Genomic DNA, 225,536 nt, shown 5'->3' on the forward strand with positions numbered 1-225,536 from the left:
CAGTGCACTGAGAAAGGCATGGCGTAGAAACGGCTGATTCTCCGGCACCAGTGCGTTCCAGGTAGCCGGGGCGATTTCTGACAGGTTTTGCAGGCGTTGCAACGGCATCAACTGGCTCTCCACATCTGGGTTTCGGCGCCCGGCGAGTATCGCCGATTGCGCTGCTTCGCACACCCGCAATCGGCCGACAGCGCTCTAGATCAATCGTTCAAGGCCAGATCGCAACGTCATCAACCTGCCATCACTGTGCCACTGCTCTGTCATAAACCATCGCGATACTGGCGCCTGTTTTTAGAGCGCCGGGTTCTACCCGGACACTGTTTTCCGACGTCCAAATCGTCGGTTGTGCCCAGGATGGTTCAGCCATCCTCTCTCATCTTCGGAGATTGCTATGCGTCTTGCTTCCACGAAAACTGCGGCGGCCCTGTGCGGTGGCCTGTTGCTGGCCATGAGTGTTCCGGCCAGTGCCGCAGTCGACGCCAAACTGCTCGACATGCTCAAGGCCAACGGTTCGATTTCCCAAGCGCAGTACGTAGAACTGCAAACTGAACTGGCCAAGGATCAGAAGGCTCAGCAAATCGCGCAGCAGGCGCAGCAAGAGACCAATGAACAAGTCGCGGCTGTCGCGAAGAAGACCAACGAACAAAGCGCTTTCGACCAGAAACTGGCGTGGGCCGCCAAGACTCAGTTCAAGGGCGATGTGCGTATTCGTCAGGAGACCGTCAAGATCGACGGCGAGTCCAACAATGGCGGCCGCGACAAGGATCGCCAACGCATCCGTGCCCGTCTGGGTGCCTACAGCGAGATCAACCCGCAAGTCGACACCGGCATCCGTATCGCCACCGGCGGCGGCGATGACGCTCGCTCGACCAACCAGGACATGGACAACTACTTCGACAAGAAGCAGATCTGGCTCGACCTCGGTTACATCGACTACCACCCGGACGCGATCAAGAACCTGCACGTGATCGGCGGCAAGATGATGCAACCGTGGGTGAGCATGGGCGACGTGATCTGGGATAGCGACATCAACCCGGAAGGTCTGGCCGTCACCTACAAATACCCATTGGGCAGCAGCGCCGAACTGTTCGGCAGCCTGGGCAACTACACCCTCAAGGACAACGTCGACGGCGATGGCGTGCAATTCCGTCACGACCTGCGCCTGACGTCCGGCCAGTTGGGTAGCCGCTTCAACATCACCGACAATCTGAAAGTGACCCTGGGCGGCAGCATCTACGCTTACCAGAACGACGAAGACAGCCGCTGCACCGGCACTTCCACCCCGTGCGCGCTGGCAGTCAACGGCAACTCCGCCAACAACCAATTCCGTCTGTATGAGGGTTTCAGCCAGATCGACATCGGCGGCCTGCCAATGCCACTGTCGTTCTACGGGCAGTACGTGAAGAACAACGATGCCGTCACCGATCAGGACACGGCGTGGTTGCTCGGTGCCAAGTCGAAAGTTTTCGGCTTCAACCTCGATTACAACTATCGTGACGTGCAGCGCAACGCTGTGGTCGGCGCCTTCACCGACTCCGACTTCGCCAACGGCACCACCGGTTCGCGTGGTCACAAGTTCAAGGTCGGTTACGACATCGACAAGAACTTCGCCCTCGGCGCCACGTACTTCCTGACCAAGGCCGACTTCGCCAGCCGAACCCAGCGTGACGCAGACACCAACACCCTGCAGCTGGACGCGGAAGCCAAGTTCTAAAAAAGCAGTTGCAAGCTTCGAGCCTCAAGCTGCAAGTCAGCGCATGACTTGCAGCTTGAAGCTTGGCGCTTGAAGCTGATCTTCTTTAGTCTGGTTCGGGCGGGACGATCCCCATCATCCGTTCGTTTCACCCGCGCCGGGCTATTTTTGCAGGATGCAAAAAACCCCTGTAAGAGCTGCCGAAGGCTGCGATCTTTTGATCTGAACAAACAAGATCAAAAGATCGCAGCCTTCGCAGTTCCTACAGGGGCTTGTCTTTACGGCGCTGTTCGGCCAGTCGTTCTGCCAGCGCATCGACATCTTCTACAGGCTCTTGCGGCATGGCCTTCAAGGTGGCTTGCATCAAGCGCATCTGACGAATGAAGCGCCTGCAGTTGGGGCAAAACATCAGGTGATGACGCACCATCAGCTTCTCGCGGAAGTTCAACTGGCCATCGAGATAATCGCTGGAGCGCGCTACTTGTTCCTTACAGGTCAACATTCCCCGGTCTCCTCAAAATGCTCCACGGTCGCGAAGACTTTCAGCCGCGCACGATGCAGCAGCACTCGGACATTGGAGAGCGAGATCTCCAGAAGATTACAGATCTCTTCCAGTTCAAGGCCCTGACGTTCGCGCAGCAACAAAACACTGCTTTGCAGTTCCGACAGGCTCAGCAGCGTGCGCTCCAGGCACTCGCGCAACTCGCTTTCGGTCAACAGCGCTTCCGGGGTGTCCTGATGCCAGGCGAAAGGCGCCACCAGCCAATGGCCATCACCAGGAGAAAAACGGTCATCATCAATAGTGCCGTGAGGCGACGGCAGGTCATCCATCAGCACTTCGCGGCGATTGAGCTTGTAACGACTCTTGGCCGAGTTGGCGGTGATGGTCAGTAACCAGGTCTTGAGACTGGAACGGCCCTCGAAGCTGCCAATATGGCGTACCACCGACAGCCAGGCGTCTTGCACCACTTCCTCGACATGACGCTGGCCGACGATCGCATACGCGACGGCGCGCATCGCGCTTTGATAGGTCGTGACCAGTTCCTTGAAAGCCTGCTGCTCGCCTGCCAGCAAACGCACGAGCAGTTGGGTGTCGTCAGCCGCCATCGATCAATCTCCTTGTTGCGACGTCGAAAATGATAACGGCAGGACTCGCTAAAAGCGTCTCCTGCCGCAATTTCCGAAAGCTACAGCGTTCCGACGGTTTCGGATGTAGGAAAAATCAGCGCGATAGAGGAAATTAAACCGCTTTTCAACGTTTGCGCAGAATCACGCTACCGATCGAGTAACCTGCACCGAACGAACTCAACACTGCCAGCGAGCCACTGGCCAGATCATCCTGATACTTGTGGAAGGCAATCACCGAACCCGCCGAGCTGGTGTTGGCGTAGGTGTCGAGGATCACCGGTGCCTCTTCTTCAGTGGCTTCGCGACCGAGCAGCTTGCGCACGATCAGGTGGTTCATGCTCAGGTTGGCCTGGTGCAGCCAGAAGCGTTTCACGTCGCCGACGTTGAGTTGGTTCTCTTGCAGATGCTCGCCGATCAACTCGGCGACCATCGGGCACACATCCTTGAACACCTTGCGGCCTTCCTGCACGAACAGCTTGTCGCGAGTGCCGATGCCCTCTTCCGCCGCGCGATTAAGGAAACCGAAGTTGTTACGGATGTTGTTGGAGAACTTGGTCAGCAGTTTGGTGCTGACCACGTCAAATTGGTGCTTGGAGGTCGCGGTGTCAGCGCGCTCGATGATCACCGCAGTCGCAGCGTCGCCGAAGATGAAGTGGCTGTCGCGGTCACGGAAGTTCAGGTGACCGGTGCAGACTTCCGGGTTGACCATCAGGATCGCCCGGGCCTGGCCCAGCTGCACGCTGTTGGCGGCGGCTTGAATGCCGAAGGTCGCCGATGAACAGGCCACGTTCATGTCGAAACCGAAACCCTGAATGCCCAGGGCTTCCTGGACTTCAATGGCGATGGCCGGGTAAGCGCGTTGCAGGTTGGAGCAGGCGACGATCACGCCGTCGATGTCAGCGGCGGTTTTGCCGGCACGCTGCAGGGCTTGCTCGGCTGCGCCGATGGCCATTTGGCAAAGTACCGACCACTCGTCGTTGGAGCGCTCCGGCAGACGCGGGGCCATGCGCTGTGGATCGAGGATGCCGTCCTTGTCCATGACAAAACGGCTTTTGATGCCCGAGGCTTTTTCGATGAACGCGGCGCTGGATTCGGTCAGGGCCTGGACTTCACCGCTGGCGATGGCCTCGGCGTTGTCCGCGTTGAACTGCGCGACGTAGGTATTGAAAGACTGCACCAGCTCTTCGTTGGAGATGCTGTTGGCCGGGGTGTACAGGCCGGTGCCGCTGATGACGACGTTATGCATGGTCGTTTCTCTAATCTGTTCAGGCAGAAAGTGCTGGAACCGTCGTACCAACACACAAAGGGTCTATTCCCATCCGGGGGACGCAAACCTGGCATCGCTTTATTCCGCTGCGCGAGGTGGCCGAAGGCTCTGGGTCGCGAAACGGGTGTTTATGGTCGCGAAGTTTGCCATAAAGCCGAGGTTTTGGCCCCTTTCTCAAGCACCACCCCATTTCCTGTAGGAGTGAGCCTGTGTGCCGAGGGGATTTATCCCCGATCGGCTGCGAAGCAGTCGCCAAACAATCACACTCATTTCAACTGAAGGACTGAAATGATCGATTTTGGGGCGGCTTCGCCCCCCATCGGGGATAAATCCCCTCGCCACAAAAGCCGCCCCCACAAGAGGAGTTGCATATCCTCAAGATCACGGCTCGACCTGGGTCCATTGCTTATTCAGGCGTTTGTCGGAGATCGGAACCTTGGTGCCCAACTGCTGGGCAAACAGCGACACCCGGTATTCCTCCAGCCACCAGCGATACAGCTCAAGTTGCGGATCGCGTTTACCTTCCTGGGCGTGCTTGGCCGCGCGAGTCTGGTATTGCGCCCAGAGCCCGGCGAGCTCACCGCTCCAGACCCGGTCCTTCTGCACCTGCGCGCCGAGCTTCTCGAAACGCTGCTCAACCGCTTTCAGATAACGCGGCAGCTCTTTGAGCCACTGCATCGGCGTTTCCCGAACGAATCCCGGGTAGACCAGATGACTGATCTGCTGCTTGATGTCGTTCAGCGCCACAGCCTGAGCCAGATCAATCTTGCCCTTGAAGCGCTTTTGCAAACCGTGCCAGATCTTCAGGATTTCCAGGGTCAACCGCGCCACACGCTCGGCGTGCTCGGTCCAACTGCCGCGTTTGCGCTCAGCCAGCGCCGCCAAGCCGGCGCCATCACGCGGCAACGGGTCTTCACCGTCAAGAATGCAGCTGTCGAGACTGGCCAGCAGAATGTCCTCGACCAGCGCATCGACGCGACCCAAGTCGCGATAGAGCAGGCCCAGCTCAGTCTGCCCCGGCAATTTTCCGCGCAAGAACTTGGCCGGCTCGGCCAGTTGCTGCATCAACAACCGCTGCAACGCGCGACGATGCTGGAACTCGGCTTCGGCCGGGGTCGAAAACCGCCCTTCCTTGACCGTGCCGCCCTCTTCCACCAGCGCCGGATATACCGTCATCGATAGCCCGGCAATCTTCTGCTGAGTCTTTTCCGCCACCGGCGCGAAGACTTTCGCTTCCACCGGTTGCTGACTTTTCGCGCTCTGCGGCACGGCCAATGCTGCCTGACTGGCTTCGGCAAACCGTGCGGTCAGTTCGGCCAGATCACGCCCTTCGCCAAGGAACTTGCCTTGGCCGTCGACGATTTCCAGGTTCATCCGCAGATGCCCTTCGACTTGCTGCGCAGCTTCCGCCCACGCTTCGTCGCTGACCCGCGCACCGGTCATGCGCAGCAGCTCGCGGCCCAGCGCTTGCGGCAGCGAGCCCTCGGCAAACGTCATGCGTTGCAACGCAGCCTTGATGAAGTCGGGCACCGGCACGAAGTTCTTGCGCAACGCTTTCGGCAAGTTGCGCACGAGGGCGATGCACTTGGCCTCGATCAGCCCCGGCACCAGCCATTCCAGACGCTCCGGCGGCAGCATCGGCAACAACGGCGCCGGTACGCGCAGGGTCACGCCATCGCGCGGGTGATTGGGTTCGAAGTGATAGGTCAGCGCCAGCTCCAGATCACCAATGTGCAAGGTGTCCGGGTAATGCAGCGCGGTGACTTCACTGGCCTCGCGGGCCAGCACGTCTTCTTCGCGCATGATCAGCAGTTGCGGATCTTTCTGGCTGTTGACGCGATACCAACTGTCGAAGGTCGCGGTCTGGTGAATCTCCGCCGGCAGCCGCGCATCGTAGAAGGCGTACAAGGTTTCTTCGTCGGCGAGAATATCCCGGCGACGGGCCTTGGCTTCGAGTTCGTCGAGTTGTTCCAGCAGTTGCTTGTTAGCGGTCAGGCATTTGGCTTTCGATTGAATCTCGCCACGCACCAGACCTTCGCGGATAAACAGTTCACGCGAGACCACCGGGTCCACCGGGCCGTAATGCACCGGCCGACGGCCGACCACGATCAGCCCGAACAGCGTGATCTGCTCGAACGCGACGACCTGACCGCGCTTCTTCTCCCAATGCGGTTCGAAGTGGTTTTTCTTGATCAGGTGCCCGGCCAGCGGTTCAATCCAGTCGGCGTCGATCTTGGCGACCATGCGCGCATAGAGCTTGGTGGTTTCCACCAGCTCGGCGGTCATCAGCCATTGCGGGCGTTTCTTGCCGATGCCCGACGACGGATGAATCCAGAAACGGCGCTGCCGCGCGCCAAGGTAATCGCCGTCCTCGGTTTTCTGGCCGATCTGGCTGAGCAAACCCACCAGCACGGCTTTGTGCAGTTTCGGGTAATCCGCCGGCTCTTTATTCAGGCTCAACTGCATGTCGCGGCAGATCAGGCTCAACTGGCGATGGGAATCACGCCACTCGCGCAGACGCAGATAGTTGAGGAAGTTCTTCCGGCACCAATTGCGCAGCGGGCTCGCGGTCAACGCCTGGCGCTGCTCTTCAAAACCACGCCACAAATTGACCAGCCCGGCGAAGTCGGAATCGACATCTTTCCATTGCGCATGGGCCTGATCCGCCGCTTGCTGACGCTCCGGCGGACGCTCGCGCGGGTCCTGAATCGACATGGCGCTGGCGACGATCAGTACTTCCTGCAGGCTGCCGAGTTTTGCCGCTTCAAGCAGCATGCGGCCCATCCGCGGGTCGACCGGCAGGCGTGCCAACTGGCGGCCCAATGGGGTCAACTGACTGTTGCGATCGACCGCCGAGAGTTCTTGCAGCAGGTTGAAACCGTCGCTGATCGCCTTGCCATCCGGCGGCTCGATGAACGGGAATGCGGTGATCTCGCCGAGACGCAAATGCAGCATCTGCAAAATAACGGCGGCGAGGTTAGTGCGCAGAATTTCCGGATCGGTGAATTCCGGGCAGCCGAGGAAATCTTCTTCGCTGTACAAACGAATGCAGATACCCGGCTCGACCCGGCCACAGCGACCTTTACGCTGGTTGGCACTGGCCTGGGAGATTGCTTCGATCGGCAGGCGCTGAACCTTGGCGCGGTAGCTGTAACGGCTGATGCGCGCAGTGCCGCTGTCGATCACGTAACGGATGCCCGGCACCGTCAGCGACGTTTCGGCGACGTTGGTCGCCAACACCACGCGACGCCCCGGGTGCGACTGGAAAATCCGCTGCTGTTCGGCCGGCGACAGGCGTGCGTACAGCGGCAGAATTTCAGTGTGTTTGAGCTGGGCTTTACGCAGCATGTCCGCCGCATCGCGAATTTCCCGCTCGCCGGGCAGGAACACCAGCACATCCCCCGGACTGCGACGCTCACTGCGCTCGTACGCGGCGATTTCGTCGAGGGTGGCAAGAATGGCCTGATCGACAGTCAGGTCATCTTCAACACGGTTGCCCTCTTCGTCCTGCTCCAGCGTCAGCGGGCGATACCAGGTATCGACCGGGAAGGTACGGCCGGACACTTCAACAATCGGCGCATCGTCGAAATGCTTGGAGAAACGCTCCAGATCGATGGTCGCCGAAGTGATGATGACTTTCAGATCCGGGCGACGCGGCAGCAGGGTTTTCAGGTAACCGAGCAGGAAGTCGATGTTGAGGCTGCGTTCGTGGGCTTCGTCGACGATGATCGTGTCGTAACGTTCGAGATAGCGATCATTCTGGGTTTCCGCCAGCAGGATGCCGTCGGTCATCAGTTTGATCAGGGTGTTGGAATCGCTTTGATCTTCGAAGCGCACTTGATAGCCGACCAACGAACCGAGCGGCGTGCCGAGTTCTTCGGCGACGCGACTGGCGACACTGCGTGCAGCAATTCGACGTGGCTGGGTATGCCCGATCAAGCCGTGCTGGCCACGACCGATTTCCAGACAGATTTTCGGCAACTGCGTGGTTTTACCCGAGCCGGTTTCGCCCGCGATGATCAGCACCTGGTGCTGTTCCAGCGCTTTTTTGATTTCGTCGCGCTTGGCCGCAATCGGCAGGCTGTCGTCGTAACGAATCACCGGCAGGCTGGCCTTGCGCGCCAGTACCTGATCACAGGATGCCTGCATCCGCGTCACCCACTGGGCCAACTTGGCCTCATCGGGCTTTTTACGCAGCTCAAGCAACTGCCGCCGCAGCCGATGGCGGTCGGCGAGCATGGCGTGGTCGAGGTTTTTCAGCAGTTTGTCGATGGAGGGCGATTCGTCGGTCATCGGGTACGCAATTCGGTCGTCTATTTGTGCAGGGGGCCGATTGTCGCAGATTTGCGGCACTGAACACGACTGCGAGGTGCTCTTGTGGCGAGGGGATTTATCCCCGATCGGCTGCGCAGCAGTCGCCGACTGGCTATCAAAGTCGATCTGGGGCGTCTGAGTTGAATGGTTTTGGGGGCTTCGCACCCCATCGGGGATAAATCCCCTCGCCACAATGTGTTCAGGGGGAGTTATTCGTTATCGAGGCCTTTGCGCCGGTATGGGAAGACATCAATGACTTTCCCCGCCCGAATCGCCTCTTGCAGGCTCTTCCAGTAATCGGCGTTGTACAACTCGCCATGCAGTTGATCGAACAACTTGCGCTGGCCGGAATCGGCGAACAGAAACGGCGGAAATTCTTCGGGAAACACATCCAGCGGCCCGATCGAATACCACGGCTCGGAGGCCATTTCGTCCTCCGGCGTACGCGGTGCCGGGATATGGCGGAAGTTGGCTTCGGTGAGAAAGCAGATCTCGTCGTAGTCATAAAACACCACACGCCCGTGCCGGGTGACGCCGAAGTTTTTCAGCAGCATGTCGCCGGGAAAGATGTTCGCCGCCGCCAACTGCTTGATCGCCAGGCCGTAATCCTCCAGCGCCTCACGCACCTGGGCGTCGTTGGCGTTCTCCAGATAGAGGTTGAGCGGAGTCATCCGCCGTTCCGTCCAGCAGTGGCGGATCAGTACCGTGTCGCCGTCGACCGACACCGTCGACGGCGCCACTTCGAGCAATTCCTCAAGACATGCCGGATCGAATTTGCTCAGCGGAAAACGGAAATCGGCGAATTCCTGGGTATCGGCCATGCGCCCTACCCGATCGACGCTTTTCACCAGTCGGTACTTCTCGATCACTGTGGCACGGTCGACGTTTTTCGACGGCGAAAAGCGGTCCTTGATGATCTTGAAAACAGTGTTGAAGCCCGGCAGGGTGAACACGCTCATGACCATGCCACGGACACCGGGGGCCATGATGAATTGATCGTCGGTGTTGGCCAAGTGGTTGATCAGTGCGCGGTAGAACTCGGATTTACCGTGCTTGTAGAAGCCGATCGAGGTGTACAGCTCGGCAATGTGCTTGCCCGGCAAAATGCGCCGCAGAAAACCGATGAACTCTGCAGGCACCGGCACGTCGACCATGAAGTACGAACGGGTGAAAGAGAAAATGATCGACACATCGGCTTCATCGGTGATCAACGCATCGATCTGAATCCCGCGCCCTTCGCGGTGCAACAGCGGAATCACCAGCGGCCATTGCTCATCGCGGGTGTAAATGCGCCCGACCAGATACGCCCCCTTGTTGCGGTACAGCACCGAGGAAAACAACTCGACACTGAGTTCCGGATCCTTGCACACCCAGTCCGGCAGGTTCTCGCGCAGTTGCGCTTCGAGGCGGCGCAAGTCGCCGGGCAAATCGGCGTAATCCTCGCCGAAGCGGTAGTCGGCAAAAATGCTTGCGAGCATCCCCGACAACTGGCCCTGCGGCTTGTACGTGCGGGTTTGTGCGGCGCGGGCACGGCGCAAACTCGGGCGGGTGGTGTGGATGAACATGCAGCCGTCGCTGATCAGGTCATGGCTGAACAGCCCGCAGAAAATCGAGTTGTACCAGGTCTCGGACAGTTCATCGTCGAAGCGCAGGTCGATGACGCTGATGTAAGCGCTTTTCACCAGCGGCCAGCAGCTGACATTCATCAGTGACTCATCGTCGAAATGCTCGCGTAGCCGAGCGATGGTCTCACCGACTTTCTCTTCATAGAGGTTGATCCTGGCCGCCGACGCGGTCTGTGTCTCCTGCCAGCGCGCGTGTTCGAAGCGTTCACGCGCGCCATCGGTGATCCGGCGGAAATGCTCGCGGTAATCGTCAAAGCCATCGAGGATCATGCGGGCGATGTCGGTGGCTGGCCATTGCTGCGGCATAGATGAGACCTCTGCGTGCATGTGGAAATCTGTGCCTGAGCTTAGCCACGGAACCGTACGCAGGTGAAGCGCAATTTCTGCCAAATCCGCAGCAAAGTTGTACAACGACACAGTTATTTGCAAAGTTTTTTTAATCGACCGTTCGGTCAGCAAACAGTCAATACAGTCTTCATCACGGCTCTGCGCCAGCCCACGGATTCTCTGGCTTTCGGATCCAATCCGGCATTGAACTCTCTAGCTCGCGCCTTGGCGGCAGGTGCGATGCCATATCTGGAGCGTGTCCGGATTGGTCTTACCAAAATAGTGGCACTTTGATATACAGCCCGCCATTACTCCCTCCACAACAAGATCCTCGGCCCACGAGGACGACCTCCCCCTCAAAGATCAAGGAGCACATTGATGTCTATCCGGAATCTGCGCATAGGTTTGCGCGCCAGTTTGAGTTTCGCCGTTTTGGCCAGTTTGTTGGTGGTGGTCGGGCTGTTTGGCCTGGGCCAGATGAAAAATCTGCGCGAAAGCGCCGCGGTCATCGAAGAGTCATGGATGCCGAGCATCGAGAGCATTCACGACACGGCGGCAAACATCGCCAGCATCCGTCTCGAATCCTTGCGCATGACGGCCAACACCCAAGCAACGATCCGCGACAAAAGCAAAGCCATCCTCAAGGCGCAACGTGAAGAATTGCTCAAGCGCCTCAACGACCACAAAGCCTTGGTTACCAGCGATCAGGAACAGGTGATGCTCGATCGCCTGAATGCGGCCGTCGGCAAATACCTGAGTATCCTCGACCAGATCATCAGCCAGACTGAGGCCGGCCAGAATGAGCAGGCTGCAGCTCGCCTGAACAACGAACTGGCACCGCAGGGCACAGTGCTCGACGTAACCCTTGAGCAAATGATCACCCTCAATCAGCAAGGTGCGGATGCTGCCGCCGAAGATGCCGCTGCGATGTACCAACGGGCGCAGTGGATCGTCGCGTCGATCATCGTCATTGCGTTGACTGCCACGTTATTGCTGGCCTGGATGCTGACCCGCAGCATAACCACGCCGATCAATCAGGCGCTCAACGTGGCGCGGCGCATCGCCTCGGGCGACCTCAGCGGCCAGATCAGCAGCAGCGGCAAAGATGAAGCCGCACAGTTGCTCGACGCCCTCGGCGAGATGCAGATCAACTTGCGCTCGACCATTCGCGGCATCAGCGAATCGGCGCAGCAACTGGCCTCGGCTGCCGAGGAAATGAGCTCGGTGATGGAACAAAGCACCCGTGGCCTGCAACAGCAGAACGATCAGATCGAGCAAGCCGCCACCGCGGTGACCGAGATGAGCACGGCAGTGGATGAAGTCGCTGCCAACGCCGTGTCCAGTGCCGAAGCCTCGGAGGCCTCCAACGAGGACAGCAAGCACGGTCATGTGCAGGTCAGCGAGACCATCAGTTCGATTCAGGAACTGGTCAGTGCGGTGCTCGGCGCGTCCGAGCAAGCCGAGGGTCTGGCCACGCAGGCGCAGGACATCAGCAAGGTGCTGGAGGTGATTCGCGGCATCGCCGGGCAAACCAATCTGCTGGCGCTCAACGCCGCCATCGAAGCCGCGCGGGCCGGGGAAGCCGGACGCGGCTTCGCGGTGGTCGCCGATGAAGTTCGTTCGTTGGCGCAACGCACGCAGAACTCCACTGAAGAAATCGAGCTGATGATCAGCAGCATCCAGCACGGCACCGGTGCCACCGTCGGGGCCTTGCAAAGCAGCGCCGAACAGGCTGGCCAGACGCTACGGCGGGCCAACAGTGCCGGTCAGGCACTGGAGAAAATCACCGCGTCGATTTCACAGATCAATCAACGCAACCTGGTGATCGCCAGCGCCGCCGAGCAGCAGGCTTTGGTCGCCCGCGAGGTCGATCAGAATCTGGTGACCATCCGTGATCTGTCGACACAGACCGCCGCCGGTGCCACGCAGACTTCAGCCGCCAGTCAGGAGCTGTCGCGCCTGGCGGTTGACCTCAACGGGCTGGTCACACGTTTCGTGATCTGAGAAAAGTTGCATGCCCGAATAGCGGTTGCCTTCGTCAGGGCGCTCGGCAACACTCTCGTCCCGATTCTGGAAGGAGGCCCGTCGTGAGCCCTGTCGATATTTTCCGTATGTTGTCGCTGGCAGCCATCTGGGGCGCGAGTTTTCTGTTCATGCGCATTATTGCGCCGGTGATCGGCACAGTTCCGACCGGGTTCTTCCGCGTCTCGATTGCCGCCGCAGGGCTGCTGGTGATCCTTGGGCTGATGCGCGTCAAGTGGGATTTCAAAGGCAAACTGAAAACCGTGATGCTGCTGGGCGTGATCAATTCAGGGATTCCGGCGACCCTGTACTCGGTAGCCGCGCAAGTACTGCCGGCCGGCTATTCGGCGATTTTCAACGCCACCACGCCATTGATGGGCGTGCTGATTGGCGGTCTCTTCTTCAGTGAAAAACTCACTGCGGCCAAACTCGGCGGGGTGTTCCTCGGCCTGTTCGGCGTCGGTGTGCTGACGCGCGCCGGTCCCGTGGCGTTCGATATGCAACTGCTGATGGGCGCCCTCGCCTGCCTGCTCGCGACCACCTGTTATGGCTTTGCCGGGTTCCTCGCACGGCGCTGGCTGGATCAGGCTGGCGGCCTGGACAGCCGTCTGTCGGCCTTGGGCAGCATGCTCGGGGCGACGCTGTTCCTGCTGCCGCTGTTTGCTTACAGCGTGGCCACCCAACCTCCCGCAAGCTGGGGCGGCTGGAGTGTCTGGTTGTCGCTGCTCGGCCTGGGCCTGGGCTGCACGGCGTTTGCCTACATTATTTATTTCCGCCTGCTCAGCTCCATCGGCCCGGTGAAATCAATGACCGTGACCTTCATGATTCCGCCGTTCGGCGTGTTGTGGGGTGCGCTGTTGCTGGATGAGCCGTTGTCGATGGCGCATATCTACGGCGGAGTCTTGATTGCATTGGCGTTATGGCTGGTGTTGAAGCCCGCGGTGGTCAAACCCGCAGAGGTGGTAAAACTGTAGAAGCTGCCGCTGGCTGCGATCTTTTGACTTTTAATCTTCAAGATCAAAAGATCGCAGCCTCGTTTCACTCGTCAACTCCTACAGGGATCGCGTTATTTCGTTTTACGGAATACGAATGCCAGACCGACGATGATCAACAGCATCCCCAGCACACTCAACGCCGCAAGACGATTGCCGAAAATCAGGTAATCCATCACCGCCGTCACCGCCGGCACCAGATAAAACAGGCTGGTGACATTCACCAGATTGCCTCGCGCAATCAGCCGATACAGCAGCAGCGTCGCCAGCACCGAAACCACCAGCCCCATCCACAACACCGGCACGATGAAGCCGGTGCTGTGTTCGAAATGAAACGGCTGGAACGGCACGAATATCCCGCACAACAGCAAACCCGCCAGATACTGCACCGGCAACGTGCCGAGGGGATTGTCGGTGATGCGTTTCTGCATGATCGAGCCGAGGGTCATGCTCGCCAGCGCCAGCAGACCGAAGAGCATCCCCGCCCAGGACATCCCGGCCAGGCCGATGCCTTGGTAAACCACCATGATCAGACCGGCCAGCCCCAGCGCCAACCCGAACATCCGGCTCGCCGAACGCTGACGCTCCATCAACACGACGGTAAGAATCGGCTGCACGCCCATGATGGTAGCCATCACCCCCGGCGTGACTTTGCTGTTCAGTGCCAGCAGATAGAAAATCTGATAAGCCCCCAGCAGCACCACGCCCGTGGCGATCGCATACAGCATTGGTCGGCCAGCCTTGGGCAACTTCAGTTTGAGTAACGGCGCCAGCAGCACCAGCCCACATAAGGCGATCACGAAGCGGATCAGCAGAAAGGCAAATGGCGAGGCATGGAACAAGCCCCATTTGGAGAAGATCGCCCCGCTGCTCCACAGCAGAACGAACAGGCTCGTGGACGTCGCCGCGAGCGCGGAGTTTTTCGAAAGAACAAACATGAATACCACCTGTAGTCAGGCAAATAGCCAACTCAGCCGAGGCTGAAATTCAGTAGGTTTTTGCAGGCGGGCGCGGAGGGTCAGCAGAAAATGCCGATCAGCCCGAAACGCCAACGCCCGGCGGTGATACGACTGCGCACACCGGCGTGCTACTGACAGGTGGGGGGTAATGACTGATCTGCTGCGGCTGCTGATTCCCGCACGGCACGATGCCAGCGTTGACCGCTGAATCGACTACCGCGTTGAGGTGGGATGCAGGCATGAGGTGCAGATCTTTTTTAAGGTGGAGTCGATGAACCGTCTGGCTCACGAAGGCTGAATATAACCAGCCGGGGACACAGATTGCAATGACTTGGGCAAAGGGCCGGTAGCGACGAATGGATGACGGCTGAATAGGCTGTGGAGCAACCGCAACACCTGTCGATGGGGAGACATGGAATGCTCGAAATCATATGCCAAGAGAACGGACGTATTTGCGGTATCAGTTGTATCGGTCAGAGGCGAGAAAGGCGGCTAGTATCACCACCAAGAGAAGGCTTTTTCATGAGGGAGCAGACTTTTCGAAAATACGCTTCAAACCCATCGATACTCAGGCAATAAGTGCTTTTGAGCTTTGGGATAATCCGCATTTTTCCTGGGGAGAGGTCGTCACCTGGAAGACCCGAGAACCCTTGTCTCTGGATGTCGCGATCTGGTTTGAACAAGAGCTTTGCGGGCTGTGTTTTGTCATTCCAAACAATAGCCGTCAGCGAATTCGAATCGTGCGGCTTGAGGGAAGGCCAGGGGAAGCGCATCCACTTAAAAACCGTATCGCGGCGTTGGCGATGTTGGCCATTGACGAATTTGCCCAAATTATTGGCAGCAGATTGATTGAAGTTCAGGAGCCCATGCAAGGAGCCATTCCGAAATATAGGCAGCTCGGCTTCAAATTTGATTTGGATGGCCGCCTTGTGCTCGCAGTGGAGGGTAAAGCATTGTGAAAACTGTTCAATTAATGATCAGCGAGGGCAAAAAAATGCGTAAAGATGTTAAAAAAGCACCCTCAAAGAAGGGACCACGCAAAGCCGATGAAAAGCTGGGTGATTTCGTGTTATCCACCAACCAGCGACGATTTCTGCAAGTTCTTGTCGATGGTATTGACGTGGATGAACCCAACGTCCTCGCCGGACGGCGCTGACTTGCAGGCAATAAAAAACCGCTCACAAGAAGCGGTTTTTTATTTCTGTATCCAGCCTCAACCAAACAGCCAATAGCCCAGCAGCGTCAGGACCAGCACCGCCAGTATCGGACGCATCACACGGTAAGCCTTGGGATTGCGACGTTTCCACTGTTTGACCACACCGCTGAACTTGTCGCTGAAGTTCTTGCTCCAGGCGTACGCCTGATTGATCCCGCCGACACGCTCATCATCGAGGTTCTGCGGTGCGGTAGCACGGCCGAGCCAAGCACTGATGGCGCGGTTGACGCGGGTCATGAAGCGGTTGCTCAGCGGACGTTCAACGTCGCAGAACAGAATCACGCGGGTCTTTTCGGTTTCATTCTTGACCCAGTGCACGTAAGTCTCATCGAACATCACGTCTTCGCCATCGCGCCAGGCGTAGATCTGACCGTCGACGAAGATCCGGCAATCGTCGGAGTTCGGTGTCGACAGGCCGAGGTGATAACGCAGGGAACCGGCAAACGGGTCGCGGTGCGGATTCAAGTGACTGCCGCCCGGCAGCAACGCGAACATCGCACCTTTGACGTTGGGTATTGCACTGACCAGCGCCACGGTCTTCGGGCACAGGGTTTCGGCCGATGGCAGGGGTTTGTCGTACCACTTGAGGTAGAAGCGCTTCCAGCCTTTCTTGAAGAACGAGCCAAAACCGGCGTCGTTGTTCTTTTCCGCAGCGCGGATGTAGCCCTCGTCGAACAGGTGCATGGCTTCGTCGCGAATGGTTTCCCAGTTATCGCGCAGCACATCCAGTTCCGGGAATTTGCTGCGATCCAGATACGGCTTGGACGGCACGCTGGAGAACAGGTACATCAAAGCGTTGTACGGAGCGAACAGCGCCGAGTGGTTGACGAACTGGCGCAATACCGGCAAGCGCGCCTTGCCGCGCAAATGCACATAGAGCGTGCTGCCCAGAAACAGCAGCAGCACAAACGCCTTGGCGGCAAACGAAAAGGTCATCAACAACTCCTTGAAAAAAGACAACGCTGCGCAATGCCATGTACCCGGCATGGCAGCCGGCCATGATAAACACTACCGGCTTCGGGAAAAACCCGCTTCAACCAAGATTCATTGTTAAGGATTGCGCAACAAAGCGCTTATTAACATAAGGGTCCTGAACGGGGGCTGATCCAGATCAGACTTGCCTCTCAAGATTAAAAACAGGATCAAAAGATCGCAGCCTTCGGCAGCTCCTACACTGCGACCTTTTGATTTTCTCGATTACTGTTGATTTTCCTGCTCGGTGAACAGATCGCTGAACAACATGCTCGACAGATAACGTTCACCCGAGTCCGGCAGAATCACGACGATGGTCTTGCCCTGCATTTCCGGGGTTTCCGCCAGACGCACTGCCACTGCCATGGCTGCGCCGCACGAAATCCCGCACAAGATCCCCTCTTCCTGCATCAGACGCAGGGCCATGGCCTTGGACTCTTCGTCAGTCACCAGTTCGACGCGATCAACCATCGACAGATCGAGGTTTTTCGGCACGAAACCGGCACCGATGCCCTGAATCTTGTGCGGGCTCGGCTTGATCTCTTCACCGGCCAACGCTTGGGTGATCACCGGAGAAGACACCGGCTCCACGGCCACGGAAAGGATCGGTTTGCCCTGGGTATTCTTGATATACCGCGAAACACCGGTGATGGTTCCACCCGTTCCGACGCCAGCCACCAGCACATCGACCGCCCCGTCGGTGTCGTTCCAGATTTCCGGGCCAGTGGTCTTTTCGTGAATCGCCGGGTTGGCCGGATTGTCGAATTGCGCGGGCATGAAATATTTGTCGGCATCGCTGGCAACAATTTCCGCGGCCTTCTCGATCGCCCCTTTCATACCCTTGGCCGGCTCGGTCAGCACCAGCTCGGCGCCCAACGCTTTGAGAACCTTGCGCCGTTCAATGCTCATCGAGGCCGGCATGGTCAGCATCAATTTGTAACCACGAGCGGCAGCGACAAACGCCAGACCGATGCCGGTGTTGCCGGAAGTCGGTTCGACGATGGTCATGCCCGGCTTGAGTTTGCCGCTGCTTTCGGCGTCCCAGATCATGTTGGCGCCGATCCGGCATTTGACCGAATAACCGGGGTTGCGCCCCTCGATCTTGGCAAGGATGGTCACACCACGCGGCGCGATACGGTTGATCTGCACCAACGGCGTATTGCCGATGGAATGGGCGTTGTCAGCAAAAATACGGCTCATGGCTGGGTCCTTATGCAGCATTGAATTCAGCGCCAAAGGTATGCCTGTTGCCCATTACAGTCCAGTCGGAGCGAACGTCTGCAACACGCAGTAGTCAATCGCTTTACACCGTCAGGGAATCGCCCCCATGAAGCGTCGCTACAGCTGGCCGTTATGGACTTTCGCAGGAATCGTTGTGCTGCTGATCGCATTGCACATCGCCCTGCCTTATGTGGTGCGCGACTATCTGAACGACAAACTGGCGAACATGGGCGATTACCGTGGCCAGGTGACCGACGTTGACCTCGCACTGTGGCGCGGCGCTTACACCATCAACGGGCTGAAAATCGTCAAGGTCGACGGCAAAGTGCCGGTGCCGTTCGTCAATGCACCGGTGATTGATCTGGCGGTCAGTTGGCACTCGCTGTGGTACGACCATGCTGTGGTGGCGCAGGTGAAATTCTTCAATCCCGAGGTCAACTTCGTCGATGGTGGAGGCAACAAGCAGAATTCCCAGACCGGTCAAGGTACTGACTGGCGCGCCCAGCTGGGAAAATTGCTGCCGATCACTCTCGACGAAGTGCAGATTCACGACGGCAAGATCAGTTTCCGCAACTTCAATTCCAAGCCACCAGTGAACATGAACGCCACCAACGTCGAGGCCAGCATCTACAACCTGACCAACGTGGTCGACAAACAGGGTAAACGCGACGCCCGCTTCGAAGGCAAAGCCAAACTGCTGGGTCACGCGCCGCTGGAAACCAGCGCCACTTTCGATCCCTTGAGCAATTTCGAAGATTTCGAATTCCGTCTGCGCGCCAAAGACATCGAACTCAAGAGCATGAACGACTTCGCCTCGGCTTACGGCAAGTTCGACTTCAACGCCGGCCACGGTGACGTGGTAATCGAAGCGCAAGCCAAAAAAGCCCAGGTCAGCGGTTATATCAAACCGCTGTTGCGCGACGTCGAAGTATTCAACTGGCAGCAAGACGTCGAAAACAAGAACAAAAGCATCTTCCGCTCAGTCTGGGAGGCGCTGGTCGGCGGCACTGAAACCGTGCTGAAGAATCAGGCGAAAAACCAGTTCGCCACCAAGGTCGAACTCAGCGGTAACGTGCATCAGCAAAATATCAGCGCATTTGAGGCATTTTTGCAGATTTTGCGTAATGGCTTTGTTCAGGCATTCAATGCGCGGTACGAGCGGCCCAAGCCGGATGCGGGTTAGGTTTTACGCTTGACGATATAGCGACCGGACTCCTCTGCGGCCAGAGTTGAACTTTGTTGCAGTGAATCCCAGCCCAGACAAGCCAGCGCCAGCGAACGTGGCACTGCCTCACGCCCATTGCTGTAGCGACTGATGCTGCGGGCGCTGACACCCAGTGCCTCGGCAGCCTGATTAAGAGACAGCCCCGTTCGGGCGCGCCAATCAATGAAAATACGGGTGTTCTCATCGGCTGCGTTCTGAGCCAGCGCATCCATATAAAGCGTGTCTGCGCCAATCTGTATATCAGGCCCAAGCCATTCGACAGTCCAGCCGTCGTTGTCCAGCGTCGCAGTCGCAAACACTTCGGGATCGAGCAAAGGTTGCAGACCTGGATAAGCGTGAACATCCCCGCCGAGATCAAGTGTCAGTTTCTGACCATCAATAAAGGTCAGTGCCAATCGAAAATCTGACAGTGCCTGCACAGCCGACAGACGAGGCCTTTTCATGGGTAACATCGTTTCCAGTCCTCCAGCAGTTGCACCTGATGAGCCGCAACCCACGCCAGCGCTTCCCTGATAATCAGTGGCGGCGCCTTGCCCGTCATGACTTCAACGGTCTCCAGACTCAGTATCACATCCACGCCGCCACCGATCAGGTGAACATGGGGTGGCGGGTGATCCTTCTCGCGTAATTGAATGAGGTATTTTTCGCGAAATCGGTATTTAGTCGTCATACCCAAGAGGCTATCGCCAAATCGGCGATACTTGAATACTGGCCAAGCGCCGAGACTGAGTCAACATGTGACGCCCCATTCAGAGACTGAATAAGCCGTCTGCGTTCACAGTCGACAGGCCTGCGCGTTATAGTCGGGCATCCGATTATTTCGCCCCCGCCCTGCCCGCTCAGGTCGGCGTTACCGTTCGAGGATTAGCAGATGAAGTTCGAAGGCACCCAGGCCTACGTCGCCACCGATGACCTGAAGCTGGCGGTCAACGCCGCCATCACCCTGGAGCGGCCGCTGCTGGTCAAGGGCGAGCCGGGCACCGGCAAGACCATGCTCGCCGAGCAATTGGCCGAATCGTTCAACGCCAAGTTGATTACCTGGCACATCAAGTCGACCACCAAGGCACATCAGGGCCTGTACGAGTACGACGCGGTCAGCCGTTTGCGCGACTCGCAACTGGGCACTGAAAAAGTCCACGACGTGCGCAACTATTTGAAGAAGGGCAAGCTCTGGGAGGCTTTTGAGTCCGAAGAGCGCGTCATTCTGCTGATCGACGAAATCGACAAGGCTGACATCGAGTTCCCGAACGACCTGCTGCAAGAACTCGACAAGATGGAGTTCTACGTTTACGAGATCGACGAGACCATCAAGGCCAAGAAGCGCCCGATCATCATCATTACCTCCAACAACGAAAAAGAGCTGCCGGACGCCTTCCTGCGCCGCTGCTTCTTCCATTACATCGCCTTCCCGGATCGCCCGACCCTGCAAAAAATCGTCGACGTGCACTACCCCGACATCAAGAAGGATCTGGTCAGCGAAGCGCTCGACGTGTTCTTCGATGTGCGCAAAGTGCCGGGCCTGAAGAAGAAGCCGTCGACCTCGGAACTGGTGGACTGGCTGAAGCTGCTGATGGCCGACAACATCGGCGAAGCAGTGCTACGCGAACGCGATCCGACCAAGGCAATCCCGCCGCTGGCCGGTGCCCTGGTAAAGAACGAGCAGGACGTGCAATTGCTCGAGCGTCTGGCGTTCATGAGCCGTCGTGGCACCCGCTAAGAGGCTGATGCCATGTTGCTCAACCTGTTCAATGAAATGCGTGCAGCCAAGGTGCCGGTGTCGGTGCGCGAGCTGCTCGACCTGATCAACGCGCTGAAGCAGCGCGTGACGTTCGCCGACATGGACGAGTTTTATTACTTGTCGCGGGCGATTCTGGTGAAGGACGAGCGCCATTTCGACAAGTTCGACCGCGCGTTCGGCGCCTACTTCAATGGTCTGGAAAAACTCGACGATCACTTGCAGGCGTTGATTCCCGAAGACTGGCTGCGCAAGGAATTCGAGCGTTCGCTGAGCGACGAGGAACGCGCACAGATCCAGTCCCTCGGCGGTCTCGACAAACTGATCGAAGAGTTCAAGAAGCGTCTGGAGGAACAGAAGGAACGTCACGCCGGCGGCAACAAGTGGATCGGTACCGGCGGCACCAGCCCGTTCGGTTCCGGCGGTTTCAACCCGGAAGGCATTCGGGTTGGCGATGCCGGCAAGCGCCAGGGCAAAGCGGTGAAAGTCTGGGATCAGCGCGAGTACAAGAACCTCGACGATTCGGTGGAGCTGGGCACGCGCAACATCAAGGTGGCGTTGCGCCGTCTGCGTAAATTCGCTCGCCAAGGCGCGGCAGAAGAGTTGGACATCGATGGCACCATCGACCACACCGCTCGCGACGCCGGCCTGCTGAATATTCAGATGCGCCCGGAGCGGCGCAACACGGTCAAACTGCTGCTGCTGTTTGACATCGGCGGCTCGATGGACGCGCACGTGAAGATCTGCGAGGAGCTGTTCTCGGCCTGCAAGACCGAGTTCAAGCATCTGGAGTACTTCTACTTCCACAACTTCATTTATGAATCGGTGTGGAAGAACAACATGCGCCGCACTTCCGAGCGTTTCTCGACTCAGGATCTGCTGCACAAGTACGGCGCCGACTACAAAGTGATCTTCATTGGCGACGCGGCCATGGCGCCTTATGAAATCACCCAGGCCGGCGGCAGTGTCGAGCACTGGAACGAAGAGCCGGGTTATGTCTGGATGCAGCGCTTCATGGAGAAGTACAAGAAACTCATCTGGATCAATCCGTATCCAAAAGATACCTGGGGGTATACCTCGTCGACCAACATCGTGCGGGATTTGATCGAGGATCAGATGTATCCGCTGACGTTGCGCGGGCTCGAGGAAGGGATGCGGTTTCTGTCCAAATAATCTCCGTAGTCAGTGATGACCTCTTCGCGAGCAGGCTCGCTCCCACACTGGAATGCATTTCACCTGTGGGAGCGAGCCTGCTCGCGAAGCTTCTAGCTACTCAGAAAAGCGCTGCAAATATTCGATGTGCTCACGGTGCGCGACGTCCTGCACCACCGGCCGCAACCGCACCTGCGCCCCCGGCAGACACTGCGCCAGCCGCGCCAACGCCAACGGCGTCAACGCGCCCAATCGCGGATACCCGCCAATCGTCTGCCGATCATTGAGCAACACAATCGGCTGCCCGTCCGGCGGCACTTGCACCGCGCCCAATGGAATTCCCTCGGAAATCATCGGCTGCCCCTGATATTCCAACGCCTTGCCCAGCAAGCGAATGCCCATGCGATCGGCACGGCTGTCCAGCGTCCAGGCACTGTTGAACACATCAAACAGGCTCTGCCCGCTGAACTGGCCGATCTGCGCACCGAGCACCAGATCCAGAGGCACATTCGATTTCAGATCCGGCCGTAGCGCCAACGGCACCTCACGAACCCACCGCGACTCACCGCGATAACTCAGCGTCGAACCCTTGACCAACGGCAGGCCCATGCCATCCAGCCCGCCAAGTTCTTCGCGGACCACTGTCGCGCTGCTGCCCAGTACCCTTGGCGCATCAAAGCCAGCGGGTGCCGCCAGATAAGCCCGAGCGCCGAGCAACGGCTGCGTGAATTTCAACGTCTGCCCTTTGCTCAATTTGAAACTGCGCCACGGCGCCAACGGCTGACCATCAATCTGCGCGCCAAGATCTGCCCCGGCCAGCGCCAGCAAGCAATCCTCTTCAGCCACCACGACAAAACCACCGAGGGTGATTTCGATCACGGGCAGATCCAGTCCGTTGCCCAGCAACCAGTTGGCCCAGCTCATCGAGCACCCATCCGCCGCGCCGCCCTGAGTGACGCCAAGATGCCGTACGCCAAAACGTCCGGCGTCCTGCAACAGGCACAGCGGCGTACTCGCCGCAATCGTCAGTCGGCTCATGCCTGCGCCTCCAATGGCCTGTCGTCACCGCCCAGATTGATGAATTCAGCATGACTCACGGCTTCGAAGCGCACGGTGTCGCCAGGCTGCATCAGGCTGTAGCCATCACGATTGCGATCAAACAATTTCGCGGGAGTACGACCGATCAGGTTCCAGCCGCCGGGAGACACGACGGGATAGGCAGCGGTCTGCCGCTCAGCGATACCAACGCTGCCGGCAGCCACTTTCTTGCGCGGGGTGTTCAAGCGTGGCGCCGCCAGGATTTCTTCGACCAGGCCCATGAAGGCAAAACCAGGCGCGAAACCGAGGGCGAACACCTGATACTCGCGGCCACTGTGACGACGGATAACCTCATCCACTGACAGCCCACTGCGCTCAGCCAGCAAGCTCAATTCTGGCCCGACGCTGAGGTCGTACCAGACCGGCAACACGTGGCATTGGCCGCCGCTTCGCGCATTAGGCGACAAATCAATCAGTGCCTCAGCGATCAATTCCCGCGCCTGATTCGCGCTTAAAGCCGTCAGATCGTAATGCACCATCAACGTCGTATAGGACGGCACCAGATCAATCAGTTGTGCGCCAAACACCGCCCGCAAACGCTCACTGGCGGCAAGCATCCACGGCATGTTGGTTTCGGCGATTTCATCGAACAGACGCAGCATCAGGCAATCCAGTGCCGCTACTTCAATCCTTGGGTTCATGGTGCGCTCTGCTGATTCAAGGCCTCGCGAATGCGTTGCACGGCGGCCACCGAACTGGCGTTGTCGCCGTGTACACAGAGGGTGTTGGCTTGCAGTTGCAAGGTGCTGCCGTCGCTGGCGATGAGGTCGCCGCCACGGGCAATGGTCAGTGCTTGCTCGATGATTTTTTCCGGTTCGTGATGCACCGCGCCCGGCAGTTGCCGCGAGACCAGTCGACCGTCGCTGTCGTAGGCACGATCGGCAAACGCTTCGAACCACAGCGTTACGCCATATTCATCGCCGATCCGCTGCGCCGCCGAGTTGTCGCGTGTGGCCATCAGCATCAGCGGCAGAGCGCGGTCGTATGCCGCCACGGCCTGAATCACCGCACGCAACTGCGCCGGGTTGGCCATCATGTCGTTGTACATCGCGCCGTGGGGTTTGACGTAACTGACCCGCCCGCCCTGCGCCTTGCAGATGCCGTCGAGGGCGCCGATCTGGTAATGCAGAATGTCTTGCAGCTCTTGCGCGGAGTAAGCCATCGAACGCCGGCCGAAACCGGCCAGATCCTGATAGGCCGGATGCGCGCCGATCTGCACGCCATGGCTCAGGGCCAGGCTGACAGTCTTGCGCATGATGCTCGGGTCGCCGGCATGAAAGCCGCAGGCGACGTTGGCGCAATCGATGAAGGGCATGACCTCGGCATCCAGACCCATGGTCCAGCTGCCGAAGCTCTCGCCAATGTCGCAATTCAATAGCAGGCGGCTCACGGTGAACACTCCTGTAGCTTTTGTCTTTTTATCTGTAGGACGTTTGCCTATTGGGCAGTGCTGCGCAGGTTATCAGTTACTGCGCATCGAGTTGCTTGCCACGGGTTTCCGGCAGGCTCAACGCCGCGATGATCACCACGCCATAGGACACGGCAGCAAACGCGCCGATGCCCATGCTCAAGGGCACTTTCTGGCTGAGCAGGCCGATCAGCAGCGGAAACAATGCCGCCAGCGCCCGGCCAATGTTGTAGCAAAAGCCCTGTCCTGATCCGCGAATCCGCGTGGGGAACAATTCAGTGAGAAAGGCGCCCATGCCGCTGAAAATCCCCGAGGCAAAGAACCCCAGCGGGAAACCCAGCCACAGCATCACGCTGTTGCTGACTGGCAGTTGTGTATAGAGAAGAACGATGGTGAAGGAGCCGACGGCGAACAGGATGAAATTCTTCTTGCGGCCGAGCAGATCGGTCAGATAGGCGCTGATCACATAACCAACGTAAGAGCCGACAATCACCATTGCCAGATAACCGCCCGTGCCGAGCACGCTCAAGCCGCGCTCGTTTTTCAGAAAAGTCGGTAGCCAAGAGGTGATTGCGTAATAACCGCCCAGCGCGCCGGTGGTCAGCAGCGAAGCACGGAACGTGGTGAAGAGCATGCCCGGCGCGAAGATCTCGTAGAACTTCGACTGAGTCTCTAGCGTTTGCCGGGCCTTGGCCTCGCGATAGATCTCTGGATCCTTGACCAGTCGACGAACGAAAATTACAAAAATCGCTGGCACGATGCCGAGGATGAACAGCGCACGCCAGGCATCTTCCGGCGGTAACACCGAGAACAGCAGCGCATACAGAATCGCCGTCAGCCCCCAGCCCAGCGCCCAACCGGATTGCACCATGCCCACCGCTTTGCCACGATCCTGCGCACGGATCACCTCGCCGATCAGCACCGCACCGGCGGTCCACTCGCCGCCGAAGCCGAAACCCATCAACGTGCGGGCAATCAACAGTTGTTCGTAGTTTTGCGCGAAACCGCAGAGGAACGTGAAGAAGGCAAACCACAGCACCGTCAGTTGCAAGGTCCGTACGCGACCGATGCGATCCGAGAGAATCCCGGCGACCCAACCGCCAATCGCCGAGGCAATCAACGTGCTGGTGTGAATCAGCCCCGCTTCGCCGGTGGTGATGCCCCACATCGCGATCAGCGTCGGCACCACGAAGCTGAGCATCTGCGTGTCCATGCCGTCCAGACCGTAGCCGATCTTGCAGCTCCAGAACGTGCGACGCTCCTGCTGGTTGATGTTGCGATACCAGTCGAACGGCCCGGGACGCGCCGTGGCCTTGGGTGCATCAAGGGTGTCGGGAGCACTCATGGCTTATCTCCGCAGGTTTTTTATTGGTCTTGTTCGTAGCCCCGACGACGCCTATCGTGGGAACCGGATGCGCCAAGTTTTCGTCGTCCGGCCCTGCTGCGTCCAACGAATAAAAACCCGCCTTAGGCATAAGAAAAATTTGTCACCCGAGCCTTGCCCATGAACCTGAAGTTTCTCGAGACCTTTGTCTGGGTCGCCCGACTGAAGAGTTTTCGCCTGACCGCTGACAAGCTGTTCACCACCCAGGCGTCGATTTCCAGCCGCATCGCGGTGCTCGAAGGCGAGCTGGGGGTGAAGCTGTTTTTACGCGATTCGCGCGGTGTCAGCCTGACGCCCGAAGGCCTGAAAGTGCTGGAATATGCCGAGCAGATGCTCGACACCATGAGTGCTCTGAAGCAATCGATCGAGACTCGTTCGAGCAAAGTCGGCCGCGTGCGTATCGGCGTGATGGACACGGTGATCCACACTTGGCTCAGCCCATTAGTGGCGCAGATGACCGATCTGTATCCGCGAGTGGAGATTGAGCTGGTGGCGGATACGTCGCTGAACCTCTGCGATCAACTGCAAAAAGGCTTTCTTGATCTGATTCTGCAAACGGATCTGGTGCGCCATGAAAGCGTGCGCAGCCTGGAACTGGCCAGCCATCCGCTGGGCTGGATTGTCGCGAGCAACTCAATCTACAACCGCAACTACGCCGACCTCGCTGAACTGGCGCAGGAACGGATCATCACCTACTCGAAAAACTCTCGACCGCATCAGGATCTTCTGGCGTTGATGCAGGCAAACGGCGTGATGGCGCCGCGTTTTAATTGCGTGAACTCGGTGTCGGCGATCACCCGGTTGTTGCGTGATGGATTTGGTATTGGCGTACTGCCGCCGGTGCTGGTGGCCGAGGAACTGGCGCGAGGGGAATTGACGTTGTTGGCCATTGATCAACGGCCACCGGACTTGCAGGTGGTGGTGTCGTGGCGGATGGGGGTTGAGTGGGTCGAGGAGATCGTGACGTTGTGTCAGCAGGTGTTGGCGGGGTATGCGCAGAAGGTGGGCAAGGACTACATCACCCTCACTGACTGATTACATAACTGTGGTGAGGGGATTTATCCCCGATGGGGCGCGAAGCGGCCCCAAGAGTTGTGACAGAAAGACCGGAGTTGTCAGGTTTCAGGGCTGCTTCGCAGCCCATCGGGGATAAATCCCCTCACCACAAAATCCCCTCACTTCAAGGATTGTGCAGAATTTACAACCCGCGCACGTCGCGGTCTTCGATCGGTCGGCTCTGGCGCAGGCGTCGGCCACCGAGCACGACCCAGTCGATCAAGCGGAACAGGCACTCGATGCCGAACGACAGCAGCAACGCCCCGCTCATGCCCCAGATCATCGCTTCCGGCGTCAGAAGGATCTGATAGCTGTAGCCGTTCCAGGTTTCCTTGCGAATATCCGGGTCAGCGGCCAGCACCACCTGCAAAAAGCGGATGTACCAAGGCCCCTGCATGGCCTGAAACTGTTTATCCAGCGCAAGCTGACGGTTGAGCAGCGTGCTCAGGCTGTCGGCATCACTGCGAAACACCGGGTCATCACTGGCGCGGTAATGGGCGACCAGTGCCTGGATGTCGCCCTTGAAAAACTGCTCGGCGGTGCCCTGGAAGCCGCGCAAACCGGTTTGCGCCTCGATCAGGTGCGCCTCGACCCGTTTCGCGTAATCGTTGATGAACCCCGGCACCTGGACACCGATCAACAGGCCCGCCGCAAACAACACCAGCCGTAGATAACTGAGCAACATGGGGTGCAATCCTTATTCGGTCTTGCCCTGGCTGACGCATTCACCGCGTCGCCACAGGCTCCATTGGCCCGGTTCGTAGCGGGTCCAGGTTTCGTTTTCGGTCAGCGGTTCGGTGGCGATCACCGTGACCACGTCGTTTGGCGTGGTTTCGGCCTGAAAATCGACGATCACGTCGACATCCTTCAAGCGCGCCGGGCCGAACGGTGCGCGCCGGGTGATCTGCGCCAGTTTGGTCGAGCAATAGCAGAACAGCCAGTCGCCATCGCTGAGCAGGCAGTTGAACACGCCTTTGCTGCGGTATTCGGCGCACGCGGCGACCAGATCCGGCAGCAGCTCTTCTATATCGACCGGTTCCGGAAATGCTGCACGGACGCGGTTAAGCAAATCACAGAACGCCGCCTCGCTGTCGGTATCGCCGACCGGGCGGTAGAAACTTTTGATCGGAGTGAAATCGGCGAGCTGGCCGTTGTGCGCAAAGCACCAGTTGCGCCCCCACAGTTCACGGACGAACGGGTGGGTATTGGACAGACAGACCTTGCCGACGTTTGCCTGACGGATGTGGCCGATGACCACCTCGCTCTTGATCGGATAGCGCTGCACCAGATTGGCCACTTCCGATTCGCAACTGGCCGCCGGATCCTGGAACAGGCGCAAACCGCGACCTTCATAGAAGGCGATCCCCCAGCCGTCGCGGTGCGGGCCGGTGCGCCCGCCGCGCTGCATCAGGCCGGTGAAGCTGAACACGATATCGGTCGGCACGTTGGCACTCATGCCCAGTAATTCACACATGTGCGGACTCTCGGGATTACAGACGCGGCTCGACCCGCATGCGCTGCGGATTGTTCGGTACCGGCGGGCGACCGTAGCGGTCATCACCGGCAGTGCCGAACGGTTGATCGTCGTCGCGCTCATCGGCACGGGCCGCAGCTTTGGCGGCTTCGGCCTGTTCGCGGCGCGCCCGCGAAGCGCGTTCGATCGGGAAACGGATCAGCACAAAGATCAGATAGATGCCAAAAGCGATCATGCCGTACATGAACAGGTCGGAAATCGCCCGCCAGGCGTTGTTGCCGACCTTGAAGGCCAGATCCAGCGCGGTGATGGCGATGGCCGGGGCAACCTTTTCCTTCACCGGATCAATAATGGTCGGGCTGAACAGCAACACCGCCATCAACACGCGCAGCGGTTCGCGCAGCCAACGCCACATCCAGGTGGTCAGGCGCATCCATACCAACAGGCAGCCCACAGCGGCAAAGGCGTAGAGGCCCCAGGCGATCAGATAGTCGTTCTCGGTCATGGTGTCCATGGCAAGGCAGGCAAAGAGGCGCTTATAGTAACGACTTTTCGCCCGTGCGGCTTGTCCCAATAGACACACGACCTGCGGGAGCAAGCCTGCTCGCGAATACGGACTGTCAGTTGAAACATGATTGTCTAACCCAGCGCTTTCGCGAGCAGGCGAAGGCCTGCAGGGTTTGCGGTGATATCCAGATTTGCGAAACCCCCTATTCCGTACATTGTTCGAGAGCCTTCCATGCCCCAATCCGCCAACGTCATCAGCGCACCGATTGCTCACAAGGCGGACGGTGCCGACCCGTATGCCTGGCTGCAGGAACGCGACACCGACGCGGTGCTCGATTACCTCAAGGCCGAAAACGCTTATCAAGAGGCGCAAACCGCCGATCAGGCCGAACTGCGCGAGAGCCTGTTCGAAGAAATCAAAGGGCGGATTCTCGAAACCGACCTCTCCCTGCCCTCGCCGTGGGGCCCGTACTTGTATTACACGCGCACCACGGCAGGTGACGAATACGCTCGCCATTACCGCTGCCCGCGTCCCGAAGACGACAGCCTGACCCTCGACGAAAGCCGCGAACAATTGCTGCTCGACCCGAACGCACTGGCCAATGGCGGCTTTTTCTCGCTGGGCGCGTTCAGCATCAGCCCCGATCACCAGCGCCTGGCCTACAGCGTCGACGCTTCGGGCGACGAGATTTACACGCTGTTCGTCAAGGAGCTGTCCAACGACAAGGTCAGCGAACTGGAATTCGAGGACTGCGATGGCAGCATGACCTGGGCCAATGACAGCCTGACGCTGTTCTTCGGCGTGCTCGACGACACTCACCGCCCGCACAAACTGTTCCGTTATCGCCTTGATGGCACTGCTGCCGAAGAAGTCTTCCATGAAGCGGACGGGCGTTTCTTCCTGCACTGTTACCGTTCCAGCTCCGAGCAGCAATTGTTGCTGTCGCTGGGCAGCAAGACCACCAGCGAAGTCTGGGCGCTCGACGCCAATCAGCCGCACTTGCCGTTCACCTGCCTTGCGCCACGGGTCGAAGATCACGAATACGATGTCGATCACGGCCTGCTTGATGGCGTATGGACCTGGTTCATCCGCACCAACCGTGATGGCATCAACTACGCGTTGTATCAGGCACCGGATACCGGCGTCGCACCGACTGAAGCCGAGTGGCAAAACCTGATCCCGCACAGCGATACGGTGATGCTCGACGGCGTCAGCCTCAACACCGAAGCCATGACCCTGAGTCTGCGCGAAGGCGGTTTGCCGATCATCGAAGTTCACCCACACGGGTTGGCGCCGTATCGCGTGCAATTGCCAGACGCGGCCTACAGCCTCTATGTGCAAAACAGCCTGGAATTCGAAAGCGACCGCATTCGCCTGCGTTACGAGGCGTTGAATCGTCCGGCGCAAGTGCGCCAATTGATGTTGGCGACCGGCGAGCAAACCGTGCTGAAAGAAACCCCGGTGCTCGGCCCGTTCGACGCCGACGCCTACGTCAGCCAGCGCCTGTGGGCGGCCGCGCCGGACGGTACGCTGGTGCCGATCAGTTTGGTCATGAAACGCGAAATGGTCGGCAAAACAGTGCCACTGTATCTGTACGGATACGGTGCTTACGGTTCGAGCCTCGATCCGTGGTTCTCCCATGCGCGGCTGAGCCTGCTGGATCGCGGCATGGCGTTCGCCATCGCCCACGTGCGTGGCGGCGGTGAGCTGGGGGAAGCGTGGTATCGCGCCGGCAAGCAGGAGCACAAGCACAACACCTTCAGCGACTTCATCGCTTGCGCCGAGTTTTTGATCCTCAACGGCATCACGACGGCGGAGAAACTGGCGATCAGCGGTGGCAGCGCCGGTGGCTTGTTGATTGGCGCGGTGCTCAACCAGCGGCCGGATCTGTTTGGCGTGGCGATTGCCGAAGTGCCGTTCGTCGACGTGCTCAACACCATGCTCGACCCGGAATTGCCCCTGACCGTCACCGAATACGACGAGTGGGGCAATCCTGAAGAGCCGGAGGTTTATGAGCGAATCAAGGCCTACGCGCCGTACGAAAACGTCACAGCCCAGCATTATCCGGCAACACTGGTAATCGCCGGCTACAACGACAGCCGCGTGCAGTACTGGGAAGCGGCGAAGTGGGTAGCGAAGTTGCGCGCGACCAAGACCGACGACAATCTGCTGCTGCTCAAGACTGAATTGGGTGCAGGCCACGGCGGGATGAGCGGGCGTTATCAGGGATTACGTGACGTAGCACTCGAATACGCATTTGTTTTCAAGGTTTTGGGCATTGCCTGAGGAACTCCACCGGTCACTTGGGTCTTAACTCCAGACCCGAGAGGCCGATACCCCACAGACCTCCGTGAAAACCGATCCCTTGTGGCGAGGGATTTATCCCCGATCGACTGCGCAGCAGTCGTAATTCCGGTCAACGCGGTGTGTCAGCATTACCGAGTTGGCAGGATTTGCGACTGCTGCGCAGCCGAGCGGGGATAAATCCCCTCGCCACAAAAGCCCGTTCCTACGGGATCCGTGTATAGCCTTGAAATGTGAAAACAATAAAGACCGTGACGACATGTCAGAACCGACCTTCCTGAACAACGAAATCCGCGACTGGCTGATGGACTGTGGCCTGTTCGATCAATTGCAACTGGCCGACTTTGCGGCCGCTTCCGGCTACTTCAGCATCAGCACCGTGGCTGAAGGTGAGGCGATTTTCCGCGAGGGCGATGCCGGCAGCTTCATGTGCATCCTCCACACTGGCCAGGTAGCCGTGCAGAAAACCGGGCCCGACGGCCAGGTTATTACCATGGCTACCCTGCGCAGCGGTCGGGCCTTCGGCGAAATGGCCGTGCTCGATGGCGAACGCCGCTCGGCCACCTGCATCGCCGCCAGCAACTGTCAGCTATTGAATCTGGGCAAGGATTCGTTGGACAAAATGCTCAACGACGCGCCGAAAATCGCCGCGAAAATCATCCGCGCCCTCGCCGTCTCCCTGTCGAAACGCCTGCGCATGGCCGACGGCCAACTGGCGGCGCAACAGGTTTAACCGCCAGGTGATTTGACCTTGGTGCCGCTCGGTTCAATGCCTGGCAGCGGCTGATCCTTGCTCGGTGGGCTGGGCATTTCGATCGGCACCAGCGGCGGGCTGCCACTGCCGGCACCCGACTTGGGAATGTTGATCGGCGTGATCTGCGGATACGGCGTCGGCGTCGCGGTACCGGGCGAGCCGGGTTGCGGCGCCGGGCTGACCGGAATGGTCTGCTGCGCCTGCACTGCAGTAATCGAGAGCGCGGCCAGGGCAATGACCGTTAGAATGGTGCGCTTCATCAAGGGCTCCGTTTGGCCTTAGTCTGCGCTCAGGCTACTCCCAACGCGCCTGCTTGCCTTCCCCCTTGTAGAGATTTCCATGAAACGTTTCGTTCTGCTCGACACCACGCCAATCCCTGAAAACGGCGGTGCGCTGTGCCTGTTCGAATATGGCGAAGATTTCGTCATCAAGATCCAGGGCGGCGACGGCGGACAATTGATGAACACGCGCATGCACGGTTCCGAAGATGCGCTGGCCGAGATCCCGTGCCGCAAAGTCGCTGGCCGACCGAGTTCGCGGGTGCTGATCGGCGGGCTGGGCATGGGTTTTACCCTCGCCTCGGCACTCAAGCATCTGGGCAAGACCGCCGAAGTGGTGGTCGCTGAACTGGTGCCGGGTGTGGTCGAGTGGAACCGTGGCCCGCTCGGCGAAAAGTCCGGCCGTCCGCTGCTCGACCCGCGCACGGTGATCCGTCAGGACGACGTCGCCAACGTCCTGCAAAGCGAGCCGAACGGTTTCGACGCAATCATGCTCGACGTCGACAACGGCCCCGAAGGCCTGACCCAGAAGGCCAACAGCTGGCTGTATTCCGCCGCCGGTCTGAATGCCTGCGCCAAGGCCTTGCGCCCCAAAGGCGTGCTAGCCGTGTGGTCGGCCAGCGCCGACCGGCAGTTTTCCGACAAATTGAAGAAGGCCGGTTTCAAGGCTGAAGAGGTCCAGGTGTTCGCCCACGGCAACAAGGGCACGCGCCATACGATCTGGATTGCCGAGAAGCTCAAGGGCTGAGCTAAACTCTGCACATAACCGTCATTAGTCTTTTACAAAGGTGAACCCATGAGTTCGTCCACCCCAACCAACACGTCGAAGCTGGATCGCATCCTCGCCGACAACCAGCGCGACAAGGAAATGGGCTACCGCGACAAGGCCCTGAAGATGTATCCGCACGTCTGTGGCCGCTGCACCCGGGAATTTTCCGGCAAGCGCCTGAGCGAACTGACCGTGCACCACCGCGATCACAACCACGACAACAACCCGCAGGACGGCTCGAACTGGGAGCTGTTGTGCCTGTACTGCCATGACAACGAACACTCGCGTTATACCGACCAGCAGTATTTCAGCGAAGGCTCGCTGAGCACGCCGAAAATTGCCAAGGCCACGCACAACCCGTTTGCCGCGTTGGCCGGGTTGATGAAGAAAGAAGACTGATGATCTTCAGCGCTTGAACTGGTCCCTTCGCGAGCAGGCTCGCTCCCACATTTGATCGGTGGTGTACACAAAATGAATGTGGGAGCGAGCCTGCTCGCGAAGGCGGCCAGCCAGACACCGCAGATCTCGAATCCGCCCGCCCTCCTCCAATCCCCGTATAATCGCGCTCTTTTTCCCGAAGGCACCCCGCTCGTGGCAGACAAACGGTACAGCTGCATTGGTTTGTATAACCCCAAATCACCCGAGAACGTCGGTTCGGTGATGCGCGCCGCAGGCTGCTACGGCGTGGCGTCAGTGTTCTACACCGGCAAGCGTTATGAACGAGCCGCCGACTTCGTCACCGACACCAAGCGCGTGCACTACGACATCCCGCTGATCGGCATCGACGACCTGAAAAAGATCCTCCCGCTCAATTGTGTGCCGGTCGCTGTGGAACTGGTCGAGGGCGCGCGCCCGCTACCGGAATACACTCACCCGGATCGTGCGCTGTACATCTTCGGCCCGGAAGACGGCTCGCTGGATAAAGAAATCCGCGATTGGTGCGAAGACGTCGTGTACATCCCGACAATCGGTTGCATGAACCTCGCTGCCACCGTCAACGTCGTGCTCTACGACCGCATGGCCAAAGGCCTGAACACCCGCTCCGGGCCGAAATTCCGCTGAAGCGTCGCATATCCGATGGAACAAGCTGACCGCCCGCGCAGTCAGCTTGTGTATCCATTACTCATTGCCTGGAGAAAGATCATGACCGAGCTCAAACGTGTCGAACGTATCGAATCCACCCCGTTCCAGAGCCGTTCCGAGCAGAACGTCGAAGGTTGGGAGCGCATCGGATCCCTGGCCGGCGGCGTGATCATGGTCGGCAAGGGCCTGCGCCGTGGCGGTGTGTTCGGCTTGATTCAAGTGGCGATTGGCGGAGTCGCCATGGCGCGCGGGATCACCGGGCACAGTTCGGTGAAGAGCCTGCTGGAGAAAAGCCGTCAGGACATGAACAACGTGCGCGGCAAGATCGAACGAGCGGGCGAAGAGTTGAGCAAGCTGAAAGCCAATGCAGAGGCCGCGACCAAAACCGCTACGGTGACCGGCAATGATTCGGTGAAATCGCCGAAAGCCGGGGTTTGATCCTGAATCTGCGGTGGAGCTGATGGCCCTATCGCGAGCAGGCTCACTCCTACAGGGGAACGCATTTCCAATTGTAGGAGTGAGCCTGCTCGCGATGGCGGTATTACTGAATCAACTGGGTATCAAGGACTTTGGAGGACTCGCCGAGAACACTCTCGGTGAGCTGCACAAACTCTTTGGTACTCACCGTCCCCAAATGCATCGCTCCCCGCAGCACGTCATCCAGCGAACGCTTGTTGCGCGTCTTCAGACGAATCTCGCGATCCAGTTCCTGCAACATAATCACCGCTTTTGAAACCTGCGCCGGGCTGACCTGTCCGCCGCGCAAGGTGCTGACCTTCTGGCTGTCTTTGGCCAGTTTCGCCTGCAAACTCTGATAGCGCTCATCGCTCATGCCGCCCGCGCGGCGCACCAGCTCAATCGCGTAATACTCGGCAAAGCCTTCGCTGATCCAGTCGCTGCGCTGTTCATCGTTGATCCGCCCAAACACTTTCGCCAACTCGCGCACCAGCGCGCTGCTGCCGCTTTCGCTGACCAACGGCAACCGCGTGTTCAGGTAGATCGATTCATGCGCGCCAAGACTGCCGCGCCACATCGGGTCATTGGCGCCGACGATCAACAGCTTGTTCGGATGCCTTGGATAAAGTGCTTGCACCTGTGGCCAGACGAAAGTGAGCAAAGTCAGCACGTCCATGCGGTGCATGCCCTGCCCTTGCGGCGAGGCCACGGTCACTTCGGTTTCACCCAGGCGCGTGCGGCGACTGCCAAGGTGGCCGGCGAGCATCCATCCCGTCGGGCGGTCAAACAGCCGTGACGGGTTGTCGATGCGGAATTTGTTTTTACCGATGCGCGGCCAAGCGGTTTCGACGCTCTTCCAGCCGTCAGGCAATTCAAATTGCAAACGCGAGACCAGCTCAGTGCCGTCCTGTTGATCCAGTTTTGCGGGGGGCACCAATTCGTCGCCGCGCATCAACGCCCAATTCGGGGTCATGCGCGTGTCGAAGCTGCCGTTCTTGCGGTCGTGGCTGATGCGTACGCGGTAGGTCAGGCTGGCTTTTTCACTGGAGGGGCGCCAGACACCGCGCGCCTGTTTGCCCGGGTTCAGCAACCACTGGCCGTCGGCTTTGAAGTCGCTGTAATGGCTACCATCGCCGAGGTCGAAATCGATGCTGCGCACCGCTTCGCCTTTGGCCAATGTGAGGCGCACTTCCGCCTGATCGCTCTGCGGTAACAGGCGCACGTGGTAATCGAGGTCGACTTTCTTTGCCGCCCACACCGGCGTACTGAAGACCAGCAGGCCGAACAGCAGCGCTCGCAGCAAACCCACAGCCATACACACTCCTTGGTAAAGCTTGAATCGCCGGGCGCTTAACCCGCGCGGAAAATCAGGTGATCTTCCCAGTCGTCTTCCGGCACGCTGCCTTCGGCGAGCATGCGCCCCGATTGGGAAATCCGTTCATGGTGCACCGCATCGCGGTCACCGCAGACCAAGTGGTGCCACAACGGTAGATCCTTGCCTTCGCTGACCAATCGATAACCGCAGGTCGGCGGCAGCCATTTGAACTCTTCGGCCTGCCCCGGCGTGAGCTGAATGCAGTCCGGGACAAACTTGATGCGATTCGGGTAATCGCTGCACTGGCAGGTTTTCAGGTCGAGGAGTTTGCAGGCGATTCGCGTGTAATAGACGCTGTTGTCTTCTTCATCTTCAAGTTTTTGCAGGCAGCACAGACCGCAACCGTCGCACAGCGACTCCCATTCCTGGTGATCCAGTTGATCGAGGGTTTTGCGTATCCAGAACGGTTCGACTTCGGCGGCCATGGCTCAAGCATCAACATCAGGTGGTGAAAAGGCCGCCAGTCTAGTGCCCAAGGCCTTGCGGGCCAAGCGCTGGCGACTACCGGTTGTGCAGCACTTGTCAGTTTTTGTGGCGACGCGTAGCTTTGCCTGTCAGAAAGGAGCCTCGCCTGAATGCCATTAACGCTCGACCGCGTTGCATTTCGGTGAACCGCCACGGCTCGGAAAACCCCATCGTTCAGCCCTACTGATCCCGCCGGGTTTTCATTTCCACTCTCTTACTCAAACGTAGCAAGGATCTCTTGATGAGTGCCAACCCTCGCGTTGCCGATTACGCCATTCACCCACAATTCACCGATCGCTGGTCGCCCCGTGCCTTCACTGGCGAAGCGATCCCGCAAGAAACCCTGCTGAGCTTTTTCGAAGCGGCGCGCTGGGCGCCTTCGGCCTACAACTCGCAGCCGTGGCGCTTTCTCTATGCGCGTCGCGATACGCCGAACTGGCAGCGTTATCTGGGCCTGCTCAACGAGTTCAACCGCAGCTGGGCGCAACACGCTTCGGCGCTGGTGATCGTGATCTCGAAAACCACTTTCACTGCACCGGGCGCCACTGAAGAAACCCCAGCGCTGTGGCACACATTTGATACCGGTTCGGCGTGGGGCCATCTGGCGTTGCAAGCGAGCCTCAGCGGTTGGCACACCCACGGCATGGCCGGTTTCGACCAGGAGCTGACCCGCAAGGAGCTGAATATTCCTGAGGGGTACGCGCTGCACGCCGCCGTTGCGGTGGGCAAGCTGGGTGACAAGGCAACGCTGGCGGATTACCTGCAAGCACGCGAAGAACCGAGCCCGCGTCGTCCGCTGAGCGAACTGGCGGCTGAAGGCGACTTCACCCTCTAAGCCAGCACAAAAACAAATGTGGGAGCGAGCCTACTCGCGAAAGCGGTGTGTCAGACAGCAATGATGCTGGTTGACACTCCCTCTTCGCGAGCAGGCTCGCTCCCACATTTTATCCAACGAACACTCAATACCCGCGGTTGAAATCCACTTCACCGCGCAACGCTTTATTCGCCTGATACGCCCTCAGGTTGTCGACAAACAACTGCACCATCAACGCTGGTGAAGTCGGCGCCGAGCTGTGCCCGGTCAGCAACAGGCCCCACGCCGTCCAGAACGGATGACGCTGCGGCAACGGCTCCTGACGGCAAACGTCAATCACCGCGCCCGCCAGATGGCCTTCCTTCAACGCTTCCACCAGATCCGCATCGACCACCGCAACGCCGCGTCCGGCATTGATGAACAAACCGGTCGACTTGAATTGTTTGAACAGCGCCGCGTCGTAGATATCGTGGGTGTGCTCGGTGTTCGGCAGCAGATTGACCACGTAATCGACTTCGCCGACCAGACGCGGCAGATCCGCCATCGAACCTACTTCGACAAACGGCGTCTGCGCGCGCGCGCTGCTGGCGATACCATAAAGCTCGACACCGAACGGCAGCAGGAACTGTGCCACGCTCTGGCCGATATCGCCGGTACCGACGATCAGCACCTTGCGCCCGACCAGGCTCTGGCCGAGGCGATTGTCCCACTTGCGCTCGACCTGGCTGACCAGTCGCGCCAACACTTCACGTTCGTGACCGAGCATGTAAGTCAGCACATATTCAGCCATCACCTGGCCGAAAATTCCTACCGCGCGGGTCAAGCGGTAATCGCGGCGCAAACCGTCAGCGAGCAACGGCGTAATGCCCGCCCAGGTCGATTGCAGCCATTGGGGCTGATGCCCTTGGCGCAACAAGGTCGCCAGCAGATCCGGCTGCCCCAGCCACACCGGGCAATCGGCAGCCTGACGGGCCAGTTCGGCGGAGTCGCCACTGGTCAATACTTCGAGTTCCGGCGCGGCCTGCCGCAGCAATCGGGCATATATCGCGTGGTCGTGTTCGGCAATCAGAACGCGCATCTTCAAACCTTTCGCAAACCGTGCAGACAGCCGCCGGATTTCGGGCGGCCATCGCGGTAAAAACAGTTCAAGGGTTAACCAAGGCCCAGGACAGGGCCTCGCAGATCAGACCGGGTCGTTGCGTCGCAGCAACTCTTCGGGCAGATGTTCAATGTACTCGTCCTCGGCCGGTGGCATTTGCAGGTGATAGCCCTGCTTGTCGAGGTTTTCCAGGACAACGACGATGTCTTCGCTGGCCAGTTTGCGCTCGGGGGTCAACACCAGGCTGAAGGTAAATATGGCTTTGCCGAAAGCCGCCATCAACGCCTCAGGCACGCGTTCAAACTCATCGCTCTTGAGCACGTAGAGATACATGCCTTTGCGCTTCGAGCTTTGGTAAATAGAGCAAATACGTTTCAAGGCTGTTCTCCGGCGGTGGCCAGGCTGTCGAGCAGCATCTGACCCATGAGTTCGCGGCGCCAGCCACGCAGCGACTCAGGCAATTGGTATGGCCCCTCTGGGAAGCCGCTTTTGACCAGTGCTTCGAGGGTTTTCTTGCGCAGCATCAGTTCTGGCGCCATGTCCAGGCGTTCTGCCTCGACCTGACCGAGTGCACGCAGTTGTTTGATCAACGCAGCAGCTTCGACCGGCAAAGGCTCCGGCACGGCCGGCGGCCATTGATCAGGCCCCACACTGCCAGAGCGTTTGATCAGATCAAGCAGAAATTGACCGTCCTGACGCACGGTACGCGGATGCATGTCTTCGATTTTGCCCAGCGCCGCGAGATTGTCCGGTTGCGTGCGAGCCAACGGCCACAGCGAATGCTCACGAACGATGCGGTTGCGCGGCAGGTCACGGGCGCGGGCTTCGGTTTCACGCCAGGCACACAGCTCGCGCAGTACAGCCAGTTGCGCGCGGGAGAGTTTCCACGCCAGTTTGGCTTCGCGGTAAACCTCGTACGGATCGGTTTCGCGGCGCAGATTGGCAACCAGCTCAGCGCCGTCTTCCAGCACCCAGTTGAATTTGTCGTCAGACAGTTTCGGCCGCAGTTGTACGAAAACCTCCGCCAGATGCACGGCATCTTCGGCGGCGTAGCTGATTTGCGTGTCGGACAACGGACGTTGCAACCAGTCGGAACGGGTCTCGCCCTTCGGCAACTCAATGCCGAGCACTGCTTGCACCAGGCGTGAATAACCCATCGAGAAGCCGAGGTTCAGATAGGCGGCGGCCAGTTGCGTGTCGAACAACGGCGCCGGCAGGCTGCCGGTCAGGCGCAGCAGGACTTCGAGGTCTTCGCTGCACGCGTGGAGGACCTTGAGCACCGCCGGGTTTTCCAGTAACGCGGCCAGCGGTTGCCAGGCATTGATGGTCAGCGGATCGATCAGGTAGGCGCGTTTGCCGTCGCCAACCTGTAACAGACCGGCAATCGGGTAGAAGGTGTCGACCCGCATGAATTCGGTGTCGAGGGCAACGAACGGCAGTTGCTGCCACTCGGCGCAAAACTGCGCGAGGCTTTCGTTGTCGCGAATCCAGTGAATATCGATGGCCACACGGCTCTCCCTTGAAGAATGGCGCGCAGTATATATCGCCACCGGCGATTTACGCGCCTGCAGAGGGCAAGAGCTGTAACGAAATGTCCTGCCCAAGAGAAAGAATAGTCTGACAGAGGAAACAGACACCCCTTCCCCCCGGCAGCTCCTACAGGGGGGAGTGGCTCAGTCTTTGGCCAGGACGCCGTCGATCACCGCGCCGCGGCACCCGGCGAACATGTCCAGGTCGGGCTGATAGACCGAGCTCTTCACTTCCAGCAGGCCGAGCATCGAGTGGAACAGGTTGTCCTGGCTCAATGGTTTGTCGCGGCTCATCTGCAGGCAGTGGGTGTCAACCGAATAGGCCTTTTGATAGCTGTCGCTAAACCACGCCAGCATCGCTACATGCTTTTGTTGCTCCGGCGCCAGCATGTAGGGCGTGCCATGCAGGAACAGATTGTATTCGCCCAGCGACTCCCCGTGATCCGACAGGTACAGCATGGCGGTATCGACTTTGTCCTGATTGCTGCGCAATACATCGATCAGACTCGACAGCACATGGTCGGTATACACCAGCGTGTTGTCGTAACCATTGACGATACTTTCACGGCTGCAATTGTTCAGTGCATTGCTTTCACAGACAGGCGTGAAGTGCTCGTACTCTTTGGGGTAACGCTTGAAGTATTCCGGGCCGTGGCTGCCCATCTGGTGCAGTACCAACACGGTGTCTTTGTCCAGATGATCGATAAAACCTTGCAAACCTTGCAGAAGGATTTCATCGCGGCATTCGCTGTTGGCGCACAACGCCGGATCTTTCAAGTTGCTGACATCCTGCACCGTCACCCGATCACACGTGCCTTTGCAACCCGACTGATTATCGCGCCAGATCACGTCGATACCGGCGCGCTTGAGCACATCCAGCAGGCCTTCTTCGTTCTTTGCCTTGCTGGCGTCGTAATCCTTGCGGCCCATGTTGGAGAACATGCAGGGCACCGAAACCGCGGTTTCCGTGCCGCAGGAATGCACGTCGGTAAAAGCAATCAGCCCGGCTTCCTGGTCCAGTTGTGGGGTGGTGTCACGGTTGTAACCGAGAATCCCGAAGTTCTCGGCTCGGGCACTTTCGCCCACCACCAGCACCGTCAGTGATTTGCGCGGTTGACGTTTCAGATCGGGATTGCGCTGAGCGTCCTCGCCGATCTTGATGAACGGTTGCCGGGCCGAGACCACTTGTTCACGCAGGTAACCGGCCGACGCGCCGATGTAGTTGCTGGGCACCAGCATCAAGCGAATTTCGTGGTGATTACGAAACAGCGAGGACAACCCCTGATAGTTGGCCAATGCCACGCCGCCAATGACCGCTATCGAGGCCACACTGACAATAACTTTGCTGATCAACTCACGGTGCCAGCGCCGATAATTGACGGGCACTTCCCACAACAACCATGACGGTAAAACACCCAGTAAAAAAATATAAGCAAACAACTTAAACGACAGCAGATCACGCACTTCCGTTGCATTGGTTTCGGCAAAGTTACGAAACATGCCGGCGTCTATCATGACGCCATATTGACTCATGAAATAAGCCACGCCGGCGCTGAACAGAAATATCAGCGTCAGCAGCGGTTTGAGCAGCGGACGGAAAGCCAGAAAGGTCAGTACGATGTTGAACGCCGCTAGGATCATGCTCCCGAACGCCACGCGCATGGCGATGCCCTTGGCATCCGATGCAGTGATATCGAACAGGTGCTGCCAGAGCACAAAGTTGCAGGCGATCAAAAGAAAGGCGCTGGCGATCAACGTCACCCATTCCGGGCGCACGGCTCTTAACTTCAACATAAAGGTGGGCTATTCCTGAAAAGACCAACCTTGGTTAATTGTGAAAATTCCATTAACCAGGGCGTGACAAACTTTAAGCAGGCAACCATCAATTTTTTGTGAAAAAGACGCCAACGAATAGTTGGCAGGTGGTAATGAGCCAAAACTTGCGAAGTATTTGAGAATGGTTCAGTTCTCATTCAGCGAAAAATGCGCGTTCCCTGTAGGCGCTGCCGGAGGCTGCGATCCTTCGATCCTGATTTTTTAAAGCAAGGTCAAAGGATCGCAGCCTTCGGCAGCGCCTACGGGGATCGGGGTGTTATCGAGTTTTTAAATACTGCTCGGGATTTTCTGGTTTGTCCGGTTCGGCAGCCAGGCGCCTAATCGTCAGCCTCTGATTCAAGGGTCTGAAGATGGAAAATGTCCGCGCTAAAACCCGCCCCGCTGTCTGGTTGATGCTCGCCATCATGCTGGTAGCCCTCAACCTGCGGCCGTCGATGGCGGCTGTCGGGCCATTGCTGTCGGCCATTCGAGGCGAGATTTCGCTGAGCTTCAGCCTCGCCTCGCTACTGACCATGCTGCCGGTGATGGCGATGGGGCTGGCGATGTTTTTCGGTATCGGCATCAGTCAGCGACTCGGCGAGCGGCGCACGGTGTTGTTGTCGCTGCTGATCATTGGCCTGGCGACGCTGTCGCGGCTGTTTGTCGACTCTGCCGTCGAACTGATTATCAGCGCCGTGCTGGCGGGGATTGGCATTGCGCTGATTCAGGCGTTGATGCCGGCGCTGATCAAATCGCGCTTCGCCGACAACGTGTCGATGTGCATGGGCTTATATGTCACGTCGATCATGGGCGGCGCGGCGATTGCGGCCTCGTTCGCTCCGCAGGTGATGGTGCAGACCGCTAGCTGGCGCCTGGGCCTGGCCATTTGGGCCGTGTTGGCGCTTATGGCGTTGCTGTTCTGGTGGACGCAACGCGCTAGCCTGCCGCACGCAATGACGACGGTAGTGAAGAAAGAATCCTTCTTCGCCAATTCCCGCGCCTGGTTACTCGCGCTCTTCTTCGGCCTGGGGACGGCGTCTTACACCTGCGTTCTCGCCTGGCTGGCGCCGTACTACGTGGAAAAAGGCTGGAGCGAACAAAACGCCGGTCTGTTGTTGGGTTTTCTGACGGCCATGGAGGTGATCTCCGGCCTGGTGGTTCCGGCAATCGCCAATCGCAGCCGTGATCGTCGCGTGGTGCTGATGGCGTTGCTCGGGCTGATTATCGCCGGTTTCTGTGGGCTGATCCTCAGTCCACAACACTTCAGCCTGCTGTGGCCGTGTCTGTTGGGTCTGGGCATTGGCGGCTTATTCCCGATGAGTCTGATCGTCTCGCTCGATCACCTCGACAACCCGCAACGCGCCGGTGGCCTGACGGCGTTCGTGCAAGGTATCGGCTATCTGATTGCCGGTCTTTCGCCGCTGCTGGCCGGGATGATCCGCGATCAACTGGGCAGCTTCGATTGGGCGTGGTGGTCGCTGACCGCGGTGATGGTGGTTATGTTGCTGATGGTACTGCGCTTCGATCCCCGGCATTACACGCGACACTTTCCCTGATCGGCTAAAGGCTTCTGGCCATCTTTCAGCGCTTTGATCAGCGACGTCGTGTTGCTAAAACTTTCTGTCCCACAATTGTCCGTGAAACGTCCTACAAGGCTTTGTCCTGGCACCATCGTTCCGCTAGGATCACTCGCACACGTTTGCGCGGATTCAGCGCAAGGAGCACAGCGGGACGGAATGGATGCTGAACAGTAATTTGCTTCGAAAGCTCGACATGCAGGATCTCATGGTGTTTATCGCCGTGTATGAGCAGAGCAGTGTCACCGATGTGTCGGAAACGTTGTGCGTCAGTCAGTCCACCGTCAGTTATTGCCTGAAAAAACTGCGCACCAGTTTCGAAGACGAACTGTTCATCAACACCCGCACCGGCATGCGCCCGACCTACAAGGCCAGCAGCATGTACGGGCATGTGCAGAAGATTCTCGAGAGTATCAACCTGTGCCACGCCGGCGCCCCGGCCTTCGACCCGACCCGGCAAGCGGTCACGTTCAATATCTGCGCCCCGGAATACTTCGAGCAATTGATCTTGCCGCGCCTGTTGAAGCGCTTCGACTTCGACGATTTGCCGGTGATGGTCAACATGCACAAGTTTGAAACCGACGTGCCCGCGGACGAACTGCGCGACGGCAGTCTCGACCTGGTGATCAGTTTCGGCCCCAACTTCCACCGCCATCACACCGATCTGAAGTCTCGGATGCTGCTGGAAGATGATCTTGTCTGCGTCTTCGACAAACGCGCCACGCCACTGGAACCACGCCTGAGCCTGCAAGCCTTTACCGAGCGCCGACATGTGTTCCCGACGCCATGGACGTCGACCACCAACATGGTCGACGGCTGGTTGGCGCGGCAGGCCCAGAAACGCCAGATCGTGGCGCGCTCGAACAGTTACAGCGCTGCGCTGAAAATGATCACCGGCACCGATTTCATCCTCACCCTGCCCCGGCGTATCCAGCGTTTGCTGACCAACGAGGCGGTGTTCAATCACTGCGAAGCACCCAACGGATTGCCAGGGTTCACCCTCGACATGCAGTGGAGCCAGGGCGTTGATCAGGACAGCGCCAACGTTTGGCTGCGCGAGCAAGTGATCAAGGTATGCAGTGAGCTGGAGGCGGCCTGAGTCCCAAGCCGTTGTAGGCGCTGTCGAGTGAAACGAGGCTGCGATCTTTTGATTGTGCTTTTTAAATCTCAAGATCAAAAAATCGCAGCGTACCGCAGCGCCTACAGGGGAATGTCGGTAACCGGCCGTTCGCTCATGAACGCCTCAAGCCGCGAACGCAACCAGCGTTCGGCCGGGTCGCTGTCGACGTGGCTGAGCCAGACCATCGACAGGTCGAGTGTCGGCGTCTTGAACGGAAATGGCTCCTTGAACAGCAATCCCGAGGTGGCCATGGCGGCCGCGGTGTAATCCGGCAAGCTGGCGATCAGATCAGTACCGGCCAACAGCGCCGGCAACGCGCTGTATTGAGGCACCGACAGAACCACTTGGCGGGTGCGCCCGAGTTCCGCCAGCCACTCATCAGCGAACCCACTGACATTGGCCGTGTGCGAAACCAGTACGTGCGGCCTTGCGCAATACTCGTCGAGGGTCAGCGGTGTAGCCGAGGCATCGGCACGCAGGATGCTCGGCTGAATATGCCGCAGCAATTTGCGTTTGGCATTGGCCGGCAGGCCACGGGTCTGGCTGATACCGACGGTGATGTCACCGGCGGCGAGCAGGTCGGGGATCCGCCAGTAATCGACATGCTGCACCACAAACACCACGTTCGGTGCTTCCTGTCGCAGCGCGCGCAACAACGGCGGCAGAAGGCCGAACTCGACGTCGTCGGACAGGCCGATGCGAAAGGTCATGGTACTGACCGCCGGATCGAAATCGCGGGTCAGGCTCAGCGCCACCGACAGCGAATCGAGTGCAGGCTTGAGGTGGCGAAAGATATCCTCGGCGCGAGCAGTCGGTTCCATGCGATGGCCAACGCGAATGAACAGCGGATCGTTGTGCATCGTGCGCAGACGATTGAGCGCCGAACTGATGGTCGGCTGGCCAAGAAACAGCTTCTCGGCCGCCCGGGTCACGTTGCGTTCGAGCATCAACGTCTCGAACACCACCATCAGGTTGATGTCGGCCTTGCGTAGTTCATTGCGATTCATCCATTGCCCCCTGCTCCCCGGAATAGCGGCAGTGTAGAAAGTCCTTGGGCCTGGCGTCCATCAGCATGCACACAGTGTTTCAGTGCTCAGTGGACGGTCAGCGTTCTCAATCCCAGCCCCATGACCCGCGAATCACCATTCAAGCCCAGTTGTTGCGGGCTGACGGCATCAGGTAGATGTAACTGGAGTTTCAGCAGACCACCCTTGCCCAACGTCTCGCGGATCGCTGTACTGAGCGGAATTTCCAGCCGGTTGTCTTGCACCTGCGTCAGACGCGTCGACAAGACCTGTTCGCCATTGATACTGACGATAATCCGCTGGGTAAGAGCTGGCGGCATCGCGAATGCCGATGCCTCCAACACAATCGCGTGGGTATCAGGCATCACCCGCAGCGTGATTTCAGCATCTGACCCTTCGCTCCAGGTGCCCCAGGTTTCAGGCACCGACCAACCTTTGGTCAACTGTCGGCTTTTACGGTTGAATGTCTGCACCAGTCCTGACTGGCTGAGCGGAATCGAAGACATTGCCCGCCCCTCATCAACCATCGCCAGGCATTGATCGCAATGTTTCCAGCCCGGTGCCAACACAACAAAATCGTCTACGCGGGTCAGCAGGTCAGTATCGCTGTGCACACTGTGGATGGCAGCGTCCAACGCCTCGTCATCAATGATGTACAGCGAGTCGGCCTCGTACTCGCCAGTCGCCAATCTGCGCTGTGCATCGAGCTGGGTGCGTTCGAGCACAGAAGGACTCATGCGCCCCATGTACACGGCATCAGTCTGCATTCGATGAGTAGCGGCGAAATCGGCGATGGCCTGCCACTGATCGGGCTGATTTTTCGGAATCAACGCGCGGATATTCTTGTAATGACCCGCGGCGCTGTTCCAGAAAGGATCGTGCATTGGACTGGCCCATGCCGATGTCGGCGGCAGCATTTTTCCCGCCCGCAAACCCATCCAGGCAATTCGGGTATCCATCACTTGCACCACCAGCGCCAATGCAAGCAATCCCATGGCGGTGCGCACGCGATAACCACGTACGACGAGGAACACCAACAGCACGACGATGGCATAAAACACCGGCCAGAACATGCGACCCGAGGCACGAAAAATACTGGCCAGACGCTCAAGGATTTTGGGTAGCGGATAGCTGAACGTGTGCGTGCCCCAACCGATCTGATTCGACAGTGCGAACAGCGTCAGCCCGACCATCGCCAGCAGCAGCCACCACCGGCTAGCGAGTAACGCCTTCAAGGAAATACCGCTTCTGAACCAGGCAATCCCCGCCACTGGCACCAGCAAAAGAATCCCGAGGCCCAGATAGTTGAAGCCCTCATAATCGCCACCGCCCTTGGGGATGCCGGGCAATACATACGACCAGCCCTCCGCGTCGAACAGCGATACCAGATTCATGCGATACCAGCCAAAACCACCGCCGCCCGCACCGTCGACAATGCTGAAATAACCGGCCTGCCAGCAGCACACACTGACCAAGGCAAACAAAATTGCAAACTCGACCACCCCCTGAAGACGGCTGAGTTTGCCGTTTATGAATTTGGCAAACAGATCGGCAACCCAGATCAGCGCCACCATCACCAACAAATACGCGTGCACCAGCGCGGTGACGGCCAGCAATGTGCCCCATGCTGCACGACGCCGCTGGAGCGCCGGATGCAGCGCCAGATACAAGGCAGCAAGAATCAGGAAATGCCCGGCCAGGGACAAATGCCCACCCGTGCGGACAAACATCGGCGGGGAAAACACCAATAACCCCGTGCCCAGTAATCGCAGCACGGGATTGTCTGTCATCAAACCGAGCAGTTTCCAGGCAAACCAGGCTTGCAGAACGAAACAGGCCAGCAGCCACAGACCGAAGTACTGAAACGTCTCCGGCAACCAGCCACTGAACGGTTTGAACAGCAGCGCCATCAGTGGGTTGGAGTCGGAAAAGATGATCGCACTGCCCAACTCAAGCCCGTAAGAAGGGTTGAGCCCGAGTGGAAACGTCCAGGGCGAATGACGGAAATTCACCCAGCCCAGGTAATGCGTTGCCGGATCACCGTCCTTCAACCAGGCAATGTTCTGCGGATCAAGTGCCCGCGGACCGATCACCAGAAAAAACGCCAGCGCTCCGAGTAGTAAAGGCAATAACGCGAGCGCCGGATGCTTGTTCAATTCCCTCATCGATACGTCCAGAAGTTATGCAGCACAAAAGTGAATGCCGGAATGGTCAGCGCCACCGCACCGATACCCAACAGGTAGTGCAGCCCGGCCACTTGCGCCGCCCATGCAACCAACATCGCCAACAAAAATCCACCCAGCGACACCAGCAGAAAACGCATCAGGGTTCTGCCATGCAGTCGGGCCGAGAAACTCCAGGTGGTGTTGATTACGTAGGAAACGACTGTCGCCACGGCGAAAGCCACGCCATTGGCGAGTGGCGGCAGCGCACTGACGAAATTGATGAACACAATTGCGATCAGCGCATGCAAAGCCGTGACGAACAACCCGGTCACGGCAAAACGCAAACCTCGCTGGATCAGCGCTGATTTTTCCGCAGAGGTCACGGTTTCTGCGCCAAGACAAAAACGCTCAAACCGGCCAGGCGATTCATGCCCATCAACGGCAGTTCAAGGCTGCACAACGTTTTCAGTACTCCGTTCACCAGCGGATGGTGGCGCTTGAGCTGCGAGCGCGCCGGCTGGGCTTGCGCACCTTGCGGCAACAACCGCAGGGCCGCCGCAATCGGGAACACTGCACCGAAGTAATAAGCGCCGCGCTGCAGCCTCAAACCGGCATCGCGGGCCAGCGTTTCAAACTGCGCCAGGGTGTAGCGGCGCTTGTGTTCAAGGAAGTCATCGTGACCGCTCCACATGAACTGGAACGCCGGCACGGTCATCAGAAAACGGCTGCCGGAGGGCACTTTATCGACGTACATCTTGAGCAGGCCGAGGTCGTCATCGACATGCTCCAGCACGTCCATCAGCAGCACCAGATCGGCATCGAGGGTGTCGATCCCACGACGGTAATGCACCGGTTTGCCGGCGGTCGTCGCGCTCGAGTCGGTCGGATAGCTGATGTCCACGCACCATGCCTCCTTCGCGTCGGTATGCGTCAGCAGATGATGCGAGAAAAACCCGGAACCGGCGCCAACATCGAGGATTCGCCTGATTGGCGCATCACCCAGTAACCGCGTGGTGGCCGCAGCTTTGGAGCAGTAATACCAATGCTCGTTGATGCTGTCGCCGAGGATGTCGGTTTCCTTGAGATCCATGTTTCAATCCTTGGGGTCATAGACGCGACGCACCAGAAAGACCGGTCGGCGTTTGGATTCGATATAAGTACGGCCGAGGTATTCGCCCAGCACGCCGATGCCGATCAATTGCAAGCCGCCGAGAAAGGTCACAGCGACCATCAGCGAGGCGTAACCAGGCATGTCGATACCGTGGATCAAGGTACGCAAAACGATAAAAATGGCGAAGGCAAAAGACACCAGCGACACCAATGCTCCTACGTAGGTCCAGACCCGCAACGGTTCGGTGCTGAAACTGGTAATGCCTTCGAGGGCGAAATTCCACAACCGCCAGCCGTTGAACTTGCTCTGCCCAGCTACCCGTTCAGGGCGCTCATAATCAACGTGGGTCGTGCGAAAACCGACCCAGGCGAACAAGCCTTTCATGAATCGCCGGGACTCGGGCAACGTCAGCAAGGCATCCACCACGCAACGATCCATCAGGCGAAAATCACCGACGTTCTCGGGGAGTGGTTGTTCGGCAATCTTGTTGTGCAGACGATAGAACCAGTGCGCCGAGGTCTGCTTGGCCCAGGTATCGCTGCGGCGGCTGATGCGGTGACCGAGGACGACTTCAAAACCCTCACGCCAGCGCTCGATCATTTGCAGAATAATTTCGGGGGGATCCTGCAGGTCCGCGTCGATCGGCACCACGATCTGCCCGGTGGCAATCTGCAAACCGGCGGACAACGCCGCCTCTTTGCCGAAGTTGCGACTGAGGTCGACGATACGCAGGCGGGCATCTTGCTGCTGACGATCCAGCAGCCGCTCAAGCGTGGCATCGGTACTGCCGTCGTTGACGAATACCATTTCGAGATCGATCAGCGTCTGGGCCTGAAAGACTTCATTGATGCGCAGCAGAAACGTGTCGAGGCTGTCCTCCTCGTTAAAAACGGGGACCACCAGCGATAACGTCACCTGCCCGGCCTGTTGCGTTCCGTGCTGAGTCAAAAGGAGTGCTCTTTCTTATAGTGTTTGTCGGTCATCGAACAAGGTTCGACGCCATGAGCCGACCCGTATTAAGCAGCAGCGTGGTTGCTGTTGCAAGGGTCAGACGGCGTCATATTGGCCAATCCAGAGGCCTATTCCAGCGCTCTGGCCCGCGCCCTTCAGAAACATCCGCCAACGATTGGAAACAAATGTCCGATAGCCAAAAAAACCGCCTGCGCTAGGCTTGCGTCGTTGCGACACACTGGCTGTCGCAGGAATAAATCGCATGGAGCGAACTGAATGTATTTCGAGATTTACAGGCAATCCAGAGGCACTTCGAGCACCGGCAAAGGGCAATGGCGCTGGAGGCTGCGCGCAGGCAATCACGAGACCGTCGCCAGCGGCGAGTCTTATGTGAACAAAGCGGATTGTTTGCATGTGATCGGGTTGATCAAAGCGGTACATGGCGAAACACCGGTCAAGGAAATTTAATTTCAAGACCAGGATCACAATCAGAAAGAAAGAAGCTAAAAACCTCTACGCCCTGGTACTCAAGGCCAAGCCACTGCCTGTCTTCGCGCAGGCTAGGCTCAAGTTCATTCAATCTTTTCCTAAAGGAAGTCTCATAGCTTTATGCTGTGAGGCTTTTTTTCCATGCCTGATTAAATCGCCAAATTTATTGTCTTGAAAAGGCTATTTAATGCATAAAACAGAACAAACAAAAAACAAATTTCTCCCTTTATATATAGCACTGAAAATCGACCAACTCCAAACAGGGGTTAAAACTGCACACGGCGCACCCCACAAAAAAATCAATGACAACATCGAACATATTGAAAATCAATAAAAAGCACCATACTTAGTTTGAATGCCGAACCGACAATTCCAAAGTTGCATCGCGCCCCACTTTAAAAACTCAACAAAACATGATAACATCCGAAACTTTTAGAAACACGTTCACTAGGGAATGCAAATGGATTTTCCAGCAATTGGCGATGCAGAAGCTTACCGTATATTTGGAGAAACTTGTGCAGCGTATATAGAAAACTCCGACACCGCGCCCTATAATTGCTACAACGGCATTCGCCCTGTAGGCATCATGTTATATCATGCGCTGCCATTTCTCTTCACTAGCGACCCAATAAAGTCCAGCTATATCAGTTTGATGCTGAATATCATTTGCCTTATCGGGCTCATTGCATCGGTATTAATGATTTTCAGAAATCTGATTGATTCACCCGTTACTTCGCGGAGCAGGCTTGAACAAACCGTTGAAATCGGGCTCGTATTTTTAACGATACTATTTTGCATCTCTTATATCCCCGTCAGATCATCAGACATTCAAAGTCTTGTATTTTTCGTCAGCTCCATTGCTATAGTTTCAAACAAAGAATATAGACACAGACCCGCAATACTTATATTAGCAGGAGCGCTGGCCGGCACCTCTGTATTACTGAAGCAAAATTACGTAGCCTCAATATTTTTTCTCGTTGTTTTTTGGCTAGCCGCGGACTTCCGCGAGCACATCAACAATAAATTCAAAACACTGTTCTGGTATTTATTGGGCACTTCCGTATGCCTGATTCAGGTTGCATTGGTTTTCCATAATTCTACCGAAGGAACCCTGTGGTTTTACGAACCTAAATACATGGAGACCTACACCTCTGGAAACGTACAGCCCTATGTGGAACTCATCGCCTTTACCAAACCGGAGCCCGGCGCCTATATAACCACACTGCAACAAAAATTCTCCACACTGGAATTTGTCGCCATTCGATTCTACGAAGGAGTATCAAAATTTTACTGGTCAATGTATTTAGCAACAGCACCTTTTGATGAACATCCTGCCGCACTGATTATTAGCAACACAAAGATATTTTTTATTCAGCTTGGCATCGTCCTGAGCATCGCCGCAAGTCTTGCGACCTATCTATTCAAAAACAAATGGATGCTGATTATTTCATTAATGACACTGGCATCCGGACTCCTGACTGCATCAATCATGCATACTGAAAACAGATACTACGTAATGACCAAGCTGCTTTATCTGCTTGTTGCACTGGCAGCACTTACCCAACTATATAAAAAAACAAGAGCCCCAAAAACATGAGTACTTTTCCGATATGGGCCGCAAAAATACTTGACAAGTCCCTACTGAAATTTTTAGCAGTAGGACTAATGAATACATTCGTTGGACTGGCGGTCATTTACGCGACGAAGTATTTTTTGGATTTGGGGATGTATATGCAAATGCCTTTGGCTATAGCTGCGGCCTGATCGTTTCCTATACGTTCAATTCTCGCTGGACCTTTGAATTCAAAGGCAAGCAACTATCAGCATTCAAAAGATTTTGCATTTGCTTTATACTTTCGTACATAGCAAACCTCCTGACTGTCATGACACTAATCACGATATTCAACTGTAATGCATATCTTGCTCAGGCACTGGGAATGCCAGCGTATACCATTACGAATTACGTGCTTTGCAAATATTACGTATTCAAGACCGAATAACCGACTGTTAAGAAGCCTATGAATATCAAGAATCATGAAAAACTGACGGAAAGGCGTGTGATGCTAACTCTTTCAACAGTAACCCCGGTTTACTCGGGACAGGTTTACCTTCGCGAGCTGGTTCTTGAACTCGCTAAAGTGAAAGAACAGTTGCGGGATGATGCTGCTCCCATTCAATTACAGGAATCCATTTTTGTATTGGATGAAGGTATCGATGACTCCGCAACAGTGCTGGCCGAGTTAGCGCGCGAATACGACTGGGTGCGAGTCATCCATCTTTCTCGCAATTTTGGACAACACCCTGCAACAATGGCAGGCATTCTTCACTCATCCAGTGACTGGATTGCTACACTCGACGAGGATCTACAGCACCCGCCAAGCGAGATCATTAAGCTGCTTTCTGAAGCAATCCTGCAGAACAAAGACGTAGCCTATGCCCAGCCCGTTGCCGCGGTTCACGAAAGCCTGATTCGAGATTTGGGTTCAGTTGGATTTAAGAAAGGGATGGAGTTCTTTACCGGTAACGATAAAATCTCATCGTTTAATAGTTTTCGCGTCATGAGAGGCACCCTCGCCCGTGCTGCCGCGAGCGTCTGCTCTTATGATACTTATTTTGATATTTCGCTGACCTGGTTCACCAAGCGCATGATATCTGTTCCGCTGAGCATCAAAGATCAGCGCGTTATCAATGGCGAAAAGAGCGGTTACTCTTTCAAACAATTACTTTCCCATGCACGACGAATGGCGATTTCAAGTAATACGAAATTACTTCGCTACGCAGGCCTAGCCGGAATTCTAGCGTTCTTGACATCATTAGTCTTGATGCTTTCAACTATTGTAAAACACTTCTTTTTCCCCGAGAGTATCGACGCTCATGGCTGGGCATCCCTATTTACGGGAATACTGTTTTTTGGAGGACTGATCAGCGTTATTGCAACTATCATAGCGGAATACCTTATGGTCGCCATTCTGCACCTGAATGGAAAGCCGACTTTTTATACAGTAGACAGAAGCCAAGATGTCACCTTGCTGGAATACTTTAAAAGGTAACATATGATCATATTGTATAAGGACTCAGACACCCGCCCGGAAATCAGGAGTATCGTCCTGATTTTCGGCGTGGGTTTGATAGGCAAGGAAATAGTCCATAGCCTTTTATCGCATGAACAGTACAAATCTCAGTCATATGACTTCCATTGGAATGATCGAAAACAGCAAGCAGCGGATGCTGAGAACCTAATTACGCAGTTTCGAAATATTGCACATGCCGGCACACGCGAGTCCGCACGCCCGAAAAAATTAATGTTGCACTTGTATGGGCAGCGGGCAAAGCCGGCTTTGCCTCATCGAACGCGGAAATGGAAGAAGAGAAAATATCTTTCAACGTAGTACTTGAGGTTTACCAAGCTATTTCGAAATCCGGCTTGTGCAATACATTGAACTTCCACTTTGTGAGCTCGGCCGGCGGACTTTTTGAATCGCAACGATTCATTAATAAAAATTCAACTCCCTCTCCGTGCAGGCCTTATGGGAGCCATAAGCTTAATCTCGAAGAGTTACTGCTGAACTCGATAGGTGCAGACGCCAGCTTTATTTATAGACCAAGCTCCGTTTATGGCCCGATGAACGGCGGCCGACTCGGCTTGATTGCGATACTTATAAAAAACGGACTACAGAACAAAGAAGTCAAAATACTTGGCAACATGGATACACTCAGAGATTATGTATTCTGCGGTGATATAGGACAGCATATCGCCAAAAGGATAGTTTCGAACGCCTGCCAAGGCCGCATTGAAATACTGGCATCTGGGCGTCCGATGTCAATTTTGCAATTGAAAATAATTGTCGAACAAGTTATCAACAGAAAAATTTATATCTGCACCAGCACTTCAGATACTAACAGCGAAGATATCACCTTCGATGCCAGCAGCCTTCCTGCGGACTGGCGCCCTACAGAAATCAACCTGGGTGTCAGAAAGGTTTACGCTGATTTCTTTTGAGCATCATTCATGACGCCGTCCAAGCCAACAGACGCAACACAGAAGGGACACACACAGCAACTTCTCGCCTCCCCCCTTCGCCACTCCAATTCGCCAAACGGGACCATTGGGGCAACCTCTGACTACGCGCGCATGCAACGCGACGGAATATCGTTGCCCCTTCTTATCATGCTCGACATCAACCTGAAGACCACAAAGAGACCGCTTGCTGCACTACGACGGCACCCCATAAAATGCTCACATCAAGTGTAACAAACGATTAAAGACTCAATTGGCCTGGCTTCGCCCGGCAAGCTCCGCAACTAATCGAGTCTCAGTTTTTTCTTGTACATTCGAATAAATGGATATTCGATAAAATACGAACAAATTAACGCAGCGACAAAGCTAAGAACAAGAAAAGCAGAAAACCAATGAAAGTAATGCAACACAAACATATGCATCAAGTACAGTGGATATGCCAATCGCGCTACGACATTGATAACAGGTGAGGATATTTTTTTGTCGTACAACGCGTATACCATTAACGCAAAACCGAGTGCCAATACGCTCGGAATCAAAATCCCATCTCTCGTCAGCAAAGCCATACTCGGGTGTTTGTCCGCACCCGTCAACTTCCATATGTAGATGAAAGAAATCGTCAGAATCACCAGAGCAAGCGCCAGAGAACATTTCTTTAAAATATCCAAACGCTGTCTGACTGCATAAGCCACAGCCACCCCATAAATCAATTCGTCATATCTATAATATGGCTTCAAAAAAAGAAAGAATTGCCAGTTATTATCATCCGGCAGGTAAGCAGATGAGAGATAGAACCGCAGCCCTAAAAAGAATACTAAAATTACCGCTATACCCACCCAGACCATTCTTAGATTTATGAGCGCCCACAGAATAAAAGGTATAGTCGCATAGAAAATCATCTCTACAACCAGACTCCAAGTTATTTGATAAAATGGCAGATCAACGTGCCAAATATCGTAAACAACAGTTTGAAAAAACACAGAGTGCGCTGTGAATATCTTCAGAATATCGGCAGACGTTCCTGCATACCCCCTAAACCTTATATCAATCAGATACAGCAAGACCGATACTATGTAGAGCGGGTAAATTCTGAGAAGGCGACTTCTCATATACTCAAAATACGAGAATCGTCCGGAGGGAATCGATGAAAACAATATCGAGCCAATAAGAAATCCGGAAAGAATAAAAAACAAATCAACGCCAACCCAGCCGACCCTGAACTCCTGAGGCATATTATGCCAGACAAGAACCATCACAATTGCTATAGCTCGCAGTAGATCCAGGCCTTGATATTTACTGTGCTCGGTCAAATACCTAAACCATTCTAACGTATAATTTTTCATATTCTCTGACATCACGCCCAATTATTATTTATTTGCTATTTAAATCAGACAACCACTGAACAGCGCACCACAAGATTTTAATTCTGATTTTTTTAATGAAATGCCTGGTAATTTTACCCTCTGCCACCTCTAAACCACAGACATTGCGCTGTACTCCTTTCACAACTCCAGGCACTGGGAATGCGCTGCCACATCCTCAATAACGCAGCCCTCTGATCATGTCGGCTATCTCCCGTCCGCCTCCAGGCTCTCTCGCGAGTGATTCGCCCGTGGGCTCCGCAGCCTCTCCTGAAGCCAAGGGCTTGCATCTTGCCAATGTCGAAGGCACAACGACCCAAGCCAGAGCCCATAGCGCGACAGAACCTCTGCAAGCCTCTTCGCACCTTTCGAAATGTCATTGACAGGGATTCTAAAAGTCAGCGCTAGATCGGGCTGACAGAACTTTAAACTCGCATCCATCACTTCCTCTGCTACCGAGAACCCAAGCGATGCAAATTTTTATCAGGATGAGACAACAGAAACGAAAAAGCCCCGTAGATTTTCATCTACGGGGCTTTTTCTATGTAATGGCGGAGAGATAGGGATTCGAACCCTAGGTACCGGTGAAGGTACAACGGATTTCGAATCCGTCCCATTCGGCCACTCTGGCATCTCTCCAACGGCGCGCATCATAACAACACTTTTACCGAAAGCAAACCCTCTTTCGAAAATTTGTTCGTGCTATCAGATGCTTGCGTCGATTAAAGCGGTACGCCCAGACGATTGGCGACTTCTTCGTAGGCTTCGATGACGTCACCGAGGCCCTGGCGGAAGCGGTCTTTGTCCATCTTCTTCATGGTGTCCTTGTCCCACAGACGGCAGCCGTCCGGGCTGAACTCGTCACCGAGGACGATGGAGCCGTCGCTGAATACGCCGAACTCAAGCTTGAAGTCGACCAGCAGCAGGCCGGCGTCGTCGAACAGCTTGGTCAGTACTTCGTTGACCTTGAGCGACAGTTCTTTCATGCGAACCAGCTGCTCGGCGGTGCCCCAACCGAATGCCACGACGTGGGATTCGTTGATGAACGGGTCGCCCTTGGCGTCGTCCTTGAGGAACAGTTCGAAGGTGTAAGGGTTGAGCTTCAGACCTTCTTCAACGCCCAGACGCTTGACCAGGCTGCCGGCTGCATAGTTACGCACGACGCACTCGACCGGGATCATGTCGAGCTTCTTCACCAGGACTTCGTTGTCGGCCAGCAGTTTGTCGAATTGGGTCGGAACGCCGGCCGCTTCGAGTTTCTGCATGATGAAGGCGTTGAACTTGTTGTTGACCATGCCTTTGCGGTCGAGCTGCTCGATGCGCTTGCCGTCGAACGCCGAGGTGTCGTTGCGAAACAGCAGGATCAAGCGGTCAGCGTCGTCGGTCTTGTAAACCGATTTGGCTTTGCCGCGGTAGAGTTCTTCACGTTTTTCCATGATGGGCTCCGCTTGCTAAGTAGGTGGGCTAGGCGATGTGGCGCCAGTCGAGCCCTGAATCTTGATCGGCCAGTTGCAGCCAGTCCGGGTCGCACCCGAGGGTGTCGACAAAACATTGCCGGGCCAGCTGCGGCATGTTGTTCTTGCTGCTCAGATGGGCCAGGACCAGGTGTTGCAAACCCTGCCAACCCAACTCGGACACCAGGAATGCTGCCTGGTGGTTGTTCAAATGTCCCAGCTCGCCGCCCACCCGCTGCTTGAGAAAGTACGGGTAATGACCACGGGCCAGCATGTCGCGACAATGGTTGGACTCGATCATCAACGCATCGAGATCCCGAAAACCGTCCAGCACCCGCTCGCAGTAAGAGCCCAGGTCGGTCAGCAGGCCGAAGCGCCGCTGCTCGTGATCACTGAAAACGTACTGGGTCGGTTCCTGTGCATCATGGGCCACGGCAATGACCCCGATGTTCAGTGCGCCGATCTGCAGCTGCTCGCCGCCGGCCAGAAAGCCTGCGGGTTCAATCGGTTTGCGCATCCCGCGCAGTGTGCCGCGACTGAGGTAGACGGGCAGATTGTAGCGCCGAGACAGCAAACCCACGCCATGCACGTGGTCGGCATGTTCGTGGGTTACGAGTATCGCGCTCAGTTGCGCCGGGCTCACACCCAGGCGCAACAGGCGTTTTTCGGTTTCCCGCAGGGAAAAACCACAATCCACCAGCACATATGTATCAGCACTGGCGATCAGCGTGCCGTTCCCTTGGCTACCGCTGCCGAGAACGGCAAAACGCATAGTTGATCAGCCCAGGTTGTCCTGAATCACGCTCAACACTTTGCGAGCCACTTCAGCCGGTGCAACGGTGTTGATGTTCTTCTCGACGGTAACCTGAATGTTCTCGCCAACCTTGCTCAGGCGAACCTGATAACGCTCGGCACGGGCTTCAACTTCTTCCTTGCTCGGCGCACTGCCGAACAGGCTGCTGAAGAAACCAGGCTTGTCGTCTTTCTTCTCGGCTTTTTCGGCCAGGTTGATGTAGTACAGGCCCAGGCTGCGGTTGATGTCTTCAACGCGCCATTCGCCCTGCTCCAGCGCACGGCCAACACTCGACCACGCACGGTCCAGATCGGTACCGACGTTCAACACCGGGTTACCGCTGCCATCTTCGCTGAGGCTGACGCGGCTCGGGGTATCGAAATCACGCGAAGCCAGCATCGACACCGAACCGCCCTTCTCGGCGATACGGCTCATGCTCGCGAGCATGTCGTCGACCAGCGCTGCGTCCAGGCCAGTGTTGACCGAACGGTTGGTGAAGGCGACGTCGGCGGTGCTGCCGGCAGGACGCTCGGCGCTGACCACGTAGATTTCGCTGGTGTTGCGCTGCACGCCTGGCTCGATACGCACACGAACGCGGGTTTCGCTGTCGCTGGCGATACCGGCCGCGCTCAGGCGCTTGGCCATGGCTGCGGACAGTTCGTCGGAATGCTGCCAGGTGGTGGTGAATTCGCCGGTTTGCGGGCGCTGTTCATCCAGACGGAAACCGTTGTCCTGGAAGAACTGCACCGCCACTGGCCAGACTTCGGCCGGTGGATGCTGAGCCATTACCCAACGCGAATCGCCACTTTTCTGCAGCGAGTAGTCGGTCGCGTCGGCGATGGCCGACAACGGCTGTGGACGGGGAACGATGTATTCACCCTTGGCGGTGTCGTCAGCGACGTTACGCGGGATCGGCAACAGCGGATCCAGACGTTTGGAGGTGGTGACATCGGGTGGCAGTTGCATCGGTGCAGTCTGTTGCGCTTGCAGGTAATCGCTACCACGGTCGCGGAAATAACCTTCCGGCCCCCAGACCCATCCGCAGCCGCTGGTGCTGGAGATAATCAAGGCAAGTGCGGAAAGTCCGGCCATTCGCTTCATGCGTTGTACTTCCTCAATTAAACCAGGACGCTGCACTGGCGCAGGGCCGAGCGCAACGTTTCATGACAAGGTGTGCTCAGCCAGGTCAGCGGCAGGCGGATGCCTTCGTGCATCAGACCCATTTCAACCAAAGCCCACTTGACCGGAATCGGGTTGGCTTCGATGAACAGGTCTTTGTGCAGTGGCATCAGTTTTTCGTTGATGGCCCGCGCGGTGTCGGCGTCGCCCTTGAGCGCTGCCTCGCACAGGTCAGCCATTTCGCGCGGAGCGACGTTGGCGGTCACCGAGATGTTGCCTTTGCCGCCCAGCAGGATCAGCTCGACCGCGGTCGGATCATCGCCGGACAGCACGATGAAGTCCTTGCTCACGCCGTCGATGATCGCTTTGGCACGTTTCAGGTCGCCGGTGGCTTCCTTGATGCCGATGATGTTCGGCACGGTGGACAGGCGAATCACGGTCTCGGCCTGCATGTCGCAAGACGTGCGGCCAGGCACGTTATAAAGAATCTGTGGAATGTCGACCGCTTCAGCAATGTGCTTGAAGTGCTGGTACAGGCCTTCCTGAGTCGGCTTGTTGTAGTACGGAACGACCAGCAGGCAGGCATCGGCGCCGGCTTCTTTGGCGTTGCGGGTCAGCTCGACGGCTTCGCGGGTCGAGTTGGCGCCAGTGCCGGCGATGACCGGAATGCGCCCGGCAACCTGTTTGACCACGGCTTTGATGACGGCGATGTGTTCTTCTACATCAAGAGTTGCCGACTCGCCGGTAGTACCGACCGCGACAATGGCATGGGTGCCGTTCTTGAGATGGAAGTCCACGAGTTTGCTGAGGCTGTCCCAGTCCAGACGCCCTTGTGCATCCATGGGAGTGACCAGTGCCACCATACTGCCCGCAATCATGAAACCGCTCCTGCCGGAAAAAGAGAGCGGTAATGGTACTGGCGCCAAGATGCTTGCACAAGCGAAGTACTGCGCTGCTGCCATTCCCCTTGGCGCCGCTTTTCGCTACCCTTCAGACTTTGATCGGTACAGATCAGCTTGTACGCCGGGTTCCAGCCTCCCTTTTCGGCCTCCCAGACCCCGTTCCTGCGTCGCTACGACGCGCTCCCGCTATAGTGGAGCGAGCCGCGAGTGCGTGCCGGGGCTTTTTGACGGACCGCCTGAATGGGCAAACACAGGCACTCCCCGGCGGCCAACGTCCGTAAACCTACCGACCGCTCATCGCTTTAGGAATGCTGCATGTCCACCCCCACAGTTCGCGAACAATTCCTTGTCATCAGTGCCCTCGGCGCCAACCCCATGGAGCTGACTAACGTCCTGTGCCGCGCCAGCCATGAAAATCGCTGCGCCGTGGTTACCTCCCGCCTGACTCGCCACGGCGAGTGCAGTGCGCTGATCCTTGAGGTCTCCGGCAGCTGGGACGCCCTCGCTCGTCTGGAAGGCAGCCTGCCCGGCCTTGCCAAGAAGCACGCTTTCACCGTCAATGTGGTGCGTAGCGCGCCGCTGGAAAATCGCCCGCAAGCGTTGCCCTACGTGGCTTATGTCAGCTCGGCGTACCGCCCGGACATCATCAATGAACTGTGCCAGTTCTTCATGGATCACAACGTCGAACTGGAAAACCTGACTTGCGACACGTATCAGGCGCCTCAGACTGGCGGCACCATGCTTAACGCCACGTTCACCGTAACCCTGCCTGCCGGCACCCAGATCAGCTGGCTGCGTGACCAGTTCCTCGACTTTTCCGATGCGATGAACCTGGATGCACTGATCGAACCTTGGCGCCCACAGAACCCAATGTAAGGAAGCTTTCATGGCCGTTGTCATCGACCAACCGGTTGCGGATTTCGAAGCACCTGCCACCAGCGGGCAAACCATCAGCCTGTCAGCCCTGAAGGGCAAGCAAGTGGTGATCTACTTCTACCCGAAGGACAGCACCCCGGGCTGCACCACTGAAGGCCAGGGCTTTCGTGATCAGTACGCAGCGTTCAAGGCTGCCAACACGGAAATCTTCGGCATCTCTCGCGATAGCCTGAAGTCGCACGAGAACTTCAAGTGCAAGCAAGAGTTTCCGTTCGAGCTGATCAGCGACAAGGACGAAGCTGTCTGCCAACTGTTCGACGTGATCAAGTTGAAGAAGCTGTATGGCAAGGAATACCTGGGCGTTGATCGCAGCACGTTCCTGATCGATAAAGACGGTGTGCTGCGTCAGGAATGGCGCGGCGTGAAAGTGCCGGGGCATGTTGATGCCGTTTTGGCTGCTGCTCAGGATTTGAATAAATCCTGATGTTTTTACGTCATTTCTACTGACGCCTTCGCGAGCAGGCTCGCTCCCACACTGAACCGTGTTCGCATTGGCGACTCGACCAAATGTGGGAGCGAGCCTGCTCGCGAATGAGCCCTGAGTCCCACCAAATAATCTGGATCAACCGCTATAGAAGCGGCGCCACCACAGGCTCCTTGCGCGGCCAGGCATCCAGCACTGCCTTGAACAGCGTTGCCAGCGGGATCGCGAAGAACACGCCCCAAAATCCCCACAACCCGCCAAACAACAGCACCGCGCAGATGATTGCCACCGGGTGCAGGTTGACCGCTTCGGAGAACAGCAACGGCACCAGCACGTTGCCATCCAGCGTCTGAATGATTCCGTAGACCGCCATCAGATAGATGAACTGATCGCTCCAGCCCCACTGGAACAACGCAATCAGCAGCACCGGCACGGTCACCACCACTGCGCCGACATACGGCACCACCACCGAAACACCGACCAGCAACGCCAACAGCGCCGCATAGTTGAGCCCGAGGGCGACGAAAGCGATGTAGGTCACACCGCCACAAATCACGATTTCTATGACTTTGCCGCGAATGTAATTGGCGATCTGCCGGTTCATTTCCTGCGCGACCCGAGTGATCAACGCGCGCTCACGCGGTAAATAACCGCGCACCCACTCACCGATCATGACTCGATCCTTGAGGAAGAAGAACACCAGGATCGGTACCAGTACCAAATAGATCATGATGTTCACCAGCAGCGGCAGGCTCGACAGGGAGAACGTCAGCGCCCATTGCCCGAACTTGCCGATTTCGCCACGGGCAGCTTCGATGGCTTGCAACACTTGCTCATCGGAGACCAGATGCGGATAGCGCTCCGGCAGCAGCAACAGCAGCGATTGCCATTTGGCGAGCATGCCCGGCAGTTCGTTGAACAACGTGATCAACTGATGCCAGAGCAGCGGCAGCACCACGACGATGAACAGCATCAGCACGCCCATGAACAGTGCAAACACTAACCCTACCGCCGCGCCGCCCGGCACACGCAAGCGCTCAAGCGTCACCACCAGGCCCTGCATCAGATACGCCAGCACCATCCCGGCCAATACGGGCGCGAGCATGCCGCCGAGGGTAAGCACTGCGGTAAAGGCGAGAAACAGAAGAACCGCCAGCACCACGGCTTCTTCGTCAGAGAAATAGCGCTGAATCCAGTCGCGTAACACTTTGAACATCAATAATCCTTAGGTTTTTTTACGCTGTCGGGTCAGGCTTTTTTCAACCAGTAACGGTAAACGCCAGCGTCGTCTTCTTCGCGCAGCAGCGTATGACCGGCCAATCTGGCAAAGGTGCGGAAGTCGCGTTGCGAGCCCGCGTCGGTGGCTATTACCTTGAGCACCGCGCCACTGCCGAGCTTGTTCAGCTCCATTTTTGCCTTGAGCAACGGCAATGGGCAATTCAGGCCACTGGCATCCAGTTCCACGTCATGGGCTAAAGCGTCGGTCATTGCGTCACTCCGGTTGCGGTCAGTCGAGCGACCTAGAATATCTGGTCGCAAGCCCGGTGTCCGGCTACAGTAAGGTCTTTGTCTTCTAAGGCTTTGTGCATGACTTTTCTGCGCCCTACCCTGCTGACGCTCGCTTGCCTGCTCGCCTCACCGGGCTTTGCCGACGATCTGCCGTCACTCGGCGACGCCAGTTCTGCCATTGTCTCGCCGCAACAGGAGTATCAGCTCGGTCGCGCCTGGCTGGCCATGTTGCGCAGCCAGGTCTCACAGCTAAACGATCCGCAACTCAAGGACTACGTCGAATCCAGCGTCTACAAGCTGGTGGAGACCAGCCAGGTCACTGACCGACGCCTGGAATTCATCCTGATCAACAGCCCGCAGCTCAACGCCTTCGCAGCGCCCGGCGGTGTGGTCGGGGTCAACGGTGGCCTGTTCCTCAATGCGCAGACTGAAGGCGAATATGCTTCGGTACTTGCGCACGAACTGGCTCACTTGTCGCAACGCCACTTCGCTCGCGGCGTTGAAGCCTCGCAGCGCATGCAGGTGCCGATGATGGCCGCGCTGCTGGCCGGTATCGTCATTGCGGCGGCGGGCGGCGGCGATGCAGGCATCGCGGCCATCGCCGGCACGCAGGCGGCGGCGATTCAGTCGCAACGAACCTTCTCCCGCCAGAACGAACAGGAAGCCGACCGCATCGGCATTCTCAACCTGGAAAAGGCCGGTTACGACCCTCGCTCGATGCCGACCATGTTCGAACGGCTGATGCGCCAGTATCGTTTTGACGCCAAACCACCCGAATTCCTGCTGACTCACCCGGTGACCGAATCGCGTATCGCCGACACCCGAAACCGCGCCGAACAGACGAAACCGGGCGGGATCGAAGACACCAAGCGTTATCAATTAATCCGTGCACGCGTGCAGTTGATCTATGAAGAAACGCCAGGTCTGGGCGCCAAGCGCTTCCGTGCGCAGCTGGATGAAAATCCGAAAAACGACGTGGCACGCTACGGTCTGGCGATTGCGCAGATCAAGGGCGGTCAGTTGAACGAGGCTCGCGAGAACCTCAAGCAATTACTGGCTACGTCACCGAACGAAATCATCTACAACCTCGCCCAGGTCGACCTGGACATCACCAACAATCGCCTGCCCGATGCACAGTCGCGGGTCGACCGGATGCTCGCGCAGTATCCAGGCAACTATCCGCTGAATCAGGTGCGTGTCGACCTGCTGCTCAAGCAGAATCGCGCGGCGGATGCCGAGAAAGCGCTGGAAGGTTTGCTCAAGTCCCGCCCGGATGATCCGGACGTCTGGTATCAGGTCGCCGAAACCCGTGGTCTGTCGGGCAACATCATCGGTTTGCATCAGGCGCGCGCCGAGTACTTCGCGCTGGTTGGCGATTACCGACAGGCTATCCAGCAACTCGATTTTGCCAAGCGCAAGGCTGGCAACAACTTCCCGTTGTCATCACGGATCGATGCCCGCCAGCGCGAGCTGATGGAGCAGGAACGCATGATCAAGGACATGATGGGCTGAGTTTTATCCCGCGCAGTTAAAGCTTCATGCATAAAAAAACCGCCTCTTTCGAGGCGGTTCTTTTTTTACCTTGCCGCTGGTTTATTCAGCCAGTTTGAAGGTGATGAAGCTCGCACGACCTTGACGCAGAACACGCATCGACACCGAGCGGTTCTTCGGCAGCGCTTTGGCGATCTCGGCGAACTCCTTGGCCGAACCAATAGCCTGGTTGTTCAGGTGAGTGATGACATCACCTGGCTGCAGACCGATCAGCGCAGCAGGACCGTCCTGCACTTCCTTGATTACCACGCCACCTTTGAGGTCGAAGGTTTTCTTCTGCTCGGCGGTCAGCTCGCCCACGGCAACACCGAGGCGGTTACTGGTGCTTTCTGCGCCAGACTTCGGCAGCGCATCCAACTCTTTGTCTTCATCCGGAATCGCGCCAACCGTCAACTCGACGTTCTTGCGCTTGCCTTCACGAATCACTTCCAGATTGGCTTTCGCCCCTGCCTTCAAAGCGCCCACCAGATGCGGCAGGTCGGCAGACATGACGATCGGCTGACCGTTCATGCTCAGGATCACGTCGCCGACTTGCAGGCCACCTTTCGCGGCCGGACCGTCATCCTGGATCTGTGCAACCAGCGCACCGGCCGGTTTCTCCAGACCGAAAGATTCGGCCAGATCCTTGTTCACTTCCTGGATGACCACGCCCAACCAACCACGGCTGACTTTGCCACCGCTCTTCAGTTGGTTGGAAACGTCCATTGCCACATCGATCGGAATGGCGAACGACACGCCCATGAAACCGCCTGAACGGGTGTAGATCTGCGAGTTGATCCCGACCACTTCACCGTTCAGGTTGAACAGCGGCCCACCGGAGTTGCCCGGGTTGATCGGCACGTCGGTCTGGATGAATGGCACATAGTTTTCGTTGGGCAGACTGCGGCCGACGGCGCTGACGATACCTTGGGTCACTGTGTGGTCGAAGCCGAATGGCGAACCGATTGCCACAACCCACTGGCCGGCTTTCAGGTCCTGGGATTTGCCGAGTTTGAGCACCGGCAGATCTTTGCCTTCGATTTTCAACAGCGCCACGTCGGAACGCGGGTCGGTGCCGATCAGCTTGGCTTTCATTTCGCTGCGATCGGCCAGGCGGACGAGGATTTCGTCGGCATCGGCAATCACATGGTTGTTGGTCAGGATGTAACCATCAGGAGAGATGATGAAGCCGGAACCCAGCGATTGCGCTTCACGCTGACGACCACCGCCCGGCGAACGCTGCTGAGGTGGCATACCGCGCTCGAAGAACTCGCGCAGCATCGGCGGCAGGCCTTCCAGGTCAGGCATCTGCTGGTTCACTTTGCGATCCGGCAGTTTCTGCGTGGTACTGATGTTCACCACTGCAGGCGAAGCCTGTTCAACCAGTTGGGTGAAATCAGGCAGATCGGCCGCTTGCGCAGCCGGGATCGCCTGACCGAGCAGCAGCACGGTGGCGAAAATGGAGAGATAAGACTTCAAGCTAGGTATCGACATACAGCTCCCGTTACGACGAGCAGGTTTAAGCGATATGGAAGAAAAGTCACCGGTACCACTGATCAGGACTTTTATCCCAGGAAAAACAAACAAGGCCAGAGCCGTGAGGCTCTGACCTATAAAAAACTTTCGGGGTATTTGCAAATGAAAATGCTCAGCAAACATTTCATCTCCGTCTCGACGAAGAAATGGTAATCACTGAAATCAGCTCACTGCTTGCTGGTTGCAGCGCCATCGGTATTGCGCATCGACAGAGCAATTCGTTCGGCGGTGCCGATTGGGATCTCACCCACCACTGTGACCATCATCTCGCCCTCAGGCGTGGTCAGGCGACGGGATACGGCAACAGTCGGGCCCAGTTGAGTCCGGGTATCGGTGACGGTGGCGCCATTTAGAGGCTCAAGGAACACCGAGAATCGCGCCAGCCCATCGTCGTACATCAGGCTGTTCACCTGAGTTTTGGTGTCCGGGTCTTTGTGCGAGGTGCTGCTGGTGAGCTCGAAACCCGGCGGCAGCCACTCCGAATGCCAGACCTGAGCGGTCTTCACAGCCGACGCCTTGTCACTGTCGAGGGTGATTGGCTTGCAGTCAGCGTCTGCCAACAAGTCTTTATCCGATGGAACATCGTCGGTATCGAGGCTGGTGAACTGGAAGCGCTCAAGCAATTGCCCTTTGTCGTTCAACAGCAACGACTTCAATGGGAGGCCGGTCTGCTTGTCCAGATGCAGCTCAAAACCATAACGATGCTGGTCACGAGGCGTCAGCGAAACAATCACTGCGTCTCGCCCGGCCACGCGCGATTTGCCGATGACGGCAAGGTCATACCAGTTTTTCAACTTTCGCGGATCGAGCGGACGAGCGGCAGAGTTGGGGGAATCCCCCAGCCCGGCAATCAGGGTGCCGCTGACGCATTGAGTATGCCCATCAATGCGCACGACTTCCTGAGCCGAACCGTCGAGCTGGAGTAAACGCTCGCGGACCTGGCCATTCTGGACGCGATGCCAGATGTTATGGGTAGAAAAACTACCGTTACGCTCGTAAACGAAGGTGCCGTAAAAGCTTTGCTGCTGCTCGGCCCGGCCCAGACGGGTCAACCAGTCCTGGGCCTCGTCGGCGTGGGCTGGAACGATGAACCAGCCACTGAGCAGAAGCGAAAGTAGAGGTATGGCGCGCATGATCCTCCTTAACGGTTTTCCAGGCTTGCTGCACGCGCATAAGGAAGCGCGCTCTCAGTACCCTTCAATGCAGCCTGTTGAGCATGTTGGCGCAAGTAGCCTGGCAGACGCTGATCGTGCCAGCCTGGTTGACCTTGCAACACGCCGTTGGCCATAGGGCCAGTGGCTTCCGAGCTCTCACTATAACCTGCCAGAACAGCCGGACCTTTGACCTGTGGAGTGGCCAGGGTTGGCTGATTCGATTGCTGGGCAAGTTCAACGCCAGCGATCTCGTCCTGGTTATACAGACGCACACCGGCCAGAACGGCAACAGTGACCGAGGCTGCAACAGCCAGACGGCCGAGGTTGCGCCATGGGCTGCGAGATACTTTGGCCGGAGCCGTTTCGTCTTCCAGTGCAGCAGACACTGCCGCAGCGATATCCAGACGTGGAAGCAGCAGATCCTTGTGCATGGCTGCCCGAGCGATCTGGTAACGAGCCCAGGTCTCACGGGTTTCTACGTCGTCCAGTGCATTAATCACTCGACGCAATTCCAGTTCGTCCGCTTCGTTATCCATCACTGCGGACAGCGATTCCTGCAGGGCTTCACGACTCATGGCGTTCCTCTCTTGGCTGTCGCCGCTGTCTCAGTTTTCCTGCAACAACGGCTGCAGGGCTTTATCGATGGCCTCCCGAGCGCGGAAAATCCGGGAGCGCACGGTACCCACCGGACATTGCATGACACTCGCAATGTCCTCGTAACTCAGACCATCGAATTCACGTAAAGTTAACGCCGTACGCAAATCCTCTGGCAGTTGCTGAATGGTTCGATGGACTGTGCCTTCGATCTCATCCCGCAGCAGTGCACGTTCTGGTGACTCGAGATCCTTGAGGCCGTGATCGCCATCGTAGAACTCTGCGTCTTCGGAACTTACATCACTATCCGGCGGCCGACGGCCGCGTGAAACCAGGTAATTCTTTGCCGTGTTAATGGCAATACGGTACAGCCACGTATAAAACGCACTGTCGCCGCGAAAGTTGCCAAGCGCTCTATACGCCTTGATAAAGGCTTCCTGAGCCACGTCCTGGGCTTCATGGGTGTCGTGCACAAAACGCACGATCAACCCGAGAATTTTGTGCTGATATTTCAGCACCAGCAGATCGAAAGCTCGCTTGTCGCCACGCTGAACGCGTTCGACCAGCTGCTGATCCTCTTCCTGGGTTAGCATGAACACTCCTCGATAAGCCCGAAGGAGACTTGCATAACTAAACGACCAGACTTGCAAACATAGACTCGGGCTTTTCGCAAAAGTTCTCCCCCTTCAGGCAAGTTTCCTGCGAGCTCTGATTTGGCACGCACGAAAAACGCAGCGCGGGATAAACCGGCTGCGCGAATAATCTTGTTATCGGTTTCGCCGGCAGGAACCTCAACCACAGATTCCGCACTGAAGCCCGACACTGTCCCTTGTTTCCGGCACCGACTATTGATCTTGGGCCTTTGGCAAAAGTTCCAATTATTTATAGTCGTAGCCACCCGACATTGAGCAACCCTGGGTCGAAAAAGTCTGTTTCAGCGCCGATACAGTCGTCTTTTCCCCATACCGGCGAAAAAATCTTCCGACGAAGCGCCCGGTTTTTCCCGTCACAGTAGTTTCACAATGCCATCTGGGCTCGGCTATTGTGCCGCCCCACCCCTCTATATACTAGTGGGCTGTGTGGCTGTCTTGACTCGCCGATCCAGCGGTCCTGCACCACCCCCGACCCGGGTCGCTTTGCGCGGAATCCTGTAATGAGCCAACAATTCCAACACGATGTTCTGGTCATTGGCAGCGGTGCTGCCGGTTTGAGTCTTGCGCTGACCCTGCCGGGTCATTTGCGCATTGCCGTATTGAGCAAGGGCGATCTCGCCAACGGTTCGACTTTCTGGGCCCAGGGCGGCGTCGCTGCCGTGCTCGACGACACCGATACTGTCGAATCTCACGTCGATGACACTCTGAACGCCGGCGGCGGCCTGTGCCATGAAGACGCGGTGCGTTTTACCGTCGAGCACAGCCGCGAGGCCATTCAGTGGCTGATCGATCAAGGTGTGCCGTTCACCCGGGACGAACAGTCCGGCACTGAAGACGGCGGATTCGAGTTTCACCTGACCCGCGAAGGCGGCCACAGCCATCGGCGCATCATTCACGCCGCTGACGCTACCGGTGCGGCTATCTTCAAAACCCTGCTGGCCCAAGCCAAAGAGCGTTCAAACGTTGAGTTGCTGGAACAGCGAGTTGCCGTCGATCTGATTACCGAGCGACGTCTGGGCATGGATGGCGACCGCTGTCTCGGTGCTTACGTACTGAATCGCGCCACTGGCGAGGTCGACACCTACGGCGCACGCTTCGTTATTCTGGCTTCGGGCGGCGCCGCCAAGGTTTACCTCTATACCAGCAACCCCGATGGCGCCTGCGGTGATGGCATCGCCATGGCCTGGCGCTCCGGCTGCCGGGTGGCAAATCTGGAATTCAACCAGTTTCACCCGACCTGCCTTTACCACCCTCAAGCCAAAAGTTTCCTGATCACTGAAGCATTGCGTGGCGAAGGTGCGCACCTCAAGCTGCCGAACGGTGAACGCTTCATGTATCGCTTCGACAAGCGCGCCGAACTGGCACCGCGCGACATCGTCGCCCGCGCCATTGACCATGAAATGAAGCGCTTGGGCGTCGACTGCGTCTACCTCGACATCAGCCACAAGCCCGAAGATTTCATCAAGACGCACTTCCCCACTGTTTATGAGCGCTGCCTCGGTTTCGGCATCGACATCACTAAACAGCCGATCCCGGTCGTCCCTGCCGCGCATTACACCTGTGGCGGCGTCATGGTCGATCAACATGGCCGCACCGATGTACCGGGGCTGTACGCCATCGGCGAAACCAGTTTCACCGGCCTGCATGGCGCCAACCGCATGGCCAGCAACTCGTTACTGGAATGTTTCGTCTATGCACGCTCGGCGGCGGCGGACATTCTTGCGCAACTGGACAATGTGACCGCACCGGATGCCCTGCCCGAATGGGACGCCAGCCAGGTTACCGACTCCGACGAAGACGTGATCATTGCACACAACTGGGACGAACTGCGGCGGTTCATGTGGGACTACGTCGGCATCGTGCGCACCAATAAACGCTTGCAAAGGGCACAGCACCGCGTGCGTCTGCTGCTGGACGAAATCGACGAGTTCTACAGCAACTATAAAGTCAGTCGCGACCTGATCGAGTTGCGTAACCTCGCACAGGTCGCCGAGCTGATGATTTGTTCAGCCATGGAGCGCAAGGAAAGTCGCGGCCTGCATTACACGCTTGATTATCCAGGCCTGCTGCCCGAGGCGCTCGACACTATTCTGGTGCCGCCCACCTACGTCGGCTGAACTTGAGCCGCACTCGCAGGCGTCGGTGCAAGTCCGCCGCCTGCGCATCGCGTGGCACGCAGATCGACCTGACTCGCCATTCCCCGCGCAAGCGAAAGCGCAGCACCACGATCAGCGGCAGCGCCAGGCTGTCCGGTCGCAGTTGCGCGGCTTGCCAGCCATCAGCCTGATTCCATAGCTGCCAGCCATCGGCATCGCGACGCAATCCTCGATAGGCCTTGGGATGACTCAACAGAATCTGCCGTGGCAGCGCCCAAAAACCGTGGAGCACACAGCAGAAAGCCCCGAGCAGGCTCGCCCAGAGTGGAATCGACTGTAGAAAAAGAGAACCCAGCGCGAATGCCTGAGCCAACAGATACGCCGCCAGCAACTGCCGTGAGGCATGCCAGCGGCATTCGAAGGTATTACTTGGGCTGAACACGGTCCAGAATCATCCGAACCATGCGCTGCAGCTCAGGGTCTTCGGACTCGCTGCGCTCCATGAACCAGCCGAACATGTCCTGATCCTCGCACTCCAGCAGGCGCACGTACAAATCGCGATCCACCTTATTCAGGCCTGCATAAACCTCTTTCACAAAAGGCACCAGCAACACGTCAAGCTCAAGCATGCCGCGACGGCTGTGCCAAAAGAGGCGATTCAGTTCAACTTGTTCGACCATGGGGCCCTCCTCAAATTTGGCGGCAAGTATACAGTCCCGACGCTGCTCGCACAGTCGGCTTTGGTCGGGCACCACCGATCCTTTATCAACTACCCATTTCAACAACGCGCCCTTATGATGTGCCCCAGTCTATTTACCCTGCGATGACCCATGGCCGATTCTGCTTTTTTCTGCACCCTGTCTCATGAAGGCGTTCTCGCGGTTCGCGGCGCGGATGCCGGAAAATTCCTGCAAGGCCAATTGACCTGCAATCTCAACTACCTCAGTGACAGCCGTGCCAGCCTCGGCGCCCGTTGCACGCAAAAAGGCCGGATGCAGTCGAGTTTTCGCATTCTGCTCGAAGCTGATGGCGTGTTGCTGGCGATGGCCAGTGACCTGCTGGAGCCGCAACTGGCAGACCTGAAAAAATACGCGGTGTTCTCCAAATCGAAACTGACTGACGAAAGCGCCGCGTGGGTACGCTTCGGTCTGCAGCAGGGTGACATCGCCCTGTCCAATCTCGGCCTCGACTTGCCGGCCGAAACCGACAGTGTCGTGCGCAACGAAGGCTTGATCGCGATTCGCGTCTCGCCTGATCGCGCCGAACTCTGGGCGCCAGCCGATCAGGCTGATGCGATCAAAACCAAACTGACGGCAGCCATGCCGGAAGGCGAACTGAACCAATGGCTGCTGGGCCAGATCCGCGCCGGTATCGGCCAGGTCATGCCGAGCACCCGCGAACTGTTCATCCCGCAAATGCTCAACCTGCAAGCCGTCGGTGGCGTGAGCTTCAAGAAAGGCTGTTACACCGGCCAGGAAATCGTCGCGCGCATGCAGTACCTGGGCAAACTCAAGCGTCGTCTGTATCGCTTGAGCCTGAATACCGCCGAACTGCCTGAGCCTGGCACGCAACTGTTTGCACCCAGCCACAACAGCGCCATTGGTGAAGTGGTGCTGGCCGCCAACGCGGGGCAAACCATTGAACTCCTGGCGGTGTTGCAGGCCGAAGCTGCTGAAGCCGGTGATGTGCATCTGGGCGCTCTTGAAGGCCCGGCGCTGCAGTTGCTCGACCTGCCGTATGAACTGGATCGTGACCGCGAAATCCAGCGCTGATCGCAGCATTTGTTGCAACACCCTAGAGAGTCTAAATGAGCGAACTGGCGGAAAAAGTCCAACAGGATTTGGTTGAGGCCATCGATAACGATGACCTGGTTCTGCCCACGTTGCCGGAAGTGGCCATGCAAATTCGCAAGGCCGCTGAAGACCCGGACATCAGCGTCAGCGACCTGAGCAAAGTGATCGGCCGTGACACGGCGCTGTCGGCGCGCCTGATCAAAGTGGTCAACAGTCCGCTGCTGCGCGCGACTCAGGAAGTCACCGACCTGCACACTGCCATCACCCGGCTGGGGGTCAACTACAGCAGCAATCTGGCGATTGGTCTGGTGATGGAGCAAATCTTCCACGCCCGCTCCGAGGTGGTCGAACAGAAGATGCGCGAAGTCTGGCGCAAGAGTCTGGAAATTGCCGGCGTCAGCTATGCGTTGTGTCGGCGCTACACCCAGCTCAAGCCCGATCAGGCTGCACTGGGCGGGCTGGTGCATCAGATCGGCGTGTTGCCGATACTGACTTACGCCGAAGATCACTACGAACTGCTGTCGGATCCGGTCAGCCTGAACCACGTGATCGATCACATTCACCCGCTGCTCGGCGACAAACTGCTGCGGGTCTGGGAGTTTCCCGAACGGCTGGTGGAGTTGCCGGGGCTGTATCAGGATTTCAAACGCGACTCGGCGGAAATCGACTACGTCGATCTGGTGCAAGTGGCGAGCCTGTATTGCCACAAGGACAGCGATCATCCGTTTGCTCGCATCGATCCGCTGAGTGTTCCGGCGTTCCGAAAGCTTGGTATCGACCCCGAGAACAAGGCGTTGTGCGCGGATCTGGAAGAGTCGCGGACGATGTTTTACTGATCCAAGACCGAGGCGCGCCCTTCGCGAGCAGGCTCGCTCCCACAGGAAAATGCATTCCAGAGTGGGAGCGAGCCTGCTCGCGAAGAGGCCTGCAAGAGCACCGCAGAATCATCCGGCAATAAAACTGACCCGCACCTTCAGACCCGCCTGTTGGCCATCGTGCAAACTGATCTGCGCCAGATGCGCCCGGCAAATCTCGCCGACAATCGCCAGCCCTAACCCGGAACCCGCGACCTGCTGATTACGCCGGTAAAAACGTTCGAAGACCCGGTCGCGTTCTTCCAGCGGAATACCCGGGCCGTCGTCTTCAACCTCAAGCACCGCAGGCGCCGTCACGCGCAAAATCACATTGCCGCCCGGCGGCGTGTGCGCCAGTGCGTTATCGACCAGATTGCTCAGCAGCTCATTGAGCAATGTCGGCTCACCACGCAACCACACCGGCTCATCCGCTTCCAGCGCCAACGCCACCCCGCGCTTATGCGCCAATGGCGCCATGGCCATGCCCAGTTCCCGGGCCAATTGGCTCAGATCAAGCAGCTGCGCGCCGCCCTCGGCAATCGCCCGCGCACCATTCTCGACGCGCGCCAGCGACAGCAATTGATTGGCCAGATGGGTCAGGCGATCGGTGCTCTGCGCGGAGGATTCCAAGGTCGTGCGCCAGGTTTGCGGTTCACTCGAACGCAAGCCCAGCTCCAACCGCGCTTTCAACGCTGCCAGAGGCGTCCGCAGCTCATGCGCCGCATCGGCAATGAACTGCGCCTGCCTTTCGAACTGACCGCGCAGGCGCTCGGTGAAATGGTTGAGGCTGCGCACCAGCGGCCCAAACTCATGCTGCACTTCCACTAACGGTAACGGGCGCAAGTCATCGGGCTGACGCTCCTCCACCGCCGTGCGCAAACGCTCCAACGGGCGTAATGCTGCGCTGACCGCAAACCACACCAACAGCAACGCACCAATCGCCAGCATGCCCAAGCGCAGCAAGGTATCCGCCGCCAGACTGCGCGCCATGCTCACCCGCGCCTCGTCGGTTTCGGCCACACGGATTTCTGCCATGCCATTCATGTTGGGCTCTGTGACAGCTTTCAACAGACTGACGACGCGAACATTCTGCCCCTTGTAAGTGGCGTTATAGAAACGCGCCAGCGCCGGGTAACTGTCGGTGCGCTTGGTGCCGGGTGGTGGGCCGGGCAGGTTTTCGTAGCCGGAAATCAGCTTCTGGTGGATGTCATTGACCTGATAATAAATCCGCCCCGCGCTGTCGTAAGCGAAGGTGTCGAGGGCCACGTAAGGCACATCGGCACTGAGGCTGCCATCACGCTGCGACAAACCGGCGGCAATCGTTCGCGCCGAAGCCAGCAACGTACGGTCATACGCGGTATCGGCGGCTTCGCGGCCATTCCAGTAAGCGCTCAAGCCACTGGCGAGCATCAGCACCACCAGCAGCAGCGCGAGGTTCCACAACAACCGCCAGCGCAGGCTGCTGGGCTTATGCATCGCGGCTTTCCAGCAGATAACCGAGGCCACGGAAGGTCACGATTGCTACGGGTTGGCCATCGAGTTTCTTGCGCAAGCGGTGCACGTAGATTTCGATAGCGTCGGGGCTGGCTTCTTCATCGAGGCCGAACACCTGCGCGGCCAGTTGCTCCTTGCTCATCACCCTTCCCGGCCGGGCGATCAGGGCTTCGAGCACGGCTTGCTCGCGAGAGGTCAGCGTGAGCAATTCGTCACCGAGCGTGAATCGTCGGGTGTCGAGGTCATAGGCCAGCACACCGCAGCGCTGCTGGCGCTCGCCACCGAGCACACTGCGGCGCAGCAAGGCTTTGACCCGCGCCTCCAGTTCAGTCAGTTCGAAAGGTTTGGCGAGGTAGTCGTCGGCGCCCAGATTGAGGCCGTGCACCCGGTCTTTCACGTCACTGCGCGCGGTCAGCATCAGCACCGGCAGATTTTTTCCGCGCGCGCGCAACCGCGCCAACACCTCGAAACCGTCCATGCGCGGCAGACCAACATCGAGAATCGCCACGGCGTATTCCTCGCTGCTCAGCGCCAGGTCGGCGGCCACGCCATCGTGCAACACGTCCACGGTAAGACCGGTGCTCTTGAGCGCCTGAGCGACACTTTCGGCCAGTTGCAGATGGTCTTCGACGAGCAGAACACGCATGGATTTTTACCTCGTTAAGGGGTGGTCGACGCCACTCTTTGTCGCGGAGTTTACAGCCGCAACCGCCGCTGTGAAGCCCGAAAACCGTGAAAGTCGGCTGAAAGGTTAGCGAAAGGTTGGCCCGTTAGAGTCGGCCTACGGACAGTCCCGACTGCCGTCGCTGCTGCCACACAGCGATACGAAAAACGCCTCGAAGCGTTTTCGACCAATAAGAACAATAAACGGAGTACACCCCGCATGCCGTCCTTGCAGACCAAGGCTCTTACGCCTGTTCGTCCTTCCCGTTTCAGCCATACCGCCCTTGCCAGCGCCGCCGCCCTCGCCGGTTTTTCGCCGTTGAGTTTTGCCGACTTCATTGAAGACAGCAGCGCCACCTTCGAAACCCGCAACATGTACTTCAATCGCGACTTTCGCGATGGCACCAGCGCCCAGCAATCCAAGCGTGACGAATGGGCCCAGGGCTTCATGCTCAATTTGCAGTCGGGTTACACCGACGGCACCGTGGGGTTCGGTGTCGATGCATTGGGCATGCTCGGCGTCAAACTCGACTCGAGCCCGGACCGCACCGGCACCGGCCTGTTGCCGACCCACGATGACGGGCGCGCCGCCGACGAATACTCAAAGCTCGGCCTGACCGGCAAAGTAAAAATCTCCGCCACCGAACTGAAAATCGGCAGCCTGATTCCCGAACTGCCGATTCTCAAACCCAACGACGGGCGCATCCTCCCGCAGACCTTTGAAGGCGGCTTGCTGACCTCCAAAGAAATCAAGAACCTGACCTTCACCGGCGGCCGTCTGGAAAAAGCCAAGGATCGCGACAGCACCGATTTCGAGGACATCGCCCTCAACAACAAGAACAGCCGTTTTGCCGGCACCGCTGCCGGCAAGCACTTCGATTTTGGCGGCGTGGACTACAAGTTCACCGACAAGATCACCGGCAGTTACCACTTCGCCCAACTCGACGAAGTCTATAACCAGCACTTCTTCGGCCTGGTCGCTTCCCGGCCAATGGGCCCCGGCACTTTCGCCACCGACCTGCGTTTCGCAGTCAGTGACGATCAAGGCGCAGCCCGTGGCGGCGAGATCGACAACCGCTCACTCAACGGTCTGGTCAGCTATGCACTGAGCGGCCACAAGTTCAGCGCCGGTTATCAACACATGTCTGGCGACAGCGCCTTCCCCTATGTCGATGGCAGCGACCCGTATCTGGTCAACTTCGTGCAGATCAACGACTTCGCCGGAGCCGAAGAACGCTCCTGGCAAGCACGCTACGACTTCGACTTTGCCAAGCTCGGCATTCCAGGCCTGAGCTTCATGAGCCGCTACTTGAGCGGTGACAACATCAAGCTCAAGAACGGTGAAGAAGGCAAAGAGTGGGAGCGCAACACCGAGATCAAATATGTAGTACAAAGCGGCGCCTTGAAGGACGTTGCCGTGCGCTTGCGCAATGCCACTTACCGTTCCAATTACTCCGCCCGCGACGCCGATGAAGTGCGGTTGCTGGTGAGCTATAGCGTTGCCCTTTGGTAATGCCCAACGGTCAATGCCCGTTGGTGAACAACACGTCGAATAACAACAATGCCCGTGGAGAATCGAATGAACCTGTCACTGCGTAAAGTTGCATTAGCTGCCGGCATGATGCTGGTTGCCGGACAGTTGATGGCCGAACCGAAACGCCCGGAGTGCATCGCCCCGGCCTCGCCCGGCGGTGGTTTTGACCTGACCTGCAAACTGGCGCAAAGCGCGCTGGTCAACGAGAAGCTGCTGAGTAAACCGATGCGCGTGACCTACATGCCCGGCGGTGTCGGTGCGGTGGCCTACAACGCGGTGGTCGCTCAGCGCCCGGCCGATGCCGGCACGCTGGTAGCGTGGTCGAGCGGTTCGTTGTTGAACCTGGCGCAGGGCAAGTTCGGTCGTTTCGATGAAACCAACGTGCGCTGGTTGGCAGCAGTCAGCACCAGCTACGGTGCCATCGCGGTGAAGAGCGATTCGCCCTACAAGACCCTCGACGATCTCGTTCAGGCATTAAAGAAGGATCCTAGCTCCGTGGTCATCGGTTCCGGCGGCACCGTCGGCAGCCAGGACTGGATGCAAACCGCACTGATCGCCAAGGCCGCCGGCATCAACCCGCGTGACCTGCGCTATGTGGCGCTCGAAGGTGGCGGCGAGATCGCTACGGCCCTGCTCGGTGGCCACATTCAGGTCGGCAGCACCGACATCTCCGACTCCATGCCGCACATCCAGAGCGGCGACATGCGTCTGCTCGCGGTGTTCGCCGACAAGCGTCTCGACGAGCCGGAAATGAAAGACATCCCGACCGCCAAGGAGCAAGGCTACGACATCGTCTGGCCGGTGGTGCGCGGTTTCTATCTCGGGCCAAAAGTCAGCGACGAAGATTACGCCTGGTGGAAAGACGCCTTCGACAAACTGCTGGCCTCCGACGAGTTCGCCAAGCTGCGCGATCAGCGTGAACTGTTCCCGTTCGCCATGACCGGCCCGGAACTCGACACCTACGTGAAGAAGCAGGTCGCGGACTACAAAGTGCTGGCCAAAGAGTTCGGCCTGATCCAGTGATCGTCTCTGTCTAGCGGCTGCGTTCCCGATTGCGGGAACGCAGCACAGGAGCTCCCATGCTTATTCAACGCATTTTCGCCTCGGTGCTGTTGCTGGTCTGTGTCGGCCTGGCACTGATGGCGTGGCCGTATCAAGCGGCTTTTTCTTACGAACCGGTTGGCCCGCGCGCCTTCCCTCTGCTGATGCTCGCCCTGATGGGCACAGCGCTGCTGTACATGGTGTTCCGTCCGGCGCCGATCAAGCACAGCGAAGACGAGCCGCCACTGGATCGCGAAACCCTGAGCAAAATCGGCATCTGCGTGGTGCTGTTGCTGGTGTTCGCCGGCACCTTCGAGCCGCTGGGTTTCATCGTCGCCAGCATCGTCACCGGCATACCGATGGCGCGTCTGTATGGCGGCCGCTGGCTGCCGAGCATCGTGGTGACCACGCTGATGGCCATCGGTCTGTACCTCTTGTTCGACCGTGTGATGGACGTTCCGCTGCCCCTTGGCCTGCTCGACGTTCTGGAGAACTGATATGGATACTCTTGGCTATTTGGGCCAGGGCTTCGGCGTCGCGCTGAGTCCCTACAACCTGGTGACTGCGCTGTGCGGCACGCTGATCGGCACCGTTGTCGGGCTGTTGCCGGGCCTCGGTCCGATCAACGGTGTGGCGCTGCTGATCCCCATCGCATTTGCCCTTGGATTGCCGCCGGAATCGGCGCTGATCCTGCTGGCAGCGGTGTACCTGGGCTGCGAGTACGGCGGCCGGATCAGTTCGATCCTGCTGAACATTCCGGGCGAAGCCTCCACTGTAATGACCACCCTCGACGGCTACCCGATGGCCCGCAAAGGCCTGGCCGGTGTGGCGCTGTCGTTGTCGGCGTGGAGTTCGTTCATTGGCGCGTTCATCGCCACTTGCGGCATGGTGCTGTTCGCCCCGCTGCTGGCGAAGTGGGCGATTGCCTTTGGCCCGGCGGAATACTTCGTGCTGATGGTCTTCGCGATTGTCTGTCTCGGCGGCATGGCCGGTGATCGGCCGTTGAAAACCTTTATTGCGGCGCTGATCGGTCTGTTCCTGTCCACCGTCGGCATCGACGCCAACAGTGGCGTCTATCGGTTTACCGGCGACAACATTCATCTGACCGACGGCATTCAATTTGTCGTGCTGGTGCTGGGGCTGTTCTCGGTCAGCGAGATCCTGTTGCTGCTGGAGAAAACCCACCACGGCCAGGAAGCGGTGAAAGCCACGGGTCGGATGATGTTCAACTTCAAGGAAGCGTCTTCGGTGTTTGTGGTGAACATCCGTTGCGGCCTGCTCGGTTTTATCATGGGCGTGTTGCCGGGTGCCGGCGCAACGCTGGCCAGTGCCGTGGCCTACATGACCGAAAAACGCATCGCCGGTGCCGGTGGCAAATTCGGTGAAGGTGATGCCCGTGGCCTCGCGGCGCCGGAAACCGCTATCGGTGCTTCGGCCTGTGGCGCGCTGGTGCCCATGCTGACGCTGGGCGTTCCAGGTTCGGGCACCACGGCGGTGATGATCGGCGCGCTGTCGCTGTACAACATCACCCCGGGCCCGCTGCTGTTCCAGCAACAACCGGACATTGTCTGGGGCCTGATCGCCTCGTTGTTCATCGCCAACATCATGCTGGTCATCCTCAACATCCCTATGATCCGCATCTTTACGCGCATCCTCGCTGTGCCGAACTGGGCACTGGTGCCGGTGATCGCAATCATTACCGGGATCGGCGTCTACGCAGTGCACGCCACCACCTTCGACCTGTTCCTGATGGTCGGCATCGGCATCTTCGGTTACATCCTGCGCAAGCTCGACTTCCCGTTGTCACCGGTATTGCTGGGCTTCATCCTCGGCGGTCTGATGGAGCAGAACCTGCGTCGTGCGCTGTCGATTTCCAACGGTGCGCTGGAAATCCTCTGGTCGAGCCCGATCACCTTCGGTGTCTGGGTGCTGACCGCGCTGATGCTGGTCTTCCCGCTGATCCGCATCTGGCGCAAACGTTCGGTCGCGCGTCGCGCCCTTGCCGATGTTTGATCGCGCCTCACTTAAATCCTGGTGGGGAACCCCGCTGGTCGGTCTGCTCGGCGGTTACCTCGCCAGTCAGATCGGCTGGCCACTGCCGTGGATGGTCGGCTCGTTACTGGCGATCATCCTCGTGCGCTGCCTGACGCCGTGGCAGCTCACGGAAATCCCTGGCGGCCGCAAGTGCGGCCAGTGGATTGTCGGCATCGGCATCGGCCTGCATTTCACCCCAGGGGTGATGGAGCAGGTGCTCAGTCATTTCGGGTTGATCTTCTTCGGTGCGCTGGTCACCAGTTTGTCGGCGGTGGTCGGCGTATGGTTGATGCGGCGCACCGGTGAAGATCGCGCCACGGCATTTTTCTCCAGCATGCCTGGCGGCTCCGGGGAGATGGTCAACCTCGGCGCGCGTAACGGCGCGATGCTCAGCCACGTTGCGGCGGGGCAAAGCTTGCGTGTTCTGGTGGTGGTGCTGTGTGTACCGGCAGCGTTCAAGTATTTGCTGGGCGACGGCAATCCGATTTCTCATGCTGGCAGCGTCGATTGGCGCTGGCTGGCGATTTTGTTTCCGGCGGGTGGTTTGCTCGCGTGGCTTTGGCAGCGTTTACGGCAACCGAATCCGTGGCTGTTCGGGCCGTTGCTGGTGAGTGCGGCAGTGAGCATTGGCTGGGATCTGCACATCGGTTTGCCCAACGGCGGCAGTCAGATTGGCCAGTGGTTGATTGGCAGCGGTTTGGGGTGTCACTTCAATCGGCAGTTCTTCCGCCGGGCGCCGTCATTCATGGGCCGCACATTGATCGGCACGGCGCTGACCATGTTGATCGCGACGTTGGCGGCGTTGGGGTTGAGCGCGTTGACCCATCTGGATCTGCGTTCGCTGACGCTGGGCATGATGCCCGGCGGGATTGCCGAGATGAGTCTGACGGCGGAGACGCTGCAACTGTCGGTGCCGCTGGTGACGGCGATGCAGGTGATGCGGCTGTTGTTTGTGCTGTTTCTGGCGGAGCCGTTGTTCAAGTACTGGAATCGGAATCCCGAGTAGACCCGCGTCACTGTGGCGAGGGAGCTTGCTCCCGCTGGGCTGCGCAGCAGACCCGATTGCTGCAAACCGGTTTCTTCTGACATACCGCATTCACAGGGGTTGCGACTGCTATGCAGCCGAGCGGGAGCAAGCTCCCTCGCCACAGATAAGCTTCAGTTTTTCAAACCGGCGGCAAACGCCATTCGATCGGCGTCTCGCCATTCTGCTCGAGAAACTTGTTGGTGCGGCTGAAGTGCCCACAACCCAAAAAGCCGCGATACGCCGACAACGGCGACGGATGCACCGATGTCAGCACCAGATGCTTGGTCGCATCGATGAGCTTCTGCTTGCTCTGCGCATGCGCGCCCCAGAGCATGAACACCAGATGCGGCTGGCGCTCGCTGACCAATTCGATGATCCGATCGGTGAAGAACTGCCAGCCCTTGTCTTTATGCGCATTGGCGTTGGCGCGCTCGACGGTCATGGTGGTGTTGATCATCAAAACCCCCTGATCGGCCCAGCTCTGCAAGTAGCCATGGTTGGGAATATCGATGTTGAGGTCGCGCTTCAACTCTTTATAGATGTTGACCAGCGACGGCGGAGCCGGCACGCCCGGTTGCACCGAAAAGCACAAGCCATGCGCCTGTCCCGGGCCGTGGTACGGGTCCTGGCCGAGGATCACCACTTTCACTTTTTCCAGCGGCGTCGAGTTCAGCGCATTGAAAATCATCGGTCCCGGCGGATAGATTTCCTTGCCGGCTGCGCGCTCCTGCTGCAGAAACTGGCGCAACTCTGCCATGTAAGGCTGGTCGAATTCAGCACGCAGTGCCTCCTTCCAGCTCGGTTCGAGTTTGATACGGTCGTCAGCAGTCATGGTCATACCCGGCAAAAACAATGGGGCGAACCCTAGGAAAGCCGACCACGCTTGTCAATTGATCTGACGCAGATCCGGCACTTTCCCATACAGCGATCATACTGAACGCTCAAATTCCCGATCGAGGTCACGATGAATCTGCACTTCGAAGAACTCACCGGCACCGACGGCGCCCGCATCGGTGTCGCCAGCCTGGATGCTGAAAAGTCGCTGAATGCGCTGTCCCTGCCGATGATCAACGCCCTCGGCGACAAATTGAATGCCTGGGCCAAGGATCCACAAATCGTCTGCGTATTGCTGCGCGGTAACGGCGCCAAAGCCTTCTGCGCGGGTGGCGAGGTGCGCAGTCTGGTCGACGCCTGTCGCGCCCATCCCGGCGAAGTGCCGCCACTGGCCGCACAATTTTTCGCTGCGGAATACCGCTTGGATTACAGCCTGCACACCTACCCGAAACCGCTGATCTGTTGGGGCCATGGTTATGTGCTCGGCGGTGGCATGGGCCTGCTGCAAGGCGCGAGCACACGGATTGTCACGCCGAGCAGCCGTCTGGCGATGCCGGAAATTACCATCGGTTTGTATCCGGATGTCGGCGCCAGTTGGTTCCTGTCGCGGCTGCCGGGCAAGCTCGGATTGTTTCTCGGCCTGACGGGGGCGCACATGAACGGGCGCGATGCGATTGACCTGGATCTCGCCGACCGTTTTCTGCTCGACGAACAGCAGCCACAACTGCTCGAAGGCCTGTTGCAGTTGAACTGGCAGGAACAGACCGACATGCAACTCAACAGCCTGCTCAAGGCGCTGCAGCAAGAAGCCGTGGCGCAGATGCCCGAAGCGCAATGGTTGCCGCGCCGTCCGTTGATCGATGAGTTACTGGATGTCAGCGACGTGACCTGCGCCTGGAAAGCCATCAGCCTGCAGCGTGACAGCAGCGATCCTTTAATCGCACGCGCGGCTAAGACCATGAGCGAAGGCTCGCCACTGACTGCGCACCTGGTCTGGGAACAGATCCTCCGCGCGCGGCATATGTCTCTGGCCGAAGTTTTCCAGATGGAATACACCCTGAGCCTTAACTGCTGCCGGCATCCGGAGTTCAGCGAAGGGGTGCGAGCGCGGCTGATCGACAAGGATCAGAAGCCGCACTGGCATTGGCCGGACATCAACCATGTGCCGGATGCAGTGGTTGAGGCGCACTTTCACAAGGTCTGGGAAGGGCGGCATCCGTTGGCGGATTTGACGCAGTACTGAAATGCTGATTGCCCGCGATGGCGACCTCTTGGTTCCCATCGCGGCAGTTAAAATTGACGTACAAAGGTTAAATATTCAGCTCGTAAAACTTGATTATTTCGGCCAGCGCGAGTTGCGACTCTTCATTTTCCTTTACCAGAATATCTTCCACATCTCGCAATGGAGGAAGAGGATGTAAACGTTCGGCAATTTGCATCGCGGTGTAGTCTTGAACCGTTTTTCCTTCGCCTTTGACCCTTATGAATCCAATAGCGTTTTCGCCTTCAGAAAAATGTCTGGAGACTCGAATCTTGGGAGCCATGCCATAGTCGACCACTATTACAAGATCATCCTGATCGCGATGAAACCTCAATTGTTCAATAGTCAGACCCACTGCAGAAAAATCGATTCCATCAAACCCGCCACCCGTGTTGATGATCAAGTCTCTACCCAGTCCATCATATTGATAGAGATCATGACCTGCGCCACCGGACAGAGTGTCGTCGCCGGGGCCGCCCAATAGAACATCATCGCCGACACTACCGATAAGCACGTCATTCCCCCGCATACCTCTGATTTCACCTGCTCCGCTTAACGAGTCATTACCGTGACTACCCACCAGCGGGAGCGCCTGGCCTTCTCGAATGGATTTGAGATTGACCGCATTCTCAACCAAGAGACCGTTGTGGTAAGTATCCGGAGCAGGGCCGAGCTGACTGGAGCCCAACAGGTCTTTGAGATTGACGCTTGATCCATCCGCAAACTGTATGACTTCAATACCAGAACCCTCAATATCTCCTGCATTGGGCAAAACGATGCGAATCTTCTGAGACCCACCCCATTGAATATCCAATGTTGAATAGAGCATCCTCGCCCGAGGCGGATGGCGATGCGCGCTAGAATGCGGATCGGGTGCCAACTCAATATTTACCGTTTCAATCAACGTAGCGCCCCAACTGAGCTGCAACCTGCCCAGCGTCGCTTCATCAGGAAGAATGACCTGGTCTTTATCGATTGACCCATACTCGTCTTTCCATCCAGCGACACCTACTTCAGGCCGGTGAAAAACAGGCCCCAATACATCCGCCATAATAGTCGTAGCTCCGGCATGCGCCTGCACGATATAAGTATCGGCACCGTTTTCACCGTACAACAGATCATTCCCCGCGCCGCTGACTAAATGATCAGCGCCTTCAGAACCGAGCAGCGTGTCGTTGCCAGCCCCGGCTGACATGAAGGCACCCGGTATCCTGTCATTCATCGAACCATAATCAAGCAGGGAACCTGAATAGGCGACTATCACGTCATCGCCCGCACCACCATGGAAAATATTGCCGACTTCAACATTAACTCGCCCACCGGCATCTTCACCGTGAACGATCTTGTGTTTGATCGTTTTAGTTGTTACATCCCACCGAAACTCCTTGCGGACAGTTTCACCCACCGTGAAGCTTTCAGCGGGATACACGTACCACCCTTCGATTTCGCCTGATTCCTGTCTATCCGCAACTATTGCGTCACCTATTTTGAATGAAAAGCCGCTGGCAGCGCCCGATCGAAAATAACGTGGTTTCAAGGAGGACGGCGGCACTGCGCCCTCTTTTTTTACATCTCGGAAATTGGACCGGGATGTAGAATTTGACTGTCTTTCACTAAATACGGCATTCCCGTCGTTAGTCCCCATCCATTGCGGCGTTGCAGACAAGGTTGCCGTTTCGGTGCTTTCATTGATCAGATCCGAGTAGGTGGTATAACCAGTATCGTTGGTGAATATACGGTTACGAACCCAGACACCCTGGTTATTTAAAGTAAAGCCTGTTGCATGTCTGCTTGCGACCCGCTTTGCATTGAGCTGCGCGAGAAATCTGTCAGCCCAGCCAACCTTATTATCAATGGCATTACTTCGCTCCTCGCCAGGAGCAACGATGCCGGACTCGTCCGGAACATACACCGAATCGTCGTCTGCAATGATGTCTTTGTTCTCTTCTTTGGCCGGCCTCACCTCAGCCACTGGCGGTTCGACGATTTCAACGGCTGACAGCGTTTTTTTCATGACCTCCTGATAGCCGAGAACGCCACCATCGCTAAACGTGAACGTTGAATTCCTCCACTCCTCATGATTTCTGATAAGGATGGCGTCGCCTTCACCATTGGCCAACCGCAATACCCTGCCTACAGAAACATCAATGATGTCCGCTTTTAGACTTTCCGCAGAAAAACCAGCGCCGAACTTGATGATATTGCTGCCGCCAGAATCGGTGATGACATCAAGACCATCACCAGCCCCGAAGTAATAAATATCAGCGCCGTCATGGCCTTCCTGCACGTCGTTACCGGCACCGCCATCAAAAACGTTATCGCCTGAATCGCCGCGAAGGTGATCTACACCGTCCCCACCCAACAACGTGTCGTTGCCACCACCGCCCAGCAAGGTATCGTTGCCTGAACCACCGTCCAGATAATCTGCGCCGTGTTCGGCCTCGGCTGTCTGCTCGTAGTCGCCGGATAAAATGTCATCATCAGCGCCGCCGTAAAGTGTGTCGGCGCCCAAGCCCCCAAAAGGGTATCGTTTCCTTCATCGCCTTGAAGGTAATCATTGTTGATTCCACCTGATTGCAGGTTGGACACATCACCATCCAGCGCGTCAGCTCCTGCTCCACCGATCAGGGTATCGGAGCCACCCATTCCCTGAAGAGTGTCATCGCCCGCTCCACCATCAAGTAAATCATTACCGTGATAACGAACCGGATGCTCAGCATAATCCCCGGCCAGCGCGTCGTTTCCTTCACCTCCGAACAGCAGATCATCCGCCCCGCCGCCCAAAAGTTTGTCGTCTCCCGCACCACCGTCCAGCAGGTCATTTCCAAAAAGTGGGCGGCGTCACCGACTACGCCGCTAAGTACATCGTCATCCCCCTGGAGAGTGTCATTGCCTGAGCCACCATAAATCGCATCGGCTCCACCGTTACCAGCGAGCCAATCATCGCCACTTCCACCGTCCAATACATCGTCGCCATGGTGTTTGCTTTGCAGGCCACCTCCCCAGTCGAGGTTATCTCCCATCATTGTGTCGTTACCGCTTCCTCCGGCCAGCGTGTCATTCCCGCCATCCCCCGAAAGAAGATCATCTTCAGTTCCACCATCAAGCAAGTCCTCGCCCCATCCACCGTTGAGAACATCGCGACCGCCCTGGCCGTAGAGAACATCGTTATCGCCCTCCGTCGAACTATTAATTGAGGCTTTTGAAAAGACGGTTCGGTGACTGGTGACACCGCCGCCTATAAGAACTTCGACGCGTTTGAATCCCCATTTCTGCTCCAGCACGCCGGTCGCTTCATCCCCTGATAAAACGTCATCTCCCGCACCTCCAATCAGCGTATCCCGATCGTTACCGCCCAGAAGCACGTCCTGGGATGCCGTACCGATAAGCAAATCGTGGCCAGCACCGCCATCAAGCCAATCGCCTCGAACTGCTTTCCCTTTAGAGTCGCCAGCGGCCATGGCTTTTTCGAGCGTCGTCTGTTTATCCCCAAACAGACGATCGTTTCCAGCCTTGCCGAATAATCGATCAAAACCGCCAAGTCCGAGAATGACATCGTCCTTAGCAGAGCCGTAAAGCACATCGGCCTTGTTTCTGTGTTTTACGTTGGCCAATAGCAAGGCGTTGCCCAACTCATCGTATGAGAACTGATCCCCCGGAACATGGGGGTCGATATCTTTCGCTTTCCAGTCGCCCTGAAGTACCAGATCGGGAGCAGAGGCCGCATGGCCTTGGTATTCAGGAAGTCGGATGCCTAGCATCCCGGGGCGGAAGTTCTTGATAACGATGAGATCGTTCAGGCCATATTTGATGTTGAGCGTGGGTTCAGTGAGTTCTTCGATGAGGGTCAGGGTGATGGCCTGATCCTCGGTAGACCAGACATCGCTCAAAGGGGCGTGGCGTTTGAGTGAAGGAATCGGCAAACCGTTGATCCATAGCTGCCCATTGGCGTCGACGTCGAAGATCTCATCGATGCCATCACCGCTGGAAAACTCATAGCGGTCGCTGCCTGCGCCACCGATCAAAGAGTCGTTACCCTTTCCTCCGATCAAAACATCATCACCGGCCATTCCGTACAGCGCATCATTGCCGTCGCCTCCGGCAAGCAAGTCGTTGCCGCTTCCACCCTCGATGACATCGTGACCTGCCTGCCCGTTGATCGTGTCATTGCCCGCGCCGCCATACAGATGATCAGTGTTCGCACCGCCCGCGAAAGACCGCGCGCCGTCATCACCGAACATGACCAGCGGATTCAACACACCGGTCGTCATCGGCACCTGTTTGGCTGAAGCAAGATCGGAGTAGGAAAACTTCTGCGGCGAGTGTTCTCCAAGCGAGCCCTGAGTTCGGGCAATCAACCGGGCCAACATCTGCGCACGATCGACGAGCCATTGCGCGGTGATGAAACCTTCGCCGGTCAACGGATCGTAGAGTTCCAATCCGCGTCCGGGGTAACCTTCAGCTCGTTCAATGACGACTTCACTGAGTTGCTTCAGGGAATTGCGCAACGCCAGGCCGATGGGTGTCGACTCGCCAGCCAGTTTTGCCCATGAGTTCGCGTTTCCGTATTCGCCTATTGATTGGGTGACGATGGTTTGGCACTGCTCTGGGGAGAATGCCGAGAAGAATGCGTAAGCGTTGGGGGCGAAGGTTTCATTGGTTGTCGGCGTAGCAGCGGAATCGCCATCGTAGGTGCGCCTGAACATGTCGAAGAATTCGTTCAAGCCATGGCGCAGTATCAGGTCGACCACGACTGAAACCGGCGTGCCTTTCACTACATGCTGAATCAGCGGATTCAGGCTGCCACTGGCGAGCGCGATATTGATCTGCTCTGGCACCACGGAAAGCAGACTTTGCAATGGATTGACGCCGAAATTACTGATCGCCGCTCGCAGGCCGACACTGTAGGAATCGATGGCGAACAGAATATTTTTATAGTCATCAAGCCTTTTGGCTTTTGCTTGAGTCGGCGGGCCGCCATCTTCCCCTTGCGAATCACCAGCGGAGATCAATCTCCAGGTTTCATAGGGCGGCGCTCCACCCAACAGGCTGAACCCGACTGTCCCGGACCAGCCGGCGTTATGGCTCACGGCTGTATCCTTCTCTCCGCAAGCCTCAATAAACAGTGCCCTGCCGATCGCACTGGCATCAATCTCTGCAATCTGGCTGATGGTTGGAACCGTCCACGGTGCCAGTCGACCTGCGAGAGATCCGTCGATCAAGGTATTGATGAAATTGGCGGCGACCTGATTCGATGACAGTTGCATCAGGTCTTCACTGACGATTTTATTCAATCTCAGTTCACCTTGCCGCGAGGTATAACCGCGAATCAGGGCAGAGTAGGCACCGTTTCCACCGTTGGCATCAATGGCCACGGCAAGCCAGAGCCTGGCACTTTTCAGAATTTCTCCCGCTTCTTTATCGACAGCGGCAACCTCAGAGACTCTTCTGCCAACAATATCGAATAGTTTTTGATACAAGGGAGCGCAATCCGTGTCTGCTAATCTGAGCGCAAGATATTCGTTATCTTCAGAATCGAACGCCAGACCTTTGCAAATATTTGCTGTATTTAAAATTTCTGTTTTTTCCAGATCACTAAAAACATAACTCATTGTTACTTCCTTGTAATAACAGAGCGTGAAAAATAATCACTGAGAAACTTAAGCATCTCAGGTGCTTCGCGTAATGACGATAGACCGAGACTTACCCGACCGTGGCCGCCGGCAAAATCAAAACTATGCAACTCCACGGTACAAAAAAGTTCAACCTTCCAAAATCCAGATTTGCCAATTCGGCTCTGCTGAGCTTTGCCAATTTCCTATCAGTCAGTTCTTCCTCAGAAGCTGGGCGAATCAAGCCGTTACAGCTTATCAATCGAGGAGTTCCATCACGCCGCGGCCAGTCAGCAATGACAAACTTTCGAACGGAAGCCTCATTCTTGAAATGCGGCGGAGGTGCATTAAGCCAAAGCTCCAGCCCAGGATAATTTTTCAACTTCACAATCAACTCATCCGGCCAGTTGACGTGCCGATAGCCCCGCTCATGAGGTTCGGTAATTTCTTTTCTGGTATAAAGCCCGGCAGTCACTTTATAAAGACGCCAACTTTCAGGAATGGACTTCAGGCTCTGATCCTGGTACCGGCGGACCCCCGTCCCGGTCCACCAGAAATGGCCCTTGAGAGTATTGGCCAGACACGCTTTTTTATTCGACAATTCCGGCATGCCAACATAAAACTCCGGGACCAGAGTCTTATCCACATAGCTGCCGCCCAGTATGGGCACCTGCTTCATGCTCGCCAGCTTCTTTTGACAGGCCTCCTGATCCGCGTAGTAGATTGCCATTGCCTCGGCGATTTCTTCTTCACGGATATAAAAACCTACTACGCAATAACAGACATAAACAAACAAGCCATACTTCAACAACTTCTTAAACCATTTAACCAATTGCTTACGTGAAATCCGGAGCATTTCAAATCTCCCTGTCAAACTGAGGAGCAGGCTGTTTCTTCAGATAGCCGGACGTCGCGCTTTCAAACACCTCAAAGTATTGTTTCGCGCCGTACTCCACATCAAATTTGCTCGCCGTCAACTTTGCGGCGCTGCGAAGGCAGTCGTACTCATCAACGGAATCAAGAACCTCGGCAATACGTTTGGCGATACCGTGATGATCGAAGAAATTCACCAGCATTCCATTGTGACCATCAACGATCACCTCCCTTACCGGAGGCGTATCCGATGCTACTACCACACACCCAGTCGCCATCGCCTCCAGTAACGACCACGACAAAACAAACGGATACGTCAAATAAACATGAACCTTTGAACACTCCAGAATTGCCCGGTAAGTCTGGTAAGGAAGCTTCCCTGTGAAATGAACGGTGGAATGATCGAAACTTACCTCTGCCTCCATCCTGCTGCGCCAGTTTGCATAGCCAACCGGCTTACACCCGTAACTGACGTCATCACCGCCCACTACGATAATCTGTGCATCGGGACACTTAGCCTGAATATGCGGGATCGCTCGCATAAAACTGTGAAACCCGCGATAAGGCTCAAGATTCCTTGCGACATAAGTAACGATCGGTTGCCCAGCTCTCAGCTCGACGCCATTGGGCAACCTGACGATCCCAACTTTCGCCAGGTAAGCACTTTGAATGACGCCCTCGTGAATAACCCGAATGGCCGACTGATAAGCGGCCGGAAACAGACTGCGCTGCCACCGCGTAGGCGCGATGGCAATGTCACATTGTTCGAGATTCAAAAGATGTAGCGAATTGAGCACTCGCAGCCTTGATGACTCTCTTGTGGCTCGCGGGAATTCAGGGTCGAACCCGGAATCCGCGCCCTGCGCTCGATAGTAATATTCGCAATAGTGAATAAGCGGCGTGTCAGGATAGACATCCTTGACGAAGAGCGTTTCCCCCATCCGGGATGAGCGAGAATCACGTCTGGCCGATAACCCGAATGTTTCAGCCTGCTCAGAATTTCAAAAACCTTCTGTCCATCAATCACCGCTTGTTCGTAACGGGTCAGATAGGGATGAATATCGCCTGGTGCTCTGCTGGCAGCTCGGTATCGATATATTTTCACCTCTGCGATACCCGGCGCCGTATCCCGACCTATCGCCAAAACCTCATAACGCCTGTCAATCGCCGCCAGCACCACATGACGGAACTGGCCCGGAAAGTTTTGGTGAATCACAAGAAGCTTCATAGCGGCATCGTCCTTTTATTCTCCGCTATTGAACTGAGTCTTGCTCACCTCGATCGGCAGGAACAAACGCTAACAAATGCAAGGGAATGAAACTGTAGGAAGCGTCTGGGAATGCCCTAGGAGATGGCTAATGGGACGACTTTTCGACGGGCATAAAAAAGCGGCGCTCAATGCGCCGCTTTCTATTGCGGGTGATTACCAGCGGTTGCCCCGCCCATTGTGGTCGCCACGTCCGCTGTGTCGGTCGTAGTTGCCGCGACCCCGGTGATCGTTGTCCCAACCGCCGCGACGGTGGCCGTCCCAGTTGCCACGATCATTGCCGTGCCAGCGGCGGCTCTCGTAGTAGCGTGGAGCGGGCTGATAGTAGCGCGGCGCCGGTTGGTAATAGCGCGGTTGCTGGTAATAACGCGGTGCTGGCTGGTAGTAGCGCGGCGCCGAGTAGTACGTGCTGCCACCGCTGTAATAATTGCCGCCCGCGTTGTAGTAAGCCGGTGCGGGTGAGGTGTAGACCTCGGAGCTGTAATACGAGTCCGCGTAAGAGTAAGGGGCGCAACCGGCAACGGAAAACATCAACGCAGCAAGCAGTAGGATTCGTCTATACATGGCGGCCTCCTTGGACCGCGGGTGGGCCACACCAGCGACGCTGGCGGGCGTCAGTCGATTATTCGGTGACTGACGAAAAATCAGACAGCGTTTTCGGCATCTGGTGCGTTTCTGCAACAAGTTGAAACAAGTGATTTATGAAACCTTGTTCATCCGCAAAACGTCGTCATTCAGCAACTGATTAATGGTGGCCACCATGATATCCGCCGCCGTGATAACCCCGTCCGTAACCACCTCGATAACCGTAGCCGCCGTAGTAATAGCGGGCGCCGCCGTAGTAACGCGGACCGTAATAACCACCGTAGTAATAAGGCGAGTAATAGCCGGGATAGTAGTAAGTGGCAGGATAGGCGTCGTAGGGGCCGGCGTAGTAGTAACAACCGGACAAACCAAAAACCAGAACTGCACCGAGCAACATCTTCTGTACACGCATGGCGGCCTCCTGAAAGACCCACGGCCGCAACAGGACAGAGCAGCCGACACAGTTTTGACTGATACGGATCAATCAAGTGCCCGGTTCGATGCGGCTTCAGATCAGTGGTGTTGAAACCCTGGAAATCCCACAGGTTGATGTCCGATACCGGAGCGACCATTCGCGCCGCGCATGGAGCAGTTATTTCCGCGCAGTGCCACTAGAATGCTTGCCATCGGGCCACTGCCAACGGAACTGCCATGCCGCTTCGTTCTCCGCTGTATTCCCAACGCTCACTGGTACTGACGCTGGTCGCCCTGCTCGGTGCCGGTTTTCTCGCCACCTCACTGCTCAGTTACTACGCTTCGCGCGCGTCGATTCGCGACAACATCGTCAACACCGAACTGCCACTGACTTCCGACACGGTCTATTCGGAAATCCAGAAAGACCTGATCAGACCGATCCTGATTTCCTCGATGATGTCCCGCGACACCTTCATGCGCGACTGGGTAGTGAACGGTGAGCAGAATCCCGAGCAGATGACCCGCTACCTCGACGAGGTCATGACCCATTACGGTGCCTACACCGCGTTCTTCGTTTCCAACAGCACCCTCACCTACTACCACGCCAAAGGCGTGCTCAAGCAGGTCAGAGTCGATGAGCCACGGGATGCCTGGTACTTCCGCGTGCGCGACATGAAAGACCCGTACGAGATCAACGTCGACCCGGATCTGGCCAACAAGGACAACCTGACCTTCTTCATCAACTACAAGGTCTACGACTACCACAATCGCTTTATCGGCGCGGCCGGCGTCGGTCTGACCGTAGATGCGGTGATCAAGCTGATCGACAAGTATCAACAGCGTTATCAACGCAGCGTGTACTTCGTCGACACCTTCGGCCGACTGGTGTTGACCGGTGTCGAGGGCGGGCCTGAAGGCGCGCATATCGGCCAAAGTCTCGGTGAACTCGAGAGCATGAAAAGCCTGGTCAGTCAGTTGCCGAAACCACACAGCGGCAGCTACGAATACTCCGCCCATGGCCAGGGGCATTTTCTCAACGTGCGGTTTATTCCGGAGTTGAACTGGTACCTGTTCGTCGATAAACGCGAGGACGGCGCGCTGAGTGAAATCCGCCAGTCGCTCTATCTCAATCTGTTGATTTGCCTGTTGGTGACGTTGATTGTGTTGGCGTTGCTCAACCGCGTGATCAAACGGTTTCAATCGAAGATCCAGGCCCAGGCTACCCTCGACAGCCTCACCGAATTGCCGAACCGCAGAGGCTTCGATCTGCTCGCCGCGCAAGCCCTGCACGAAGCGCAGCGTGAGACCAAACCACTGACCGCGCTGCTGCTGGATCTCGATCACTTCAAGGCATTGAACGACACCTACGGGCACATGGCCGGCGATCAGGTGCTGATCGGTTTTGCCCGCGACCTGCAAAGTTGCCTACGCCATGCCGACATCGTTTGCCGCTGGGGCGGTGAGGAATTCATTGTTTTGCTCAAGGACACCGACGGCGACACCGGTCAGAAAATTGCCGAGAAGATCCGCCAGCACGTAGAACAGCACGAATATGCCTACAACGGCTACAGCCTGAATCTGACCGTTAGCATCGGCGCCACCACCCTGCAACGCGATGACACCTTGCACAGCCTGCTGTCGCGGGCCGATCATGCGGCGTACCGGGCCAGACAAACCGGCCGCAATCGCACCTGCGTGGAAATGCCTCACTCGACCTATGCCTGAATTCGACGTTACACCCGACCTTTGCCCGGCCTGCGGCGCCCGCAACGATTGCACCCTGGCCGACCCACGCACCGCCGATCGCGAATGCTGGTGCTACGCCGTGACTATTGATCCGGCCGTGCTCGAAGCCTTGCCGGCGGAACTGCGCAGCAAATCCTGCCTGTGCCCGCGCTGCGCGCAAGTCGAGGCGCAACTGCAAGCGGCCAAACGCGTGATCCCGTAAGATGCGCGCCCCTTCACCCGCCGAAGTCTGAACATGCGCGTCGACCGTTTTCTCAGCAACCTGCCCCGCTACAACCGTCAGCAGGTTCGCCTGTTGCTGGTGGAAAAGCGCGTGCGGATTGACGGAAAAGTCGTCAGCGATCCGCACAGCGATGTCCTCGAGTTCAGCCGTGTCGAAGTCGATGACGAGGTGCTGCAACCCGGCAAACCGGCCCGCTACTTCATGCTGCACAAGCCGCCCGGCTGCGTCAGCGCCACCCGCGACCCGCAGCATCCGACCGTGCTCGACCTGATCGACGAACCCGACAAGGACGACTTGCATATCGCCGGACGCCTGGACTTCAACACCACCGGGTTGATGCTGATCACCAACGATGGCACGTGGTCGCGACACCTGACCCAACCGCAAACCAAACTGCCAAAGGTCTATTACGTCGAAACCGAGCAGGAGATTGGCGCGCAATATGCGATCACCTTTGCCCAAGGGATTTACTTCGCCTTCGAGAACCTGACCACGCAACCGGCGCAGCTGGAGTTGCTCGGCCCACGGTCGGCGCGCCTGAGCATCGTCGAGGGTCGCTACCATCAGGTGAAGCGCATGTTTGGCCACTTCAACAACAAAGTGCTGCGCCTGCACCGCGAATCCATGGGCCCGTTGCGGCTGGATAACGCGCTAAAACCGGGCGAGTACCGCGCTTTACGCACCGATGAGATTCATTTGTTCTAAGCCAGCGACCGCTCAGCAGAAGTTGTCGAACAATTTACCAACGGCACTTGCGCGATCCTGATCCCCCTGCTTGAATCAGGACGTCGGCCAAATTGTGACCGATGAGTCACACCATACCTCTAAGAAACTTTTTGCCGGTCGTCAGCCCTCTGGGTTGCGCCTCAGCCGGCAGACTGCCCGCCAATAACAATACCCGTCGACCTGCCGTAACGGATCGACATGGGCCAAGCAAATTCCAGGCGTATGCCTACCTGTCACAAAGCTCGTGCAATCTCTATTTGCGCGCATACCCGCTTGCTTGCCAGGAGTCTTATGACATGAGGCCAGAAATCGCTGTGCTGGATATACAGGGTCAGTATCGGGTTTACACGGAGTTCTATCGCGCAGACGCCGCAGAAAAGACCATCATTCTGGTCAACGGCTCGATGGCCACGACTGCGTCGTTTGCACAGACTGTGAAAAACCTGCACCCGCAATTCAACGTGGTTTGCTATGACCAGCCCTATGCGGGCCGTTCAAAAGCGCACAACCGCCACGAAAAGCCGCTGACCAAGGAGGTCGAAGGGCAGATTCTGCTCGAGTTGATCGACCACTTCGCCGCCGAGCACGTGCTGTCGTTCTCCTGGGGCGGCGCCGCGACACTGGTCGCCCTCGCCCACCAGCCTCGACGCATTGAAAGGGCCGTGATCAGCTCGTTCTCGCCGGTGATCAACGCACACATGCTCGATTACCTCGAACGCGGCGTCGACTACCTCGGCCAACGCGACGGCGACCGCGTCGGCCACTTGGTCAACAACACCATCGGCAAACATCTGCCATCACTGTTCAAGCGCTTCAACTATCGCCACGTCAGCAGCCTGGCCGAGCACGAATACGGGCAGATGCATTTCCACATCAGCGATGTGCTGCACAGCGATCGCCAGTGCTATTTGAACGCAGCGAAGAAGATCAACGTGCCGGTGCTGTTTCTAAACGGCGAATGGGACGAGTACACCGCTGCCGAAGATGCGCGCCTGTTCGGCAATCATGTGGCGCAGAGCACGTTTACCACTCTGCAAGCCACCGGGCACTTTCTCGACATGGAGCACAAGGCTGCCTGCCGTGACAGTCAGAATGCCTTGCTCGGGTTTCTGAAACCGGCGCCGCAGACCAGCCGAACGCGTTACTCGTTTGTTCAGGATCAACATGCATTGGCCATTTGAAAGAGTGTCGTCGCGAGCTAGTCTGCGGGGTTGAGATTTTGCTTTACGCACCGCAGCGCTCGCCCGCGACTGACCGTTTTCAGTGATTTAAAGCGTTCATGAGTAAAAGAAAAACTTCAAATCCGTGGCCGAGTCTGGTACAAAGTCAGCCGCTCTGAGCGGGTATAGTTTAATGGTAGAACAGTAGCTTCCCAAGCTTCCGACGAGGGTTCGATTCCCTCTACCCGCTCCACTCAAATATCGGTCTAACGTTGCGCTTTTCGACGGGAGATCAGGAACAGAAAAAACCGGCCTAACAGGGCCGGTTTTTTTGTGGCCGGAAAAAGATCCATGACTGGTATTCGAAGCTACGCAAAACGCCGCAACACACTCTCCGTTCCCTCGACACCTCCCTATCTAGACTGCTTTAGGCCACTGAACTGAATACGCCCTCTACCGCTCGGTAGTTATAGTGTTGATCACAGAAAATCAGTAGGTATAGCACCCACCAATCACACCACAAGGAGGTGTTGTGAATAGCCGTTTTTTAATCGGCCAACTCGTTGCGGACGGTTGGTATTTAGTGCGTGTCAGAGGCAGCCATCATCACTCGACCAAACCTGGACTGATTACGGTACCGCATCCGAAGAAAGATCTGCTGAAGAAAACGGCCATCAGTATTTTGCAGCAGGCGCTGCTTTGACGCTCTCAGTCGACGGCACCCTGGAGGAACGAACATGCTCTACCCGATTGCGATTTCAATAGGTGATGAGGAACACGCCTGGGGCGTGGAAGTACCGGATATTCCCGGCTGCTTTTCGGCGGGCGATGATCTGGATGATGCCGTTGCCATGGCCCGCGAAGCCATCGAGGGGCATTTCGAGATTCTGGCCGAAGACGGTGCACCGATACCGCCTGCCAGCAAACTCGGCGTGCACGTGACCAATCCGAAGTATGCGGGTTGTGCATGGGCAGTAGTGGATATTGATGTCGTGAAGTATTTGGGCAAGGCCCAGAAACTCAACATCACACTGCCGGGGCATTTGCTCAATCGCATTGATGAATATGTGTTGCATCACCCGGAGGAGAAAAGTCGTTCCGGGTTTCTGGCTTCGGCGGCGTTGAAGGTTTTACAGCAAGGTTGACGTTTCCTGAGCATCAGATTTATGGCGAGGGTGCTAGCTCCCTCGCCATAGGTTTTCAAAGAACCGGCGAATCTTCCAACATTACAGTTCCCCAACACTCCACCGGTTCCCACGTTCCCCCCATACCCGCTAGCATTTCCCCATCGACCACCACCCTCCCCCTGCGCGGCCATCGACGAATACGCGCCTTCACTTTCGAGGGATTCCAATCGCGGCCACTGCGCCGCTGACGACCGAAATCAAAAGAGCATTTCACCATGACGCAAAACATCTACGACGATCCCGAATTTTTCCAGGGCTACAGCCAGATGAACCGCTCTATCGGCGGCCTTGATGCCGCGCCGGAATGGCCGGCGCTCAAGGCGCTGCTGCCGTCACTGCACGGTTTGCAAGTGGTCGATCTGGGCTGCGGTTATGGCTGGTTCAGCCGCTGGGCCAGCGAGAACGGCGCCGCCGACGTGCTGGGCCTGGATGTCTCGCAGAAGATGCTGGAACGGGCACGCAATACCACTTCCGCAGCGAACATCCGCTACGAGCGTGCCGACCTTGAACAACTCGATCTGCCCGCTTGCCATTTCGACCTGGCCTACAGCTCCCTGGCGCTGCACTACATAAAGGATCTGCCAGGGCTGTTTGCACATCTGTACGCGGCGTTGAAACCGGGCGCGCACTTTGTCTTTTCCATCGAACACCCGATCTTCATGGCGCCGCGCAACCCCGGTTGGCTGATCGACAGCGAAGGCCATAAACGCTGGCCGCTCGACAGCTATCAGAGGGAAGGCGAGCGGGTAACCAACTGGTTGGCCGAGGGCGTGATCAAACAGCACCGCACGCTCGGCACACTGCTGAACACGTTGATTGGCGCAGGTTTCACGATTCGTCACGTCAACGAATGGGGGCCGAGCGATGCCGACGTGGCGGCGCAACCGGCGCTGGCCGAGGAACGTGAACGGCCGATGATGTTGCTGGTTTCAGTGCAGCGCTGAGGGCAAACCTTTCAACCGGCCAGCCCGGGTTTTAGAGTGATAATGCGCGGGCGATTGAATCGCCCGCTTTCCATTGGACAGCAGAACATCCAGCGCACCCACACGTGCGTCGAGGCAGTACCCACACTCAAGGAAGCACGATGCAGATTACTCAGGGACAACGACTGCCACTGTCAAACATTCTCCAGGGACAATCGCTCACACTCGCGATGCAAATTCAGTCCAGCGATGTCATCGACTTCGTCTGCTTCGGCGTCGACGCCCAAGGCAAGCTGTCTGACGACCGCTACATGGTGTTCTTCAATCAACCGACCACGCCGTGTGCCAGCGTCAGGATCGAAGACCAAGGCCGCTTTCAGATCAACCTCGCGCTGACTGGACTGCCCTTCGAGAAACCAGATCACTATTGTTACCCTTCCTTATAGATGCGCCGAAAGCCGAAACATTTTCTGAGAGCGTCCGTCTCACATCCGCCATTGGGTGCGGACAGTACCGTCTTCCGCTGCAAACTCAAGAGGAACATTCAGCAATGGAACTGGCGCTCTCGGAACGCCATGAGCACTTCCCGGGTTTATTGTCGAGTCGCAACAATGAACAACCGCGGGAATGGCAACAGCACCGAACCATCTGCCAATGGCGGATAGGCTTTTTCGACCTGGGCCAGATACTGCTGCAGAAATTCAGTCCGTTCGGCTTCGCTCAGCGGATCGAGAAAGGGGATCAAGCCACTGCCCTTGAACCACTCCACCACCCCTGCCGCCCCGCCAGATAACTGATGGTGATACGTCGTACGCCACACATCGACTCGCGCGCAGTGCGGTCGCAGCATGGAAAAATATTCGCCGGGACTTGCCATGTCGGTGCGCTGACCGGCGGCGCCCGCCAGCTTGCCGGCCCACGGGCCATTGGCAGCGACTTCGCGCATCAGACGATGGGATGGTTCGTTGAGGTTGTCCGGCATCTGGATCGCCAGACTGCCACCGGGCGATAACTTGCCTGCCAGCGCCGGTAATAAGGCCGCGTGATCCGGCACCCACTGCAACACAGCGTTGGCGAAGATCACATCGAACGGGCCTTGGTTGGCCCATTGATCAATTTCGGCGACATCAAACTGCAATTTCGGCAGGCGCTTGCGCGCGGCGGCGATCATGTCCGCCGAACTGTCGAGCCCGCTGACGTTGGCCTGGGCAAAACGCTGCACCAGTAGCTCCGTGGAATTACCGGGCCCGCAACCGATATCCACGACTGATCGCACCTCCGCCGATGGAATGGCGGCCAGCAGATCGCGCGCGGGACGCGTGCGTTCATCTTCAAATGCAACGTATTGCCGGGCGGACCAACTCATTGCGCTCTCCTGTCAGGGAACCTTGCAGCGGTTGATCACAATACAGGCTGGATCACGATCTGCTCCAGAGCGACTCATTTCAAAGCATGTCTGCGTACGCTGTTTTTTATCGCCAATTGGCAGGATTGACGCCTTTTCTCGACCGCCCGTCGAGCCGATTAAAAGCGATTTTGACAGCAAACCAATCCTGCCTATAGTCATGTGGCGGCAGTCGGAAGGAACCCGACTCTTACGTTTTCGTGCAGGGAGCACGGCCTCCTCATACCTCGTGACCGGTGGGTTCCCCCCAGTAGTGTGCTCGCAGAAGCCATACGGCAAGCAAGCGTCGTCGTGCCTGGATTACAGCCCGACGCTCACTATGAAAAAGGAGCGTTACCATGTCTCGAGTTACGGATATTCTGGTCTCCATCGACACCGAAACCATTTTGAAAAAATATCCAAACATCAGCAAAGATCCAAAGAATCCCACGCTGATCGACTGGCATCATGTGTACATGGTCACCAACCAGGACAACGTCGTCAGTGGCCAGGCTGGTGGCGAACTGGATCTGAAGGCTCAGGTTGGCGACCTGATCCGCTGGCGCGAAACCAGTCTGTCGCAGAGCTTCGAGCAGGCCGTGATTTTCTACAAGTTCATCGGTAATGCCGGTGCCGACCTGATCTCACCACCGTCGCCACGCAAGGCTACCGCCTGTGTTGCAGTGCCCAACCGCGAAAACCCATCCGTACCCAGTTGCCAGAAAGTCGATAACCATTACTGGTCATCGGAGACCCTGGACTGCGGCCGCGTGACCTATCACTTCCACTTCCTGATCGTCGATCGCAACTGTCAGATCATCGGCTGCTGCTCGTGGGATCCGTTCATCTCCATCCATAACTGATGATGTTTCGGGCCCCTCGGCGACGAGGGGCTCACCGATCCGTTGCCGCCCCGGCCGGAACAGGATGTCTTGCCTTGACCGTAGCGGCTGCTGTCTTGTGCCAACATCATGAAAGGAATCCATGATGACTTCCGAACCGATCCCGTCACCCTCTACCGCCGTCAACAACGCGCATAACGTGTTGCTGATCTTCGATGCTGAATCAGTACTCGCAAGCAATCCCGACCCGAGCCAGGATGCCGCCAATCCGACACGCATCACTGATGGCCTGGTCTTTTTCATCACGGGTAACAACTCAAAGAAAAATGTTACAAATGACAGCAAATTAACATTACCTGTCGAAATTGGCCGCGACCTGCACTTTCGTGGCCGGAGCGTCAGCCTGATCGCTGAACACAGCGTAGTGATCTACAGCATGACCGTCGGTAACAGCGCCGTACTGACCGATCCGCTGCTTGAGGTTCACCCTGGCGTCACCGTCCCCGCCCCGGACCCCAGCCACCCGACAACCCCGGGCAGCCACAAGGCTGACGATCATTACTGGGCCTGCACCACAAAGGCGTCCGGCACAGCCAAGTGCGTGCTGAACTTCATGCTGGTCGATCAGCAATGTGAGACCGCGGGATATTTTCAGTGGCAGGTTGCAATCGAACTCACGCCTCAAGGCTGATCATGACCCAACCGGTCGCAAGGCCGGTCTGGCGTAGACAGCTGCGATAAGAAACAGAATTTTCCTGATGCCGTCAGTGTCTGAATTTCAGACGCCCCCAATAAGGAATACGGCTATGAAATTCGCGAAGATTTCCCAGAAGCTCGCTTTATGGGCCGGTAGCCCGAAGACGTTCATGGGGGCGTTGATCCTGATCGGGTTGTGGGGGTTGAGCGGGCCGATTTTTCATTTCAATGACACTTGGCAACTGATCATCAATACCTCAACGACCATCATCACTTTTCTGATGGTGTTCCTGATCCAGAACACGCAGAACCGCGACACCGACATCCTGCATCTGAAGATCGATGAACTGCTGCTGGTGACCAAAGAGGCACAGAACGCGATGCTGGGGCTGGAGGCGCTGGATCTCAAGCAACTAGAGGCGCTACGCAGGCATTACCGCTCGTTGGGCGAGGGAGAGGTTTTCAACCTTGAGGGGCTGGGTGAGAAGAGCAAGCCGAAACAGGATTTGAATGAGTGCTAGTCATAGGGTCATTGGTGGCGAGGGAGCTTGCTTGCGCTGGGCTGCGTAGCAAACCCGTTTCTTTAAAAGAACGGGGCCGCTCCGCGCCCCAGCGGGAGCAAGCTCCCTCTCCACAGGTTTTTTGTAAGGCTTAGATTAGCGGCTGGCCTGTAAGGCCCGGGCCATTTGCAGGTGGTTCTGCAGTTTCGGCAGGGTTTCGTCGGCGAAGGCTTTGATCTCCGGGACGTCGGTAGTCTGTGCTTCCTGTTCGATCTGCTGGATCGCCTCTTCAGTGGCTTTGACCTGACTGGCGGCGTAGGCCTGATCAAAAGTCGCGCCGTCCTTCACTTCCGGTATCAGCTCTTTGGCCTTATCGGCCATTTCTTCACGGGGGGCGACTGGCAAATCGAGCTTTTTGGCGATCTTCGCCAAATGCTGGTTGGCCGTGGTGCGGTCGTTGATGACGACAATGGTGAAGTCCTTGACCTCTTTCGATTCGGTCTTACCGTGCGCCAGGCGGCTGGCTTCGATATCGGCCATACCTTTGGCCGAAGCATCATTGATGAACTCGGCAGGCGACTGGGCAAAGGCGCTGCTTGCACACAGGCCCAACAGCGATGCAAAACTGGCGTTGCGTATACGGGTGGCCATCCGGCTCATGGTCGCGCCCTCCTTCTTGCTAAATTCAAGCGGGAGCTCACGCCCCCGCCACTCAATCAAAACAACCTTCACCGACTACTTCGATTTCTGAGCGGGCTTGCGGCCCATATCTGTTTTCGCAGGCTCTTTATCAACCGTCGTGGTGGTCGTTTTCCCACCTTTGCGACCGGCTTCAGAGGCCTTCGTTCGATCGTTGGCGAAGTTTCCCGAGTTCGAGTTTCTTGAGTTAGGCATGATTCTCTACCTCTTGGTAATGATCGTAGCGAGCAGGTGCCCGCCTAGATTAAGAATTTTCTGCTGGATAAAGGTTTAGAAAAATTGCCTACGATGCGACGAACGGCGAGCAACTGTTCAGTCACTGAGGGCGTGATGGTTCAAACGCTTGGCGGCGTACATCGCTTGATCGGCATGTCGGAACAATTGCTTTTCCTCGCTGCCGTGCTCTGGATAGCGGGCGACACCGATACTCGGCTCGATGTGCAGATTGTGGCCATCCAGACGCATCGGTTGCACCAGCACGTGCCGGATCTTCAGCGCCACACTGTCGGCATCTTCCGCGGCCTGGACACTGTGCAGCAGCACGACAAACTCATCGCCGCCGATTCGCGCGACCGTATCGGTTTCACGTACGCAGCCTTTGAGGCGATTGGCCACGGTTTGCAGCAGCATATCGCCCACCGCGTGCCCAAAAGTGTCGTTGACCTGCTTGAAGCGATCCAGATCGACATACAGCAACGCCATGTGCCCCGACTGCTCACGGGCGCCAGCCAACGCGACTTTCAGGCGATCGCGCAGCAATTCGCGATTAGGCAGTTGTGTCAGTTGATCGTATTGCGCCATGTGCCGCAGGCGGGCGTGCAGTTGTTGACGCTCAATGGCCGTTGCGACCTGCGCGCAGACGTATTGCAACAACTCCTTGTCCTGTTCGGTGTAGCGCTCGCCGCCGGGCAGGCTTTTGACGATCAATGCGCCGATGGTGCCGTTTTTCGAATTCAGCGGCACGCCGAGCCAGCACGGCGAATCCTGCCCGGCCACCAGCGCAGCGAAATCCGGCGAAGAATCCGGGCGGTCAGGCGTCAGCAGAATCGGCTGACCGCTTCGAATCACTTCCGCACACAGGCGTCCGGTGACGGTACCGGGCTGCTCGGGCTGCAGTTCTTGATCATCGACGTGATAAGGAAAGCTCATTTGCGCGCAGTGCTCGTCGTACAGCGCCACGGAAAAATTAAGTGCCGGCAGCCATTCACCGATGATCAAGTGAATGCGCTTGAACAGCGCCAGCAAATCCTCCGCCACATGGGCGGCTTCGGAGATCGCATACAGCGCAGCCTGGCGTGACTCAGCCTGTTTGCGCTCGGTGATATCGCGGGCCACGGCGATGCGCAATTGATCGACTTCCGACCAGCGCGCCGACCACAGAATGTGCGCGACACTGCCGTCCTTGCGCAGGTAACGGTTTTCAAAGTTGTGTTTCGGCTCGCCGCCCATGATCTCGCTGGCGGCCGCTAGCGTACGCTGGCGATCAGCCGGGTGCACCAGTCCGATCATCGGCCGACCGATCAATTCGTCTGGCGTGTAGCCGAAAATGCGCTCGCAGGCGGCGCTGACAAAAACGAAGCGCCCCTGTTTGTCGACCGCACACACGGCGTCCAGCAACAGATCGATATAACTCGCCAACGGCGTAGAGTTTCGGCTTTCCATGGTTCAGCGTGGGTGTCCGGGCAATGCAGCACTGATCAAACATCCCTGACCTGTCGTTCATGCATCCCTGCACACAACATCAAGCCTTGTTCGGCATCAGCCCCGGCAGCGCATGCACCAGCGCGTTGATGGCGAAACCGATGAACATCACCCCGCACAGGCGGGTGATCAGCAGTTCGTGACGCTGATACAACGTGCGCACGCGCTGAGCGCCGACCACGCCAATCAGAATAGCGTAGGCGAGCAGTCCGCCGAAGAAGCTCAAGGCGATCAGCGCTGGCAGCATCGACCAGTTGAGCAGTTCGGCACGACTCGACAGCAGCGCGGTGAAGGTGGCCACCGCCACCGGGTAAGCCTTGGGATTGGTCAAACCGAACAGAATGCCGTGCCAGAACGGCTGGCGCGCCGCGCCTTGCGGTTCATCGCCATTGCGGCGCTGGGCACGCACCGCACGCCAGCCGAGCCAGAACAGGTACAGGCCGCTGAGCACCCCGAGCACATCAAACGCAGTGCTGCCGATTTCCCGGGCGCCGACAATCGCGATCAGCGCAGTACTGCACCAGACCACATCGCCCAATAGATGCCCGCAAAGGAAACCTGCCCCGGCCCGCCGGCCATGCGCCGCACCAATGCCGAATACCGCCAGCACACCCGGCCCGGGCGTGATGCCATAAATGAAACCCGAGGCCAGAACGGCCATTAACAACGATGGAGTCATGGAAAACCTGCAAGCGCCGGAACACGTGGTGGCCAGTCTATATCAGCCGATTGCGCCTGATCACTGCTCGTCGTAAAAACGCATGCCGGCATACGGTTTTTGCCGACACGCCGCCAGCCGTGAGGCCAGACCACCGACGTGCGCCTCAAGCTTGTGGCCATCGGGATCGAGAAAATAGAACGACGCACCTTCGCTGCGGTTGTCGCGCCATTCCTGAACGTTCGACGCTTTTAACTTCTGCACGAAATTCGGGAAGTCCTTGGCATTCAAGCTGAACGCATAATGGGTGTAGTCGGCGTTCGGCCCGGCCTTGCGCTGGGGATCAAGCGACAGACACAGCCACAAACCCGGCAGCGACAGATAGGCGCCGGCGTCCCACGTCGCTTCGACGCGCAGCTGCAGCACATCGCGATAAAACGCCAGGCTGCGCTGCAGATCACTGACCGCCAGGGTCAGGTGGTTGAGGCCTGTAAGCATCGTGTCAGTAACCTCTGAAGTCCTCGGGAACGATGTATTGCTGGCCATCGTAGGTCAGGGTGACCTGGGTTTTCTTCAGGTCGGTGGTTTTCGAAACGCACTGACTTCCCGACTTGGTGTTTTTCATTTTGCTGCCGCTGGTGGTGATGAGCAAATCGGCAAAACCGTGGTGACTCGACGTGCCGATGTCGACAGTCCTGCGCAGCGTCTTCGTGTATCCGTCGCAGTCGCTCATGAATTCACCGTGGTTTTTGAACACCACCAGGCCTTCCAGCACCGGCCGCAGCGCATCGCCCTCGCGGACATACAGCGTCAGATCGGTTTTCTCATAGGGAATGGCGCTGGAACTGTGGCCGAACATTGAACGCACGCCGAAAGCCCGTACGTTCGGCGCCAATCGATAGCGCGCGGTGTCGATGCGCAGGTCATCCAGGCGAATGGCGTCGGAGTTGAACGCGCCCGGCTTATGGTATGTGGCAATAGGTTTTGCGTTGCTGGCATTGACCACCGACAAGTCCAGATCGAACACCCCGGCATCGTCACCGCCGACATCGGCGAGGTAAGTCGATTTGACCGCGATCGCCTGATTCTGGAACGCCGGCCAGACTTTGCAGCGTGACAGGGATTTGCCGTCGAAGTCTTTGGTCTGGCAGGCGGCCTGGGCTTGAGGGATGAGCGCCAGGAAACTGAGGGTAATAAGGAGCCTGGTGGGCGTGAGCATTGTTCTTCCTTGATAAAAGTCGAGTGTGGCGGGCCGGTTACAGACTCTGGAAATCGCTAGGCAAAACGTAAGATTTGCCGTCATAGCGCAGAGTGGTCATCTCGGGTTTGTAATTGATTGTCTTGATTTCACAGGTCTCCGGTGGCCCTTCGCCGGTGAGCCCGGTGGTGACCGATTTGAGGATCAGGTCGGCGAATCCGTGAGAGCTGGTTTTACCTATTTCAATCGTGCGAACCGTAGTCCCGCGATCGCCCGCACAGTTGCCATCCCACTCGCCACTGAAGCGGTAAACCACTAACCGATCCAGCACCGGACGCAATCTGTCGCCCTCTTTCACATAGAGCGAGAGTACGGTTTCATTCAACGGATTGACGCTTGAAGAGCCTTTGAAAATCGCCCGCACACCAAAAGCACGCAGCGTCGGCGTGAGCTTGTAGCGCGCAGTGTCGAGTTCCACACTCTCCAGAGCGATGGCATCAGTGGGGAATGCAGAGGATTGATGCCAGGTGGCGAGCGAGGTCGAATCGCTTGCTGACAACACCGCTAAATTCAAATCGTAGGAACCGATCCTTCCGCCACCGCCATATACCGGGTCCGCTACAAACTTCGATACCGCCGTGATAGTCAGAGGCGGATCGACTGGCCAATCCTTGCACACCGATAAATCCTGCTGCCCGGCTAAGGTGGCCGGCGTGCAATCGGCAAACGCCTGCCCCGCCATCAACCCGCCACACAGCACCACACACCTGATCCAGCCAGACTTCACTGTCACTCCCCACTCCTTGAAAACATTTCAGCCGCGCACTATCCCCTCCTCTATCTTCCGGTTCAACCAGTTCAACGCCTGATCCCCTCCCCGACGCTTATGCCACGCCAGCACAAACGTGAACGGCACAATATCGAATGGCGGCGGCACCACGATCAATTCCCGCTGATCAATGTCGCGCACGCTGCGCGATGACACCGTCAAAATCAGATCCGTACCACTGATCAACTGGGGCGCGACGTTCCAGTGCGGCAGACTGATTGCGACGCGGCGACGTTCACGCAAAGACGTCAGCGCGCGTTCGATTTCCGGGGTGCCGCTGCCGCGCATTTCCAGCAAGACGTGGGGACGCGACAGGTAGGTGGGCAGGTCGAGATGACCGTTTTCGGGCAACGTCTGACGATCCAGCAGGCACACGTAGCGCTCTTCGAACAACAGCGTGCTGCGCAATTCGTTGGGGATGTCCGGGAAGACGCCGGCCGCGACATCGATATCGCCATTGAGCACACCTTCCAGCATGCCTTCACGGCTGGCATGGCTGATCTGCAGGTCGATGCCGGGGGCTTCATGGCGCAGGGTGCGGATCAGCGAAGGCAGAATGATTGCCGCGCCATAATCCGACATTGCCACACGAAAAGTCCGACGCGCGCTGGTCGGATCGAAGGTGTTCGGCGCCAACAGCGATTGCACCTGCGCCAACGCTTCGGCCAGTGGTGCGATCAGCTCCAGCGCCCGCGCGGTCGGCACCAGGTTTGCGCCTGCACGCACCAACAGTGGATCACCGAGCAAATCACGCAATCGCGCCAGCGCATGGCTGACCGCCGGTTGGCTGAGGTGCAGGCGCTCGGCAGCGCGGGTAACGTGCTGCTCGCTGAGCAAGGCGTCGAGGATCACCAGCAGGTTGAGGTCGATACGGCGCAGATCATTCATTTGATGCATGTTCTGGATGACAAAACGGAATTTAAATCTGCGCGACGAATACTCTAGAGTCCAGCAAAACCTGTTGGAGAGTGAACATGAGTACGTTGCAGTGGGTCGGCTTGTTGGCGCTGGCCGCGTTTGCCGGAGCGGTGGTGCCGTTTCAGAGTGCGATCAACAGTAATCTGGCACGCGGATTGGGGCATCCGTTGTGGGCGACTCTGGTGTCGTTGCTGGTGAGTGTGCTGGTTTTGTTGCCGGTGATTCTGGCGTTGCGATTGCCGTTGCCGTCAGGGGCTTTTATCAGCAAGGCGCCGTTGTGGATGTGGGCCGGTGGTGCGTTTGGCGTGTGTTTTGTGGCGCTGGCGGTGGTGTTGCTGCCCAAACTCGGAGCTTCTGGGTTTATCGCCTTGGCACTGGCCGGGCAGGTGCTGGCTTCTATGATGCTGGATCACTTCGGTTTGTTCGGGTTGGTAGAGAAACAGCTGACCTTGCCACGGGTGTTTGGGGCGCTGTTGTTGATTGCGGGGGTGGGGTTGATTCAGTTTGGCGGGGTGTTTGAGAGGAATGTGGCGGTTGTCGGGTGATGTTCGTACTCGATGGATTTGCAGTGTCTGCAAGTCAGTCTTCGCGAGCAGGCTCGCTCCTACAGTGGTATGCATTTCTTCAGTTGAAATGCGTTCACAGGTGGGAGCGAGCCTGCTCGCGAAGAGGCCGGCCCGGTCAGCCGAAATCCTTCAGGATGCTTCAGATCAAAACGCGTTGCGAAAAATCTCCTCGATCTGCCGTTGATCCGCCGCACGCGGGTTAGTCAGACCACAGGCATCTTTCAGCGCATTGGTGGCGAGCACCGGGATGTCAGTGAGCTTGGCGCCGAGTTCACGCAAGCCGCCGGGAATTTCAACGTCCCGGGCCAGGCAACGGATGGCGTTGATCGCCGCCTGGGCGCCCTCCTCCGGGCTGAAGCCACGAATGTCCGCGCCCATCGCGTGCGCAACATCGGTCAGACGATCCGCACAGACCAGCGCGTTGAACGTCTGCACATGCGGCAGTAGCACCGCGTTGCAGACTCCGTGTGGCAGGTCGTAGAAACCGCCCAATTGGTGCGCCATCGCATGGACATAACCGAGCGAGGCATTGTTGAAGGCCATGCCGGCGAGAAACTGTGCGTAGGCCATGTTCTCCCGCGCAGCGAGGTCACTACCGTCACGCACGGCCAGACGCAGATTGTTGCTGATCAGGGTCATGGCCTTCAGCGCGCAGGCGTCGGTGATCGGGTTCGCAGCGGTCGAAACGTAGGCCTCGATCGCATGGGTCAGGGCGTCCATGCCGGTGGCGGCAGTCAGGCCTTTGGGCATGGCGACCATCAATGCCGGGTCGTTGACCGACAGCAGCGGCGTGACATTGCGGTCGACGATGGCCATTTTCACGTGGCGCGATTCGTCGGTAATGATGCAGAAGCGGGTCATCTCGCTGGCGGTGCCCGCCGTGGTGTTGATGGCGATCAGCGGCAGTTGCGGTTTGCTCGATTGATCGACGCCTTCGTAATCGCGAATTTCACCGCCGTTGGTCGCACACAGGGCAATGCCCTTGGCGCAGTCGTGGGGCGAACCGCCGCCTAGCGAGACGACGAAATCGCAGCGACTTTCCTTGAGCAAGCCCAGCCCCGACTCGACGTTGGCGATGCTCGGGTTGGGTTTGGCGCCGTCGAAAATCACCGAATCGATGTCCTGCATCGCCAGTTTTTCGGCGAGCATCGTGGCCACGCCGGCCTTGGCCAGCCCTGCGTCGGTAACGATCAGCGCCTTGCGAAAACCGTAGTTACGAATGGCGACCATGGCTTCGTCGAGGCATCCATTGCCCATGATGTTTACCGCTGGAATGAAGAAGGTGCTGCTCATCGGAGTCTCCTGACAGGGGCCGAATCGACTGCTCCGATTCGGCGGCTACCCACAGGATCGACCGATCGGTCACAACCGATGTTGATCTGGCTCAATGCCGGCTCGTGATAAAGTCGCCGCCCATCAGCCCCTATGTTTTGAGACGCCTGCGCAATGACCGATTTTCTGGATGTCGACGCCACCCTCGAAGACTGGAACAGCCTGCGCGCCACGACCGCTTTCAGCGGCCTGCTGGTGGGCAACGGCGCCAGCCGCGCGGTCTGGGACGACTTCGGCTACGACTCGCTGTTCGAAAACGCCCGCACCGTGGAAGATAAACCGCTGAGCCCATCGGAACTGGCGGTGTTCGACGCGATGCAAACGCGCAGTTTCGAGCAAGTGCTTGGCGCGCTGAAAACCACCAGTCGGGTCAACAAGGCACTGGCCGTCAGCTCGGCGGCGCCGCGTAATCGCTATTACGCGATCAAGGAAGCGCTGATCAATGCCATGCACGCGGTGCACATCCCCTGGCGTCTGGTGAAAGCGTCGTCTCTGGCAACGCTGAATGAAGAACTGGCGCGCTATCGCACGGTGTTCACCACCAATTACGACCTGCTCAACTATTGGGCGTTGCAGCACAACAGCGAGACCATCGACGACCTGTTCAATGCGCCGAATGCCAGTTTTGATCTGAGTGAAAGTGCCACCGACAAACCGCGTTTGCTTTACCTGCACGGCGGTTTGCACCTGGTGCGCAATCAGGACGGTACGGCGCGTAAATTGACCTCGACCGAAGGCACGCTGCTCGGCAGTTTCGCGATCAACAATACGCTCAAGACACTGGATGACGTGCCGCTGTTTGTCACTGAAGGGCCGAGCGCGGAAAAGCTGAAAACCATTCGTAGCTCGGATTATCTGTCGTTCTGCTACGCGCAGTTATTGGGCCATGGCGACAGTTTGTGCATCTTCGGCCATGCCTTGGGTGAACAGGACGCGCACATCGTGCGGGCGTTGCGCCTGGCGAAACCTGCGAGCGTGGCGATCTCGATTTATCCGCGCAGTGCGGCGTTCATCCAACATCAGAAACGGCACTACACAAAGGTGTTCGAAGGCACCGGGGTTGAGTTGCGGTTCTTCGATGCGAAGACGCACGCGCTGGGCAGCCCGAAGTTGTCGGTGCCTGTCGAGGCTTGATATAGGCCGGACTGACGCCTTCGCGAGCAAGCTCTGCTCCTACAAGGATCGCATCCCTCTGTAGGAGCAAAGCTTGCTCGCGAAGCTTTTAGCGGCCAACTCATTCCTCGGCGCTGTGCACCACCACCAGCAACTGCGCCTGCACCTCGCCCACCGATCTGATCCGATGCGGTTTCTGTGCATTGAAATGCAGCGCATCGCCGCGCTCCAGCAACACCTTCTCATTCATGAAGTCCACTTCCACCTGCCCTTCGTGAACGAACAGAAACTCCTCGCCCAAGTGCTCCTTAAAGGTCTTGTCGGTGAATTCGCTCGGCGGGTAGATGATGAACGGCAGCAGGTTGCGCTCGCTGACCTGATGGGCGAGCACCGCGTAACCGGGGCTCTGATCATTGGCCGCCAATGACTGACGTTCGTGGCTGCGCACCAGGCTGTAACTGTCGAGGCTGACGTTGTCTTCGGAGAACAACTCCTCGACTTTCACGTTCAGTGCCTTTGCCAGTTTCAACGCGGCGGCGATCGACGGAGTGTTCAGCCCGCGCTCGACCTTCGACAGATAACTCTTGGTCATGCCGGATTTCTCGGCCAATGCCTCAAGGGTTACGCCAAGTTTTTTTCTCAATAATTTCAAACGGATAGACATGCGCAGCGGTTATTCCATTGAGGAAGCGACGATTTGTGCTTGCCAATGACACTTTGTGTCATATAGCCTCTTTAGTGTCATTTGCAATCACCCAAAGGACACACACATGGCCAAGACATTAGCACTACCCAAAGACCAACTGGTCAAGCAAGCGCTGACCCAGATGCAAAAAACTCTGGCGGATAATACGTGGACAGACCGGCAAAAGCTGGCGTTGACCTGCCGGATTCTCTTTGAAAACGGTCACGACTCCGGCCTCGCCGGTCAGATCACCGCCCGAGGCCCGCAGCCCGGCACCTATTACACTCAGCAACTGGGCCTGGGCTTCGACGAAATCACCGCGGGCAATCTACTGCTGGTCAACGAAGACCTGGAAGTGCTCGAAGGCCACGGCATGGCCAACCCGGCCAACCGTTTCCACAGCTGGGTGTACCGTGCTCGACCGGACGTGAACTGCATCATCCACACCCACCCGACGCACGTTGCCGCGCTGTCGATGCTGGAAGTGCCGCTGCAGATCTCCCACATGGACCTGTGCCCGCTGTACGACGATTGCGCATTTCTCGAAGGCTGGCCGGGCGTACCGGTGGGCAATGAGGAAGGTGAACTGATTGCCGGGGCATTGGGCGACAAGCGCGCGATCCTGCTTTCACACCACGGTCAGTTGTCGACCGGCTCGACGATCGAAGAAGCTTGTGTCATCGCTCAACTGATCGAACGTGCGGCCAAGCTGCAACTGCTGGCGATGGCGGCGGGCACGATCAAACCGATCATCCCCGAGCTGGGCCGCGAAGCCCATGACTGGATCGCCAAGCCGAAACGCCACGCAGCGGCCTTCAACTATTACGCCCGGCAGAACTTGCGCCAACACGCCGATTGCCTGAACTGAAACCTGTTACGGAGAGACAACCATGTCCACTATTCACGGCATCATCGGCTACACCATCACCCCGTTCAGCGCCAATAGCGAAACCCTCGATCTGCCGGCCCTCGGCCAATCGATCGATCGCCTGATCGACAGCGGCGTCCACGCCATCGCCCCACTGGGCAGCACCGGCGAAGGTGCTTATCTGAGCGATGCGGAGTGGGATCAGGTCGCCGAGTTCAGCATCAAACACGTGGCCAACCGTGTGCCGACCATTGTCAGCGTCTCCGACCTGACCACCGCCAAAGCCGTGCGTCGTGCACGTTTCGCCGAAGCCCATGGCGCGGACGTCGTGATGGTGCTGCCGGCCTCGTACTGGAAACTCAGCGAAGCGGAAATACTCGCCCATTACCGTGCAATCGGCGACAGCATCGGCGTGCCAATCATGCTTTACAACAACCCGGCCACAAGCGGCACCGACATGTCGGTCGAACTGATTCTGCGCATCGTCAACGCCGTGGAAAACGTAACCATGGTCAAGGAGAGCACCGGCGACATCCAGCGCATGCACAAGCTGCATCTGCTCGGCGAGGGTCAAGTGCCGTTCTACAACGGCTGCAATCCGCTGGCGCTGGAAGCGTTCGCCGCCGGGGCGAAAGGTTGGTGTACGGCGGCACCGAACCTGATCCCGCAACTGAATCTGGATCTTTATGACGCGGCCATGGCCGGCGACCTGGATCGGGCGCGGGACCTGTTCTACCGCCAGTTGCCGTTGCTGGACTTCATTCTCAAGGGTGGTTTGCCGGCGACGATCAAGGCCGGGCTGCGTGCCACCGGGCTGGAAGCGGGCGAACCCCGCTTGCCGGTGTTTCCATTGAGCGAAACCGGGCGTGGTCAGCTGCAGACAATCCTCAAAACCCTGCGCTGATTCTTCCTGACACAACACAAAATCCTGCAGGAGCTACGGCACGCTGCGATCTTCTGATCTGGCTTTTTTAAAATCAAAAGATCGCAGCCTCGTTTCACTCGACAGCGCCTACAGGGATTTGTGTTCTTCAGAGCACCGGCAACGTTTTGTCCTTGATGCTCTTCGTCGGCCCGTTGGCCTTGACGCTGGCGATGCCTTTGTCGCACGCGGCGGCGGAGGAATATGATTCGCTGCTGCCGATGATCTGATGGTTGGCAGCCTTGAGATTGAAGTACGGATGACCGTCCTTGGTCGACTTCTTCTCGTAGCGCTCATCCAGCGGGCTGTTGGTCTGCACTGCGGCAATGCCGTTTTCAGCGGCGCTGCGGGTGGTGTACAGCTCGCTGGTCAGAATCGTTTCGGCATTCGCCGCTTTCAGCACAAACCTGAACTGGCCGTTGCTGCTTTTACTCAATTCGTACCATCCGGACATGTTGCTGCTCCTGTCGATTGAACCCTCGACAGTAAAGACGGTTTCGACGGTTTGGCCACCGCTGGATAAGCGCTGCAATCGCCAACATGACAAATGACAATAATTCTCGATATCATCCGCAACTTTCTGCGCCCCCGCTTCGTCGAGAAGGAAATCCATGCCCCGCCTCACGCCCGATCCTCTGTCGGCTGATTCATTTCGCCGGTGTTACGGGGACATCCTGCATTACCTGCGCAAACGCACGGAAAACCCCAGCGACGCGGCGGACATGACCCAGGACGTATTCACCCAATGGCTCGACTATCGCGATCGGGCCAAGGTCGAGCAACCGCGCGCCTTCCTGTTCCAGATGGCGCGCAATCTGCTGCGTGATCACTGGCGTCGGCAGAAAGTACGGCACATCGTCCAGCCCAATCACGACAGCGATGTCGAACCGGCCACCGATGAGCAACACGATCCGATGGCAGCGGCGCAGCGCCAGCAACGGCTGGAGCATCTCAAGGAAGTATTGGCAGAACTCTCGCCACGTCGGCGCGAGGCCCTTATGCTGCACCGCTTTGAAGGCTTGAGTCAGGCGCAGATTGCCGAGCGCATGGGGATATCGCTGAGCATGGTGGAGAAACACATCGCCTTCGCACTGATGCATTGCAAGCAACGCCTGGAGCAGGACAACGGCAAGGAGCAGCCAGAATGAACCGCCCCCACGAAGCCGACAGCGAATTGCCGGACGACAGCGTCGACGGTCAGGCCGCCGCGTGGTTCACCCGCAATCGCCAGCAACAGGGACGCGCTGTTCGTCAGGCATTCGAGCAATGGTTGCGCGAGCCGGAACATGCCAAGGCCTATCGGGCATTTGAAGAGCTGTGGGCAGACCTCGGCGAATTGCAGCAACTGAATCGGCCGACGCCGCTCAAGCTGCAAAAACCCAAAAGCCTCTGGCGCCCTGCACTGGCCGTTGCGGCGGCGTTGGTCGGCGCCGTGCTCGCCACGCAACTGGGCACTTCATACGAGATTTTCCAGGAGCAAATCGCCGCGCAATCCAAAGGCATGCGCACCGTCGAATTGCCGGACGGCAGCACGCTGTCGGTGAACGCCAACACGCAACTGCGCGTCGATTTCGACAGTCATCAGCGGCGGATCTTTTTGCAGCGTGGCCAGTTCTATGTCGACGTCGCCCCGGACAAGGAACGGCCGATGTGGGTGCAAACCGGCGACGCTACCGTGCGGGTGGTCGGCACCGGTTTTGATGTACGCCGCACCGACAAGCAACTGGTGGTCAGCGTCGCCCACGGCCAGGTCGATTTCGCACCGGACGCTCGAACGTCGTTGCTGCTCGGCGCGCGACAACAAGCCGCCGTCGATCTGGAAAGCGGCAGCGTGCAGCAGCAAACACTGGCCGTCAGCCAGGTCGCCGATTGGCGCACCGGGCATCTGTCGTTTCGCAACCGCGAACTGGCCAGTCTGGTTGATGAATTGAACCTGTATCGCGCCAAACCGGTGCTGCTGGCCAATGCAAAACTGGGACAGATCAAAGTCTCCGGCAACCTCGACGTCGAGGATCCGGACGCACTGATCGACGCCCTGCCCGCGTTGATCCCGGTGAAAACCGTGGCCCTTGCCGACGGCCGCATCCGTCTCGAAAATCGCTGACAACGCCTCATATGAGAATATTTTGCATTCGCATGTGAGGTTTTTTTGCCTGCCGCGTCTTCCTCCGGTCTGCGTTGCTGACGCAGGCCTTTTTGGCCTTTTGCCGCTCTGGGGGATTCCATGTTTCGCGTGTTTTCGCCGTACCCGCTCACCTGCCTTCGACCGACCCTGCTCGCCGCCTGCCTGGCCTTCAGCGTGCAAGCCCACGCCGAATCGATCAGCCTGCATTTGCCGGCGCAATCGATGGCGACGTCGCTGAGCCAGATCGCCCAACAGGCGAAGATTCAGTTGCTGTTCGACGAGGCGCAATTGCGCAATCTCAAGGCTCCGGCCATCGACGGCGAATTCAGTGCGGAAGCGGCGATTCGCCAGTTGCTCGACAACAGCCAGTTCGGACTGATCAAGGTCAACCAGACGTATGTGGTGCGCCCGGTGGAGTCGGTCACCAGCAGCAGCGACAGCATTCAACTCGATGCGCTCAGCGTGATCGGCACCGGCACCGAAGTCGACTCCAGCACTGTCGGCCGCTCGACGCTGACTCAGGCCGACATTGATCGCCACCAACCGAACAACATTCCCGCACTGTTGAAGACACTGCCGGGCGTGAGCATGAGCGGCTCGATGAAACCCGGAGGCCAGAAGATCAACGTCTGGGGCCTGGGCGAGGCCGAAGACGTACCGATGACACTCGACGGCGCAAGCAAAAGCGGCTTCGAGCGCTATCAGCAAGGGACCATTTTCATCGAGCCGGAGCTGATCAAAAGCATCGAAGTGGAAAAAGGTCCGCACTCGCTGTTCACCGGCAACGGCGGCTTCGGTGCCACCGTGCACATGGAAACCAAAGATGCCCCGGACTTGCTGCAAGAAGGCCGCAATAGCGGTGCGATGGTCAAATATGGCTACGCCAGCAACGACCATCAACAGACTTACACGGGAGCCGTATTCGGTCGCACCGACGACGGGCGCGCCGACGCGCTGGTGTACCTGACCAAGCGCGATGGCGACGACATGAAGCTCGCCGACAACCTGCCCGACCCTGACCACAACTATCCGCGCAACCCCAAGCGCCTGCCCAACAGTGCCCAGGATGTCGACGGTCAACTGGTCAAAGTCAATCTGCACCTGACCGATGAGCACAGCGCCGGTCTGTCGTACTCGCACTCGGAAAGCCAGCGCTGGACACCTTTTTCCTCCGCCTCTTACCCGAGCCCGCCGAGCGCGTTCAACATCCAGAAATACGGTTACGAAGGCGCGCTGAAACGGTTTCTGGCCAACCGCGAAACGCTCGACACCACCTGGTCCGGTTTCTACCAGTACCAGCCGCTGGACAACCGCTTGATCGACATGAAGTTGAGCTACTCGCAATCCGACACTGACCAGACCGACGAGCGTGACGCTACTGCGTTTTTCCAGCCGGCCTCCGGCGGTCGCAAAATGGACACGGCTTACCAGGATCGCGTCATCGAGCTGCGCAACATCAGCCTGTTCGAAACCGGCGCCTTGTCCCACGCGGTGACCACGGGCGCACAAATCCGCAAACACAGCCGTGACACGGACATGTGGATGCCGGGCGCCGCCTACGATGTGCCGAAGTACAACTTTGGCCACTTCCAACCGTATTTCATGCCCACGGGCAAGGTCGACACCAACAGTTTTTACCTGCAAGACGCGATCACCTTGGGCGATTTCACCCTGACGCCGTCGGTGCGTTACGACCACGTACGCAACCGTGGCGAAGCCAACGACGCGCCGTATTACAGCAGCCCGAATCCAGCCATGGGCCACGATTACAGCGACCGCACCTACACCGGTTGGTCGCCACGTTTGTCGGCATTCTGGAAGGTGACACCGGACACGGCGTTCTTCGTCGACTACAGCAAAACCTGGCGCGCTCCGGTGATCGACGAGCAGTACGAAGTCCAGGGTCTCGGCAACCGCACCGCGACCAGCGTCGACCTCGACCCGGAACGCATCACGGGCTGGCGCGCCGGTAACATCAGCCACTTCTCCAATGTGTTCACCGACAACGACAACGTGCAGATTCGCACCACGCTGTATCGCAACAAGATCGACGACGAGATCTTCAAGGCCACCGGGGTCGGCTGTCAGAATCAGGCGATCAAGGGCGGCACGATCGATTCGGACTGCAAAGGCTCGGGCCCGATGAGCAACTACCGCAACATCGGCAGCCTGACCATCAAGGGCTTCGAAGTCGAAAGTTTCTACGACTCGACCTACCTGTTTGGCTCGCTCTCCTACTCGTGGATGACCGGCAAGCACGAAGGTGCCTACACCAATCCATGGGGCCCGGACGTCTGGGCACGCGACATTCAGCCGGCCAAATGGGTGGCGGTCATGGGCGTGAAGATTCCGGGTTGGGATGCGCAAGTGGGCTGGCAGGGTGAGTTCGTGCGCCAGACCGATCGCTTGCCGAGCGATCGCTACAGCGGTGGCAAGAACACCTTGGGTGACGTGTACTACGACCAATACGCCAACGACCGCTACAACGTGCAGGGCCTGTTCGCCAACTGGAAACCGCAGCAGCCTTACCTCAAGGGCACCGAGGTCAACCTGACCATCGACAACCTGTTCAACGAAAGCTACCGCCCGGAGCTGAGCGGCGACCTGGCTTATAGCCAGGGGCGCAATGCCAAGGTGAGTGTGACTCGGTTTTTCTGAGCCAGAATTTTCGGTGTCTGCGCCGGCCCCATCGCGAGCAGGCTCAGTCCTACAGTCAGAATGCGTTCCCCTGTAGGAGTGAGCCTGCTCGCGATAGTGTCACCCCGGTCTGGACTATTTCACTCCGGCCCGCACCACCGACAACTCCGGCGCACTCACTCGCCGCTGACTCAGATAGCGCATACAACTCACGCGCAAGAACGACGCAAAATTCACCACCTCCCCGCGATAATCCATCACCTCTTCATACAGCTTGGCGATCAATTGATTGGTGGTCATGCCATCGACTGCGGCGATCTCGCTGAGAATGTCCCAGAACTGATTTTCCAGGCGCAATGTCGTCACCACACCACAGATGCGCAGCGAGCGGGAGCGCGACTCGTAGAGAATCGGGTCGGCCTTGACGTACAGCTCGCACATGGGCGAATCCTCGTTACAGGGTGATTTTAGTGCCGAGCAAACCCAGGAAACCGGCGAGCCAGCTCGGATGCGCCGGCCATGCCGGGGCAGTGGCCAGATTGCCTTGAACGTGGCCAGCAGTCACCGCAATGTCGATGTACGTACCGCCCGCCAGTCGCACTTCCGGGGCGCAGGCCGGATAAGCGCTGCACTCGCGACCTTCGAGAACGCCAGCCGCTGCCAGCAGTTGTGCGCCATGGCAGACCGCGGCGATGGGCTTGCCGGACTTATCGAAGGCACGCACCAAATCGAGAACTTTTTCGTTGAGGCGCAGGTATTCCGGGGCACGACCGCCGGGGATCAGCAGCGCGTCGTAATCGGCCTCGCGGGCGTTGGCGAAATCGAAGTTGAGGGCGAACAGGTGACCGGGCTTTTCGCTGTAGGTCTGGTCGCCTTCGAAATCATGGATCGCAGTGCGCACGGTGTTGCCCGAGGCTTTGTCCGGGCACACGGCGTGAACAGTGTGGCCGACCATTTGCAGCGCCTGGAACGGCACCATCACTTCGTAGTCTTCGACGAAATCGCCGACCAGCATCAGGATCTTTTTCACGGCCATGGGGAGGACTCCTCTGGAGAATACTTGGGAGTATTCAAGGTAGACCTTATCCGCAGGGCGAGGTAATAACTGACTACTACACACGCTCTGTGGCGAGGGGATTTATCCCCGTCGGGCTGCGAAGCGGCCCCCTGCGGTCTGTCATTGAGACCCTACATTCAGGATTTACGACTGCTGCGCAGCCGATCGGGGATGAATCCCCTCGCCACAAGGGATTGCCCGCAACTGTACGGATAAGTCCGTGCCTAGCTGTAACAGCCCGAACTCCGCGGATTATGGCTAGATGAGGACACTTTCCAGCCACCTCTATATCTGGTTCCCATCATGTCCTCGCGCGAAAACACCGGCATGGCCCTCGGCCTGCTCGGGGTTGTGATTTTCAGCCTCACTCTGCCCTTCACCCGCATCGTGGTGCAGGAACTGCATCCGCTGCTCAACGGTTTGGGCCGCGCATTGTTCGCGGCAATTCCGGCGGCGTTGCTGTTGTTATGGCGCCGCGAGAAGTGGCCGACCTGGCAGCAGATCAAAGGCCTGAGCCTGGTGATTGCCGGCGTGATTCTCGGGTTCCCGGTGCTGTCGGCCTGGGCGATGCAGACCTTGCCGGCGTCCCACGGTGCGTTGGTCAATGGCCTGCAACCCTTGTGCGTGGCGCTGTATGCCGCGTGGCTGTCCCATGAGCGTCCGTCGAAAGCTTTCTGGGCCTGTGCCGCATTGGGTAGCGCGCTGGTCCTGGGTTATGCGCTGTACAGCGGGGCTGGCAGCATTCAGGCCGGGGATTTGCTGATGCTCGGCGCGATTGCCGTGGGTGGTCTGGGTTACGCCGAGGGTGGCCGCCTGGCCAAGGAAATGGGTGGTTGGCAGGTGATCTGCTGGGCGCTGGTGCTGTCGACGCCGCTGCTGATCGGGCCGGTGCTTTATCTGGCGTTACAACATCAGGGGACGGTCTCGGCGAAAGCCTGGTGGGCGTTCGGCTACGTCGCACTGTTTTCGCAGTTCCTGGGATTCTTCGCCTGGTACGCCGGGCTGGCGATGGGCGGGATCGCGCGGGTGAGTCAGATCCAGTTGCTGCAAATCTTCTTCACCATCGCGTTTTCGGCGATGTTCTTTGGTGAACATGTCGAGCCGATTACCTGGGTGTTTGCTTGCGGGGTGATTGCGACCGTCATGCTCGGCCGTAAAACCGCCGTGCGTCCCGCCCAACCCGCAACCGCATAACCGGATGAACACATATCCCTGTAGGAGCTGCGGCACGCTGCGATCTTTTGATTTTCAAGATCAAAAGATCGCAGCGTGCCGCAGCTCCTACAGGGAATGATTCAGGCCAGGTAACCGTCGGCGCGCAGCAAGGTTTCCAGGCAGTGTTCGCTGATGTGGTAGAACGCCTTCAATTCCTCAATCTTCACCAACAGCTGAGCGGGGTCGACCGGCTCGGCGCGTTTGACCGCCAGAATCATCTTGTTCTTGTTGGTGTGATCCAGCGAGATGAACTCGAACACCTTGGTCTCGTAACCGCAAGCTTCGAGGAACAGCGCACGCAAGCTGTCAGTGACCATTTCCGCCTGCTGGCCGAGGTGCAGACCGTATTGCAGCATCGGTTTAAGCAGCGCCGGGCTCTGGATTTGCAGGCGGATCTGTTTGTGGCAGCACGGCGAGCACATGATGATCGATGCGCCTGAACGAATGCCGGTGTGGATCGCGTAGTCGGTGGCGATGTCGCACGCATGCAGGGCGATCATCACGTCCAGCTCGCTCGGCGCGACGCTGCGCACATCACCGCACTTGAACACCAGCCCCGGATGATCCAGTTTCGCCGCGGCAGCGTTGCACAGGTTGACCATTTCCTCTCGCAGCTCGACGCCGGTGACTTCGCCATCAGCCTTCAAGGTGTTGCGCAGGTAGTCGTGAATGGCGAATGTCAGATAGCCCTTGCCCGAACCGAAATCCGCGACCCGCACCGGTTTGTCCAGCGCCAGCGGTGACGAGGTCAGCGCATGACTGAACACTTCGATGAACTTGTTGATCTGCTTCCATTTGCGCGACATGGCCGGGATCAGCTCATGCTGCGCATTGGTCACGCCCAGATCCTTGAGAAACGGCCGACTCAGTTCGAGAAAACGGTTTTTCTCGCGGTTATGTTCCGCGGATGGCGCTTCGCGTAATTGCTGAGGTTTGCTCTTGAACAGCGAAGCCTTGCCCTTTTTGCTGTATTCGAGCTGCGCTTCGTCAGTCACAGCGAGCAAATGCGCATTTTTGAACGACGCCGGCAACAACGCGGCAATCGTTGCCACACCTTCGACCAGCGGCAGGTTCTTGGTGATGTCGCGGGTCTTGTAGCGATAGACGAAGGACAGGTTCGGCTGCGCCTTGACCGTCACCGCTTTGATGATGACCCGTTGCAGCTCCGCCTCTTCACCGACGTACTTGGCTAGCACCAGTTTGATGAAGCCGTTCTGGTCGAGGCTGGTTTGCAGCAGCTCGATGAACTGGGCGTGGTGATCGGGCGCGGATTGCGCGGTTGCGGCGGTAACGGACATGAACAAGCGGCCTCGGGCGGGCGAAATCGGGAATGGCGGGTATTTTAGGGGGGATGGGGGTTGGGGACACGCTCTTATTTACCCAACGGCATAAATCCTGTGGCGAGGGGATTTATCCCCGTTCGGCTGCGCAGCAGTCGCAAAACCTGAACACTCGGTATGCCTGGAGAAACCGCAGGTTTGGGGGCTGCTTCGCTGCCCAACGGGGATAAATCCCCTCGCCACAGGGAACTGATGATCAGGCCAACACCACCAACCGATTCGGCAACTCATTCCTCACCTGCGTCACCGGCACATGCACCTTCAACAACTCCCCACACGCCTCGACACACTGCACAAACCCTTCCAGCGTGCGCCCTTGCCTGACCTGCTCGGTAAACGCCGCGACAATCGCATCCCAACTCTTGTTGTCCAAACGACTGGAAATCCCCTCATCCACCAGAATCTCCACGTACCTTTCCGCCTCGCAGACAAAAATCAGCATGCCGGTACTGCCCACCGTGTGATGCAGGTTCTGCTCGAGGAACTGCCGTCGCGCCAGGTTCGACGCGCGCCAGTGGCGCACACGGCGCGGGACCAGATGGGGGGTGATCTGCGGTAGGCGAAACAGCAGGCACAACACAATGAACGTGCCCCATTGCACCAGCAGCAGGTTGTGCAGGGTCAACCAACCGGTCAGGTAGTGCACGATCCCCGGCACCATCAGCGCCAGCAGGCTGGCCCACAACAGCGGGATGTACGCGTAGTCGTCGGCGCGCGCGGCCAGCACCGTCACCAGTTCGGCGTCGGTGTCGCGCTCGACCCGGGCAATCGCCTCGGCGACTTTGCGTTGTTCGTGCTCACTCAGTAATGCCATGTCGAAAGTGCCTGATCATTGTTGTTATGTACTCACCAGCCGCCGGACGAACCGCCGCCGCCGAAACTGCCCCCGCCGCCGCTGAAGCCCCCGCCTCCACCGCCGCCACCGAAACCTCCACCGCCGAAACCGCCACCACCGGAGCCGCCCCGGCCGGCGGGAAGGATACCGAGCATCTGGAAGACAAACACGGCCAGGATGAACAACATCAGTAAAAGCACGAACAAACCCGGATGCCGCGAGATGAAATCATCGGCAGGATCACCGTTCGATTCATACACCGTCGACGGCTCGTCCAGCGGATTGCCGCCCAGCACCACCAGCATCGCCGCGACACCGTCGCTGATGCCTTTGCTGAAGTTGCCGGTCTTGAACGCGGGCGTGATGACTTGATGGATGATCACCGAGGTCTGCGCATCAGTCAGCCGGTCTTCCAGGCCATAACCGACCTCGATGCGCACTTTGCGCTCGTCACGGGCGACGATCAGCAGCGCGCCGTTGTTCTTGTCCTTCTGACCGATGGCCCAGTGTCGGCCGAGTTGAACGCCGTAATCCTCGATGGTGGTGCCTTGCAGATCCGGCAGCGTGACCACGACCAATTGCTCGCCGGTCGCCTGCTCGTGCGCCTGCAACTGCTGGCTCAGCTGCGCGCGCACCGACGGCTCGATCATCTGCGCTGCGTCCACCACCCGACCGCTCAGCGCCGGGAACGTCAACTCGGCCTGAGCGCTGGCGGCGAACAACCACAGCATCAGCACCAGCCCCACTTTCAACACACGCATGGGCAACCCCGGATCAGAATTTCACTTCCGGGGCTTTTTCTGCGCCGGGTGTGGTGGCCTCGAAGGTCGCGCGAATCGGCAGGTCGCTGTACATCACGCTATGCCAGAGGCGACCGGGGAAGGTGCGGATTTCGGTGTTGTATTTCTGCACCGCCAGAATGAAATCGCGTCGCGCCACGGCGATACGGTTTTCGGTGCCCTCAAGCTGTGATTGCAGGGCGAGAAAGTTCTGGTTGGCCTTCAAATCCGGATAACGCTCGGAGACCACCATCAAACGGCTCAACGCGCCGGTCAACTGATCCTGCGCCTGCTGGAACTGCTTGAGCTTTTCCGGGTTGTCGAGGGTGCTGGCATCGACCTGAATCGACGTCGCCTTCGCTCGCGCCTCGATCACCGCCGTCAGGGTTTCCTCTTCATGCTTGGCATAACCCTTCACCGTCTCCACCAGATTGGGAATCAGGTCGGCGCGGCGCTGATACTGGTTTTGCACCTGGCCCCACGCCGCTTTCGCCTGCTCATCGAGGGTCGGAATATTGTTGATGCCACACGCAGTCAACAGCGTCGCCAGCAGCAACAACGTGGCGACCTGCAAACGCGAGCGGTGGGTTGGACTGACATTCATCGCAGTGATGCTCCCTGACACATTTCATTATAAAAATCGAGCGCGAAACATTCGCAGCCGTCTCTTGGGGCATAATCGGCCCCGCCACTGGATTGCGACGGGCCAATGGGCTAAAAAGTGCCCTGCGCGTTCACGCTGCCGAGTGTCGGCTGTCGTTTTTGGCTCGGTGTTTTTGAGCCTGCACCCGAACAACAATAGTCGCTCCCTAAATTTTGGCTGGCCGGTGTTTCATCGCCGCTTGGGCCCTTGAGAAAAATATTCATGAAGAAGCTGTGTTTGCTGGGTCTGTTCGTCAGCCTGGCCAGTCATCAAGTATTGGCCGCCACGACCCCGGTACCCCTGGAAAACAAGGACGCGTTCATCAGCAACCTGATGAATCAAATGACCCTCGACGAGAAGATCGGCCAGTTGCGCCTGATCAGCATCGGCCCGGAAATGCCCCGCGAGTTGATCCGCAAAGAGATCGCCGCCGGTAACATCGGTGGCACGTTCAACTCGATCACCCGCCCGGAAAACCGGCCGATGCAAGACGCGGCGATGCGCAGCCGTCTGAAGATCCCGATGTTTTTCGCCTATGACGTGATCCACGGTCACCGGACAATTTTCCCGATTCCACTGGCACTGGCGTCGAGCTGGGACATGGACGCGATCGGTCAGTCCGGCCGCGTCGCCGCCAAAGAAGCCGCCGCCGACAGCCTCGACATTACCTTCGCGCCAATGGTCGACATCTCCCGCGATCCGCGCTGGGGCCGCAGCTCCGAAGGTTTCGGTGAAGACACCTATCTGACCTCGCGCATTGCCGGGGTCATGGTTCGCGCCTATCAGGGCGCCACACCGAGCGCGGCCGACAGCATCATGGCCAGCGTCAAGCATTTCGCCCTGTACGGCGCCGTTGAAGGTGGTCGCGACTACAACGTCGTCGACATGAGCCCGGTGAAAATGTATCAGGACTACCTGCCACCCTACCGCGCCGCGATTGACGCTGGCGCGGGCGGCGTGATGGTCGCACTGAACTCGATCAACGGCATTCCGGCCACCGCCAACACCTGGCTGATGAACGATCTGCTGCGCAAGGACTGGGGCTTCAAGGGCCTGGCGGTCAGCGACCACGGTGCGATCTTCGAACTGATCAAGCACGGCGTCGCTCGCGACGGTCGTGAAGCGGCGAAGCTGGCGATCAAGGCCGGCATCGACATGAGCATGAACGACACCCTGTACGGCAAAGAGCTGCCGGGGCTGCTCAAGTCCGGCGAGATCGAACAGCAAGACATCGACAACGCGGTGCGCGAAGTGCTCGCGGCCAAGTACGACATGGGCTTGTTCAAGGATCCGTACCTGCGCATCGGCAAGGCTGAAGATGATCCGGCCGACACCTACGCCGAAAGCCGTCTGCACCGCGCCGACGCACGCGAAGTGGCGCGCCGCAGTCTGGTCCTGCTGAAGAACCAGAACGAAACCCTGCCGCTGAAGAAATCGGCGAAAATCGCGCTGGTCGGCCCGTTGGCCAAGGCACCGATCGACATGATGGGCAGTTGGGCTGCAGCGGGTAAACCGGCGCAGTCGGTCACTCTGTTCGATGGCATGAGTTCGGTGATCGGTGACAAATCGAACCTGATCTACGCCCGTGGCGCCAACATCACCAGCGACAAGAAAGTCCTCGATTACCTGAACTTCCTCAACTTCGATGCACCGGAAGTGGTCGATGATCCTCGCCCCGCCAACGTGCTGATCGACGAAGCGGTAAAAGCCGCCAAAGAGGCTGACGTTGTCGTTGCCGCGGTGGGCGAATCCCGTGGCATGTCGCACGAGTCCTCCAGCCGCACCGACCTGAACATTCCGGAAAACCAGCGTGAGTTGATCCGCGCCCTGAAGGCCACCGGCAAGCCGTTGGTGCTGGTGTTGATGAACGGCCGTCCACTGACCATTCTTGAAGAGAACCAGTCGGCTGACGCGATTCTGGAAACCTGGTTCAGCGGCACCGAGGGCGGCAACGCCATCGCCGACGTGCTGTTCGGCGACTACAACCCGTCGGGCAAACTGCCGGTGACGTTCCCGCGTTCCGTGGGCCAGATCCCGACGTACTACAACCACCTGAGCATTGGCCGGCCGTTTACACCGGGCAAGCCGGGCAACTACACCTCGCAGTATTTCGATGACACGACTGGGCCGCTGTTCCCGTTCGGTTATGGTCTGAGCTACACCGACTTTGCCCTGAGCGACATGGCGCTGTCGTCGACCACGCTGAACGCCACCGGCAAGCTCGACGCCAGCGTCATGGTGAAAAACACCGGCAAGCGGGACGGCGAAACCGTGGTGCAGTTGTACATTCAGGACGTCACCGGCTCGATGATCCGCCCGGTGAAAGAACTGAAGAACTTCCAGAAAATCCTGCTCAAGGCTGGCGAACAGAAAGTCGTGCACTTCACCATCAGCGAGGATGACTTGAAGTTCTACAACGCCCAGCTCAAATACGCGGCCGAACCTGGCAAGTTCAACGTGCAGATCGGCCTGGATTCGCAGGACGTGACGCAGCAGAGCTTCGAGTTGCTGTAACAGCGAGCACACCGCAAAACACCTGTGGGAGCGAGCCTGCTCGCGAAAGCGGTCATTCAGATAAACAATTGCTGACTGGCACACCGCCTTCGCGAGCAGGCTCGCTCCCACATTGGTTCAGGGTGTATTCAAAATCGATCTTTAGCCGCGGCGGTCGAGGATATTGACCACCACCCGATCCACCCAGCCCCAGATCCGCTGCTTCACCCGCCGCCACAACGGCCGGCGCTGCCACGCCTCCAGACTCACCAACTGGCTCAGCCCGAAGTCCTTCACAAAACTCGCTTGCACCGCTGCCGTCAACGACGGGTCCAGTGCCTCCAGGTTCGCCTCCAGATTGAAGCGCAAATTCCAGTGATCGAAGTTGCACGAACCGATGCTCACCCAATCGTCCACCAGCACCATTTTCAGGTGCAGGAAACACGGCTGGTATTCGAAGATCTGTACTCCGGCCTTGAGCAGGCGCGGGTAATAGCGATGCCCGGCGTAACGCACTGACGGGTGATCGGTGCGCGGCCCGGTCAGCAATAAGCGTACGTCGACACCGCGCGCGGCCGCCTTGCGCAGTGAGCGGCGAATTTTCCAGGTTGGCAGGAAATACGGCGTGGCCATCCAGATGCGTTGCTGCCCGCTGTTCAAGGCGCGGAACAGCGATTGCAGAATATCCCGATGCTGGCGGGCATCAGCGTAAGCCACGCGGCCCATGCCTTCGCCCTTGTCCGGCGTGCGCGGTAAGCGCGGCAGCCCAAAATGCGCGGCCGGGCGCCAGGCACGACGATAGCGGTTGGCGATCCATTGGCGGTCGAACAGCAATTGCCAGTCGATCACCAGCGGGCCGCTGATCTCGACCATCACTTCGTGCCATTCGCTGGTGTCGTGGCCCGGCGTCCAGAACTCATCGGTAACGCCAGTGCCGCCAACCATCGCCAGACGCTGATCGATCAGCAGCAACTTGCGGTGATCACGATAGAAATTACCGACCCAGCGCCGCCAGTTCAGCCGATTGTAGAAACGCAGTTCGACCCCGGCATTGACCAGGCGCTGACGCAGCGTGAGGGTAAACGCGAGACTGCCGTAATCATCGAACAGGCAACGCACGCGCACGCCCCGCTCGGCGGCCACCACCAGCGCCTGCACGATGGTTTCGGCACAGGCGCCGGCCTCGACCAGGTACAGCTCAAGCTCTATCTGCTCCTGGGCGCCGAGAATCTGCTCAAGCATGCGCGGGAAGAATTGCGGGCCGTCGATCAATAACTCGAACCGGTTGCCGTCACGCCACGGGAACACCGCGCCGCGCATGTCAGCGCGCCGTGAAGATCAGCACCGCACCCACCGGCACCGACAGACTGATGGCCGACAAACCGGCCAGTTTGCGCAAGTTTTCCAGCCCCGGCGCGAGGTCGAAATCCTCGGCGTTGAGCACCACTGGCTCCAGCGTCACCACTTGAAAGCGTCGGTCATCGAGGCGGGTCGCCAACAGCTCTGCCGGGTATTGATGTTGTTTGCCGTGCAGGTTTACGGTCAGCGGCAGGCGCAGTTCAAGTTGCGCGCCGGGGGCCAGGTCGTTGATCGGGCGCAGATCGATTTGCGTGGTGATGGTCGCTTCGGGGAATTGCTCAATCTGGAACAGCTCTTTGCGCATGCGCTCGTCGCGCAGGGGGATGCCGCTGTTGATCGAGTCCAGCTCGACTTCGACTTCGGCGCGACCGTCGGGGTCGACCTTGCCGTGCAGCACCAGAAAGCGCTGCACCTCGGAAATATTGGCGTTTTTTGTGCTGACGAACGACAGCCGCGATGACTCGCCGTCGAGATACCAATTGGCTTGCACCGGCAGCGCGACGGCGGCCAGCAGCAGGCTGGACAGGGATGCAATGAGGGAGCGGTTGAACATTGAGGACTCGTGGGGGCGATAAACCTGCACGAACCTTAACCGGACGTGGCGTTTATGCAAACTTTCAATCACCACCTATCTATCTGCCGGTGAAGTCTTGTGGTGAGGGGATTTATCCCCGACCGGCTGCGCAGCAGTCGCAAACCTGAGGATTGGTTCTGAATGACACACTGCTGGGGCCGCTTCGCAGCCCATCGGGGATAAATCCCCTCACCACAGGGATTGGGTGTGATCAGGGATTGAGGCGGCAGCCCTGGCGTTCGCTTTGCCACTGGGCGCGGTGGCTGCGCCCCATGCCGCTGACGGTGATGGTTTTACTGGCGGGGTCATCGGTGAATGCGCTGGTTGGCAGCCATTGTTTTACGTAGCCACGGCAATACTTGGCATCGTTGTTCATCACGTAGCGGCACGAACAATATTCCTTGGCGGTGTAGGCGCTGATGATGTCCGGGAAGGCCCACAAATTTTCACGTTCGTAGACAATCCAGCCCAGCAGAAGAACTAGCAGCAACAGCAAAAAGCGCTTCATGGCCGCACCGCCTTCAGCACACGTTTGAGCAACTCGTTATGTCGGTAGCTGCCATCGCGATCATCGCCATAACGCACGATCACCAGTTTCTCGCTGGGAATCACATACAGCGCCTGCCCCCAATGGCCGAGGGCAGCGAAGGTATCGGGCGGCGCCTCGGGCCACGGAGACTCCGCGCCATCTACCGCTCGATTGAGCCACCACTGTCCGCCGGGCACGGCTTCGTCCTGATGGGCCTTGTAACCCTTGAAGGGTGTCAGGTTGAACGCCACCCAATCCTTGGGCAGCAACTGCTGGTCATCCCAGCGTCCATCACGAGCCATCAGCAGCCCGACCCGCGCCAGATCCCGCGCAGAGAGATAGGCATAAGACGAGGCGACAAAGGTGCCGTTGGCATCGGTTTCCCACACGGCGTGACGAATGCCCAAAGGCTCAAACAAAGCAGCCCACGGATAGTCGGGATAGCGCTGCGGGCCAACGATGTTTTTCAGTGCGGCGGCGAGCAGATTGCTGTCGCCGCTGGAGTAACGGAACGCCTGCCCCGGCGTGGCATAACTGTCGTGCTCGGCAGTGAACGCGGCCATATCGCGATGACCACGGGTGTAGAGCATCGCCACCACCGAGGATTTCAGCGGCGCATATTCGTAGTCTTCTTGCCAGTCGATGCCGGAGGCCCAGTGCAGCAGGTCGGCGATCTTTATCTCCGGGTGTTTAGCCAGTGGCGGGTAGAACTTTGCAGCGGGATCTTCGAGTTTGAACAGGCCTTCGCCGTACGCCACACCGAGGACGGCGGCCATCAGGCTTTTGCTGATCGACCAGGTCAGGTGTGGGGTTTGCGCGCTGGTTGGGCCGGCGTAGCGCTCGTAGATGATCTGGCCGTCGCGGATGATCAGCAGCGCATCGGTGCGGATGCCTTGGCGGGTGTTGTCATCGCGCGGAGGGAAGGCGTAGGCCTCAAGGTCTTTAATCACCTTGATCTGAGGGCCGACCGACCATTGCTCGCCGGGCCACTGCTCATTGGAGGCTTGAACCGTGAAGCTGATCAGCAGCAGAAACAGGGACAGGCCTTTGAACATGGTGAGGGCTCTAGGGGAGAACCTGCTGAGGGTAGTCGCAGTAGATGACAGATGTGTGGTGATGTTGAGGCCGCCTTCGCGAGCAGGCTCGCTCCTACAGTTTGATCGCATTCCAACTGAAGAAACTCGGTTAACTGTGGGAGCGAGCCTGCTCGCGAAGAGGCCGGTCAGGCCTGCGCCAAGGCCTTGGCCAGCCGCTTGGCCCTGGCCCCCGAAGCCAGTTGCATCACCGACTGATCGCGCTGCCACATCGCCGCCCACTCCGGATTGCCGCCGGCCAACACTTGATCGATCTCCGGTTTCAACGATTCGAACTGCGCAAACAACCCAGCCAACAACACATGCCCAGCCGGATTGTTCGGCGGTTGCCGACTGGCCTCGGCGCATCCGGCCAACAGCGCCAGCAAACGCAATTGCAGCGCCTGTGGCCAATCGCTGTCCTGCCCGACGCCATACAACCACGCCGTCATCGCGCTCAACACATAGACATCTTCAAGGGTGCGAAACGGCTTCACGTAAGCGTCCCAACCATCGCCGGCGAGCAACTCGCACAACGCGCCATCAAGGTGCAACCGACCATGACTGATCTCCGGCATCAACGGCAGTGCCGGCAGTTTTTCCACCGTGACACCGGGTTCGCCGGGATACACCACGGCCAGACTCAAACGCGGCGTTGCACCGGGCTCTTCACTGCGCGCAGCAATCAACAACCAGTCCGCGGCATCGCCAGCGGTGACGAAATCCTTGCGGCCACTCAACCGTAAATCGGTCAACCGCGTGTGCATGTCGGCAGGTCGCAGACTGCGCTGTTCGGTCGCACACAACGCGCCCAGGCTCAGCGGCGCACTCGGCCACAACATGCGCAACGCCGCTTGATAACCGACCAGAAACGCCAAGCCCGGCGTCGCCATCCGCCGCCCACCCGCCACCGCCAACTCGAACGGCGTGACGCTGCCCAGTTGATGCAGCAACGTCGCAAACCCCTCGGCAAGGTCAGCGACGGCGGGCAATCGTTGGCGACTTTGCAGCAGATCTGGCCAGGGCATAAGAGGCTCCTCGTGGGCTGTCATATAAGCATCACCGAACGTTCATGGCGATGACACCGGGGCTACATAGCCTGACTTTGCACAACACGGCTGCATAAAGAAAGTCGATCGGCTGCAACCCACGACGGGTTAAAGGCCCGTACGGAGATTCACATGACTCAGATCGCCCGCATCAGCGACACCGGCAATGAACGCCGCCTGCAAGCCGAACGCCTGATCGGCGCCGAGGCCTTGCAGCAAGCCCAGGCTTTGCGATTCAACGTCTTCAGCGGCGAGTTCAACGCCAAGCTGAAGGGCGCGGAACTGGGTCTGGACATGGATGATTATGATGTTCACTGCAGCCACATCGGCGTGCGTGACTTGAACACTGGCCGCTTGGTAGCGACCACCCGTCTGCTCGATCACACCGCCGCCAGCAGCCTCGGCAAGTTCTACAGCGAAGAAGAATTCAGTTTGCATGGATTGGCGCATCTGCAAGGCCCGATCCTCGAAATCGGTCGTACCTGCGTCGATCCGGCCTACCGTAACGGCGGAACGATTGCGGTGCTGTGGGGCGAGCTCGCCGAAGTGCTGAATCAGGGTGGCTACAGTTATTTGATGGGTTGCGCGAGCATTCCGATGCAGGACGGTGGCATTCAGGCCCACGCAATCATGCAGCGCCTGCGCGAACGTTATCTGTGCACCGAACACCTGCGCGCCGAGCCGAAAAAGCCGCTGCCGACGCTGGATATTCCCTCCAACGTCATCGCTGAAATGCCACCGCTGCTCAAGGCTTATATGCGCTTGGGCGCGAAGATCTGCGGCGAGCCATGCTGGGATGAAGACTTCCAGGTCGCCGACGTGTTCATCCTGCTCAAGCGCGACGAACTCTGCCCGCGTTACGCCAAGCACTTCAAGGCGGCCGTGTAATGAGCCGGCTGCGGGTGTACGCGCGAATCGCGCGAGTGCTGTTGGTGGTGTCGCTGGGATTGACCATGGCCAGCGTCTTCGGCGTATTTGAACGCATTGGCCTCGCACATTCGATGGAACGCCGTCAGCGCTGGTCGCGCTTCTTCATGGCGCGCCTGAGCAACGCCCTGCCCTTTAGAGTAAGCGTGCACGGCGAGCTGCCGAAACAGCCCATGCTGTGGGTCAGCAACCATGTGTCGTGGACTGATATTCCGCTGCTGGGCATGCTCACGCCGCTGTCGTTTCTGTCCAAAGCCGAAGTGCGCACCTGGCCGGTGGCCGGTTGGCTCGCGGCCAAGGCTGGCAGCTTGTTCATTCGTCGCGGTTCAGGCGACAGCCAGTTGATCCGCAAGCAGATGACCCGTCACCTGCAAACCGAACATGCGCTGCTGATGTTCCCGGAAGGCACCACCACCGACGGCCGTTCGCTGCGCACCTTTCATGGTCGCTTGCTGGCGGCGGCGATTGATTCCGAGGTAATGCTGCAACCGGTGGCGATTCGTTATCTGCGCGATGGCGAGATCGATACGCTGGCGCCGTTCATAGGTGACGATGACTTGTTGTCGCACCTGATGCGTCTGTTCAGCAATGATTGTGGCGATGTCGAAGTGCACCTGCTCAAGCCGATGGCCTGCCAGGGCCGCGAGCGCGCGGCGCTGGCGTTCGAGGCGCAGCAGGCGGTGCAGAAAGCGTTGTTTGGCGAAGTGGCGAAACCGGCCGAACCACGTCGCGCAGGCGCACTGATCGCCGCCTGAAAACAACACATCCCCTGTGGGAGCGAGCCTGCTCGCGAAAGCGGTGTCTCAGCCAACATACATGCTGAACGAGACGCCGCCTTCGCGAGCAAGCTCGCTCCCACATTTAGATCTTCAGTGATTCGTGGTTTTGTGCGAAGTCCTGGAGTTGTGGGTAGAAGAGCCGGAAGTCTTCACTGAGCGGCTCATACAACCGCCGCAACTCGTGCATCGCCCCCGCCAGTTCCTCCGGTCGGCTCAACCGCCGCGAGATCCCGCGCAGCACCTGCTCCAGCACTTCAAACTCCTGGTACGAACCCAGCCAGTCATTGGCCACCATGTGCGGCGCAATCTTCGCCAGTCGCTCGGGCAACTGCCGTTCATGGGTCAGCACCCGATAAACGTCAGCGGTAAAGACCTCCAGCGGTTGATCGGCGTACAACCGCCAGTCCCGCGCCAGGCAATGGTCGAAAAACACATCGATGACGATCCCGGCGTAACGCCGCCGTGTCTCGGTAAATCGCCCCAATGCGATGTCCACCAACGGATGGCGATCGGTGAATACGTCAATCCGTCGATGCAGTTGAATGGCCGCTTCCACCTCCGGCGCAAACTGCCCTTGCAGCCGACCTTTGACGAAATCGCCATACAGGCTGCCGAGTAATTGACCGGGGCGCTGGCCACCGAGGTGCAAATGTGCGAGATAGTTCATGGGCGCAGCTTAGCACCGCGCCCTGCAATCCTCACACCATCATATCGTTATAACCCGATATACCGATTTGTTCTGCCGTCAGATCAAAATCATATTGGTATATCGCGAAATACCGATTTAAAGTTCGCCTCATCGCGATATAGCGTTGTACACATCACGAGCACCCAGCCATGAACCTTGACCTCGACGAAATAATAAAAGCCCTGGCGCATCCAGTACGACGAGACATTCTCAACTGGTTGAAAGACCCCAAAGCCGAGTTTCCAGAACAGCTGCACAACCACGAGTACGGCATTTGTGCCGGACAGATCGACCAACGCTGCGGCCTGTCGCAGTCGACCGTTTCCGCGCATCTGGCGACGCTGCAACGCGCCGGCCTGATCAGCAGCCAGAAGGCGGGGCAGTGGCATTTTTTCAAACGTAACGAGGACGTGATTCAGGCGTTCCTCAGCACCCTCAGTAAAGAGCTCTGACCCTTAACGTCAGCCAGCCGACAAGGAACCCCGCATGCCCCTTTCGCTTCTCATACTCGCCTTGAGCGCTTTCGCCATCGGCACCACCGAATTCGTCATCATGGGCTTGCTGCCTGATGTGGCGGCCGACCTCGGTGTATCGATCCCCGGCGCTGGCTGGCTGGTGACCGGGTATGCCCTGGGCGTGGCCATCGGTGCGCCGTTCATGGCACTGGCCACCGCGAAGTTGCCGCGCAAGGCAGCACTGGTGGCATTGATGGGCATTTTCATTGTCGGCAACCTGCTCTGCGCACTGGCCAGTGATTACAACGTATTGATGATCGCCCGGGTAGTCACCGCGCTGTGCCACGGTGCCTTCTTCGGGATCGGTTCGGTGGTGGCGGCCAATCTGGTGCCAGCCAACAAACGTGCTTCGGCAGTGGCTTTGATGTTCACCGGTCTGACCCTGGCCAACGTTCTCGGCGTGCCACTGGGCACCGCGCTGGGTCAGGAAGCCGGCTGGCGTTCGACCTTCTGGGCGGTGACGGTCATTGGTGTGATCGCGCTGATCGGCCTGATCCGCTTCCTGCCGGCCAAGCGTGATGAGGAGAAACTCGACATGCGCGCCGAACTGGCGGCCCTCAAAGGCGCGGGGATCTGGTTGTCGCTGAGCATGACCGCTCTGTTCGCCGCGTCGATGTTCACTCTCTTTACCTACGTCGCACCGCTGCTCGGCGATGTCACTGGTGTTTCGCCAAAAGGCGTGACCTGGACCCTGCTGCTGATCGGCCTCGGCCTGACCGTCGGCAACATCATCGGCGGCAAACTGGCCGACAAGCGCCTCGGCGCCACCCTGATCGGCGTTTTCGTGGCGATGGCAGTGGTGTCCACCGTGCTGAGCTGGACGAGCGTCGCGCTGATCCCGACTGAAATCACCCTGTTCCTCTGGGCCACCGCCTCGTTCGCCGCCGTGCCGGCGCTGCAAATCAACGTCGTGACCTTCGGCAAAGCTGCGCCGAACCTGGTCTCGACCCTGAACATCGGCGCGTTCAACGTCGGCAACGCCCTCGGCGCCTGGGTCGGCGGCAGCGTCATCGCCCATGGCTTCGGCCTGACCAGTGTGCCGCTCGCAGCGGCGGCCCTCGCGGTGCTCGCCCTGCTGGTGACGCTGATTACTTTCCGTCAGAACGGCGATGCCGATCTGGCCCCTGCTACCAACTGATTAATTTTCACTTACGAGGGTTGTAGACATGGCAACTATTTTCGATCCGATCAAACTGGGCGACGTCGAGCTGGCCAACCGCATCATCATGGCGCCGCTGACCCGCTGCCGCGCTGACGAAGGGCGCGTGCCAAACGCACTGATGGCCGAGTACTACGTACAACGTGCCTCCGCCGGCCTGATCCTCAGCGAAGCCACTTCGGTCACGCCAATGGGCGTCGGCTACCCTGACACTCCGGGCATCTGGTCCAACGATCAAGTGCGCGGCTGGTCCAACGTAACCAAAGCCATTCACGGCGCTGGCGGCAAGATCTTCCTGCAACTGTGGCACGTCGGCCGGGTTTCTCATCCGTCGTACCTGAACGGTGAAGCGCCGGTTGCGCCGAGCGCCATCCAGCCTAAAGGTCACGTCAGCCTGGTGCGTCCAATGGCCGACTACCCAACCCCGCGGGCACTGGAAACCGCTGAGATCGCCGACATCGTCGACGCCTACCGCACCGGTGCCGAGAACGCCAAAGCAGCCGGTTTCGACGGCGTGGAAATCCACGGCGCCAACGGTTACCTGCTCGACCAGTTCCTGCAGAGCAGCACCAACCAGCGCACCGACAACTACGGCGGCTCCCTGGAAAACCGTGCACGCCTGCTGCTGGAAGTGACTGACGCAGCGATCGAAGTCTGGGGCGCTGGCCGTGTTGGTGTGCACCTGGCACCACGCGCAGACTCCCACGACATGGGCGATGACAACCTGGCGGAAACCTTCACCTACGTTGCTCGTGAGCTGGGCAAACGCGGCATCGCGTTCATCTGCTCCCGCGAGAAAGAAGGCGCTGACAGCCTCGGCCCACAATTGAAAGAAGCTTTCGGCGGCCCGTACATCGCCAACGAAAAATTCACCAAGGACAGCGCCAATGCATGGCTGGCCAGCGGCAAGGCTGACGCCGTCGCCTTCGGTGTGCCATTCATTGCCAACCCGGACCTGCCAGCTCGTTTGAAGGCGGATGCGCCGTTGAATGATGCGCGTCCGGAGCTGTTCTACGCGAAAGGCCCGGTCGGTTATATCGACTACCCGACGCTGTAAGCGCTATTCAGTACAAGGCAGCAGAAACGCAAAAGCCCCCGACTTGTGAGAGTCGGGGGCTTTTTTGTTGGGCGGCGCTCAGGGCCAGCGGCCAACACTCATTCACACAGACGACACAAATTCCCTACAAAATGCGTAGCTCGCTACGTATAAACTCCCGCACCGCGAACGTATATAAAAGCAGGCCAATTGACATAAGCTGTGCCAATTACGCATTTTGTTTCATTTGCGCAGGCTGGGGCTCAGGCGCAGCATATCCAACCCTGTATCGACCCAACGCTCGGCCTCGGCATGCAGCTCAAAGCTGTCCGGCGCCAGAAGCCATCCATACAGAAGGCCATCGATATAAGCATGAATGCTGATGGCCGCACGGGCAGTGTCGAGATCTTCCGGCAACTGGCCGCGATTCACCGCATTACGCAGGGTCAGCCCGATACGCAGATTGCAATCGAGACTGGCCGCCCGGCGCTGCTGGCGCAGATCGCACATTTCATCGGTGAACTCGCACTTATGAAACAGAATTTCGTTGATACGCCGGGTTTTCGGGTCCAGCGCAACTTGATGAAACAAATGAATCAGCAATTTGCGCATGCAGCCCAACGGATCGAGTTCGTCCTCGCTCTCACTGGCCTTGGCCAGCTCATCCAGCGGCTCATGCAGGCTGTCGAGCATGGCCTGGACCAGATCGGCCTTGTTGCTGAAATGCCAATAGATAGCGCCCCGGGTGACACCGGCCATGGTCGCGATGTCCGCCAACGTCGTACGAGCGACGCCCCTTTCATAAAAGGCTTTCTCTGCCGCTTCCAGGATCTGGCTGCGAGTTTCTTGAGCTTCCTCTTTGGTACGACGGACCATGGCAGTAAAACCTCAAACAGGATGTTTCAGGGATGGCTGAATATCCGCTGAATAAAGAGGGGGCGATCTCTCGTGAATCGGTTCCCCGGCCTACAATTTCTAACCTTGCAACGACTTTTGTAACAGGGTGGGTACGAAGCCAAGGTATTTACAAACAACCATGAACGTAAGTATATTCCTTAGCAAGCTACTTATCCACCCGGCAGCATTTTTTTACCCTTCCACACTTCTTGTGCGCTTTTTGCGCGCCTGACCCGAGGATCTTCATGCAATTCAAGCCAGCTGTTACCGCTCTGGTCACTGCCGTCGCCCTGGCATCGCTGCTCAGCGGATGTAAAAAGGAAGAAGCGGCACCGGCCGCTCCGCCTCCTCAGGTCGGCGTCGTCACCCTGCAACCACAAGCCTTCACCCTCACGTCGGAACTGCCGGGTCGCACCAGTGCATTCCGCATCGCGGAAGTGCGACCACAGGTCAACGGCATCATCCTCAAGCGTCTGTTCAAGGAAGGCGGCGATGTCAAAGCCGGCCAACAGCTGTATCAGATCGATCCGTCGGTCTATGAAGCAACGCTGAAAAGCGCCGAAGCCAACCTGCGTTCGACCAAGTCGATCTCTGATCGCTACAAGCAACTGGTCGATGAGCAGGCCGTGAGCCGTCAGGAATACGACACTGCCGTGTCCAACCGTCTGCAATCGGAAGCGTCCTTGCAGAGCGCGCAGATCAATGTCCGTTACACCAAGGTTTACGCGCCGATCTCCGGGCGCATTGGCCGTTCTTCGGTCACTGAAGGTGCCTTGGTCAGCAACGGCCAGACCGACGCCATGGCCGTGATCCAGCAGCTGGACCCGATCTACGTCGACGTGACGCAATCCTCGGTTGAGCTGCTGGAACTGCGCCGCGAGCTGGAAAGCGGCCGCCTGCAGAAATCCGGCGACAACTCGGCAGCGGTCAAGCTGACGCTGGAAGACGGCAGTCTGTACAAACTCGACGGTAAGCTGGAATTCTCCGAAGTGACGGTTGACCCGACTACCGGCTCGGTGACCCTGCGTGCGGTGTTCCCGAACCCGGATCACACCCTGCTGCCGGGCATGTTCGTCCGCGCCCAGTTGCAGGCAGGCGTCAACGCTGCCGCCATTCTGGCACCGCAGCAAGGCGTGACTCGCGACCTCAAAGGCACGCCGACCGCTCTGGTCGTCGGCGCCGACAACAAGGTCGAGCTGCGTCAGCTCAAGGCCAGCCGCACCGTCGGCAGCCAGTGGCTGATCGAAGACGGCTTGAAAGCGGGCGATCGTCTGATCACCGAAGGGCTGCAATACGTGCGCCCAGGTGTGCAGGTGAATCCGACCGAAGCCACCAACGTGGGCAAAAAGAACCCGGCCCCCGCTCAGGCAGCTGACAAAGCCGCTGGCGGCAAAGGGGAGTAACTCATGTCAAAATTCTTCATCGACCGTCCGATTTTCGCCTGGGTAATTGCCCTGGTGATCATGCTGGTCGGGGCACTTTCGATCCTGAAATTGCCGATCAACCAGTACCCGAGCATTGCGCCACCGGCCATTGCGATCTCCGTGACCTACCCGGGCGCTTCGGCGCAAACCGTGCAGGACACCGTGGTCCAGGTGATCGAGCAGCAGCTCAACGGTATCGACAACCTGCGTTATGTGTCCTCGGAAAGTAACTCCGACGGCAGCATGACCATCACCGCGACCTTCGAGCAAGGCACCAACTCCGACACCGCGCAGGTACAGGTTCAGAACAAGCTGAACCTGGCCACCCCGCTGTTGCCGCAGGAAGTGCAGCAACAAGGTATCCGTGTAACCAAGGCAGTGAAGAACTTCCTCCTGGTGATCGGCGTGGTGTCGCGCGACGGCAGCATGAACAAGGACGACCTGTCCAACTACATCGTGTCGAACATGCAGGATCCGATCTCGCGGACTGCCGGTGTCGGTGACTTCCAGGTCTTCGGTGCCCAGTACGCAATGCGTATCTGGCTCGACCCGGCCAAGTTGAACAAGTACAACCTGACCCCGTCTGACGTCAGCACCGCGATCTCGGCGCAGAACGTTCAAGTCTCGTCCGGTCAGCTCGGCGGTTTGCCGGCGCTGCCTGGCCAGCAACTGAACGCCACGATTATCGGCAAGACCCGTCTGCAAACTGCCGAGCAGTTCAAGGCGATTCTGCTGAAGGTCAACCAGGACGGTTCGCAGGTACGTGTCGGCGATGTCGCTGATGTCGGCCTGGGTGGTGAGAACTCGAGCATTTCCGCCCAGTTCAACGGCAGCCCGGCTTCCGGTCTGGCGGTAAAACTGGCCAACGGTGCCAACGCTCTCGACACCGCCAAAGCGCTGCGCAAGACGATTGACGACCTCAAGCCGTTCTTCCCGCAAGGCATGGAAGTGGTGTTCCCGTATGACACCACTCCGGTAGTGACCGAGTCGATCAAGGGCGTGGTTGAAACCCTGGTCGAAGCGATCGTGCTGGTGTTCCTGGTGATGTTCCTGTTCCTGCAGAACTTCCGCGCTACCGTCATCACCACGATGACCGTGCCGGTGGTATTGCTCGGTACATTCGGCATCCTCGCCGCCGCCGGTTTCAGCATCAACACCCTGACCATGTTCGGTATGGTGCTGGCCATCGGTTTGCTGGTGGACGACGCCATCGTCGTGGTGGAAAACGTCGAGCGGGTGATGGCCGAGGAAGGCCTGTCACCGAAGGAAGCAACGAAAAAGTCCATGGGCCAGATCCAGGGCGCACTGGTCGGTATCGCCCTTGTTCTGTCGGCGGTATTGCTGCCGATGGCGTTCTTCAGCGGCTCCACCGGTGTGATCTACAAGCAGTTCTCGATCACCATCGTCTCGGCCATGGCCCTGTCGGTACTGGTTGCACTGATCTTCACCCCGGCGCTGTGCGCCACCATGCTCAAACCGATTGCGAAAGGTGAGCACGGTACGCCGAAAAAAGGTTTCTTCGGCTGGTTCAACCGTAACTTCGACCGCGGTGTCAGAAGCTATGAGCGCGGTGTTGGCAACATGCTGCAACGCAAGGCGCCGTATCTGCTGGCGTACTTGCTGATCGTCGTCGGCATGATCTGGCTGTTCACCCGCATTCCAACTGCATTCCTGCCGGAAGAAGACCAGGGCGTATTGTTCGCTCAGGTGCAAACCCCGGCCGGCTCCAGCGCCGAACGCACCCAAGTGGTGATCGACGAGATGCGTTCCTACCTGCTGGATAAAGAAGCGGGTGCCGTGTCCTCGGTGTTCACCGTGAACGGCTTCAACTTCGCCGGTCGTGGTCAGAGTTCGGGTCTGGCGTTCATCATGCTCAAACCGTGGGGCGAGCGTGACGCGGGCAACAGCGTGTTTGCCCTGGCGCAGCGTGCCCAGCAACACTTCTTCAGTTTCCGCGATGCGATGGTGTTTGCCTTCGCTCCGCCAGCCGTACTGGAGTTGGGTAACGCCACAGGTTTCGACGTGTTCCTGCAGGATCGTGCCGGTATCGGTCACGAAAAACTGATGGAAGCGCGCAACCAGTTCCTCGGTCTGGCAGCGCAGAGCAAAGTGCTCTATCAGGTGCGTCCGAACGGCTTGAACGACGAGCCGCAATACCATCTGGAAATCGATGACGAGAAAGCCCAGGCCCTTGGCTTGAGCCTCTCCGACATCAACAGCACGCTGTCGATCTCCTTCGGTAGTAGCTACGTCAACGACTTCATCGACCGTGGTCGGGTGAAGAAGGTTTACGTGCAAGGTCAGGCCGGTGCTCGCATGAGCCCTGAAGACTTGAAGAAGTGGTACGTGCGCAACAACGTCGGGACCATGGTGCCGTTCTCCGCCTTCGCCAAGGGCGAGTGGATCTACGGTTCGCCGAAACTGGCCCGTTATAACGGCGTGGAAGCGATGGAGGTGCTCGGTTCTCCGGCGCCGGGTTATTCCACCGGTGAAGCGATGGCCGAAGTCGAAGCGATTGCCAAGAAGTTGCCGGCCGGTGTCGGTATCTCCTGGACCGGTCTGTCCTACGAGGAACGTCTGTCCGGCTCGCAAGCCCCAGCGCTGTACGCCCTGTCGCTGCTGATGGTGTTCCTGTGTCTGGCGGCGTTGTATGAAAGCTGGTCGATTCCGATCGCGGTCATGCTCGTGGTGCCGCTGGGGATCATTGGTGCTCTGATGGCCACCAGCCTGCGCGGTCTGTCCAACGACGTGTACTTCCAGGTGGGCCTGTTGACGACCATCGGTCTGGCAGCTAAAAACGCCATTCTGATCGTCGAATTCGCCAAGGAACTGCATGAACAGGGACGCAGCCTGCGTGACGCGGCGATCGAAGCCTGCCGCATGCGTCTGCGACCGATCATCATGACATCGCTGGCCTTCGTCCTCGGTGTTGTACCGTTGGCGATCTCCACCGGCGCCGGTTCGGGCAGTCAACATGCGATCGGTACGGGCGTGATTGGCGGTATGCTCACAGCCACGATCCTGGCGATCTTCTGGGTCCCACTGTTCTTCGTCACGGTTTCGTCCATCGGTCAGCGCAAGAATGCCGACCAGGAAGGCGACACTAAAGAAACTCCTAAAGAGGCTGGCCAATGAGCAAGTCGCTACTCTCCATCGCAGTCGCCGCCTTCGTGCTGAGCGGTTGCTCGCTGATACCTGATTATCAGCAGCCTGAGGCTCCGGTCGCAGGCCAGTACCCGCAGGGGCCGGCGTACTCGCCGGCCCAAGCACCGGCGCAGGCCGCTGCCGAGCAGGGCTGGAAGCAGTTTTTCCATGACCCGGCCCTGCAACAGCTGATCCAGGTTTCGCTGGAAAACAACCGCGACCTGCGTGTCGCGGCGCTGAACATCGACGCTTACGCGGCTCAATACCGCATCCAGCGTGCCGACCTGTTCCCGGCGGTTTCGGCCAATGCCAGCGGCAGCCGTCAACGGGTTCCGGCGCGTGCCTCGCAGACCGGTGAAGCGGGCATCACCAGCTCCTACTCCGCGACTGTCGGCATCAGCGCCTACGAACTCGACCTGTTCGGTCGGGTTCGCAGCCTGAGCGAACAAGCGTTGCAACAATACTTCGCCACGGAAGAAGCCCGTCGCAGCACCCAGATCAGTCTGGTCGCCAGCGTCGCCAATGCTTATCTGACCTGGCAAGCGGACAAGGAACTGCTCAAGCTGACTCAAGACACCCTCGGTGCCTTTGAAGAAAGCTACAAGCTGACCAGCCGCAGCAACGAAGTCGGTGTCGCCTCGGCACTGGATCTGGCGCAGTCGCGTACGTCGGTGGAAAACGCCCGTGCACAACTGGCCAAATACACCCGCCAGGTGGCTCAGGACGAAAACAGCCTGACCCTGCTGCTCGGCACCGGTATCCCGGCCAACCTGCAAGCGGCCAAACCGCTGGCTGACGACCTGCTCAGCGACGTGCCGGCCGGTCTGCCATCGGACCTGCTGCAGCGTCGTCCGGACATCCTCCAGGCCGAGTACAACCTGAAAGCCGCCAACGCCAACATCGGTGCGGCGCGTGCAGCGTTCTTCCCGAGCATCAGCCTGACCGCCAACGCGGGTAGCTTGAGCCCGGACCTGTCCGGTCTGTTCAAGGGTGGTTCGGGGACGTGGCTGTTCTCGCCGCAGATCAACCTGCCGATCTTCAACGCCGGCAGCCTGCGCGCCAGCCTCGACGCGGCGAAGATCCAGAAAGACATTGATGTGGCGAACTACGAGAAGTCCATTCAAACGGCCTTCCAGGAAGTCGCCGACGGCCTCGCCGCGCGTCAGACCTACACCGAACAGTTGCAAGCGCAACGTGACTTCGTGCAGGCCAACCAGGATTACTACCGCTTGGCCGAGCGTCGTTACCGCATCGGTGTCGACAGCAACCTGACCTTCCTCGACGCCCAGCGTCAGTTGTTCAGCGCCCAACAAGCGCTGATCACCGACCGCCTCGCGCAGCTGACCAGTGCGGTCAACCTGTACAAGGCATTGGGTGGCGGCTGGAATGCGCAAACCGCGCAGAACGAACCGCTGAAAGAAGAAGCACCGAAGATGAAGCTGTTCTGATCATCATCTGCTGAATACAAGGAGCCCACCGATTGGTGGGCTTTTTGTTGCCTGTCAGAAAGTAGTGTTGTCTGGTCTGCCCCCTTCGCGAGCAGGCTCGCTCCCACAGGGGAACGCATTCCAAATGTGGGAGCGAGCCTGCTCGCGAAAGGGTTCTGAAATTCACCACAAAACCCGGTTCAATCTTGCGTTCGATAATCGCCCAAAACCCGCTTTTCCCAATTGAATCCGAACATCCGCGCCCCGCACCATTCGATCCACAAAACCAATAACAACAGGTTCGTCACCATGCTCTCGCGCCCTGCTCCGTCCGGCTGATCGCCGCCGCTCCGCCCCCTGAATCCATCGTATTTCTGCACCGCTGAAAACGGCCGCAGCGCCGCCGTTCGCCCTAAAAAAACAAGAGAGACTCCAGCTATGACCACCTCCCCCGTGCCTTACGCATTTCCCGGGCTGATCGCCCTGGCCCTTGCCGGCATCGCGCTGCCCGCTGCTGCCGAAGAAGCCGGTTTTATCGAAGGGGCCAAGGTCAACCTGAACCTGCGCAACTTCTACATCAACCGCAACTTCACCAACCCGACCAAGGCTCAGGGCAAGGCTGAAGAGTGGACGCAGAGCTTCATCCTCGACGCTAAATCCGGTTTCACCCAAGGCACCGTCGGCTTCGGCATGGACGTGCTGGGTTTGTACTCGGTGAAGCTCGATGGCGGTAAAGGCACGGGCGGCACGCAATTGTTGCCGCTGGATCACGACGGTCGTCCGGCGGACAACTTCGGCCGCACCAACGTCGCCTTTAAAGCCAAGCTCTCGCAGACCGAAGTGAAGGTCGGCGAATGGATGCCGGTGTTGCCGATCCTGCGTTCGGACGACGGTCGTTCACTGCCGCAAACCTTCCGTGGCGGCCAGATCACCTCGAAGGAAATCGATGGCCTGACCCTCTACGGCGGCCAGTTCCGCGCCAACAGCCCGCGCGACGACAGCAGCATGAGTGACATGTCGATGTTCGGCAAAGCGGCGTTCACGTCCGATCGCTTCAATTTCCAGGGCGGCGAATATGTGTTCAACGAGAAACGCACACAAATCGGTGTGTGGAATGCCGAACTCAAGGACATCTACAGCCAGCAATACGTCAACCTGATCCACAGTCAGCCAATCGGCGACTGGACGTTAGGCGCCAACCTCGGTTTTTTCTACGGCAAGGATGACGGCAGCGCCCGTGCCGGCGATCTCGACAACAAGACCTGGTCGGGCCTGTTCTCCGCCAAATACGGCGGCAACACCTTCTACGTCGGCCTGCAGAAACTCACTGGCGACAGTGCGTGGATGCGCGTCAACGGCACCAGCGGCGGCACTCTGGCCAACGACAGCTACAACGCCAGTTACGACAATGCCCAAGAACGCTCCTGGCAAGTGCGCCACGACTACAACTTCGCCGCGCTCGGCGTTCCCGGCCTGACCCTGATGAACCGCTACATCAGCGGCGACAACGTGCACACCGGCACCGTCACCGACGGCAAGGAATGGGGCCGCGAATCGGAGCTGGCCTACACCGTGCAGAGCGGCACGCTCAAGGACCTCAACGTCAGATGGCGCAACTCGACCATGCGCCGGGATTTCAGCAACAACGAGTTCGATGAAAACCGCTTGATCGTCAGCTACCCGATCAGCCTCCTGTAACCCCCTGTAGAGCTGCCGCAGGCTGCGATCTTTTGATCCTGAAACAACGTCAAAAGATCGCAGCCTGCGGCGGCTCCTACAGGGGAACCGTGCCATTTGTCAGGAGAAGTGGCACTTTGCCGGCCGGCGAGTAAAGTGACCAAACCTGAAGGACTCAGGTGAATAACCTTCCCGCTTCCGTTAGTTGATGTCGGTCCCCCAGTTGTGAGCCAGGTTGTCATCGGAAGACACCGTTGATCAGCAGAGGACCGCCTCATGATCGCCCGACTTACCGTCGCACCCGACTGGAACGCCAAAGCGTACCAGCAGTTTTCCCGCCTCAGGCAACGCCCGGTCACCGAACTGCTCGACCGCGTCAACCTGCGAAACCCCAAACACATTTATGACCTCGGTTGCGGCACCGGCATTGCCACGCAACTGTTGGCCAAACGTTGGCCACGTGCGCAGTTGCTGGGCGTCGACAGTTCCGCGCAAATGCTCGAAGAGGCGCGGTGCCTGCCGATCAAAGCTTTGTGGCAGCAGTGCGACCTGCTCGACTGGCAGCCCGAAAAACCGGCAGACCTGCTGCTTGCCGCCGCCGTGCTGCACTTCATCGATGGTCATCAAACGTTGCTGCCCAAGCTGCTCAGTCAATTGAATACCGGCGGCTGCCTGGCTGCGCACATGCCAGATTGGCGTGATGCGTTGTGGTATCGATTGATGCTCGACACCCTCGAAGACGGCGGCCCCGGCGGCACACCATTGGGTACGCCTGAACTGCGCCAGCGCATGGCAGCGCAGCCGTTATTGGCGCTGGAGGATTACTACCGTTTGCTCGCACCGTTAACCACTTCGCTGGATATCTGGGAGACCGAGCAGTTGCAAGTGGTCGACGGCAAATCGCCGGTGTATGACTGGGTCAAAGTGTCGGCACTGCGACCGGTGATGCAGGCGCTGGATTCAGCGGAGCAGGCGCGGTTTATCTATCACTATCTGATGCGAGTGCATAAACATTATCCGCAGGAGGCGAATGGGCATACGCTGTTTGCGTTCAAGCGGATATTTATTGTCGCCACGGTCTGATCGTCGCATCCACTACCGCTTTCGCGAGCAGGCTCGCTCCCACAGGGGAAATGCATTCCAATGTGGGAGCGAGCCTGCTCGCGAAGACGTCAGAAGGGGCAACCACTATTCGCGGGATTCGGTACCCAACTCATCCCACACCGATTCCGCCAGATGAAACGTTGCATTCGCTGCCGGGATCCCGCAGTAAATCGCGCTCTGCATGATCACTTCCTTGATCTCGCCCCGGCTCACTCCATTATTGGCCGCCGCGCGCAAATGCAGTTTCAACTCACCTTCGCGGTTCATGCCGATCAACATGGCGATCGTAATCAAACTGCGTGTGTGCCGAGGCAAGCCCGGACGTGTCCAGATATCACCCCAGGCATGCCGGGTGATCATCTCCTGAAACTCCGAGTTGAACTCGGTCAGCGTGGTCAGGCTGCGGTCAACATGCGCATCGCCCAACACCGCGCGGCGAACCTGCATGCCGTCGTCGTAACGTTGTTTCTCATCCACAAAAACTTCCTCACTCAGCCTGCAAAAACGCCAACACACGATCACTGAAATCGGCACCGGCCTGCACGTTGGACAGATGCGCCGCATAGAACTCGGCGTACTCGGCGCCGCGTACATGCTCCTGAATAAAGTGCCCACCGGACGGCGGGGTCACCGCATCTTCGGTGCCGGCAATCACCAGCAACGGTACGTTGATCGATGCCAGTTGATCGCGGAAATCGGCATCACGCACCGCCGCACAATTAGCTGCGTAACCTTCAGGCGAAGTGGTCGCGAGCATGTCGGTGATCTGCGTGGCCGCTGCCGGATGGGCCGCGGAAAAATCGGGGGTAAACCAACGGGCAACCGATGCATCACGCAAGGCAACCATCGCCGCCGCGCCATCGCGCAGCACGGTTTCGATGCGTGGATTCCACACCGACGGATCGCCGATTTTTGCCGCGGTGTTGCAGACGATCAGTTTATGCAGACGATGGCCGGCGTTGATCCCCAGCCACTGACCGATCAATCCGCCCATCGACAACCCGCAGAAATGCGCGCGCTCGATGTGCAGTGCATCCAGCAAACCGAGCACGTCATGACCCAGTTGCTCGATGCTGTACGGCCCCGGCGTCACCAACGATTGGCCATGGCCACGGGTGTCAAAACGCAGCACCCGAAAATGCTCGATAAACGCCGGTATCTGCGCGTCCCACATGTGCAAGTCAGTGCCCAACGAGTTGGACAGCACCAGCACCGGTGCATCGACCGGGCCTTCAATTTTATAGTGCAGTTCGCCATCGGCGAGTTGAACGAAAGCCACAGCCCTCTCCTTTCAGTCAGACAATGCGTTGTGTTCGGCTACCGCGCGCTCGACCCAGACTTGCGCCTGTCCGAGGTAATAGGCGGGATTCAACAGGTGATCCAGTTCAGCGTTGCTCAGTTCGGCCGTCACCGCCGGCTCGTCACCGAGCACGTCGCGCAAATGGCGCTGCTCGGCCACCGCACGCTTGCAGCATTGTTCGAGCAAGTGGTGCGCGGTGTCGCGGCCAACCCGTTGCGCGAGCACGATGCTCACGGCTTCAGCCAGCACCAGCCCTTGAGTCAACTCAAGGTTGCGTGCCATGCGCGCGGCATCGACTTCGAGACCGTCAGCCAGCAACCGCGCCTGTTGCAGCGAGCCCGACACCAGGCAGCAAATCTCCGGCAAGGTTTCCCACTCGGCATGCCACAGACCGAGGCTACGCTCGTGCTCCTGCGGCATCGCGCTGAACAGCGTCGAAACCAGCCCGGGAACCCGTGTCGCTGCGCCGATCAACACAGCGGCGCCGACCGGATTGCGTTTGTGCGGCATGGTCGAAGAACCGCCCTTGCCCGGCGCTGATGGCTCGAAAACCTCGGCCGCTTCGGTCTGCATCAACAGGCTGATATCACGGCCGACTTTGCCGAGGCTGCCGGCGATCAAGCCGAGCACCGCGCCGAACTCCACCACACGATCGCGCTGGGTGTGCCACGGTTGTTCCGGCAACGTCAGTTGCAGTTCTTCAGCCAACGCTTGAGCAATCGGCAACGCCTGTTCGCCAAGTGCCGCGAGGGTGCCGGAAGCACCGCCGAATTGCAGCACCAGCAGGCGCGGCTTGAGTTCACGCAGGCGCTGGCGGCTGCGCGTCAAAGCGCCAAGCCAACCGGCGATTTTCATGCCGAGGGTCACCGGCGTCGCGTGCTGCAACCAGGTACGCCCGGCCAGCGGCGTCGCTGCGTAACGTTGCGCCTGGGTGGCGAGGGAGTCGGCCAGCTGCGCCAAGTCACCCTCAATCAATTTCAGCGCCTGACGCAATTGCAGCACCAGGCCGGAATCCATCACGTCCTGACTGGTCGCGCCCAAATGCACATAGCGCTCGGCCTCGGCATCCGATGCAGCAATCTGTTTGCCCAATGCCTTGACCAGTGGAATCGCCGAATTACCGGCCGTGGCAATCGCCTCACCGAGCGCGGCGAAGTCATACAAACCAGCGCTGCACGCAGCAGCAATCGGTGCAACCGCTGAGGAAGGGATCAACCCGACTCGCGCTTCGGCCCGGGCCAGCGCCGCTTCGAAATCGAGCATGGCCTGCACGCGGCCCTGATCGCAGAACACTTCGCGCATATCGCGGGCAGTGAAATAGGCATCGAACAATTGATTGCCCGGTCGCTGAGTCATAAAAGTCCTTGCCGGCGCGGGCCATGACGGCCCGCGCGCATCGGGTTAGAGATCGTGGTGCAAGTACGCCGCCTGTTTCGGCAAGCGCAGGCTGAACAGGAACGCGATCGCCATCATCACCGTAACGTACCAGTAGAAGGAGTTTTCCATGCCGATGTTCTTCAGGCTCAGGGCGACGAATTCTGCCGAACCCCCGAAGATCGCATTCGCCACCGCGTACGCCAGGCCGACGCCGAGTGCGCGCACCTCAGGCGGGAACATTTCGGCTTTCACCAGGCCACTGATCGAGGTGTAGAAACTGACAATTGCCAGCGCCACGGTGATCAGCACAAACGCGAGGAATGGACTGCTGACACTTTTCAGACTCAACAAAATCGGCACGGTGAACAGCGTACCGAGGGCGCCAAACCACAGCATCGAGTTACGTCGGCCAATCTTGTCGGCGAGCATGCCGAACAGCGGTTGCATGCACATATAAAGGAAAAGCGCGCCGGTCATGATGTAGCTGGCAGTCTTGGCGTGCATGCCGGCAGTGTTCACCAGGTACTTCTGCATGTAGGTGGTGAAGGTGTAGAAAATCAGCGAGCCACCGGCGGTGTAACCGAGCACGGTGATGAACGCCGCTTTGTGATCGCGGAACAGCGCCCCGATGCTGCCGGCGTCCTTGTGATCACGGGTTTCCTTGTTGGTGGTTTCTTTCAAGCTGCGACGCAGGAACAGCGAAATCAACGCGGCCACCGCACCGACCACAAACGGGATGCGCCAGCCGTAGGCACGCAAATCATCTTCAGTGAGGAACTGCTGCAGGATCACCACCAGCGACACCGCCAGCAGTTGCCCGCCGATCAACGTCACGTACTGGAACGAGGCGAAGAATCCGCGCTGGCCCTTGAGGGCGACTTCGCTCATGTAGGTGGCGGTGGTGCCGTACTCGCCGCCGACCGACAGGCCTTGCAGCAAGCGGGCGAATAACAGCAGCAAGGGCGCCCAGACGCCGATGGTGTTGTAGGTCGGCAGACAAGCGATCAGCAGCGAGCCGAAACACATCATCAGAATCGAGATGAGCATCGATTTCTTGCGCCCGTGCTTGTCGGCGAGCCGGCCGAAAATCCACCCGCCAATCGGCCGCATCAGGAAGCCGGCGGCGAACACGCCAGCGGTGTTGACCAGCTGCACCGTGGGGTTATCTGAGGGGAAAAACGCCGGGGCGAAATAGATCGCGCAAAAGGCGTAGACGTAGAAGTCGAACCATTCAACGAGGTTGCCGGACGAGGCGCCGACAATGGCAAAGATGCGCTTGCTGCGCTCTTCACCGGTGTAATGGGAGGTGGTGGTTGTCATTGTTTTTCACTCGATAGGGACAGTGAGAGTCTAGACATACTTTGCAACAGTCCCGTTCCACATTGGATCATCACCCAGCTCTTGACCAGCCTTTGTGGCGAGGGGATTTATCCCCGTTGGGCAGCGAAGCGGCCCCAAAACCATTCAGCGCGTTATTTCAGGTAAACCGCGTGTATCTGATTTGCGTGTGCTTCGCACTCGAACGGGGATAAATCCCCTCGCCACAGTTGATCGCTGACCACCGATGGAGTGTTCAATAATCGAAGAACACCGTCTCGGCGTCAGTGCCCTGCAAAATCACATTCCACTGGTAAACACCCGATTCATCCTTCTTCGCCAGCAATGTCGCGCGGCGTTCCGCCGGCACACATTCGAGCAACGGATCATCAACGTTGGCCGGCTCGCCTTCAAAGTAGATCCGCGTCAGCAAGTGCTTCACCAAACCACGGGCAAACACCAGCACCACCAGATGCGGCGCCTGAGTCGAACCCTTCAGCCCCTCAACCGTGCCCGGCTTGATCGTGGTGAAACGGAAGCGCCCTTCAGCGTCCACCGGCACCCGGCCAAACCCTTCAAAGTTCGGGTCCAGCGGTTTGTCCTGCTCGTCTTCCGGGTGGTCGTATTTGCCGGCCGCGTTGGCTTGCCAGACTTCGAGCATGGCGTCGTTGACGACATCACCATTGCCATCCACCACCTGCCCGGTGATCGCCACGCGCTCGCCGAGGGTTTGCTCAACGGTGAGGTTTTCGCGGTTCAGCCAGGTCAGGCCGATGTGGTAATACGGCCCGACGGTGTGGGACGTGGTCGCAGTCAGCGTCATCTTATTTCTCCATCGGCGTGGCTTCACGCCCGCGCAGCACGATGTCCCAGCGGTAACCGAGGGCGTAGGACGGAATGGTTTTTTCCAGATCGAAACTGGCGATCAGGCGCTCCTTGGCCGAGGTGTCCGGCACGCAGTTGTAGATCGGGTCGTAGGCCAGCAGCGGATCGCCCGGGAAGTACATTTGCGTGACCAGGCGAGTCAGGATGCTCGGCCCGAACAGCGAAAAATGGATGTGCGCCGGGCGCCACGCGTTGTGGTGATTGCCCCACGGATAGGCGCCAGGCTTGATGGTCTGGAACTGATACCAGCCATCGGCATCGGTCACGGTGCGGCCGGTGCCGGTGAAGTTCGGATCCAGCGGTGCGTCGTGCAGGTCGCGCTTGTGGTTGTAGCGACCGGCGGCGTTGGCCTGCCAGATTTCCACCAGGATTCCCGGCACCGGCAGACCGTTTTCGTCGAGCACGCGGCCATGAATGATGATGCGTTCGCCCTGTGGCTCGCCCTCATGTTGAGCGGTCAGGTCATTGTCTTTCTCGGCGACGCGCTCGGCACCGATGGTCGGGCCCGTGATCTCCGAAAGCGAATGCGGCAGAAACACCAACGGCTTCGACGGCGAGCGCAGGTTGGTGGATTGATACGTCGGGTGCAGGTACTCAGGCTGAGTGCCTTCCTGCGGGCGACGGTAACCAGGCTTGTCAGACATTTAGCTATCCTCAGTTCTTATTCGTCACGGCTCGCGTCAGACGCGTTCGATGGCCAGGGCCAGGCCTTGACCGACACCGACGCACATGGTCGCCAGACCTTTCTTGCCATTGGTTTTCTCAAGCTGATGCAGCGCCGTCAGCACCAGCCGCGCGCCGCTCATGCCCAATGGGTGACCAAGGGCGATCGCGCCACCGTTCGGGTTGACCTGCGCGGCGTCATCCGCCAGACCCAGTTCACGCAGCACCGCCAAACCCTGGCTGGCAAACGCTTCGTTGAGTTCGATGACGTCGAAATCGCTGACTGCTACGCCGAGGCGCTCGATCAGTTTGCGCACCGCTGGCACCGGGCCGATGCCCATTACCCGCGGCGCAACACCGGCACTGGCCATGCCGAGCACTTTGGCGCGGGCGGTCAGGCCGTGTTTTTTCACCGCTTCGGCCGAGGCCAGAATCAGTGCAGCGGCGCCGTCATTAACACCGGAGGCGTTGCCGGCGGTAACGGTTTTGTCCGGGCCGTTGACCGGTTTCAATTTGCTCAGTGCTTCAATCGTGGTGTCGGCGCGGGGATGCTCATCCTGGCTGACCACGGTTTCGCCTTTCTTGTGGGCAATCCGCACTTCAACGATTTCTTCAGCGAAGAAGCCGGCAGCCTGCGCGGCGGCGGTACGTTGCTGGCTGCGCAGAGCGAAAGCGTCCTGATCTTCGCGCGACACTTTATAGTCGTCGGCGACGTTGTCGGCGGTCTGCGGCATGGCGTCGACGCCGTACTGCGCTTTCATCAGCGGGTTGATAAAGCGCCAGCCGATGGTGGTGTCTTCCAGTTTCATGTTGCGCGAAAACGCCGCATCAGCCTTGCCCATCACGAACGGCGCGCGGGACATCGATTCGACGCCGCCGGCAATCGCCAGCTCCATCTCACCGCTGGCAATCGCACGGAATGCCGTGCCGATGGCGTCCATGCCCGAAGCGCAGAGCCGGTTGAGGGTCACGCCCGGCACGCTTTCCGGCAAACCGGCCAGCAATAGCGCCATGCGCGCGACATTGCGGTTGTCTTCGCCGGCCTGGTTGGCGCAGCCGAGGAATACTTCGTCGATGGCGTTCCAGTCCACCGACGGATTACGTTCCATCAGGGCCTTGATCGGCACCGCGGCCAGGTCGTCGGCGCGAACGGCGGACAAACCGCCGCCGAAACGGCCGATGGGGGTACGAATCGCGTCGCAGATATAAACGTCACGCATCATGCTTCTCCCGGTGCCTGGCCGTGGGCGGCGGCGGTGCGCGCTTCGAGATCGCGCAGCGCGGTCAGCTCGACCTCGGACGGTTCGGCGCTAGTCGCAACGTCATCGGCAAAACGGATTGCCCAACCGGTGGCGGCGACCACTTGCTCGCGGGTCACGCCGGGATGCAGCGCGGTCACCACAAATTCATGAGTGCCCTCTTCCGGCTCCATGATGCACAGGTCGGTGATGATTCCGACCGGCCCGGCGCCCGGCAGGCCCAGACGCTTGCGCGAATCGCCGCCCTCGCCATGACCGACCGAAGTGATGAAATCGAGCTTGTCGACAAACGAACGTGCCGACTGTTTAAGGATGATCAACACGCTTTTCGCCGAACCGGCAATTTCCGGCGCGCCACCGGCACCCGGCAGACGCACTTTCGGCGAGAAGTAATCGCCGACCACGGTGGTGTTGATGTTGCCGAAGCGATCGACCTGCGCCGCACCGAGAAACCCGACGTCGATGCGTCCGCCCTGCAACCAATAGCGAAAAATCTCACCGGTCGGTACGACGGTGTCGGCGGTTTCCGCCAGCTCGCCGTCACCGATCGACAGCGGCAGCACGCTTGGCTTGGCGCCAATCGGGCCGGATTCGTAGATCAGCACCACGTCCGGCGACGAGGTCAGGCGCGCGAGGTTGGCGGCTTTCGACGGCAGGCCGATGCCGACGAAGCATACCGAGCCGTTCTTCAGGCGACGGGCTGCGGCGACGGTCATCATTTCATTGGTGGTGTAAGTCATTACTTGGCCTCCGAAGCAGCGGCCAACTTGGCCTGGAACTCGCTGAAGTCAGCGCAGCCATGGATGTATTCGTTGATCCAAGCGGTAAACGTCTCACGGTCGCGAGCGATCGGATCCCACGCCTGATAGAAACGATTGTCACGCTCGGTGTAACCGTGGGCGTAGGACGGATGCGCGCCGCCGGGCACATGGCAGACCGCGCTCAAGGCCCAGGTCGGCAGCACGCAGGCGTTCATCGGCGCGTTGAGGTTGTCGACGATTTCCTCGACGGTAACGATGCAGCGCCTGGCAGCCAGTGCGGCTTCCTTTTGCACACCGAGAATGCCCCACAGCAGGACGTTGCCTTGGCGGTCGGCCTTCTGCGCGTGGATCACGGTAACGTCCGGTCGCACCGACGGCACCGCCGCCAGTACTTCGCCAGTGAACGGGCAAGTGACGGATTTGATCAGCGGATTGACCTTCGGCAGGTCGGAACCGGCATAGGCACGCAGTACCGCAAACGGTAGGCCGGATGCGCCGGCGACGTAGGCATTCGCCAGGTCGGCGTGGCTGTGTTCTTCGATTTCCAGTGGGTGCGGCCATTGTTTCTCGACCGCGTCACGCAGACGGTGCAGCGAACCCACGCCCGGGTTACCGCCCCAGGAGAAAATCAGTTTGCGTGCGCAACCGGCACCGATCAGTTGGTCGTAGATCAGGTCGGGCGTCATCCGCACCAGGGTCAGATCTTTCTTGCCCTGACGAATGATTTCATGACCTGCCGCCGTAGGGATCAGGTGAGTGAAGCCTTCGAGCGCGACGGTGTCGCCGTCGTTGACGAATTGCTTCACCGCGTCGTGCAGCGAAAGGATCTCAGCCATGGAGCGGGCTCCCGTTTTTGTAATGAATCGCCAGTGATAAAAAGGCGCGAGGTTCAGCGCCGGAGTGACTGAAGATTAAGCCTGGGAAAATCGCCAAACAATCCGATAATCGACTGAGTGTTCGTTTATCGAACAGATTGTTACTTCCCTAACAATGATCGTTCCCACGCTCCGCGTGGGAACGCAGCCCAGGACGCTCCGCGTCCAAAAGCAGACGCAGAGCGTCTATTGAGGCGTTCCCACGCAGAGCGTAGGAACGATCATGCGCTGAAATTCAGGTCGCATCCGCATGACTGACCATGCCTTTGATCACCACCGCAGTGGTGGCCAGCGCTGCGGGAATCACCAACGCCGTCAACACCTGCTCAAAGTTCCAGCCCAACCCGAGCAACGTCGCGCCCATCCACGCCCCGAGAATCGCGCCAAATCGGCCAATCCCGAGCATCCACGACACGCCGGTCGCCCGTCCCTGAGTCGGATAAAACCGCGCCGCCAGCGACGGCATCGCCGATTGCGCACCGTTCACACACATCCCGGCCACCAGCACCAAAGTCGCCAGCAGCGTGATATTTCCAAGGCTCTGCCCGACCGCGTAGGCAAACACCCCGGCCATCAGGTAGAAAATGCCGATGACCTTGTGCGGATTGAACCGATCCATCGCCCATCCCACAGCCACCGCGCTCAATACCCCGCCAAACTGGAACAACGCGCCGATGAACGCCGCCTGCTCCATGCTCGCGCCGCTGTCGCGCATGAGTGTCGGCAGCCAGCTGGTCAGTAGGTAAACAATCACCAGGCCCATGAAATAGGTCAGCCACAGCAGCAAGGTGCCGGTGCTGTAAGTGCCGGAGAAGATCACCGCGAACACGTTGCGCGCCTTCACGGTTTTCTGTTCCGGCACACTGAAGCTGGAGGCTTGGGCGACGACAACCGGATCAATCGGCGCCAGGGTTTTGCGCACTTTGTCAGTGCCACGGTTACGCACGACCAGGTAGCGCGCTGATTCCGGCAGCCAGAACAGCAGCACCACAGCGAGGATCAACGGCAGGATCCCGCCAATCAGCAGCAGGCTGTGCCAACCGAACGCCGGGATCAGTTTTGCGGAAATAAACCCGCCGCCCGCCATACCGAGGTTGAAGCCGCAAAACATGCTCGTCACCAGCAGCGACTTCTTGCGCTCCGGGGTGTACTCCGAGAGTAGCGTGGTCGCATTCGGCATCCCCGCGCCCAGACCAAGCCCCGTCAAGAAGCGCAGCACCAACAGCTGTTCAACGTTGCTGCTGTACGCCGACGCCAGACTGAACGCGCCGAACAACACAACCGCCCCCACCAGTACGACTTTTCGTCCGAAGCGGTCAGCCAAAGGCCCGGAACCGAGTGCGCCGAAAACCATCCCGATCAACGCAGCACTCATCACCGGGCCAAGGCTGGCGCGGTCGATGCCCCAGTCCTGCGACAGCGCCGGGGCAATGAAACCCATCGCGGCGGTGTCGAGGCCATCGAGAAACACAATCAGAAAACACAGGATCACCACCCGCCACTGATAGCGCGAGATCGGTTGGGCGTTGATGAAGGTCTGCACGTCGAGGCAGTTACCTACAGCGGACTGAGGCTGGTTCATTATTTTTATTCCACGCAAAAAACGCAGTCGAACGACGGCCGGCCAAAGAGCGGCACGGGCACAAGAATAGAAGGTTGTAATCAGGCGTTGCGCTGAGCTCGGCAACAGCGGCTGGAACGCAGACAGTCGGGGATCATGCGCATGGTGAGTTGCCTCTTGTCATTATTATGGGAGTCGGCAGTCCGGCGGGCTCATTCACATCAGCGCCGGATGACGCTGCCGCGACATTAATGATCCGAGGGTTTTAGCGTCAATTCGATAAACGCAACACTGTGCGTTTATCGAACAGCTTCATCAGGCAAACAACTGCGCACTGAGGTCGCGGCTGGCACTGAGCAGGCCCGGCAGGAAGCGCTGCTCCAACTCGGTACGGCTGACGCGACCGGCATGGGTGCTGACGTTGAGCGCGGCGACAACCTGGCCCGAGGCGTCGTAAACCGGCACGGCAATCGAGCGTAAACCTTGCTCCAGCTCCTGATCGACGATGCACCAGCCTTGCTGCCGCACCTCTTGCAAACATTCGAGCAAAGCATCCGGGGTGTGGATCGTGCGGCTGGTCTTGGCGACCAGTTCAGCGTGGTCGAGGTATTCACCCAGCGACGTGTCATCCAGCGCCGCCAACAGAATCCGTCCCATCGAGGTGCAATACGCCGGCAGGCGTCCACCCACCGACAGATCCACCGAAATCAGCCGCTGGGTCGTGGCCGAACGAGCGATGTAGAGAATGTCGTCGCCCTCCAGCGTGGCCATGTTGCAGGCCTCGTGCAGTTGCTCGCTCATGCGGTCGAGGTAAGGCTGGGCCGACACCGCCAACGGTGTCGACGACAAGTAGGCATGGCCGAGGGTCAGCACTTTCGGCAGCAGCGAATAGGTACGGCCATCGGTGGTGGCGTAGCCGAGCTTGATCAAGGTGTGCAGGCAGCGGCGCACGGCGGCACGGGGAATTTCCGTGCGGTGGCTGATCTGGGCGATGGTCAGGTGGCGTTTGCGCTCCTGAAAGGCCTGAACCACTGCCAGGCCTCGGGCCAGCGAGGTCATGAAATCCGGATCACCGGTCAGCGCCTGGATCCGCTTGGCGGGCGAGGCAACAATCGGCGGCGCCACGGAGGTGAAGGAGTTGCGCATTTGATCGTTCATTTCTTGTCCTTTATACGGATCCCGCGCGGATCAATGGCTATACAAACGACTTGGCGCACGATGCACAAGGGCTGAGGCACCAACATTGGGCGATTATCGAACCGTCGACCGATAATCGCAATCGACGCTGCCGCGCTCACCCGGCCTTGTGATCGCTGCTCAACTTGCGCAGCCGATTGAATTGCCCCCTTAGTTGATCGACTAAATGGCGCCAAAAACAGATCGCCTGACGAATAACGGTTTATTCGCACTTCAACTAGAGACAAAACTTGCGAGTAACAAAACGATCACACATCCAGAACCGTTTTTAACTTGGCAAAGATAGTCATTCCTGAATCGACCGCTATAATGCACCTCAGTGGCACCGCGTTGTTAATCGCCGAGGTCGCCACCTGTTGACGCGATGCCTATCGCCGTCAGCCCCGGCCAGCGCCTGATGTTCATTACCCATGCAATAGCAGCGCTCGCTGAAACTGGAAACTGATGCTGCGTCAGTTTTAATCTGGTGCCGTAGCCGCCTGTAACACGGAAGTCTTGAACGCCCTGCCGATGACACCAATGCCTGCACAGGCGTTGCGCTTTCGACGGGTTCGCTCAATCGATTCGTTGCAGTGCGTTTCACCAGACATTTATCTCAACTCAAACAGGTAGCACTGTGACGAAAGACGAACTGCGCGCGGAACTTGAGCGCCAGGAACAACGTTACAAGGAAGTTTACGGCGGGGAAGTCACCACCTACGCCGCTCAGCCAGAACCGGAACGCAAAGCGTGGCGTAAACGCCCCACCGTTCAGGATCAGGTCTTCAAGCAAGAGATTGAAAAGATCGAAAAGGAACTCAAAGCCGAAGAGCCATGAGTCGCGGTTCTTGAATCTTTCGAAGGTCAGCGAACGCACCGGTTACAAGCGCGGTGGAACGACGATGCCTTGCGCGCCCGCTACCCGCGGGCAGCGGCTATCTCCCTGTCTTGCAGGCTGAAACAGAGCGGCCTACAGGTTTCAGAGATATTTCAGACAAGCGTTTGAGCCGTTCATACGCCCGCAAAAACACCTTACCTTTGAGTATTTTTTCAATAAATTCAAAGAGTTGAAAAACCCTGCGTGACGCTTGGTTTTCATGCGCTGCAACAAATTAAATCGAAGAAGAGTGTTACCGATGAGCAGGTAGGGCATCGATTTCGAGACTTTTCTGGCATAATCGCGCCCCCTTACGACCGGGTCAGAAAACCTTCATGATCGATTTATTCAGCGGACTGGATGCTTGGGTGCTTGTGAGCCTCTTGCTCGCCCTGACTTTTGTCCTCGCCTTCGAGTTCATCAATGGATTTCATGACACCGCTAACGCGGTAGCCACTGTTATCTACACCAAAGCCATGCCGCCTCATCTGGCGGTGTTCTTCTCCGGTGTGTTCAATTTCCTCGGCGTGCTGCTGGGTGGCGTTGGCGTGGCGTATGCCATTGTCCACTTGCTGCCGGTTGAGCTGCTGATCAATGTGAACACCGGCCATGGCCTGGCGATGGTGTTCTCGTTGCTTGCCGCGGCAATCACCTGGAACCTCGGCACCTGGTACTTCGGTATCCCGGCGTCCAGCTCGCATACCCTGATCGGTTCGATCCTCGGTGTCGGCCTGGCCAATGCCCTGATCAACGATATCCCGTTGGCCGATGGGGTTAACTGGCAGAAAGCGATCGACATCGGCGCTTCGCTGGTGTTCTCGCCCATGGCCGGTTTCCTGATCGCTGCACTGGTGCTGATCGGCCTGAAATGGTGGCGCCCTCTGTCGAAGATGCACAAGACGCCGGAACAGCGCCGCAAGCTCGACGACAAGAAGCATCCACCGTTCTGGAACCGTCTGGTTCTGGTGATCTCGGCCATGGCCGTGAGCTTCGTGCACGGTTCCAACGATGGTCAGAAAGGCATCGGCCTGATCATGCTGGTACTGATCGGTATTGTCCCAGCGCAGTTCGTACTCGACCTGAACAGCACCACTTACCAGATCGAACGTACTCGCGACGCGACGCTGCACCTGAGCCAGTTCTATCAGCGCAATGCCGATTCGCTGGGTGAATTCCTCGCGCTGGGCAAAAGCGTGGAAGGCGACCTGCCGGAGAAGTTCCGCTGCAATCCGCAGCAGACCGAACCGACCATCAGCGCCCTCCTGCACACCCTTAAAGGTGTCGCCGACTATCATTCGCTGTCCTCCGACAGCCGTGTAGAAGTCCGTCGCTACCTGCTGTGCCTGGACGACACCGCGAAGAAAGTCAGCAAGCTGCCAGTCCTGGAAGCCCGTGAAAAGGCTGATCTGGACAAACTGCGCAAAGACCTGACCACCACCACTGAATATGCGCCGTTCTGGGTGATTCTGGCGGTTGCGCTGGCCTTGGGCCTGGGCACCATGGTGGGTTGGAAACGTGTGGTATTGACCATTGGCGAGAAGATCGGCAAGCAGGGCATGACCTATTCGCAGGGCATGTCGGCGCAGATCACTACGGCCAGTTTGATTGGCTTGGCCAACATCTTCAGCTTGCCGGTGTCGACCACTCACGTTCTGTCTTCGGGCGTGGCTGGGACCATGGTTGCTAACAAGAGCGGTCTGCAGGGTGGCACGGTTCGTACCATTCTGTTGGCGTGGGTGTTGACCCTGCCGGCGACGGTGGGGCTGTCGGCCGGGTTGTTCTGGCTGGCTTCGAAGGCGCTGGGTAGCTGATAGATAGCGTTCAATGAAAAAGGCGCGATTCGAGAGGATCGCGCCTTTTTTGCTTTTTGGAGGTTTGGTTGGGGGGGCATATCCGTTGCTGCGGGTGTTGCCGCTGGCGGTTTCGCTCTTACAGCGAGTCACCTTTTCCAAACGCCGAAAAGGTAACCCAAAAGGCTTGGCCCCGGCGTACGGCACTTCGCTGAGGCTCAGTGTTCCCTCGCTACGGTGCCCATCCGGGGGCATCGCCTACGGTTTGCTTCGCTGCACCTCCTCTCGATGAATGCGGCTTCGCCGCACGGCGCTACGCGCCTACCCCCTGATGAACACCTCCGCTCGGCCTGCCGAAGGGGCTGAAGGGCAAAAGCCAAAGCAGATCAAAAGATCGCAGCCTGACTTTTCCCCTGTAGGAGCTGCCGAAGGCTGCGATCTTTTGATTTTGTTGTTTCGGGGGTTGGGGTTGGGATTGGGGTTGGGGGCATATCCGTTGCTGCGGGTGATGTTTCTGGCGGTTTCGCTCTTACAGCGAGTCACCTTTTCCAGACGCCGAAAAGGTAACCCAAAAGGCTTGGCCCCGGCGTACGGCACTTCGCTTGGGCTCAGTGTTCCCTCGCTACGGTGTCCATCCGGGGGCATCGCCTACGGCTGGCTGCGCTGCACCTCCTCTCGATGTGTTTGGCTCCGCCAAACGGCGCTGCGCGCCTACCCCCGGATGCACACCTTCGCTCGGCCTGCCGAAGGGGCTGGACATCAACAGCCAAAGCAGATCAAAAAACGCAGCCTGATTTATCCCCTGTAGGAGTTGCCGAAGGCTGCGATCTTTTGATTTTGTTGTTTGGGGGGTGGGATTGGGGTTTGGGGGCATATCCGCTGCTGCGGTTATGGCTGCTTAGGGTTTCGCTCTTACAGCGAGTCACCTTTTCCAGACGCCGAAAAGGTAACCCAAAGGCTTGGCCCCGGCGTACGGCACTTCGCTTGGGCTCAGTGTTCCCTCGCTACGGTGTCCATCCGGGGGCATCGCCTACGGTTTGCTGCGCTGCACCTCCTCTCGATGTGTTTGGCTTCGCCAAACGGCGCTGCGCGCCTACCCCCTGATGAACACCTCCGCTCGGCCTGCCGAAGGGGCTGAAGATCAAGAGCCAAAACAGATCAAAAGAACGCAGCCTGATTTATCCCCTGTAGGAGCTGCCGAAGGCTGCGATCTTTTGATTTTGTTGTTTTTTTTGGGGGGTGGGATTGAGGTTTAGGGGCATATCCGTTGCTGCGGTTATGGCTGCTTAGGGTTTCGCTCTTACAGCGAGTCACCTTTTCCAGACGCCGAAAAGGTAACCCAAAAGGCTTGGCCCCGGCGTACGGCACTTCGCTTGGGCTCAGTGTTCCCTCGCTACGGTGTCCATCCGGGGGCATCGCCTACGGCTGGCTGCGCTGCACCTCCTCTCGATGTGTTTGGCTTCGCCAAACGGCGCTGCGCGCCTAACCCCCGGATGAACACCTACGCTCGGCCTGCCGAAGGGGCTGGAGAGCAACAGCAAAGCTAAAGCCAAAACAGATCAAAAGATCGCAGCCTTCGGCAGCTCCTACACGGAATGAGTACCACCGCCAGAGCTTGGTCGGCTGTAAGGCCGCCATCGCTGGCAAGCCAGCTCCCACAAAAAACCAGTACACCCCAAACGCGGCGCATGCCGCCCCACTCAACACAATGAGCGTTAGCTCGAGTACCGCTCTTGATCTCGGAGCCCGTCGGCAGGCTGAGTGGAGGGATTGATCCGGGGGTGGGAGCGCAGCGACCGTTTGGCGAAGCCAAATGCATCGAGAGGAGGTGCAGCGCAGCAAACCGTAGGCGATGCGCCCGGATCAATCCCGGAGCGAAGGAACCCGAGCCTAAGCGAGGGCCGAACGTCAGGGTAAAGCCCTTTTGGTTACTTTTGGGGCGTCTGCCAAAAGTGACCCGCCGTAAGGGCGGAACCCCAAGCAGCCATCACCCAAAAAACGGATATACATCAAAAACAACCAACAACATGGTCGGCCCACAGGCCGCCAAGGCAAAAAAGGGCAACCGAAGTTGCCCAAAATGCCTTGCGTGCTCATCAATCCAGAAGAATCACTTCTTGCGCTTATTCGCATCCTTCCAGATAAAAAATCCAAACCCTGCAAAAAACAGAACCATGAGGCCGACAGTCAGCACCCCGGCAAACACCACGTTATCGAAAAACATGACTGGCCTCCTGGCCCCTGCTCTGCTGCGATGGAGCTAAGTTACCAAACACACAGGCGCACAAATTGACCGGGATCAATGCCAGCAACGAAGGGGGATAAAGGAGGGAAAATAACTGACCTGCATCAACGGATGCAGGGGGAGGTCAACGCTTTTTCGGCTTGTTCTTCGACTTTTTCTTGGTTTTGCCCAACGGCATCGCCTGCTCGAAAGCCTGACGCACCTCATTCAGGCGCTTCTCTTTAATGTCATGCACCCGCTTCGCGCGTTCAGTGCTGAGGTCGATCAGTTTGTCGTCTTGGCTCATGGCGTTCGGTACATCGCTTGAAAGAATCACAACTGCCGCATCACTGGCAGGACTGAACCAATAATGCAGCCTGACGCCAGCGCTGACCAGCCATCGACACAACGCACCTTCAACAATTGATGTACCCGCGGCCGGATTTCCACGCACAATCGGCGCCTGGAACCAGGCCCCATAGGATGTTTGACGTGCCGCTACATCAGGATCTGCCGCCGCTGATGGCCCTGCGCGCCTTTGAGGCCGTGGCCCGCCACTTGAGCTTTATCAAGGCTGCCGATGAGTTGTCGGTGACGCAAAGTGCGATCAGCCACCAAGTGCAAAAGCTTGAAGAATTCCTCAACCTGCGCCTGTTTGTCCGGCGCACACGGGCCATCGACCTGACGCCCGCCGGCGCGTCGTATTACCGGCAGATCGAACCCGCCCTCGCCGCCATCGCCCAAGCCACCCGGCAGCTGCGCGGCGAACAACCGGCCATTCTGCGCATCGGTCTGCTCGCCTCCTTCGCCACGTTATGGCTGGCCCCGCGACTGGCGGATTTCAACGCAAAACATCCGCACATTCATGTCGAACTGCTGCCCGCCGTGCAATTGGCGGATGTCGGCGGTGGCGAAGTCGATTTGGCTATCCGCTATGGCAAGGGCGGCTGGCCGAAAGTCCGCACCCGACGCTTCATGAGCGAAACCCTGACCCCGGTGTGCAGTCCCGCCGCCAAGGCGAAAGGTGTCAATAATGGGCCGCTGCTGATGGCCAAGTCGCACCAGCCGTTCGAATGGATCGACTGGCAGCAACACAGCGGCATCGATCTGGCTCATGTGCCCAGCGTCATGCTGCACGACTACAACATCGTGGTCGAATCCGCCGTCGCCGGCCAAGGCATAGCGATGGGTCGCCAGCGCCTGATCGAACGCCGGCTCAAGGAAGGTGCGTTGGTTCCTGCCTTCGACACGCCGCCCATGCACAGTGAAATTGGATACTGGTTGGTCACGCCCGAACGTCCTCCAAGCCTGGCAGTGCAGAGTTTCAGCCAGTGGCTGGAAGAGATCGCCGACGCATGAGTTATTTGGATACGTCGGATTAAATCTATCCGTTTGTCCACCCCGCTACTCGGCAACATGCTGAAGTCCTTATTCCGGAGGACTTGCCATGACCGACTCACTCACGCACCGCATCCAGCAACTCGGCCTGCAACTGCCCGCGCCGAGCCAGCCTATCGCCAACTACATCAGTCACGTCGTCAGCCAGAACCAGCTATTCATTTCCGGGCAGATTCCACTGTTGGACGGCAAACCCGCATTCATCGGCCGACTCGGCGAAACAATCTCCGAAGAGGAAGGGGTCAACGCCGCCGAACTCGCTGGGTTGGGCCTGCTCGCACAGCTGAGTGATGCTTTGGGTGACGATCTGAGCAAACTGGCGCGGATCATTCGTCTCGGTGTTTTTGTTGCCGCCACGCCTGACTTCCAGCGTCAGGGCGCAGTCGCCAATGGCGCATCGAATCTGCTGGTCAATGCCCTGGGCGAAAAGGGTCGCCATGTGCGCACGGCGGTCGGTGTTTCCAGCCTGCCAAGTGGCGTGGCAGTGGAAATCGACGCAATCTTTGAGCTCCAGCCGTGAATGTCGAGGACATCGCGTTTCTGCGATCAAGAACCCCAGGTTGCAATAACGTCATCCACTTCAACCACGCCGGTGCCTCACTTCCGAGCCAAGCCACCCTCGATGCCGTGATCGCACAGCTGCAACGCGAAGCGCTTGGCGGGCCCATGGAAGTGGCCGACGGTGAGGTGCAGGAAAGGGCTCGAACCGCCGCCGCGGCGCTGCTCAATGCGCAACCCGAAGACATTGCGTTTGCCAGCAGCGGCTCGGCCGCCTGGAGTCAGGCGTTCAACGCGCTGGAACCATGGCAGCCGGGCGAGCGGATTCTGGTGGGCCGTCATGAATGGGCCGGCAATCTGGCCTGCATGGCTGAGGCGGTAAAGGCCGGCGCGCGGCTGGAGGTGATTCCCTGCGACGCCAAGGGCGCCGTCGATCCACAGGCACTGGCGCAGATGATTGATCGCAATGTGCGCCTGATCGCCCTGACCTGGCTGCCCGCCAACGGTGGCCTGATCAACCCGGCGGCGCAGATCGGTGCGGTCGCCCAGCGTCACGGTATTCCTTACTTCATCGACGCCGGCCAAGCGTTGGGGCAGTTGCCCTGTGATGTTCAGGCCCTGCAATGCGACGTGCTCAAGGGCGCCGGGCGCAAGTTTCTGCGGGGCCCGCGCGGCACTGCGCTGCTGTATATCCGCGCGCAATTCCTGCAACGCTTGCTGCCGGCGCAACGCGATGTACTGTCGGCGCCGTGGGACGGCCAGCGCTTCAACTTGCGCAATGACGCCAGGCGTTTCGAGACCAGTGAAGTGTCGCTGGCCTTGCTGGCCGGATTGGCGAATGCGTTGGAGGAACACAATCGAATCGGTGCGATATCGATCCGGCGGCGCATCGAGCAATCAAGCCGCTTGCTGCGTGAACGCTTGCAGACGATTCCCGGCCTGACCCTGTGCAATCTCGGCGCGGCGCAGCTGCAATCCGGGCTGATCGCCTTCACGCTCAAAGGTTGGGACTGTGTTGCGCTCAAACAGACACTGGCCGCACGCCGCATCAACATCGGCGCCAATGGCGTCGCCTACACGCCGCTGGACATGAAAGCACGCGGGCTGGACAGCATTGCGCGGGTGTCGGTGAGTTATCTGAATACGGAAGAGGAAATCGAAGTGTTGCTGGCAAATCTGGCTGAACTGGCCGCTCAGCCTCAGATTTCGATATCGACCCACAAACCCTGACGCGGCTGATCTTCCATCAACGGCACCACCGGCACGGTATTGTCGGCATTCAACTCGTTACCCGGCACCGCCAGATGTTCTTCCGGGTCTTCGTCGGCTTCGCGGCGACGGCGATCACGTTCCTGCTGACGGCGCTGTTCTTCGCGCGCCATCAGTCTATCTTCCTCGGGATCACGCTTTTGCAGATCGATCGTGCTTTCGTTGGAGCTTTCCTGCACCGGCACCACTGGCGGAATGTCCGGCCGCTGGCGGATCGGATCCTGCTGGGAAGTGATCGGCACGGCGCTCAAGGGGAGCATCGGTGGCAACATATTAAGGGTCTCCTGTCAGCAGGCTATCGGCTTGGGCGATGATGGCTTGAGCCGTCGGTCGCAAACTTGTGACCGGGTTGGCACTCACGGGTGCCGCAAATCGTTTGAAAACTGACGGATGACTGCTTCTGTCTGTACTTGCAGCTTGTGGCTAAATGCTTGCCACTGCGCCTAATCCTTTGGCCTCAGGGTCGCATTCCGTTAAGATAGCCCGCTTTTTCAAGGTGGGAGTCAGGCAGCATGGCGCAGCAGTATCAACCGGGGCAACGCTGGATCAGTGACAGCGAAGCAGAGCTTGGTTTAGGCACCGTTCTGGCACAGGACGGCCGCTTGTTGACCGTGCTTTACCCGGCCACTGGCGAAACCCGCCAGTACGCGCTACGGAATGCGCCCCTCACTCGCGTGCGATTCTCGCCGGGTGACAGCATTACCCACTTCGAAGGCTGGAAAATGACCGTGCAGCAAGTCGACGACGTCGACGGGCTGATGGTCTATCACGGTCTCAACGGCCAGAACGAAGCCGTTACCCTGCCGGAAACCCAGCTGTCGAACTTCATTCAGTTCCGTCTGGCCAGCGACCGTCTGTTCGCCGGGCAAATCGACCCGCTGGCGTGGTTCTCCCTGCGTTACAACACGCTGGAGCACACCAGCCGTCAGTTGCAGTCGTCGCTCTGGGGCCTCGGCGGTGTTCGCGCACAGCCAATCGCGCACCAGTTGCACATCGCCCGGGAAGTTGCCGACCGTATCGCGCCGCGGGTTTTGCTGGCGGACGAAGTGGGCCTGGGCAAAACCATCGAAGCCGGCCTGGTGATCCATCGCCAACTGCTCTCGGGCCGCGCCAATCGTGTGCTGATCCTCGTCCCGGAAAACCTCCAGCACCAGTGGCTGGTGGAGATGCGCCGCCGCTTCAACCTGCAAGTCGCGCTGTTCGACGAAGAACGCTTCATCGAAAGCGATGCCAGCAACCCGTTCGAAGACACCCAACTGGCGCTGGTTGCGCTGGAGTGGCTGGTCGACGACGAGAAAGCGCAGGACGCTCTGTTCGCTGCCGGTTGGGACCTGCTGGTGGTCGACGAAGCGCACCACCTGGTCTGGCACGAAGAAAAAGCCAGCCCTGAATACACCCTCGTCGAGCAACTCGCCGAGACTATTCCAGGTGTACTGTTGCTCACCGCCACCCCGGAACAACTTGGCCAAGACAGCCACTTCGCGCGTCTGCGCCTGCTCGATCCAAACCGTTTCCATGACCTGGCCGCCTTCCGCGCCGAGAGCGACAACTATCGCCCGGTGGCCGAAGCCGTTCAGGAACTGCTCGACAAGGGTCGCCTGTCACCTGAAGCACACAAGACCATTCACGGCTTCCTCGGCAACGAAGGCGATGCGCTGCTGACCGCGGTCAACGATGGCGACACTGAAGCCAGTGCCCGCCTCGTGCGCGAACTGCTCGACCGTCACGGCACCGGCCGCGTGCTGTTCCGTAACACCCGCGCCGCCGTCCAGGGTTTCCCGGAGCGCAAACTGCACCCGTACCCGCTGCCGTGCCCCGACGAATATCTGGAACTGCCGCTGGGCGAACACGCCGAGCTGTACCCGGAAGTCAGCTTCCAGGCGCAGCCGGACGCCAGCGAAGAAGAACGCTGGTGGAAGTTCGACCCACGCGTCGAGTGGCTGATCGATCAGCTGAAAATGCTCAAACGCACCAAAGTGCTGGTGATCTGCGCCCACGCCGAAACCGCGATGGATCTGGAAGACGCGCTGCGCGTGCGTTCCGGCATCCCGGCCACAGTGTTCCACGAAGGCATGAACATCCTTGAGCGTGATCGCGCCGCCGCCTACTTCGCCGACGAAGAATTTGGCGCACAAGTGCTGATCTGCTCGGAAATCGGCAGTGAAGGTCGCAACTTCCAGTTCGCTCACCACCTGGTGCTGTTCGATCTGCCGTCGCACCCTGATCTGCTTGAGCAGCGTATCGGTCGTCTCGACCGGATCGGCCAGAAGCACATCATCGAGCTGCACGTGCCGTACCTGGAGACCAGCCCGCAACAGCGTCTGTTCCAGTGGTACCACGAAGCACTTAACGCGTTCCTCAACACTTGCCCGACCGGTAACGCCTTGCAGCATCAGTTCGGCCCACGCCTGCTGCCGCTGCTCGAAGAAGCCGATGACAGCGAGTGGCAAGCGCTGATCGACGAAGCGCGCACCGAGCGCGAGCGCCTGGAAGCCGAGCTGCACACTGGCCGCGACCGTCTGCTGGAGCTCAACTCCGGCGGCGCTGGCGAAGGTGAAGCGCTGGTCGAAGACATTCTTGAGCAAGACGATCAGTTCGCCCTGCCGATCTACATGGAAACACTGTTCGATGCTTTTGGTATCGACAGCGAAGACCATTCGGAAAACGCCCTGATCCTCAAGCCAAGCGAGAAGATGCTCGACGCCAGTTTCCCGCTGGGTGACGACGAAGGCGTGACCATCACCTACGACCGCAACCAGGCGCTGTCGCGCGAAGACATGCAGTTCATCACCTGGGAACACCCGATGGTGCAGGGCGGCATGGATCTGGTGCTATCCGGTTCGATGGGCAACACCGCCGTCGCGCTGATCAAGAACAAGGCGCTGAAACCGGGCACCGTGTTGCTGGAACTGCTTTATGTCAGCGAAGTGGTTGCGCCGCGTTCGCTGCAACTGGGCCGCTACCTGCCGCCGGCCGCCCTGCGCTGCCTGCTCGATGCCAACGGCAACGATCTGTCGTCTCGCGTCTCGTTCGAAACGCTGAACGATCAGCTGGAAAGCGTGCCACGTGCCAGCGCCAACAAGTTCATCCAGGCCCAGCGCGATCAGCTGACGCCACGGATCAACGCCGGTGAAGACAAGATCACCCCACGTCACGCCGAGCGCGTCGCCGAAGCGCGCCGTCGTCTGGCGGCCGACACCGACGAAGAACTGGCGCGCCTGACCGCGTTGCAAGCGGTCAACCCGACCGTGCGTGACAGCGAACTGGATGCGTTGCGCCAACAGCGTGAGCAGGGTCTGGCAATGCTGGACAAGGCTGCGTTGCGACTGGAAGCGATTCGGGTGCTGGTGGCGGGCTAAACCGCCCTGCTCCAGCGCTGAAAACAAGAAGGCCCGCAGCGATGCGGGCCTTTTTGTTTCCGCAGATCGTTCCCACGCTCCGCGTGGGAATGCCTCAAGGGACGCTCCGCGTTCCAGCTTCGGAATGGGACGCAGAGCGTCCCGGGCTGCATTCCCACGCAGAGCGTGGGAACGATCATCATGCTGTCGCCGCAGCCACTTCGGGCTCAACCACAGCCACCAACCCCTCCTTCATCCGCTGCGCATCGCGCACAAAACACCGCGCCGCCAGAAACAGAAACACCATCGTCAGGAACAGCGCCACCGGAATCAGGTACATCGCATCATGCAAACCGACCGCCTTGAACGCCTCGGTCATCTGCTCCGCCCCCTCCGAAAGCATCGCCGTATGCGCGAAATGATCCGACAACCCCCCGACCACCACCGGCCCAAGACCGCCGCCGAGCAAATACAACCCGGCAAAGAACAACGCCATCGCCGTCGCCCGCAAACGCGGTTCCACCACGTCCTGAATCGCTGTGTAAACGCAGGTGTAGAAGTTGTAGGCAAACAACCAACCGACACTGAACACCGCAACGAACACGCCGATCTCGATACGCCCGGCATGCAGCGCCCACGCCGTGCACAGGGTCGAGATGATCAGGCTGAACGCGGCGAACAACAGCCGTCCATTGGCCACGCGCTGGTGAATCTTGTCAGCGATCCAGCCACCCAGGGTCAACCCGACCAGCCCGGTGACGCCGACAATCACCCCGGTCGCCACCGCCGCTTCCTGCAACGGCATCAGGAAATAGCGCTGCAGCATCGGCACCAGAAACGAGTTGCAGGCATAGGTGGCGAAGTTGAAGCACAGCCCCGCCATCACCAGCCACAGAAAGGTTGGCACCGCCAGAATCCGTCGAATCGGCTTGTCGACTTTTTCCTGCGAAACCTGCACGGTTTCCGCCGCGCCGCGCTTGGGCTCTTTGATGAAGAACATGAAGATCGCGAGGATCAACCCCGGCACCGCCGCAATGAAGAACGGCGCGCGCCAACTGTCGAATGCCTTGACCATCGCACCGATGGTGAAGAACGCCAGCAACAGCCCCAGGGGCAAGCCGAGCATGAAAATGCCCATCGCCCGCGCCCGACGGTGGGCCGGGAACAGGTCGCCGATCAGCGAGTTGGCGGCCGGCGCGTAACTGGCCTCGCCGATGCCGATGCCCATGCGCACGATCAGAAAGCTCCAGAAACTGCCGACCAGACCGTTGACGGCGGTCAGCGCGCTCCATGTCGCCAGGCCCCACCCCATCAATTTGCTGCGCGAACCGGTGTCGGCCATCCGCCCTAACGGCAGGCCAGCGATGGCATAAACGATGGTGAAAGCGGTGCCAACGATACCCAGCTGAAAGTCGCTGAGGTGCCATTCCATGCGGATCGGCTCGATGATGATCGCCGGAATGGTGCGGTCGAAGAAGTTGAACAGGTTGGCGAGGAACAGCAGGAACAGAATGCGCCAGGCATTCGCCGCTTGGGTCGAGTTCTGCATGGGTCCGTCTCTTTATTGTTATAGGGCTTCACTGCCAACGCATCCGAGCCCGGAACCTGCAATCTAGTCAGCCCGTCGGATGCTGTCTGTGATCATTCGTCTGCCTGATATCGGGCCATGCCACTGTAACGAAACGTAAGCCTTTGATAAGTCAGCAATCCCCCGAAAACCGGGGCTTTTACGGCAAAACCCTGGCACAAAAAAATAGTTTCGCGCCCCCCTTCCCAAGTCCGTGGCGAAGCCTAGAATAGCCGCCGGATCCGTCCGGATTCGCCGATCAATCCCTTTGATGCCCTCCCCATGTCCGAAGTCAGTCCGTGTCTGAATTGCGGTGCCTGTTGTTCCCATTTTCGTGTGTCTTTTTTCTGGGGTGAATGCGCTTCCTCCGGTGGGACGGTGCCCGATGAACTGGTCACGCAGATCAGCCCCAGCCGGGTGGCGATGAACGGCACTGACTGTAAATCGCCGCGATGCACGGCGTTGGTCGGCGAAGTCGGCAGCGAGGTGAAGTGCTCGATTTATGAATTGCGCTCCAGCCCCTGCCGCGAATTCGAGTCGTCATGGGAAAACGGCGAACAGAATGTCGATTGCGACAAGGCCCGGGCCCGTTTCGGCCTGCCGCCGCTGCAACCGGACTGGGCTGAAATCCCCTTCGAACAAAGCGCCTGACTCTATTAGTGCCAATCGCTATGACACTAATGCCGAAATCGTTAGCGCCAATATGCCACTACCGCATACGTTGCAAAAACCGCCTCTATACTCCTGTCATTCGCCTGCGATGACGACGCAGTAAGGACGACTTCAGAGACGGGGCATGCAATGGAGTGGCTTGGTTTGCAGTTTGTTACCGAGCTGCCGGAGAGCGGGCAGGTCATCCTTGATTGCACACACAATCCCTTGTTGGTGCTGGTGGCCTATCTGGTTGCTTGCGCCGCAAGTTTTGCCACCCTCGACATGGCTGAGCGGGTCGGGCATGCCGAGGATCCACGCTCGCAGCGATTATGGCGCTGGATCGGCGCAACCTGCCTGGCAGGCGGCATCTGGGCCATGCACTTCATCGGCATGTTGGCATTCCAGGCGCCCATCGACATCCAGTACGACCTGCCCATCACCCTGTTCTCCTTGCTGATTGCCTTACTTGCCTCGTGGCTGGCCATGCACACGCTGAGCGAGATGCAGCCGAGCCTGGTGCAATACCTGAAAACCGCCATCGTCATCGGCCTGGGCATTGCCGGCATGCACTACGTAGGCATGGCGGCGATGCGGTCGAGCGCCACCGCGTATTACCAACCCACGCTGTTCGTGTTGTCGATCATCATCGCCATCGGCGCCAGTTTCGCCGCGCTGTGGGTCGCCAGTTATCTGCGCGAAGGCAGCGGCGTGTTTCATCAGATGCTCAAGTACAGCGCCGCGTTGATCCTCGGCGCCGGCATCATCAGCATGCATTTCACCGGGATGGCCGCGTTGCATCTGGTCTTGCCTGAAGGCAGCGTACCGGCGATAGCCGTCGAAACCAGCCATATGCAGTTGGGCCTGACGGTGGCACTGATCACCCTGCTGACTCTAGGCAGCGCAATCAGCGCGGCATTGGCCGACAAGAAACTACAAAACAAGGAACACGACCTGCGGCGGGTCAACGCCCTGCTCAGCCAACTCGATCAGGCGCGCATGTCGCTGCAACAAGTGGCCAACTACGATGCGCTGACCAACCTGATCAACCGCCGCGGCTTCAACCAGATCTTCGCCGAGAAACTCAGTCAGAAAACCACCGAAGGCGGCATGCTCGCAGTGATGTTTCTCGACATTGATCACTTCAAACGCATCAACGACAGCCTCGGCCATGACGCGGGTGATGCGCTGCTCAAAGTCATCGCCGAGCACATCAGAAGCTCGGTGCGCAGTCATGAAGATGTGGTCGCAAGGTTCGGCGGCGATGAGTTCTGCATCCTCATCAGCCTGCGCGAGCGAGAAGAGGCACGCAACATGGCCCAGCGGATCATGTTGAAGATGAAAGAACCCATCGAGCTTGCAGGGCGGCGGATGGTGATGACCACCAGCATCGGTATCAGTCTGTTTCCCGAAGATGGCACTACCTGCGAAGAACTGCTCAAGCACGCCGATCTGGCGCTGTACCAATCCAAGGGCGCCGGGCGCAACGGCCTGCAGTTTTTCAGCTCCAACCTGAAGAACCGCGCCACCCTGGAACTGCAACTCGAAGAAGAATTGCGCCATGCCCTGCGCGAAGAAAACGGCCTGACGCTCTATTACCAACCGATCTTCGAACTGAAAACCGGCCGCGTGACCAAACTCGAAGCGTTGATCCGCTGGCAGCATCCGCTGCACGGTCTGTTGACCCCGGATCGTTTTATCAGCATCGCTGAAAACAATGGCCTGATCGCCGAACTGGACAATTGGGTGCTGCGCCGGGCCTGCAAGGATCTCGGCGAACTGTCGCGCCATGGCTGCGAAGAGCTGAAAATCGCCTGGAACTGCTCGCCGCTGAATCTTGCGCGCGAAGAGCTGGCCGACGAGATTGAAGGCGCACTGCGCACCGCCGGCGTTGCGCCGGAACGGCTGGAACTGGAAGTCACCGAGAATGCACTGATGGGCAACATCGCCAATACACTGGTGCTGTTGCGGCAAATCCGCGCCCTCGGCGTGTCGCTGTCAATTGACGACTTCGGTACCGGTTACTCGTCGCTGGCTTACCTCAAACGCCTGCCGCTCAACACGCTGAAGATCGACCGTTCGTTCATCCTCGATATTCCCAAAGCCACGGCGGACATGGAGATCGTCCAGGCAATCATCGTCATGGCCCACACCCTGCATTTGCAGGTGGTGACCGAAGGCGTGGAAAGCCTAGAGCAGTACGAGTTCCTTGAGCGTTCGGGCTGCGATTTCATTCAGGGTTACCTGCTCAGCCGACCGGTGCCACTGGATGAATTGCGCCCGGTGCTGGAAGAAATCAATCAGCGCAAACACTCTCATACGGTCAATCCGCTGATTCTGGCGCGCGGTACATTTGCACCAGTGTCGCTGGATCCTTCGCCAAAAAACCCTGCGCCCCATGCAGGCGCATCAATTGTGCGGCCAATCCGCTGATCGGCGTCGCCGAGCCTTGCTCGCGGGAGAATTTCACTGCGGTGTCGAGATCCTTGAGCAGCGTGCGCACGTGCCACTTGATCGGTTCGAAGCGGCTTTCAGCCATTTGCGGGGCGAGGATCTGCAACGGTTTCGAATCGGCAAAACCGCCCGCCAACGCCTCGGCGATCAGACTCGCATCGACCCCGGCCTGCTCGGCGAGCGCCACCACTTCGGCGATCACCAGCGCATTGCAGGCGACAATCATCTGGTTGCAGGCCTTGGTCACCTGGCCGGCGCCGACGCCGCCCATGTGCGTGACGCGCTGACCGAGATTGAGCAGCACCGCACGCACCCGCTCAAGATCCGCCGCCGCCCCGCCGACCATGATCGCCAGACTGCCGGCCTCGGCGCCGACCACGCCGCCGGACACGGGTGAGTCGAGCCAGGTCATGCCGGTTTTTTCTGCCAGTTCAGCGGCCATCTCGCGAGTGGCGGTCGGTTCGAGGCTGGAAAAATCCACCAGCAACTGGCCGTTTTTTGCACCTTCAGCCACGCCACCGGCGCCAAACACTACTTCACGCACCACCGCTGTATCGGCCAGACACAACATCACCACATCGGCGTGCTCACACAGTTCAGCGGGGCTCGCGACCTGCCGGGCACCCGCTTCGACCAGCGCCGCGTACTTGGCCGGGTTGCGGTTCCACACCGTCAACGGATAGCCCGCCGCCAACAGGCGGCGGCACATCGGCAGGCCCATCAGGCCGATTCCGGCAAACCCCAACGAAGGTAGCGTTGACATCATTTAGCCTCCTTTTGATTAAAGATCGCCGAATAATGGCCGATTCATCAACGATCAGGAAAGGATTCCCCCCAGCGACAATCAGGCAATATCCCTGACGCTCGGGCTCAATACGCGCAAAAAAGACGCGAGATCTTATTCCGTGAGGTTCGCAGGCAACTGGCCCGCGAGCCAACCAGTCCAGGTATATGGCGCACAATGACTTCTAAAAATAATCCCGCCACTGCGGTATCCGATCTGACCTTGAGCCCCGCCGCAAACAGCCCTTCATCGTCAAAGCCATTGGTTCCCTCGCGCCCGCTGTCGACCCAGCAATACCTGTACTTCACTGAAACCAATACCGACCGCATCCTCGACAACCTCGACGGCCTGCGCGATCTGGTGTTCCCGCGTCCGCCACACCTGGAAGGCGACAACGAGCAGCACAGCGATCAGGAATTCCCCTCGGTTTGCCTGATCGGCCTCGGTCGTTGTGGCTCCAACATCGCCCTCGACGTTGCGGAGTTGGTGTACAACGCACGCAAGTTCTACCTCAACGAATTCAACAACGAAGATCGCCCGTCGAGTGACCGGCGCTCCGCCGACAAGGGCTACAGCCCGGCGCAGTGGATCAAGAACAACCTGCGCATCGGCAACAACAAGGCGAGCAAACCGGTGTTTCTGGTCGAGCCGCTGGTGATGCTCGGCGACCTCGACAAGGACATCGCCGGGCGCATTCGTTTCTCGCGCAAGGGCGAAAAAAGCGGTTTCCTGCGCGACTACAGCAAAATGAAAATCATGGACTTGTCCGAAGTTCACGCCGGTGGCGCCGGTAACGCGCCGATCCTCGGCCAGTATCTGGCGAAGATCATCCTCAACAAGGACACCCAGCGCTTTTCCAGCCCTGACTGGAAAATGATTCACTCGTACCTGATCGACAGCTGCGGCATCAAGGCCAACCAGTCGCGCCTGTACTTCTCGATCTTCAGTGCCGGTGGCGGTACCGGTTCCGGCATGGCCTCGGAATTCGGCCTGGCCCAGCAGCACTCGTACATGAACAAGACGTTCGACACCAAGCCGATGGACGAGCACGACGGCAAGAGCGGTCATTCGTTCGTGTTCGAGCCGATTTTTACCAGCGGCATCTGCGTGCTGCCGAACATCTCCGACCACCGCAGCGAAATGTCCGAGGCGCTGCACATCAACGCCGGTCGCCTGCTGTGCAAATACCTGTCCGAAGAATGGGATTTCTCCTACAACTTCGACAATGAAGACAGCAGCGAAGCCAGCGTCATGGGCCGTATTCGCCCATGGAACGCGATGATGCTGATCTCCAACGACATCATGCGTTACGCCGAAGAGAGCGATGACGGCAACATCCAGAACATTGATGTCAATGCGATGGAGAAGCACGCCAACCAATACATCTCGCAGCAGATCTTCAACATTCTGACGGCGCAGGCGGTGACCACCGACTACGACCAGAACTACTTCCGCCGCGCCGGCATCGACATTGGCGAAACCATTCGCCTGGACGCCAACGACCTGTTCATGAGTCTGGCCGGCCCGGTGGCGATTGCCTACGCCGAATCGGTGGTGCCGGAAACGCCGCCGCCGAGCAGCGACAAATTCAAGGTGTTCGATAAAGAGCCACAGCGCCTAAACATCGACGATCTGTTCTTCCGCTCGATCGACCTGCCGCACTTCAACAAGGTCACCCAGGCGATCGAAGGCATCAGCCTGCTGCCGATCGAGTCCAAGCGTTATCGCGCCTCGCTTGAGCAATACAAGAATTCCGGCTACGACGCGGCCGCGTTGCACGACCTGCACTTCTTCAAGAACTGCTCGTCGGTGGTCTCGATCGTCTCGTTGCCGAAAGACTACAAGCTGTCGTACATGGACCTGAACCGGTTGAAGACTCACCTCAACAGCCTGTTCCCCAACACCACGCTCAAGCGTTATGCGTTGGTGATCGGCGCCTCGGCGAACCTGTCGCTGACCACCCTGATCGCCAAGAGCCCGTGCCTGTCGGACGACTTCCTGACCCTGATCGTGGCGTTCATCAAGCGTTGCTTTGCGAAGAACCCGTACCGGTTCGACGAGACGCTGGATAACTCGATCCTCGACTTCATCATCAATGAAGAATTCGACGAAGACCGCATCGACGAGCTGCTGAATGAGTTCGAGAACCCGGCGAAGATCCTCGACACCAACTGGTACGCGATCAAGCCGATGTACGAGAAGAAGTATCGCGAGCTGATCAACGACAAAGAGAAGTTTGTCTCGATCAACGACATTCGCCTGTCGCGCGATTGCGTGAAGAAGTCGATCAAGTATTTGCGCGAGATTTACCGTCACCGAATTGGCAAGACCAAGGTTATTTCCCTCAATAACCATACCGGCAAGTCGTTCACGGTCTGATCCGGAACCGAGTTGCCGCCATCGCGAGCAGGCTCACTCCTACAATTGGAATGCGTTCCCCTGTAGGAGTGAGCCTGCTCGCGATGGGGCCCTTGAACTCACCGAAAATCTCGACCAATCCAATATTCAGAAACAATTAAGCAGCCGTTAGGCTGCTTACTAAACTGTTCCCGTTACGTTTACGTCACCGTGATGCCACCCTCGCTTGTGGTCTTTCTTCACGGCAACTTGCCATCACGCTACTCGGCTACACACTTTACGCCGATGACCGGTCGCACCACAAAGGTGCAAGGACTTAAGCGGCCGCCCTCTCCTGGATCAGAATCCAGGGCGAAACCACCACCGCCCACAGCTGCGGATCGCGTTCAAAAAGATCCAGCGCCCGCGTTTCAGACAGCTTGGCGACCTTGTCTTCGGCCAGCCAGGCGGCCACTTTCTCGCCTTCGTCGGACGCAACGGCCTCGGCGGCAGCGATCAGATCCAGCCCTGGGTCGACCCACAATAGGGCACCCTTGGCGAAGAACGGCTCCAGCTCTTTCCAGGTAATAGATGCGGTCTCGCCGAGCAGCTTGGCATAGAGGGTGCTAGGTTGTTGATTCATGGGAACTGTCCGGAAAAGAAATCGACGCGAATGATAACGTCGGTGGTCCGTCAGAAAAACCCGGTTGCAAATGGCTTCACCGAACGAAAAGAGCAGGAACGCCAAGGAATGCTGCTGATTGGGATATATGCCCACGAACGCCCCGCCGCAATTCTGTCTTTTTCATTCAAAAATGCGACAACCCCAAGTTTTGCCCCTCGGCGCCCGCTTCCCAGGCCAACAACCGGCGCTCTACACTGTACCGGTACAGTTGCCGGGGGCATTTCCGGAGGGTATCGCAAAGATATCTGACCCGGTTCTGCTGCTACGGCGCCAGAACTCAAAAAAATTACAACAGTAAGAGTGGAGCACTATGACTAAGGCTACTAAGCAGATTTCCAAACTGTTTGCCGCTATGGTTCTGGCCGGGGTTGCCAGCCATTCGTTCGCAGCTGACACCATCAAAATCGGTATCGCCGGCCCTAAGACCGGTCCAGTAGCCCAATACGGCGACATGCAGTTCAGTGGCGCGAAAATGGCCATCGAGCAGATCAACGCCAAGGGCGGCGTCGACGGCAAGAAACTCGAAGCCGTTGAATACGACGATGCCTGCGATCCGAAACAAGCGGTAGCGGTAGCGAACAAGGTCGTCAACGACGGCGTCAAGTTCGTGGTCGGTCACCTGTGCTCCAGCTCCACTCAACCGGCTTCGGACATCTACGAAGACGAAGGCGTGATCATGATCACCCCGGCTGCCACCAGCCCGGACATCACCGCCCGTGGTTACAAAATGGTCTTCCGCACCATCGGTCTGGACAGCGCCCAGGGCCCTGCCGCCGGTAACTACATTGCCGATCACGTGAAACCGAAAATCGTTGCGGTATTGCACGACAAACAGCAATACGGTGAAGGCATCGCCACCGCCGTCAAATCGACCCTTGAAAAGAAAGGCGTGAAAGTTGCCGTGTTCGAAGGCGTCAACGCCGGCGACAAGGACTTCTCCTCGATCATCGCCAAACTCAAGCAAGCCAACGTCGACTTCGTTTACTACGGCGGCTACCACCCAGAGCTGGGCCTGATCCTGCGTCAGTCTGCTGAAAAAGGCCTGAAAGCCAAGTTCATGGGTCCGGAAGGCGTGGGTAACGACTCCATTTCGCAGATCGCCAAAGACGCTTCCGAAGGTCTGCTGGTGACCCTGCCGAAATCCTTCGACCAGGATCCGGCCAACGTCGCCCTGGCTGATGCATTCAAGGCGAAGAAAGAAGACCCGAGCGGTCCTTTCGTGTTCCCGTCCTACTCGGCAGTTGAAGTGATCGCCGGCGGTATCGCCGCAGCGAAATCCGAAGACCCGGCCAAAGTAGCCGAGGCCATTCACGCCGGCACCTTCAAAACCCCGACTGGCGACCTGAGCTTCGACGCCAAGGGCGACCTGAAGGACTTCAAATTTGTGGTTTACGAGTGGCACTTCGGCAAACCAAAAACTGAAGTTTCGCCTCAGTAAGGCGCTGCCTGACTGACTGCCAATAAAGCCCACGGCGTGCCGTGGGCTTTGTTTTACGAATGTATGGGCCGCGCTGGCGTGATCCGCCAGTCTCCCCACCTGAAAATCTCAAAACCGTCATCAGCGGTTCGCTGGCAAAACCCGGATTCGAAGTGGATATAGATCCACGGGGCCGGGCGGGAAAATGACTCCACCAGTGAAATGCGTATCAGGTTTTTAGGAGCGTTGTAATGCCTGACCTCTATCACTTCTTCCAGCAGCTGGTTAATGGCCTGACCATTGGCAGCACGTATGCCCTGATCGCCATCGGCTATACGATGGTTTACGGCATCATTGGAATGATCAACTTCGCCCACGGCGAGGTGTACATGATCGGTTCCTACGTGGCGTTCATCGCCATCGCCGGGCTGGCCATGATGGGAATCGACAACGTCCCGCTGTTGATGACCGCCGCCTTCATCGCGAGCATCGTTGTCACCAGCTCGTACGGTTACAGCATCGAACGGATCGCCTACCGCCCCCTGCGCGGCAGCAACCGTCTGATCCCGCTGATTTCCGCCATCGGTATGTCGATCTTCCTGCAGAACACGGTTCTGCTGGCGCAAGACTCCAAGGACAAATCCATCCCCAACCTGATCCCCGGCAACATCTCTTTCGGGCCAGGTGGCGCACATGAAGTGCTGATTTCCTACATGCAAATCGTGGTGTTCGTGGTGACCCTGATCGCCATGCTCGGCCTGACGCTGTTCATCTCCCGTTCTCGCCTGGGTCGCGCCTGCCGCGCCTGCGCCGAAGACATCAAGATGGCTAACCTGCTCGGCATCAACACCAACAACATCATCGCCCTGACCTTCGTCATTGGTGCTGCGCTGGCGGCCATCGCGGCCGTGCTGCTGAGCATGCAATATGGCGTGATCAACCCGAACGCCGGTTTCCTCGTCGGCCTCAAAGCCTTCACCGCGGCAGTACTCGGCGGCATCGGCAGCATCCCCGGCGCCATGCTCGGCGGGTTGGTGCTTGGGGTGGCGGAAGCGTTTGGCGCCGATATCTTCGGCGACCAGTACAAGGACGTCGTGGCTTTCGGCTTGTTGGTTCTGGTGCTGTTGTTCCGTCCGACCGGCATTCTGGGCCGTCCGGAGGTTGAGAAAGTATGACTAGGAATCTTAAACAGGCACTGTTCAGTGCGCTCTTGGTTTGGGCCGTTGCGTATCCTGTGCTCGGACTGAAACTGACCATCGTCGGCATCAATCTGGAAGTGCACAACACCAGCCCGGTGATTCTGGCGACCATCGCCATCTGCTCGGTGCTGATGTTCTTGCGGGTGCTGTTCAACCAGCAGATCAGCAATGCGTGGAATTCCTCACCGGGCCTGCCGTTGATCCCGGCCAAGGCCAGCAACTTCCTGACCCTGCCGACCACGCAACGCTACTTCATCATTGCGCTGATCATCGGTGCACTGGTGTGGCCGTTCTTCGGTTCGCGTGGCGCGGTGGACATCGCGACGCTGATCCTGATCTACGTGATGCTCGGCCTCGGCCTGAACATCGTCGTCGGTCTGGCCGGTCTGCTCGACCTCGGTTACGTCGGTTTCTACGCCGTCGGCGCCTACAGCTACGCGCTGTTGTCGCACTACTACGGTCTGAGCTTCTGGATCTGCCTGCCGATTGCCGGCCTGATGGCGGCGACGTTCGGCTTCCTGCTGGGCTTCCCGGTATTGCGTCTGCGCGGCGACTATCTGGCGATCGTGACGTTGGGTTTCGGCGAAATCATTCGTCTGTTCCTGCGTAACCTGACCGATATCACCGGTGGCCCGAACGGCATCAGCAACATCGAGAAACCAACGTTCTTCGGCCTGACCTTCGAACGTAAAGCCGCGGAAGGCATGCAAACCTTCCACGAGTATTTCGGCCTGCAATACAACTCGATCAACAAGGTGATTTTCCTTTACCTGGTTGCCCTGTTGCTGGCGCTGGCGGCGCTGTTCATCATCAACCGTTTGCTGCGCATGCCGATCGGCCGTGCGTGGGAGGCGCTGCGTGAAGACGAAATCGCCTGCCGTGCGCTGGGTCTCAACCCGACGATCATCAAGCTGTCGGCCTTCACCCTGGGTGCGAGCTTCGCCGGTTTCGCCGGTAGCTTCTTCGCTGCCCGTCAAGGTCTGGTGACCCCGGAATCGTTCACCTTCATCGAGTCGGCGATCATTCTCGCCATCGTCGTGTTGGGTGGCATGGGCTCGCAACTGGGCGTGATTCTCGCGGCCGTGGTGATGATCCTGTTGCCGGAAATGATGCGTGAGTTCAGTGAGTACCGCATGTTGATGTTCGGTGCGCTGATGGTGTTGATGATGATCTGGCGTCCACAAGGTCTGCTGCCGATGCAACGCCCACACATGGAGTTGCGAAAATGAGCCGCGAGATCTTGAAAGTTGAAAACCTCAGCATGCGCTTCGGCGGCTTGCTGGCGGTCAACGGCGTGGCCCTGACCGTGAAGGAAAAACAGGTGGTTGCCTTGATCGGGCCGAACGGCGCGGGCAAGACCACCGTGTTCAACTGCCTGACCGGTTTCTACAAGCCGTCCGGCGGCAGCATCCTGCTCGACGGCGAGCCGATTCAAGGCCTGCCGGGCCACAAGATCGCCCTCAAAGGCGTGGTGCGGACTTTCCAGAACGTACGGTTGTTCAAGGACATGACGGCGGTCGAGAACCTGTTGATCGCGCAGCACCGTCACCTGAACACCAACTTCCTGGCCGGCCTGTTCAAGACCCCGTCGTTCCGCAAAAGCGAGCGCGAGGCGATGGAGTTTGCCGAGTACTGGCTGGAAAAGGTCAACCTCAAAGAGTTCGCCAACCGCACCGCCGGCACCCTGGCTTACGGTCAGCAACGACGTCTGGAAATCGCTCGCTGCATGATGACTCGTCCGCGGATCCTCATGCTCGACGAACCAGCCGCCGGCCTGAACCCGAAGGAAACCGAAGACCTCAAGGCGCTGATCAGCGTCCTGCGTGAAGAGCACAACGTGACGGTGCTGCTGATCGAACACGACATGAAACTGGTCATGAGCATTTCCGACCACATCGTCGTGATCAACCAGGGCACGCCTCTGGCCGACGGCACGCCGGAACAGATCCGCGACAATCCTGAAGTGATCAAAGCCTACCTGGGGGAAGCGTAAATGCTGCAGTTCGAAAACGTTTCCACCTTCTACGGCAAGATCCAGGCGCTGCACAGCGTCAACGTCGAAGTCCGTCAGGGCGAGATCGTCACCCTGATCGGCGCCAACGGTGCCGGCAAGTCGACGCTGCTGATGACGCTGTGCGGTTCGCCGCAAGCGCACAGCGGCAGCATCCGCTACATGGGTGAGGAACTGGTCGGTCAGGACTCGTCGCAGATCATGCGTAAAAGCATCGCCGTGGTGCCGGAAGGTCGTCGGGTGTTCGCGCGTCTGACCGTTGAAGAAAACCTCTCCATGGGCGGCTTCTTCACCGACAAGGGCGACTATCAGGAACAGATGGACAAGGTTCTCGGACTTTTCCCACGCCTGAAAGAACGCTTCAACCAGCGCGGCGGCACCATGTCCGGCGGCGAACAGCAAATGCTCGCCATCGGCCGTGCGCTGATGAGCAAGCCCAAGCTGCTGCTGCTCGACGAGCCGTCGCTGGGCCTGGCACCGATCATCATCCAGCAGATCTTCGACATCATCGAACAACTGCGCAAGGACGGTGTAACGGTGTTCCTGGTCGAGCAGAACGCCAACCAGGCGCTGAAAATCGCCGACCGCGCGTACGTTCTGGAGAACGGCCGTGTGGTCATGCAAGGCACTGGTGAAGCGCTGCTGACGGACCCGAAAGTACGCGAGGCGTACCTCGGCGGTTGAGTCATCGCGGTAAAGAAAAAACGGCCTCCGGGCCGTTTTTTGTGCCAACTGCAAGCCTCCAACATCCCTTGTAGGAGTGAGCCTGCTCGCGACAGCAGTCATTCAACATCACGGGGTTAAACGACGCCATCGCGAGCAGGCGAACGCCTGCAGTGGACGCTCATTACGGATTGCAGTGCTACGCTACCGCCGTGGCCTGATCGACGTAAGGCCGTGCCGGCTCAAGATTCCAATCTGGCTTGTTGCGCACAGGTTTTCCGTCGAAAGTCGCCGCCAGATGACACACCATCTGCCGACGCAATGACCCGCCATTGACGCTGTACTGCCGCCATTGCTGATCGTCCTTATGCTTGTTGTACAGCTCGGCGAACATCCGGTCGGTCTGATCGTCTTTGATCGCCCGACCGCAAGCGGTCGGCACCACCGACAGCGACCAGGTGTTCGGCCCCAGTTTCGGATCAGGCCGTTGTACCCAAGTGCTCGACTCGATGTACTTCTCGCAGAACTTCGGCGCCGCTGGCGTCGAGGTCTGGATGCATGAGAAAGAAGCCTTGGCGACCGGAGTTTTCGGGAAGTCGATCTTGATGATATTACGATCCTTGCCGGTCTTGGCCTTGTAGTCGCGCTGGTTGGCCATCGCATCGTTCAAGCCGCGTTGATCGCTGTAGAAGAAAGCCAGAATCGGCAGTTCGTCAGTTTTCGGGTTGCCCAGACGCAGTTCTGTCTGGGTCTGAAACTCGCGGCTGTTGATGACTTTGCGCGCGCCCATGAAGTTGCGGAAGGCGTCGACGCGCTCATTGCTGCTCATCGGATTGCGCATGTTGAAGCCGCATTGCAATTGGTCCTGCTGCCGATTGTTGTTGTACTGGGTGAAGTGCGCGACCCAGGCGTTGGGACTGGTGATCGGTGGTTTCATGGCCTGGCAGACCGCTTCCGTCGGGGCGGTGTTTTTGTTGTCGCCACAGCCCCGGTCATTGCGAAAGTCAGTCCAGGCATCGTTGGGAAACGCGCAATAAACATGCACCGGAGTCTCGGGGTCGCGAACCAGATCTCTGGGGGTAATCAGATAGCCGTTCTGCGTGCTCATACCCGGGTCTTCGTAACTGATACCGTCGGCGCGCATGTACGACGCGGCAAACGTGCCCAATTCCACGGCTTTCGGGCTGGGATTCCAGACGTCCCATTTCTGCCCCTTGGCCGGGTCGGCGCGGTGCGTGCCCCGAACCAAAAGCCCTGAACAGTCCGAGGCCGGATCCTGGCCGCAGCTGTCGACGGTTTTGTTGTACAACGTTTCGACTTTTTTCAGCGTCTCGTCGCATGACTCGGCATTGGCCCATGTTGCCTGCACCAACAGCGGAAACATGAGTAATGGCGCGATTCTGTTCAAACGTTTTTTCATGGCTTGCATCTCCTTGATTAGCCAACACACACCCTCAACGCGGGACCGGGTTACAACCCGCAGCCCGCGTCTCGTTGTCCGATAACGCCGGCCGGAAAGGCTCAAGATTCCACGGCGTTTTGTTGCGGTAATTGACCAGGACGCAATTCAATTGCTGGCGCATGCTGCCGGCGGATTTTTCGTTGTCACGCCAGTTGCTGTCGGCGCCTTTCAGCGCGAACAGTTGGTCGTACAACGCAGCCACCTGCTCGCTGGGCAAGGCTCGTCCCGCCGCTGTGGGGACCACGCTCAGGCTCCACTCATCCTTGCTGGTGCCGGGGTCGTAACGTTTGATCCAGTCGGCCGAGGCAATGTATTGCGGTGCCGCAACCGGAACCGGATTGCAACCAGCCTTGGCCGATTCCTGCGCAGAAACATTGGGGCGGAACGGCTCCAGATTCCATTCGGTTTTTGCCGGATAGTTCTGAATCAGGCAGCTCAGTTGCCCACGCATGCTGCCCGGCGATTTCTCGTTGTCGCGCCATTGACTATCGGCGCCACGCAGGGCGAACAGTTCTTTGTACAAGGCATCCTGATCACTGGCCTGAATCGCTTTGCCTTGGGCTGTGGGGGTGATCTTGAGCGACCATTCGTTTTGCTTGCTGCCGGGATCGTAACGTTCGATCCACACCGCTTCAGCGATGTATTTCTGCGCAGGTGTCGGTGTCGGTGTCGGTGTCGGCTGCGCGCCGCCAGCCGCCGTCAGGTCTATCGCCTGGTCAGCGGCGACATAGCTGAAACGTTGCTCGGCAGGCTTGGTGAAATCCAGCCGCAGGATCGGCACGCTGTAACCCTGTGCCTGGAGTTTCTTCTGGAAGTTGCGTGCGCTGTTCAGGCCGTTTTCCGGTTTCGGCGGAGCCTGATCGCCGCGAGTGGCGAAGTTCTGCGTGCTGTTGACGTTGTAGATGAAGGCATCGATGTACTTCATGTTTTCGCTGCCATCGTTAGTGGCGGTGGCGTTCTTCAACATGAACTCGTTGACTTGGGCGCTGTAAGAGAACGGGTCTTTGTTGGTGGTGGTCGGCCGGGATTCGTGAACCCGGATCATCGCGTGCCAGTCGCTGGGTTTTTCCGCGTTAAAGGAACACTGGCCGTACTGGATCGGCCCCTTCATCAGCCCGGTGTATTTTTGCGTCCATTGCTCTGCAGTGGTGACCCCGGCTTCCGCACAAGTGCCGTAGGCCAGCGCAGCATTGCGGTTGTTCATCACGCCCTGGGCGGCACGCGGTGGCTCGCGACTGTCGAAAAATCCGCAGCCGTACCACTTGCGCTCAGGCCCGGTGCCGCCATCGAACGCGTAGATGCAGGTAAACCCTTGCTCCTTGACTGGCAGGTTCAACGCTGCCGCATCGGTTGGGGTTCGCAGGATCAGACCAGCCGGATGAATGAGAATTTTGGTACTCAGATCCTTGCGAATCCACGAGTAGGAGGTCGCACCGATCTTGACCGCGTAGGGGCTGTAATCCCAGGGGTTGAACGGCCCGTCGTTGACCATGCGCAAGGTCACCCCGCTGCAATAGTAGAGACCGCGCGGGGCACCGGTGTCCGGCTCCTGGCACTCTTGCTTGAGGGTGTTGTAGTTGTAATTGATGCGCTTGAGCGTGTCCTGCGGATCAAGCAACGGCTGCGCGGCCAACGCACTGCACAGCAACGGCAGCGCGCACGCCAGGGCCCAAGTTGAAGTCCTGCGCGATAGCACGCGTGAGTCTGAGCGCTCCGTTTTCATAAGATACCGTCCTGGTAAATCGGCCTGTGAAAGTGGCCATTGAAATGACTATAGAACACTCCCCCTGTAGGAGCTGCGGCACGCTGCGATCCTTTGATCTTGTTTTTAAGATCAAAGATCGCAGCGTGCCGCAGCTCCTACAGGGGGCGATGTTTTTTCAAAAAAGTTTTCAGGAGGCTGTAACGCATCGCCATGACCGTTCTCTAGTGGGGTAAGCAAGCGCACTTCGCTTGTAAAAACCCTAGCTCAACTCGGAGAAACATCATGACTGCTACCACTCGCACCCTGTCCGCCACCGCCCTGGTTCTGGCCCTCGGCTCTGCTCTGAGTATGGCCGCCGTATCGACCGTCCACGCCGCTGACGACATGGAGAAATGCTTCGGCGTGGCGATGAAAGGTCATAACGATTGCGCCGCAGGTGCAGGCACCACCTGTGCCGGCACCGCGAAAATGGACTACCAGGCCAACGCCTGGAAACTCGTTCCGAAAGGCACCTGCGCCACCACTGAAAGCAAGACCTCGCCGACCGGTTTCGGCCAGATGGAAGCCTTCAAAGCCAAGTCCTGATCCACGGCCTGCCTGAGTGACGATCATGTTTACAGTCAACGAACCTGCCCTTTCCGACACTCAGGCAGCCCACTCCGGGCTCCCTGCCCGCGCCGGGCTGGGGCTCAAGACCGGGCACTTCAGGGAAGTGCTCGGTTCACAACCGGACCTTGGTTTTTTCGAAGTCCACGCCGAAAACTACATGGTGGCCGGCGGTCCGTTTCATCATTTTCTGGGATTGATTCGCGAACAGTACCCGCTGTCGCTGCACGGTGTCGGGCTGTCCATCGGCGCTGAAGGGCCACTGGATGTTCAACATCTCAAGCGTCTCGGTGCACTGATCGAACGCTATCAACCGCACTCCTTTTCCGAACACCTGGCCTGGTCCAGCCATGGCCCGGTGTTCCTCAATGATTTGCTGCCACTGGCCTATGACACGCCGACGCTGAACCGCGTCTGCGAGCACATAGACCAAGTGCAGAACAGCATCGGGCGCCCCATGCTGCTGGAAAATCCGGCGACGTATCTGGCCTTTCAACGCTCGACCATTGACGAAGCTGACTTCATTGCCGACGTCATCGGCCGTAGCGGCTGCGGCCTGCTGCTGGACGTCAATAACGTCTACGTATCGTGCATCAACCATCAACGCGACCCATTGGCCTACCTCGATGCCTTGCCATTGCACGCGGTTGGCGAGATTCATCTGGCTGGGTTTGCAGAAGATCGCGACAGTCTCGGCGACCGTTTGCTGATCGACGATCATGGTGCGCCGATCGATCTGGCTGTATGGAATCTGTACCGCCAAGTGCTGGAGCGCACAGGCCCGGCAGCAACGCTGATCGAACGCGACAACAGTTTGCCGGCGTTCAGCGTCTTGCTCGCCGAGGCCCGGCAGGCTGATGACTTGCTGATGCAAGCCAGGGGTCGATCATGAGCACTCAAGCGACCTTCGCGGCGGCACTGCTCGATGTGCGATCGCCTTGCCCCGAAGGCCTGTGCAGCGCCAACGGTGCCGATCCCGAGAGCCGTTTCGCGGTGTATCGCAACAACGTGCAAAGTTCGCTGATCAACGCTCTGGGTGACAGTTATCCGGTGGTTGCGCAACTGGTGGGCGAGGAGTTCTTCCGCGCCATGGCGGCCGTTTTCATCCAGGCTCAGCCACCCCACAGTCCGTTGATGAGCCTTTATGGCGAAGATTTTGCGGATTTCATCGAAAGCTTTGAACCGGCATTCAGCGTGCTCTATCTGGCCGATGTCGCACGTCTTGAACACCTGCGTACTGTCGCCTACCACGCCGCCGATGCCAGCCCGATAAGTCCGGAAGAAATCACCGCCGCACTGTCTGCACCCGACTCTTTGAGCAAACTGCGTTTCGGGCTGCACCCGTCGTTACGCCTGCTCGACTCAAGCCATGCCGTTGTCGCGATCTGGGCAGCGCATCAACACGACGCAACACTTGAGGGCATCAACCTCCACCAAGAGCAGTACGCCCTGGTCTTGCGCAACTGTCTGGACGTCGAGGTGTTTGCCCTCGAACACGGCGCCAGCCTGTTTATCCGTCAATTACTTGATGGCCAGCCACTGCTGGCAGCGGCGCAAAACAGCCCGCCGTTCGACCTAAGTCAAACCCTGGCCCTATTGATTGCACACAACGCCATCACTCATCTGAACGACAAGGAATCGCCATGAACACGCTGGTCCCCCGCGCCATCGCGCTGCTGGAGAAAATCCCCCACAGTCTGATCGCGCTCATTGCGCGTTTTTCGATTGCGGCAGTGTTCTGGAAATCCGGGCAGACCAAGGTCGAGGGTCTGGCCATCGACCTGATTGACGGGACGTTTCAACTCGGCTGGCCGCGTCTGGCGGATTCAACGATTCCACTGTTCAAGAGCGAATACCACGTGCCACTGCTGTCGCCGGAAATCGCCGCGCACATGGCTGCGTTTGCCGAGCACTTTTTCCCGGTCCTGATCCTGATCGGATTCGCCACAAGGTTTTCAGCCCTGGCGCTGCTGGGGATGACGCTGACCATTCAGCTGTTTGTCTATCCAGACGCCTATCCGACCCATGGCACGTGGGCAGCGGTGTTGCTGTTCCTGATGGCTCGCGGCCCCGGCAGGCTGTCGATAGATCATCTGATCGCCAGACACTACAACCGTTGAAACTCCTACACGGGTGGATCGGTGTTAGTGAGACAGGCGATCGAGCGCCTCGCCGCTGCGCTTGAACCAGCCGATCAGATAGTCCGCCAATACCTGCGTACGTTTGGGTAATCCGCCCTGATACGGATGCACCAGGTACATCGGCATACGCCGGGTCTGAAAGCCGCGCAGGAGCAAACGCAATCGGCCGTCAGCCAATTCCGCTTGCAGCAGGTACGAGGGTAAACGCGCGATACCGGCTCCGCTCAGGGCCGCTTTTTTCAGCAGGTTGTAGTGGTTGCTGGCAAACGGCCCCGACACGCGCACCCGCAGCAATTCGTGCTGCTGGTGATACAGCCACTCCTCGCGTCCACTGTAATGACTGTTAAGCAGGCAACGGTGTTCGGCCAGCGCCTGTGGCGTCGTCGGCTCGCCGAAACGCTCTAGATAAGCCGGGCTGGCGCAGGTCATTTCCTGCCAGGCCAGCAGCGGTTTGGCCACCAGTCGCTCGTCATTCGCCACTTCGCTGCGAATCGCCAGATCGAAACCGTCCCGGGACAGATCGCGATAACTGTTGTTCAGCTCCAGCTCGATCTGCACCTCGGGATACTGCTGCGAGAACTCCAGCAGCAGACCATCGAAGAAGGTTTCCCCCAGCGAAACCGGAACCGTCATACGCACGGGGCCGGCCATGTCGTCTTTCAATCGCGCCAAGGCCTGACGCGCTCTTTCGACCTGGACGACAAGCGCCTGCGCCTGCGGCAACAGCGCAGCGCCCGCGGCGGTCAGGCTCAACCGGCGAGTCGTGCGATGCAGCAACACCACGGCAAACTGTGTCTCCAGATGGCTGATGCGCTTGGACAACTGGCCCTTGCTGCAACCCAATTGCTGTGCGGCCAAAGTAAAACTGCCGGCCTCGATCAACACGGCAAACGCTGCGAGATCATCCATTTCGCTCATGGATTGTTTCCATTTGAAAACCAAAGGTTGCCCATTAGTGCGCTTATCTACAGAAAAAACCACTCTAGACTGAAACCTCGTTCAAACACTTGAGGCACTGCACGATGAAAATTCTGTTGATAGGCGCGGGCGGCACCATCGGTTCGGCCGTAGACAAAGAGCTCTCGCAACGCCACGAAGTCATTCGTATTGGTCGCAACAGCGGCGATTTCCATGTGGATATCAGTGACAGCGCATCCATCCGCAAGCTGTTCGAGCAGACCGGCAAGTTCGACGCACTGGTCTGCGCCGCCGGTAACGTGACCTTTGCCCCGCTGGGAGAGATGAACGCCGACAGCTTCGCCCTCGGCCTGAAAGACAAATTGATGGGCCAGGTCAACCTGCTGCTGATCGGCCGTGAGTTCGCCAACGATGGCGCCTCATTCACCTTCACCACCGGAGTACTCAGCCACGATCCGATCCGCAGCGGCGCATCGGCGGCACTGGTCAACGGCGCGCTCGACAGCTTCGTCAAGGCTGCTGCCATCGAACTGCCGCGTGGTCTGCGCGTGAACTCGATCAGCCCGACAGTATTGCTGGAAGCGATGGGCAGCTACGCGCCGTACTTCCGTGGTTACAAGCCGGTGCCTGCGGCGGATGTGGCGTTGGCCTACGCGAAAAGTGTTGAAGGACTGCAAACCGGTCAGACGTTTCACGTGGGCTAAACCCTTGTGATGAGCGGTCAGGCTGCGTAACGTGGCGGCACTTGTCTGGAGAGCCGAAGATGCGTGTTGCCCGTTCGTTAGTCCTTGTTGCCCTGCTGCCGTTGTTTGCCGCCTGCCAGTTGTTCGATGGCCAGCGAGAAAGTGCCTCGCACGTGGGGCAGACGCGGATGCAGGGGCAACTCACTGCCGCTGACGGCAAACTGGTGTTCCAGCCGTGTCAGGATCAGCGTCAACTGGTGGTCAATGACATCGGCGGCACCAGCGTCCTGCAAGAGGCCGCGACCCTTGCCGATGAGCAGGGCAAGCTGTTTGCCGATGTACGCGGGAAAGTCGCTGGCGACCGCCTCGACCTGACCCAGTTGTACCGCGTTGAGCGCTCGGGCACAGCGTGCGACGATCCGAATTTCAAACTGCTGATCCTGCGTGCCGCCGGCCATGGCCCGGAATGGAACGTCAAGGTCAGCGGCAAAGGCATGGTCATCGACCGCGAAGGCCAGCCGCCACTCGCCGTGCCGTATGTTGAAGAACAATTGGGCGACGGGCGCTTCAACCTCAGCAGCGAAGCCAACAACCAGCGGATCGAGCTGTGGGTCGCGCCGCAGCGCTGCGTCGACAGCAGCACCGGCAGCGTGCAGCACATGAGCGCCGAACTGCGCATCGACGGCCAGGTGCAACGTGGCTGCGGGTATTTCGGCGGATCACGCAACGACGGAGCGTTTTAGCCTCACCGAATCCGGGCTTTGCGGCTTATAATCGCGGCCTTCAAACGCCTTGGCGCAGTTGTGCGCCCCGCGAACCCGGATCCTCGCCATGTTACGAATCACTGAACTCAAGCTGCCAATCGACCATCCCGAAGAAGACCTGCGCCCTGCCATCGTGCAGCGCCTGGGCATCGCCAGCGATGATTTGCTCGATTTCACCTTGTTCAAGCGCAGCTACGATGCGCGCAAAAAGTCCTCCGAACTCTGCTTCATCTACACCATCGACCTCAACGTACGCGACGAGGCCAAGGTGCTGGGCAAGTTTGCCGACGACCGTAACGTCAACGTGGCGCCGGATGTCAGCTATAAATTCGTCGGCCAGGCGCCAAGCGACCTGAGCCAGCGCCCGATTGTCGTCGGTTTCGGCCCGTGCGGGATCTTCGCAGGGCTGCTGCTGGCACAAATGGGCTTCAAGCCGATCGTCCTCGAACGCGGTACCGAAGTCCGTCAGCGCACCAAGGACACTTGGGGCCTGTGGCGTAAAAGCGTGCTTAACCCCGAGTCCAACGTGCAGTTCGGCGAAGGCGGCGCGGGGACGTTCTCCGACGGCAAGCTGTACAGCCAGATCAAGGATCCGAAGTTCCTTGGCCGCAAAGTCCTGCACGAGTTCGTCAAGGCCGGCGCGCCGGAAGAAATCCTCTACGTCAGCAAGCCGCACATCGGTACGTTCCGTCTGACCGGCATGGTTGAAAACATGCGCGAGCAGATCCGCGAACTGGGCGGCGAAGTGCGCTTCCAGGAGCGCGTGACCGACGTACTGATCGAAGACGGCCAACTGGTCGGCGTTGAACTGGCCAGCGGTGAAACCCTGCATTCGAAACACGTGGTTCTGGCCCTCGGCCACAGTGCCCGCGACACCTTCCGCATGCTCCACGGCCGTGGCGTGTTCATGGAAGCCAAGCCGTTCTCGGTGGGTTTCCGCATCGAGCACCCACAGTCGCTGATCGACCGTGCACGACTGGGCAAATACGCCGGTCACCCGAAGTTGGGCGCCGCCGACTACAAACTGGTGCACCACGCCAAGAACGGCCGTTCGGTCTACAGCTTCTGCATGTGCCCAGGCGGTACCGTGGTCGCGGCAACTTCGGAGCCGAACCGCGTCGTCACCAACGGTATGAGCCAGTACTCGCGTAACGAGCGTAATGCCAACTCCGGCATCGTTGTCGGTATTACTCCGGAAGTCGATTATCCGGGCGGCCCACTGGCCGGGATCGAGTTGCAGGAGCGTCTGGAATCCCACGCTTTTATCCTCGGCGGCAGCGATTACAAGGCCCCGGCGCAACTGGTCGGCGATTTCATCAACGACATTCCTTCGACCGAACTGGGCGAAGTCGAGCCGTCGTACAAGCCGGGTGTGGCGTTGGGCGATCTGGCCCTGGCCCTGCCCGACTTCGCAATTGAAGCGATCCGTGAAGCGTTGCCAGCGTTCGAGAAGCAGATTCGCGGATATTCACTGCACGACGCGGTGTTGACCGGTATCGAGACGCGCACTTCGTCGCCGTTGCGGATTACCCGTAACGAGACGCTGCAAAGCATGAACGTCAAAGGCTTGTTCCCGGCCGGTGAAGGCGCGGGTTATGCGGGCGGTATTCTGTCGGCGGGTGTTGACGGGATTCGCATCGCTGAAGCTGTGGCTCGCGATATCCTCGGCCTTACTGACTGACACAACGCCCTGTGTAGGAGTGAGCCTGCTCGCGATAGCGGTAATCCGGTCAACATCAATGTTGAATGTTATTACGCAATCGCGAGCAGGCTCACTCCTACAGTTGATTTTGGTGTGTCAGATGTTGGCGCGTAAAACGCTGGTCGGCAGCGCCTCGCCGCGCTCTGCGCTTGCTGCAACTGCCTCGATCAAAGCGTCCAACTCATACCCCTGCGCCTTCAGCCATTCCGGATCGTAATAGGTGTCGGCATACCGCTCGCCGCCATCGCACAGAATCGCCACGATCGATCCCGACTCCCCCGCCGCTTTCATCTGTTGCGCCGCCATCAAGGCGCCGATCAGATTGGTCCCGCTCGACCCGCCAACATGCCGCCCAAGACGCTGCGCCAGATAATGCATGGCGGCGAGTGACAAGGCGTCCGGCACTTTGACCATTGCATCGATCACCTTTGGCAGGAACGACGCTTCCACCCGTGGTCGACCAATGCCTTCAATTCGCGAACCGCAATCGAGGCGCAAACTGGCGTCACCGGTCTGGTAGTAATCGAAGAACACCGAACGCTCGGCATCCGCGCACAGAACGCGGGTGCAGTGCTGGCGATAGCGCACGTATCGGCCAAGAGTCGCGGTGGTGCCGCCGGTGCCGGGGCTGGAAATCAGCCAGCTCGGTTCTGGGTGTTTTTCGTAGCGCATCTGCTGGAAGATCGACTCGGCGATGTTGTTGTTTGCGCGCCAGTCGGTAGCGCGCTCGGCGTAGGTGAACTGGTCGATGAAATGACCGCCATGCTCACGGGCCAGGCGCTCGGATTCGGCGTAGATCTGCGTCGGATCTTTCACCAGGTGGCTTTGACCACCATAGAAGGCAATCTGCGCGATCTTCTCCTTCGACGTGGTCGCCGGCATCACCGCAATGAACGGCAAACCGAGCATGCGTGCGAAATACGCCTCGGAAATCGCCGTGGAACCGCTGGACGCCTCGATCACCGGCGCACCCGGCTTCAGCCAGCCGTTACACAGCGCGTAGAGAAACAGCGAACGCGCCAGCCGATGTTTGAGGCTGCCGGTCGGATGGCTCGACTCATCCTTGAAATACAACTCGATGCCCGCAAAACCCGGCAACGGCAAAGGGATCAGGTGGGTGTCGGCGCTGCGCTGGAAATCCGCCTCGATGATGCGGATGGCTTCACGGGCCCACTGTCGGTTGTCGCTCATGGTGTTGGTTCTCGTTGAATCGGGCAGGAAATCAGCCTCCCAGGAAGGCTCATCCGTCAGCTTAGGAAAAATCCTGCATCGCGCACAGATACAGCTGAGTCTCAATGTGTCAGACAACTGCTAGGCTCAGCGTGATTGAGCCAGACACCTTGTAACGACATATAACAAAAAAGAATATAACTTTTGTTTTAACAACTAACAGTACGGGTTAGGGTGTTCCACCTTTTGACTATTCGATGGAGAGCGACCTTGCCTCTGCGTAGCACTTTCACGCGTTTCTTTCAGTTGGAAGCTGCCAGCGGTCTGTTATTGATCGCTGCGGCTGTCCTTGCTCTGGTTATCAACAATTCGCCACTGTCGTGGTTGTACACCGGTCTGCTCGATACCCCCGTGGTGGCGCAGATCGGTGCGTTGAAAATCGCTAAACCTCTATTGCTGTGGATCAACGACGGTCTGATGGCGATGTTCTTCCTGCTGATTGGTCTGGAAGTGAAGCGCGAGGTTCTCGACGGCCAGCTCTCCAAACCCTCGCAGATCGTCCTGCCCGGCGCCGCAGCCATCGGCGGCATGCTGGTACCGGCATTGATCTACTGGTTCCTCAACCGTGACAACCCCGCCGCCCTCGACGGCTGGGCGATCCCGACCGCCACCGACATCGCCTTCGCCCTCGGCGTACTGGCCCTGTTGGGCAAACGCGTGCCAGTGTCGCTGAAGCTGTTCCTGATGACCCTGGCGATCATCGATGACCTTGGCGCCATCGTGATCATCGCGATCTTCTACTCTGGCGAACTGTCGACCCTGTCGCTCGGCCTCGCGGCGGCGTGTATCGCGGCGCTGGTGGCGATGAACCGGCTCGGCGTGGTCAAGCTCGGGCCGTACATGATCATTGGTCTGATCCTCTGGGTTTGCGTGCTCAAGAGCGGTGTCCACGCGACGCTGGCCGGGGTGACGTTGGCGTTCTGCATTCCGCTGCGCACGAAAAACGCCGAGCCGTCGCCGCTACTGACGCTCGAACATGCGCTGCACCCGTGGGTGGCTTACGGCATTCTGCCGCTGTTCGCCTTCGCCAACGCCGGCCTGTCGCTGAGCGGCGTGACCGTCGAAAGCTTTACCCATCACGTACCGATGGGCATTGCCGTGGGCCTGCTGCTGGGCAAAACCGTCGGCGTGTTCGGCCTGACCTGGCTGGCCGTCAAGACCGGCATCGCCGCCCTGCCGCAAGGCGCCAATTGGGGCCAGGTGCTGGGCGTAGCGATCCTCTGCGGGATCGGTTTCACCATGAGCCTTTTCGTCGGTTCGCTGGCGTTTGAACCGGGTGTGAGCGACTACGCCGGGATGGACCGAATGGGCATTTTGACCGGCTCGATTCTGGCGGCGTTGATTGGTTATGCGGTAACCGCGGCGGCAAGTCGCAGTAGCACCATTCAAAGGGCCTGAGTGCTGGCCCATGCCAACTGCACGGCTTAGCAATAAGCCGTGCAAGTGTGCTATATGTTTCGTCAAGCCAGCAGCCGTTCCCGCACGGTATTCCCGGAGGCATCCATGTCACGTAAAGCAGAAAAACGCCCAATGACGGACGATCAGATTGCCGTCCAGGAATCCCGAATTCCAGACATCGCCCTGAAGGCATTCAGCAATGCCTACAAAATGGCACTGGCCAATGGCGCAGCCGTTCTTGTCGCTAAAGATGGTCAGCTATTTGAAGTGACAGATAAGACGTCCGTTGCACTGCGCTCGATCGGCACTTATGGAAATCTGAAAAGCGGCACGCGCCTGCACATCAATAAATCTTCAAAACAGGTCACTTCTTGAGCACACCCAGAATACGGATATTTGCGGGACCGAACGGATCGGGAAAAAGCACCTTCAATCGCCTTGTTCCTGCCCACTTGCGGGGAAACTACATCAACCCGGATGACATAGAGCGGGCGATTAAAGATACGGGGTATTTTGACTTCACCTCGTATCACATTGAATCTCACAAAGAACAGATTTTCGATTTTCTCCGCCAACACGCGCTACTGGAGAAATCCCCTCGTTCGCTGGCAAAGCTGGATTCACTCACAATGGAAGGTGAGAGACTCAACTTCGCAAATACCGAGATCGACTCCTACGTCGCTTCGGCCCTTTCCGACTTCATACGAAGGTCGCTGATCAGAGAACGCATCAGCTTTACCTTTGAAACGGTCATGTCCTCCTCAGACAAAGTCAACCTGCTTGCCGACGCTCATAACTCCGGCTACAGAGTCTATGTTTATTACGTCGCTACCGCCGATCCCGAAATCAACATAGCCAGGGTTGCCTACCGTGTGTCGCAAGGTGGGCACAGCGTTCCTCCTGAAAAAATCAGGGCCCGTTACTGGAGATCTCTGGAGCTCCTTTCTGAGGCTATCCTGACATCCAACAGAGCTTACATTTTCGATAACTCGGATGAAGGTAGTGAAGGGTTAACTCAAATAGCAGAAATCACCGACGGCGAGCTGATTGAAATCAAATCAGATATCCAGCCACCCTGGTTCAAAGAGTTCGTTCTCGACAAATTACTGTAGTCGAACAATCCCACGTCTTAGAGACGCGTCCTACAGCCACAATTTTCCTGCTTCGTTAACGTTGCGCAGCCCTTTGCGAAGGGCTGTCGATGGATGAGCGAAAGGACGTTCAGTGACTGGCAACAAGGACATTCCCTGGGTTTCCAACCCACCGGAGGGCGACGGGCATCACGTCACCCATCGCTTCATGACGGCCAGCGAAATGGCCGCGCGCGACGCCAGACAAAACGCTTACGACGCCATGTTGGCGCGGCAGGAGGCTTTTGAGCGCAGTCGTGAGGTTTCGGCCAAAAAGGCCAACCCCGAGCATGCCGGCCGCGTATTCGCCAAATCCTGCAAATTGCCGGACGCAATCATCGATTACTCGAGCCCCTCGGGGATGGTACCGACGGACAGCCTGAAGGATTACGGCGATCTCATCCTGCTCGGTGCCCGCGAAGCCGATACTGCGGGCGTGTTGAACCTGCAAGCGATCAGCGGCGACACGGTTTCACTGGGCGTCGAACGCATCGCAGTGCGCATACCCACCCTCGCCGCTCCCGCAATCACAGCACTTGGCGCGGCGGGTGCTGCCGCGCTCTCGGCAGTGGTTGCGGTGTTCTGGACACCCACCCTCGGCGACAGTGCCCTTTACACCGAAGACCAGTTGCGCGCCCTGAAACAAGCCCGCACCCGCGTGCGCCTGCGTGTTGAACAGCAGTCTGACGGCAGCCTCAAGGGCTACGGCTTTTACACCGGCAAGAACCGTGATTGGGAGATGGTCGATGTCGTGCAGTTCAGTGCGCGTGGTAGTCAGTTCATCGCGGATCTGGGCGAAGGTATCGAACTGATCTGGACGCCGGCGGTGGATGGCTCCGACATCCTCGGTATTCCCGCCTTGGAGTCAGCACCGCAGGCGCCGCATATCTGGGTGTATCCGCCGACGAAAGCGGCGGACGGGATTCTGGTGAATCCGGTCTATCCGCCGGAGTACCGGGATTTCATTCTGGTCTTTCCGGTGGGTTCTGGGGTTCTACCAGTCTATGTCGTGGCGAACATTTCTCATGGTAACTACCATCCAAAACCTCAGACTTTACCTGCATACCCTGATGCCCGATGGGCCACTCCAAAAACGCCAATAAAAGGTGGCGGAGGTTTACGACCGCGCTGGAAAGATAGAGACGGTGTAATTTATGAATGGGACTTTCAACATGGAGCGATTGAAAAATATACAAAGCGTGGAAAGCATTTGGGAGAATTTAACCACGAAACAGGCGAGCAAACGAAACCGGCAGATCCAACCAGAAGGATAGAACCATGAAACATCAGATCATGGGCGTAAAGAGAGGAGAGGATTTCCCTATTTTTCAACGAACCATTCCCATCGCTACGTCAGCTCTGAAGCTAGTAATGGGTTGGCAGTATGAGGAAGAGTCGCAGCATGACTACAGGCTGACGGAGCAACAAATTATTGAAATTGAAAAAGCATGCGCAATTATCCTACCTCGAGACATTGATCTTTATCTATCTACTCAGATCTAAGTCACCACGTTGGAAACTGTTATAAACCTGAGTTTCCCGAAGAGTTTGGGGTTCTCCATGAGCACATGTGCAATTACGGACTTACTGCATTGAAGCAAAAAACAAAACCCGACCAGTCACCTGATCGGGGTTTTCTTTACCCTACATTCCGCTTAGTGCGAAACGCGGCTGGTTCCGCCAACGGTGGAGATGCGCACGCGCTCGCCAACTCGGAACACTTCGTTCTCCTGAACCTGCTGCACATAGGCACGCATGCTGCCGTCGTCTTCACGCACGGTGATTTCCACGCCTTGGGTACGGGTCAGACCTTCTTCAGTCGCCGAACCGATCAGGCCGCCGGCCACGGCACCGATAACGGCAGCAACGATGCTGCCCTTGCCGCCGCCGATGGCGCTGCCGCCAACGCCGCCAACCGCTGCACCGGCGATGCCGCCGATTGGGGTCTTGGTGCCTTCGATTTTGACCGGGCGCAGGGATTCGATGGTGCCCATGCGAATCGTCTGCACGCGACGCGCTTCGTCACGGGAGTAGGAGTCACCGGTCAGGCTCGATTGGCAGCCGGTAAGCAACATCGCCATCGTGGAAAAGGAAGCAACCAGCAGAACAGACTTACGCATAGCATCAACTCCAAAGGAACATATATTCATTAAACTCCGCGGCTTGACGCGTGTCACGACGCCGCCCGGACAAATTCGGTTTCATTCAGGCGAGGTACAGACGCCTGCACTTTTCTCTGTAGAAGCCCCTACAGTAGCGCCAAATTGCGGATTCTGCGCCACCGACCCCAAGGATTTTCATGGATTACTTCATCATCGTCGTCACCACGGTCGCCGGTTTGTACTTCCATTGGTGGCTGTACGTGCGGATCAAACGCTGGATGGATCGTGATCTGGCGCTGTCACTGGCGGGCAAGGATGAGGGCAAACGCGCCTTCATGCTCGACCAGTTGGCTCACGCTCAGGCGCAGAAGATCAAACGCCGGGATCTACCGCAGTGGCTGGAGGCCGCTGCGGCAGGCTATCCCGCTCGGTAGACTGCTCAGGGTGCCAGACGTTCAAGAATCCAGTCGGCGCCCTGTAAGCGGTAGTTGAGGCGATCGTGCAGACGGCTCGGACGGCCCTGCCAGAATTCGATGCGCTCAGGCAGCAACCGATACCCGCCCCAATGTTCCGGGCAATCGGGTTGAGTATCGGAAAAACGCTGCTCAGTGGCTTTGAGCAAGTCTTCCAGTTCACCTCGCCCGTTGATCACCCGGCTTTGCGGCGATGCCCAGGCACCGAGACGGCTGCCCAGCGGACGCACCTGATAATAGGCATCGGACTCTTGCGGCGTGACCTTCACCACCCGGCCTTCGATGCGCACCTGACGTTCGAGGGTTGGCCAGAAGAAGGTCATGGCGGCAAACGGATTGGCCAGCAGGTGCTGGCCCTTGGCGCTGTCGTAGTTGGTGAAGAAAGTGAAACCCTGCTCGTCCAGGCCCTTGAGCAGCAGAATGCGGCAATGCGGACGTCCGTCCGCATCGACCGTGGCCAGAGTCATGGCGTTGGCTTCCACCGGCGCCTGCTCGGTTTTCACCGCGTCGGCGAACCAGTGGTGAAACAGCGCAAACGGCTCGGCCGGGGCTTGCGCCTCGGTCAAACCATCACGGGTGTAATCGCGACGCATATCTGCCAGAGCCTGGGTCATGGCGCATTCCTTTTCGTTAGCGGATCACTTCTTGGTGGCATCAGCGGCGGCGACTTTCTTGTCGGTCGCGGCGGCTTTGGCTGGCGTGGTTTTCTTCGCTGGAGCCTTGGCCGGTGCCTTTTTGGCTGGGGCCTTGGCGGCAGCTTTCTTCGCCGGGGCTTTTTTCGCGGCTGGCACAGCGGCTTTCTTCGCAGCAGGCGCCGGTGTTACCGGTTTGGCAGCAGGCTTGACGTCTTGCGCAGCGACCAGGGTCACTGGCTTCGGCGCCGGCATGTTGTACTTGCTCAGCAGCGCAACCATGGTGTTCTGCGGGGTCACCAGCAGTTCAACGCGACGGTTCAGGGCACGGCCTTCAACGCTGTCGTTGGCCGCACGCGGTGCTTCGGAACCCATGCCGCGCAGCATCAGGCGATCGCGCTGCAAACCACTGAGGCGGAAGATCGCCGCAATGGCCTGGGCACGTTCCTTGCTCAGTTTGATGTTGGCCGGTGCAGCACCGCTCGAGTCGCTGTGACCGAGAACCAGAACCGCGGTTTTCGGGTCGGCTTCGAGGATTTTCGCTACACGGGTGAAAGGGCCGAGGGTGACCGGCAGCAGCATTGCCGGACGATCCGGGTTGAACGAGCCTTCGACCGGTGCAGTTACGACCAGCACGTTTTCACGGCGCTCGAGTTGCAGATTGCTGTCCTTGACCGCTTCACGCAGACGCGGCTCGTAGTCATCCAGCCAGGCTTGCGTGACTTTCGGATCAGGCATCGGCACGGCTTTGGCGGTTGGCTGATCCTTGCCGCCAAACGGCCACCACCACTTGCTGCCGGTGTCGGCGTCAGCCTTGGCCACGGCGACCGGTTTCTTGGCTTCCGGTGCCACCTCAGCCTTCATGTCGGCCTTGGCCGCTTCATCATCGGAACCGAACGGCCAGTACCAAGGGTTGCTGCTTTCAGCCTTGGCCACTGGCGCAGTAGCCGCCGGTTTCAATGGAGCGACGGGGGCCGGTTCTTTCGCCGCAACCTTGTCGGAAGAACCGAACGGCCACCAACTGCCGCCGTCCGCATCGTTTTTCGGGGTCTGTGCGCAACCGGTGATCGCTACACACAGGGCCAGGGCGAGGGTCTTTTTAGATGACATTGAAAATCCACAAAATGAAGTAATGAAAAATCAGAGCACTGTCGCCCGGATAAACAGCCGTTTTGAATCAAAATTTCTCTCGAGGTTCCGACCCTGGAGCCTCAGTTGATGCTTTACAGACAAGTGGCAAGCACCCGCGCGAGCTTCTGCGCGCGCGGATCCATCAAGACGTACGGCCCAAGGGTATTTGTCACAAAACCAAACGCGACATCATGCTCAGGGTCAGCAAAACCGATGGAGCCGCCCGCGCCCGGGTGACCGAACGCCCGCGGGCCGAGGCCGTAGGTAGCATTGGGCACGTCAGGTTGATCGAGCATGCAGCCCAGACCGAAACGGGTGCGGGTCAGCAGGGTTTTGTCCTCGCCGATACTGTGCTCGCGGGTCAGCTCTTCGAGCATGTCGCTTTCGAGCAGGCTGCCATCGAGTAAACCGGCGTAGAACCCGGCCAGACTGCGCGCATTACCGTGGCCGTTGGCCGCCGGTTGCTGCATGCGTCGCCATTCCGGTTTGTTGGTGCTGGTGAGCACCGACGGTGGATTGGTAAAGGCACGGGTGGTCATGGCAGCAGGTTCACGCAGGGTGACTTGCAGCAGGCGTTGAGCGGCGGCATCGCCAGCGTTGCCCTTGCCTCGGGCGATGTGCGCGACACGATGAAACTGCTCATCGGCCAGACCGACGTGAAAGTCCAGGCCCAACGGTTTGGCGACGCGAGCGACAATGGATTCGCCCGGCCCGCGACCGTCGGCGCGCCGTAGCAATTCACCAATCAGCCAGCCGTAGGTGATCGCGGCGTAACCGTGACCGGTGCCCGGCGTCCACCACGGTGCTTCGGCCGCGAGGGCGTCGACCATGGTTTGCCAGTCGTACAGGGCTTCGGGGGCCAGCAGTTCGCGCAGAGCCGGCAAACCGGCCTGATGGCAGAGCAATTGGCGCAAGGTAACGGATTCTTTACCGGCGGCGGCGAATTCTGGCCAGTAACGCGCGACCGGAACATCCAGTTGCAACTTGCCTTCGGCGACCAGTTGCAGCGCGGTGACGGCGGTAAAGGTTTTGGTGCAGGAGAACAGGTTGGCGATGGTGTCGCTGTGCCAGGCCTCGGCCCCGTCCTTGTCGGCGGTACCGGACCAGAGGTCGAGGACGGTTTCCCCGCCGACCTGAATGCACAAGGCTGCGCCGCGTTCCTGGGGATCGTCGAACAGTGCGGCGAAAGCGTCGCGCACCGCTTCGAATTGAAGCTCGTAATGTCCCTGAATCTGCACCCGCAACTCCCCCGCGAAAACGCTCTACAAAGTGGCCCGCATTGTTCCAGCCCTTGAGGGATTTGGGAACAGTGGCGGGCTAGACGGTCAGATCAACAACAAGATCAAAAGATCGCAGCCTGCGGCAGCTCCTACAGAAGAGTGAATCCGACGCAGGCGGCGATCCTGGCGATATCAGCTGTTAATGACCATTGCCTGAGTGCCCGCCGGCATGCCCTGCGCCCGGACCCTTGCCGGCCTCACCCTTGCGCCCGCCCTCAGCTTCGTGACCGGCCGCAGTGGGCGCTTTCTCAGCCTCTTTACCCAACTGATCAATCGCCTGCAAATTACTCTTGCGCACGGTCTCGACAAAACCCTGATACGGCAGATCTGTCACACCGACCAAGCCGAAATGACCATTCTCACCATCCAGCAGACGCCCGGTCACCGGTTGATCCAGGTACTGGAACCAATGCACACCGACAATCGATGGTTCACTCAACGCCTGTTTAAGGAAGTTGGCGTACGCCGGGCCACGGTCTTCTTCCTTGGCCAGTTGCGTCACGCCGCCCCAGAACGGGCCACGATCAGCGGAGCCAAAGTTGAACTCGGTGATCAATACCGGCTTGTCCAAAGCCCGCAGTGCGGCGAAGTCATAGCCATCCTGAGGCTTGAGGGTGTACATGTTGAAGCTCAGCACGTCGCAATATTGAGCGCACGAGGCCACGGCTTCCGGAGTGCTGAGGGCGAAACGACCGCCAAGCAGCAACTGGTTCGGCGCGTGCCATTTCAGCGAGTCGGAAATGGTTTTGAAGTAGGTGTCGGCGAAGACTTTCTGGAAGTATTTGAAGTCGGCCTCGATTTCCGGGTGTTCCGCGCTCGGCAGCGGTGGTTCGAAGCCCGGATCTTCCATCAACTCCCACGCCGGCAGGTCAATGCCCCACGCCTTAGACAGACCAGCCTGATTGCGGTACTTGTCGCGCAACTGCTTGAGAAATGCACGCTTGGCGGGCACGTCGGTGGTCATTTTCAATGTGCCGTAAGCCAGCGCGTAGCGCGATTTCGGATCATCGCCGGCCCCTGCCCAGGCCAACTCGTTGTCGGCGAAGTAACCAATCAACCACGGATCGTCGCGGTGATCGCGGGCCGCAATGGCCACGGCGCGCTCGGTGGCCATGGCAAAACGTGGATCGAACGGATCGGGCATCGCGCCCCACCAATCGTTACCGGTGCTGATGCTGGTGTAGTCGCCGACGATCGACAACGGCAAGGTGTACGGCACACGCTCGGCGTCACCAAGCGCCTCGGCGCTCCAGTTACCGACAGTATTGAAGCCCCAGGCTTGCAGGCGATCGAGGGTGTGGCTCGCCCACTTCTGCTCATCGACCGTGGCTTTGCATGGCGCGGCAACGGCTTCAACAGCGGCTTTTTCAGCCGTTGCCGCCACCGCATCGGTTTTCGCCGCTTCGGCGACACCGGCTTTCGCTTCGCTCGACTCTGTCGCAGGTTCGGCGGCCTTCACTGCCGTTTGTTCCACCGCGTCAGCCTTGGCCGCTTCTGCGATTCCCGCCTTTTGGTCGCTGTCAGCGTGGCAGGGTTCGCCGTAAACCCGTTGCAGGTTGGCGCCATAGAAGTCGTACCAGCGCCCGTTGCCGTAACCACGGCCTTGATCGGCGCCGTTGCCGCCTCGGTTATCGCCTTCGCCGAAGTGGCTGGCGAGTGGCTCGCCGGGTTTTGGCAGGGATTCAAACATCCACTCGCGACCGGCCACGTAGGTCTGATTGACCTCCGGACTGACCGTATTGACGCCAAGGGAATAGAACGGGTGCCCTTCCGGCGTCACCAGATACCAGCGACCGTCACGCTTTTCCGTGCGGAAGAAGCCGCTGGCCTTGAACGCAGGGCCTTTGTTCCAGCCACCGAATTTGTCCAGCGAGGATTTTTCGCGCTCGGCCAGCCAGGTTTTCAGCTGCTGCTGTTCCCTGGCAGTAGCGGATTTGAGTTGTTCGTCGGAGCTGACCTTTTCCGGCCACTTGCTGCGGGTCGACTGCCCGTAAGCGTCGACAAGATTGCCGTACACCGCCTGAGTTGCATCGCCATCCTGCACACCGAAACGTTCCAGCAGCAGGCTCTGGGCAACTTTTGGCTGATCCATCGAGAGGCTCACCGATACCACTTGGCTGCGATCGATCTCACCGCTGCTGCTGGCCAGCAGAATGCGCTGGCCATCGACGGTCATCGGCATTGACGGGCCGGCCTTCATGCCCTGACTCAGCGGCGTCGACGCCACCAGTGGCACCAACAAGGTTTGCGCCGGGCCGGCAGGCAGGTCGACGCGGCTGACCAGCGTCTTGCCGTCATTGCTCTGGATTTGCACGTAGACCGTCACGGCCCAGTTCATCGCACTCTGCAAACGCAGGGTCATCATGCCGGACTGCGACCAGTCCCAAGCGCCGGTTTGCGGGGTCAGACGCAAGGTTGGCCGCGCCACCGGGTTGAACGTCACCCGACGCAATACTTCGCCTTCGGCCGTTTGCTCGGCGTTGGCTTGCGGCAGATCAGCGTTTTCGGTGGCGATTTTCACTACGTCAGCGGGGCGGACAAAGTTGAACAGAGTCTGCTGACCGGCGGGCGCCGCGAGTAGCGGCGCAGCGAAGATCAAGGCGAATACGGCAGGCAACGAACGGCGAATCATAAGAACGGAGTTCTCCCTAACGACCAACATTGGCCAATGGAAAAGCGATGGCAGAGAGATAGACAGCACGGCGGGCAAAACTGCCCACCGATGTCTCAGGATATTTCACGACGGAATGGCGGCAACGCATTGAGGATTGCCTTGCCGTAACGCTGGGTGACCAGACGTCGATCAAGCAAGGTGATCGTGCCGCGGTCTTCCTCGGTGCGCAGCAAGCGGCCGCAGGCCTGCACCAGCTTCAGCGATGCGTCGGGCACGGAGATTTCCATGAACGGATTGCCACCGCGCGCCTCGATCCACTCGGACAAGGCTGCCTCGACTGGATCATCCGGCACCGAGAACGGGATCTTGGCGATCACCACGTGCTCGCAGTAGGCACCCGGCAAGTCGACGCCTTCGGCAAAACTGGCCAGACCGAACAGCACACTGGAATCACCGCCATCGACTCGCGCCTTGTGCTTGTTCAGGGTTTCCTGTTTCGACAGGTTGCCTTGAATGAACACTTGCTTGCGCCAGTCGCGATCGAGGCCGTCGAACACGTCCTGCATCTGTTTACGCGAGGAGAACAGCACCAGCGTGCCCCGCGAACCTTCGACCAGATCCGGCAACTCACGGATGATCGCCGCCGTATGGGCGGCCGCATCGCGCGGGTCAGCCTTGAGATCCGGTACTCGCAATACACCGGCATCAGCATGGTGGAACGGACTCGGCACCACGGCGGTGACGGCTTTTTTCGGCAGGCCGGCGCGCATGCGAAAACGGTCGAAGGTGCCCAGCGCAGTCAGGGTTGCCGAGGTTACCAGACAGCCGTAAGCCACGTTCCACAGGCTGCGGCGCAAGGTTTCGGCGGCAAGAATCGGGCTGGCGTTGACCTCGATGTCGAACAGCGAACCGCTTTCGGCCAGGGTCAGCCAACGCGCCATCGGCGGGCTGTCTTCCGGGTCTTCGGCGGTGAACGCCGTCCACAATTCCCAGTTGCCCGAGGCACGGGACAACAGGCTGCCGAACAGCGGATACCACTCTTCCGCCTGATTGCTGGCGATGCCGATGTTGACCTCGCCGTCCATGCCTTCCTTGAGCAGGTCGGTCAGGCGGGTGAACAGATCATTGAGACGCGAGAAGCCTTTTTTCAGCTCGATGCCCATTTCGCGCATGTGCTCGGGAATCACCCCGGCGATGAAGCGATGACGCGGCCGCTCACGGCCCTCGACATCTTCGCCGGGTTTGAAATCGGCAACCTGCTCGCAGGCGCTGAACATGAACTGCTGCTGAGCCTTGATCTCGCGCGCCAGCTCCGGCACTTGCTCGATCAACTTGCCGAGATCGCCCGGCAACGGATGCTGGGCCAGCAGTTTGGTGAGGTTCTTGGCGGTGGTTTCCAGCCAGTCGGCAGTGGAGCGCAGGCGCGTGTAATGGGCGAAGTGGCCGATGGCCTTGTCCGGCAGGTGGTGACCTTCGTCGAACACGTAAATGGTGTCGCGCGGATCGGGCAAAACAGCACCGCCGCCCAACGCCAGGTCAGCCAGCACCATGTCGTGGTTGGTGACGATCACGTCGACCTTGCCCATGCCTTCGCGAGCTTTGTAAAAGGCGCACTGGCCGAAGTTCGGGCAATGGCGGTTGGTGCACTGGCTGTGATCGGTGGTCAGGCGCGCCCAATCGGCGTCTTCCAGCGCAGTCGACCAACTGTCGCGATCGCCGTCCCATTTATTGCCGGCGAGTTTCTCGATCATGCTGGTGAAGAGCTTCTGACTGGCCTCATCGACCTCTATCTTGAAGCCTTCTTCTTCGAACAGCTGCGCAGTGGCGGTTTGCGCGTGGCCTTCCTGCAGCAGCATGTCGAGCTTGGACAGGCACATGTAGCGGCCACGACCCTTGGCCAACGCGAAGGTGAAGTTCAGCCCGCTATTGCGCATCAGGTCGGGCAAGTCCTTGTAGACGATCTGTTCTTGCAGGGCCACGGTCGCGGTGGCAATCACCAGGCGTTTGCCGGCGAGTTTCGCGGTAGGGATCGCCGCCAGACTGTAAGCCACTGTCTTGCCCGTACCGGTGCCGGCTTCCACCGCGACAATCGCGGGGTCGCCACTGCGCCGGCCTTCATCGTCGGTGTCGATATCCCCGAGGACTTTCGCGATTTCGGCGATCATCAGGCGCTGGCCGTAACGCGGTTTAAGGCTCTTGGCCTCTAGAAAACGCGAGTAGGCGCCCTGGATCGTGGTTTTGAGTTCAGTGCTGATCATTGAGTGTCGGGCGCAAAAACGCTGGATAAATTTTCAGTGGTTCGGTTCGGCGGCTATCATACCCCGCGAATCGATCCCGCGCAGAACGGAGTACCCCAATGACACTTTTTAGCCTCGTTTATCCCCTGCATGTGCTGTCCGCCCTGGTCTGGGTCGGCGGAATGTTTTTCGCCTGGATGGTCCTGCGCCCCGCGGCTGTGAAGGCCTTGGACGGCCCTGCCCGACTGACGTTGTGGGTGGAAGTGTTTCAAGGTTTTTTCCGCTGGGTCTGGGTCGCGGTAATCCTGTTGCCGATCAGTGGCGTGGGCATGTTGCATTTGCAGCAGGTCGGTTTTGAGACAGCGCCGAAATATGTGCAAGTGATGATCGGGTTGTACGTGGTGATGACGGCGCTGTTTATCCGCATTCAGGGCTTGATGCTGCCGGAACTGCGCACGGCAGTCGAAGCGAAGGACTGGCCGGCAGGTGCGGCGGTGCTGGGGCGGATTCGCCGGGTGGTGGGGCTTAATCTGATTGTCGGACTGGTGCTGGTGGCGATTGCCGCGGCTCGGCCGATGCTCTGAGCCACAGCATTTTTTGAGCTGTAAACACTGTTGTGGCGAGGGGATTTATCCCCGATGGACTGCATGGCAGTCCCGCTTTTCAATTCAAGAGCGGGGCCGCTTCGCGACCCATCGGGGATAAATCCCCTCGCCACAACTGAGTTCTACTGTTCTTTTACAGACGTTGCACGGTCACGGCACCTGGCGCCCCTACAGGCCCAGGCTGACCGTCCACCCCGGCCTTGCCACTCTTGCCGCCATCTGCGCGATACACCAGGCAGCCCTTGGACTTGCCACCCTTGCCTGCCTTGCCGCCCACACCCGCCGGGCCACCGGCGCCGCCAGCCACATTGACCTTGATCAGCTCGGCTGGAAACTCACGCGGTACTTCAAGGCGTACCAGCGCCCCCGGTGCGCCCGGCTGACCGTCGCTGCCGTTGCTGCCATCAAAACCGTGCCCGGCCGAGCCATAGGTGCAGCCCGGATCTTCCCCGTTTCCGCCATCAAGCCCAACAAAACCCGGCGCACCGGTGCCGCCCCGGGCATCGACCAACAGTTGCGGCGCGTTCAATGCCTTGAACTGCAGATTCAGATTGCGCCCCGCACGGGCGGCTTTTTCGTAAGTCCCCGGCGCACCGCGCGCGGTGATCTGGCTGCCATCGCTCAGTTCTGCGCGAATGACTTTCATGTCCAAAGCCTGTTCGCCCGGCACGATCGCGATGCGCGCTTCATGGCCCAGACGCAGTTCACCGACGCTCAGCTCTGTCACGTTCGATGGAATCAGCAACGTGCCGTAATCGGCGACTTCCAGTTTTTCCAGCTGCAAGGTGCCGGCCGTGTTGGGCAAACGCATCAGCGAATTGGCTTCGACGCTGACCACCTGAGCGCAGGCCAGTGGACTGATGAATGCAGCGAGCAAGCAGAGTTTACGCATGGGAAGAAGCCTCCGGAGCGGCCGGGGCCGGGATGGTTTGCAGGTGGAATACGCCAAAAAGCAGAATGCGAGCACGGTCACGCCAAGGATGCGCACGACCCTTGAGGCTGCGATTGCACAGCAGCACTTCAAGCACATGGATGAGCAATAACAGACCGCCAGCCAGATTGACCAGCAGGTGTAGCGGATGTACGAACGGCACCAGTTGATTGGCCAGCACCACACAGCAGAACAGCAGGGTCAATAACCGCCCCAGCCCCCAGAACACTTTCATACGCTCCCCCGTGTTGCGAATTATTCTTTGCATGCACAGTAACGGCTTCTGCGGGGGATAAGCCAGAGGCGCAAATGAAAAAACTTCTGCCAAGCGCCGGATGGCTGCCGAGGTGACGATGATCGTCACCCGGCAGCTCTAGCCCGTGGCCTTCAGACACGTCCTAACGATTGATGTGCAACTCCACGCGACGGTTTTTCGCGCGCCCCTCATCGGTGGCGTTATCGGCGACCGGCTCGCTTTCACCGCGCCCTTCACTGGTGAGTTTGTTCGGCGCCAGACCTTGGCTCAGCAGATACGCCGCGACACTGCTCGCACGGCGTTCCGACAAGGCCTGGTTGTATGCATCCGAACCTTTGCTGTCGGTATGACCGACGACTTTGATACTGACCACGTCGGCATTGCGCAATTTGTCCATCAGCGTATCGAGTTGCGCTTTCGCTGACGGGGTCAGGTCGGACTTGTCGAAATCAAAGAGGACGTTGCCGGCATCGCTGAGGGTGATCACTTCAGTCTGCGGCGCCGGCTCGGGTACTTTCTCGGTGACTGGATATTGCGGCAGCGGGCAACCACGGTGGTCGACCGGGGTATTGGCTGGTGTATCCGGGCAACGGTCGCGGCGGTCGAATACGCCGTCGCCGTCTTCATCGCCGTCCTGGGCATAACAGATCAGTCCGCCGGTAAGAATCCCCAGCGCTGCGCCGCCACCGGCCCAGCCACCACTTTCGATGGCGCCGAGACCGCCACCGACCAGCCCGCCGATAAGGCTGCAGATCGGCCACGTACGTTGATTGAGGGGTGCAGTGCCATCGCTGTGGGTGGCGCAACCGGTGAGCAAGCTGCCTAGCAGTAGCACCGGCAAGACGGACCTTGAGAAACCAGTCATTGTGAAAGCTCCTGTGTCACCGGCCCATACCGGTTACACAGGAGTAAAGACCCGCATCCGCGACTGCACAAGCCGCGGATGCGAGAGGTCTAGCGGACGATTTTGATTTCGGTACGACGGTTTTGCGCGCGACCATCAGCGGTTTTGTTGTCGGCGACAGGCTGGCTTTCACCCAGACCGGATACCGAAACGAAGCTGGCGCGCGGCACACCTTGCTGAATCAGGTATTCAACCACCGAGTGCGCACGACGATCCGACAGTTTTTTGTTGTAGGCATCGCTGCCGACGCTATCGGTGTGACCGGTCACGGTCAGTTGTGCAGTCGAGGATTCCTGTTTCAGGCGCGTGGCAACCTTGTCGAGCACTTGTTTGTCAGAACCGGTCAGCGTGGCTTTGTCGAACTGGAAGTGCACGTCACGAATAACAATGGTTTCTTCCTTGACCACTACTGCTTCTTCAACCACAGCTGCCGGGGCTGGTGGAGGGCAACCGTCAGCATCGACCTCCACGCCTTTAGGCGTGTGCGGGCACTTGTCGCGACTGTCCGGCACACCATCGCCGTCTTCGTCGCCATCACCGTGAACCCAGCAATAGGCCGCTGCCGTACCGCCGACCAGCAATGCGCCGTAGCCGGCCCACGCCGAGCTTTCCGTCGCGCCGAGACCCGCACCCACAACACCACCGACCGCCGCACAGGTCGGCCAGTCGGTTTTTTGCAAACCTGCGCAACCAGTCAACACACTGGTTAGCAGAATCAAAGGTAATGCTGTCCGAACTATGCTCATCTGGTTTTCTCCTGAGGGATCGGCTTAGAACCGATTCAGGGAGTAAAGACCGGAGTTTTAATCTCCGCCAGCAATAGGCCACTGCCGTTTGCGACCGTGTTCACAGGACTTCGCCGCTTTGCTCGCAAAGCGGCGGCACAGGGCTCTTTGCCGGCGCAGTCAGGCAGGCTAGTCTTGGCGGTCTGATTGAGGAGCTTCGATGAACGTCGCCATTTCTTCCCGCACGCCGCAACAGGCGTTGGCCGCTTTGCTGGACCGCTACGCCCCGGCGCGTCTGCTGTTGTTGATTGGCGCCAGTGAGTTTCCGGCCTTGACGGCTTTTAAAGAGGCCCACCCGGACTGCTGCGTGGCCCATGCCAAGCCGGGGATTCTGCCCGCCGAATTGGCAGCGCAGCGATTCGATCTGGCACTGGTGGTCGATTGCCTGGAACATCTGCCCAAGCGCGATGGCCTGAATCTGTTGGGCGGGATTCGCAATCTGAACGCCAGTCGTATTGCGGTGGTGGCGGATCTGGCCGCCTGTGGCTGGCAGGAAACCGACTTCTATTCGCTGGCCCTGCAAGCCAGCGAGCGCTTTCAACGCGACGATCAAGTGCTGACGCTGTTCACCTACGATCTGCTTGAATACAAACAAGTCCCCGACTGGCTCAACTCACGGTTCTGGGCCAATCCGGAAAACTTCGGCAAATACTGGTGGTAATGCAATGAGTACAGCCATTTGCCCGTGCGGCAGCGGTAATCTGCTGGAGGCCTGCTGCGGCCATTATCACGAAGGCCATCCGGCCCCGTGCGCCGAAGCCTTGATGCGTTCGCGCTACAGCGCCTACGTGCTGGGGCTGATCGACTATCTGCAGGCAACCACCCTGCCCGCCCAGCAATCGGGGCTGGATCTTCAGTCGATCAGCAACTGGAGCGCGCAAAGTACCTGGCTCGGCCTCAAGGTCGAAAGTTCGGAAGTCTTCGGCGGTCAGCCGGAACACGCCTTTGTCACCTTCACCGCACGCTGGCATGACAGCCAGGGCGAACACAGCCATCGCGAGCGTTCCTCGTTTGTACAGAACGCCGGGCGTTGGTACTTCATCGACCCGACAGTGCAGTTGAAGCTCGGGCGTAATGACAGTTGCCCTTGTGCCAGCGGGCAAAAGTTCAAGAAGTGCTGTGCGGGGTATTTCGGCGCTTGAGGTTGAAGATCAAAAGATCGCAGCCTGCGGCAGCTTCTACAGGGTTACGGGATCTCATGCAGGAGCTGCCGAAGGCTGCGATCTTTTAGGACTAGACTGAGCACCAAAGGGAGTTCTCACATGCTCGGTTGCAGCCGCACATTCCAGTTCTTAATGCTGATGCTGATCCTGAACCTCGGCGGCTGCGCCTCATGGTTCAGCGACGACAGCGTCGACCCCGCCGTGCATCTGGTGAAAGTCGAAGTGGTGCGCGCCAAACTGCTCGAACAGAAATTCATCCTGCACTTTCGTATCGACAATCCCAACGACAGTGATCTGACCGTGCGTGGCCTGGAATACCGCATCCATCTGGCCGACATGCTGCTGGCCGAAGGTGAGCATGAACACTGGATCACCGTCGCGCCGAAAAGCAGTTCGTTCTACAAAATACCGATCCGCACCAATCTGTGGCCGAAGGTAAAAGAGGTGGTGAAAATGCTGAAAAGCCCTAACCAGCAGATTCCCTATCGCTTGCAGGGTGAAATGGAAACCGGTTTATTCATCGCCCACTACGTGCACCTTGAGCGCAATGGCGTGATAATCCCCGCCGATTTTATTCCGGAGCAACACCGATGACTCAGCAACCTCATGTCCATGGCCCTGACTGCAACCACGATCATGACCATGACCACCATCACGATCATGACCACGGCCACGTTCACGGCCCGAACTGCGGCCACGCCCATCAGGAACCGGTGCGCAACGCCTTGAAAGACGTCGGCCGCAACGACCCTTGCCCATGCGGCAACGGCAAGAAATTCAAGAAGTGCCACGGCGCTTGATGCTCGAGGCGAAGTAAGTCTTCGCCTGACCTGCCGTCTTCGCGAGCAGGCTCGCTCCCACAGTTGACCGAGTTTCTTCAGTTGGAATGCGATCACTGTAGGAGTGAGCCTGCTCGCGATAGCGTTGGTAGATTCACCGCAAATATTCAGCCAGCCGCCAGAATCCGCGAACAACTGACCACCGTCGCATACTCCCCGTGCAGATTCCCCAGCGACATCCCGTGCACGTCTTCAGCGGTCCGCAACGTGCCGAAGTAATCGGCCTTGTCAAAGGTGAAGCAGGCATCCTCCGCGACCCACGCCTCAAACCCCAGATTGCCCGCCGTGCGCGCCGTGGACTCCACCGAATTGTGGGTGGCCACGCCGACGATGACCAATTGCCCGATCCCCGCCTCACGCAACCGCGTCTCCAGTCCGGTGGCACAAAACGCATCCGGCACCTGTTTCTGGATCAGCCACTCGCCGTCCTGCGGCAAAAACCTTTGCTGAAACTCCACCCCTTCCTGTTCGGGCCAGAACACCGAACCCGGCTCACGTGATAGATGCTGCACATGGATGAGCGGCCGCCCGCTGCGCCGCCAAAGCCCCAGCAGATCAAGGATTCGCTCTTCAGCCTGCGGATTATTGCGCCGCCCCAATCGCGGCTGCAGGATGCCTTTTTGCTGGTCGATGATGATCAGTGCTGCATTGGCCTGAAGCTCCATGGCGATTTTTCTCACGTGCGGTCATTGAATTTTCCGCACTTGAGCATCACTTGCTTCTACTAAGCAAGTCATCGAACACACAGGACGACCTGATGCCGGCGTTTGCTGTCCGCACGTAAGCCATTTTCTGTTTTGGAGCTTTCCATGATCGACCTGTATTACTGGACCACACCCAACGGCCACAAAATCTCGCTGTTCCTCGAAGAAGCCGGCCTGCCGTACAAAGTCCACCCGATCAACATCAGCCAAGGGGAACAGTTTCAGCCGCACTTTCTGAAAATCTCCCCGAACAACCGCATTCCAGCCATCGTCGACCACACACCTGCCGATGGCGGTGAGCCGTTGTCGCTGTTCGAGTCCGGGGCGATTCTTTTGTATCTGGCGGAGAAAACCGGTCAGTTCCTGCCAAAGGATCTGCGTGGCCGGCAAACGGCGTTGCAGTGGTTGTTCTGGCAAATGGGCGGTTTGGGCCCGATGGCCGGGCAGAATCATCACTTCAGCCAGTTCGCGCCGGAGAAAATCCCCTACGCGATCAAACGCTACATTGATGAGACGGCGCGCCTGTACGGAGTTCTGAACAAACAATTGGCCGATAACGCGTTTGTGGCGGGCAGTGAATACAGCATTGCCGATATGGCGATTTATCCGTGGATCGTCTCGCACAAGTGGCAGAGCCAGAATCTTGAGGACTTCCCGCATGTGCAGCGCTGGTTCAACCAGATCAAGGACCGGCCAGCGACGGTGAAGGCGTATGCGCTGGTGCAACAGGTCAACCCACCAAAACCCTAATCCTGAGTGAGGGGTTTTTGTGGCGAGGGGATTTAGCGAAACGTCGCACCGCCCCGTTGGGCTGCGAATTCCTGCTACCAGGATGTGTCTGACACACCGTGATTGCAGGTTTTGGGGCTGCTTCGCTGCCCAACGGGGATAAATCCCCTCGCCACGGGTATGTGATCTGTTCCAGGGTGTTGTATATCAGACAAATCCTGAAATAACCCCCGCCCCCGCTTGCGCGGCATCCTCCTGCTCACTAACGTAGCGCCTTTACTGACGCTACCCCCCGCAGGAGCTTTGCCATGGCCTCGCCAGCCCTTACTCATTTTCTTCCCCGGTTCGGCGTTGCCGCAGCAGTGGCCGGTGTCTTGGGCCTGTCTGGTTGCCAGACCTGGAACGCTCAGGACACCCTCCCGCCTACCTCCGGCGTACAGCCGCTCAAGGGTTTGGCGCAGAACGTTTCGGTACGGCGCAATGCCATGGGCATGCCGCTGATCGAAAGCAACACCTTCCATGACGCACTGTTCAGCCTCGGCTACGTCCACGCCAGCGACCGTATCAATCAGATGGTCACCCTGCGGCTGTTGGCACAGGGCCGTTTGGCGGAAATGTCCGGCGCCTCGATGCTCGATGCCGACCGCTACATGCGCGCGGTCAACCTGAAGAAAAGCGCCGGTGAGTTGTACAAAGCCTCGTCGCCACGGCTTAAACGCTTCTTTGAAGTCTATGCGCGGGGCGTCAACGCCTATCTGTTTCGCTACGCCGATAAGCTGCCGGGCGACCTCGCCTCCAGCGGCTACAAGCCGGAATACTGGAAACCGGAAGATTCGGCGCTGATTTTCGCCCTGCTGAATTTCAGTCAGTCGGCCAACCTGCCAGAAGAAATTTCCGCGCTGGTGCTCGCGCAAACCGTGAACACCGACAAACTCGCCTGGCTGACCCCATCGGCACCGGACGAAAAACTGCCGCTGGCCGAAGCCGACAAGCTGCAAGGTCTCAAGCTCAACGGACAAATCCCCGGCCTCAGCGAACTGAGCAACGCCAGTCAACAACTGTCAGCGCTGAATCTGCTCGGCACCACCTCTTCGAACAACTGGGCCATTGCCCCGCAACGCAGTCGCAGCGGCAAAAGCCTTCTCGCCAGCGACAGCCATGGCCCGTTGGCCGCGCCGTCGCTGTGGAGTTTTGTGCAGATCCGCGCACCGAAGTATCAGGCCGCCGGCATCACCGTCGCCGGTTTACCGATCGTACTGGGCGGTTTCAACGGCAAAGTCGCCTGGAGCATGACCAGCGTGCTCGGCGACAACCAGGATCTGTTCCTGGAAAAAATTCGTCGTCAGGGCAACAGCCTGACCTACGAGGTCAACGGCAAATGGCAACCGCTGGGCGTACGCAACGAAACCTATTTCGTCAAAGGCCAGCGGCCGGTTCGCGAAGCGGTGTACGAAACCCGTCACGGCGCGTTGCTCAATAGCGCCCAGGCTGCCACGCAGGGCAATGGCTTCGGTGTGGCCTTGCAGACACCGAGCTTCACCGACGACAAGTCGCTGGACGCGTTTTTTGATCTGACTCGTGCGCAAACGGTTGAACGCGCTTCGGACGCGAGCCGGGAAATCCGCGCCATCGCACTGAACCTGGTATTCGCCGATGCGAGCAATATCGGCTGGCAAGTCACCGGGCGTTTCCCTAACCGTCGTGAAGGCGAAGGCCTGCTGCCATCGCCGGGCTGGGAAGGTCGTTACGATTGGGACGGTTACGCTGACCCGATGCTGCACCCCTACGATCAGGACCCGGCGCAAGGCTGGCTCGGCACCGCCAACCAGCGCGTTATTCCTCACGGTTACGGCATGCAGTTGTCCAACTCCTGGGCCGCCCCGGAGCGTGGCGAACGCTTGGCTGAACTGGCCGGCAGCGCCAAACACGACAGCCGCAGCGTGATCGCCATGCAGTATGACCAAACCACCACGTTCGCCGCCAAGCTGAAGAAAATGTTCGAAGCGCCGGGTATGAAACAACCGCTGAAACAGGCGATCGATGCCCTGCCGGAAGCGGATCGCAGCAAGGCGCGCGAAGCATTTACCCGCCTGATGGCCTTCGACGGCAAACTCAGCCCGACCTCGGCGGATGCGGCGATCTACGAGCTGTTCCTGCAAGAAAGCATGAAGCAGATCTTCCTCGACGAACTCGGCCCCGAGTCCAGTGCGGCGTGGAAAGCGTTCATCGCTAACGGTGATTTGTCCTACTCGGCGCAGGCCGATCACCTGTTGGGGCGTGAAGACAGTCCGTTCTGGGATGACATCCGCACTCCGCAGAAAGAAGACAAAGCAGTGATTCTCGCGCGCAGCCTAGCGGCGGCAATCAGTGCCGGCGACAGTCAGTTGGGTGGCGATCACAAAGCCTGGCAGTGGGGCAAACTGCACCGCTACGAGTGGAAAAATGCCAACGGCCAGACCGTTCGCGGGCCGCTCGCAGCGGGTGGCGATCACACGACACTGAACACCGCCGCGTTCGCCTGGGGCCAGGACTTCACCACCACGCGTGCACCGTCGATGCGTTTTATCGTCGACTTCGGCCAGGCTGAGCCGTTGATGGGGCAGAACGGTACGGGTCAGTCGGGGAATCCGGTGAGTCCGAATTACCTCAATGGCATTGATGCGTGGCTGAAGGGGCAGTACATCGGGTTGCCGATGCAGCCGCAAAACTTTGATCGGGTGTACGGTAAAACCCGCCTGACCCTCACCCCGGGCAAATAAACCGCAAGTTCAAAAGATCGCAGCCTGCGGCAGCTCCTACACAGATCAATGTAGGAGCTGCCGCAGGTTGCGATCTTTTGCTTTTCAGCCCCGCGAAAAAGTCGATAGAACTTCCGGCCCGGCGCCAGCCTCATAGCTAACAAGCCCCCCATTCTGGTAACGACATGGACCTTGTTATCGCGCGCCCCGAAGGACTTTATTGCCCTGCGGGTGATTTCTATATCGACCCCTGGCGCCCCGTCGAGCGCTCGGTGATCACTCATGCCCATGGCGATCACGCGCGCACCGGCAACCAGCATTATCTTTCCAGCAGCGCCAGCGAAGGGATTTTGCGTGCGCGTCTGGGTCAAGACATCAACCTGCAAACCCTCGCCTACGGCCAGCGCCTGACCCACCACGGCGTCACCCTGAGTTTCCATCCGGCCGGTCACGTTCTCGGCTCAGCGCAAGTTCGCCTCGAATATGGCGGTGAAGTCTGGGTTGCCTCCGGCGATTACAAGATCGAACCGGACGGCACCTGCGCGCCCTTCGAACCGGTGCGCTGCCACACCTTCATCACCGAATCGACCTTCGGCCTGCCGATCTATCGCTGGCAGCCGCAGGCGCAAGTGTTCGACGAGATCAATCAGTGGTGGTCGGCGAACATCGCTGCCGGCAAGGCAAGCGTGCTGTTCTGCTACTCGTTCGGCAAGGCCCAGCGAATTCTCCATGGCATCGACGCCAGTCTCGGCCCGATCCTCAGCCATGGCGCCGTTGAGCCGTTGAACCGGGTGTACCGCGACGCCGGCGTATACCTGCCGCCGACGATCTACGCGGGCGACGTGACCAAGAACGACCCGTTATTGCGTCAGGCGCTGGTCATCGCCCCGCCTTCGGCCGGCGGCAGTAGCTGGATGCGCCGTTTCGGCGAGTACAGCGATGCGTTCGCCAGTGGCTGGATGCGCTTGCGTGGCACCCGTCGGCGGCGTGGCGTTGATCGCGGCTTCGTGCTCTCGGATCATGCCGACTGGCCCGGCCTGCTCTGGGCAATCAACCAGACCGGCGCGGAACGGGTGATGGTCACCCACGGCTCGATTGGCGTGCTGGTGCGGCATTTGCGCGAACAGGGTCTCGATGCCCAAGGTTTCAACACTGAGTACGGCGATGACGAAGAAGACAACATCGCCGCCGAGCCCCCCATCGCCGAGGCATCTGTATGAAGGCCTTCGCCGAGCTGTACGCCGAACTCGACGCCACCACTTCAAGCAACGCCAAGCTGGCGGCAATGCAGGCTTACTTCGCCCAGGCGGCGCCGCAAGACGCGGCGTGGGCAGTGTACTTTTTGTCCGGCGGGCGGCCGCGGCAATTGGTGCCGGTGCGCATCCTTCGCGAGCTGGCGGTCGAGTTGTCGGGCCTGCAACCGTGGCTGTTCGAGGAAAGCTATCAAGCGGTCGGCGATCTGGCGGAGACCATCTCGCTGGTACTGCCGGAAAACCTGCACAGCTCCGACGCCGGCCTCGCCGAATGGATCGAGGACAAACTGCTGCCGCTGCGCGGTGAAACCCCGGAGTACCTGTCGAGACAACTGCCTGAGCTGTGGGCGCAACTCGACCGGCCGAGCCTGATGTTGTGTATCAAGCTGATCACCGGCAGCTTTCGCGTCGGCGTGTCGAAGTTGCTGGTGACCCGTGCTCTGGCCTCGATGGCAGGCCTGGACAGCAAACGCGTGGCACAGCGCCTGGTTGGGTACACCGACCTGTCGAACCGGCCGAACGCGGCCAGTTACCTGAAACTCATTGCTCCGGAATCCGCCGACGAACATGCCCAGCGCGGCGGCCAGCCATACCCGTTTTTCCTCGCGCATGCCTTGTCGCAACCGGTTGAGGAGTTTGAAGCATTGATCGGCCCGGCCAGCGATTGGCAGATCGAATGGAAGTGGGACGGCATTCGCGCGCAGGTGGTCAAGCGCGAAGGCAAACTGTGGGTCTGGTCGCGCGGTGAAGAGCTGGTCACCGAGCGCTTTCCCGAACTGGACGTACTGGTGCACGGTTTGCCCGACGGCACAGTGATCGACGGCGAAATCGTTGTGTGGAAAAGCACCCACCCCACCACTGAAGATGCCTTCGACCCGCAATCCGACCAACCGCCAGCGGTGCAGCCGTTCGCCCTGTTGCAACAGCGCATTGGCCGCAAAACCCTCGACAAGAAAATTCTCGAAGAAGTACCGGTGGTGGTGCTCGCCTACGATCTGCTGGAATGGCGGGGCGAAGACTGGCGCAATCAGCCGCAGGCCAAACGCCGTGCGCAACTCGAAGAAGTCGTCGCGCGCTGTAACAGCCCGGTGTTGCTGCCCTCGCCCGTGCTGACCGGTACCGACTGGTTTGACCTCGCCCGCCAGCGCGAGGCCTCTCGGCGTTTGGGCGTCGAGGGCATGATGCTCAAGGCGCGCGATGCGCTGTATGGCGTCGGCCGCACCAAAGACATGGGCGTCTGGTGGAAATGGAAGGTCGATCCGTTCAGCGTCGATGCGGTGTTGATCTACGCCCAGCGCGGCCACGGTCGCCGAGCCAGTTTGTACAGCGATTACACCTTTGCCGTGTGGGACGGCCCGCCGGAGTCGAGCCAGCGGGCGCTTGTGCCGTTTGCCAAGGCCTATTCGGGGCTGACGGATGCGGAGATGCGCGAAGTCGACAGCATCGTGCGCAAGACCACCGTGGAAAAATTCGGTCCGGTGAGCAGTGTGAAGCCGAGCCTGGTGTTCGAACTGGGCTTTGAAGGGATTGCCCTGTCGCGACGGCACAAAAGCGGGATCGCGGTACGGTTCCCGAGGATGTTGCGTTGGCGGCAGGATAAGACCGTGGAGGAAGCGGATAGCCTCGCCACCCTGCAAGACCTCCTCGCCTGACCCCCTTTCCCGGGACACTGATCATTCGAATTGAATGACGACCTGTGGCGAGGGGATTTATCCCCGATCGACTGCGCAGCAGTCGCAAAACCTGAGCATGCAATTCTCCCTGATGAATGCTGGGGGCTGCTTCGCAACCCATCGGGGATAAATCCCCTCACTACAGGGAATGCATCGCCCGCGAAATGCCTGCATTGAACTTAAATGGTGCAAGGTTTTTACGACGCCCATTTCCGTGCACCAATCCCCCCTCTTCCCCCGCTTCCCACCTTTTAAAACACTTGTTCGGGACTCTGGTTCGGAAATTGCTACTTTCTATAGGTCGTACGCGTTGCAGTAACAATAATTCTGCGCCACAAGCGCTCATATTGGTTCTTAGGGATTGAATAATGAAAAAAGCATTGCTGACCCTTTCTGCACTGGCGTTGTGCATGGCCGCCGGCTCCGCGCTGGCCAAGGAATACAAAGAGCTGCGCTTTGGCGTTGACCCTTCGTACGCACCGTTTGAGTCGAAAGCGGCCGACGGCAGCCTGGTCGGGTTCGATATCGATCTGGGCAACGCGATCTGCGCCGAACTGAAGGTCAAGTGCAAGTGGGTCGAAAGTGACTTTGACGGCATGATTCCGGGCCTCAAAGCCAATAAATTCGACGGTGTGATCTCGTCGATGACCGTGACGCCAGCCCGCGAAAAAGTCATCGACTTCTCCAGCGAGCTGTTCTCTGGCCCGACCGCTTACGTGTCGAAGAAAGGTTCCGGTATCACCGCAGACGTCGCCTCGCTGAAAGGCAAAACCGTCGGTTACGAGCAAGGCACCATTCAGGAAGCCTACGCCAAAGCCGTTCTGGACAAGGCTGGCGTGAAAACCCAGGCCTATCAGAACCAGGATCAGGTGTATTCCGACCTGACCTCCGGCCGTCTCGATGCGGGCATTCAGGACATGCTGCAAGCCGAACTGGGCTTTTTGAAGTCGCCACAGGGCGCCGACTATGACGTCAGCAAGCCAGTCGACAACGAATTGCTGCCAGCCAAAACCGCTGTCGGTATTAAGAAAGGTAACACTGAGCTGAAAGCGCTTTTAGATAAAGGTATCAAAGCGTTACACGATGACGGCAAATACGCCGAGATTCAAAAGAAACACTTTGGCGATCTGGTTCTGTACAGCGGCAAATAATGCCTCGGCGCCCATCCTCGATGGGCGCCTTTTCCATCCGCTCAGGTTGCTGATTTATGTTCGAAAACCTCTTACAAAATCTGGGGCTCTCCGCCTTCAGCCTCAAGGGTTTCGGCCCTTTGCTGTTGGAAGGTACCTGGATGACCATCAAATTATCGGCGTTGTCGCTGCTGGTGGCCGTGTTGCTCGGCCTTATCGGCGCCAGTGCCAAGCTGTCGAAAGTCAAACTGGTGCGCCTGCCCGCCCAGCTCTACACCACGCTGATTCGCGGGGTGCCGGATCTGGTGCTGATGCTGTTGATCTTCTACAGCCTGCAAACCTGGCTGACGACACTCACCGATTACATGGAATGGGAATACATTGAAATCGACCCGTTCAGCGCTGGCGTGCTGACCCTCGGCTTCATTTATGGTGCGTATTTCACCGAAACCTTCCGTGGCGCGATCCTCGCGGTGCCGCGCGGTCAGGTCGAAGCGGCCACCGCGTATGGCCTTAAACGCGGCCAGCGCTTTCGCTTCGTGGTGTTCCCGCAAATGATGCGTTTTGCCCTGCCGGGCATCGGCAATAACTGGATGGTGATGCTCAAGGCCACCGCGCTGGTCTCGATCATCGGCCTGGCGGATTTGGTCAAAGCAGCGCAAGACGCCGGCAAAAGCACCTATCAACTGTTTTACTTCCTGGTCCTCGCCGCGTTGATCTATCTGTTGATCACCAGTGCCTCGAACTTCATCCTGCGCCGTCTCGAACGCCGCTACGCCGCCGGTGCCCGGGAGGCCGTACGATGATCGAACTTCTACAGGAATACTGGAAAGCCTTCCTTTATACCGACGGGCAAAACATTACCGGACTGGCGATGACGATGTGGCTGCTCAGCGCATCGATCTTCATCGGTTTCCTTGTGTCGATTCCGTTGTCGATCGCTCGCGTCTCGTCGCACTTCTACATTCGCTGGCCGGTGCAGTTTTATACGTACCTGTTCCGTGGCACGCCGTTGTATATCCAATTGCTGATCTGCTACACCGGGATTTACAGCCTCGCCGCCGTGCGTGCGCAGCCGATCCTCGACAGTTTCTTTCGCGATGCGATGAACTGCACGATCCTGGCTTTTGCCCTGAACACCTGCGCCTACACCACGGAGATTTTCGCCGGGGCGATTCGCAGCATGAACCACGGCGAAGTCGAAGCTGCCAAGGCCTATGGCCTGACCGGCTGGAAGCTGTATGCCTACGTGATCATGCCGTCTGCACTGCGCCGCTCGTTGCCGTATTACAGCAACGAAGTGATCCTCATGCTGCACTCGACCACCGTGGCCTTCACCGCGACCATCCCCGATATCCTGAAAGTCGCCCGGGACGCCAACTCAGCGACCTTCCTGACGTTTCAGTCGTTCGGTATCGCCGCACTGATCTACCTGACCATTACCTTTGCGCTGGTCGGCCTGTTCCGCCTCGCCGAACGCCGATGGCTGGCCTTCCTCGGCCCGACTCACTAGGACACCTTTGCAATGCGCCACCAGATCCATGAGCTGCTGGCCCCACTGCCGGGGACAGCACGACAGATTCACAGCTTCCACTTCGGCCCGGAGCAGGCCAAAGGCAAAATCTACATCCAGTCGTCACTGCACGCCGATGAACTGCCCGGCATGCTCGTCGCCTGGCACCTCAAGCAGCGTCTGGCGGAGCTGGAAGCCGCCGGGCGCCTGCGCAGCGAAATCGTGCTGGTGCCAGTGGCCAACCCGGTCGGCCTCGAACAAGTGCTGATGGACGTGCCGCTGGGCCGCTACGAACTGGAGAGCGGGCAGAACTTTAACCGCTGGTTCGTCGACCTCAGCGAAGAAATCGGCAACGCCATCGAGGGCAAGCTGAACGACAATCCACAGCACAACCTCGAATTGATCCGCACACATCTGCGCGACGCCCTCGCTCGCCAGACCGCCAGCACCCAATTGCAATCCCAGCGCCTGACCCTGCAACGGCTGGCCTGCGACGCCGACATGGTGCTGGACCTGCACTGCGATTTCGAATCGGTGGTGCACCTTTACACCACGCCCGAAGCCTGGCCGCAGGTCGAACCGCTGGCGCGCTACATCGAATCGCAAGCAAGCCTGTTGGCCACCGATTCCGGCGGCCAGTCATTCGATGAATGCTTCACCCTGCTGTGGTGGCAATTGAAGGAACGCTTCGGCGAACACTTCGAGATTCCGCTGGGCAGCTTTTCGGTGACCGTCGAATTGCGCGGCCAGGGTGACGTCAATCATCCGATGGCCAGCCGCGACTGCCAGGCACTGATCGATTATCTGATCCAGTCGGATGCGATTGTCGGCGAGACAAAACCACAGCCGCCGCTGCGGTATCCCGCCACGCCACTGGCAGGTGTGGAACCGGTGATCACGCCGGTCGGTGGTCTGCTGGTGTACACGGCGGTTGCCGGCCAGTACCTGGAGGCCGGGCAGCAAATCGCCGAAATCATCGACCCGATCAACGACCGCGTCACCCCCATTCATTGCATCTGCGCCGGCGTGATGTACGCCCGCTCGCTGCGACGCATGGCCACGGCCGGCATGGTCATCGCCCACGTCGCGGGCGCCGAAGCGTATCGCAGCGGCTACCTACTTTCGCCTTGAGGATGTCTGTCCCATGTACAAACTGACCGTTGAAGGCCTGCACAAAAGCTATGGCGACCATCAGGTGCTCAAAGGCGTTTCGCTCAGGGCCAAGACCGGCGACGTGATCAGCCTGATCGGCGCCAGCGGCTCGGGCAAAAGCACCTTTTTGCGTTGCATCAACTTTCTCGAACAACCCAACGACGGCGCCATGAGCCTCGACGGCAAAACCATCCGCATGATCACCGACCGCCATGGCATGCACGTCGCCGACGCCGATGAACTGCAACGCCTGCGCACACGCTTGGCGATGGTGTTCCAGCATTTCAACCTGTGGAGCCACATGACCGTGCTGGAAAACATCACCATGGCTCCGCGCCGGGTGTTGGGTTGCAGCAAACAGGAAGCCGATGATCGCGCGCGACGTTATCTGGACAAGGTTGGTCTGCCGGCGCGGGTGGCGGATCAGTACCCGGCGTTCTTGTCGGGCGGTCAGCAACAACGCGTGGCGATTGCCCGGGCGCTGGCGATGGAGCCGGAGGTGATGTTGTTCGACGAACCGACGTCGGCGCTCGATCCAGAACTGGTGGGGGAAGTGCTGCGGGTGATTCAGGGCCTGGCCGAAGAAGGCCGGACGATGATCATGGTGACCCACGAGATGAGTTTTGCCCGCAAAGTCTCCAGCCAGGTGCTGTTCCTGCATCAGGGTCTGGTTGAAGAAGAAGGCGCACCGGAGGAAGTGCTGGGCAACCCTAAAAGCGAACGCCTGAAGCAATTTCTCAGCGGCAACCTCAAATAACGCCGTACACAATCCCCTGTAGGAGTGAGCCTGCTCGCGATGGCGTCATTACATCCAACACTGATGTGACTGACACACCGCTATCGCGAGCAGGCTCACTCCGACAAAATCAAACTTGTCCTCCCGCTCCGTGGTCACTGGAAGAACACCTCCAGAGCGCGCGCAGCCCGCATGGCGAAATCCCCCGACCTCGCAAAAATCTGGTTCAGCGCCCGCGACTGGAAGCCGTTCGCTTTTCAGAAACAAGTCTGGGCGGCGGTCAAACGCGGTGAATCCGGATTGCTGCATGCCAGCACCGGCGCCGGTAAAACCTATGCAGTGTGGTTCGCCGCGCTCAATCGCTACGCCAGGCCCTCTGCGATTACTGAAACTTCACGCAAGCGCAAACCAGCCGCCGAACCACTGACCGTGCTGTGGATTACGCCCATGCGTGCGCTCGCCGCCGATACCGCGCGCGCCCTGCAGGTGCCTGTTGATGATTTGCAGCTGCCGTGGAGTGTCGGCCTGCGCACCGGCGACACCAGCAGCAGCGAACGCGCCCGGCAGAGCCGACGCCTGCCGACCACGTTGATCACCACGCCAGAAAGCCTGACTCTGTTGCTGGCCCGTGCCGATGCGCAAGTTGCACTATCGACATTACGCATGATCGTCGTCGACGAATGGCACGAATTGCTGGGCAATAAACGCGGTGTGCAACTGCAACTGGCCCTCGCCCGTCTGCGTCACTGGCAACCCGACCTGATCGTATGGGGTGTTTCTGCAACCCTGGGTAATCAATCCCACGCCGAGCAGGTACTCATCCCATGCGGCGACGGCATCAGCGTTCAGGGTCAAAGCGAAAAAATCTTGAAGGTCGACACCCTTATCCCACTGTCCACTGAGCGTTTTCCCTGGGCCGGACACATCGGTCTGAAGATGCTGCCGCAGGTGGTTGCCGAGCTGGACGCCTGCGCCAGCACGCTGGTGTTCACCAATACCCGAGCGCAGTCGGAAATCTGGTATCAGGCATTGCTTGAAGCCCGGCCGGATTGGGCCGGATTAATTGCCCTGCATCACAGTTCACTGTCCCGCGACACCCGCGACTGGGTCGAAAAAGCCTTGAAGGACGGTTTTTTGAAAGCCGTGGTCTGCACCTCAAGTCTGGATCTGGGCGTGGATTTTTTACCCGTCGAACGCGTGCTGCAAATCGGCTCGGCCAAAGGTGTCGCACGCTTGATGCAACGCGCCGGACGTTCGGGACACGCACCGGGACGCAGCTCGCGGGTGACGCTGGTGCCGACCCACAGCCTTGAACTGATCGAAGCGGCAGCCGCCCGCGATGCTGTCGAGCAACGGCGCATTGAACCCCGTCTGTCGCCGCACAAACCGCTGGATGTGTTGGTGCAGCACTTGGTCAGCATGGCCCTCGGCGGCGGATTTTTACCTGATGAGTTGTACGAAGAAGTCCGCGGCGCCTGGGCCTATCGCGATCTGACGCCTGAGGACTGGGCCTGGGCTCTGGCTTTCGTACGCCATGGCGGGATGTCTCTGACAGCCTATCCGGATTATCGCCGGGTAGAACCGGACGAAAACGGCGTCTGGCGTGTTCCGGACGCGCGCCTCGCGCGCCGCCATCGCATGAGCGTTGGCACCATCGTCAGCGACGCGAGTATTCAATTGAAATTCTGGAGCAAGGGCGGCGGTGGCAAGCAGTTGGGCAGCGTAGAGGAAGGTTTTATCGCTCGACTCAAACCAGGTGATGGCTTCCTCTTCGCCGGGCGTTTGCTGGAGTTGGTGCGAGTGGAAAACATGACGGCCTACGTGAAACGCAGCAGCGTAGAAAAAGCCGCCGTGCCGCGCTGGAATGGCGGACGTATGCCGCTGTCCAGCGAATTGGCCGAAGCCGTGGTCACTCGCTTCAGCGCTGCGGCACGGGGCGAGTTCAGCGGTCCGGAAATGCAGGCCTTGCGACCGTTGCTGGACACTCAAGCGCAATGGTCTGGCTTGCCTACGTCAGAAAACCTGTTGGCAGAAGTGCTGAAGTCCCGCGAGGGCTGGCACCTTTTTCTTTATCCGTTTGCCGGTCGGCAGGTGCATTTGGGGCTGGCGAGCCTGCTGGCGTGGCGCGTCAGTCAGCGTCAGCCCGTGACCTTTTCGATCGCGGTGAATGACTACGGGCTGGAGCTGCTCAGCGCCACGGCTGTCGATTGGGCTGAGCATCTGAACGCTTCACTGTTGAATACCGATCATCTGTTGCTGGATGTGCTGTCCAGTCTGAATGCCGGAGAACTGGCCTTGCGGCGCTTCCGCGAAATCGCGCGAATTGCCGGCCTGGTGTTCGCCGGCTACCCCGGCGCGCCGAAAAGCACCCGACAGGTGCAGGCCTCAAGTGGGCTGTTCTTTGAAGTGTTCAAACAATACGACGCAGACAATCTGTTGCTGGCCCAGGCTGGGGAAGAAGTCCTGCGCGAAGAACTGGATATTCGTCGGTTGGAGCAGACGCTGGAGCGCATCAACCGGATGAACCTGGATGTGCATCAGATCAAACGTCCTACCCCGTTGGGGTTTCCGCTATTGGTTGAACGCATGCGCGAAAGCATGAGTTCAGAAAAGCTTGCTGATAGGATCAGACGGATGGTGGGTGACTTGGAAAAATCCGCCGACAAGAGTTCATCTCGATGAGCGCGCCCTACCCTGTGCGCCTCGCCGGCGAGGAATTGTGGCTGCTGCCGGAAAAAGCCCTGTACTGGCCGGCGCAACAGGCGTTGCTAATTGCCGACGTGCATTTCGGCAAAGCGGCGGCCTATCGCAGCCTCGGCCAGCCGGTTCCACAAGGCACCACGGCGAGCAATATTTCGGTGATCGATCATTTGCTGGCAAAGTTGCCGTGTCGGCAACTGATCTTTCTAGGCGATTTCCTCCATGGCCCAGGTTCACATGCGGCGGGCACGTTGAACGCCTTGGCGCAGTGGCGGGCACGCCACGTTGATCTGCCGATGACACTGATTCGCGGCAATCACGACAAACGCGCGGGCGATCCCCCGGCATCGCTGAACATAAGGGTGGTGCCGGAGCCGCTGCTGCTGGGGCCTTTCGCTCTACAGCATGAACCGGATCCACATCCTGAAAGGCATGTACTGGCCGGTCACGTACACCCGGTTTATCGATTACACGGCAGGGGCCGACAGAGCCTGCGGCTG

The 225,536-nt window shown here is 58.6% G+C and carries 215 protein-coding genes, 2 tRNA genes and 3 pseudogenes (2 of these 220 running past the window's edge); 110 read left to right on the top strand and 110 right to left on the bottom strand.

The genetic code is table 11. From position 1 onward, the window contains the following. Positions 1–108: the start of a GNAT family N-acetyltransferase gene (locus JFT91_RS28090; RefSeq protein WP_201234494.1), read on the bottom strand. Its footprint begins 1,017 nt before the window's first position; the window shows 108 of its 1,125 coding nt (coding positions 1–108); it begins with the start codon at positions 106–108; the stop codon falls past the left edge of the window. A gap of 283 nt (positions 109–391) precedes the next feature. Between JFT91_RS28090 and JFT91_RS28095 the strand changes: the two genes are divergently transcribed. Continuing rightward, positions 392–1,714, top strand: coding sequence for a putative porin (locus tag JFT91_RS28095; protein WP_201234495.1), 1,323 nt, complete (start codon positions 392–394; stop codon positions 1,712–1,714). 241 nt (positions 1,715–1,955) lie between these two features. Here JFT91_RS28095 and JFT91_RS28100 read toward each other — a convergent pair whose 3' ends face one another. The 5 genes from JFT91_RS28100 to aceK form a co-directional block, all read right to left on the bottom strand. After that, positions 1,956–2,195: an anti-sigma factor family protein gene (locus tag JFT91_RS28100; protein ID WP_201201574.1), complete on the bottom strand. Its 240-nt coding sequence runs from the start codon at positions 2,193–2,195 to the stop codon at positions 1,956–1,958. Then, a complete protein-coding gene (locus JFT91_RS28105) occupies positions 2,189–2,800 on the bottom strand; it encodes an RNA polymerase sigma factor (RefSeq protein WP_201201573.1) in 612 nt (203 codons plus the stop codon). Before JFT91_RS28105 ends, JFT91_RS28100 begins: the two co-directional genes overlap by 7 nt. Positions 2,801–2,945: 145 nt before the next feature. Continuing rightward, positions 2,946–4,067, bottom strand: coding sequence for a beta-ketoacyl-ACP synthase III (locus JFT91_RS28110; protein WP_201227537.1), 1,122 nt, complete (start codon positions 4,065–4,067; stop codon positions 2,946–2,948). A gap of 402 nt (positions 4,068–4,469) precedes the next feature. After that, positions 4,470–8,381, bottom strand: a complete 3,912-nt coding sequence (gene hrpA, locus JFT91_RS28115) for an ATP-dependent RNA helicase HrpA (protein ID WP_201234496.1) — start codon at positions 8,379–8,381, stop codon at positions 4,470–4,472. Positions 8,382–8,611: 230 nt separating this feature from the next. Beyond that, positions 8,612–10,333 carry a bifunctional isocitrate dehydrogenase kinase/phosphatase gene (gene aceK, locus JFT91_RS28120; protein WP_201227539.1) on the bottom strand — a complete coding sequence of 574 codons (1,722 nt, stop codon included), beginning with the start codon at positions 10,331–10,333 and terminating at the stop codon, positions 8,612–8,614. A 63-nt stretch (positions 10,334–10,396) separates the two neighbouring features. Between aceK and JFT91_RS28125 the strand changes: the two genes are divergently transcribed. The 3 genes from JFT91_RS28125 (at position 10,397) to JFT91_RS28135 (ending at position 13,350) form a co-directional block, all read left to right on the top strand. After that, positions 10,397–10,648 carry a hypothetical protein gene (locus JFT91_RS28125; RefSeq protein WP_201234497.1) on the top strand — a complete coding sequence of 84 codons (252 nt, stop codon included), beginning with the start codon at positions 10,397–10,399 and terminating at the stop codon, positions 10,646–10,648. Positions 10,649–10,732: 84 nt separating this feature from the next. Next, positions 10,733–12,358 carry a methyl-accepting chemotaxis protein gene (locus JFT91_RS28130; protein ID WP_201227540.1) on the top strand — a complete coding sequence of 542 codons (1,626 nt, stop codon included), beginning with the start codon at positions 10,733–10,735 and terminating at the stop codon, positions 12,356–12,358. Positions 12,359–12,441: 83 nt separating this feature from the next. Next, positions 12,442–13,350, top strand: a complete 909-nt coding sequence (locus tag JFT91_RS28135) for an EamA family transporter (RefSeq protein WP_201227541.1) — start codon at positions 12,442–12,444, stop codon at positions 13,348–13,350. Positions 13,351–13,442: 92 nt separating this feature from the next. Here JFT91_RS28135 and JFT91_RS28140 read toward each other — a convergent pair whose 3' ends face one another. After that, on the bottom strand, positions 13,443–14,306 hold the full coding sequence (locus tag JFT91_RS28140) for a DMT family transporter (RefSeq protein WP_201234498.1): 864 nt from the start codon (positions 14,304–14,306) through the stop codon (positions 13,443–13,445). A gap of 452 nt (positions 14,307–14,758) precedes the next feature. On the opposite strand from JFT91_RS28140, the gene JFT91_RS28145 reads away from it, so the two are divergent. Together JFT91_RS28145 and JFT91_RS28150 are read left to right on the top strand one after the other, a co-directional pair. Then, positions 14,759–15,286 carry a hypothetical protein gene (locus JFT91_RS28145; RefSeq protein ID WP_201234499.1) on the top strand — a complete coding sequence of 176 codons (528 nt, stop codon included), beginning with the start codon at positions 14,759–14,761 and terminating at the stop codon, positions 15,284–15,286. Beyond that, positions 15,283–15,483, top strand: coding sequence for a hypothetical protein (locus tag JFT91_RS28150; protein ID WP_201234746.1), 201 nt, complete (start codon positions 15,283–15,285; stop codon positions 15,481–15,483). The genes JFT91_RS28145 and JFT91_RS28150 overlap by 4 nt, the downstream gene beginning before the upstream one ends. Before the next feature lie 57 nt (positions 15,484–15,540). Here the strand turns inward: JFT91_RS28150 and JFT91_RS28155 are convergent, their stop codons facing one another. Together JFT91_RS28155 and cysK are read right to left on the bottom strand one after the other, a co-directional pair. Next, positions 15,541–16,479 carry an aspartyl/asparaginyl beta-hydroxylase domain-containing protein gene (locus JFT91_RS28155; RefSeq protein WP_201227546.1) on the bottom strand — a complete coding sequence of 313 codons (939 nt, stop codon included), beginning with the start codon at positions 16,477–16,479 and terminating at the stop codon, positions 15,541–15,543. Positions 16,480–16,740: 261 nt separating this feature from the next. After that, on the bottom strand, positions 16,741–17,715 hold the full coding sequence (gene cysK, locus JFT91_RS28160; RefSeq protein ID WP_159814663.1) for a cysteine synthase A: 975 nt from the start codon (positions 17,713–17,715) through the stop codon (positions 16,741–16,743). Positions 17,716–17,842: 127 nt separating this feature from the next. Here cysK and JFT91_RS28165 point away from each other — a divergent pair, with 127 nt between their 5' ends. After that, a complete protein-coding gene (locus JFT91_RS28165; protein WP_201234500.1) occupies positions 17,843–18,919 on the top strand; it encodes a DUF748 domain-containing protein in 1,077 nt (358 codons plus the stop codon). Here the strand turns inward: JFT91_RS28165 and JFT91_RS28170 are convergent. Together JFT91_RS28170 and JFT91_RS28175 are read right to left on the bottom strand one after the other, a co-directional pair. Beyond that, a complete protein-coding gene (locus JFT91_RS28170) occupies positions 18,916–19,413 on the bottom strand; it encodes a helix-turn-helix domain-containing protein (RefSeq protein ID WP_201234734.1) in 498 nt (165 codons plus the stop codon). The genes JFT91_RS28165 and JFT91_RS28170 overlap by 4 nt on opposite strands. After that, the gene (locus JFT91_RS28175; protein ID WP_201234501.1) at positions 19,401–19,631 is read right to left on the bottom strand and encodes a DUF4160 domain-containing protein; all 231 of its coding nucleotides are present in this window, start codon (positions 19,629–19,631) and stop codon (positions 19,401–19,403) included. Before JFT91_RS28175 ends, JFT91_RS28170 begins: the two co-directional genes overlap by 13 nt. Positions 19,632–19,832: 201 nt before the next feature. Between JFT91_RS28175 and JFT91_RS28180 the strand changes: the two genes are divergently transcribed. Beyond that, positions 19,833–20,678 (top strand): AAA family ATPase, encoded by an 846-nt coding sequence (locus JFT91_RS28180; protein WP_038358424.1) that lies wholly within the window; start codon positions 19,833–19,835, stop codon positions 20,676–20,678. A gap of 12 nt (positions 20,679–20,690) precedes the next feature. Continuing rightward, positions 20,691–21,869 (top strand): vWA domain-containing protein, encoded by a 1,179-nt coding sequence (locus tag JFT91_RS28185; protein WP_201234502.1) that lies wholly within the window; start codon positions 20,691–20,693, stop codon positions 21,867–21,869. Positions 21,870–21,965: 96 nt separating this feature from the next. Here the strand turns inward: JFT91_RS28185 and JFT91_RS28190 are convergent, their stop codons facing one another. The 4 genes from JFT91_RS28190 to JFT91_RS28205 all read right to left on the bottom strand — a co-directional run bounded on the left by JFT91_RS28190 (position 21,966) and on the right by JFT91_RS28205 (position 25,699). Next, entirely contained in the window at positions 21,966–22,886 is a 921-nt protein-coding gene (locus tag JFT91_RS28190; protein ID WP_201234503.1) for a 5-oxoprolinase subunit C family protein, read from the bottom strand. Further along, positions 22,883–23,587 carry a 5-oxoprolinase subunit PxpB gene (pxpB, locus tag JFT91_RS28195; protein WP_201234505.1) on the bottom strand — a complete coding sequence of 235 codons (705 nt, stop codon included), beginning with the start codon at positions 23,585–23,587 and terminating at the stop codon, positions 22,883–22,885. The genes JFT91_RS28190 and pxpB overlap by 4 nt, the downstream gene beginning before the upstream one ends. Continuing rightward, the gene (locus tag JFT91_RS28200; protein WP_201234507.1) at positions 23,584–24,336 is read right to left on the bottom strand and encodes a 5-oxoprolinase subunit PxpA; all 753 of its coding nucleotides are present in this window, start codon (positions 24,334–24,336) and stop codon (positions 23,584–23,586) included. The genes pxpB and JFT91_RS28200 overlap by 4 nt, the downstream gene beginning before the upstream one ends. A 76-nt stretch (positions 24,337–24,412) precedes the next feature. Next, complete coding sequence (locus JFT91_RS28205; protein WP_201234509.1) at positions 24,413–25,699, bottom strand: MFS transporter; 1,287 nt, start codon at positions 25,697–25,699, stop codon at positions 24,413–24,415. Positions 25,700–25,858: 159 nt separating this feature from the next. On the opposite strand from JFT91_RS28205, the gene JFT91_RS28210 reads away from it, so the two are divergent. Continuing rightward, positions 25,859–26,773 carry a LysR family transcriptional regulator gene (locus tag JFT91_RS28210; RefSeq protein WP_201234511.1) on the top strand — a complete coding sequence of 305 codons (915 nt, stop codon included), beginning with the start codon at positions 25,859–25,861 and terminating at the stop codon, positions 26,771–26,773. Between the two features lie 163 nt (positions 26,774–26,936). Here JFT91_RS28210 and JFT91_RS28215 read toward each other — a convergent pair whose 3' ends face one another. Genes JFT91_RS28215 through JFT91_RS28225 form a run of 3 tightly spaced genes read right to left on the bottom strand, consistent with a single transcriptional unit; the run spans position 26,937 to position 28,782 of the window. After that, the gene (locus tag JFT91_RS28215; RefSeq protein WP_201227554.1) at positions 26,937–27,479 is read right to left on the bottom strand and encodes a DUF2937 family protein; all 543 of its coding nucleotides are present in this window, start codon (positions 27,477–27,479) and stop codon (positions 26,937–26,939) included. Positions 27,480–27,491: 12 nt separating this feature from the next. Continuing rightward, entirely contained in the window at positions 27,492–28,268 is a 777-nt protein-coding gene (locus JFT91_RS28220) for a class II glutamine amidotransferase (RefSeq protein ID WP_007911322.1), read from the bottom strand. A 16-nt stretch (positions 28,269–28,284) separates the two neighbouring features. Then, entirely contained in the window at positions 28,285–28,782 is a 498-nt protein-coding gene (locus JFT91_RS28225; RefSeq protein ID WP_201234513.1) for an MFS transporter, read from the bottom strand. A 225-nt stretch (positions 28,783–29,007) separates the two neighbouring features. Between JFT91_RS28225 and JFT91_RS28230 the strand changes: the two genes are divergently transcribed. Beyond that, a complete protein-coding gene (locus tag JFT91_RS28230) occupies positions 29,008–31,062 on the top strand; it encodes a S9 family peptidase (RefSeq protein ID WP_201234515.1) in 2,055 nt (684 codons plus the stop codon). 277 nt (positions 31,063–31,339) lie between these two features. After that, entirely contained in the window at positions 31,340–31,813 is a 474-nt protein-coding gene (locus tag JFT91_RS28235; RefSeq protein ID WP_201227557.1) for a Crp/Fnr family transcriptional regulator, read from the top strand. Here the strand turns inward: JFT91_RS28235 and JFT91_RS28240 are convergent. Then, positions 31,810–32,094: a superantigen-like protein SSL4 gene (locus JFT91_RS28240; protein WP_201234517.1), complete on the bottom strand. Its 285-nt coding sequence runs from the start codon at positions 32,092–32,094 to the stop codon at positions 31,810–31,812. The two genes, JFT91_RS28235 and JFT91_RS28240, sit on opposite strands and share 4 nt — an antisense overlap. Before the next feature lie 79 nt (positions 32,095–32,173). Here JFT91_RS28240 and JFT91_RS28245 point away from each other — a divergent pair, with 79 nt between their 5' ends. The 4 genes from JFT91_RS28245 (at position 32,174) to JFT91_RS28260 (ending at position 34,402) form a co-directional block, all read left to right on the top strand. Continuing rightward, positions 32,174–32,860 carry a spermidine synthase gene (locus JFT91_RS28245; RefSeq protein ID WP_201227559.1) on the top strand — a complete coding sequence of 229 codons (687 nt, stop codon included), beginning with the start codon at positions 32,174–32,176 and terminating at the stop codon, positions 32,858–32,860. A gap of 48 nt (positions 32,861–32,908) precedes the next feature. Continuing rightward, positions 32,909–33,280: a YajD family HNH nuclease gene (locus JFT91_RS28250; RefSeq protein WP_007911336.1), complete on the top strand. Its 372-nt coding sequence runs from the start codon at positions 32,909–32,911 to the stop codon at positions 33,278–33,280. A gap of 192 nt (positions 33,281–33,472) precedes the next feature. Further along, positions 33,473–33,943, top strand: coding sequence for a TrmH family RNA methyltransferase (locus tag JFT91_RS28255; RefSeq protein ID WP_201234519.1), 471 nt, complete (start codon positions 33,473–33,475; stop codon positions 33,941–33,943). A gap of 81 nt (positions 33,944–34,024) precedes the next feature. Further along, positions 34,025–34,402, top strand: coding sequence for a YgaP family membrane protein (locus JFT91_RS28260; RefSeq protein ID WP_201234521.1), 378 nt, complete (start codon positions 34,025–34,027; stop codon positions 34,400–34,402). A 103-nt stretch (positions 34,403–34,505) separates the two neighbouring features. Here the strand turns inward: JFT91_RS28260 and JFT91_RS28265 are convergent, their stop codons facing one another. Together JFT91_RS28265 and JFT91_RS28270 are read right to left on the bottom strand one after the other, a co-directional pair. Next, positions 34,506–35,735, bottom strand: a complete 1,230-nt coding sequence (locus JFT91_RS28265; protein ID WP_201234523.1) for a hypothetical protein — start codon at positions 35,733–35,735, stop codon at positions 34,506–34,508. A gap of 35 nt (positions 35,736–35,770) precedes the next feature. Beyond that, positions 35,771–36,220 carry a YcgN family cysteine cluster protein gene (locus JFT91_RS28270; RefSeq protein ID WP_141127945.1) on the bottom strand — a complete coding sequence of 150 codons (450 nt, stop codon included), beginning with the start codon at positions 36,218–36,220 and terminating at the stop codon, positions 35,771–35,773. A gap of 281 nt (positions 36,221–36,501) precedes the next feature. On the opposite strand from JFT91_RS28270, the gene JFT91_RS28275 reads away from it, so the two are divergent. After that, positions 36,502–37,095, top strand: coding sequence for a nitroreductase family protein (locus JFT91_RS28275; RefSeq protein ID WP_201227562.1), 594 nt, complete (start codon positions 36,502–36,504; stop codon positions 37,093–37,095). Positions 37,096–37,219: 124 nt separating this feature from the next. On the opposite strand, the gene JFT91_RS28280 is transcribed toward JFT91_RS28275, so the two are convergent. From JFT91_RS28280 to JFT91_RS28295, 4 genes are all read right to left on the bottom strand, one after another. After that, the gene (locus JFT91_RS28280) at positions 37,220–38,152 is read right to left on the bottom strand and encodes a D-2-hydroxyacid dehydrogenase (RefSeq protein WP_201234525.1); all 933 of its coding nucleotides are present in this window, start codon (positions 38,150–38,152) and stop codon (positions 37,220–37,222) included. Positions 38,153–38,257: 105 nt separating this feature from the next. Beyond that, positions 38,258–38,551: a YcgL domain-containing protein gene (locus JFT91_RS28285; protein ID WP_201234527.1), complete on the bottom strand. Its 294-nt coding sequence runs from the start codon at positions 38,549–38,551 to the stop codon at positions 38,258–38,260. Beyond that, the gene (rnd, locus tag JFT91_RS28290; RefSeq protein ID WP_201227564.1) at positions 38,548–39,681 is read right to left on the bottom strand and encodes a ribonuclease D; all 1,134 of its coding nucleotides are present in this window, start codon (positions 39,679–39,681) and stop codon (positions 38,548–38,550) included. Before rnd ends, JFT91_RS28285 begins: the two co-directional genes overlap by 4 nt. A 165-nt stretch (positions 39,682–39,846) precedes the next feature. Next, positions 39,847–41,496, bottom strand: a complete 1,650-nt coding sequence (locus JFT91_RS28295; protein WP_201234529.1) for a phosphoethanolamine transferase — start codon at positions 41,494–41,496, stop codon at positions 39,847–39,849. A gap of 392 nt (positions 41,497–41,888) precedes the next feature. Here JFT91_RS28295 and JFT91_RS28300 point away from each other — a divergent pair, with 392 nt between their 5' ends. Both JFT91_RS28300 and JFT91_RS28305 read left to right on the top strand, forming a co-directional pair. Beyond that, the gene (locus JFT91_RS28300) at positions 41,889–43,073 is read left to right on the top strand and encodes a cyanate transporter (protein ID WP_201201526.1); all 1,185 of its coding nucleotides are present in this window, start codon (positions 41,889–41,891) and stop codon (positions 43,071–43,073) included. A 184-nt stretch (positions 43,074–43,257) separates the two neighbouring features. Further along, complete coding sequence (locus tag JFT91_RS28305) at positions 43,258–44,193, top strand: LysR family transcriptional regulator (protein WP_201227567.1); 936 nt, start codon at positions 43,258–43,260, stop codon at positions 44,191–44,193. A gap of 101 nt (positions 44,194–44,294) precedes the next feature. Here JFT91_RS28305 and JFT91_RS28310 read toward each other — a convergent pair whose 3' ends face one another. The 5 genes from JFT91_RS28310 to JFT91_RS28330 form a co-directional block, all read right to left on the bottom strand. Continuing rightward, the gene (locus JFT91_RS28310; protein WP_201234531.1) at positions 44,295–45,221 is read right to left on the bottom strand and encodes a LysR substrate-binding domain-containing protein; all 927 of its coding nucleotides are present in this window, start codon (positions 45,219–45,221) and stop codon (positions 44,295–44,297) included. An 86-nt stretch (positions 45,222–45,307) separates the two neighbouring features. Next, on the bottom strand, positions 45,308–47,404 hold the full coding sequence (locus tag JFT91_RS28315) for a DUF6311 domain-containing protein (protein WP_201234533.1): 2,097 nt from the start codon (positions 47,402–47,404) through the stop codon (positions 45,308–45,310). Then, positions 47,401–47,787, bottom strand: a complete 387-nt coding sequence (locus tag JFT91_RS28320) for a GtrA family protein (RefSeq protein ID WP_201234535.1) — start codon at positions 47,785–47,787, stop codon at positions 47,401–47,403. Before JFT91_RS28320 ends, JFT91_RS28315 begins: the two co-directional genes overlap by 4 nt. Next, a complete protein-coding gene (locus JFT91_RS28325; protein WP_201234536.1) occupies positions 47,784–48,494 on the bottom strand; it encodes a class I SAM-dependent methyltransferase in 711 nt (236 codons plus the stop codon). The genes JFT91_RS28320 and JFT91_RS28325 overlap by 4 nt, the downstream gene beginning before the upstream one ends. 3 nt (positions 48,495–48,497) lie before the next feature. Beyond that, complete coding sequence (locus tag JFT91_RS28330; protein ID WP_201234538.1) at positions 48,498–49,463, bottom strand: glycosyltransferase family 2 protein; 966 nt, start codon at positions 49,461–49,463, stop codon at positions 48,498–48,500. A gap of 279 nt (positions 49,464–49,742) precedes the next feature. Between JFT91_RS28330 and JFT91_RS28335 the strand changes: the two genes are divergently transcribed. The 5 genes from JFT91_RS28335 (at position 49,743) to JFT91_RS28355 (ending at position 53,955) form a co-directional block, all read left to right on the top strand. Then, positions 49,743–49,934: a YegP family protein gene (locus JFT91_RS28335; protein ID WP_201201509.1), complete on the top strand. Its 192-nt coding sequence runs from the start codon at positions 49,743–49,745 to the stop codon at positions 49,932–49,934. Between the two features lie 481 nt (positions 49,935–50,415). Next, positions 50,416–51,552, top strand: coding sequence for a hypothetical protein (locus JFT91_RS28340; RefSeq protein WP_201234540.1), 1,137 nt, complete (start codon positions 50,416–50,418; stop codon positions 51,550–51,552). A 76-nt stretch (positions 51,553–51,628) separates the two neighbouring features. Continuing rightward, positions 51,629–51,955 (top strand): GtrA family protein, encoded by a 327-nt coding sequence (locus tag JFT91_RS30345; RefSeq protein WP_518524905.1) that lies wholly within the window; start codon positions 51,629–51,631, stop codon positions 51,953–51,955. A gap of 18 nt (positions 51,956–51,973) precedes the next feature. Continuing rightward, the gene (locus JFT91_RS28350) at positions 51,974–53,005 is read left to right on the top strand and encodes a glycosyltransferase (protein ID WP_201234541.1); all 1,032 of its coding nucleotides are present in this window, start codon (positions 51,974–51,976) and stop codon (positions 53,003–53,005) included. A 248-nt stretch (positions 53,006–53,253) separates the two neighbouring features. Beyond that, positions 53,254–53,955: an NAD-dependent epimerase/dehydratase family protein gene (locus tag JFT91_RS28355; RefSeq protein ID WP_201234738.1), complete on the top strand. Its 702-nt coding sequence runs from the start codon at positions 53,254–53,256 to the stop codon at positions 53,953–53,955. A 302-nt stretch (positions 53,956–54,257) separates the two neighbouring features. Here the strand turns inward: JFT91_RS28355 and JFT91_RS28360 are convergent, their stop codons facing one another. From JFT91_RS28360 to dapA, 6 genes are all read right to left on the bottom strand, one after another. Further along, the gene (locus tag JFT91_RS28360; protein ID WP_201234543.1) at positions 54,258–55,283 is read right to left on the bottom strand and encodes an acyltransferase family protein; all 1,026 of its coding nucleotides are present in this window, start codon (positions 55,281–55,283) and stop codon (positions 54,258–54,260) included. Positions 55,284–55,883: 600 nt separating this feature from the next. Further along, a tRNA-Ser gene (locus JFT91_RS28365) sits at positions 55,884–55,973 on the bottom strand. An 83-nt stretch (positions 55,974–56,056) separates the two neighbouring features. Continuing rightward, the gene (gene purC / locus JFT91_RS28370; RefSeq protein WP_201234546.1) at positions 56,057–56,770 is read right to left on the bottom strand and encodes a phosphoribosylaminoimidazolesuccinocarboxamide synthase; all 714 of its coding nucleotides are present in this window, start codon (positions 56,768–56,770) and stop codon (positions 56,057–56,059) included. Positions 56,771–56,798: 28 nt separating this feature from the next. Further along, on the bottom strand, positions 56,799–57,560 hold the full coding sequence (locus tag JFT91_RS28375) for an MBL fold metallo-hydrolase (RefSeq protein ID WP_201234548.1): 762 nt from the start codon (positions 57,558–57,560) through the stop codon (positions 56,799–56,801). A gap of 6 nt (positions 57,561–57,566) precedes the next feature. Next, positions 57,567–58,682 (bottom strand): NlpB/DapX family lipoprotein, encoded by a 1,116-nt coding sequence (gene bamC / locus JFT91_RS28380; RefSeq protein WP_201234549.1) that lies wholly within the window; start codon positions 58,680–58,682, stop codon positions 57,567–57,569. A gap of 17 nt (positions 58,683–58,699) precedes the next feature. Beyond that, the gene (gene dapA / locus JFT91_RS28385) at positions 58,700–59,578 is read right to left on the bottom strand and encodes a 4-hydroxy-tetrahydrodipicolinate synthase (protein ID WP_093438308.1); all 879 of its coding nucleotides are present in this window, start codon (positions 59,576–59,578) and stop codon (positions 58,700–58,702) included. A gap of 339 nt (positions 59,579–59,917) precedes the next feature. On the opposite strand from dapA, the gene JFT91_RS28390 reads away from it, so the two are divergent. Both JFT91_RS28390 and JFT91_RS28395 read left to right on the top strand, forming a co-directional pair. Beyond that, positions 59,918–60,478, top strand: a complete 561-nt coding sequence (locus JFT91_RS28390) for a glycine cleavage system transcriptional repressor (RefSeq protein WP_201148606.1) — start codon at positions 59,918–59,920, stop codon at positions 60,476–60,478. Between the two features lie 10 nt (positions 60,479–60,488). Next, on the top strand, positions 60,489–60,962 hold the full coding sequence (locus tag JFT91_RS28395; RefSeq protein WP_201227575.1) for a peroxiredoxin: 474 nt from the start codon (positions 60,489–60,491) through the stop codon (positions 60,960–60,962). Between the two features lie 145 nt (positions 60,963–61,107). Here the strand turns inward: JFT91_RS28395 and JFT91_RS28400 are convergent, their stop codons facing one another. Beyond that, the gene (locus JFT91_RS28400; protein WP_201148608.1) at positions 61,108–62,178 is read right to left on the bottom strand and encodes an AI-2E family transporter; all 1,071 of its coding nucleotides are present in this window, start codon (positions 62,176–62,178) and stop codon (positions 61,108–61,110) included. A 32-nt stretch (positions 62,179–62,210) separates the two neighbouring features. Then, the gene (locus tag JFT91_RS28405) at positions 62,211–62,450 is read right to left on the bottom strand and encodes a sulfurtransferase TusA family protein (RefSeq protein WP_201234551.1); all 240 of its coding nucleotides are present in this window, start codon (positions 62,448–62,450) and stop codon (positions 62,211–62,213) included. A 99-nt stretch (positions 62,451–62,549) separates the two neighbouring features. Between JFT91_RS28405 and JFT91_RS28410 the strand changes: the two genes are divergently transcribed. Further along, positions 62,550–63,983 carry a M48 family metalloprotease gene (locus JFT91_RS28410; protein ID WP_201227576.1) on the top strand — a complete coding sequence of 478 codons (1,434 nt, stop codon included), beginning with the start codon at positions 62,550–62,552 and terminating at the stop codon, positions 63,981–63,983. Positions 63,984–64,064: 81 nt separating this feature from the next. Here JFT91_RS28410 and JFT91_RS28415 read toward each other — a convergent pair whose 3' ends face one another. From JFT91_RS28415 to rpoE, 4 genes are all read right to left on the bottom strand, one after another. Next, a complete protein-coding gene (locus JFT91_RS28415) occupies positions 64,065–65,495 on the bottom strand; it encodes a DegQ family serine endoprotease (RefSeq protein WP_201227577.1) in 1,431 nt (476 codons plus the stop codon). Between the two features lie 209 nt (positions 65,496–65,704). Further along, complete coding sequence (locus JFT91_RS28420) at positions 65,705–66,670, bottom strand: MucB/RseB family sigma factor regulatory protein (RefSeq protein WP_201234554.1); 966 nt, start codon at positions 66,668–66,670, stop codon at positions 65,705–65,707. 8 nt (positions 66,671–66,678) lie between these two features. Beyond that, the gene (locus tag JFT91_RS28425) at positions 66,679–67,266 is read right to left on the bottom strand and encodes a sigma-E factor negative regulatory protein (RefSeq protein ID WP_064388462.1); all 588 of its coding nucleotides are present in this window, start codon (positions 67,264–67,266) and stop codon (positions 66,679–66,681) included. 30 nt (positions 67,267–67,296) lie between these two features. Beyond that, positions 67,297–67,878 (bottom strand): RNA polymerase sigma factor RpoE/AlgU, encoded by a 582-nt coding sequence (rpoE, locus tag JFT91_RS28430; protein WP_003172477.1) that lies wholly within the window; start codon positions 67,876–67,878, stop codon positions 67,297–67,299. A gap of 560 nt (positions 67,879–68,438) precedes the next feature. On the opposite strand from rpoE, the gene nadB reads away from it, so the two are divergent. After that, positions 68,439–70,055 carry an L-aspartate oxidase gene (gene nadB / locus JFT91_RS28435; RefSeq protein ID WP_201227579.1) on the top strand — a complete coding sequence of 539 codons (1,617 nt, stop codon included), beginning with the start codon at positions 68,439–68,441 and terminating at the stop codon, positions 70,053–70,055. Here the strand turns inward: nadB and JFT91_RS28440 are convergent. Both JFT91_RS28440 and JFT91_RS28445 read right to left on the bottom strand, forming a co-directional pair. Continuing rightward, entirely contained in the window at positions 70,024–70,476 is a 453-nt protein-coding gene (locus tag JFT91_RS28440; RefSeq protein ID WP_201234555.1) for a protein YgfX, read from the bottom strand. The two genes, nadB and JFT91_RS28440, sit on opposite strands and share 32 nt — an antisense overlap. Then, positions 70,460–70,714 carry an FAD assembly factor SdhE gene (locus JFT91_RS28445; RefSeq protein WP_187680159.1) on the bottom strand — a complete coding sequence of 85 codons (255 nt, stop codon included), beginning with the start codon at positions 70,712–70,714 and terminating at the stop codon, positions 70,460–70,462. The genes JFT91_RS28440 and JFT91_RS28445 overlap by 17 nt, the downstream gene beginning before the upstream one ends. Positions 70,715–70,864: 150 nt before the next feature. Here JFT91_RS28445 and ygfZ point away from each other — a divergent pair, with 150 nt between their 5' ends. Both ygfZ and JFT91_RS28455 read left to right on the top strand, forming a co-directional pair. Continuing rightward, positions 70,865–71,806: a CAF17-like 4Fe-4S cluster assembly/insertion protein YgfZ gene (gene ygfZ, locus JFT91_RS28450; protein ID WP_201234556.1), complete on the top strand. Its 942-nt coding sequence runs from the start codon at positions 70,865–70,867 to the stop codon at positions 71,804–71,806. Between the two features lie 35 nt (positions 71,807–71,841). Further along, positions 71,842–72,663, top strand: a complete 822-nt coding sequence (locus JFT91_RS28455; protein ID WP_201148615.1) for an HDOD domain-containing protein — start codon at positions 71,842–71,844, stop codon at positions 72,661–72,663. A gap of 108 nt (positions 72,664–72,771) precedes the next feature. Here JFT91_RS28455 and tctE read toward each other — a convergent pair whose 3' ends face one another. Both tctE and tctD read right to left on the bottom strand, forming a co-directional pair. Next, positions 72,772–74,157, bottom strand: coding sequence for a two-component system sensor histidine kinase TctE (gene tctE / locus JFT91_RS28460; RefSeq protein ID WP_201227582.1), 1,386 nt, complete (start codon positions 74,155–74,157; stop codon positions 72,772–72,774). Continuing rightward, complete coding sequence (gene tctD / locus JFT91_RS28465) at positions 74,150–74,821, bottom strand: two-component system response regulator TctD (RefSeq protein WP_201227583.1); 672 nt, start codon at positions 74,819–74,821, stop codon at positions 74,150–74,152. The genes tctE and tctD overlap by 8 nt, the downstream gene beginning before the upstream one ends. A gap of 237 nt (positions 74,822–75,058) precedes the next feature. On the opposite strand from tctD, the gene JFT91_RS28470 reads away from it, so the two are divergent. From JFT91_RS28470 to JFT91_RS28490, 5 genes are all read left to right on the top strand, one after another. Further along, a complete protein-coding gene (locus JFT91_RS28470) occupies positions 75,059–76,351 on the top strand; it encodes an OprD family porin (protein ID WP_201227584.1) in 1,293 nt (430 codons plus the stop codon). A gap of 66 nt (positions 76,352–76,417) precedes the next feature. Beyond that, on the top strand, positions 76,418–77,395 hold the full coding sequence (locus JFT91_RS28475; RefSeq protein ID WP_201234557.1) for a Bug family tripartite tricarboxylate transporter substrate binding protein: 978 nt from the start codon (positions 76,418–76,420) through the stop codon (positions 77,393–77,395). Between the two features lie 56 nt (positions 77,396–77,451). Beyond that, positions 77,452–77,910, top strand: a complete 459-nt coding sequence (locus JFT91_RS28480) for a tripartite tricarboxylate transporter TctB family protein (RefSeq protein ID WP_201227586.1) — start codon at positions 77,452–77,454, stop codon at positions 77,908–77,910. Between the two features lies 1 nt (position 77,911). Further along, positions 77,912–79,426 (top strand): tripartite tricarboxylate transporter permease, encoded by a 1,515-nt coding sequence (locus tag JFT91_RS28485; protein ID WP_201234558.1) that lies wholly within the window; start codon positions 77,912–77,914, stop codon positions 79,424–79,426. Next, a complete protein-coding gene (locus JFT91_RS28490) occupies positions 79,419–80,453 on the top strand; it encodes an AbrB family protein (RefSeq protein WP_201227588.1) in 1,035 nt (344 codons plus the stop codon). Before JFT91_RS28485 ends, JFT91_RS28490 begins: the two co-directional genes overlap by 8 nt. A 160-nt stretch (positions 80,454–80,613) precedes the next feature. Here JFT91_RS28490 and ung read toward each other — a convergent pair whose 3' ends face one another. Continuing rightward, a complete protein-coding gene (ung, locus tag JFT91_RS28495) occupies positions 80,614–81,306 on the bottom strand; it encodes a uracil-DNA glycosylase (RefSeq protein ID WP_201149748.1) in 693 nt (230 codons plus the stop codon). 132 nt (positions 81,307–81,438) lie between these two features. Here ung and dspII point away from each other — a divergent pair, with 132 nt between their 5' ends. Further along, on the top strand, positions 81,439–82,551 hold the full coding sequence (gene dspII / locus JFT91_RS28500) for an enoyl-CoA hydratase/isomerase DspII (protein ID WP_201234559.1): 1,113 nt from the start codon (positions 81,439–81,441) through the stop codon (positions 82,549–82,551). 67 nt (positions 82,552–82,618) lie between these two features. On the opposite strand, the pseudogene JFT91_RS30350 reads toward dspII, so the two are convergent. The 6 genes and pseudogenes from JFT91_RS30350 to JFT91_RS28525 form a co-directional block, all read right to left on the bottom strand. Then, positions 82,619–88,181, bottom strand: a pseudogene (locus JFT91_RS30350) (calcium-binding protein). 91 nt (positions 88,182–88,272) lie between these two features. Next, the gene (locus JFT91_RS28510) at positions 88,273–89,037 is read right to left on the bottom strand and encodes a hypothetical protein (RefSeq protein WP_242489382.1); all 765 of its coding nucleotides are present in this window, start codon (positions 89,035–89,037) and stop codon (positions 88,273–88,275) included. Position 89,038: 1 nt separating this feature from the next. Then, a complete protein-coding gene (locus tag JFT91_RS28515) occupies positions 89,039–89,686 on the bottom strand; it encodes a glycosyltransferase (RefSeq protein ID WP_518524906.1) in 648 nt (215 codons plus the stop codon). A gap of 99 nt (positions 89,687–89,785) precedes the next feature. Next, a pseudogene (locus JFT91_RS30355) lies at positions 89,786–90,282 on the bottom strand (glycosyltransferase family protein); the annotation flags it as partial. A 195-nt stretch (positions 90,283–90,477) separates the two neighbouring features. Next, on the bottom strand, positions 90,478–90,885 hold the full coding sequence (locus JFT91_RS28520) for a hypothetical protein (protein ID WP_201201455.1): 408 nt from the start codon (positions 90,883–90,885) through the stop codon (positions 90,478–90,480). A 181-nt stretch (positions 90,886–91,066) separates the two neighbouring features. After that, positions 91,067–91,318 carry a hypothetical protein gene (locus tag JFT91_RS28525; RefSeq protein ID WP_201201453.1) on the bottom strand — a complete coding sequence of 84 codons (252 nt, stop codon included), beginning with the start codon at positions 91,316–91,318 and terminating at the stop codon, positions 91,067–91,069. Between the two features lie 239 nt (positions 91,319–91,557). Between JFT91_RS28525 and JFT91_RS28530 the strand changes: the two genes are divergently transcribed. The 9 genes and pseudogenes from JFT91_RS28530 to JFT91_RS28570 all read left to right on the top strand — a co-directional run. After that, positions 91,558–93,045 (top strand): sensor domain-containing diguanylate cyclase, encoded by a 1,488-nt coding sequence (locus JFT91_RS28530; RefSeq protein WP_201234560.1) that lies wholly within the window; start codon positions 91,558–91,560, stop codon positions 93,043–93,045. Further along, the gene (locus JFT91_RS28535; protein WP_201234561.1) at positions 93,038–93,268 is read left to right on the top strand and encodes a cysteine-rich CWC family protein; all 231 of its coding nucleotides are present in this window, start codon (positions 93,038–93,040) and stop codon (positions 93,266–93,268) included. The genes JFT91_RS28530 and JFT91_RS28535 overlap by 8 nt, the downstream gene beginning before the upstream one ends. 33 nt (positions 93,269–93,301) lie before the next feature. Further along, complete coding sequence (locus tag JFT91_RS28540; RefSeq protein ID WP_201234562.1) at positions 93,302–93,994, top strand: pseudouridine synthase; 693 nt, start codon at positions 93,302–93,304, stop codon at positions 93,992–93,994. Between the two features lie 317 nt (positions 93,995–94,311). Beyond that, complete coding sequence (locus JFT91_RS28545; protein ID WP_201149734.1) at positions 94,312–95,196, top strand: alpha/beta fold hydrolase; 885 nt, start codon at positions 94,312–94,314, stop codon at positions 95,194–95,196. A gap of 158 nt (positions 95,197–95,354) precedes the next feature. Then, positions 95,355–95,428 (top strand) — tRNA-Gly (locus JFT91_RS28550). Between the two features lie 279 nt (positions 95,429–95,707). Further along, on the top strand, positions 95,708–95,878 hold the full coding sequence (locus JFT91_RS28555; protein WP_201234564.1) for a type II toxin-antitoxin system HicA family toxin: 171 nt from the start codon (positions 95,708–95,710) through the stop codon (positions 95,876–95,878). Between the two features lie 34 nt (positions 95,879–95,912). Continuing rightward, positions 95,913–96,320 carry a type II toxin-antitoxin system HicB family antitoxin gene (locus JFT91_RS28560; protein ID WP_201234566.1) on the top strand — a complete coding sequence of 136 codons (408 nt, stop codon included), beginning with the start codon at positions 95,913–95,915 and terminating at the stop codon, positions 96,318–96,320. A gap of 257 nt (positions 96,321–96,577) precedes the next feature. Continuing rightward, the gene (locus tag JFT91_RS28565) at positions 96,578–97,306 is read left to right on the top strand and encodes a class I SAM-dependent methyltransferase (RefSeq protein ID WP_201201447.1); all 729 of its coding nucleotides are present in this window, start codon (positions 96,578–96,580) and stop codon (positions 97,304–97,306) included. 140 nt (positions 97,307–97,446) lie between these two features. After that, a pseudogene (locus JFT91_RS28570) lies at positions 97,447–97,692 on the top strand (TerD family protein); the annotation flags it as partial. Between the two features lie 185 nt (positions 97,693–97,877). On the opposite strand, the gene tam reads toward JFT91_RS28570, so the two are convergent. Beyond that, positions 97,878–98,651 (bottom strand): trans-aconitate 2-methyltransferase, encoded by a 774-nt coding sequence (tam, locus tag JFT91_RS28575; protein WP_201234568.1) that lies wholly within the window; start codon positions 98,649–98,651, stop codon positions 97,878–97,880. A gap of 377 nt (positions 98,652–99,028) precedes the next feature. Here tam and JFT91_RS28580 point away from each other — a divergent pair, with 377 nt between their 5' ends. The 3 genes from JFT91_RS28580 (at position 99,029) to JFT91_RS28590 (ending at position 100,728) form a co-directional block, all read left to right on the top strand. Further along, a complete protein-coding gene (locus JFT91_RS28580; protein WP_008076892.1) occupies positions 99,029–99,532 on the top strand; it encodes an inclusion body family protein in 504 nt (167 codons plus the stop codon). Positions 99,533–99,656: 124 nt separating this feature from the next. After that, the gene (locus tag JFT91_RS28585) at positions 99,657–100,202 is read left to right on the top strand and encodes an AidA/PixA family protein (protein WP_201234570.1); all 546 of its coding nucleotides are present in this window, start codon (positions 99,657–99,659) and stop codon (positions 100,200–100,202) included. 115 nt (positions 100,203–100,317) lie between these two features. After that, positions 100,318–100,728 (top strand): low affinity iron permease family protein, encoded by a 411-nt coding sequence (locus JFT91_RS28590; protein WP_201201422.1) that lies wholly within the window; start codon positions 100,318–100,320, stop codon positions 100,726–100,728. 135 nt (positions 100,729–100,863) lie between these two features. Here JFT91_RS28590 and JFT91_RS28595 read toward each other — a convergent pair whose 3' ends face one another. The 8 genes from JFT91_RS28595 to JFT91_RS28630 all read right to left on the bottom strand — a co-directional run bounded on the left by JFT91_RS28595 (position 100,864) and on the right by JFT91_RS28630 (position 106,689). Then, on the bottom strand, positions 100,864–101,367 hold the full coding sequence (locus tag JFT91_RS28595) for a DUF4142 domain-containing protein (protein WP_201234572.1): 504 nt from the start codon (positions 101,365–101,367) through the stop codon (positions 100,864–100,866). A gap of 75 nt (positions 101,368–101,442) precedes the next feature. Then, positions 101,443–101,601: a KGG domain-containing protein gene (locus tag JFT91_RS28600; protein WP_081500477.1), complete on the bottom strand. Its 159-nt coding sequence runs from the start codon at positions 101,599–101,601 to the stop codon at positions 101,443–101,445. A gap of 117 nt (positions 101,602–101,718) precedes the next feature. Next, positions 101,719–103,068: a sensor domain-containing protein gene (locus JFT91_RS28605; protein WP_201234580.1), complete on the bottom strand. Its 1,350-nt coding sequence runs from the start codon at positions 103,066–103,068 to the stop codon at positions 101,719–101,721. Between the two features lie 79 nt (positions 103,069–103,147). After that, the gene (locus JFT91_RS28610; RefSeq protein WP_201234582.1) at positions 103,148–103,786 is read right to left on the bottom strand and encodes a LysE family translocator; all 639 of its coding nucleotides are present in this window, start codon (positions 103,784–103,786) and stop codon (positions 103,148–103,150) included. Positions 103,787–103,846: 60 nt separating this feature from the next. Then, complete coding sequence (fos, locus tag JFT91_RS28615; RefSeq protein ID WP_201234584.1) at positions 103,847–104,263, bottom strand: fosfomycin resistance glutathione transferase; 417 nt, start codon at positions 104,261–104,263, stop codon at positions 103,847–103,849. Between the two features lie 4 nt (positions 104,264–104,267). Then, positions 104,268–104,984: a PA3715 family protein gene (locus JFT91_RS28620; RefSeq protein WP_201201409.1), complete on the bottom strand. Its 717-nt coding sequence runs from the start codon at positions 104,982–104,984 to the stop codon at positions 104,268–104,270. Between the two features lie 37 nt (positions 104,985–105,021). After that, entirely contained in the window at positions 105,022–105,756 is a 735-nt protein-coding gene (locus JFT91_RS28625) for a PA3715 family protein (RefSeq protein WP_201234586.1), read from the bottom strand. 21 nt (positions 105,757–105,777) lie between these two features. Further along, positions 105,778–106,689 (bottom strand): LysR substrate-binding domain-containing protein, encoded by a 912-nt coding sequence (locus JFT91_RS28630; RefSeq protein ID WP_201234588.1) that lies wholly within the window; start codon positions 106,687–106,689, stop codon positions 105,778–105,780. Positions 106,690–106,766: 77 nt separating this feature from the next. On the opposite strand from JFT91_RS28630, the gene JFT91_RS28635 reads away from it, so the two are divergent. Continuing rightward, positions 106,767–107,255 (top strand): DMT family transporter, encoded by a 489-nt coding sequence (locus JFT91_RS28635; RefSeq protein WP_201234590.1) that lies wholly within the window; start codon positions 106,767–106,769, stop codon positions 107,253–107,255. A 165-nt stretch (positions 107,256–107,420) separates the two neighbouring features. Here JFT91_RS28635 and yiaY read toward each other — a convergent pair whose 3' ends face one another. After that, on the bottom strand, positions 107,421–108,569 hold the full coding sequence (yiaY, locus tag JFT91_RS28640; RefSeq protein ID WP_201227618.1) for an L-threonine dehydrogenase: 1,149 nt from the start codon (positions 108,567–108,569) through the stop codon (positions 107,421–107,423). A 153-nt stretch (positions 108,570–108,722) separates the two neighbouring features. Between yiaY and JFT91_RS28645 the strand changes: the two genes are divergently transcribed. Next, entirely contained in the window at positions 108,723–109,742 is a 1,020-nt protein-coding gene (locus JFT91_RS28645; protein WP_201234592.1) for a DUF4917 family protein, read from the top strand. Positions 109,743–109,842: 100 nt separating this feature from the next. On the opposite strand, the gene JFT91_RS28650 is transcribed toward JFT91_RS28645, so the two are convergent. Next, positions 109,843–110,385, bottom strand: coding sequence for a helix-turn-helix domain-containing protein (locus tag JFT91_RS28650; protein WP_201227620.1), 543 nt, complete (start codon positions 110,383–110,385; stop codon positions 109,843–109,845). Between the two features lie 106 nt (positions 110,386–110,491). Here JFT91_RS28650 and JFT91_RS28655 point away from each other — a divergent pair, with 106 nt between their 5' ends. Further along, positions 110,492–111,274 (top strand): aldolase, encoded by a 783-nt coding sequence (locus tag JFT91_RS28655; protein WP_201227621.1) that lies wholly within the window; start codon positions 110,492–110,494, stop codon positions 111,272–111,274. A gap of 22 nt (positions 111,275–111,296) precedes the next feature. Then, positions 111,297–112,178 (top strand): dihydrodipicolinate synthase family protein, encoded by an 882-nt coding sequence (locus JFT91_RS28660; RefSeq protein WP_201234593.1) that lies wholly within the window; start codon positions 111,297–111,299, stop codon positions 112,176–112,178. A gap of 127 nt (positions 112,179–112,305) precedes the next feature. On the opposite strand, the gene JFT91_RS28665 is transcribed toward JFT91_RS28660, so the two are convergent. Beyond that, complete coding sequence (locus JFT91_RS28665; RefSeq protein ID WP_201227624.1) at positions 112,306–112,650, bottom strand: YegP family protein; 345 nt, start codon at positions 112,648–112,650, stop codon at positions 112,306–112,308. 157 nt (positions 112,651–112,807) lie between these two features. Between JFT91_RS28665 and JFT91_RS28670 the strand changes: the two genes are divergently transcribed. From JFT91_RS28670 to JFT91_RS28680, 3 genes are all read left to right on the top strand, one after another. Next, entirely contained in the window at positions 112,808–113,344 is a 537-nt protein-coding gene (locus JFT91_RS28670; RefSeq protein ID WP_201234595.1) for an RNA polymerase sigma factor, read from the top strand. After that, positions 113,341–114,300 carry a FecR family protein gene (locus JFT91_RS28675; RefSeq protein WP_201234596.1) on the top strand — a complete coding sequence of 320 codons (960 nt, stop codon included), beginning with the start codon at positions 113,341–113,343 and terminating at the stop codon, positions 114,298–114,300. The genes JFT91_RS28670 and JFT91_RS28675 overlap by 4 nt, the downstream gene beginning before the upstream one ends. A 120-nt stretch (positions 114,301–114,420) precedes the next feature. Continuing rightward, complete coding sequence (locus tag JFT91_RS28680) at positions 114,421–116,979, top strand: TonB-dependent receptor (RefSeq protein ID WP_201234597.1); 2,559 nt, start codon at positions 114,421–114,423, stop codon at positions 116,977–116,979. A gap of 114 nt (positions 116,980–117,093) precedes the next feature. Here the strand turns inward: JFT91_RS28680 and JFT91_RS28685 are convergent, their stop codons facing one another. Together JFT91_RS28685 and JFT91_RS28690 are read right to left on the bottom strand one after the other, a co-directional pair. Continuing rightward, positions 117,094–117,399: a ribbon-helix-helix domain-containing protein gene (locus tag JFT91_RS28685; RefSeq protein ID WP_201227625.1), complete on the bottom strand. Its 306-nt coding sequence runs from the start codon at positions 117,397–117,399 to the stop codon at positions 117,094–117,096. Positions 117,400–117,412: 13 nt separating this feature from the next. Next, positions 117,413–117,994 (bottom strand): DJ-1/PfpI family protein, encoded by a 582-nt coding sequence (locus JFT91_RS28690; RefSeq protein ID WP_201234598.1) that lies wholly within the window; start codon positions 117,992–117,994, stop codon positions 117,413–117,415. A 324-nt stretch (positions 117,995–118,318) separates the two neighbouring features. Here JFT91_RS28690 and JFT91_RS28695 point away from each other — a divergent pair, with 324 nt between their 5' ends. After that, on the top strand, positions 118,319–119,209 hold the full coding sequence (locus JFT91_RS28695) for a DMT family transporter (RefSeq protein WP_201234599.1): 891 nt from the start codon (positions 118,319–118,321) through the stop codon (positions 119,207–119,209). A gap of 101 nt (positions 119,210–119,310) precedes the next feature. Here the strand turns inward: JFT91_RS28695 and JFT91_RS28700 are convergent, their stop codons facing one another. From JFT91_RS28700 to JFT91_RS28715, 4 genes are all read right to left on the bottom strand, one after another. Continuing rightward, positions 119,311–120,528 (bottom strand): class I SAM-dependent methyltransferase, encoded by a 1,218-nt coding sequence (locus JFT91_RS28700; RefSeq protein ID WP_201234600.1) that lies wholly within the window; start codon positions 120,526–120,528, stop codon positions 119,311–119,313. Between the two features lie 238 nt (positions 120,529–120,766). Continuing rightward, positions 120,767–121,384, bottom strand: a complete 618-nt coding sequence (locus tag JFT91_RS28705; protein ID WP_201234601.1) for a TPM domain-containing protein — start codon at positions 121,382–121,384, stop codon at positions 120,767–120,769. Between the two features lie 32 nt (positions 121,385–121,416). Beyond that, positions 121,417–122,166: a TPM domain-containing protein gene (locus tag JFT91_RS28710; RefSeq protein WP_201234602.1), complete on the bottom strand. Its 750-nt coding sequence runs from the start codon at positions 122,164–122,166 to the stop codon at positions 121,417–121,419. 13 nt (positions 122,167–122,179) lie between these two features. Beyond that, the gene (locus tag JFT91_RS28715; protein ID WP_201227631.1) at positions 122,180–122,788 is read right to left on the bottom strand and encodes a LemA family protein; all 609 of its coding nucleotides are present in this window, start codon (positions 122,786–122,788) and stop codon (positions 122,180–122,182) included. Between the two features lie 261 nt (positions 122,789–123,049). Here JFT91_RS28715 and bglX point away from each other — a divergent pair, with 261 nt between their 5' ends. Further along, positions 123,050–125,341 (top strand): beta-glucosidase BglX, encoded by a 2,292-nt coding sequence (gene bglX, locus JFT91_RS28720; RefSeq protein ID WP_201227632.1) that lies wholly within the window; start codon positions 123,050–123,052, stop codon positions 125,339–125,341. 141 nt (positions 125,342–125,482) lie between these two features. On the opposite strand, the gene JFT91_RS28725 is transcribed toward bglX, so the two are convergent. From JFT91_RS28725 to JFT91_RS28745, 5 genes are all read right to left on the bottom strand, one after another. Then, positions 125,483–126,640, bottom strand: coding sequence for a phospholipase D-like domain-containing protein (locus JFT91_RS28725; RefSeq protein WP_201227633.1), 1,158 nt, complete (start codon positions 126,638–126,640; stop codon positions 125,483–125,485). 1 nt (position 126,641) lies between these two features. Continuing rightward, on the bottom strand, positions 126,642–127,232 hold the full coding sequence (locus tag JFT91_RS28730) for a YceI family protein (protein ID WP_201227634.1): 591 nt from the start codon (positions 127,230–127,232) through the stop codon (positions 126,642–126,644). A gap of 232 nt (positions 127,233–127,464) precedes the next feature. After that, positions 127,465–127,761: an amidase gene (locus tag JFT91_RS28735; protein WP_201227635.1), complete on the bottom strand. Its 297-nt coding sequence runs from the start codon at positions 127,759–127,761 to the stop codon at positions 127,465–127,467. Continuing rightward, positions 127,758–128,837 (bottom strand): serine hydrolase domain-containing protein, encoded by a 1,080-nt coding sequence (locus JFT91_RS28740; protein WP_201234603.1) that lies wholly within the window; start codon positions 128,835–128,837, stop codon positions 127,758–127,760. The genes JFT91_RS28735 and JFT91_RS28740 overlap by 4 nt, the downstream gene beginning before the upstream one ends. A 167-nt stretch (positions 128,838–129,004) precedes the next feature. After that, positions 129,005–129,883, bottom strand: a complete 879-nt coding sequence (locus JFT91_RS28745; RefSeq protein ID WP_201234605.1) for an acyl-CoA dehydrogenase middle domain-containing protein — start codon at positions 129,881–129,883, stop codon at positions 129,005–129,007. A gap of 153 nt (positions 129,884–130,036) precedes the next feature. Here JFT91_RS28745 and olsB point away from each other — a divergent pair, with 153 nt between their 5' ends. Further along, entirely contained in the window at positions 130,037–130,792 is a 756-nt protein-coding gene (gene olsB, locus JFT91_RS28750) for an L-ornithine N(alpha)-acyltransferase (protein WP_141129409.1), read from the top strand. Beyond that, positions 130,792–131,586 carry a lysophospholipid acyltransferase family protein gene (locus JFT91_RS28755; RefSeq protein WP_201227638.1) on the top strand — a complete coding sequence of 265 codons (795 nt, stop codon included), beginning with the start codon at positions 130,792–130,794 and terminating at the stop codon, positions 131,584–131,586. The genes olsB and JFT91_RS28755 overlap by 1 nt, the downstream gene beginning before the upstream one ends. A 106-nt stretch (positions 131,587–131,692) precedes the next feature. Here the strand turns inward: JFT91_RS28755 and JFT91_RS28760 are convergent, their stop codons facing one another. Beyond that, on the bottom strand, positions 131,693–132,277 hold the full coding sequence (locus JFT91_RS28760; RefSeq protein WP_201234607.1) for an acyl carrier protein phosphodiesterase: 585 nt from the start codon (positions 132,275–132,277) through the stop codon (positions 131,693–131,695). A 170-nt stretch (positions 132,278–132,447) separates the two neighbouring features. Between JFT91_RS28760 and JFT91_RS28765 the strand changes: the two genes are divergently transcribed. From JFT91_RS28765 to JFT91_RS28775, 3 genes are read left to right on the top strand one after another with little or no spacing between them, the layout of a single operon-like run. Then, positions 132,448–132,750 (top strand): ArsR/SmtB family transcription factor, encoded by a 303-nt coding sequence (locus JFT91_RS28765; protein ID WP_008080109.1) that lies wholly within the window; start codon positions 132,448–132,450, stop codon positions 132,748–132,750. Positions 132,751–132,784: 34 nt separating this feature from the next. Next, on the top strand, positions 132,785–133,951 hold the full coding sequence (locus JFT91_RS28770) for an MFS transporter (protein WP_201227640.1): 1,167 nt from the start codon (positions 132,785–132,787) through the stop codon (positions 133,949–133,951). Positions 133,952–133,979: 28 nt separating this feature from the next. Next, a complete protein-coding gene (locus JFT91_RS28775) occupies positions 133,980–135,029 on the top strand; it encodes an alkene reductase (RefSeq protein WP_201149686.1) in 1,050 nt (349 codons plus the stop codon). Between the two features lie 222 nt (positions 135,030–135,251). On the opposite strand, the gene emhR is transcribed toward JFT91_RS28775, so the two are convergent. Next, entirely contained in the window at positions 135,252–135,884 is a 633-nt protein-coding gene (gene emhR / locus JFT91_RS28780) for an efflux system transcriptional repressor EmhR (protein WP_103307022.1), read from the bottom strand. Between the two features lie 266 nt (positions 135,885–136,150). On the opposite strand from emhR, the gene emhA reads away from it, so the two are divergent. The 5 genes from emhA (at position 136,151) to JFT91_RS28805 (ending at position 144,660) form a co-directional block, all read left to right on the top strand. Further along, positions 136,151–137,308, top strand: coding sequence for an efflux RND transporter periplasmic adaptor subunit EmhA (gene emhA, locus JFT91_RS28785; protein WP_201227642.1), 1,158 nt, complete (start codon positions 136,151–136,153; stop codon positions 137,306–137,308). A gap of 3 nt (positions 137,309–137,311) precedes the next feature. Next, positions 137,312–140,464, top strand: a complete 3,153-nt coding sequence (gene emhB, locus JFT91_RS28790) for an efflux RND transporter permease subunit EmhB (RefSeq protein WP_201227643.1) — start codon at positions 137,312–137,314, stop codon at positions 140,462–140,464. After that, complete coding sequence (gene emhC / locus JFT91_RS28795) at positions 140,461–141,921, top strand: efflux RND transporter outer membrane subunit EmhC (RefSeq protein WP_201227644.1); 1,461 nt, start codon at positions 140,461–140,463, stop codon at positions 141,919–141,921. Before emhB ends, emhC begins: the two co-directional genes overlap by 4 nt. A gap of 417 nt (positions 141,922–142,338) precedes the next feature. Further along, positions 142,339–143,598: an OprD family porin gene (locus tag JFT91_RS28800; protein WP_201234609.1), complete on the top strand. Its 1,260-nt coding sequence runs from the start codon at positions 142,339–142,341 to the stop codon at positions 143,596–143,598. Positions 143,599–143,853: 255 nt separating this feature from the next. Then, positions 143,854–144,660, top strand: coding sequence for a methyltransferase domain-containing protein (locus tag JFT91_RS28805; RefSeq protein WP_201201326.1), 807 nt, complete (start codon positions 143,854–143,856; stop codon positions 144,658–144,660). A 105-nt stretch (positions 144,661–144,765) separates the two neighbouring features. Here the strand turns inward: JFT91_RS28805 and pcaC are convergent, their stop codons facing one another. The 11 genes from pcaC to pcaR all read right to left on the bottom strand — a co-directional run bounded on the left by pcaC (position 144,766) and on the right by pcaR (position 155,837). Next, positions 144,766–145,158 (bottom strand): 4-carboxymuconolactone decarboxylase, encoded by a 393-nt coding sequence (gene pcaC / locus JFT91_RS28810; RefSeq protein ID WP_011332825.1) that lies wholly within the window; start codon positions 145,156–145,158, stop codon positions 144,766–144,768. A 10-nt stretch (positions 145,159–145,168) separates the two neighbouring features. Next, a complete protein-coding gene (gene pcaD, locus JFT91_RS28815) occupies positions 145,169–145,960 on the bottom strand; it encodes a 3-oxoadipate enol-lactonase (RefSeq protein ID WP_201234611.1) in 792 nt (263 codons plus the stop codon). Positions 145,961–145,972: 12 nt separating this feature from the next. Further along, the gene (locus tag JFT91_RS28820) at positions 145,973–147,337 is read right to left on the bottom strand and encodes a 3-carboxy-cis,cis-muconate cycloisomerase (protein ID WP_201234612.1); all 1,365 of its coding nucleotides are present in this window, start codon (positions 147,335–147,337) and stop codon (positions 145,973–145,975) included. 45 nt (positions 147,338–147,382) lie between these two features. Next, a complete protein-coding gene (locus tag JFT91_RS28825) occupies positions 147,383–148,678 on the bottom strand; it encodes an MFS family transporter (RefSeq protein WP_201227649.1) in 1,296 nt (431 codons plus the stop codon). 253 nt (positions 148,679–148,931) lie between these two features. Beyond that, positions 148,932–149,498: a protocatechuate 3,4-dioxygenase subunit alpha gene (gene pcaG / locus JFT91_RS28830; RefSeq protein ID WP_201234613.1), complete on the bottom strand. Its 567-nt coding sequence runs from the start codon at positions 149,496–149,498 to the stop codon at positions 148,932–148,934. A gap of 1 nt (position 149,499) precedes the next feature. Beyond that, positions 149,500–150,204 (bottom strand): protocatechuate 3,4-dioxygenase subunit beta, encoded by a 705-nt coding sequence (gene pcaH / locus JFT91_RS28835; RefSeq protein ID WP_201234614.1) that lies wholly within the window; start codon positions 150,202–150,204, stop codon positions 149,500–149,502. Between the two features lie 36 nt (positions 150,205–150,240). Further along, entirely contained in the window at positions 150,241–151,446 is a 1,206-nt protein-coding gene (gene pcaF, locus JFT91_RS28840) for a 3-oxoadipyl-CoA thiolase (RefSeq protein ID WP_201234615.1), read from the bottom strand. Then, on the bottom strand, positions 151,443–152,222 hold the full coding sequence (locus JFT91_RS28845; protein WP_201149565.1) for a CoA-transferase subunit beta: 780 nt from the start codon (positions 152,220–152,222) through the stop codon (positions 151,443–151,445). The genes pcaF and JFT91_RS28845 overlap by 4 nt, the downstream gene beginning before the upstream one ends. After that, on the bottom strand, positions 152,222–153,079 hold the full coding sequence (locus JFT91_RS28850) for a CoA transferase subunit A (RefSeq protein WP_201234617.1): 858 nt from the start codon (positions 153,077–153,079) through the stop codon (positions 152,222–152,224). The genes JFT91_RS28845 and JFT91_RS28850 overlap by 1 nt, the downstream gene beginning before the upstream one ends. A 274-nt stretch (positions 153,080–153,353) precedes the next feature. Further along, positions 153,354–154,700: a 4-hydroxybenzoate transporter PcaK gene (gene pcaK, locus JFT91_RS28855; protein WP_201234619.1), complete on the bottom strand. Its 1,347-nt coding sequence runs from the start codon at positions 154,698–154,700 to the stop codon at positions 153,354–153,356. Between the two features lie 294 nt (positions 154,701–154,994). Then, complete coding sequence (pcaR, locus tag JFT91_RS28860) at positions 154,995–155,837, bottom strand: pca regulon transcriptional regulator PcaR (RefSeq protein ID WP_122591571.1); 843 nt, start codon at positions 155,835–155,837, stop codon at positions 154,995–154,997. 655 nt (positions 155,838–156,492) lie between these two features. On the opposite strand from pcaR, the gene JFT91_RS28865 reads away from it, so the two are divergent. Both JFT91_RS28865 and JFT91_RS28870 read left to right on the top strand, forming a co-directional pair. Beyond that, positions 156,493–156,693 (top strand): hypothetical protein, encoded by a 201-nt coding sequence (locus tag JFT91_RS28865; protein ID WP_008080067.1) that lies wholly within the window; start codon positions 156,493–156,495, stop codon positions 156,691–156,693. 374 nt (positions 156,694–157,067) lie between these two features. Next, positions 157,068–158,543: an inorganic phosphate transporter gene (locus JFT91_RS28870; RefSeq protein ID WP_201227654.1), complete on the top strand. Its 1,476-nt coding sequence runs from the start codon at positions 157,068–157,070 to the stop codon at positions 158,541–158,543. A 2,089-nt stretch (positions 158,544–160,632) separates the two neighbouring features. Here the strand turns inward: JFT91_RS28870 and ccoM are convergent. After that, positions 160,633–160,746 carry a cytochrome c oxidase subunit CcoM gene (ccoM, locus tag JFT91_RS29905; protein WP_003222396.1) on the bottom strand — a complete coding sequence of 38 codons (114 nt, stop codon included), beginning with the start codon at positions 160,744–160,746 and terminating at the stop codon, positions 160,633–160,635. A 145-nt stretch (positions 160,747–160,891) separates the two neighbouring features. Further along, a complete protein-coding gene (locus JFT91_RS28875) occupies positions 160,892–161,053 on the bottom strand; it encodes a hypothetical protein (protein WP_201227655.1) in 162 nt (53 codons plus the stop codon). A 185-nt stretch (positions 161,054–161,238) separates the two neighbouring features. Between JFT91_RS28875 and JFT91_RS28880 the strand changes: the two genes are divergently transcribed. The 3 genes from JFT91_RS28880 (at position 161,239) to JFT91_RS28890 (ending at position 163,872) form a co-directional block, all read left to right on the top strand. Beyond that, positions 161,239–162,105 carry a LysR substrate-binding domain-containing protein gene (locus tag JFT91_RS28880; protein WP_201234621.1) on the top strand — a complete coding sequence of 289 codons (867 nt, stop codon included), beginning with the start codon at positions 161,239–161,241 and terminating at the stop codon, positions 162,103–162,105. Between the two features lie 88 nt (positions 162,106–162,193). Continuing rightward, positions 162,194–162,664 (top strand): RidA family protein, encoded by a 471-nt coding sequence (locus JFT91_RS28885; RefSeq protein ID WP_201234623.1) that lies wholly within the window; start codon positions 162,194–162,196, stop codon positions 162,662–162,664. Next, a complete protein-coding gene (locus tag JFT91_RS28890) occupies positions 162,661–163,872 on the top strand; it encodes an aminotransferase class V-fold PLP-dependent enzyme (protein WP_201234625.1) in 1,212 nt (403 codons plus the stop codon). The genes JFT91_RS28885 and JFT91_RS28890 overlap by 4 nt, the downstream gene beginning before the upstream one ends. Here the strand turns inward: JFT91_RS28890 and JFT91_RS28895 are convergent. Further along, on the bottom strand, positions 163,842–164,183 hold the full coding sequence (locus tag JFT91_RS28895) for an aspartate-semialdehyde dehydrogenase (protein ID WP_201149558.1): 342 nt from the start codon (positions 164,181–164,183) through the stop codon (positions 163,842–163,844). The two genes, JFT91_RS28890 and JFT91_RS28895, sit on opposite strands and share 31 nt — an antisense overlap. A gap of 240 nt (positions 164,184–164,423) precedes the next feature. Here JFT91_RS28895 and rapA point away from each other — a divergent pair, with 240 nt between their 5' ends. Next, complete coding sequence (gene rapA / locus JFT91_RS28900; RefSeq protein WP_201234627.1) at positions 164,424–167,270, top strand: RNA polymerase-associated protein RapA; 2,847 nt, start codon at positions 164,424–164,426, stop codon at positions 167,268–167,270. Positions 167,271–167,448: 178 nt separating this feature from the next. Here rapA and JFT91_RS28905 read toward each other — a convergent pair whose 3' ends face one another. Continuing rightward, positions 167,449–168,798: a spinster family MFS transporter gene (locus tag JFT91_RS28905; protein WP_201227657.1), complete on the bottom strand. Its 1,350-nt coding sequence runs from the start codon at positions 168,796–168,798 to the stop codon at positions 167,449–167,451. Between the two features lie 300 nt (positions 168,799–169,098). Between JFT91_RS28905 and JFT91_RS28910 the strand changes: the two genes are divergently transcribed. Then, complete coding sequence (locus JFT91_RS28910) at positions 169,099–169,467, top strand: YkgJ family cysteine cluster protein (RefSeq protein ID WP_201227658.1); 369 nt, start codon at positions 169,099–169,101, stop codon at positions 169,465–169,467. A gap of 150 nt (positions 169,468–169,617) precedes the next feature. Then, entirely contained in the window at positions 169,618–171,900 is a 2,283-nt protein-coding gene (locus JFT91_RS28915) for a putative bifunctional diguanylate cyclase/phosphodiesterase (protein ID WP_201227659.1), read from the top strand. Here the strand turns inward: JFT91_RS28915 and JFT91_RS28920 are convergent. Further along, entirely contained in the window at positions 171,791–172,687 is an 897-nt protein-coding gene (locus JFT91_RS28920) for an NAD(P)-dependent oxidoreductase (RefSeq protein WP_201234629.1), read from the bottom strand. The two genes, JFT91_RS28915 and JFT91_RS28920, sit on opposite strands and share 110 nt — an antisense overlap. A gap of 195 nt (positions 172,688–172,882) precedes the next feature. On the opposite strand from JFT91_RS28920, the gene JFT91_RS28925 reads away from it, so the two are divergent. Then, positions 172,883–175,084: a hypothetical protein gene (locus JFT91_RS28925; protein ID WP_201234631.1), complete on the top strand. Its 2,202-nt coding sequence runs from the start codon at positions 172,883–172,885 to the stop codon at positions 175,082–175,084. A 295-nt stretch (positions 175,085–175,379) separates the two neighbouring features. Here JFT91_RS28925 and JFT91_RS28930 read toward each other — a convergent pair whose 3' ends face one another. Further along, on the bottom strand, positions 175,380–175,685 hold the full coding sequence (locus JFT91_RS28930) for a DUF2288 domain-containing protein (protein WP_201234633.1): 306 nt from the start codon (positions 175,683–175,685) through the stop codon (positions 175,380–175,382). Positions 175,686–176,037: 352 nt separating this feature from the next. Between JFT91_RS28930 and JFT91_RS28935 the strand changes: the two genes are divergently transcribed. The 5 genes from JFT91_RS28935 to JFT91_RS28955 all read left to right on the top strand — a co-directional run bounded on the left by JFT91_RS28935 (position 176,038) and on the right by JFT91_RS28955 (position 181,038). Beyond that, positions 176,038–177,165: a branched-chain amino acid ABC transporter substrate-binding protein gene (locus JFT91_RS28935; protein ID WP_201149548.1), complete on the top strand. Its 1,128-nt coding sequence runs from the start codon at positions 176,038–176,040 to the stop codon at positions 177,163–177,165. 230 nt (positions 177,166–177,395) lie between these two features. Further along, a complete protein-coding gene (gene livH, locus JFT91_RS28940; protein ID WP_008082254.1) occupies positions 177,396–178,319 on the top strand; it encodes a high-affinity branched-chain amino acid ABC transporter permease LivH in 924 nt (307 codons plus the stop codon). Next, the gene (locus JFT91_RS28945; protein WP_201234635.1) at positions 178,316–179,572 is read left to right on the top strand and encodes a high-affinity branched-chain amino acid ABC transporter permease LivM; all 1,257 of its coding nucleotides are present in this window, start codon (positions 178,316–178,318) and stop codon (positions 179,570–179,572) included. Before livH ends, JFT91_RS28945 begins: the two co-directional genes overlap by 4 nt. Then, entirely contained in the window at positions 179,569–180,336 is a 768-nt protein-coding gene (livG, locus tag JFT91_RS28950; RefSeq protein ID WP_201149544.1) for a high-affinity branched-chain amino acid ABC transporter ATP-binding protein LivG, read from the top strand. The genes JFT91_RS28945 and livG overlap by 4 nt, the downstream gene beginning before the upstream one ends. Next, the gene (locus tag JFT91_RS28955; RefSeq protein ID WP_003222380.1) at positions 180,337–181,038 is read left to right on the top strand and encodes an ABC transporter ATP-binding protein; all 702 of its coding nucleotides are present in this window, start codon (positions 180,337–180,339) and stop codon (positions 181,036–181,038) included. It abuts the gene before it with no gap. A gap of 178 nt (positions 181,039–181,216) precedes the next feature. Here JFT91_RS28955 and JFT91_RS28960 read toward each other — a convergent pair whose 3' ends face one another. Next, positions 181,217–182,437, bottom strand: coding sequence for a DUF2599 domain-containing protein (locus tag JFT91_RS28960; protein ID WP_201234636.1), 1,221 nt, complete (start codon positions 182,435–182,437; stop codon positions 181,217–181,219). Between the two features lie 34 nt (positions 182,438–182,471). Beyond that, the gene (locus tag JFT91_RS28965) at positions 182,472–184,202 is read right to left on the bottom strand and encodes a DUF2599 domain-containing protein (protein WP_201234638.1); all 1,731 of its coding nucleotides are present in this window, start codon (positions 184,200–184,202) and stop codon (positions 182,472–182,474) included. A 264-nt stretch (positions 184,203–184,466) separates the two neighbouring features. Between JFT91_RS28965 and JFT91_RS28970 the strand changes: the two genes are divergently transcribed. From JFT91_RS28970 to JFT91_RS28985, 4 genes are read left to right on the top strand one after another with little or no spacing between them, the layout of a single operon-like run. Continuing rightward, positions 184,467–184,769 carry a BufA1 family periplasmic bufferin-type metallophore gene (locus JFT91_RS28970; protein WP_201201286.1) on the top strand — a complete coding sequence of 101 codons (303 nt, stop codon included), beginning with the start codon at positions 184,467–184,469 and terminating at the stop codon, positions 184,767–184,769. A gap of 25 nt (positions 184,770–184,794) precedes the next feature. Then, on the top strand, positions 184,795–185,682 hold the full coding sequence (gene bufB / locus JFT91_RS28975; RefSeq protein WP_201201284.1) for an MNIO family bufferin maturase: 888 nt from the start codon (positions 184,795–184,797) through the stop codon (positions 185,680–185,682). Further along, entirely contained in the window at positions 185,679–186,437 is a 759-nt protein-coding gene (locus tag JFT91_RS28980) for an HvfC/BufC N-terminal domain-containing protein (protein ID WP_201201282.1), read from the top strand. The genes bufB and JFT91_RS28980 overlap by 4 nt, the downstream gene beginning before the upstream one ends. Next, entirely contained in the window at positions 186,434–186,910 is a 477-nt protein-coding gene (locus tag JFT91_RS28985) for a DoxX family protein (protein WP_201234640.1), read from the top strand. Before JFT91_RS28980 ends, JFT91_RS28985 begins: the two co-directional genes overlap by 4 nt. Before the next feature lie 24 nt (positions 186,911–186,934). On the opposite strand, the gene JFT91_RS28990 is transcribed toward JFT91_RS28985, so the two are convergent. Further along, the gene (locus tag JFT91_RS28990; protein WP_201234642.1) at positions 186,935–187,849 is read right to left on the bottom strand and encodes a LysR family transcriptional regulator; all 915 of its coding nucleotides are present in this window, start codon (positions 187,847–187,849) and stop codon (positions 186,935–186,937) included. Between the two features lie 104 nt (positions 187,850–187,953). On the opposite strand from JFT91_RS28990, the gene JFT91_RS28995 reads away from it, so the two are divergent. The 3 genes from JFT91_RS28995 (at position 187,954) to JFT91_RS29005 (ending at position 190,977) form a co-directional block, all read left to right on the top strand. Then, entirely contained in the window at positions 187,954–188,553 is a 600-nt protein-coding gene (locus tag JFT91_RS28995) for a short chain dehydrogenase (RefSeq protein WP_201227670.1), read from the top strand. 59 nt (positions 188,554–188,612) lie between these two features. Then, the gene (locus JFT91_RS29000; RefSeq protein WP_201234644.1) at positions 188,613–189,275 is read left to right on the top strand and encodes a COG3650 family protein; all 663 of its coding nucleotides are present in this window, start codon (positions 188,613–188,615) and stop codon (positions 189,273–189,275) included. 88 nt (positions 189,276–189,363) lie between these two features. Beyond that, a complete protein-coding gene (locus JFT91_RS29005; protein ID WP_201227672.1) occupies positions 189,364–190,977 on the top strand; it encodes an NAD(P)/FAD-dependent oxidoreductase in 1,614 nt (537 codons plus the stop codon). Between the two features lie 117 nt (positions 190,978–191,094). Here the strand turns inward: JFT91_RS29005 and JFT91_RS29010 are convergent, their stop codons facing one another. Next, entirely contained in the window at positions 191,095–192,189 is a 1,095-nt protein-coding gene (locus JFT91_RS29010) for a PLP-dependent cysteine synthase family protein (protein WP_201234646.1), read from the bottom strand. A gap of 249 nt (positions 192,190–192,438) precedes the next feature. Here JFT91_RS29010 and nhaA point away from each other — a divergent pair, with 249 nt between their 5' ends. From nhaA to JFT91_RS29035, 5 genes are all read left to right on the top strand, one after another. Further along, positions 192,439–193,626, top strand: coding sequence for a Na+/H+ antiporter NhaA (gene nhaA / locus JFT91_RS29015; RefSeq protein WP_201234648.1), 1,188 nt, complete (start codon positions 192,439–192,441; stop codon positions 193,624–193,626). Between the two features lie 105 nt (positions 193,627–193,731). Further along, positions 193,732–194,001 carry a hypothetical protein gene (locus JFT91_RS29020; protein WP_201234650.1) on the top strand — a complete coding sequence of 90 codons (270 nt, stop codon included), beginning with the start codon at positions 193,732–193,734 and terminating at the stop codon, positions 193,999–194,001. After that, the gene (locus JFT91_RS29025; RefSeq protein WP_201234652.1) at positions 193,998–194,738 is read left to right on the top strand and encodes an ATPase; all 741 of its coding nucleotides are present in this window, start codon (positions 193,998–194,000) and stop codon (positions 194,736–194,738) included. The genes JFT91_RS29020 and JFT91_RS29025 overlap by 4 nt, the downstream gene beginning before the upstream one ends. Positions 194,739–194,850: 112 nt before the next feature. Continuing rightward, a complete protein-coding gene (locus JFT91_RS29030; protein WP_201234654.1) occupies positions 194,851–196,038 on the top strand; it encodes a colicin E3/pyocin S6 family cytotoxin in 1,188 nt (395 codons plus the stop codon). Beyond that, on the top strand, positions 196,035–196,259 hold the full coding sequence (locus tag JFT91_RS29035; protein WP_201234655.1) for a hypothetical protein: 225 nt from the start codon (positions 196,035–196,037) through the stop codon (positions 196,257–196,259). Before JFT91_RS29030 ends, JFT91_RS29035 begins: the two co-directional genes overlap by 4 nt. A 152-nt stretch (positions 196,260–196,411) precedes the next feature. On the opposite strand, the gene JFT91_RS29040 is transcribed toward JFT91_RS29035, so the two are convergent. Next, the gene (locus tag JFT91_RS29040) at positions 196,412–196,876 is read right to left on the bottom strand and encodes an outer membrane lipoprotein (protein ID WP_008086349.1); all 465 of its coding nucleotides are present in this window, start codon (positions 196,874–196,876) and stop codon (positions 196,412–196,414) included. 179 nt (positions 196,877–197,055) lie between these two features. On the opposite strand from JFT91_RS29040, the gene JFT91_RS29045 reads away from it, so the two are divergent. Next, positions 197,056–197,292, top strand: a complete 237-nt coding sequence (locus JFT91_RS29045) for a hypothetical protein (RefSeq protein ID WP_201227675.1) — start codon at positions 197,056–197,058, stop codon at positions 197,290–197,292. A gap of 5 nt (positions 197,293–197,297) precedes the next feature. On the opposite strand, the gene pdxH is transcribed toward JFT91_RS29045, so the two are convergent. The 5 genes from pdxH to dinG all read right to left on the bottom strand — a co-directional run bounded on the left by pdxH (position 197,298) and on the right by dinG (position 205,246). After that, positions 197,298–197,945, bottom strand: coding sequence for a pyridoxamine 5'-phosphate oxidase (gene pdxH, locus JFT91_RS29050; protein WP_201227676.1), 648 nt, complete (start codon positions 197,943–197,945; stop codon positions 197,298–197,300). A 24-nt stretch (positions 197,946–197,969) separates the two neighbouring features. After that, the gene (locus JFT91_RS29055; protein WP_201234657.1) at positions 197,970–199,073 is read right to left on the bottom strand and encodes an OmpA family protein; all 1,104 of its coding nucleotides are present in this window, start codon (positions 199,071–199,073) and stop codon (positions 197,970–197,972) included. A 113-nt stretch (positions 199,074–199,186) separates the two neighbouring features. Further along, a complete protein-coding gene (locus JFT91_RS29060) occupies positions 199,187–200,332 on the bottom strand; it encodes a serine hydrolase (protein ID WP_201234659.1) in 1,146 nt (381 codons plus the stop codon). Positions 200,333–200,513: 181 nt separating this feature from the next. Then, a complete protein-coding gene (locus tag JFT91_RS29065; protein WP_201234661.1) occupies positions 200,514–203,006 on the bottom strand; it encodes an alpha-amylase family protein in 2,493 nt (830 codons plus the stop codon). Positions 203,007–203,101: 95 nt separating this feature from the next. Next, positions 203,102–205,246, bottom strand: a complete 2,145-nt coding sequence (dinG, locus tag JFT91_RS29070; protein ID WP_201227680.1) for an ATP-dependent DNA helicase DinG — start codon at positions 205,244–205,246, stop codon at positions 203,102–203,104. Positions 205,247–205,344: 98 nt separating this feature from the next. Between dinG and JFT91_RS29075 the strand changes: the two genes are divergently transcribed. Next, positions 205,345–205,809, top strand: coding sequence for a DUF2269 family protein (locus JFT91_RS29075; RefSeq protein WP_201234663.1), 465 nt, complete (start codon positions 205,345–205,347; stop codon positions 205,807–205,809). A gap of 154 nt (positions 205,810–205,963) precedes the next feature. Here JFT91_RS29075 and JFT91_RS29080 read toward each other — a convergent pair whose 3' ends face one another. The 4 genes from JFT91_RS29080 to JFT91_RS29095 form a co-directional block, all read right to left on the bottom strand. After that, a complete protein-coding gene (locus JFT91_RS29080) occupies positions 205,964–206,722 on the bottom strand; it encodes a collagen-like protein (protein WP_201201253.1) in 759 nt (252 codons plus the stop codon). Then, positions 206,715–206,996 (bottom strand): DUF1145 domain-containing protein, encoded by a 282-nt coding sequence (locus JFT91_RS29085; RefSeq protein WP_201201251.1) that lies wholly within the window; start codon positions 206,994–206,996, stop codon positions 206,715–206,717. Before JFT91_RS29085 ends, JFT91_RS29080 begins: the two co-directional genes overlap by 8 nt. 163 nt (positions 206,997–207,159) lie before the next feature. Beyond that, a complete protein-coding gene (locus JFT91_RS29090; RefSeq protein ID WP_201227684.1) occupies positions 207,160–207,882 on the bottom strand; it encodes a PA1041 family peptidoglycan-binding anchor lipoprotein in 723 nt (240 codons plus the stop codon). A gap of 89 nt (positions 207,883–207,971) precedes the next feature. Beyond that, positions 207,972–208,667, bottom strand: a complete 696-nt coding sequence (locus JFT91_RS29095) for a PA1041 family peptidoglycan-binding anchor lipoprotein (protein WP_201234665.1) — start codon at positions 208,665–208,667, stop codon at positions 207,972–207,974. A gap of 199 nt (positions 208,668–208,866) precedes the next feature. Between JFT91_RS29095 and JFT91_RS29100 the strand changes: the two genes are divergently transcribed. The 4 genes from JFT91_RS29100 (at position 208,867) to JFT91_RS29115 (ending at position 210,669) form a co-directional block, all read left to right on the top strand. Then, entirely contained in the window at positions 208,867–209,367 is a 501-nt protein-coding gene (locus JFT91_RS29100; protein ID WP_201234667.1) for a DUF6231 family protein, read from the top strand. A 4-nt stretch (positions 209,368–209,371) separates the two neighbouring features. Beyond that, positions 209,372–209,848 carry a YchJ family protein gene (locus tag JFT91_RS29105; RefSeq protein WP_201227687.1) on the top strand — a complete coding sequence of 159 codons (477 nt, stop codon included), beginning with the start codon at positions 209,372–209,374 and terminating at the stop codon, positions 209,846–209,848. 120 nt (positions 209,849–209,968) lie between these two features. Further along, on the top strand, positions 209,969–210,463 hold the full coding sequence (locus JFT91_RS29110; RefSeq protein WP_201234669.1) for an LEA/WHy family protein: 495 nt from the start codon (positions 209,969–209,971) through the stop codon (positions 210,461–210,463). Beyond that, on the top strand, positions 210,460–210,669 hold the full coding sequence (locus JFT91_RS29115; protein ID WP_008083915.1) for an SEC-C metal-binding domain-containing protein: 210 nt from the start codon (positions 210,460–210,462) through the stop codon (positions 210,667–210,669). The genes JFT91_RS29110 and JFT91_RS29115 overlap by 4 nt, the downstream gene beginning before the upstream one ends. A gap of 146 nt (positions 210,670–210,815) precedes the next feature. Here the strand turns inward: JFT91_RS29115 and JFT91_RS29120 are convergent, their stop codons facing one another. Then, entirely contained in the window at positions 210,816–211,373 is a 558-nt protein-coding gene (locus tag JFT91_RS29120) for a cysteine hydrolase family protein (RefSeq protein ID WP_201234740.1), read from the bottom strand. Between the two features lie 144 nt (positions 211,374–211,517). Here JFT91_RS29120 and JFT91_RS29125 point away from each other — a divergent pair, with 144 nt between their 5' ends. The 11 genes from JFT91_RS29125 to pdeM all read left to right on the top strand — a co-directional run. Next, positions 211,518–212,162 (top strand): glutathione binding-like protein, encoded by a 645-nt coding sequence (locus tag JFT91_RS29125; protein WP_201234671.1) that lies wholly within the window; start codon positions 211,518–211,520, stop codon positions 212,160–212,162. Between the two features lie 287 nt (positions 212,163–212,449). Next, positions 212,450–214,900: a penicillin acylase family protein gene (locus JFT91_RS29130; protein ID WP_201234672.1), complete on the top strand. Its 2,451-nt coding sequence runs from the start codon at positions 212,450–212,452 to the stop codon at positions 214,898–214,900. A 164-nt stretch (positions 214,901–215,064) separates the two neighbouring features. Continuing rightward, complete coding sequence (locus JFT91_RS29135; RefSeq protein ID WP_201234675.1) at positions 215,065–216,099, top strand: ligase-associated DNA damage response exonuclease; 1,035 nt, start codon at positions 215,065–215,067, stop codon at positions 216,097–216,099. After that, positions 216,096–217,784, top strand: coding sequence for an ATP-dependent DNA ligase (locus JFT91_RS29140; protein WP_201234677.1), 1,689 nt, complete (start codon positions 216,096–216,098; stop codon positions 217,782–217,784). Before JFT91_RS29135 ends, JFT91_RS29140 begins: the two co-directional genes overlap by 4 nt. A 389-nt stretch (positions 217,785–218,173) precedes the next feature. Then, positions 218,174–218,956 carry a transporter substrate-binding domain-containing protein gene (locus tag JFT91_RS29145; protein ID WP_158832066.1) on the top strand — a complete coding sequence of 261 codons (783 nt, stop codon included), beginning with the start codon at positions 218,174–218,176 and terminating at the stop codon, positions 218,954–218,956. A gap of 56 nt (positions 218,957–219,012) precedes the next feature. Beyond that, complete coding sequence (locus JFT91_RS29150) at positions 219,013–219,741, top strand: ABC transporter permease (protein WP_201227693.1); 729 nt, start codon at positions 219,013–219,015, stop codon at positions 219,739–219,741. Further along, positions 219,738–220,448, top strand: a complete 711-nt coding sequence (locus tag JFT91_RS29155; RefSeq protein ID WP_201227694.1) for an ABC transporter permease — start codon at positions 219,738–219,740, stop codon at positions 220,446–220,448. The genes JFT91_RS29150 and JFT91_RS29155 overlap by 4 nt, the downstream gene beginning before the upstream one ends. A 12-nt stretch (positions 220,449–220,460) precedes the next feature. Further along, the gene (locus JFT91_RS29160; protein ID WP_201227695.1) at positions 220,461–221,579 is read left to right on the top strand and encodes a succinylglutamate desuccinylase/aspartoacylase family protein; all 1,119 of its coding nucleotides are present in this window, start codon (positions 220,461–220,463) and stop codon (positions 221,577–221,579) included. 13 nt (positions 221,580–221,592) lie between these two features. Beyond that, positions 221,593–222,357, top strand: coding sequence for an ABC transporter ATP-binding protein (locus JFT91_RS29165; protein ID WP_201234679.1), 765 nt, complete (start codon positions 221,593–221,595; stop codon positions 222,355–222,357). A gap of 171 nt (positions 222,358–222,528) precedes the next feature. After that, positions 222,529–225,018: a ligase-associated DNA damage response DEXH box helicase gene (locus JFT91_RS29170; RefSeq protein ID WP_201234686.1), complete on the top strand. Its 2,490-nt coding sequence runs from the start codon at positions 222,529–222,531 to the stop codon at positions 225,016–225,018. Next, positions 225,015–225,536: the 5' portion of a ligase-associated DNA damage response endonuclease PdeM gene (gene pdeM, locus JFT91_RS29175; RefSeq protein ID WP_201234693.1), read on the top strand. Its footprint extends 135 nt past the window's final position; only the first 522 of its 657 coding nucleotides appear in the window; the start codon lies at positions 225,015–225,017; its stop codon lies off the right edge, out of view. The genes JFT91_RS29170 and pdeM overlap by 4 nt, the downstream gene beginning before the upstream one ends.

This window comes from Pseudomonas sp. TH08, from assembly GCF_016651275.1.
Classification (GTDB): domain Bacteria; phylum Pseudomonadota; class Gammaproteobacteria; order Pseudomonadales; family Pseudomonadaceae; genus Aquipseudomonas.

Excerpts from the sequence above, each read along its gene's own strand:
- JFT91_RS28095 (WP_201234495.1), top strand. The coding sequence starts at position 392 with ATGCGTCTTGCTTCCACGAAAACTGCGGCGGCCCTGTGCGGTGGCCTG.
- JFT91_RS28100 (WP_201201574.1), bottom strand. The coding sequence starts at position 2,195 with ATGTTGACCTGTAAGGAACAAGTAGCGCGCTCCAGCGATTATCTCGAT.
- JFT91_RS28105 (WP_201201573.1), bottom strand. The coding sequence starts at position 2,800 with ATGGCGGCTGACGACACCCAACTGCTCGTGCGTTTGCTGGCAGGCGAG.
- JFT91_RS28110 (WP_201227537.1), bottom strand. The coding sequence starts at position 4,067 with ATGCATAACGTCGTCATCAGCGGCACCGGCCTGTACACCCCGGCCAAC.
- hrpA (WP_201234496.1), bottom strand. The coding sequence starts at position 8,381 with ATGACCGACGAATCGCCCTCCATCGACAAACTGCTGAAAAACCTCGAC.
- aceK (WP_201227539.1), bottom strand. The coding sequence starts at position 10,333 with ATGCCGCAGCAATGGCCAGCCACCGACATCGCCCGCATGATCCTCGAT.
- JFT91_RS28130 (WP_201227540.1), top strand. The coding sequence starts at position 10,733 with ATGTCTATCCGGAATCTGCGCATAGGTTTGCGCGCCAGTTTGAGTTTC.
- JFT91_RS28140 (WP_201234498.1), bottom strand. The coding sequence starts at position 14,306 with ATGTTTGTTCTTTCGAAAAACTCCGCGCTCGCGGCGACGTCCACGAGC.
- JFT91_RS28145 (WP_201234499.1), top strand. The coding sequence starts at position 14,759 with ATGCCAAGAGAACGGACGTATTTGCGGTATCAGTTGTATCGGTCAGAG.
- JFT91_RS28155 (WP_201227546.1), bottom strand. The coding sequence starts at position 16,479 with ATGACCTTTTCGTTTGCCGCCAAGGCGTTTGTGCTGCTGCTGTTTCTG.
- cysK (WP_159814663.1), bottom strand. The coding sequence starts at position 17,715 with ATGAGCCGTATTTTTGCTGACAACGCCCATTCCATCGGCAATACGCCG.
- JFT91_RS28165 (WP_201234500.1), top strand. The coding sequence starts at position 17,843 with ATGAAGCGTCGCTACAGCTGGCCGTTATGGACTTTCGCAGGAATCGTT.
- JFT91_RS28170 (WP_201234734.1), bottom strand. The coding sequence starts at position 19,413 with ATGTTACCCATGAAAAGGCCTCGTCTGTCGGCTGTGCAGGCACTGTCA.
- JFT91_RS28175 (WP_201234501.1), bottom strand. The coding sequence starts at position 19,631 with ATGACGACTAAATACCGATTTCGCGAAAAATACCTCATTCAATTACGC.
- JFT91_RS28180 (WP_038358424.1), top strand. The coding sequence starts at position 19,833 with ATGAAGTTCGAAGGCACCCAGGCCTACGTCGCCACCGATGACCTGAAG.
- JFT91_RS28185 (WP_201234502.1), top strand. The coding sequence starts at position 20,691 with ATGTTGCTCAACCTGTTCAATGAAATGCGTGCAGCCAAGGTGCCGGTG.
- JFT91_RS28190 (WP_201234503.1), bottom strand. The coding sequence starts at position 22,886 with ATGAGCCGACTGACGATTGCGGCGAGTACGCCGCTGTGCCTGTTGCAG.
- pxpB (WP_201234505.1), bottom strand. The coding sequence starts at position 23,587 with ATGAACCCAAGGATTGAAGTAGCGGCACTGGATTGCCTGATGCTGCGT.
- JFT91_RS28205 (WP_201234509.1), bottom strand. The coding sequence starts at position 25,699 with ATGAGTGCTCCCGACACCCTTGATGCACCCAAGGCCACGGCGCGTCCC.
- JFT91_RS28210 (WP_201234511.1), top strand. The coding sequence starts at position 25,859 with ATGAACCTGAAGTTTCTCGAGACCTTTGTCTGGGTCGCCCGACTGAAG.
- JFT91_RS28215 (WP_201227554.1), bottom strand. The coding sequence starts at position 27,479 with ATGTTGCTCAGTTATCTACGGCTGGTGTTGTTTGCGGCGGGCCTGTTG.
- JFT91_RS28220 (WP_007911322.1), bottom strand. The coding sequence starts at position 28,268 with ATGTGTGAATTACTGGGCATGAGTGCCAACGTGCCGACCGATATCGTG.
- JFT91_RS28225 (WP_201234513.1), bottom strand. The coding sequence starts at position 28,782 with ATGGACACCATGACCGAGAACGACTATCTGATCGCCTGGGGCCTCTAC.
- JFT91_RS28230 (WP_201234515.1), top strand. The coding sequence starts at position 29,008 with ATGCCCCAATCCGCCAACGTCATCAGCGCACCGATTGCTCACAAGGCG.
- JFT91_RS28235 (WP_201227557.1), top strand. The coding sequence starts at position 31,340 with ATGTCAGAACCGACCTTCCTGAACAACGAAATCCGCGACTGGCTGATG.
- JFT91_RS28240 (WP_201234517.1), bottom strand. The coding sequence starts at position 32,094 with ATGAAGCGCACCATTCTAACGGTCATTGCCCTGGCCGCGCTCTCGATT.
- JFT91_RS28245 (WP_201227559.1), top strand. The coding sequence starts at position 32,174 with ATGAAACGTTTCGTTCTGCTCGACACCACGCCAATCCCTGAAAACGGC.
- JFT91_RS28250 (WP_007911336.1), top strand. The coding sequence starts at position 32,909 with ATGAGTTCGTCCACCCCAACCAACACGTCGAAGCTGGATCGCATCCTC.
- JFT91_RS28260 (WP_201234521.1), top strand. The coding sequence starts at position 34,025 with ATGACCGAGCTCAAACGTGTCGAACGTATCGAATCCACCCCGTTCCAG.
- JFT91_RS28265 (WP_201234523.1), bottom strand. The coding sequence starts at position 35,735 with ATGGCTGTGGGTTTGCTGCGAGCGCTGCTGTTCGGCCTGCTGGTCTTC.
- JFT91_RS28270 (WP_141127945.1), bottom strand. The coding sequence starts at position 36,220 with ATGGCCGCCGAAGTCGAACCGTTCTGGATACGCAAAACCCTCGATCAA.
- JFT91_RS28275 (WP_201227562.1), top strand. The coding sequence starts at position 36,502 with ATGAGTGCCAACCCTCGCGTTGCCGATTACGCCATTCACCCACAATTC.
- JFT91_RS28280 (WP_201234525.1), bottom strand. The coding sequence starts at position 38,152 with ATGCGCGTTCTGATTGCCGAACACGACCACGCGATATATGCCCGATTG.
- JFT91_RS28295 (WP_201234529.1), bottom strand. The coding sequence starts at position 41,496 with ATGTTGAAGTTAAGAGCCGTGCGCCCGGAATGGGTGACGTTGATCGCC.
- JFT91_RS28300 (WP_201201526.1), top strand. The coding sequence starts at position 41,889 with ATGGAAAATGTCCGCGCTAAAACCCGCCCCGCTGTCTGGTTGATGCTC.
- JFT91_RS28305 (WP_201227567.1), top strand. The coding sequence starts at position 43,258 with ATGCTGAACAGTAATTTGCTTCGAAAGCTCGACATGCAGGATCTCATG.
- JFT91_RS28310 (WP_201234531.1), bottom strand. The coding sequence starts at position 45,221 with ATGAATCGCAATGAACTACGCAAGGCCGACATCAACCTGATGGTGGTG.
- JFT91_RS28315 (WP_201234533.1), bottom strand. The coding sequence starts at position 47,404 with ATGAGGGAATTGAACAAGCATCCGGCGCTCGCGTTATTGCCTTTACTA.
- JFT91_RS28325 (WP_201234536.1), bottom strand. The coding sequence starts at position 48,494 with ATGGATCTCAAGGAAACCGACATCCTCGGCGACAGCATCAACGAGCAT.
- JFT91_RS28335 (WP_201201509.1), top strand. The coding sequence starts at position 49,743 with ATGTATTTCGAGATTTACAGGCAATCCAGAGGCACTTCGAGCACCGGC.
- JFT91_RS28340 (WP_201234540.1), top strand. The coding sequence starts at position 50,416 with ATGGATTTTCCAGCAATTGGCGATGCAGAAGCTTACCGTATATTTGGA.
- JFT91_RS28350 (WP_201234541.1), top strand. The coding sequence starts at position 51,974 with ATGAATATCAAGAATCATGAAAAACTGACGGAAAGGCGTGTGATGCTA.
- purC (WP_201234546.1), bottom strand. The coding sequence starts at position 56,770 with ATGGAAAAACGTGAAGAACTCTACCGCGGCAAAGCCAAATCGGTTTAC.
- JFT91_RS28375 (WP_201234548.1), bottom strand. The coding sequence starts at position 57,560 with ATGCGTTTTGCCGTTCTCGGCAGCGGTAGCCAAGGGAACGGCACGCTG.
- bamC (WP_201234549.1), bottom strand. The coding sequence starts at position 58,682 with ATGAAGCGAATGGCCGGACTTTCCGCACTTGCCTTGATTATCTCCAGC.
- dapA (WP_093438308.1), bottom strand. The coding sequence starts at position 59,578 with ATGATTGCGGGCAGTATGGTGGCACTGGTCACTCCCATGGATGCACAA.
- JFT91_RS28390 (WP_201148606.1), top strand. The coding sequence starts at position 59,918 with ATGTCCACCCCCACAGTTCGCGAACAATTCCTTGTCATCAGTGCCCTC.
- JFT91_RS28395 (WP_201227575.1), top strand. The coding sequence starts at position 60,489 with ATGGCCGTTGTCATCGACCAACCGGTTGCGGATTTCGAAGCACCTGCC.
- JFT91_RS28400 (WP_201148608.1), bottom strand. The coding sequence starts at position 62,178 with ATGTTCAAAGTGTTACGCGACTGGATTCAGCGCTATTTCTCTGACGAA.
- JFT91_RS28405 (WP_201234551.1), bottom strand. The coding sequence starts at position 62,450 with ATGACCGACGCTTTAGCCCATGACGTGGAACTGGATGCCAGTGGCCTG.
- JFT91_RS28410 (WP_201227576.1), top strand. The coding sequence starts at position 62,550 with ATGACTTTTCTGCGCCCTACCCTGCTGACGCTCGCTTGCCTGCTCGCC.
- JFT91_RS28415 (WP_201227577.1), bottom strand. The coding sequence starts at position 65,495 with ATGTCGATACCTAGCTTGAAGTCTTATCTCTCCATTTTCGCCACCGTG.
- JFT91_RS28420 (WP_201234554.1), bottom strand. The coding sequence starts at position 66,670 with ATGCGCGCCATACCTCTACTTTCGCTTCTGCTCAGTGGCTGGTTCATC.
- JFT91_RS28425 (WP_064388462.1), bottom strand. The coding sequence starts at position 67,266 with ATGAGTCGTGAAGCCCTGCAGGAATCGCTGTCCGCAGTGATGGATAAC.
- rpoE (WP_003172477.1), bottom strand. The coding sequence starts at position 67,878 with ATGCTAACCCAGGAAGAGGATCAGCAGCTGGTCGAACGCGTTCAGCGT.
- nadB (WP_201227579.1), top strand. The coding sequence starts at position 68,439 with ATGAGCCAACAATTCCAACACGATGTTCTGGTCATTGGCAGCGGTGCT.
- JFT91_RS28445 (WP_187680159.1), bottom strand. The coding sequence starts at position 70,714 with ATGGTCGAACAAGTTGAACTGAATCGCCTCTTTTGGCACAGCCGTCGC.
- ygfZ (WP_201234556.1), top strand. The coding sequence starts at position 70,865 with ATGGCCGATTCTGCTTTTTTCTGCACCCTGTCTCATGAAGGCGTTCTC.
- JFT91_RS28455 (WP_201148615.1), top strand. The coding sequence starts at position 71,842 with ATGAGCGAACTGGCGGAAAAAGTCCAACAGGATTTGGTTGAGGCCATC.
- tctE (WP_201227582.1), bottom strand. The coding sequence starts at position 74,157 with ATGCATAAGCCCAGCAGCCTGCGCTGGCGGTTGTTGTGGAACCTCGCG.
- tctD (WP_201227583.1), bottom strand. The coding sequence starts at position 74,821 with ATGCGTGTTCTGCTCGTCGAAGACCATCTGCAACTGGCCGAAAGTGTC.
- JFT91_RS28470 (WP_201227584.1), top strand. The coding sequence starts at position 75,059 with ATGCCGTCCTTGCAGACCAAGGCTCTTACGCCTGTTCGTCCTTCCCGT.
- JFT91_RS28475 (WP_201234557.1), top strand. The coding sequence starts at position 76,418 with ATGAACCTGTCACTGCGTAAAGTTGCATTAGCTGCCGGCATGATGCTG.
- JFT91_RS28480 (WP_201227586.1), top strand. The coding sequence starts at position 77,452 with ATGCTTATTCAACGCATTTTCGCCTCGGTGCTGTTGCTGGTCTGTGTC.
- JFT91_RS28485 (WP_201234558.1), top strand. The coding sequence starts at position 77,912 with ATGGATACTCTTGGCTATTTGGGCCAGGGCTTCGGCGTCGCGCTGAGT.
- JFT91_RS28490 (WP_201227588.1), top strand. The coding sequence starts at position 79,419 with ATGTTTGATCGCGCCTCACTTAAATCCTGGTGGGGAACCCCGCTGGTC.
- ung (WP_201149748.1), bottom strand. The coding sequence starts at position 81,306 with ATGACTGCTGACGACCGTATCAAACTCGAACCGAGCTGGAAGGAGGCA.
- dspII (WP_201234559.1), top strand. The coding sequence starts at position 81,439 with ATGAATCTGCACTTCGAAGAACTCACCGGCACCGACGGCGCCCGCATC.
- JFT91_RS28510 (WP_242489382.1), bottom strand. The coding sequence starts at position 89,037 with ATGCTCCGGATTTCACGTAAGCAATTGGTTAAATGGTTTAAGAAGTTG.
- JFT91_RS28520 (WP_201201455.1), bottom strand. The coding sequence starts at position 90,885 with ATGTATAGACGAATCCTACTGCTTGCTGCGTTGATGTTTTCCGTTGCC.
- JFT91_RS28525 (WP_201201453.1), bottom strand. The coding sequence starts at position 91,318 with ATGCGTGTACAGAAGATGTTGCTCGGTGCAGTTCTGGTTTTTGGTTTG.
- JFT91_RS28530 (WP_201234560.1), top strand. The coding sequence starts at position 91,558 with ATGCCGCTTCGTTCTCCGCTGTATTCCCAACGCTCACTGGTACTGACG.
- JFT91_RS28535 (WP_201234561.1), top strand. The coding sequence starts at position 93,038 with ATGCCTGAATTCGACGTTACACCCGACCTTTGCCCGGCCTGCGGCGCC.
- JFT91_RS28540 (WP_201234562.1), top strand. The coding sequence starts at position 93,302 with ATGCGCGTCGACCGTTTTCTCAGCAACCTGCCCCGCTACAACCGTCAG.
- JFT91_RS28545 (WP_201149734.1), top strand. The coding sequence starts at position 94,312 with ATGAGGCCAGAAATCGCTGTGCTGGATATACAGGGTCAGTATCGGGTT.
- JFT91_RS28560 (WP_201234566.1), top strand. The coding sequence starts at position 95,913 with ATGCTCTACCCGATTGCGATTTCAATAGGTGATGAGGAACACGCCTGG.
- JFT91_RS28565 (WP_201201447.1), top strand. The coding sequence starts at position 96,578 with ATGACGCAAAACATCTACGACGATCCCGAATTTTTCCAGGGCTACAGC.
- tam (WP_201234568.1), bottom strand. The coding sequence starts at position 98,651 with ATGAGTTGGTCCGCCCGGCAATACGTTGCATTTGAAGATGAACGCACG.
- JFT91_RS28580 (WP_008076892.1), top strand. The coding sequence starts at position 99,029 with ATGTCTCGAGTTACGGATATTCTGGTCTCCATCGACACCGAAACCATT.
- JFT91_RS28585 (WP_201234570.1), top strand. The coding sequence starts at position 99,657 with ATGACTTCCGAACCGATCCCGTCACCCTCTACCGCCGTCAACAACGCG.
- JFT91_RS28590 (WP_201201422.1), top strand. The coding sequence starts at position 100,318 with ATGAAATTCGCGAAGATTTCCCAGAAGCTCGCTTTATGGGCCGGTAGC.
- JFT91_RS28595 (WP_201234572.1), bottom strand. The coding sequence starts at position 101,367 with ATGAGCCGGATGGCCACCCGTATACGCAACGCCAGTTTTGCATCGCTG.
- JFT91_RS28600 (WP_081500477.1), bottom strand. The coding sequence starts at position 101,601 with ATGCCTAACTCAAGAAACTCGAACTCGGGAAACTTCGCCAACGATCGA.
- JFT91_RS28605 (WP_201234580.1), bottom strand. The coding sequence starts at position 103,068 with ATGGAAAGCCGAAACTCTACGCCGTTGGCGAGTTATATCGATCTGTTG.
- JFT91_RS28610 (WP_201234582.1), bottom strand. The coding sequence starts at position 103,786 with ATGACTCCATCGTTGTTAATGGCCGTTCTGGCCTCGGGTTTCATTTAT.
- fos (WP_201234584.1), bottom strand. The coding sequence starts at position 104,263 with ATGCTTACAGGCCTCAACCACCTGACCCTGGCGGTCAGTGATCTGCAG.
- JFT91_RS28620 (WP_201201409.1), bottom strand. The coding sequence starts at position 104,984 with ATGCTCACGCCCACCAGGCTCCTTATTACCCTCAGTTTCCTGGCGCTC.
- JFT91_RS28630 (WP_201234588.1), bottom strand. The coding sequence starts at position 106,689 with ATGCATCAAATGAATGATCTGCGCCGTATCGACCTCAACCTGCTGGTG.
- JFT91_RS28635 (WP_201234590.1), top strand. The coding sequence starts at position 106,767 with ATGAGTACGTTGCAGTGGGTCGGCTTGTTGGCGCTGGCCGCGTTTGCC.
- yiaY (WP_201227618.1), bottom strand. The coding sequence starts at position 108,569 with ATGAGCAGCACCTTCTTCATTCCAGCGGTAAACATCATGGGCAATGGA.
- JFT91_RS28645 (WP_201234592.1), top strand. The coding sequence starts at position 108,723 with ATGACCGATTTTCTGGATGTCGACGCCACCCTCGAAGACTGGAACAGC.
- JFT91_RS28650 (WP_201227620.1), bottom strand. The coding sequence starts at position 110,385 with ATGTCTATCCGTTTGAAATTATTGAGAAAAAAACTTGGCGTAACCCTT.
- JFT91_RS28655 (WP_201227621.1), top strand. The coding sequence starts at position 110,492 with ATGGCCAAGACATTAGCACTACCCAAAGACCAACTGGTCAAGCAAGCG.
- JFT91_RS28660 (WP_201234593.1), top strand. The coding sequence starts at position 111,297 with ATGTCCACTATTCACGGCATCATCGGCTACACCATCACCCCGTTCAGC.
- JFT91_RS28665 (WP_201227624.1), bottom strand. The coding sequence starts at position 112,650 with ATGTCCGGATGGTACGAATTGAGTAAAAGCAGCAACGGCCAGTTCAGG.
- JFT91_RS28670 (WP_201234595.1), top strand. The coding sequence starts at position 112,808 with ATGCCCCGCCTCACGCCCGATCCTCTGTCGGCTGATTCATTTCGCCGG.
- JFT91_RS28675 (WP_201234596.1), top strand. The coding sequence starts at position 113,341 with ATGAACCGCCCCCACGAAGCCGACAGCGAATTGCCGGACGACAGCGTC.
- JFT91_RS28680 (WP_201234597.1), top strand. The coding sequence starts at position 114,421 with ATGTTTCGCGTGTTTTCGCCGTACCCGCTCACCTGCCTTCGACCGACC.
- JFT91_RS28685 (WP_201227625.1), bottom strand. The coding sequence starts at position 117,399 with ATGTGCGAGCTGTACGTCAAGGCCGACCCGATTCTCTACGAGTCGCGC.
- JFT91_RS28690 (WP_201234598.1), bottom strand. The coding sequence starts at position 117,994 with ATGGCCGTGAAAAAGATCCTGATGCTGGTCGGCGATTTCGTCGAAGAC.
- JFT91_RS28695 (WP_201234599.1), top strand. The coding sequence starts at position 118,319 with ATGTCCTCGCGCGAAAACACCGGCATGGCCCTCGGCCTGCTCGGGGTT.
- JFT91_RS28700 (WP_201234600.1), bottom strand. The coding sequence starts at position 120,528 with ATGTCCGTTACCGCCGCAACCGCGCAATCCGCGCCCGATCACCACGCC.
- JFT91_RS28705 (WP_201234601.1), bottom strand. The coding sequence starts at position 121,384 with ATGGCATTACTGAGTGAGCACGAACAACGCAAAGTCGCCGAGGCGATT.
- JFT91_RS28710 (WP_201234602.1), bottom strand. The coding sequence starts at position 122,166 with ATGCGTGTGTTGAAAGTGGGGCTGGTGCTGATGCTGTGGTTGTTCGCC.
- JFT91_RS28715 (WP_201227631.1), bottom strand. The coding sequence starts at position 122,788 with ATGAATGTCAGTCCAACCCACCGCTCGCGTTTGCAGGTCGCCACGTTG.
- bglX (WP_201227632.1), top strand. The coding sequence starts at position 123,050 with ATGAAGAAGCTGTGTTTGCTGGGTCTGTTCGTCAGCCTGGCCAGTCAT.
- JFT91_RS28725 (WP_201227633.1), bottom strand. The coding sequence starts at position 126,640 with ATGCGCGGCGCGGTGTTCCCGTGGCGTGACGGCAACCGGTTCGAGTTA.
- JFT91_RS28730 (WP_201227634.1), bottom strand. The coding sequence starts at position 127,232 with ATGTTCAACCGCTCCCTCATTGCATCCCTGTCCAGCCTGCTGCTGGCC.
- JFT91_RS28735 (WP_201227635.1), bottom strand. The coding sequence starts at position 127,761 with ATGAAGCGCTTTTTGCTGTTGCTGCTAGTTCTTCTGCTGGGCTGGATT.
- JFT91_RS28740 (WP_201234603.1), bottom strand. The coding sequence starts at position 128,837 with ATGTTCAAAGGCCTGTCCCTGTTTCTGCTGCTGATCAGCTTCACGGTT.
- JFT91_RS28745 (WP_201234605.1), bottom strand. The coding sequence starts at position 129,883 with ATGCCCTGGCCAGATCTGCTGCAAAGTCGCCAACGATTGCCCGCCGTC.
- olsB (WP_141129409.1), top strand. The coding sequence starts at position 130,037 with ATGACTCAGATCGCCCGCATCAGCGACACCGGCAATGAACGCCGCCTG.
- JFT91_RS28755 (WP_201227638.1), top strand. The coding sequence starts at position 130,792 with ATGAGCCGGCTGCGGGTGTACGCGCGAATCGCGCGAGTGCTGTTGGTG.
- JFT91_RS28760 (WP_201234607.1), bottom strand. The coding sequence starts at position 132,277 with ATGAACTATCTCGCACATTTGCACCTCGGTGGCCAGCGCCCCGGTCAA.
- JFT91_RS28765 (WP_008080109.1), top strand. The coding sequence starts at position 132,448 with ATGAACCTTGACCTCGACGAAATAATAAAAGCCCTGGCGCATCCAGTA.
- JFT91_RS28770 (WP_201227640.1), top strand. The coding sequence starts at position 132,785 with ATGCCCCTTTCGCTTCTCATACTCGCCTTGAGCGCTTTCGCCATCGGC.
- JFT91_RS28775 (WP_201149686.1), top strand. The coding sequence starts at position 133,980 with ATGGCAACTATTTTCGATCCGATCAAACTGGGCGACGTCGAGCTGGCC.
- emhR (WP_103307022.1), bottom strand. The coding sequence starts at position 135,884 with ATGGTCCGTCGTACCAAAGAGGAAGCTCAAGAAACTCGCAGCCAGATC.
- emhA (WP_201227642.1), top strand. The coding sequence starts at position 136,151 with ATGCAATTCAAGCCAGCTGTTACCGCTCTGGTCACTGCCGTCGCCCTG.
- emhB (WP_201227643.1), top strand. The coding sequence starts at position 137,312 with ATGTCAAAATTCTTCATCGACCGTCCGATTTTCGCCTGGGTAATTGCC.
- emhC (WP_201227644.1), top strand. The coding sequence starts at position 140,461 with ATGAGCAAGTCGCTACTCTCCATCGCAGTCGCCGCCTTCGTGCTGAGC.
- JFT91_RS28800 (WP_201234609.1), top strand. The coding sequence starts at position 142,339 with ATGACCACCTCCCCCGTGCCTTACGCATTTCCCGGGCTGATCGCCCTG.
- JFT91_RS28805 (WP_201201326.1), top strand. The coding sequence starts at position 143,854 with ATGATCGCCCGACTTACCGTCGCACCCGACTGGAACGCCAAAGCGTAC.
- JFT91_RS28820 (WP_201234612.1), bottom strand. The coding sequence starts at position 147,337 with ATGACTCAGCGACCGGGCAATCAATTGTTCGATGCCTATTTCACTGCC.
- JFT91_RS28825 (WP_201227649.1), bottom strand. The coding sequence starts at position 148,678 with ATGACAACCACCACCTCCCATTACACCGGTGAAGAGCGCAGCAAGCGC.
- pcaG (WP_201234613.1), bottom strand. The coding sequence starts at position 149,498 with ATGACGCTGACTGCGACCACGTCCCACACCGTCGGGCCGTATTACCAC.
- pcaH (WP_201234614.1), bottom strand. The coding sequence starts at position 150,204 with ATGTCTGACAAGCCTGGTTACCGTCGCCCGCAGGAAGGCACTCAGCCT.
- pcaF (WP_201234615.1), bottom strand. The coding sequence starts at position 151,446 with ATGATGCGTGACGTTTATATCTGCGACGCGATTCGTACCCCCATCGGC.
- JFT91_RS28845 (WP_201149565.1), bottom strand. The coding sequence starts at position 152,222 with ATGACTTACACCACCAATGAAATGATGACCGTCGCCGCAGCCCGTCGC.
- JFT91_RS28850 (WP_201234617.1), bottom strand. The coding sequence starts at position 153,079 with ATGGCTGAGATCCTTTCGCTGCACGACGCGGTGAAGCAATTCGTCAAC.
- pcaK (WP_201234619.1), bottom strand. The coding sequence starts at position 154,700 with ATGAACCAGCCTCAGTCCGCTGTAGGTAACTGCCTCGACGTGCAGACC.
- pcaR (WP_122591571.1), bottom strand. The coding sequence starts at position 155,837 with ATGAACGATCAAATGCGCAACTCCTTCACCTCCGTGGCGCCGCCGATT.
- JFT91_RS28870 (WP_201227654.1), top strand. The coding sequence starts at position 157,068 with ATGATCGATTTATTCAGCGGACTGGATGCTTGGGTGCTTGTGAGCCTC.
- ccoM (WP_003222396.1), bottom strand. The coding sequence starts at position 160,746 with ATGTTTTTCGATAACGTGGTGTTTGCCGGGGTGCTGACTGTCGGCCTC.
- JFT91_RS28875 (WP_201227655.1), bottom strand. The coding sequence starts at position 161,053 with ATGAGCCAAGACGACAAACTGATCGACCTCAGCACTGAACGCGCGAAG.
- JFT91_RS28885 (WP_201234623.1), top strand. The coding sequence starts at position 162,194 with ATGACCGACTCACTCACGCACCGCATCCAGCAACTCGGCCTGCAACTG.
- JFT91_RS28895 (WP_201149558.1), bottom strand. The coding sequence starts at position 164,183 with ATGTTGCCACCGATGCTCCCCTTGAGCGCCGTGCCGATCACTTCCCAG.
- rapA (WP_201234627.1), top strand. The coding sequence starts at position 164,424 with ATGGCGCAGCAGTATCAACCGGGGCAACGCTGGATCAGTGACAGCGAA.
- JFT91_RS28905 (WP_201227657.1), bottom strand. The coding sequence starts at position 168,798 with ATGCAGAACTCGACCCAAGCGGCGAATGCCTGGCGCATTCTGTTCCTG.
- JFT91_RS28910 (WP_201227658.1), top strand. The coding sequence starts at position 169,099 with ATGTCCGAAGTCAGTCCGTGTCTGAATTGCGGTGCCTGTTGTTCCCAT.
- JFT91_RS28915 (WP_201227659.1), top strand. The coding sequence starts at position 169,618 with ATGGAGTGGCTTGGTTTGCAGTTTGTTACCGAGCTGCCGGAGAGCGGG.
- JFT91_RS28920 (WP_201234629.1), bottom strand. The coding sequence starts at position 172,687 with ATGATGTCAACGCTACCTTCGTTGGGGTTTGCCGGAATCGGCCTGATG.
- JFT91_RS28925 (WP_201234631.1), top strand. The coding sequence starts at position 172,883 with ATGACTTCTAAAAATAATCCCGCCACTGCGGTATCCGATCTGACCTTG.
- JFT91_RS28930 (WP_201234633.1), bottom strand. The coding sequence starts at position 175,685 with ATGAATCAACAACCTAGCACCCTCTATGCCAAGCTGCTCGGCGAGACC.
- JFT91_RS28935 (WP_201149548.1), top strand. The coding sequence starts at position 176,038 with ATGACTAAGGCTACTAAGCAGATTTCCAAACTGTTTGCCGCTATGGTT.
- livH (WP_008082254.1), top strand. The coding sequence starts at position 177,396 with ATGCCTGACCTCTATCACTTCTTCCAGCAGCTGGTTAATGGCCTGACC.
- JFT91_RS28945 (WP_201234635.1), top strand. The coding sequence starts at position 178,316 with ATGACTAGGAATCTTAAACAGGCACTGTTCAGTGCGCTCTTGGTTTGG.
- livG (WP_201149544.1), top strand. The coding sequence starts at position 179,569 with ATGAGCCGCGAGATCTTGAAAGTTGAAAACCTCAGCATGCGCTTCGGC.
- JFT91_RS28955 (WP_003222380.1), top strand. The coding sequence starts at position 180,337 with ATGCTGCAGTTCGAAAACGTTTCCACCTTCTACGGCAAGATCCAGGCG.
- JFT91_RS28960 (WP_201234636.1), bottom strand. The coding sequence starts at position 182,437 with ATGAAAAAACGTTTGAACAGAATCGCGCCATTACTCATGTTTCCGCTG.
- JFT91_RS28965 (WP_201234638.1), bottom strand. The coding sequence starts at position 184,202 with ATGAAAACGGAGCGCTCAGACTCACGCGTGCTATCGCGCAGGACTTCA.
- JFT91_RS28970 (WP_201201286.1), top strand. The coding sequence starts at position 184,467 with ATGACTGCTACCACTCGCACCCTGTCCGCCACCGCCCTGGTTCTGGCC.
- bufB (WP_201201284.1), top strand. The coding sequence starts at position 184,795 with ATGTTTACAGTCAACGAACCTGCCCTTTCCGACACTCAGGCAGCCCAC.
- JFT91_RS28980 (WP_201201282.1), top strand. The coding sequence starts at position 185,679 with ATGAGCACTCAAGCGACCTTCGCGGCGGCACTGCTCGATGTGCGATCG.
- JFT91_RS28985 (WP_201234640.1), top strand. The coding sequence starts at position 186,434 with ATGAACACGCTGGTCCCCCGCGCCATCGCGCTGCTGGAGAAAATCCCC.
- JFT91_RS28990 (WP_201234642.1), bottom strand. The coding sequence starts at position 187,849 with ATGAGCGAAATGGATGATCTCGCAGCGTTTGCCGTGTTGATCGAGGCC.
- JFT91_RS28995 (WP_201227670.1), top strand. The coding sequence starts at position 187,954 with ATGAAAATTCTGTTGATAGGCGCGGGCGGCACCATCGGTTCGGCCGTA.
- JFT91_RS29000 (WP_201234644.1), top strand. The coding sequence starts at position 188,613 with ATGCGTGTTGCCCGTTCGTTAGTCCTTGTTGCCCTGCTGCCGTTGTTT.
- JFT91_RS29005 (WP_201227672.1), top strand. The coding sequence starts at position 189,364 with ATGTTACGAATCACTGAACTCAAGCTGCCAATCGACCATCCCGAAGAA.
- JFT91_RS29010 (WP_201234646.1), bottom strand. The coding sequence starts at position 192,189 with ATGAGCGACAACCGACAGTGGGCCCGTGAAGCCATCCGCATCATCGAG.
- JFT91_RS29020 (WP_201234650.1), top strand. The coding sequence starts at position 193,732 with ATGTCACGTAAAGCAGAAAAACGCCCAATGACGGACGATCAGATTGCC.
- JFT91_RS29035 (WP_201234655.1), top strand. The coding sequence starts at position 196,035 with ATGAAACATCAGATCATGGGCGTAAAGAGAGGAGAGGATTTCCCTATT.
- JFT91_RS29040 (WP_008086349.1), bottom strand. The coding sequence starts at position 196,876 with ATGCGTAAGTCTGTTCTGCTGGTTGCTTCCTTTTCCACGATGGCGATG.
- JFT91_RS29045 (WP_201227675.1), top strand. The coding sequence starts at position 197,056 with ATGGATTACTTCATCATCGTCGTCACCACGGTCGCCGGTTTGTACTTC.
- pdxH (WP_201227676.1), bottom strand. The coding sequence starts at position 197,945 with ATGACCCAGGCTCTGGCAGATATGCGTCGCGATTACACCCGTGATGGT.
- JFT91_RS29055 (WP_201234657.1), bottom strand. The coding sequence starts at position 199,073 with ATGTCATCTAAAAAGACCCTCGCCCTGGCCCTGTGTGTAGCGATCACC.
- JFT91_RS29065 (WP_201234661.1), bottom strand. The coding sequence starts at position 203,006 with ATGATTCGCCGTTCGTTGCCTGCCGTATTCGCCTTGATCTTCGCTGCG.
- dinG (WP_201227680.1), bottom strand. The coding sequence starts at position 205,246 with ATGATCAGCACTGAACTCAAAACCACGATCCAGGGCGCCTACTCGCGT.
- JFT91_RS29075 (WP_201234663.1), top strand. The coding sequence starts at position 205,345 with ATGACACTTTTTAGCCTCGTTTATCCCCTGCATGTGCTGTCCGCCCTG.
- JFT91_RS29080 (WP_201201253.1), bottom strand. The coding sequence starts at position 206,722 with ATGCGTAAACTCTGCTTGCTCGCTGCATTCATCAGTCCACTGGCCTGC.
- JFT91_RS29085 (WP_201201251.1), bottom strand. The coding sequence starts at position 206,996 with ATGAAAGTGTTCTGGGGGCTGGGGCGGTTATTGACCCTGCTGTTCTGC.
- JFT91_RS29090 (WP_201227684.1), bottom strand. The coding sequence starts at position 207,882 with ATGACTGGTTTCTCAAGGTCCGTCTTGCCGGTGCTACTGCTAGGCAGC.
- JFT91_RS29095 (WP_201234665.1), bottom strand. The coding sequence starts at position 208,667 with ATGAGCATAGTTCGGACAGCATTACCTTTGATTCTGCTAACCAGTGTG.
- JFT91_RS29100 (WP_201234667.1), top strand. The coding sequence starts at position 208,867 with ATGAACGTCGCCATTTCTTCCCGCACGCCGCAACAGGCGTTGGCCGCT.
- JFT91_RS29105 (WP_201227687.1), top strand. The coding sequence starts at position 209,372 with ATGAGTACAGCCATTTGCCCGTGCGGCAGCGGTAATCTGCTGGAGGCC.
- JFT91_RS29110 (WP_201234669.1), top strand. The coding sequence starts at position 209,969 with ATGCTCGGTTGCAGCCGCACATTCCAGTTCTTAATGCTGATGCTGATC.
- JFT91_RS29115 (WP_008083915.1), top strand. The coding sequence starts at position 210,460 with ATGACTCAGCAACCTCATGTCCATGGCCCTGACTGCAACCACGATCAT.
- JFT91_RS29120 (WP_201234740.1), bottom strand. The coding sequence starts at position 211,373 with ATGGAGCTTCAGGCCAATGCAGCACTGATCATCATCGACCAGCAAAAA.
- JFT91_RS29125 (WP_201234671.1), top strand. The coding sequence starts at position 211,518 with ATGATCGACCTGTATTACTGGACCACACCCAACGGCCACAAAATCTCG.
- JFT91_RS29130 (WP_201234672.1), top strand. The coding sequence starts at position 212,450 with ATGGCCTCGCCAGCCCTTACTCATTTTCTTCCCCGGTTCGGCGTTGCC.
- JFT91_RS29135 (WP_201234675.1), top strand. The coding sequence starts at position 215,065 with ATGGACCTTGTTATCGCGCGCCCCGAAGGACTTTATTGCCCTGCGGGT.
- JFT91_RS29140 (WP_201234677.1), top strand. The coding sequence starts at position 216,096 with ATGAAGGCCTTCGCCGAGCTGTACGCCGAACTCGACGCCACCACTTCA.
- JFT91_RS29145 (WP_158832066.1), top strand. The coding sequence starts at position 218,174 with ATGAAAAAAGCATTGCTGACCCTTTCTGCACTGGCGTTGTGCATGGCC.
- JFT91_RS29150 (WP_201227693.1), top strand. The coding sequence starts at position 219,013 with ATGTTCGAAAACCTCTTACAAAATCTGGGGCTCTCCGCCTTCAGCCTC.
- JFT91_RS29155 (WP_201227694.1), top strand. The coding sequence starts at position 219,738 with ATGATCGAACTTCTACAGGAATACTGGAAAGCCTTCCTTTATACCGAC.
- JFT91_RS29160 (WP_201227695.1), top strand. The coding sequence starts at position 220,461 with ATGCGCCACCAGATCCATGAGCTGCTGGCCCCACTGCCGGGGACAGCA.
- JFT91_RS29165 (WP_201234679.1), top strand. The coding sequence starts at position 221,593 with ATGTACAAACTGACCGTTGAAGGCCTGCACAAAAGCTATGGCGACCAT.
- JFT91_RS29170 (WP_201234686.1), top strand. The coding sequence starts at position 222,529 with ATGGCGAAATCCCCCGACCTCGCAAAAATCTGGTTCAGCGCCCGCGAC.